At 35.2% G+C, this 230,686-nt stretch carries 193 protein-coding genes, 17 pseudogenes and 2 riboswitches (2 of these 212 running past the window's edge); of the genes and pseudogenes, 57 read left to right on the forward strand and 153 right to left on the reverse strand.

The features are described 5' to 3' along the window. The 7 genes and pseudogenes from glyS to LZ578_RS06770 form a co-directional block, all read left to right on the forward strand. Positions 1-1,589 (forward strand): annotated as a pseudogene (gene glyS / locus LZ578_RS06740) (glycine--tRNA ligase subunit beta); it begins 474 nt to the left of the window's first position. Positions 1,590-1,851: 262 nt separating this feature from the next. After that, positions 1,852-3,153 (forward strand): GTPase ObgE, encoded by a 1,302-nt coding sequence (gene obgE / locus LZ578_RS06745; RefSeq protein WP_235146416.1) that lies wholly within the window; start codon positions 1,852-1,854, stop codon positions 3,151-3,153. Positions 3,154-3,195: 42 nt separating this feature from the next. Then, complete coding sequence (rnz, locus tag LZ578_RS06750) at positions 3,196-4,125, forward strand: ribonuclease Z (protein ID WP_235144422.1); 930 nt, start codon at positions 3,196-3,198, stop codon at positions 4,123-4,125. A gap of 64 nt (positions 4,126-4,189) precedes the next feature. Beyond that, positions 4,190-4,633: a lipopolysaccharide assembly protein LapA domain-containing protein gene (locus tag LZ578_RS06755; protein WP_235144424.1), complete on the forward strand. Its 444-nt coding sequence runs from the start codon at positions 4,190-4,192 to the stop codon at positions 4,631-4,633. Positions 4,634-4,746: 113 nt separating this feature from the next. Beyond that, a complete protein-coding gene (gene recJ / locus LZ578_RS06760) occupies positions 4,747-7,065 on the forward strand; it encodes a single-stranded-DNA-specific exonuclease RecJ (RefSeq protein ID WP_235144425.1) in 2,319 nt (772 codons plus the stop codon). 29 nt (positions 7,066-7,094) lie between these two features. Next, positions 7,095-7,606: pseudogene (locus LZ578_RS06765) on the forward strand (adenine phosphoribosyltransferase). Between the two features lie 75 nt (positions 7,607-7,681). Next, positions 7,682-9,108 (forward strand): IS3 family transposase gene (locus LZ578_RS06770; RefSeq protein ID WP_235144427.1). Its coding sequence is split into 2 segments (ribosomal slippage): positions 7,682-8,159 and positions 8,159-9,108, totalling 1,428 coding nucleotides; the frame shifts between segments, so codons are not numbered across the junction. A gap of 88 nt (positions 9,109-9,196) precedes the next feature. On the opposite strand, the gene lexA is transcribed toward LZ578_RS06770, so the two are convergent. Then, on the reverse strand, positions 9,197-9,820 hold the full coding sequence (gene lexA / locus LZ578_RS06775) for a transcriptional repressor LexA (protein ID WP_235144428.1): 624 nt from the start codon (positions 9,818-9,820) through the stop codon (positions 9,197-9,199). Positions 9,821-10,036: 216 nt separating this feature from the next. Here lexA and LZ578_RS06780 point away from each other — a divergent pair, with 216 nt between their 5' ends. Genes LZ578_RS06780 through LZ578_RS06790 form a run of 3 tightly spaced genes read left to right on the forward strand, consistent with a single transcriptional unit; the run spans position 10,037 to position 13,875 of the window. After that, a complete protein-coding gene (locus LZ578_RS06780; RefSeq protein ID WP_235144430.1) occupies positions 10,037-10,327 on the forward strand; it encodes a YneF family protein in 291 nt (96 codons plus the stop codon). Between the two features lie 21 nt (positions 10,328-10,348). Continuing rightward, positions 10,349-12,100: an ABC transporter ATP-binding protein gene (locus tag LZ578_RS06785; RefSeq protein WP_235144432.1), complete on the forward strand. Its 1,752-nt coding sequence runs from the start codon at positions 10,349-10,351 to the stop codon at positions 12,098-12,100. Continuing rightward, positions 12,100-13,875 (forward strand): ABC transporter ATP-binding protein, encoded by a 1,776-nt coding sequence (locus tag LZ578_RS06790; protein ID WP_235144437.1) that lies wholly within the window; start codon positions 12,100-12,102, stop codon positions 13,873-13,875. Before LZ578_RS06785 ends, LZ578_RS06790 begins: the two co-directional genes overlap by 1 nt. 241 nt (positions 13,876-14,116) lie before the next feature. Here LZ578_RS06790 and LZ578_RS06795 read toward each other — a convergent pair. Then, positions 14,117-14,530, reverse strand: a pseudogene (locus LZ578_RS06795) (lysophospholipid acyltransferase family protein); the annotation flags it as partial. A gap of 258 nt (positions 14,531-14,788) precedes the next feature. Between LZ578_RS06795 and rpsB the strand changes: the two are divergent. From rpsB to LZ578_RS06895, 21 genes and pseudogenes are all read left to right on the forward strand, one after another. Beyond that, a pseudogene (gene rpsB, locus LZ578_RS06800) lies at positions 14,789-15,570 on the forward strand (30S ribosomal protein S2). Between the two features lie 149 nt (positions 15,571-15,719). Further along, the gene (gene tsf, locus LZ578_RS06805; protein WP_235144438.1) at positions 15,720-16,598 is read left to right on the forward strand and encodes a translation elongation factor Ts; all 879 of its coding nucleotides are present in this window, start codon (positions 15,720-15,722) and stop codon (positions 16,596-16,598) included. 98 nt (positions 16,599-16,696) lie between these two features. After that, on the forward strand, positions 16,697-17,425 hold the full coding sequence (pyrH, locus tag LZ578_RS06810) for a UMP kinase (protein ID WP_235144443.1): 729 nt from the start codon (positions 16,697-16,699) through the stop codon (positions 17,423-17,425). Beyond that, the gene (gene frr / locus LZ578_RS06815) at positions 17,422-17,976 is read left to right on the forward strand and encodes a ribosome recycling factor (RefSeq protein WP_235144445.1); all 555 of its coding nucleotides are present in this window, start codon (positions 17,422-17,424) and stop codon (positions 17,974-17,976) included. Before pyrH ends, frr begins: the two co-directional genes overlap by 4 nt. Positions 17,977-18,131: 155 nt before the next feature. Beyond that, positions 18,132-18,892: pseudogene (locus LZ578_RS06820) on the forward strand (isoprenyl transferase). 9 nt (positions 18,893-18,901) lie between these two features. Beyond that, positions 18,902-19,057: a hypothetical protein gene (locus LZ578_RS12630; protein ID WP_311198565.1), complete on the forward strand. Its 156-nt coding sequence runs from the start codon at positions 18,902-18,904 to the stop codon at positions 19,055-19,057. Further along, positions 19,057-19,701, forward strand: coding sequence for a phosphatidate cytidylyltransferase (locus tag LZ578_RS06825; RefSeq protein WP_311198566.1), 645 nt, complete (start codon positions 19,057-19,059; stop codon positions 19,699-19,701). Before LZ578_RS12630 ends, LZ578_RS06825 begins: the two co-directional genes overlap by 1 nt. 38 nt (positions 19,702-19,739) lie before the next feature. Further along, positions 19,740-21,008 carry an RIP metalloprotease RseP gene (gene rseP, locus LZ578_RS06830; protein WP_235146417.1) on the forward strand — a complete coding sequence of 423 codons (1,269 nt, stop codon included), beginning with the start codon at positions 19,740-19,742 and terminating at the stop codon, positions 21,006-21,008. Between the two features lie 96 nt (positions 21,009-21,104). Next, complete coding sequence (locus LZ578_RS06835; RefSeq protein ID WP_235144446.1) at positions 21,105-25,424, forward strand: PolC-type DNA polymerase III; 4,320 nt, start codon at positions 21,105-21,107, stop codon at positions 25,422-25,424. A gap of 164 nt (positions 25,425-25,588) precedes the next feature. Next, complete coding sequence (gene rimP / locus LZ578_RS06840) at positions 25,589-26,062, forward strand: ribosome maturation factor RimP (protein WP_235144447.1); 474 nt, start codon at positions 25,589-25,591, stop codon at positions 26,060-26,062. A gap of 24 nt (positions 26,063-26,086) precedes the next feature. Further along, on the forward strand, positions 26,087-27,421 hold the full coding sequence (nusA, locus tag LZ578_RS06845; RefSeq protein ID WP_235144448.1) for a transcription termination factor NusA: 1,335 nt from the start codon (positions 26,087-26,089) through the stop codon (positions 27,419-27,421). 17 nt (positions 27,422-27,438) lie between these two features. Continuing rightward, positions 27,439-27,723 (forward strand): RNase P modulator RnpM, encoded by a 285-nt coding sequence (gene rnpM / locus LZ578_RS06850; RefSeq protein WP_235144449.1) that lies wholly within the window; start codon positions 27,439-27,441, stop codon positions 27,721-27,723. Continuing rightward, a complete protein-coding gene (locus tag LZ578_RS06855) occupies positions 27,720-28,034 on the forward strand; it encodes a ribosomal L7Ae/L30e/S12e/Gadd45 family protein (protein ID WP_235144450.1) in 315 nt (104 codons plus the stop codon). The genes rnpM and LZ578_RS06855 overlap by 4 nt, the downstream gene beginning before the upstream one ends. A gap of 19 nt (positions 28,035-28,053) precedes the next feature. Then, entirely contained in the window at positions 28,054-30,318 is a 2,265-nt protein-coding gene (gene infB / locus LZ578_RS06860) for a translation initiation factor IF-2 (protein WP_235144451.1), read from the forward strand. 29 nt (positions 30,319-30,347) lie between these two features. Continuing rightward, the gene (gene rbfA / locus LZ578_RS06865) at positions 30,348-30,704 is read left to right on the forward strand and encodes a 30S ribosome-binding factor RbfA (protein ID WP_235144452.1); all 357 of its coding nucleotides are present in this window, start codon (positions 30,348-30,350) and stop codon (positions 30,702-30,704) included. Positions 30,705-30,837: 133 nt separating this feature from the next. Beyond that, a complete protein-coding gene (locus tag LZ578_RS06870; RefSeq protein ID WP_235144453.1) occupies positions 30,838-34,452 on the forward strand; it encodes a PD-(D/E)XK nuclease family protein in 3,615 nt (1,204 codons plus the stop codon). Beyond that, positions 34,433-38,251, forward strand: a complete 3,819-nt coding sequence (gene addA / locus LZ578_RS06875) for a helicase-exonuclease AddAB subunit AddA (protein WP_235144454.1) — start codon at positions 34,433-34,435, stop codon at positions 38,249-38,251. Before LZ578_RS06870 ends, addA begins: the two co-directional genes overlap by 20 nt. 109 nt (positions 38,252-38,360) lie before the next feature. Next, positions 38,361-39,167, forward strand: coding sequence for a transporter substrate-binding domain-containing protein (locus LZ578_RS06880; RefSeq protein ID WP_235144455.1), 807 nt, complete (start codon positions 38,361-38,363; stop codon positions 39,165-39,167). A 27-nt stretch (positions 39,168-39,194) separates the two neighbouring features. Then, the gene (locus tag LZ578_RS06885) at positions 39,195-39,983 is read left to right on the forward strand and encodes an amino acid ABC transporter permease (RefSeq protein ID WP_235144456.1); all 789 of its coding nucleotides are present in this window, start codon (positions 39,195-39,197) and stop codon (positions 39,981-39,983) included. Further along, complete coding sequence (locus LZ578_RS06890; RefSeq protein ID WP_235144457.1) at positions 39,964-40,683, forward strand: amino acid ABC transporter ATP-binding protein; 720 nt, start codon at positions 39,964-39,966, stop codon at positions 40,681-40,683. The genes LZ578_RS06885 and LZ578_RS06890 overlap by 20 nt, the downstream gene beginning before the upstream one ends. Before the next feature lie 190 nt (positions 40,684-40,873). Beyond that, positions 40,874-41,065, forward strand: coding sequence for a hypothetical protein (locus LZ578_RS06895; RefSeq protein ID WP_235144458.1), 192 nt, complete (start codon positions 40,874-40,876; stop codon positions 41,063-41,065). Between the two features lie 105 nt (positions 41,066-41,170). On the opposite strand, the gene LZ578_RS06900 is transcribed toward LZ578_RS06895, so the two are convergent. The 3 genes from LZ578_RS06900 to LZ578_RS06910 are packed head-to-tail and all read right to left on the reverse strand — an operon-like array spanning position 41,171 to position 43,875. Then, positions 41,171-42,391: a putative glycoside hydrolase gene (locus tag LZ578_RS06900; protein WP_235144459.1), complete on the reverse strand. Its 1,221-nt coding sequence runs from the start codon at positions 42,389-42,391 to the stop codon at positions 41,171-41,173. Positions 42,392-42,394: 3 nt separating this feature from the next. After that, positions 42,395-43,231 (reverse strand): polysaccharide deacetylase family protein, encoded by an 837-nt coding sequence (locus LZ578_RS06905; protein WP_235144460.1) that lies wholly within the window; start codon positions 43,229-43,231, stop codon positions 42,395-42,397. Between the two features lie 14 nt (positions 43,232-43,245). Further along, positions 43,246-43,875 (reverse strand): YkyA family protein, encoded by a 630-nt coding sequence (locus tag LZ578_RS06910; protein ID WP_235144461.1) that lies wholly within the window; start codon positions 43,873-43,875, stop codon positions 43,246-43,248. 217 nt (positions 43,876-44,092) lie between these two features. Here LZ578_RS06910 and lspA point away from each other — a divergent pair, with 217 nt between their 5' ends. From lspA to pyrE, 5 genes and pseudogenes are all read left to right on the forward strand, one after another. Then, positions 44,093-44,560, forward strand: coding sequence for a signal peptidase II (gene lspA / locus LZ578_RS06915; RefSeq protein ID WP_235144462.1), 468 nt, complete (start codon positions 44,093-44,095; stop codon positions 44,558-44,560). A gap of 13 nt (positions 44,561-44,573) precedes the next feature. Further along, a complete protein-coding gene (locus LZ578_RS06920) occupies positions 44,574-45,479 on the forward strand; it encodes an RluA family pseudouridine synthase (protein ID WP_235144463.1) in 906 nt (301 codons plus the stop codon). A 172-nt stretch (positions 45,480-45,651) separates the two neighbouring features. Continuing rightward, positions 45,652-46,199: pseudogene (gene pyrR / locus LZ578_RS06925) on the forward strand (bifunctional pyr operon transcriptional regulator/uracil phosphoribosyltransferase PyrR). A gap of 18 nt (positions 46,200-46,217) precedes the next feature. After that, the gene (gene pyrF / locus LZ578_RS06930; RefSeq protein WP_235144464.1) at positions 46,218-46,931 is read left to right on the forward strand and encodes an orotidine-5'-phosphate decarboxylase; all 714 of its coding nucleotides are present in this window, start codon (positions 46,218-46,220) and stop codon (positions 46,929-46,931) included. Between the two features lie 4 nt (positions 46,932-46,935). After that, on the forward strand, positions 46,936-47,571 hold the full coding sequence (gene pyrE, locus LZ578_RS06935; protein WP_235144465.1) for an orotate phosphoribosyltransferase: 636 nt from the start codon (positions 46,936-46,938) through the stop codon (positions 47,569-47,571). A gap of 43 nt (positions 47,572-47,614) precedes the next feature. Here pyrE and LZ578_RS06940 read toward each other — a convergent pair whose 3' ends face one another. Next, on the reverse strand, positions 47,615-49,318 hold the full coding sequence (locus tag LZ578_RS06940; RefSeq protein WP_235144466.1) for an NFACT RNA binding domain-containing protein: 1,704 nt from the start codon (positions 49,316-49,318) through the stop codon (positions 47,615-47,617). Positions 49,319-50,024: 706 nt separating this feature from the next. On the opposite strand from LZ578_RS06940, the gene trpX reads away from it, so the two are divergent. The 6 genes from trpX (at position 50,025) to coaBC (ending at position 55,421) form a co-directional block, all read left to right on the forward strand. Beyond that, positions 50,025-51,035, forward strand: a complete 1,011-nt coding sequence (trpX, locus tag LZ578_RS06945) for a tryptophan ABC transporter substrate-binding protein (protein ID WP_235144467.1) — start codon at positions 50,025-50,027, stop codon at positions 51,033-51,035. A gap of 32 nt (positions 51,036-51,067) precedes the next feature. After that, on the forward strand, positions 51,068-52,003 hold the full coding sequence (locus tag LZ578_RS06950; RefSeq protein ID WP_235144468.1) for an ABC transporter permease: 936 nt from the start codon (positions 51,068-51,070) through the stop codon (positions 52,001-52,003). 1 nt (position 52,004) lies between these two features. Further along, positions 52,005-52,799, forward strand: a complete 795-nt coding sequence (locus LZ578_RS06955; protein ID WP_235144469.1) for an ABC transporter ATP-binding protein — start codon at positions 52,005-52,007, stop codon at positions 52,797-52,799. Between the two features lie 135 nt (positions 52,800-52,934). Continuing rightward, positions 52,935-53,525: a xanthine phosphoribosyltransferase gene (locus LZ578_RS06960; RefSeq protein ID WP_235144470.1), complete on the forward strand. Its 591-nt coding sequence runs from the start codon at positions 52,935-52,937 to the stop codon at positions 53,523-53,525. Continuing rightward, on the forward strand, positions 53,518-53,790 hold the full coding sequence (locus LZ578_RS06965) for an OsmC family protein (protein ID WP_235144471.1): 273 nt from the start codon (positions 53,518-53,520) through the stop codon (positions 53,788-53,790). Before LZ578_RS06960 ends, LZ578_RS06965 begins: the two co-directional genes overlap by 8 nt. A gap of 425 nt (positions 53,791-54,215) precedes the next feature. Further along, positions 54,216-55,421, forward strand: coding sequence for a bifunctional phosphopantothenoylcysteine decarboxylase/phosphopantothenate--cysteine ligase CoaBC (gene coaBC / locus LZ578_RS06970; protein ID WP_235144472.1), 1,206 nt, complete (start codon positions 54,216-54,218; stop codon positions 55,419-55,421). A 608-nt stretch (positions 55,422-56,029) separates the two neighbouring features. On the opposite strand, the gene LZ578_RS06975 is transcribed toward coaBC, so the two are convergent. The 6 genes and pseudogenes from LZ578_RS06975 to LZ578_RS12705 form a co-directional block, all read right to left on the reverse strand. Beyond that, complete coding sequence (locus LZ578_RS06975) at positions 56,030-57,058, reverse strand: M42 family metallopeptidase (RefSeq protein WP_235144473.1); 1,029 nt, start codon at positions 57,056-57,058, stop codon at positions 56,030-56,032. 122 nt (positions 57,059-57,180) lie between these two features. After that, positions 57,181-57,930 carry a DUF3307 domain-containing protein gene (locus tag LZ578_RS06980; protein WP_235144474.1) on the reverse strand — a complete coding sequence of 250 codons (750 nt, stop codon included), beginning with the start codon at positions 57,928-57,930 and terminating at the stop codon, positions 57,181-57,183. After that, positions 57,931-58,617: a SatD family protein gene (locus LZ578_RS06985; RefSeq protein WP_235144475.1), complete on the reverse strand. Its 687-nt coding sequence runs from the start codon at positions 58,615-58,617 to the stop codon at positions 57,931-57,933. A gap of 297 nt (positions 58,618-58,914) precedes the next feature. After that, positions 58,915-59,679 (reverse strand): Sir2 family NAD-dependent protein deacetylase, encoded by a 765-nt coding sequence (locus tag LZ578_RS06990; protein WP_235144476.1) that lies wholly within the window; start codon positions 59,677-59,679, stop codon positions 58,915-58,917. A 134-nt stretch (positions 59,680-59,813) separates the two neighbouring features. Further along, the gene (locus tag LZ578_RS06995) at positions 59,814-60,557 is read right to left on the reverse strand and encodes an amino acid ABC transporter ATP-binding protein (RefSeq protein ID WP_311198567.1); all 744 of its coding nucleotides are present in this window, start codon (positions 60,555-60,557) and stop codon (positions 59,814-59,816) included. Continuing rightward, positions 60,554-62,155, reverse strand: a pseudogene (locus LZ578_RS12705) (ABC transporter permease subunit). The gene LZ578_RS06995 and the pseudogene LZ578_RS12705 overlap by 4 nt, the downstream one beginning before the upstream one ends. Positions 62,156-62,249: 94 nt before the next feature. Further along, positions 62,250-62,398: riboswitch (Lysine riboswitch) on the reverse strand. Positions 62,399-62,589: 191 nt separating this feature from the next. On the opposite strand from LZ578_RS12705, the gene LZ578_RS07015 reads away from it, so the two are divergent. After that, positions 62,590-63,216 (forward strand): glycosyltransferase family 32 protein, encoded by a 627-nt coding sequence (locus tag LZ578_RS07015; RefSeq protein ID WP_235144480.1) that lies wholly within the window; start codon positions 62,590-62,592, stop codon positions 63,214-63,216. 40 nt (positions 63,217-63,256) lie between these two features. On the opposite strand, the gene LZ578_RS07020 is transcribed toward LZ578_RS07015, so the two are convergent. From LZ578_RS07020 to parE, 7 genes and pseudogenes are all read right to left on the reverse strand, one after another. Further along, positions 63,257-64,219 (reverse strand): magnesium transporter CorA family protein, encoded by a 963-nt coding sequence (locus LZ578_RS07020; RefSeq protein WP_235144481.1) that lies wholly within the window; start codon positions 64,217-64,219, stop codon positions 63,257-63,259. Between the two features lie 17 nt (positions 64,220-64,236). Further along, entirely contained in the window at positions 64,237-65,061 is an 825-nt protein-coding gene (locus tag LZ578_RS07025; RefSeq protein ID WP_235144482.1) for a metallophosphoesterase, read from the reverse strand. A gap of 139 nt (positions 65,062-65,200) precedes the next feature. Continuing rightward, complete coding sequence (locus LZ578_RS07030; RefSeq protein WP_235144483.1) at positions 65,201-66,130, reverse strand: manganese-dependent inorganic pyrophosphatase; 930 nt, start codon at positions 66,128-66,130, stop codon at positions 65,201-65,203. 92 nt (positions 66,131-66,222) lie between these two features. Next, positions 66,223-66,983, reverse strand: a pseudogene (gene pflA, locus LZ578_RS07035) (pyruvate formate-lyase-activating protein). Positions 66,984-67,058: 75 nt separating this feature from the next. Then, on the reverse strand, positions 67,059-69,287 hold the full coding sequence (pflB, locus tag LZ578_RS07040; RefSeq protein WP_235144484.1) for a formate C-acetyltransferase: 2,229 nt from the start codon (positions 69,285-69,287) through the stop codon (positions 67,059-67,061). Positions 69,288-69,577: 290 nt separating this feature from the next. Then, positions 69,578-72,015, reverse strand: a pseudogene (gene parC / locus LZ578_RS07045) (DNA topoisomerase IV subunit A). A 35-nt stretch (positions 72,016-72,050) separates the two neighbouring features. Then, a complete protein-coding gene (parE, locus tag LZ578_RS07050) occupies positions 72,051-74,135 on the reverse strand; it encodes a DNA topoisomerase IV subunit B (RefSeq protein WP_235144485.1) in 2,085 nt (694 codons plus the stop codon). A gap of 202 nt (positions 74,136-74,337) precedes the next feature. On the opposite strand from parE, the gene plsY reads away from it, so the two are divergent. Next, entirely contained in the window at positions 74,338-74,943 is a 606-nt protein-coding gene (plsY, locus tag LZ578_RS07055; RefSeq protein WP_235144486.1) for a glycerol-3-phosphate 1-O-acyltransferase PlsY, read from the forward strand. 77 nt (positions 74,944-75,020) lie between these two features. On the opposite strand, the gene codY is transcribed toward plsY, so the two are convergent. The 15 genes and pseudogenes from codY to LZ578_RS07130 form a co-directional block, all read right to left on the reverse strand. Beyond that, positions 75,021-75,839 carry a GTP-sensing pleiotropic transcriptional regulator CodY gene (gene codY / locus LZ578_RS07060; RefSeq protein ID WP_235144487.1) on the reverse strand — a complete coding sequence of 273 codons (819 nt, stop codon included), beginning with the start codon at positions 75,837-75,839 and terminating at the stop codon, positions 75,021-75,023. A gap of 7 nt (positions 75,840-75,846) precedes the next feature. Continuing rightward, on the reverse strand, positions 75,847-77,256 hold the full coding sequence (hslU, locus tag LZ578_RS07065; protein ID WP_235144488.1) for an ATP-dependent protease ATPase subunit HslU: 1,410 nt from the start codon (positions 77,254-77,256) through the stop codon (positions 75,847-75,849). A gap of 13 nt (positions 77,257-77,269) precedes the next feature. After that, positions 77,270-77,797, reverse strand: coding sequence for an HslVU peptidase proteolytic subunit (hslV, locus tag LZ578_RS07070; protein WP_235144489.1), 528 nt, complete (start codon positions 77,795-77,797; stop codon positions 77,270-77,272). Positions 77,798-77,830: 33 nt separating this feature from the next. Beyond that, complete coding sequence (xerC, locus tag LZ578_RS07075; protein ID WP_235144490.1) at positions 77,831-78,742, reverse strand: tyrosine recombinase XerC; 912 nt, start codon at positions 78,740-78,742, stop codon at positions 77,831-77,833. A gap of 127 nt (positions 78,743-78,869) precedes the next feature. Then, on the reverse strand, positions 78,870-79,031 hold the full coding sequence (locus LZ578_RS07080) for a hypothetical protein (protein WP_235144491.1): 162 nt from the start codon (positions 79,029-79,031) through the stop codon (positions 78,870-78,872). Between the two features lie 116 nt (positions 79,032-79,147). Then, a pseudogene (gene topA, locus LZ578_RS07085) lies at positions 79,148-81,219 on the reverse strand (type I DNA topoisomerase). Between the two features lie 157 nt (positions 81,220-81,376). Beyond that, positions 81,377-82,276: a DNA-processing protein DprA gene (dprA, locus tag LZ578_RS07090; RefSeq protein ID WP_235144492.1), complete on the reverse strand. Its 900-nt coding sequence runs from the start codon at positions 82,274-82,276 to the stop codon at positions 81,377-81,379. A 54-nt stretch (positions 82,277-82,330) separates the two neighbouring features. Then, the gene (locus LZ578_RS07095; protein WP_235144493.1) at positions 82,331-83,110 is read right to left on the reverse strand and encodes a ribonuclease HII; all 780 of its coding nucleotides are present in this window, start codon (positions 83,108-83,110) and stop codon (positions 82,331-82,333) included. Position 83,111: 1 nt separating this feature from the next. Next, positions 83,112-83,981, reverse strand: coding sequence for a ribosome biogenesis GTPase YlqF (gene ylqF / locus LZ578_RS07100; protein WP_235144494.1), 870 nt, complete (start codon positions 83,979-83,981; stop codon positions 83,112-83,114). Between the two features lie 67 nt (positions 83,982-84,048). After that, positions 84,049-84,711 (reverse strand): signal peptidase I, encoded by a 663-nt coding sequence (gene lepB / locus LZ578_RS07105; RefSeq protein ID WP_235144495.1) that lies wholly within the window; start codon positions 84,709-84,711, stop codon positions 84,049-84,051. A 38-nt stretch (positions 84,712-84,749) separates the two neighbouring features. Then, a complete protein-coding gene (gene lepB, locus LZ578_RS07110) occupies positions 84,750-85,277 on the reverse strand; it encodes a signal peptidase I (RefSeq protein WP_235144496.1) in 528 nt (175 codons plus the stop codon). Between the two features lie 23 nt (positions 85,278-85,300). After that, entirely contained in the window at positions 85,301-86,710 is a 1,410-nt protein-coding gene (locus LZ578_RS07115; protein WP_235144497.1) for a S41 family peptidase, read from the reverse strand. 143 nt (positions 86,711-86,853) lie between these two features. After that, positions 86,854-87,558, reverse strand: coding sequence for a purine-nucleoside phosphorylase (gene deoD / locus LZ578_RS07120; RefSeq protein WP_235144498.1), 705 nt, complete (start codon positions 87,556-87,558; stop codon positions 86,854-86,856). Next, positions 87,558-87,815: a YozE family protein gene (locus tag LZ578_RS07125; RefSeq protein WP_235144499.1), complete on the reverse strand. Its 258-nt coding sequence runs from the start codon at positions 87,813-87,815 to the stop codon at positions 87,558-87,560. The genes deoD and LZ578_RS07125 overlap by 1 nt, the downstream gene beginning before the upstream one ends. 59 nt (positions 87,816-87,874) lie before the next feature. Continuing rightward, the gene (locus LZ578_RS07130; protein ID WP_235144500.1) at positions 87,875-88,480 is read right to left on the reverse strand and encodes a DUF2140 family protein; all 606 of its coding nucleotides are present in this window, start codon (positions 88,478-88,480) and stop codon (positions 87,875-87,877) included. 156 nt (positions 88,481-88,636) lie between these two features. On the opposite strand from LZ578_RS07130, the gene LZ578_RS07135 reads away from it, so the two are divergent. Continuing rightward, positions 88,637-89,284: a hemolysin III family protein gene (locus tag LZ578_RS07135; protein WP_235144501.1), complete on the forward strand. Its 648-nt coding sequence runs from the start codon at positions 88,637-88,639 to the stop codon at positions 89,282-89,284. Between the two features lie 67 nt (positions 89,285-89,351). Here the strand turns inward: LZ578_RS07135 and LZ578_RS07140 are convergent, their stop codons facing one another. The 23 genes from LZ578_RS07140 to tig all read right to left on the reverse strand — a co-directional run bounded on the left by LZ578_RS07140 (position 89,352) and on the right by tig (position 116,899). Next, positions 89,352-89,858, reverse strand: a complete 507-nt coding sequence (locus tag LZ578_RS07140; protein ID WP_235144502.1) for a dihydrofolate reductase — start codon at positions 89,856-89,858, stop codon at positions 89,352-89,354. A 35-nt stretch (positions 89,859-89,893) separates the two neighbouring features. Beyond that, positions 89,894-90,841: a thymidylate synthase gene (locus LZ578_RS07145; RefSeq protein ID WP_235144503.1), complete on the reverse strand. Its 948-nt coding sequence runs from the start codon at positions 90,839-90,841 to the stop codon at positions 89,894-89,896. A gap of 41 nt (positions 90,842-90,882) precedes the next feature. Beyond that, positions 90,883-92,787, reverse strand: a complete 1,905-nt coding sequence (locus LZ578_RS07150; protein ID WP_235144504.1) for an ABC-F family ATP-binding cassette domain-containing protein — start codon at positions 92,785-92,787, stop codon at positions 90,883-90,885. Positions 92,788-92,874: 87 nt separating this feature from the next. Beyond that, on the reverse strand, positions 92,875-94,551 hold the full coding sequence (locus tag LZ578_RS07155; RefSeq protein WP_235144505.1) for a formate--tetrahydrofolate ligase: 1,677 nt from the start codon (positions 94,549-94,551) through the stop codon (positions 92,875-92,877). Positions 94,552-94,686: 135 nt separating this feature from the next. Further along, the gene (lepA, locus tag LZ578_RS07160) at positions 94,687-96,519 is read right to left on the reverse strand and encodes a translation elongation factor 4 (protein WP_235146419.1); all 1,833 of its coding nucleotides are present in this window, start codon (positions 96,517-96,519) and stop codon (positions 94,687-94,689) included. A 204-nt stretch (positions 96,520-96,723) separates the two neighbouring features. Continuing rightward, on the reverse strand, positions 96,724-98,370 hold the full coding sequence (locus tag LZ578_RS07165; protein WP_235144506.1) for a phosphoenolpyruvate carboxykinase (ATP): 1,647 nt from the start codon (positions 98,368-98,370) through the stop codon (positions 96,724-96,726). Positions 98,371-98,551: 181 nt separating this feature from the next. Beyond that, a complete protein-coding gene (gene dnaJ / locus LZ578_RS07170; protein WP_235144507.1) occupies positions 98,552-99,712 on the reverse strand; it encodes a molecular chaperone DnaJ in 1,161 nt (386 codons plus the stop codon). 230 nt (positions 99,713-99,942) lie between these two features. Beyond that, positions 99,943-101,766, reverse strand: coding sequence for a molecular chaperone DnaK (dnaK, locus tag LZ578_RS07175; RefSeq protein ID WP_235144508.1), 1,824 nt, complete (start codon positions 101,764-101,766; stop codon positions 99,943-99,945). Positions 101,767-101,817: 51 nt separating this feature from the next. After that, a complete protein-coding gene (gene grpE / locus LZ578_RS07180; RefSeq protein ID WP_396326665.1) occupies positions 101,818-102,378 on the reverse strand; it encodes a nucleotide exchange factor GrpE in 561 nt (186 codons plus the stop codon). Positions 102,379-102,389: 11 nt separating this feature from the next. Beyond that, positions 102,390-103,262 carry a heat-inducible transcriptional repressor HrcA gene (hrcA, locus tag LZ578_RS07185; protein WP_235144510.1) on the reverse strand — a complete coding sequence of 291 codons (873 nt, stop codon included), beginning with the start codon at positions 103,260-103,262 and terminating at the stop codon, positions 102,390-102,392. A gap of 293 nt (positions 103,263-103,555) precedes the next feature. After that, the gene (hemW, locus tag LZ578_RS07190; RefSeq protein WP_235144511.1) at positions 103,556-104,689 is read right to left on the reverse strand and encodes a radical SAM family heme chaperone HemW; all 1,134 of its coding nucleotides are present in this window, start codon (positions 104,687-104,689) and stop codon (positions 103,556-103,558) included. Continuing rightward, positions 104,686-105,663 carry a riboflavin biosynthesis protein RibF gene (gene ribF / locus LZ578_RS07195; RefSeq protein ID WP_235144512.1) on the reverse strand — a complete coding sequence of 326 codons (978 nt, stop codon included), beginning with the start codon at positions 105,661-105,663 and terminating at the stop codon, positions 104,686-104,688. Before ribF ends, hemW begins: the two co-directional genes overlap by 4 nt. A 32-nt stretch (positions 105,664-105,695) precedes the next feature. After that, positions 105,696-106,610: a tRNA pseudouridine(55) synthase TruB gene (gene truB, locus LZ578_RS07200; RefSeq protein WP_235144513.1), complete on the reverse strand. Its 915-nt coding sequence runs from the start codon at positions 106,608-106,610 to the stop codon at positions 105,696-105,698. Positions 106,611-106,747: 137 nt separating this feature from the next. After that, the gene (locus LZ578_RS07205) at positions 106,748-107,029 is read right to left on the reverse strand and encodes a DUF1294 domain-containing protein (RefSeq protein ID WP_255763818.1); all 282 of its coding nucleotides are present in this window, start codon (positions 107,027-107,029) and stop codon (positions 106,748-106,750) included. Continuing rightward, complete coding sequence (pepT, locus tag LZ578_RS07210; protein WP_235144514.1) at positions 107,026-108,270, reverse strand: peptidase T; 1,245 nt, start codon at positions 108,268-108,270, stop codon at positions 107,026-107,028. Before pepT ends, LZ578_RS07205 begins: the two co-directional genes overlap by 4 nt. Before the next feature lie 62 nt (positions 108,271-108,332). Continuing rightward, complete coding sequence (locus tag LZ578_RS07215) at positions 108,333-109,469, reverse strand: Nif3-like dinuclear metal center hexameric protein (protein ID WP_235144515.1); 1,137 nt, start codon at positions 109,467-109,469, stop codon at positions 108,333-108,335. Then, complete coding sequence (locus tag LZ578_RS07220; RefSeq protein ID WP_235144516.1) at positions 109,466-110,167, reverse strand: tRNA (adenine(22)-N(1))-methyltransferase TrmK; 702 nt, start codon at positions 110,165-110,167, stop codon at positions 109,466-109,468. The genes LZ578_RS07215 and LZ578_RS07220 overlap by 4 nt, the downstream gene beginning before the upstream one ends. A 123-nt stretch (positions 110,168-110,290) precedes the next feature. After that, the gene (gene rpoD, locus LZ578_RS07225; RefSeq protein ID WP_235144517.1) at positions 110,291-111,424 is read right to left on the reverse strand and encodes an RNA polymerase sigma factor RpoD; all 1,134 of its coding nucleotides are present in this window, start codon (positions 111,422-111,424) and stop codon (positions 110,291-110,293) included. A gap of 26 nt (positions 111,425-111,450) precedes the next feature. Further along, a complete protein-coding gene (locus LZ578_RS07230; protein ID WP_235144518.1) occupies positions 111,451-111,852 on the reverse strand; it encodes a hypothetical protein in 402 nt (133 codons plus the stop codon). 61 nt (positions 111,853-111,913) lie between these two features. Beyond that, positions 111,914-113,314, reverse strand: coding sequence for a DNA primase (gene dnaG / locus LZ578_RS07235; RefSeq protein WP_235144519.1), 1,401 nt, complete (start codon positions 113,312-113,314; stop codon positions 111,914-111,916). Positions 113,315-113,434: 120 nt separating this feature from the next. Next, the gene (gene yihA / locus LZ578_RS07240; protein ID WP_235144520.1) at positions 113,435-114,016 is read right to left on the reverse strand and encodes a ribosome biogenesis GTP-binding protein YihA/YsxC; all 582 of its coding nucleotides are present in this window, start codon (positions 114,014-114,016) and stop codon (positions 113,435-113,437) included. A gap of 122 nt (positions 114,017-114,138) precedes the next feature. Further along, on the reverse strand, positions 114,139-115,374 hold the full coding sequence (gene clpX, locus LZ578_RS07245; RefSeq protein ID WP_235144521.1) for an ATP-dependent Clp protease ATP-binding subunit ClpX: 1,236 nt from the start codon (positions 115,372-115,374) through the stop codon (positions 114,139-114,141). A 244-nt stretch (positions 115,375-115,618) separates the two neighbouring features. Next, on the reverse strand, positions 115,619-116,899 hold the full coding sequence (gene tig, locus LZ578_RS07250) for a trigger factor (RefSeq protein ID WP_235144522.1): 1,281 nt from the start codon (positions 116,897-116,899) through the stop codon (positions 115,619-115,621). Positions 116,900-117,072: 173 nt separating this feature from the next. Between tig and recU the strand changes: the two genes are divergently transcribed. Together recU and LZ578_RS07260 are read left to right on the forward strand one after the other, a co-directional pair. Then, positions 117,073-117,717 (forward strand): Holliday junction resolvase RecU, encoded by a 645-nt coding sequence (recU, locus tag LZ578_RS07255; RefSeq protein ID WP_235144523.1) that lies wholly within the window; start codon positions 117,073-117,075, stop codon positions 117,715-117,717. Between the two features lie 12 nt (positions 117,718-117,729). Beyond that, entirely contained in the window at positions 117,730-120,369 is a 2,640-nt protein-coding gene (locus LZ578_RS07260; protein ID WP_235144524.1) for a transglycosylase domain-containing protein, read from the forward strand. 52 nt (positions 120,370-120,421) lie between these two features. Here the strand turns inward: LZ578_RS07260 and LZ578_RS07265 are convergent, their stop codons facing one another. The 29 genes and pseudogenes from LZ578_RS07265 to LZ578_RS07400 form a co-directional block, all read right to left on the reverse strand. Then, positions 120,422-121,111 (reverse strand): DnaD domain protein, encoded by a 690-nt coding sequence (locus tag LZ578_RS07265; protein WP_235144525.1) that lies wholly within the window; start codon positions 121,109-121,111, stop codon positions 120,422-120,424. 98 nt (positions 121,112-121,209) lie between these two features. After that, positions 121,210-122,493 carry an asparagine--tRNA ligase gene (gene asnS, locus LZ578_RS07270; protein ID WP_396326737.1) on the reverse strand — a complete coding sequence of 428 codons (1,284 nt, stop codon included), beginning with the start codon at positions 122,491-122,493 and terminating at the stop codon, positions 121,210-121,212. Between the two features lie 33 nt (positions 122,494-122,526). Further along, the gene (locus LZ578_RS07275; protein ID WP_235144527.1) at positions 122,527-123,723 is read right to left on the reverse strand and encodes a pyridoxal phosphate-dependent aminotransferase; all 1,197 of its coding nucleotides are present in this window, start codon (positions 123,721-123,723) and stop codon (positions 122,527-122,529) included. A 15-nt stretch (positions 123,724-123,738) separates the two neighbouring features. After that, complete coding sequence (locus tag LZ578_RS07280) at positions 123,739-124,218, reverse strand: DUF5590 domain-containing protein (protein WP_235144528.1); 480 nt, start codon at positions 124,216-124,218, stop codon at positions 123,739-123,741. An 87-nt stretch (positions 124,219-124,305) separates the two neighbouring features. Next, positions 124,306-127,089 (reverse strand): helicase C-terminal domain-containing protein, encoded by a 2,784-nt coding sequence (locus LZ578_RS07285; protein ID WP_235144529.1) that lies wholly within the window; start codon positions 127,087-127,089, stop codon positions 124,306-124,308. Positions 127,090-127,231: 142 nt separating this feature from the next. Beyond that, the gene (locus tag LZ578_RS07290) at positions 127,232-127,714 is read right to left on the reverse strand and encodes a hypothetical protein (protein WP_235144530.1); all 483 of its coding nucleotides are present in this window, start codon (positions 127,712-127,714) and stop codon (positions 127,232-127,234) included. Positions 127,715-127,811: 97 nt separating this feature from the next. Further along, a complete protein-coding gene (locus tag LZ578_RS07295; RefSeq protein ID WP_235144531.1) occupies positions 127,812-129,386 on the reverse strand; it encodes a CCA tRNA nucleotidyltransferase in 1,575 nt (524 codons plus the stop codon). Positions 129,387-129,423: 37 nt separating this feature from the next. After that, entirely contained in the window at positions 129,424-129,894 is a 471-nt protein-coding gene (locus LZ578_RS07300) for a YpiB family protein (RefSeq protein WP_235144532.1), read from the reverse strand. Between the two features lie 102 nt (positions 129,895-129,996). After that, the gene (locus LZ578_RS07305) at positions 129,997-131,274 is read right to left on the reverse strand and encodes a tetratricopeptide repeat protein (protein ID WP_235144533.1); all 1,278 of its coding nucleotides are present in this window, start codon (positions 131,272-131,274) and stop codon (positions 129,997-129,999) included. A 166-nt stretch (positions 131,275-131,440) separates the two neighbouring features. Continuing rightward, positions 131,441-131,719, reverse strand: coding sequence for an HU family DNA-binding protein (locus tag LZ578_RS07310; RefSeq protein WP_235144534.1), 279 nt, complete (start codon positions 131,717-131,719; stop codon positions 131,441-131,443). Positions 131,720-131,915: 196 nt separating this feature from the next. Beyond that, positions 131,916-133,229 (reverse strand): ribosome biogenesis GTPase Der, encoded by a 1,314-nt coding sequence (der, locus tag LZ578_RS07315; RefSeq protein ID WP_235144535.1) that lies wholly within the window; start codon positions 133,227-133,229, stop codon positions 131,916-131,918. 100 nt (positions 133,230-133,329) lie between these two features. Continuing rightward, positions 133,330-134,529 (reverse strand): 30S ribosomal protein S1, encoded by a 1,200-nt coding sequence (gene rpsA / locus LZ578_RS07320; protein ID WP_235146421.1) that lies wholly within the window; start codon positions 134,527-134,529, stop codon positions 133,330-133,332. Positions 134,530-134,950: 421 nt separating this feature from the next. After that, positions 134,951-135,628 carry a (d)CMP kinase gene (cmk, locus tag LZ578_RS07325; RefSeq protein ID WP_235144536.1) on the reverse strand — a complete coding sequence of 226 codons (678 nt, stop codon included), beginning with the start codon at positions 135,626-135,628 and terminating at the stop codon, positions 134,951-134,953. Between the two features lie 59 nt (positions 135,629-135,687). Continuing rightward, positions 135,688-136,353, reverse strand: a complete 666-nt coding sequence (locus tag LZ578_RS07330) for a LysM peptidoglycan-binding domain-containing protein (protein WP_235144537.1) — start codon at positions 136,351-136,353, stop codon at positions 135,688-135,690. A gap of 187 nt (positions 136,354-136,540) precedes the next feature. Next, positions 136,541-137,101 (reverse strand): hypothetical protein, encoded by a 561-nt coding sequence (locus LZ578_RS07335; RefSeq protein ID WP_235144538.1) that lies wholly within the window; start codon positions 137,099-137,101, stop codon positions 136,541-136,543. Continuing rightward, positions 137,098-137,637, reverse strand: a complete 540-nt coding sequence (locus LZ578_RS07340) for a hypothetical protein (protein ID WP_235144539.1) — start codon at positions 137,635-137,637, stop codon at positions 137,098-137,100. Before LZ578_RS07340 ends, LZ578_RS07335 begins: the two co-directional genes overlap by 4 nt. Position 137,638: 1 nt before the next feature. Further along, positions 137,639-138,643, reverse strand: a complete 1,005-nt coding sequence (gene pilM, locus LZ578_RS07345) for a type IV pilus biogenesis protein PilM (RefSeq protein ID WP_235144540.1) — start codon at positions 138,641-138,643, stop codon at positions 137,639-137,641. A 38-nt stretch (positions 138,644-138,681) separates the two neighbouring features. Beyond that, positions 138,682-139,152 carry an A24 family peptidase gene (locus LZ578_RS07350; RefSeq protein ID WP_235144541.1) on the reverse strand — a complete coding sequence of 157 codons (471 nt, stop codon included), beginning with the start codon at positions 139,150-139,152 and terminating at the stop codon, positions 138,682-138,684. Positions 139,153-139,169: 17 nt separating this feature from the next. Next, positions 139,170-139,436 (reverse strand): annotated as a pseudogene (locus LZ578_RS12710) (prepilin peptidase); the annotation flags it as partial. A gap of 48 nt (positions 139,437-139,484) precedes the next feature. After that, entirely contained in the window at positions 139,485-139,823 is a 339-nt protein-coding gene (locus LZ578_RS07355; RefSeq protein ID WP_235144542.1) for a type II secretion system protein, read from the reverse strand. Between the two features lie 147 nt (positions 139,824-139,970). Continuing rightward, positions 139,971-141,173 (reverse strand): type II secretion system F family protein, encoded by a 1,203-nt coding sequence (locus LZ578_RS07360; RefSeq protein WP_235144543.1) that lies wholly within the window; start codon positions 141,171-141,173, stop codon positions 139,971-139,973. A 34-nt stretch (positions 141,174-141,207) separates the two neighbouring features. Further along, positions 141,208-142,224, reverse strand: coding sequence for a type IV pilus twitching motility protein PilT (locus tag LZ578_RS07365; protein ID WP_235144544.1), 1,017 nt, complete (start codon positions 142,222-142,224; stop codon positions 141,208-141,210). An 18-nt stretch (positions 142,225-142,242) separates the two neighbouring features. Beyond that, a complete protein-coding gene (locus LZ578_RS07370; RefSeq protein WP_235144545.1) occupies positions 142,243-143,868 on the reverse strand; it encodes a GspE/PulE family protein in 1,626 nt (541 codons plus the stop codon). A gap of 21 nt (positions 143,869-143,889) precedes the next feature. Continuing rightward, a complete protein-coding gene (locus tag LZ578_RS07375) occupies positions 143,890-145,443 on the reverse strand; it encodes a pilus assembly PilX N-terminal domain-containing protein (RefSeq protein WP_235144546.1) in 1,554 nt (517 codons plus the stop codon). A 5-nt stretch (positions 145,444-145,448) separates the two neighbouring features. Beyond that, a complete protein-coding gene (locus LZ578_RS07380) occupies positions 145,449-145,925 on the reverse strand; it encodes a PilW family protein (RefSeq protein ID WP_235144547.1) in 477 nt (158 codons plus the stop codon). Further along, positions 145,873-146,259, reverse strand: a complete 387-nt coding sequence (locus LZ578_RS07385) for a prepilin-type N-terminal cleavage/methylation domain-containing protein (RefSeq protein WP_235144548.1) — start codon at positions 146,257-146,259, stop codon at positions 145,873-145,875. The genes LZ578_RS07380 and LZ578_RS07385 overlap by 53 nt, the downstream gene beginning before the upstream one ends. Positions 146,260-146,649: 390 nt before the next feature. Then, entirely contained in the window at positions 146,650-147,870 is a 1,221-nt protein-coding gene (locus tag LZ578_RS07390) for a RecQ family ATP-dependent DNA helicase (protein ID WP_235144549.1), read from the reverse strand. 14 nt (positions 147,871-147,884) lie between these two features. Further along, on the reverse strand, positions 147,885-148,094 hold the full coding sequence (locus LZ578_RS07395; RefSeq protein WP_235144550.1) for a DEAD/DEAH box helicase: 210 nt from the start codon (positions 148,092-148,094) through the stop codon (positions 147,885-147,887). Beyond that, positions 148,069-149,154: a helix-turn-helix domain-containing protein gene (locus LZ578_RS07400; protein ID WP_235144551.1), complete on the reverse strand. Its 1,086-nt coding sequence runs from the start codon at positions 149,152-149,154 to the stop codon at positions 148,069-148,071. The genes LZ578_RS07395 and LZ578_RS07400 overlap by 26 nt, the downstream gene beginning before the upstream one ends. A 34-nt stretch (positions 149,155-149,188) precedes the next feature. On the opposite strand from LZ578_RS07400, the gene LZ578_RS07405 reads away from it, so the two are divergent. Continuing rightward, a complete protein-coding gene (locus LZ578_RS07405) occupies positions 149,189-149,434 on the forward strand; it encodes a ferredoxin (RefSeq protein WP_235144552.1) in 246 nt (81 codons plus the stop codon). A 52-nt stretch (positions 149,435-149,486) separates the two neighbouring features. Here the strand turns inward: LZ578_RS07405 and LZ578_RS07410 are convergent, their stop codons facing one another. The 17 genes and pseudogenes from LZ578_RS07410 to LZ578_RS07500 form a co-directional block, all read right to left on the reverse strand. After that, positions 149,487-150,056: an ECF transporter S component gene (locus LZ578_RS07410; protein ID WP_235144553.1), complete on the reverse strand. Its 570-nt coding sequence runs from the start codon at positions 150,054-150,056 to the stop codon at positions 149,487-149,489. A gap of 118 nt (positions 150,057-150,174) precedes the next feature. Continuing rightward, a riboswitch (FMN riboswitch) is annotated at positions 150,175-150,298 on the reverse strand. 56 nt (positions 150,299-150,354) lie between these two features. Then, positions 150,355-151,416 carry a cell wall metabolism sensor histidine kinase WalK gene (locus tag LZ578_RS07415; protein ID WP_235144554.1) on the reverse strand — a complete coding sequence of 354 codons (1,062 nt, stop codon included), beginning with the start codon at positions 151,414-151,416 and terminating at the stop codon, positions 150,355-150,357. Continuing rightward, on the reverse strand, positions 151,407-152,180 hold the full coding sequence (locus LZ578_RS07420; protein ID WP_235144555.1) for a hypothetical protein: 774 nt from the start codon (positions 152,178-152,180) through the stop codon (positions 151,407-151,409). Before LZ578_RS07420 ends, LZ578_RS07415 begins: the two co-directional genes overlap by 10 nt. Then, positions 152,177-152,923, reverse strand: coding sequence for a response regulator transcription factor (locus LZ578_RS07425; protein WP_235144556.1), 747 nt, complete (start codon positions 152,921-152,923; stop codon positions 152,177-152,179). Before LZ578_RS07425 ends, LZ578_RS07420 begins: the two co-directional genes overlap by 4 nt. A 57-nt stretch (positions 152,924-152,980) precedes the next feature. Further along, a pseudogene (locus LZ578_RS07430) lies at positions 152,981-153,711 on the reverse strand (pseudouridine synthase). Between the two features lie 72 nt (positions 153,712-153,783). Continuing rightward, positions 153,784-154,372 (reverse strand): annotated as a pseudogene (gene scpB, locus LZ578_RS12715) (SMC-Scp complex subunit ScpB). 5 nt (positions 154,373-154,377) lie between these two features. Next, positions 154,378-155,139 carry a ScpA family protein gene (locus LZ578_RS07445; protein WP_235144558.1) on the reverse strand — a complete coding sequence of 254 codons (762 nt, stop codon included), beginning with the start codon at positions 155,137-155,139 and terminating at the stop codon, positions 154,378-154,380. Continuing rightward, the gene (locus LZ578_RS07450; protein ID WP_235144559.1) at positions 155,139-155,522 is read right to left on the reverse strand and encodes an N-acetyltransferase; all 384 of its coding nucleotides are present in this window, start codon (positions 155,520-155,522) and stop codon (positions 155,139-155,141) included. The genes LZ578_RS07445 and LZ578_RS07450 overlap by 1 nt, the downstream gene beginning before the upstream one ends. A 245-nt stretch (positions 155,523-155,767) precedes the next feature. Further along, on the reverse strand, positions 155,768-156,580 hold the full coding sequence (locus LZ578_RS07455) for a purine-nucleoside phosphorylase (RefSeq protein ID WP_235144560.1): 813 nt from the start codon (positions 156,578-156,580) through the stop codon (positions 155,768-155,770). 29 nt (positions 156,581-156,609) lie between these two features. Beyond that, entirely contained in the window at positions 156,610-157,782 is a 1,173-nt protein-coding gene (gene deoB, locus LZ578_RS07460) for a phosphopentomutase (RefSeq protein WP_235144561.1), read from the reverse strand. 22 nt (positions 157,783-157,804) lie between these two features. Then, positions 157,805-158,695, reverse strand: a complete 891-nt coding sequence (xerD, locus tag LZ578_RS07465; protein WP_235144562.1) for a site-specific tyrosine recombinase XerD — start codon at positions 158,693-158,695, stop codon at positions 157,805-157,807. Further along, entirely contained in the window at positions 158,688-159,179 is a 492-nt protein-coding gene (locus LZ578_RS07470; RefSeq protein WP_311198568.1) for a Fur family transcriptional regulator, read from the reverse strand. The genes xerD and LZ578_RS07470 overlap by 8 nt, the downstream gene beginning before the upstream one ends. 31 nt (positions 159,180-159,210) lie before the next feature. Continuing rightward, positions 159,211-160,083, reverse strand: a complete 873-nt coding sequence (locus tag LZ578_RS07475) for a S1 RNA-binding domain-containing protein (protein WP_235144563.1) — start codon at positions 160,081-160,083, stop codon at positions 159,211-159,213. A 170-nt stretch (positions 160,084-160,253) separates the two neighbouring features. Then, positions 160,254-162,011 (reverse strand): pyruvate kinase, encoded by a 1,758-nt coding sequence (pyk, locus tag LZ578_RS07480; RefSeq protein WP_235144564.1) that lies wholly within the window; start codon positions 162,009-162,011, stop codon positions 160,254-160,256. Between the two features lie 44 nt (positions 162,012-162,055). Next, positions 162,056-163,018, reverse strand: a complete 963-nt coding sequence (gene pfkA, locus LZ578_RS07485; protein ID WP_235144565.1) for a 6-phosphofructokinase — start codon at positions 163,016-163,018, stop codon at positions 162,056-162,058. A 169-nt stretch (positions 163,019-163,187) separates the two neighbouring features. Then, positions 163,188-165,636 (reverse strand): annotated as a pseudogene (locus LZ578_RS07490) (DNA polymerase III subunit alpha). A 188-nt stretch (positions 165,637-165,824) separates the two neighbouring features. After that, on the reverse strand, positions 165,825-166,523 hold the full coding sequence (locus LZ578_RS07500; RefSeq protein WP_235144568.1) for a PHP domain-containing protein: 699 nt from the start codon (positions 166,521-166,523) through the stop codon (positions 165,825-165,827). A gap of 158 nt (positions 166,524-166,681) precedes the next feature. Here LZ578_RS07500 and LZ578_RS07505 point away from each other — a divergent pair, with 158 nt between their 5' ends. Then, complete coding sequence (locus tag LZ578_RS07505; protein WP_235144569.1) at positions 166,682-166,861, forward strand: YjzD family protein; 180 nt, start codon at positions 166,682-166,684, stop codon at positions 166,859-166,861. 73 nt (positions 166,862-166,934) lie between these two features. Here LZ578_RS07505 and queA read toward each other — a convergent pair whose 3' ends face one another. The 23 genes and pseudogenes from queA to LZ578_RS07615 form a co-directional block, all read right to left on the reverse strand. Further along, complete coding sequence (queA, locus tag LZ578_RS07510; RefSeq protein ID WP_311198615.1) at positions 166,935-167,969, reverse strand: tRNA preQ1(34) S-adenosylmethionine ribosyltransferase-isomerase QueA; 1,035 nt, start codon at positions 167,967-167,969, stop codon at positions 166,935-166,937. A 29-nt stretch (positions 167,970-167,998) separates the two neighbouring features. Next, entirely contained in the window at positions 167,999-169,015 is a 1,017-nt protein-coding gene (gene ruvB, locus LZ578_RS07515) for a Holliday junction branch migration DNA helicase RuvB (RefSeq protein WP_235144571.1), read from the reverse strand. Between the two features lie 16 nt (positions 169,016-169,031). Further along, positions 169,032-169,646 carry a Holliday junction branch migration protein RuvA gene (gene ruvA, locus LZ578_RS07520; RefSeq protein WP_235144572.1) on the reverse strand — a complete coding sequence of 205 codons (615 nt, stop codon included), beginning with the start codon at positions 169,644-169,646 and terminating at the stop codon, positions 169,032-169,034. A gap of 146 nt (positions 169,647-169,792) precedes the next feature. After that, on the reverse strand, positions 169,793-170,224 hold the full coding sequence (gene msrB, locus LZ578_RS07525) for a peptide-methionine (R)-S-oxide reductase MsrB (protein WP_235144573.1): 432 nt from the start codon (positions 170,222-170,224) through the stop codon (positions 169,793-169,795). A gap of 78 nt (positions 170,225-170,302) precedes the next feature. Then, positions 170,303-172,218 (reverse strand): annotated as a pseudogene (mutL, locus tag LZ578_RS07530) (DNA mismatch repair endonuclease MutL). Positions 172,219-172,229: 11 nt separating this feature from the next. Next, positions 172,230-174,799 (reverse strand): annotated as a pseudogene (mutS, locus tag LZ578_RS07535) (DNA mismatch repair protein MutS). A gap of 13 nt (positions 174,800-174,812) precedes the next feature. Then, complete coding sequence (locus tag LZ578_RS07540) at positions 174,813-175,055, reverse strand: YlbF family regulator (RefSeq protein ID WP_235144574.1); 243 nt, start codon at positions 175,053-175,055, stop codon at positions 174,813-174,815. A gap of 11 nt (positions 175,056-175,066) precedes the next feature. Beyond that, positions 175,067-175,189 (reverse strand): hypothetical protein, encoded by a 123-nt coding sequence (locus LZ578_RS12495; protein WP_255763825.1) that lies wholly within the window; start codon positions 175,187-175,189, stop codon positions 175,067-175,069. 7 nt (positions 175,190-175,196) lie between these two features. Continuing rightward, positions 175,197-175,997, reverse strand: coding sequence for a TIGR00282 family metallophosphoesterase (locus LZ578_RS07545; RefSeq protein ID WP_235144575.1), 801 nt, complete (start codon positions 175,995-175,997; stop codon positions 175,197-175,199). Positions 175,998-176,145: 148 nt separating this feature from the next. Then, on the reverse strand, positions 176,146-177,705 hold the full coding sequence (rny, locus tag LZ578_RS07550) for a ribonuclease Y (RefSeq protein ID WP_235144576.1): 1,560 nt from the start codon (positions 177,703-177,705) through the stop codon (positions 176,146-176,148). A gap of 300 nt (positions 177,706-178,005) precedes the next feature. Next, positions 178,006-179,061, reverse strand: coding sequence for a recombinase RecA (recA, locus tag LZ578_RS07555; RefSeq protein WP_235144577.1), 1,056 nt, complete (start codon positions 179,059-179,061; stop codon positions 178,006-178,008). A gap of 108 nt (positions 179,062-179,169) precedes the next feature. Continuing rightward, positions 179,170-180,411 carry a competence/damage-inducible protein A gene (locus LZ578_RS07560; RefSeq protein WP_235144578.1) on the reverse strand — a complete coding sequence of 414 codons (1,242 nt, stop codon included), beginning with the start codon at positions 180,409-180,411 and terminating at the stop codon, positions 179,170-179,172. Positions 180,412-180,563: 152 nt separating this feature from the next. After that, positions 180,564-181,142, reverse strand: coding sequence for a CDP-diacylglycerol--glycerol-3-phosphate 3-phosphatidyltransferase (pgsA, locus tag LZ578_RS07565; protein WP_235144579.1), 579 nt, complete (start codon positions 181,140-181,142; stop codon positions 180,564-180,566). 35 nt (positions 181,143-181,177) lie between these two features. Continuing rightward, positions 181,178-182,023, reverse strand: coding sequence for a RodZ family helix-turn-helix domain-containing protein (locus LZ578_RS07570; protein ID WP_235146424.1), 846 nt, complete (start codon positions 182,021-182,023; stop codon positions 181,178-181,180). Positions 182,024-182,168: 145 nt separating this feature from the next. Beyond that, entirely contained in the window at positions 182,169-182,894 is a 726-nt protein-coding gene (ymfI, locus tag LZ578_RS07575) for an elongation factor P 5-aminopentanone reductase (protein WP_235144580.1), read from the reverse strand. Next, positions 182,891-184,192: an EF-P 5-aminopentanol modification-associated protein YfmH gene (gene yfmH, locus LZ578_RS07580; RefSeq protein WP_235144581.1), complete on the reverse strand. Its 1,302-nt coding sequence runs from the start codon at positions 184,190-184,192 to the stop codon at positions 182,891-182,893. The genes ymfI and yfmH overlap by 4 nt, the downstream gene beginning before the upstream one ends. Continuing rightward, entirely contained in the window at positions 184,185-185,453 is a 1,269-nt protein-coding gene (gene yfmF, locus LZ578_RS07585; RefSeq protein WP_235144582.1) for an EF-P 5-aminopentanol modification-associated protein YfmF, read from the reverse strand. The genes yfmH and yfmF overlap by 8 nt, the downstream gene beginning before the upstream one ends. 142 nt (positions 185,454-185,595) lie before the next feature. Continuing rightward, on the reverse strand, positions 185,596-186,555 hold the full coding sequence (locus LZ578_RS07590; protein WP_235144583.1) for an ABC transporter permease: 960 nt from the start codon (positions 186,553-186,555) through the stop codon (positions 185,596-185,598). Then, positions 186,556-187,629 carry an ABC transporter permease gene (locus tag LZ578_RS07595; protein ID WP_311198569.1) on the reverse strand — a complete coding sequence of 358 codons (1,074 nt, stop codon included), beginning with the start codon at positions 187,627-187,629 and terminating at the stop codon, positions 186,556-186,558. Then, positions 187,622-189,195: pseudogene (locus tag LZ578_RS07600) on the reverse strand (ABC transporter ATP-binding protein). The gene LZ578_RS07595 and the pseudogene LZ578_RS07600 overlap by 8 nt, the downstream one beginning before the upstream one ends. Positions 189,196-189,384: 189 nt before the next feature. Further along, positions 189,385-190,491 carry a BMP family protein gene (locus LZ578_RS07605; RefSeq protein ID WP_235144584.1) on the reverse strand — a complete coding sequence of 369 codons (1,107 nt, stop codon included), beginning with the start codon at positions 190,489-190,491 and terminating at the stop codon, positions 189,385-189,387. 160 nt (positions 190,492-190,651) lie between these two features. Continuing rightward, entirely contained in the window at positions 190,652-193,111 is a 2,460-nt protein-coding gene (locus LZ578_RS07610) for a DNA translocase FtsK (RefSeq protein WP_235144585.1), read from the reverse strand. Between the two features lie 147 nt (positions 193,112-193,258). Further along, positions 193,259-193,549 carry a DUF1033 family protein gene (locus tag LZ578_RS07615; RefSeq protein ID WP_235144586.1) on the reverse strand — a complete coding sequence of 97 codons (291 nt, stop codon included), beginning with the start codon at positions 193,547-193,549 and terminating at the stop codon, positions 193,259-193,261. Positions 193,550-193,686: 137 nt separating this feature from the next. On the opposite strand from LZ578_RS07615, the gene LZ578_RS07620 reads away from it, so the two are divergent. Both LZ578_RS07620 and yidC read left to right on the forward strand, forming a co-directional pair. Continuing rightward, a complete protein-coding gene (locus LZ578_RS07620) occupies positions 193,687-193,965 on the forward strand; it encodes an acylphosphatase (protein ID WP_235144587.1) in 279 nt (92 codons plus the stop codon). A gap of 59 nt (positions 193,966-194,024) precedes the next feature. Beyond that, positions 194,025-194,957, forward strand: coding sequence for a membrane protein insertase YidC (gene yidC / locus LZ578_RS07625; RefSeq protein WP_235144588.1), 933 nt, complete (start codon positions 194,025-194,027; stop codon positions 194,955-194,957). Between the two features lie 51 nt (positions 194,958-195,008). On the opposite strand, the gene LZ578_RS07630 is transcribed toward yidC, so the two are convergent. The 3 genes from LZ578_RS07630 to gndA all read right to left on the reverse strand — a co-directional run bounded on the left by LZ578_RS07630 (position 195,009) and on the right by gndA (position 198,920). Continuing rightward, the gene (locus tag LZ578_RS07630) at positions 195,009-196,493 is read right to left on the reverse strand and encodes a HAMP domain-containing histidine kinase (RefSeq protein ID WP_235144589.1); all 1,485 of its coding nucleotides are present in this window, start codon (positions 196,491-196,493) and stop codon (positions 195,009-195,011) included. A 10-nt stretch (positions 196,494-196,503) separates the two neighbouring features. Continuing rightward, positions 196,504-197,217 carry a response regulator transcription factor gene (locus LZ578_RS07635; protein ID WP_235144590.1) on the reverse strand — a complete coding sequence of 238 codons (714 nt, stop codon included), beginning with the start codon at positions 197,215-197,217 and terminating at the stop codon, positions 196,504-196,506. 269 nt (positions 197,218-197,486) lie between these two features. Further along, positions 197,487-198,920, reverse strand: coding sequence for an NADP-dependent phosphogluconate dehydrogenase (gene gndA, locus LZ578_RS07640; RefSeq protein ID WP_235144591.1), 1,434 nt, complete (start codon positions 198,918-198,920; stop codon positions 197,487-197,489). 207 nt (positions 198,921-199,127) lie between these two features. Between gndA and LZ578_RS07645 the strand changes: the two genes are divergently transcribed. Then, positions 199,128-199,259 carry a DUF4044 domain-containing protein gene (locus LZ578_RS07645; RefSeq protein WP_235144592.1) on the forward strand — a complete coding sequence of 44 codons (132 nt, stop codon included), beginning with the start codon at positions 199,128-199,130 and terminating at the stop codon, positions 199,257-199,259. Between the two features lie 69 nt (positions 199,260-199,328). On the opposite strand, the gene LZ578_RS07650 is transcribed toward LZ578_RS07645, so the two are convergent. From LZ578_RS07650 to rpmG, 5 genes are all read right to left on the reverse strand, one after another. Next, positions 199,329-199,724 (reverse strand): rhodanese-like domain-containing protein, encoded by a 396-nt coding sequence (locus LZ578_RS07650; RefSeq protein ID WP_235144593.1) that lies wholly within the window; start codon positions 199,722-199,724, stop codon positions 199,329-199,331. Between the two features lie 143 nt (positions 199,725-199,867). Beyond that, on the reverse strand, positions 199,868-200,842 hold the full coding sequence (locus LZ578_RS07655) for an ROK family glucokinase (protein ID WP_235144594.1): 975 nt from the start codon (positions 200,840-200,842) through the stop codon (positions 199,868-199,870). A 33-nt stretch (positions 200,843-200,875) separates the two neighbouring features. Then, the gene (locus LZ578_RS07660; protein ID WP_235144595.1) at positions 200,876-201,571 is read right to left on the reverse strand and encodes a rhomboid family intramembrane serine protease; all 696 of its coding nucleotides are present in this window, start codon (positions 201,569-201,571) and stop codon (positions 200,876-200,878) included. Positions 201,572-201,608: 37 nt separating this feature from the next. Continuing rightward, the gene (locus LZ578_RS07665) at positions 201,609-202,157 is read right to left on the reverse strand and encodes a 5-formyltetrahydrofolate cyclo-ligase (RefSeq protein ID WP_235144596.1); all 549 of its coding nucleotides are present in this window, start codon (positions 202,155-202,157) and stop codon (positions 201,609-201,611) included. Positions 202,158-202,221: 64 nt separating this feature from the next. After that, complete coding sequence (gene rpmG / locus LZ578_RS07670; protein ID WP_235144597.1) at positions 202,222-202,371, reverse strand: 50S ribosomal protein L33; 150 nt, start codon at positions 202,369-202,371, stop codon at positions 202,222-202,224. Between the two features lie 219 nt (positions 202,372-202,590). On the opposite strand from rpmG, the gene LZ578_RS07675 reads away from it, so the two are divergent. Further along, entirely contained in the window at positions 202,591-202,950 is a 360-nt protein-coding gene (locus LZ578_RS07675; RefSeq protein WP_235144598.1) for a helix-turn-helix domain-containing protein, read from the forward strand. Positions 202,951-202,984: 34 nt separating this feature from the next. Continuing rightward, the gene (locus tag LZ578_RS07680; protein ID WP_235144599.1) at positions 202,985-203,446 is read left to right on the forward strand and encodes a hypothetical protein; all 462 of its coding nucleotides are present in this window, start codon (positions 202,985-202,987) and stop codon (positions 203,444-203,446) included. A 63-nt stretch (positions 203,447-203,509) separates the two neighbouring features. Here LZ578_RS07680 and LZ578_RS07685 read toward each other — a convergent pair whose 3' ends face one another. After that, positions 203,510-205,546: a penicillin-binding protein 2 gene (locus LZ578_RS07685; RefSeq protein WP_235144600.1), complete on the reverse strand. Its 2,037-nt coding sequence runs from the start codon at positions 205,544-205,546 to the stop codon at positions 203,510-203,512. A 187-nt stretch (positions 205,547-205,733) separates the two neighbouring features. On the opposite strand from LZ578_RS07685, the gene LZ578_RS07690 reads away from it, so the two are divergent. Then, positions 205,734-208,406, forward strand: a complete 2,673-nt coding sequence (locus tag LZ578_RS07690) for a YfhO family protein (protein WP_235144601.1) — start codon at positions 205,734-205,736, stop codon at positions 208,404-208,406. A 36-nt stretch (positions 208,407-208,442) separates the two neighbouring features. Here the strand turns inward: LZ578_RS07690 and LZ578_RS07695 are convergent, their stop codons facing one another. Then, positions 208,443-209,051 (reverse strand): superoxide dismutase, encoded by a 609-nt coding sequence (locus tag LZ578_RS07695; protein WP_235144602.1) that lies wholly within the window; start codon positions 209,049-209,051, stop codon positions 208,443-208,445. A gap of 153 nt (positions 209,052-209,204) precedes the next feature. Here LZ578_RS07695 and LZ578_RS07700 point away from each other — a divergent pair, with 153 nt between their 5' ends. Continuing rightward, positions 209,205-209,993 carry a DUF1189 family protein gene (locus LZ578_RS07700; protein ID WP_235144603.1) on the forward strand — a complete coding sequence of 263 codons (789 nt, stop codon included), beginning with the start codon at positions 209,205-209,207 and terminating at the stop codon, positions 209,991-209,993. Between the two features lie 45 nt (positions 209,994-210,038). On the opposite strand, the gene LZ578_RS07705 is transcribed toward LZ578_RS07700, so the two are convergent. The 6 genes from LZ578_RS07705 to LZ578_RS07725 all read right to left on the reverse strand — a co-directional run bounded on the left by LZ578_RS07705 (position 210,039) and on the right by LZ578_RS07725 (position 217,924). Further along, positions 210,039-211,166: a glycerate kinase gene (locus LZ578_RS07705; protein WP_235144604.1), complete on the reverse strand. Its 1,128-nt coding sequence runs from the start codon at positions 211,164-211,166 to the stop codon at positions 210,039-210,041. 28 nt (positions 211,167-211,194) lie between these two features. Continuing rightward, entirely contained in the window at positions 211,195-213,801 is a 2,607-nt protein-coding gene (gene mngB, locus LZ578_RS07710; RefSeq protein WP_235144605.1) for a mannosylglycerate hydrolase, read from the reverse strand. A 28-nt stretch (positions 213,802-213,829) separates the two neighbouring features. After that, on the reverse strand, positions 213,830-215,737 hold the full coding sequence (mngA, locus tag LZ578_RS07715) for a PTS 2-O-a-mannosyl-D-glycerate transporter subunit IIABC (protein ID WP_235144606.1): 1,908 nt from the start codon (positions 215,735-215,737) through the stop codon (positions 213,830-213,832). Positions 215,738-215,851: 114 nt separating this feature from the next. Further along, positions 215,852-216,052: a hypothetical protein gene (locus LZ578_RS12720; protein WP_396326740.1), complete on the reverse strand. Its 201-nt coding sequence runs from the start codon at positions 216,050-216,052 to the stop codon at positions 215,852-215,854. 35 nt (positions 216,053-216,087) lie between these two features. After that, complete coding sequence (locus LZ578_RS07720) at positions 216,088-216,573, reverse strand: MurR/RpiR family transcriptional regulator (RefSeq protein ID WP_235144607.1); 486 nt, start codon at positions 216,571-216,573, stop codon at positions 216,088-216,090. Positions 216,574-216,613: 40 nt separating this feature from the next. Then, the gene (locus LZ578_RS07725; protein ID WP_235144608.1) at positions 216,614-217,924 is read right to left on the reverse strand and encodes a DEAD/DEAH box helicase; all 1,311 of its coding nucleotides are present in this window, start codon (positions 217,922-217,924) and stop codon (positions 216,614-216,616) included. Between the two features lie 201 nt (positions 217,925-218,125). Between LZ578_RS07725 and zwf the strand changes: the two genes are divergently transcribed. Beyond that, on the forward strand, positions 218,126-219,643 hold the full coding sequence (zwf, locus tag LZ578_RS07730) for a glucose-6-phosphate dehydrogenase (protein ID WP_235144609.1): 1,518 nt from the start codon (positions 218,126-218,128) through the stop codon (positions 219,641-219,643). Positions 219,644-219,692: 49 nt separating this feature from the next. Here the strand turns inward: zwf and LZ578_RS07735 are convergent, their stop codons facing one another. From LZ578_RS07735 to LZ578_RS07785, 11 genes are all read right to left on the reverse strand, one after another. Beyond that, positions 219,693-220,652, reverse strand: a complete 960-nt coding sequence (locus LZ578_RS07735; protein WP_235144610.1) for a bifunctional oligoribonuclease/PAP phosphatase NrnA — start codon at positions 220,650-220,652, stop codon at positions 219,693-219,695. A gap of 20 nt (positions 220,653-220,672) precedes the next feature. Beyond that, positions 220,673-221,998: a DRTGG domain-containing protein gene (locus LZ578_RS07740; RefSeq protein ID WP_235144611.1), complete on the reverse strand. Its 1,326-nt coding sequence runs from the start codon at positions 221,996-221,998 to the stop codon at positions 220,673-220,675. 36 nt (positions 221,999-222,034) lie between these two features. Beyond that, positions 222,035-222,715 (reverse strand): metal-dependent hydrolase, encoded by a 681-nt coding sequence (locus LZ578_RS07745; RefSeq protein ID WP_235144612.1) that lies wholly within the window; start codon positions 222,713-222,715, stop codon positions 222,035-222,037. A gap of 118 nt (positions 222,716-222,833) precedes the next feature. Next, positions 222,834-223,964, reverse strand: a complete 1,131-nt coding sequence (gene dinB / locus LZ578_RS07750; protein ID WP_235144613.1) for a DNA polymerase IV — start codon at positions 223,962-223,964, stop codon at positions 222,834-222,836. Positions 223,965-223,999: 35 nt separating this feature from the next. Continuing rightward, the gene (locus tag LZ578_RS07755; RefSeq protein ID WP_235144614.1) at positions 224,000-224,650 is read right to left on the reverse strand and encodes a metal-dependent transcriptional regulator; all 651 of its coding nucleotides are present in this window, start codon (positions 224,648-224,650) and stop codon (positions 224,000-224,002) included. A gap of 144 nt (positions 224,651-224,794) precedes the next feature. Then, positions 224,795-227,401: a bifunctional acetaldehyde-CoA/alcohol dehydrogenase gene (gene adhE / locus LZ578_RS07760; RefSeq protein WP_235144615.1), complete on the reverse strand. Its 2,607-nt coding sequence runs from the start codon at positions 227,399-227,401 to the stop codon at positions 224,795-224,797. 226 nt (positions 227,402-227,627) lie between these two features. After that, positions 227,628-227,909, reverse strand: coding sequence for a post-transcriptional regulator (locus LZ578_RS07765; RefSeq protein ID WP_235144616.1), 282 nt, complete (start codon positions 227,907-227,909; stop codon positions 227,628-227,630). A 37-nt stretch (positions 227,910-227,946) separates the two neighbouring features. Next, positions 227,947-228,321 (reverse strand): preprotein translocase subunit YajC, encoded by a 375-nt coding sequence (gene yajC, locus LZ578_RS07770; RefSeq protein WP_235144617.1) that lies wholly within the window; start codon positions 228,319-228,321, stop codon positions 227,947-227,949. A gap of 81 nt (positions 228,322-228,402) precedes the next feature. Beyond that, a complete protein-coding gene (tgt, locus tag LZ578_RS07775; RefSeq protein ID WP_235144618.1) occupies positions 228,403-229,548 on the reverse strand; it encodes a tRNA guanosine(34) transglycosylase Tgt in 1,146 nt (381 codons plus the stop codon). A 125-nt stretch (positions 229,549-229,673) separates the two neighbouring features. Next, positions 229,674-230,435, reverse strand: a complete 762-nt coding sequence (locus LZ578_RS07780; RefSeq protein WP_235144619.1) for a sugar phosphate isomerase/epimerase — start codon at positions 230,433-230,435, stop codon at positions 229,674-229,676. Positions 230,436-230,467: 32 nt separating this feature from the next. Next, positions 230,468-230,686, reverse strand: the 3' portion of a protein-coding gene (locus tag LZ578_RS07785) for a hypothetical protein (protein WP_235144620.1). It continues 285 nt past the right edge of the window; 219 of the gene's 504 nt are visible here — the last part of the coding sequence; the start codon falls outside the window, past its right edge; the stop codon is at positions 230,468-230,470.

Genomic DNA, 230,686 nt, shown 5'->3' on the forward strand with positions numbered 1-230,686 from the left:
ATTCATTGGATTGTTGCCTTGCTAGGTGAAGAAGTCATTCCTTTTGAGTTATTAGATGTTCAATCTGGACGCAGTTCACAAGGACATCGTTTTCTAGGTAATGAAGTACGTATAGAATCTGCAGAAGATTATGTAGAATCTTTGGAAGAACAATTTGTTTTAGTTGATATGGACCAAAGAAAAATATGATCTTACAACAAATACAAAAAATTGAAAAAGAAAACAATTGGCATGTTCCGATGGATGATGATTTGTTAGAAGAAGTGAACTCACTAGTAGAATATCCTACTGCTTTTTATGGAGACTTTGACGAAAAATATTTAGCTTTACCAGATGAAGTACTCATTACTTCTATGAAAGAGCACCAACGTTATTTTGAAGTCCAAGATAAAAACGGCTCACTATTACCTCATTTTATATCTGTAAGAAATGGGAATGAAGCTTTTATTGACCAAGTAAAAAAAGGAAATCAAAAAGTTTTAACAGCTCGTTTAGATGATGCCATCTTCTTCTTTGAAGAGGATCAAAAAATGAGTATGGAGGATTCCTTAGCGAAACTTAAAAATGTTTCTTTTCATGCTAAAATTGGTTCTTTAGCACAAAAAATGGAACAAGTTACTCAGTTATCAGAATTATTAGCGACAAAAGTAGGTATGGATACGGAAGCCCTTCACCATTTAGATCGTGCTGCTCATATTTATAAGTTTGATTTGGTGTCTAATATGGTATCTGAGTTCCCAGAACTACAAGGAGTTATTGGAGAAAAGTATGCTTTACTTCAAGGAGAATCAAAAGAAGTAGCAACGGCAATTCGAGAGCATTATCTACCGCTTTCTAGTGAAGGAGTGCTACCACAAACAGTGATCGGAGCCGTTTTAGCTGCAGCAGATAAATTAGATAGTATTATTAGCTTCTTTATCCAAGAAATGATTCCGACCGGATCAAATGATCCGTATGCGTTAAGAAGACAGATGATTGGACTCATCCAAATAATCGAATCTTACAACTGGACCTTTTCTTTTAAAGGCCTTTTAAATGAACTGTTACAATCGGTTTATTCCATAAAAGAACCTGCTCATTTAGAGCAACTAACAAATCAAATTTTCGAGTTTTCTAAAGGTAGAATTCAACAAAAATTAAACAAATATAAGATTGCTTATGATGTTCAAGAAGCGGTCTTACAAGCAAGCGAAGATGATGTAAATGTCATTCTCTCTAACGCGCTCACTTTGCAACAACATCACAGCGATGTTGATTTTAAAGCAGTTATGGAATCATTGGCAAGAGTTGTAAATATTTCTAATAAAGTACAAGTACCTTTTGAAGTAGATTCTACTTTACTAGAAACAACAAGTGAAAAGAATTTACATGTACAGATTAATCACTTAAAAGCTATTTGGGGAAATGCGACATCACATGATAAATATGCTGCATTAAAAGATATGGTACCGTATATTACAGCCTATTTTGATGAGAATATGGTCATGGTAGAAGACCAAGCGATTAAAGAAAACCGACTGAATACATTAGCTTCTTTAAACGAAAAAATTATCAACCTAGCTGATGTAAGAAAAATTTTAACAAAGTAGAATACTAGAAGAGCGGGGGACATCCCGCTCTTCTTATGTATTTTTATATCTATTTTAAGAAAAAGATAGTAAAAAAAAGATGAATATCCTTTTAGATTAAGGGTTGTTATGGTAAATTATAAGATGATAAAGTATCTGGCGTCAGTTTTATAAAATAATTACAACAATAGAGTGAAGTCATGTCTATATTAAAATAAAAAGAAGTTCGGATACATGAACCAACACGTGGAGCATGAATATCCAAGGAGGATTTAGTATGTCAATGTTTTTGGATCGTGCACAAATAAGTGTTAAAGCCGGTAAAGGTGGGGACGGTATGGTTGCTTTCCGTCGAGAAAAATATGTTCCTGATGGTGGACCAGCTGGTGGAGATGGTGGTAAAGGTGGAAGTATCATTTTCGAAGTAAATGAAGGTCTTCGTACTTTGCTAGACTTTCGATACAATCGTCAATTTAGAGGAATCCCTGGTGAAAACGGGATGAGTAAAAGTAAATATGGAAAATCTGCAAAAGATGTAGTTGTTAAAGTTCCCCCAGGTACTATTGTTCGAAATGCAGAAACTCAAGAAATTATTTGTGATCTGACTGAACCTGGACAACAATATGTAATTGCAAAAGGTGGAAGAGGTGGAAGAGGAAATATTAAATTTGCATCTCCTCGAAACCCAGCCCCAGAAATTGCTGAAAATGGAGAACCCGGTCAAGAATTTAAACTTGATTTAGAACTAAAAGTTATTGCTGACGTTGGATTAGTAGGATTTCCTTCCGTAGGTAAATCAACGATTCTTTCTGTTGTCTCTCAAGCAAAACCAAAAATTGGAGCCTATCACTTTACTACTTTGGTTCCCAATCTAGGAATGGTTCAAGCTCCTAATGAGATGCAATTTGTGATGGCTGATTTACCAGGGTTAATCGAAGGAGCTTCACAAGGAGTTGGATTAGGAATTCAATTTCTCCGCCATATTGAACGAACGAGAGTAATTCTACACGTGATCGATATGGGAGCAACAGAAGGAAGAGATCCTTTTGATGATTATGAAGCAATTAACCAAGAGCTAGAACACTATGAATTAAAATTATTAGAACGTCCTACCATTATTGTTGCAAATAAAATGGATGTAGAAGGCGCAGAAGAAAACCTAAAAGAATTTACGGAAAAGCTAAATGCTAAATTTAGTGACCAAGAAGTACCAAAAATCTTCTCCATTTCTGCTTACCAAAATAAAGGTCTATCACCTCTTCTTAATTACACTGGGGAAGTATTGGAAGACACCGATCCATTCCCACTATATGACGAAGAAGAACTTAGTGACTCTGTTCTGTATGAATACCAAGAAGAAAGCAAAGAAATCACCATCACTCGTGACCCTGATATGACTTGGGCCTTACATGGTGAAAGATTAGAACGTCTCTTCTACATGACCAACTTCCAGCATGATGAAAGTATTATGCGTTTTGCTCGTCAGCTGAGAGGAATGGGTATTGATGAAAAACTAAGAGCACGTGGAGCAAAAGATGGAGACGTTGTTCGCATTATGGATTATGTGTTTGAGTTCGTAGATTAAAATATTCCATCTCAATGAAACAGAAGGGAACGATTGTCGTACATGAAAATTCAATTTTTAGGAACCGGGGCTGGAGTCCCTTCATCAGCCCGAAATTTGAGTAGTTTAGCTTTAAAGTTATTAGATGAAAGAAACGAAATCTGGATGTTTGATTGTGGAGAAGCAACCCAACAACGGATTTTAAAAACTACTTTAAAACCAAGAAAAATTAATAAAATATTTATCACTCATTTACATGGGGATCATATTTTTGGGTTGCCAGGGTTTTTGAGTAGTAGAGCTTTTCAAGGTGGAAATACTCCTTTAACCATCTATGGACCTGTTGGAATCAAGGAATATGTGCTCACTAGTTTAAGAATTTCCCAATCACATCTTCGTTATCCCATTTTTTTCCATGAAATTAAAGAAGATGGGGTAATCTTTGAGGATCAACAATTCAAAGTAACTTGTGCCAAACTTCAACATGGGATTCCTTCCTATGGCTATCGAATTGAGGAATCAGATTATCCTGGTGAGTTACTAGTTAATAAGCTAAAGGAAGAAAATATTCCAGCTGGACCTTTATATGGGAAGTTGAAAAATGGTGAAGAAGTAACTTTGGAAGATGGTAGAGTAGTGAATGGAATGGACTATTTAGGAAAAACTGTTAAAGGTAGAATTGTGACCATCCTCGGTGATACGAAGCGAGGGGCAACTAATGTGAAGTTGGCTCAGAATGCAGATGTTCTCGTCCACGAATCGACTTTTGCTAAAGATAGCCAAAAAATTGCTTCTGCTTATTTCCATTCTACTTGTATGGATGCTGCTAAAGTGGCAAAAGAGGCAAAAGTCAAAAAATTATACCTTACCCATGTTAGTTCTAGATACTTAGGAAAAGAACAACAACAATTACAAGTAGACGCCCGAACCATTTTCCCTCACACTGTACTTGTACAAGATTACGATGAGTTTGATATTCCTTTAAACAAATAGGAAATACTGATTTGCATATACTAGTACTTATAAAATTAATTATATAAGAATGGATGGGGTTCAAATGAAAAATCAGTGGAGGTTAGTTGCTGGTATTTTATTAATTCTTTTAATTATTACGTTTGCAGTTATAAATGTTGAAAGTGTTCCAGTCAACTTTGGGTTTGGAAAAGTTACTGCTCCTTTAATCATTATCATTTTTGTTTCCTTGCTCTTTGGAAGTCTATTAACTTTGTTGGTTTCCACAACGTCTTCAGCGCGAAACCATAAGGAGCTTCGTTCCATGAAACAGCTCGTTAGCCAAAAAGATGTACAAAAAGAAGAGGCAATCACTCATACCAAAGCCGAATATGAAGGAAAAATTACAAATTTAGAAAATAACTTAGTTCAAAAAGACAATAAAATCAAAAGTTTAGAAAACGAGCTAGTTAACCAAGTTACTTTTGATAGTCAAATGAATTCAACCGATTCTACTGTAGAACGAAATAGAAATAATACTCTACTGTAATATACAAAATGATTCAAATGACTATAAGAGAGAAGCGCCAACGCAAACAAAGTGGAGGGCGTTTTTCTTTTGATTGAATCAGTATTTGGTAGAGAGAATGAGAGGGAATGTATTTGTTAGCTGCTAAAATGAATTGGGAATTACGAAAATCAGAATTTGATCCAGTCCTTGTAAAGACACTTTCCAAAGAAATGAAGACAAGTGAAGCATTTATAAAGTTATGCCTCGTTCGAGGATTGGATACTTCAGAAAAAATCAACCAGTTTATTTCTGAAGAGCAAACCATTTACCATGATCCTTTTTTGATGCACGACATGAAAAAAGGAGTAGATCGAATACTCCAAGGCATTGAAAATGGTGAAGAAATGGTTGTTTACGGCGATTATGATGCAGATGGAATAACAAGTACAGCTATTTTAGTCGAAACGATTGAAACGTTAGGTGGAAATGTTCATTTTTATTTGCCAAATCGATTTAGCGATGGGTACGGACCAAACACAAAAGCTTTTCGAAATCTGATTGAGCAAGGAAGTCAATTAATTATTACGTGTGACAATGGTGTTAGTGGTCATGAAGCGATCTCATTAGCAAAAGAACTAGGTGTAGACGTTATCGTTACGGATCACCATGAACTATCTGAAAACCTTCCTGATGCTTATGCCATCATTCATCCTCGCCATCCAGAAGGAGAGTACCCTTTTGGAGATTTGTCTGGAGCGGGAGTCGCACTGAAAGTTGCCACCGCTTTGTTAGAAAGGATTCCCTTCGAACTCTTCGATATTGCTGCCATCGGTACGGTTGCCGACTTAGTTTCTTTATCAGATGAAAACCGATGGATTGTAAAAAAAGGAATTCAAATCTTAAGAAAATCTGAGCGAATTGGCTTACAAATACTATATGAAAATGCTGGAATTAAAGCTCTTGAAATTGATGAAGGGACGATTGGATTTGTAATTGGGCCTCGTTTAAATGCATTGGGTAGGATGGGCGATGCCACTCCAGGGGTTGATCTGTTGATTTCATTTGATGAAGAAAAGCTAGAAAAACTAGTGAATTTCATCCAAGAAACCAATACAAAGAGACAATCTTTAGTAGATGAAATTTACAAGTCTGCGGTAAGTAAAATGGATGAACAGGAATTCCTTCCGAATATTATTGTTTTAGGAGATCCTTCTTGGCAAGAAGGGGTTTTAGGAATTGTTGCTAGTCGAATGACCGAACAAACAGGAAGACCTTCTATCATGCTTCATTATAATTCGGAAACTGGAATTGCAAAAGGATCGGGAAGAAGTGTTGATGGACTTGATTTATTCAAAGCTTTATCTTCTACATCTGATTTATTAGTAAAGTTCGGTGGACATCAAATGGCGGCTGGGATGAGTTTGAACATAGACCATGTTGACAAATTTACAGAGAGAATAAATACTTATGCAGAACCTTTAAGCTCAGAAATTAAAAAAGGAAAAAAAGTTTTGATTGATGAAGTGCTCCATTTGAATGAAATCACTATTAAACTTCTTGAAGAAGTGGATTTACTAAAACCTTTTGGAACAGATAATCAAAAACCGATTTTCGGAATTGAAAATGTTTCTCTTCAGAATATGAAACAAATCGGTGCGGATAATCGGCATTTAAAATTGCAACTGAAATCAGATGAAAGCAAACTAGATGTCATCGGTTTTAATAAAGGCGTTTTATCCAATCATCTCAATGAGCAGGACCCAGTATCAATCATTGGCGAATTATCCATAAATACATGGCGTGATATTTCGAAGCCACAAATGCAGTTAAAAGATATTAAAAGTGACTCTAACCAGTATTTTGATAAGCGTAGTACAAATTTTCAGGCTTCTTCTCTGGAAATTGAAAATAGCGTATACTTATTCTTCCAAGCTACTGTTTTTGAAAAATATGCTAATAAACTACCCAACAATGCAGCTGCAGTTTTATTGGAAGGAGTGGATGATATCCCTGCTTTTCCTAATGAATTAACAAATCTAGTTTTCTTTGATTGTCCTATTCATTTAGACTACGTTCGAAAATTCCTATCCGATCATTCTTTTGATAACTACTACTTTTATTGTTATCCAATGAAGCAAGCTTATTTAGAGGGAATGCCAAGTAAGAAAGACTTTGCAAGTTTATTCCGATATATTCGAAATCATCAAAATATGGATGTACGAAATAAGTTAGATTCTTTAGCAACGTATTTAAATATTCATAAGAATATATTGATTTTCATGTTGACCGTGTTTTCTGAAGCAAAATTTGTTACAATAGACAGTGGCATCCTTAACCCGATAAAAAACCCTGTAAAAATAAATTTAGAGGACACAGAGGCCTTCCAGAATCGTTTAGAAAAAATTGAAGCAGAAAAAATGTTTATTTATAATCCTTTTTCACAATTGATCTCTTGGGTATCTGGAAAATAAAACCCGAATAGTAATGGGAGGAAGAAAGAATGAATTTAAAAGATTATATTACTGATGTTGAGGATTATCCTGAAAAAGGAATTACGTTTCGAGATATTTCTCCACTTATGTCGGATGGAGACGCATATCGTTATTCAATCGAGCAGATTGTCGAATATGCAAAACCAATGAATGTGGATAAGGTAGTAGGACCCGAAGCAAGAGGCTTTATGGTAGGCTGTCCAGTTGCAGTGGGACTAGGTTGTGGATTTGCGATGGCTAGAAAAAAGGGAAACTTCCAAGAGAAACAATAGAAGTATCCTATGGTTTGGAATATGGAGAAGCTACGTTGCAACTCCATAAAGATGCTGTAAAACCAGGAGATAAAGTTCTGGTCTGTGATGATTTATTAGCTACTGGTGGAACAACTGCAGCAACAATTGAATTGGTTGAAAAACTTGGTGGAGAAGTAGTTGGACTTGCATTTTTAATCGAACTACTTGATTTAAAGGGAAGAGAACAAGTAAAAGGGTACGATATCTTCACATTAATGGAATATTAAAAAAGAAAAAGCCGGGAATTATGAGCCGACCCCCGAAAGTTAGACCTTAAAAATCTATCTTTTGGGGGTATTTTCATGGCTAAATATAGTTATGAGTTGAAATTAAAAATCGTTGAAGATTATATGAATGGCAAAGGGGGATATTATTACCTCGCCAATAAATATGGTGTTACGTCTGATTCAACTGTTAAAAAATGGGTGAATAGCTATAAAGCAATGGGAAAGGATAGTTTAAAACGTAGTCGTCAAAATAAGAGTTATTCTGTTCAATTCAAGGTAAATGCGGTAGAGTTATATTTAACTACAGAAATGTCCTATCAGAATCTCGCTATAGAACTTGAAATTAATAATCCCAGTCTCTTGGCAAGATGGGTTCAAGTCTTTCATAGCGAAGGTATGGAAGGCCTTTCTAAAGCGAAAGGAAGACCGCCTAAAATGACTCCAGATCAACATTCTAAAGACCAAGAGTCTCGTGAGACCAACGGGTCTCAAGAACCCCATATTGAAGAGTTGAAAAAACAAGTCCATCGTTTAGAAATAGAGAACGCCTTTTTAAAAGAACTCAGGAGGTTGCGGAGCGAGGAATCGCACAAAGCAACGAACAAATCTCAAGAGTCATTCACACCCTCCGAGGACGATTCAAATTAAAAGACATTCTTGAGGTCGTAAAATTTCCTAAATCAACGTATATGTACTGGCAAAAACGTTTTGATCGAGAAGACCCAGATAAAGAAATCAAAGAAGTGATGATGACTATAAGAAAGCAGCACGCTGATTATGGGTACCGACGTATGAAAAAAGAGTTACTTAAGTATGGTGTTGAAATCAATCATAAAAAGCTTCAGCGACTCATGGTTGAACTTGATATCCGCGTTAAATCTTATTCTCGAAAATCACGAAAATACAGTTCTTATAAAGGTAACGTCGGAGTTCTAGCTCCTAATCGTATAAATGGACGGTTTAACTCCTCTATCCCTTATCAAAAAATCACTACGGACACGACGGAGTTTAAATATTATGAGAAAGACGAATCAGGTCGTTTGCAAATTAAAAAGTTATACCTCGATCCATTTATGGATTTATTTAATCGCGAGATCATTAGTTTTAAAGTGACTAAACAACCCAATGGCGAAAGCATTATAGCAGCTTTAAATGACGCTATCCAGGCTTCGAGAACGTGTAAATATAGACGAATGTTCCATTCAGATCAGGGCTGGGCGTATCAAATGAAGGCCTATGGTGTAGAATTAGAAGACAACAACATTTTCCAAAGTATGTCCCGTAAGGGAAACTGCTTCGATAACAGTCCAATGGAGAACTTCTTTAGTATATTGAAACAGGAAATGTATCATGGACGTATTTATAAAAGTTACGGGGAATTAAAGAAAGCAATAGTGATCTTCATTAATTATTACAATAACGATCGAATGAAGGAGAAACTTAATTGGTTAAGTCCAATTGAATACCGATTATCATCACCTTCTTTAAAACAAAGCGCATAAAAAACAGAGTAGAATAATCTACTCTGCAAAAAAGTCTAACTTTTTGGGGTCACTATAATTACCCTGGCTTTTTCTTTTTTTAATAAAATTATGAAATATGACTTCTGTATAACCCTACTACTTTCCCTAGGATTTGAACGTTTTCTAATATAATTGGGGACATACTATTATTTTCAGGTTGTAGTCGATAATAGTCTTTTTCTTTATAAAATCTTTTACAGGTTGCTTCATCTTCATCCGTTATAGCAATAACGATATCACCATTTTCAGCAGACGTTTGCTTTCTAACGATAACAGAATCATCACTTAGTATACCAACGTTAATCATGCTATCACCGCGAATTTTTAACATAAACAAGTCTTCTGAAACATATTGTAAATCAGGAGGTATTGGGAAAAAGTCGGTTGCTTCTTCTATAGCAAGGATTGGTTCTCCTGCTGTTACAGTACCAAGTAAGGGCATTTGATTTGATTTTACACCAAGTTTCGTTAATCCAGTTTCGCTAACTTCTATTGCACGTGGTTTTGTAGGATCTCTATAAATATATCCTGATTTTTCTAGTCTTGATAGGTGCCCGTGCACAGTGGAAGTAGAAGAAAGATTGACTGCATTTCCAATTTCACGAACAGTTGGAGGATATCCCTTTTTCTGTACTTCGTTATATATGAAAAGCAGTACTTCCATTTGCCGGGTGTCTCTACTTTTTGTCATGAGAGCATCATCTCCGTTACTATTATTTATATGTTTATTGTAGCATAGTCAAACATTGTAATCAAACAGATGTTCGTATGAATGATAAAAAACAGCTAGAATAGATGAAAAAAGTCTGCTATTTAAAAATAGAAGAAGAAAGCAGTCATATCTATTTCTTTTTTTGTGGTATTCTTGTAAAATGGTTTAATGATAACTTTTGGGAGGAGGATATGAATGAGTACAGGAGCTTGGATTTTTATTGTAGTTTTAGGAGTAATTTTAGGTGCAGTGGGTGGATTCTTTCTTTCACGTAAGTATATGATGAATTATTTTGAAGAAAACCCTCCTTTTTCTGAAGATATGTTACGATCGATGATGATGCAGATGGGACAAAAGCCATCTGAACGCAAAGTAAAACAAATTATGGCATCGATGAAGGCACAATCTTCAAAAAAGAAAAAAAATAAGTTGAATAGATACAAATTGTGGATGCATGTTTTTGGTCCACTTTTTTTATTTTTGTAAAAGAAAGAAGGTATCAAGTGAATGGGAATATTTAAAAGATTAAAATGGTTCTTTAAACAAGAATGGAAAGCTTATAGTATTGGAATATTCTTTTTGGTGATGGTCGCAATTATTCAAGTGATATCTCCTCGAATTGTCGGAAATATTATTGATCAAATTAGTCTGAAAACACTAACTAGCCGAACTCTTCTTATTCAGGTAGGGATTATTTTAGCCTGTGGAATAGCTCAGTATCTTTTCCGTTATATTTGGAGAATGAAAATTTGGGGAACTTCAGCTAAACTTGAAAAAATTATGCGGTCTCGTTTGTTCCATCACTTTACGAAGATGGATGCCATCTTTTTCCAGAAATACCGGACAGGTGATTTAATGGCCCATGCAACTAACGATTTGAATGCTATTCGTTTAGTTGCAGGAGCTGGAATTCTTACGTTAGCGGATTCTATTTCTTCTGGAGGAATTACACTTATAACTATGCTATTTTTTGTCAATTGGAAATTAACATTGATAGCGATGCTTCCATTACCTGCTTTAACAATTGTAGCTCGTTTGTTGGGAAAAAGAATGCACAAAAATTTCCGAAAAGCACAAGCTGCCTTTTCTGGTTTGAATGACAAAACGCAAGAAAGTATTACGGGTGTTAAAGTTATTAAAACATTTGGAGAAGAAGAGTTAGATATAGAGGACTTTGAAAAAAGAACTAATGATGTAGTAGAAAAAAATAAAGAAGTTTATGTGATTGATTCCTTGTTTGGTCCATCGATTAATTTCATTATTGGAATTTCATATGCACTTTCTCTTATTTTTGGTGGATTATTCATCATGAATGGGGAAATGACAATTGGTGCCTTAGTTACTTTCTTTAGCTATATTGGATTAATGAGATGGCCTATGTTAGCAGCCGGTCGTTTACTTAATGTTTTAGAAAGAGGAAGTGCCAGTTATAACCGAATTGAGGAGTTAATGACAGAGGAGTCCCATATCGTTGAAAAGGATGGAGCAATCAATCAATCTTTAGATGGCGATTTACAAGTGGATATCAAAAGTTTTCAATATGTGAATGCAGAGCATGATGCATTAACTGATATTCATTTTACTTTGAAAAAAGGAGAAACCTTAGGGATTGTTGGAAGAACTGGTTCAGGTAAAAGTACGTTGTTCAATTTACTCCTTCGTGAGTATGATCAATATACTGGTTCCATCCAATATAATGGAATTGATATTCGCCATTATACTCTAGATAGCCTTTTGAATGGAGTTGGATATGTTCCACAAGATAACTTCCTTTTCTCAACAAATATTAGAGATAATATTCGCTTTGCCGATCCATTTCTATCTCAAGAAGAAGTAGAGTCCGCAGCTAAAATTACAGACGTTCATGAAGATATCTTAGACTTTACGAATGGATACGATACTTTAGTAGGTGAACGTGGGGTGTCTCTTTCAGGAGGTCAGAAACAGCGTGTTGCGATTGCTCGTGCAGTTGTTACTAATCCAGAATTGTTGATACTCGATGATTCTTTATCTGCAGTTGATGCGAAGACAGAAGAAAAAATATTAGAGAATCTTAAAGAAAAAAGAAATGGTGAAACAACCATTATTGCTGCACATCGAATTAGTAGTGTGATGCACGCCAATGAGATTATCGTTTTAGAAGACGGAAAAATTTCTGAACGTGGAAATCATGAAGAGTTAATGGCTTTAAATGGTTGGTACCGACAAATGTATGAAAAACAACAGCTAGAAAGTAAATTGGAAGGGGAGGATGAATAATGGAAAAATCTGTATGGTCAAAATCTTTTTCTTTTAAAGAACAAATGAGTGTCCTAAAGAAAATCTTTGTATTTGCCGCCCCCTATAAAAAGCAATTTTTTACATCATTGCTTTTCGGTATCGGACTAGCTGCTGCCAATGTCATATCACCGCGAATCATCCAAATATTTTTGGATGATTATGTAACTAAAAATAATGCTACTTTTGAAATTGGATTACAATTTGCTGGATTATATATGCTGACTATTATTTTTAAAATGGTCACGATGTACTTTCAAAATTATATATTCAAGATGGCATCGGAAAAATCAGTTCAAAATGTACGAAATCATCTCTTTCGTAAAATAAATGGACTAGGGATGCGTTATTTTGATCAAACACCAGCGGGGTCTATTGTATCTCGAATTACCAATGACACTGAAACAATAAAAGAATTTTGGGCTGTTTTTCTTGCTCTTGCAGAAGGTCTGTTAAGTATCGTTTCTGTATTTATTGCTATGTGGATTTTGAATAAATCAGTTACGCTACTATTCTTACTGTTTTTACCAATGATGGGGCTTATGGTTTGGATCTATCAAAAATATAGCACTCAAATTTATCGTTCGATGCGTCAACGATTGAGTGAACTTAATACAAAATTAAATGAAAATATATTAGGAATGTCGATCATTCAGCAATTCCGACAAGAAAAAAGATTACAAAAAGATTTTGATGATATCAATGAGTCTTATGCAAATGGCAGAATAGCAATGGTAAAAATGAATGCATTGCTTCTTTATCCTTTTATTAGTTTATTGCAAGCTATTGCCTTAACGATGGTTCTTTATCTTTTTGGTTTTCAATCTTTCGATGGTTTTGTAGAAGTAGGAATTATCTACTCCTTTACAACCTACATTACTAATTTTTTCCGACCTCTAGGCATGATGATGGATAACTTAAGTGTCTTCCAGGATGGAATTGTGTCAAGTTATCGTGTAATTAGTACATTAGATAATCCTGAACTAGTTCCTGAACAACAAGAAGAAGAAGGACTAGAAATTACTAATGGAAAAATTGAATTTAAAAATGTTACCTTTTCATATGATGGGGAGCAAGACGTTTTAAAAGATATCTCCTTTACTGCCCATCCAGGAGAAACCGTTGCATTAGTCGGCCACACAGGAAGTGGTAAAAGTTCAATTATTAATGTTCTGATGCGTTTTTATGAGTTTACAGAAGGTGATATTTTAATAGATGGGAAATCGATTAAAGATTATCCAATGGAAGAAATCCGTGAAAAAATGGGTCTCGTTTTACAAGATTCTTTTCTTTTCTACGGTGACATCTCACGCAATATAAGATTAATGGATGAAAATATTCCGGATGTAGCTATTGAAAAAGCAGCTGAATTTGTTCATGCAGACGATTTCATTGAAAGTTTACCAAATGAGTATCATGCGAAGGTAATTGAAAGAGGAGCAAGTTATTCTAGTGGAGAACGTCAATTAATTTCGTTTGCTCGCACGATTATTCGCGATCCAAAAGTATTAATTCTTGACGAGGCAACTGCAAGTATTGATACGGAAACTGAAAATCTAATTCAACAAAGTATGGAGAAGATGCGGAAAGGTCGCACAACCATTGCGATTGCACACCGTCTTTCTACCATACGAGATGCTCAGTTAATCTTAGTTTTAGAAAAGGGTAGAATTGTAGAACGTGGGACTCATGAGGAGTTAATCGCTTTAGAAGGAACCTACTATGATATGTATCGTCTTCAATCAATGAACAATTAAAGAGTAAAAAAATAGAGCCAAATGGCTCTATTTTTTCTTTTTTATATTCATAATTGAAATCAGGATTAATTTCCTTGTCTAAAACAGAAAATTGTTTGTGAATTCTCTGATTTATTTCAGCAAGTTCTTCTCGTGAAAGACGAACTCCTTTAGGAAGATAGATTGGATTTCCAAATCGAACATGTCCTTTTTTTCGTTTTAATAAAGCAGAAAAAGAAAAGGGACCTTGAAAGACAACAGGGACGATTGGAACATTTGCCATTCTTGCTATCGTAGAAGTTCCACCTTTGACAGCATCATCATAACGAGATCCTGTAGAAAAAATAAAAACATTCCGATCTCCTTTTTTTAAAATAGATACAGGTTGTTTAATTGCACTTGGACCTGGATTTTCACGATTTACTGGAAAGCCATGCATTTTGTATAGAAGCCAAGACATAAACCTAGTTTTAAATAATTCTTGTTTAGCCATCGTCGAAAACAGATGAGGATAAGCCGCTACTGCAATATAGACAGGATCTAGCCAACTTCTATGAGGTGCAGCTAAAATATATGATGTATCCTTTGGTAAATTTTCTTTGTTTTGAATATCTATCTTCCCATTCAAGATAAAGATTAATACTTTTATGAGACGGACAACTACTTTGTAGAACATGAAGCAACCTCCTGATTTATACTATTTTTATAGTATGCGATATCTATCATCATATATCAAGATGATTTTATGTTTTTATGTTTTTTAAAAAAGATAATATTTTTTTCTTGCAATTTAATCTAGTAACGGTATAATATAATACGGTGCATAACCAAATTTCACACTTCAATTGATATAGAGGCGGGTGCTTAGGGATAAGTTGCTTTTATAGTTGATATTGAGGGAGGAAAATAAAAAAACCAAACGGAGGAACAAATCATGGCAGTAATCTCAATGAAACAACTATTGGAAGCCGGCGTACATTTTGGACACCAAACTCGTCGTTGGAACCCAAAAATGAAGAGTTACATCTTCACAGAAAGAAACGGAATCTACATCATCGATTTACAAAAAACGGTGAAACTAGTAGACCAAGCATATAACTACATGCACAAACTTGCTGAAGAAGGCGGAATTGCGCTTTTCGTAGGTACAAAAAAACAAGCACAAGAATCTATCAAAGACGAAGCAATTCGTTCTGGCTAATATTACGTAAATCACCGTTGGTTAGGTGGAACTCTTACAAACTGGGATACGATTCAAAAACGTATCAAACGTTTGAAAGATATTGAAAAAATGGCAGAAGATGGTACTTTCGAAGTATTACCTAAGAAAGAAGTCGGCTTGCTTGTTAAAGAACAAGATCGTCTTGAAAAATTCTTAGGCGGAATCAAAGATATGCCTAGAATTCAGATGTAATTTTTATTGTTGACCCAAGAAAAGAAAGAATCGCTGTTCAAGAAGCACATAAATTGAACATTCCGATTGTTGCTATGGTTGACACAAACTGTGATCCAGACGAAATCGACGTAGTGATTCCATCAAATGATGACGCAATCCGCGCGGTTAAATTGATTACCGGAAAAATGGCAGATGCTATGATTGAAGGAAATCAAGGAGCAGATCAAGAGGCTGAAGAAGCATTCACTGCTGAGACAGAAGATGCAACTTCTTTAGAAGAAATCGTTGAAGTGGTTGAAGGCAACAACGAAAACGCATAAGCCTTAAACAAACGATTTACTCATTATGAATTTAAAGTGAGCTGTCTCAGAAAAGAACAAAGATATTGCAGTAAGTCAGCTAACATCTTTTGTATTTTTTGAGGCAGTTTTTATGTAAAAATTAGATACTATATTAGGAGGACATAAAAATGGCAGATGTTACTGCAAAAATGGTTAAAGAACTACGTGACAAAACTGGCGCAGGAATGATGGATGCGAAAAGAGCTCTCGTAGCAGTAGATGGAAATATGGAAGAAGCAGTTGATCACTTAAGAGAAAGTGGATTAGCACAAGCTGCAAAAAAATCTGGACGTATTGCTGCTGAAGGATTAGCAAATGTTTATGTTAATGCAAACACGGCAGTTATTGCTGAAGTTAATGCTGAAACAGACTTTGTTGCTAAAAATGATCGTTTCCAAAACCTAGTAAAAGACATTACTGTAACGATCGAAGAAAACAAGCCAGCAACCGTAGAAGAAGCTTTAGAAATCAAATCTGGAGAAGAAACGTTGAGCGATAGTATCACAAATGCTACAAACGTGATCGGTGAAAAACTTTCTCTTCGTCGTTTTGATATCGTAAATAAAACTGATAACGAAGTATTCGGTTCTTACTTACACCAAGGTGGACGTATCGCTGTATTGACTGTTCTTGAAGGAGCAGATGAAGAAACAGCTAAAGACGTAGCTATGCATATTGCAGCTATCAATCCTAAGTACATTTCACGCGAACAAGTTTCTACTGAAGAACTAGAGCATGAAAAGAAAGTTCTTACTGAACAAGCGTTGAACGAAGGAAAACCTGCAAATATCGTAGAGAAGATGATCCAAGGTCGTCTAAACAAATTCTTGAGCGAAATTTCAATGAATGATCAACCATTTGTTAAAGATCCAGATATGACTGTTGGTAAATTTGTTGAGTCCAAAGGTGGAACAGTTAAATCCTTTGTACGTTTTGAAGTAGGAGAAGGAATTGAAAAACGTCAGGAAAACTTTGCTGACGAAGTAATGAGTCAACTTAAGAAATAATAATACTGGCAAGGCCTGAGGCAGTTGTCTCAGGCTTTCTGTGTGTATAGAGTATGAAGCAAGTAAGTATCTAAATGGACGAAATAGGAGGAGAAGTTATGGAAAAACCAAAATATAAACGCGTCATTTTGAAGTTAAGTGGAGAAGCGTTAGCTGGAAAAGCAGGTTTCGGGATTAATCCTCCCATTATTAAAGAATTTGTCAAAGAAATTAAACAAGTCCAAGAATTAGGAGTAGAGATTGCTATTGTTGTGGGTGGTGGAAACATTTGGCGTGGCACAACTGGAGAAGAAATGGGTATGGAGCGGGCACAAGCTGACTACATGGGAATGCTTGCGACTGTCATGAATTCATTAGCACTCCAGGATGTTTTGGAAAATGAAGGAGTACCGACAAGAGTACAAACATCTATCGAGATGCGTCAAGTTGCTGAGCCATATATTAGAAGAAGAGCAATCCGTCACCTTGAAAAAGGTAGAGTAGTTATTTTTGCAGGTGGAACTGGAAATCCGTATTTCTCAACAGATACAACAGCGGCATTAAGAGCTGCTGAAATTGAAGCGGATGTTATTCTTATGGCGAAGAATAATGTGGATGGAGTTTATTCTGCTGATCCACAAAAAGACGCAAATGCTATTAAATTTACAGAATTAACCCATTTAGATGTTATATCAAAAGGGCTACAAGTAATGGATACTACTGCAAGTTCATTAAGCATGGATAATGATATTCCATTAGTTGTTTTCAATTTAAATAAACCCGGAAATATCCGACGTGTTATAATGGGGGAAGAAATAGGTACAACAGTAAAGGGGAGTAAAAAATGAAAGATATATTAATGGACACTTCTGAACGTATGAAGAAAGCGGAGGCTTCGTTTGAAAGAGAATTAGCTTCCATTCGTGCTGGACGTGCAAATGCTAGTCTACTAGATCGCCTTGAGGTAGAATATTATGGTGCAAGCACTCCTGTTAATCAACTTGCAACGATCGCTGTTCCAGAGGCAAGAATGCTAACCATCACTCCATACGATAAAACTGTTTTAGGTGATATCGAAAAAGCTATTTATAAAAGTGATTTAGGCCTTAATCCCGCTAATGATGGAACGTTAATTCGACTTGTGATTCCTCAACTTACTGAAGAACGAAGAAAAGAGTTAGCAAAATTAGTAGGAAAAGACAGTGAAAACGCAAAAATTGCTGTTCGAAACATTCGTAGAGATGCAATGGACGCTTTGAAAAAAGCTGAGAAAAACAGTGAAATTACGGAAGATGAATTACATATGACTGAGAAAAAAGTTCAAGAACTAACAGACGAAAGTGTAAAAAATATAGACACGATCGCTGAAAATAAGGAACAAGAACTACTAGACGTTTAATTTTTTATAAGGAAAGAGCGATTATGCTTCTTTCCTTTTTTTAATGGATAATTTAAAATTTCATAAGAAAGCAGTAATTTGAGATTCTATGTTGGTATTGATAGGAATGTCTGATAAAATGAATGGAGTTGAAACAGAAAAAGGTAGGGGTAAAAATGGCTATATTTGATAATACAAAAGAAAAGAAGGAATTAATTCTAGATAAAGAAGGAATGATTCCAGCACATATAGCAATTATTATGGATGGAAATGGTAGATGGGCAAAAAAAGACTCATGCCAAGAGTATTCGGTCATAAAGAAGGAATGAATACTGTAAAAAAAATTGCAATCCATGCTAGCGCATTAGGAGTAAAAGTTTTATCATTGTACGCTTTTTCCACTGAAAATTGGAAGCGTCCAAATGAAGAAGTAAATTTTCTAATGAATTTACCGATTGATTTTTTTGATGTATTTATGCCGGAAATTATTGCTAATAATATTAAAGTTACAGCAGTTGGAAATGTGGATGAACTTCCTGAAAAAACGAAGTCTATTATTTATAAGGCCATGGAGAAAACAAAAAACAATGAAGGTCTTATTCTAAACTTTGCTTTTAATTATGGTTCACGTTTAGAAATTACCAAGGTAATGCAAGATGCTGCACAAGAAGTCAAAATGGGAACCTTACTTCCAGAAGAAATTACCGAACAATATATATCCGATCATCTATTTACTGGGATGTTAGGAGCTTACAAAGATCCTGAATTATTAATTCGTACAAGTGGTGAATTGCGTATCAGCAACTTTTTACTCTGGCAAATTGCTTATAGTGAGCTATATTTTACAAAAGAATTTTGGCCGGATTTTAGTGTATCCTCTTTAGAAAAAGCAATTGCAACATACCAAAATCGAAACCGTCGTTTCGGAGGGTTATGAGGTGAAAAAATGAAAACAAGAACAATTACAGGGTTAATTGCCGTAGCTGTCTTTCTTCCAATGGTTTGGTACGGTTCCTGGTTACTAGTTTTAGGTACTTGCATCCTGGGATTAATAGGGATATCTGAATTCTTTATGATGAAAGAAAAAAGTTTTTTAGTTTAATGGGGCTTATTGCTTCAATAACTACGATTTTTTTAATGTTGCCTGAAACGTATTTAACTTTTTTACCGAATGGAATTACAACGATCCACCTTTTTTACTTAGGTGCAATGTTGATGCTTGTCATGACGGTACTTTCTAAAAATGAATTTACTTTTGATGATGCAGGAGTCTTTATGCTTGCTTCTTTATATGTAGGAAGAGGCTTCCATTACTTTTTAATGACCGCAGATATGGGGTTTTTTACAGTCATGTTTGTTTTATTCATCGTATGGTCTACAGATATAGGCGCTTATTTATTAGGAATGAAATTTGGGAAAACAAAGTTAGCTCCTGTTATTAGCCCCAACAAGTCCATTGAAGGCGCTGTTGGCGGAGTAGCAACGGCAGTAGTAGTCTCCTTAATTTATGTTACCTTTTACAATCAAATGAATTTATCAATTCTTCTACTAGTCTTTCTAACGATTTTGCTATCGGTAGTAGGCCAGTTGGGTGACCTAACTGAATCTGCTTTTAAAAGATATTTTGGAGTGAAAGACTCTGGGAAAATTCTGCCTGGACACGGAGGTATTTTAGATCGTTTTGATAGTCTCCTTTTTGTAATGCCTTTGTTTCAAATCTTTTTGAGTATCTACCAACTTAATTAAATGAACGTATTCTGTAAGGATAGGAAGTGCTATAGTTGATACAAACCATTATTACCTTCATTATTATTTTTAGTATTCTAGTGATTATCCATGAATTTGGACATTTTTACTTTGCAAAAAAAGCTGGAATCTTAGTACGAGAATTCGCAATTGGAATGGGACCGAAAATATTTTCCACACACAAGAATGGCACAACCTATACTATTCGTATTCTTCCAATTGGTGGATATGTACGAATGGCAGGGTATGGTGATGAGGATGTTGATCTAAAACCAGGAATGCCTGTTAAAATTACGGTAGATGATGATAACCAAGTAACCAAAATCAATTTATCGGATCATCAACAATTGAATGCTGTTCCTTTAGAATTAATCTCATCTGATATCGAAAAAGAGATGTTTCTCGTAGGTACCACACCTGGTAAAAGCGAACCTGTACGTTACTCTGTTAAGCGAGATGCGATTATTGTAGAAACAGACGGAACAGAGATACAAGTTGCTCCAATTGAAGTACAATTTCAATCAGCGAGTCTTGGGAAGCGTATGATGACAAATTTTGCAGGACCAATGAACAATTATATTTTAGGAATTATTGTCTTCTCCCTATTGGCTTTCTTTCAAGGGGGCGTTGTTTTAGATGACAATCTACTGGGTGACATTCAACCCAATAGTCCAGCTGAATTAGCTGGCTTGCAAAAAGGAGATACCATCGTAGCAGTAGACGATACTGATATATCGACGTGGCAAGAACTAGTGAAAACCATTCAAGAGAACCCGAATGAAGAATTAATCTTCAGTGTTCAAAAAGAAGACGATGTAAAGATGGTTGCCGTTACACCGAAAAGTCAAACGGATGAATCAGGTAATACATATGGTTTGATTGGAGTAGCTGCTCCTGTCGATACAAGTTTCCTAGGGAAGCTAACCTATGGATTTAAAGAAACATGGTTTATCGCTACTTCTATCTTCGGTTTAATTTTTTCCATGTTTACGAGTGGGTTTGAGATAGATGCCTTCGGAGGTCCAGTTGCAATCTATGCAGCTACTGAAGAAGTAGTCAGTTATGGTGCATTAAGTGTCCTTAGCTTTTTAGGATTCCTCAGTGTAAATTTAGGAACGGTGAACTTACTGCCTATTCCTGCTTTAGATGGAGGCAAACTTTTACTTAATGTAATTGAAGGAATCAGAGGAAAACCTCTTGAACCAGAAAAAGAAGGAATCATTACGGTTATTGGTGTAGGTTTACTACTCATCCTTATGGTATTAGTAACTTGGAATGATATCCAGCGTTTCTTTTTTGGTGGATAAACTATAAATAAATAATTCGTATATTACAAAAAGATTCAAAGGAAAGCCTTTATGGATTCTTTGAATCTTTTCATTTTGAAAGAGGGATCAATCGTAATGAATAAACATGAACTTTTTCAACAACTGTTAGAACAAATAAATCTTCATCATGAACCAGAATATCTTCCTTATTTTGAAGGAGGCGAAATTGAAAAGGTATTGGTTTACAAAAAGCAAAAAACGTGGACCTTTTTATTTCATTTCAATGATATTCTGCCTTTTGAAGTATTCCAAGCACTAAATCTTCATTTAAAAACGGCTTTTAAAAATATAGCGACCATTGATATTCGTATCAAATGTAAGGAAGCCGTACTAACCGATGAGAAAATACTGGATTACTGGCAGACAGTAGTTGAAAGAAGTAATATATCATCTCCTGTTGTCCAAGATATTTTAAGAAAACATTCTCCTACTGTTACAAACGGAAAAGTATTATTGAGTATGGATAATGAAATAACTCAAAATCATCTTAAAGATAACTATTTATCTGTTATTCAACAAAATTTTTTGGTACTAGGATTTCCAGACTTTCAAATTCAGTTGAATGTGAATCAAGAAGCTTCTGAAGAAAGACGGGTCAAGTACTTAGAAAGAAAACAAGAGCAAGAAGATATAATGGTTCGTCAAGCAGAAGAAAATATAAAACAACTGGAACAACAAAATAAACAAAGTCATTCTGGTGCTAGTAGTGGCATTTTACAATTAGGAAATAAAATTCCTGAATCAGAGGATATTCGTCAAATGATTACCATTAAAGAAGAAGAACGCTCGGTAGTTGTACAAGGAAATGTTTTTGATTTTGAAGTGCGCGAACTAAGATCTGGAAGAAAAATTTTGACCTTTAAAATTACTGATTACAGTTCTTCTTTTAGTGTGAAAATGTTTTCTTCAAATGAAAAAGATGAAGCAAATTTTGAAAAGATTCAAAAAGGGAAATGGGTACGTGTCCGAGGAAGCGTTCAGGAAGACATGTACATGCGTGATTTAGTGATTACCGCACGGGATATTAACGAAGTAAAAGTTCCCGTCCGAAAAGATACTGCTCCAGAAGGTGAAAAACGTGTTGAATTACATTTGCATACAAAGATGAGCCAGATGGATGCTACCAACCATATCTCTGATTATGTTGCTCAAGCAGCTAAGTGGGGGCATAAAGCTATTGCCGTTACCGATCATGCGGTTGCACAAGCTTATCCAGATGCACATGCTGCTGGACAAAAGCATGGTGTAAAAATTTTATATGGAGTGGAAGCAAATATTGTAGACGATGGAGTCCCTGTTGCATATAATGTCACTGATGCCGAACTTGCTGAATCCACTTATGTTGTTTTTGATGTTGAGACAACCGGTCTTTCCGCTGTTTATGATTCGATTATTGAGTTGGCGGCCGTAAAAATGTACAAAGGGAATGTTATCGATACTTTTGAGGCATTTATTAATCCAGGCAAGCCTTTATCTCAATTAATTATTCAATTGACCGGAATTACCGATCAAATGTTAAAGGATGCTCCTTCCGAAGACAAAATTGTCCCTTCTTTTAAAGAATTTTGTGGTGACTCTATTCTAGTAGCCCATAACGCATCTTTTGATATGGGCTTCTTGAATAAAAGTTATGAAAGAAATGGGATAGAAGATGCTCCTAATCCGGTTATCGATACGTTGGAATTATCAAGGTTTTTGCATCCACAACTGCGTTCACACAGGCTGAATACGCTCGCTAAAAAGTATAATGTCAATTTAGAACAACATCACCGAGCTGTATTTGATGCAGAAACAACTGGTCATTTATGCTGGATATTCCTAAAGGAGGCAGCAGAGGATCATCAAATATTTTATCATCATGAATTGAATAAAGAAGTAGGTAAGGGTGATTCCTATAAACTAGCTCGCCCCTTCCATGTAACGATTCTCGCTAAAAATCAAGATGGCCTAAAAGATTTGTTCAAATTAATTAGTGCTTCTAATATCAATTATTTCTATCGAACTCCACGAATTCCACGGAGCTTGCTAAAAGAAAACCGTGAAAATCTATTAATTGGCTCTTCCTGTAGTCAAGGAGAAATTTTTGAGTCCATGATGCAAAGAGGAAGGGAAGACGCGAAAGCGAAAGCTCAATTTTATGATTATTTGGAAGTCATGCCCAAGCCCGTTTATCGTAGTTTAATCAAACGAGAAATGGTAAAAAATGAAAAAGACTTAGAGGAAATCATTAGTCAAATCGTAAAAATCGGTGATGAATTAGATAAACCGGTTGTTGCTACTGGGAATGTTCACTATCTGAATGAAGAGGATTCCATTTATCGAGAAATTTTGTTGGGTTCTATTAAGATGAATCAAGGAAAAGAATTATTCTTACCTAAAGTCCATTTCCGTACTACAAATGAAATGCTCGATGAGTTTGAATTTCTAGGAAAAGATAAAGCAAAAGAAATCGTTGTTCAAAATCCTGAGAAAATTGCGGATTCTATTGAGGAAATACTTCCTATTAAAGATAAACTATATACACCCAATATGGATGGTTCAAATGAAGAAATTACTAATTTATCTTATAATGAAGCCAAACGTCTATATGGAGAGGACCTTCCTGAAATTGTAGAGAAGCGTCTTCAAAAAGAGTTAAAAAGTATTATTGGAAATGGGTTCTCAGTTATTTACTTAATTTCCCAAAAGTTAGTATTAAAAAGTAATCAAGACGGCTATTTAGTTGGATCACGAGGATCAGTTGGATCTAGTTTTGTAGCGACGATGACTGGTATTACGGAAGTGAACCCATTACCACCGCACTACCGTTGCCAGAATTGTCATTATAGTCATTTCTTTACAGATGGTTCGATCGGATCTGGGTATGACTTGGAAGAAAAAGATTGTCCAAACTGTGGAAATAAACTCAGTCGAGATGGACAAGATATTCCCTTTGAAACATTTTTAGGATTCTATGGTGATAAAGTACCTGATATTGACTTGAACTTTTCTGGTGATTACCAAGCAAAAGCTCACGCCTATACGAAAGATCTTTTTGGAGAAGAGTATGTGTATCGTGCAGGAACTATCGGAACCGTTGCGGATAAAACAGCATTTGGTTATGTAAAAGGGTATGAACGAGATCGAGATTACCATTATTCATCCGCCGAAATTGATCGATTAGCAAAGGGATGTACGGGAGTAAAAAGAAATACAGGGCAGCATCCAGGGGGAATTATTGTTATTCCTGATTATATGGATGTCTATGATTTTACACCCATCCAGTTTCCAGCTGATGCTCAAGATTCTGAATGGAAAACGACTCATTTCGACTTCCACTCAATTCATGACAATGTTTTGAAATTAGATATTCTGGGTCATGATGATCCAACGGTTATTCGAATGCTTCAAGATTTATCTGGAATGGATCCTCAAGACATTCCACCAAATGATCCAGATGTGATGAAGTTGTTTAGTGGTACAGATGTATTGGGAGTAACACCTAAGCAAATCTTTAGTAATACCGGTACTTTAGGAATTCCAGAATTTGGAACTAAATTCGTAAGAGGAATGTTAGAACAAACCAAACCGAATACATTTGCAGAATTACTACAAATTTCTGGACTATCTCATGGAACGGATGTGTACTTAGGGAATGCAGAAGTCCTTATCCGTGATAATAATATTCCTTTGGCTGAAGTAATTGGTTGTCGTGATGACATCATGGTTTATTTAATTCATGCAGGGATGGAAGATGGTCTGGCATTTAAAATTATGGAGAGTGTTCGAAAAGGAAAAGGAATTCCAGACGAATGGCAAGCAGAAATGCGTGCAAGCAAAGTACCTGAATGGTATATTCAATCCTGTTTGAAGATCAAATATATGTTCCCTAAAGCTCATGCTGCAGCATACGTATTAATGGCTTTACGGGTTGCCTATTTTAAAGTTCACGATCCTCTTCTATACTACAGTGCATACTTCTCTATACGAGCGAATGATTTTGATTTAGCAGCTATGGCTCAAGGAAAAGAAATGATTAAAGCACGCATGAAAGAAATTATGGACAAAGGTATGGATGCTTCTGTTAAAGAAAAAAATCTACTAACTGTTTTAGAGCTTTCCAATGAAATGGTAGAGCGTGGATTTGAATTTAAAATGGTAGATCTTGATAAATCAGATGCCTCTAAGTTCATTATTGAAGGCAATAGTTTGATTGCACCATTTCGCGCTATTTCTGGTTTAGGGGTCAACGTAGCTAGTCAAATTATTCAGGCTAGAGAAGAAAAACCATTTTTATCCAAAGAAGATTTAGCTATTCGTGGTAAAGTTTCTAAAACAATTATCGAATATATGACAGAACATGACGTATTAAAGGATCTTCCTGATGAAAATCAGCTCTCTTTATTCGATTTTTAATCTCGAAAAGTCTATAACAAAGCCTTTTCTTGCATTTATCATGAAAGTAGTGTATGATTAGGAAAGAATAAAAATCTTGCGGAGGGAGTGAGCGGAAACGCTCGCTCTTTTTAACGCAATAAGCCATAATTAATAATTGTTAAAATATACAAGGGAGGGTTTTTGTGAGCCGAGTAATTGATGTTGTAAAAGAAGCTGTTTTACCTATTTTGGAAGAGCAGAACTTTGAATTGGTTGATACTGAATTTTTAAAAGAAGGAAAGAATTGGTTTTTAAGACTCTATATCGACAAACCGGGTGGGATTGATATTGAAGATTGTGCATGGGTCAGTGAAAAGGTAAGTGACTTGTTAGATGAAATGGATCCAGATCCAATTCCTCAAGCCTACTTTCTAGAAGTATCTTCACCTGGAGCTGAACGGCCATTAAAAACAGATCAAGACCTGGAAAATGCAATTGGAAGTTATGTGAATCTTTCTTACTATCAAGCAATTGAAGGTGAAAAATTTCATGAAGGGACTCTTTTATCTGTTACGGATGAAGTTGTTTCTTTAGAAATTAGAATAAAAACAAGAACAAAAACTATTGAAATTCCACGTGAAAAGATTGCTAAAGCTAGATTGGCTATCAAATTTTAAGGAATAGTCGGGAGTGAAGAAAAATTGAATAAAGATATGCTGAATGCTTTGGATGTCCTCGAAAAAGAAAAAGGGATTTCTAAAGAGATTGTCGTAAATGCACTAGAAGCTGCATTAATTTCTGCTTACAAAAGAAATTATGGACAAGCTCAAAATGTGGAAGTTGAATTTAATGATAAAACAGGAGATATCCACGTTTATTCTGTAAAAGAAGTAGTCGATATGGTATTTGATTCCACTTTAGAAGTAAGCATAGAAGACGCATTAGAAAAAAATAAAGCGTATGAATTAGGTGATAAAATTCGTTTCGAAGTAACACCTAAAGATTTTGGTCGAATTGCAGCTCAAACTGCAAAACAAGTAATTATGCAACGAATCCGTGAAGCGGAACGTAGTATTATTTATGATGAGTTTATTGCTTATGAAAATGATATTTTAACAGGAGTGGTAGAGCGTCAAGACTCTCGCTATATCTATGTAAACTTAGGTAAAATTGAATCCGTTCTTCCTAAACAAGAACAAATTCCTGGTGAAGAATTTCAAGCACATGATCGTATAAAAGTTTATATTACAAAAGTGGATAACACTTCAAAAGGCCCTCAAATTTATGTAAGCCGAAGCCATCCAGATTTGTTGAAACGATTATTTGAGCAAGAAATACCAGAAATTTACGATGGTGTTGTAGAAATTGTCTCCATTGCTCGTGAAGCGGGAGATCGATCGAAAGTTGCTGTTCGTTCTCGTGATGTAAATGTTGATCCAGTTGGAACCTGTGTTGGCCCTCGCGGACAACGTGTTCAAACAATTGTTAATGAATTACGAGGAGAAAATATGGACATTGTTAAATGGGATGAAGAGCCTTCTGTTTATATTGCAAATGCTTTAAACCCAGCACAAGTCGTTCATGTTGATTTCCATCCGGCAGAAGGAAGTTGTACCGTAGTCGTTCCAGACTTTCAATTATCTCTTGCTATTGGTAAAAAAGGACAGAATGCTCGCTTAGCAGCGAAGCTAACTGGATTTAAAATCGATATCAAATCTGAGAGTGATTATAATAATATAATGGCTAAAAAAATTGCATCTGGTGAAGCGAAAGCGGTAGTACCTGAAGAAGAGGAAGTAGAAGCAACTCGTACCAATTCTGAGCCTATTGAACATCTTTTAGCTAATCCGGAAAATATTTCTGTCAATGATTATATTGAAGAGTTAGAAGAAACGGAATCAGAGGAGCAATTGAATACAAAAGAAGAACTTGCAGAAGATGTTCTTACCGCTGATGATGTAGAAGATCGAATTGCAGAAGTTGAACTTGATCCGGAAGAGGATTACAATGAGTTGTTAGAAGATCATCAAGATTAATAACGAGGTGACTATTTTTGAAAAATAAAAAAATACCTATGCGCCGTTGTATTGCTTCGAATGAAATGAAACCAAAAAAAGAAATGATCCGAATTGTAAAAAGTAAAGATGGCACGTTAAACATTGATCCTACTGGAAAAATGAACGGTAGAGGAGCTTATATTTCTCTTGAACCAGCGTTAGTACAAGACGCTTGGAAAAAACATCTTTTGAATCGTCAGTTTGAAATGGATGTCAGCGATGACTTCTACAAAGAGTTATTCGAATATGTAGAGCACCAAAAAGCTAGGAGTCTGTTATGAGTCCAGAAGAGAAACAGTTACAATTGTTAGGTCTTGCTTTAAGAGCTAGCCGGTTAATAACTGGTGAAGAAATGACCATTCGATCTATTCAAAAAAATGAAGCAAAATTAGTATTGGTTGCTTCAGATGCAAGTAAGAATACAAAAGAAAAAATGATTAATAAATGTCAATTTTATAAAATACCGATTTCTACTGAACATACATCAGATGAAATCAGTCAAGCAGTAGGCAAAAGTCGTTCCATTTGTGCCTTTACAGATAAAGGTTTTGCAGAAAGTTATTACAAATTGAAAGGAACGAGAAAAATATGAAATAAGGGAAGGTGAAGACATGGTAAAAAAACGTGTCTACGAATATGCCCAGGAGCATAAAGTACCCAGTAAAGTAATACTGGAACAAGCAAACAAAATCGGACTAAGCTTTCAGAGTCATATGTCCACAATGGAAGATGGGGATGTTACAAAAATGGATGAAATGATGAAAAAACAAAGTGAGAATAAGAATCCCCAAAGTAAGCCGGCACAAAAACCAGCTGCAAGTACTACAAAGAAACAAGACCAGGCAAAACCTGCTGCTACTAAGAGTAAGACTAGCCCAGCTAAAAGCCAAACGAAACCAAATCAAACAGCGACTTCTCCGTCAACTCAAGAAAAGTCGAACGCACAAAAACCAGCTGCAAAGAGTACACCTCAACGCAGTGGGTCTAACACCTCGAACCCAACAAATAAAAATAGAGGGAGAAATAACCCTTATAAGAAAAATACTCGAGGTAAAAAAGGCAGATATAATAGTAAGCCAAAACCACCTGTACCACAAAGAAAATTCCGTGAATTACCAGAAACTTTTGTATATACAGAAGGAATGAATATACAAGATGTTGCTAAGAAGCTACACAGAGAGCCTGCTGAAATAATCAAGAAACTTTTCTTAATGGGGGTTGTTGCAACACAAAACCAACCACTTCCTGTAGATGTACTTGAACTTATTGCAACAGATTATGGAATTGAAGCAGAAGAAAAAGTAAGTGTTGATATCTCTGATTTAAGTCTTTATTTTGAGAGTGAAGAAGATGAAAGTGAAGAAAACCTAACAACTCGTCCACCAGTCGTAACGATTATGGGACACGTTGACCATGGTAAAACCACTTTACTAGATTCCCTGCGTAACACGAAAGTAAGCTTAAGTGAAGCGGGTGGAATTACTCAACATATTGGTGCTTATCAAGTTGAAACAGATGGAAAAACGATTACGTTCTTGGATACTCCAGGACACGCGGCCTTTACAACGATGCGTGCTCGTGGTGCTGATGTTACCGATATTACGATTATTGTAGTAGCAGCAGATGACGGAGTTATGCCTCAAACAGTAGAAGCAATTAACCATGCAAAAGCTGCAGATGTACCGATTATTGTTGCAGTCAATAAAATTGATAAGCCAACTGCTAATCCGGACCGTGTCATGCAAGAACTAACTGAACATGCTTTGATTCCAGAAGCATGGGGTGGAGACACTATTTTTGTTAATATTTCTGCAAAATTTGGTGAAGGTATTGACGAACTGCTTGAAATGATCTTATTAGTATCTGAAATCCAAGAGTTAAAAGCAAATCCAGATCGCTTGGCGATTGGTTCTGTTATCGAAGCTCGTTTGGATAAATCAAAAGGACCAATCTCAACTTTACTTGTTCAAGCAGGAACACTAAAAATCGGTGATCCAATTGTAGTTGGGAATACACATGGTCGTGTGAGAGCTATGACAAATGATCAAGGACGTAGAGTGAAGAAAGCATATCCATCTATGCCCGTTGAAATTACAGGATTAAATAATGCACCTCAAGCCGGTGATCGTTTTGTTGTCTTTGAAGATGAGAAAACAGCACGTCAAGTTGGAGAAGATAGAACAAAACGTGCTCAAATTGAATCACGTTCTTCCGATAACAGAGTTACTTTAGATAATTTGTTCGATAGCTTAAAAGAGGGCGATTTGAAAGAAGTAAGTGTTATTATTAAGGGTGACGTTCAAGGTTCCGTAGAAGCATTAATGGGTAGCTTGAAGAAAATTGAAGTAGAAGACGTTCGTGTACGTATTATTCACTCAGCAGTGGGTGCAATTAATGAAAGTGATATTACATTAGCAGCAGCAAGTAACGCTATTATTATCGGTTTCAACGTACGAGCAACTCCTCAAGCTCAAGTTCAAGCAGAACAAGAGAAAGTTGATATTCGTCTACACCGAGTTATTTATAATGCGATTGATGAAATTGAAACAGCGATGAAGGGAATGCTAGACCCTGAGTTTGAAGAAAAAGTTACTGGTCAAGCATTAATTCGTGAAACGTTTGTTGTTTCTAAAGTAGGAACAATCGGTGGAGCATTAGTTACAAGTGGTGTTGTGAAGAGAAGCAGTGGAGTAAGAATTATCCGCGAAAATATTGTCATTCATGACGGAACTCTTGCAAGCTTGAAACGCTTTAAAGATGACGCAAAAGAAGTCAAAAATGGCTTTGAATGTGGTTTGATGATTGAAAATTATAATGATATTCGTGTGGATGATGTCGTAGAAGCTTATGAAATGGTTGAAATCAAAAGAACCTAATCACTTTTCCAAAGAAGGAGAAATAGACTATGGCTAACTATAGAGCAGACAGAGTCAAGCAAGAAGTACAACGAGAAGTCAATGATATTCTTTCTAAAAGAATCAAAGACCCGCGCATCGAAAATGTTACGATTACCGATGTGGAAGTCACTGGAGATTTACAAAATGCAACGATTTACTACAGTACGTTGGATGATTTAGCCAGTGAACGTAAAAAAGTTCAAGATGGTTTAGAAAAAGCAACTGGGTTAATCCGCAAAGAATTAGGCGCACGTTTAACTCTTTACAGAACTCCAGAGCTTGCCTTTAAACGAGATGAGTCTGTTGACTACGGAAGTAGAATTGATGAACTCATTAAACAAGTTCAACAAGAAGACTTAGAATAATTATTTACAAAAAAGTTCCAGTTTGTACTGGAGCTTTTTTTGTATTCTCATATAGGTAAGAAGGAAAGATATGGTAAAGTATAGTATATGGAAATAAAGAGCCGTTATCCTTTTAGAAGAGAGGTTAGAACAAATGAGCCTTCAATTTATTATTGGTAAACAAACAACAAATAAAAGAAAAGAATACATCCAAGATATTAGTGAGAAAATGATTGAAAACCCAAATGCACAGTTCTTTATTATTGTACCGGAACATGCTAAGTTTGAAGGAGAAATGACGATTCTGGAAGAAATTTGGGCACTCAAAAACAATCCAAATCCTTCTTTTATGGGATCGATTAACTTACAAATATTTAGTTTTAGTCGCTTAGCATGGTTTTTTCTAAAAGATCATCCTATTTTTCAAAAAAAACAATTAAGTGACGCGGGAATTAGCATGGTTATACGAAAAATCCTTTTAGAAAAAGAAGAAGAACTTATTTTATTTCGAAAAGAAGTTGATAAAGAAGGTTTTGTTGCTCAATTAACTGATTTATTTAAAGAATTAAGAGCAGGACGGATTACTCCTCAAGAGTTACGATCCAGTCAATCTTTAGCAAATGATTCTATTCGTCAGACGGATCTTCATATAAAAATGGAGGAATTAGCAGCTCTCTATGAGAGCTTTTGTATGAAAATGGGTAATGACTTCTTGCAATATGAAGATCTTTTAGAGCTCTTAGCAGCAACGATTGCACAAAATCAGATGGAAGATGTCTATCTTTATATCGATGGGTTTTATCGATTTACTGCTCAAGAAATGCAAATTATTAGTTCCTTTTTACAATCTGCGAAAAAAGTAACCATCTCACTTGACTTAGACAAACCCTATGTTGATGCGTTGCCTGATTTGCATAATTTATTTCATGTAAGTGGGGCTACTTATCATCGTTTGTATCATTTTGCAAAAGAGAATCGGATAAATATTTTACAAGACAAGAAACCCTACTCTCAAACAGACGGATATGAGAAAGGGTTTCTAGAACTAGATGATTACTGGATTCATTCTTCATCCGGCCTTAAAAAAACAGGACAGAAAACGGAATGGAGTGGTGCTACTAGGGATGTTATGGAGATTTGGGGCTGTGATACAAAACAAGCAGAAATCTTTCATGTAGCCAATAGTATCAATCGCTTGGTACTTGAAAAAGGATATCGTTATAAAGAATTTTTAATATTAGCGAGAAGGGTTGAAGACTACGAAACGATTCTCAAACCATTATTTTCTCGTGCTCATTTAAAAGTTTTTTATGATAAAGCTGAAGAAATGAGACATCATCCTTTTACTGATTTTATTGATTCTATCTATAAAATACGTAAGAATTATTGGAGATATCCTGATGTTATGCGACTGCTTCGTACGGAATTAATGCTTCCCAATGATCTGCTTCTTCCCAAAGAAGAGAGCGAGAATTTTATAAATAATTCTCTATGGGAATACCGAGATGTCGTTGATAAAACTGAAAATATATTGCTTGCTTACGGATTTGAAGGTAATGCTTGGATGAAAAAAGATGATTGGAAAATCTATTCATTTGATGACTCATCAGAAAATGAACACGCTGATCCGTTTGGAATTGTAGAGGCAAATTTTATGAAACAATTTTTGCAAAATACTTTACTACCTTATTATCAAAAAATAAGTAAAGTAAAAACAGGAAAAGAAGCAGCTATCCTTTTATTTCAATTCTTACAAGAAAATGGAATCGATAAGCAAATGATAAACTGGCGAGATGATGCTATAGAAAAACAGGAATTAGAACGAGCTCGACAACATGAACAAGTATGGAAAACATTCACACTTTTATTGGACGAGTATGTAGAGACAATGGGTGATACACCTTTCGATGAAGCAATCTTTCATGAAGTGTTGATGACTGGTTTTGAAGCAGCAACGTTCAGCATTGTCCCTCCAAGTATTGATGAAGTTATTTTTTCTAGTATGGATGGCGCACGTTTTTCTTCATCAAAAGTTGTTTATATTTTAGGAGCTACTGAGGGGAATTTACCACAAGTTCATGAAAATCACTCGTTATTAACCGAAGAAGATAGAGAGACCCTTCACCAGTCCCTTCAAAATGAAGAAAAATATATACGGCCTTCTATAACGGAATCAACTGCTGCAGAACCCTTTATCGCCTATCAATCTTTTCTTGCTGCAACAGAAAAGATATTCATTACCTATCCCTTTAGTGTGGATGGTAGTAATCGAGTGTCTAAGCTTTCTCCATATGTGCAGAGGATCGCTAACGAGATGGATATTCGGATTGAACATCGAGCAGCAGATATAACAGATGCCATTTATCCGATCAATTTTACCGGCACAAAAAATCAAAATATTAGTCAACTTGTAAAGTTATTACGAGTACAACAAACTTCAAACCAAAAAATACCCGTACTATGGCGGAAAATTTTAACGTATCTATCAAAAAATATAGAAACAAAAGAAATTATGGATCAAGTGTTTCCAAGTCTCTGGCATAAAAATCAGCCCGTTCCTCTAACGGCTGAAATTGCAGAAAAATTATATGGCAAAAATTTGTACTTATCGGTTTCACAATTGGAAAGCTACTATGAAGATTCTTATAGCCATTTTTTAAAGTATGGTTTACGCCTAAAAGAAAGACAAAAGTATGAACTTTCTGCTGCAGGTACTGGTGAATTTTATCATGAAGCTTTGGAACATATCGTTCAGAAAATTCGTACCAAGAATGTGAGAGAACAAAAAGAAGTAGAAAAAATCACACAACAAGTTTTACAGCACTTATTTGGAACTGAAAAATATGCAATCCTTTCTAGTTCAAATCGAATGAATTTCATTCGAGAACAACTCAGTGAAACCATCCAAAGAATGTCCTGGGTCATTCACAACCATCAAGAGCATACCGCCTTTCAAAACTTACGTACAGAAGCGGTATTTGGTCAACCAGGTGTTCCTGACGTCTTAGAAGGCCTACATTTCCCTTTAAAGGACGGGAAGTCTCTTTCTATCAGAGGAAAAATTGATCGGATTGATATTGTACCTTCCAAAGACAAACAATATTTATCCATTCTGGATTATAAATCTAGCCAACATACATTTGATTTTACAGAAGCTTACTATGGATTAGCGATGCAAATGATTACTTATTTAGATGTCGCCTTAACCAATGCTGCTACGTTATTATCAGGATTGGTCATTCCGGCAGGAGCTTTCTATCTTCATGTAAAAAATCCATTCTTAGAAATGCTAGAAAAACCAGCAGACGATGAATGGAAAAAATTATTACTGAAAGAAAATAAATGGAGAGGCTTACTAATTGCAGACAAAGAAATTAGTGATGCACTTGATCCTTCTGCAGAAGAGAGTGGCTCTTCACTTGTACTTCCTTTTAAATATAAAAAGGATGGAAATTTTGCAGTTGTTAATGATTTAGTTACTGCAGATGAATTGGCATTACTCATTGCTAATAATCGTCGTAGAATTGAAGAGGCAGGTGAGCGGATTCTTTCAGGAGATTTACAATTGAATCCAATTAAAGGGAAATTATATACGCCGTCCGTTCAAGGCCCTTATCGCGCTGTTTCTCAATTTGATAGTACTTTACAAGAAAATCGTTACCGAAGATTAGAAAAAATGAAAAAAAATCAAGTTTTTAATAAACTTCGGGAAGAATTAACAGATAAAAGTGAAAGTGAGGAAGATGTGGATGATCCCTCCAAAAACTAAAAATGATCGTTTTACTGATGAACAATGGCAGGCCATTCACCAATCAGGAAGTAATCTACTCGTTGCCGCTTCAGCAGGTTCTGGAAAGACTACCGTACTTGTTCAAAGAATTATTGAAAAAATTAAAAATGGTACGAATGTAGATGAACTATTAGTTGTAACCTTTACAGAGTCTGCTGCAACAGAAATGAAAGAACGAATTCAGATTGCCATTCAAGAAGCAGTTAACAGTGCCATTAATCAAGAACAATATCATCATTTATTGCGTCAAATAACTTTACTCCCACAGGCAAACATTAGCACGATTCATGCGTTTTGTTTAAAAGTCATTCAACGTTTTTTCTATTTAATTGATATTGATCCGGTATTTCGAATTATGGCCGATACGATTGAAATGGAAATGATGAAAGAAGATGTTTGGGAAGATTTAAAAGAGATATTATATGGAGAACCACGAACGTTCTTCAACGAATTAGCAAAAGGATATTCTAGCGACCGAAATGATGATGGATTAAAAGATTTAATTTTTTCATTGTATAATTTTTCCAGAGCGAATCCAGATCCCGATGAATGGTTACAAGGACTGTTAAGAATGTATTCCATCGAAGAGGGCTTAGAAAATAGTGATTTATTTAAAAAGCTGATTAAACCGCAAGTGTTAGATCAATTGACTGGAAGTATCTATGATATGGAACAGGCCATTCATCTAGGAATGGGAGATCCGAACACTGAAACACAAAGAGAGGTCCTTCAATCAGAAAAAGAAATGGCCTCCCTTATCAAACAAGCAATTAAAGAAGATAAATACCAAGAAGCTTACGAAATCATTGAGAATAAGTTGACGTTCAAACGATGGCTATCTGCTAAAAAGAAAGACAATCCGGATGTTGAATTAATTCAACAAATGAAATCATTACGAGATAAATCTAAAACAGACCTTCAAAATTTGAAAAAAGTTTATTTTATGAGATCAAAAGAAGAGCAAGAAGAAGTCATTCGAAATACAAAACCCTATGTAGAAGAAATGATTCGTGTTACGAAACGTTTTACGAATCATTATTGGTCTGAAAAGCTAGCTGGAAATACTCTTGACTTTAATGATTTAGAACATCTTACCTTGGAAATTCTTTCTCCTTTAAAAGATGGACAGAGGACTTCTAGTGAGGCTAGTAATTACTATCGTATGAAATTCGAAGAAGTACTTATTGACGAATACCAAGATGTGAATAAACTTCAAGAGAGTATTTTATACGGAGTAACCCGTCATCAACCAGAAACGGAAAATTTATTTATGGTCGGTGATGTAAAGCAATCTATTTACGCATTCCGATTAGCAGATCCTGGTTTGTTCTTAAAAAAATACCAACAATATGGAGAATCGTTAAACGGCGAACGAATTATTTTAGCAGAAAATTTCCGTTCAAGAGGAGAAGTCATTTCCTTTACAAATTTCATCTTTACTCAATTGATGGATAAAGAAGTAGGTCAAATGGACTATGATGAATTAGCCGAATTAAAACAAGGAAACTTGTCTTTTCCAACTGGGAACCAACAAGAAACTGAAATTATGCTTTACATTAAGGAAGAAAATGACTTGGATGATTTTGACAGTTCATTTGACGAGAATCATACCTTGCAGTCTGATCCTTCTTTAGAAATGGTTATTGATGACAAAGCAACTGGAGAAGTTACAATGGTCGCCCAAAAAATTCGTAGTTTAATAGACGAGGACACCATGATTTATGATAAAAAACTAAAAGCGGAACGACCGGTTACTTATAAAGATGTCGTTTTGCTTACTCCAACCAAAAACAATAACTTGTTAATTTTAGAAACCTTTAAAGAATATGGGATTCCCGTTATTTTAAATGATTCGCAAAGTTTTTTCCAAAGAACAGAAATATCCGTCATTCTTTCTCTTTTAAAGGTAATTGATAATCCGCGTCAAGATATTGCTCTAGCCGCAGTTCTAAGATCTCCTTTAGTTGGATTAAATGAACGACAACTTGCAATGATTCGTATTCAACAAACAAGTGGAGATTTTTTAGATGCCGTCTATACGTTTAAAAAATCGTATGAAGAAAAGCGAATGGATTGGTCTTCTGAAAATCAAGAGAATTATCAAAAAATATCTGCCTTTTTAAATCATCTGAATACGTGGAGAGAACAAGCCCGCAAAAATAATTTGGTACATTTAATTTGGAGTATCTATGTAGACACTCATTTCTTAGATTATGTAGGAGGAATGAGTGCGGGTAAACAAAGAGTGGCTAATCTTCATGCACTGTATGAACGTGCAAAAAAATATGAATCCACAAACTTTAAAGGTTTATTCCAATTTATTCGTTTTATTGAACGAATTCAGTCACGTGATCAAGACTTGGCAGAACCATCTACCTTTAGTGAAGATGAGGATGCCATCCGAATCATGACTATCCATGCGAGTAAAGGGTTAGAATTTCCAGTAGTATTCGTTATGGACTTATCTAAACAATTTAATATGCGTGATATTCAAGGAAAATATATCTTTTCAGAAGAGTATGGCATTGGCTCAGATTACTTTGATATTGAAAATCGGATCCGATTCAACTCCTTAACCAAAAGTGCATTAGCTAAAGAGAAAAAGAAAAACTTACTTGCAGAAGAGATGAGAAAGCTATATGTCGCACTCACTCGAGCAGAACAAAAATTATTCTTAATAGGAACCTATGAATCTGTTGAGAAAGTTTGGCAAGAATGGGGGGCGGTGGATGAATCAACAAAAAGAGTCCTCCCCAATCATTTGCGATTGAATAGTAATACGATGATGAAATGGATAGGCTTAGCCTTATTTAGACATCAAACCATCGATCCTGATAGTATTTCAAAGGAATACCGTGGGGAACTAACTCAATATCCAGTTGATTTTAAAATTACTTTCCAACATGCAGCAGATATTTTGGGAAACATCGTAACGGTTCAGTTAGAAGAGGAACCGGAAGAAGATTGGCAAAAGAAAATCCTTCTACTTTCAAAAGAAAATATTGATGATAAAAAAGAAGAAGGAGTTGCTGATTTCAATTTAGCTCTTCGTTTAATGGAATCAGAGTATCCCCACCAAATTGCTACTCAAACAACTAGCTATCAAAGTGTTTCGGAAATTAAAAGATTATTTGAGGATCCCGACCAAACACAGCTACTCCAGTTAAACTTTGATACCCAACAGGCTGTTTCCCGGTATGTTGAACCAGAGTTCAATCGGCCAGCTTTCATGCAAGAAAATGTCAGACCGACTCATGCGGAAATTGGTACAGCCGTTCATTATGTGATGCAAAATGTATCTTTAGACCATTCTATTGAACTAAAATCAATTACAATCTTGATTAAGAATCTAGTAGAAAAAGGAATTATGAACGAAAATGTTGCTCCTTTTATAAATAAAGACCAAATCATTACTTTCTTTCAAACGGATTTAGGGAAAACTATTCGAAAAGAATCGGAACTAGTAAAAAGAGAAGTACCTTTTACCATGCTCATGAAAGCAGGTAATATTTTTGAAGGGATATCAAGAGAGTCTGATGACCATATCTTAATTCATGGGATTATTGATGGATATATTGAATACTCTGATCATCTTATTCTTTTTGACTTCAAAACAGATTATATCGGCGAAAAAGCAGAAAAGATCATTAAAAAGTATAAAGGGCAAATGAATATTTATAGACAAGCTTTGATGGAAATAAAAGGAAAACCAGTAACAGAAACCTACTTATGCTTACTATCTAGTAATGAAAATATCATTCTTCCTTTAGATAATTAGTAAAAAATAGCCTTTCTGAGCATAACTCTTATGAATTAATTGTTTTTTCGTTATGCTTCTTACAACAGTTATTATTAAAAAAATATAGCAAGTGAGAGGAATAAAATCGATGAATAAAAAAATGATAACAACTTTAGCTATTTCAGCTATGGTATTTCTGGGTGGTTGTGCACAAGCAGAGGATGATACGCTAACCGTAGGAATGGAATTGCAATATCCACCCTTTGAAACAACTGACTCAAAAGGGGATCCAGAAGGAATTAGTGTTGATTTAGCTTATGCATTAGGTGAGTACTTAGATCGAGATGTCGAAATTGAAAATATTTCCTGGAGTGGATTAATTCCAGCTATTCAATCTGAAAAAATCGATGTTATTATCTCCTCTATGTCGATTCGTCCAGATCGTGCAGAGAGTGTTTCTTTTTCAAAACCATATGCACACTCTACTTTAGGAATCTTGGCTAATAAAGACAGTGGTATCAAACGTGCCGAGGATTTAAATCAAGAAGGGGTAAATATTGCAGTTAAGGTAGGGACAACTGGATTCTTATACGTAACCGAGCAACTTCCTAATGCAACCGTCAATACCGTTGATAAAGCAGATACTGCGATTTTAGAAGTATCACAAGGAAAGTCAGATGCTTTTTTATATGACCAAATGACTATTTATAACGCTCAAAAATCCTATCCAGACTCGACAGTTGCTTTATTAGAGCAATTTCAAGAAAATACAGAACCTTGGGCGATGGCTGTGAAGTTAGAAAATGAAGAATTATTAGAAGACATCAATGCATTCATCGATGAATTTGAAGCGAATGGTGGATTTGATGAATTAGGCAATAAATATTTAGGGGAAATGAAACAAACATTTGACGATCTTGGTTTGGAGTTCTTCTTCCAGCCTAAATCTGAATAATCATAATTATTTAGAAGAGGGGACAATATGAAAAAAATTCTATCTATCTTTGTTAGTGATGGAGAAGAAACTTCGATTTATAAGAAAGTATTCAACATGGCATTTCTTTTTTTGATTTTTTATCTGTTTTATAGATTTACATTGGACGGTTATACGATGAAATGGGAAACGTTAATACCATATATTGGAAAAATATTTGATGGATATAAAATGACCCTAATTATTACGTTCTTTGCCATGATTGTTTCTGTAATCTTAGGTTCTCTCCTGACGTTTTTTAATAGTAGCAAGCTTTTAATTTTACAATACTTAAGCAAATCTTATGTCGAAATCATAAGAGGCACGCCTTTTTTAGTTCAAATCATTTTTTTCTTTTATATTATTACACCCGCTTTTGGAATTGAAAATCGCTATTTTATTGGAATTTTAATTCTAGCAATCTTTTCCAGTGCCTATGTCAGTGAAATTATCCGGGCTGGAATTGAAAGTATTGAGGAATCTCAACATGAAACAGCTCGTGCGGTTGGATTTACAACATTTCAAAAATATCGCTATGTAATCTTTCCTCAAGTCTTTAAAAGGATCCTACCATCCTTAACGGGGCAGTTGTCTTCTTTAGTAAAAGATTCATCTTTGCTATCGGTTATTGCAGTGAGTGAATTTACATTAAAGATTCAAGAAATCACAGCTATCAATTTTAGAACCTATGAGAACTACATTATATTAGCGGTGGGGTATTTGTTGATTACATTCCCTATATCAATTATTTCAAGAAAACTGGAAAGGAAGTTTAGCTATGAAACTCAAAATAAATAATTTAACAAAAAGTTTTGAGGGTGAAATAGTCCTAGATCATTTAGACTTGGAAATTGATGACGTTCACGCTTTAGCCATCGTAGGGGCATCTGGCGGGGGGAAAACAACCTTACTGCGAATTTTAGCTGGTTTGGAAAAGCCGGATTCTGGTCAAGTAATTGTGAATGGGAAAGAGATTATTTTTGAAGAAGAATATCTTCAGGAATATCGAAAAACGGTTGGAATGGTTTTTCAGTCGTATAATTTATTTCCACATATGACCGCAACTCAAAATTTAGTAATTCCGTTAGAAAAAGTTCATCATATAGATAAAAAAACAGCAATTGACAAAAGTATAAAATTATTTGAAAAGTTTGATTTAAGCGAACATAAAGATAAGTTACCTTTTCAATTATCAGGAGGACAACGACAACGTGTCGCGATTGCAAGAGCACTATCGTTTGATCCACAATTTTTGTTACTGGATGAACCCACTTCAGCACTTGATCCTAGTCTCACTAAAAGTATTACCCAAACGATTAAGTCACTTAGTGATGATCAAAAAGACTTAATTTTAGTAACACATGAGATGTCGTTTGCTAAAAATTCTTGTGACTATTTTATTTTCATTTTAAACGGAAGAATTGAAGAACATGGAAGAAAAGAAAAGTTCTTTGGAGAAAATACTAAACCTGTTCTTAAACAATTTTTAACTGAGTGATAATAATTAATAGAGTGGAGTATAAAAAGTATCAACAAATAATTTTAAAAGGAGAGGTCACTTTGGCATTAAGTGTACTAGCAATTATTTTTCTTAGTTTAATATTTTTAGCAATCGTATTACAAATTTTATTATATAGAAAAAAAGTAAATCAGATTTTAGTATTTTTATAGCAAATGTAGGATTAGCCTTGACATTAGCTTTTATTGTTTTTTCATCTCTTCCATCTAATTTTATTGAGAGAAAAATGATAGCAATATTTTTTGGCGTTTTATCAATTATAGCTTTTATTACAAAAATAGGATTCAAACAATTTGATTTAGGAAGTAAAATTGTTCTAACAATTGCTATTATAGCGGGTTGTTTACAATTATTTATATAAAATATAGTTTCATTAAAAAATAAAAATAAAAGAAACCCAGAAATTAGACTGAAAATCTAATTTTTGGGTTTCTTTAGTTGAGTATTATACGGTTACCATATTCTATTAATACGTATATTCATTTGCAGCATTCCATAAAAGGAACTCCGTAACACCATGATCATTTAATGCTTGAACTTGGGCTTTTACTTGAGCAGAACCGTAATTCTGATAATATCCAGCCCCAAGATAGGAAGCCGTAAAATCTTGTAACCACGGGCGTGTTACAGGTGTACGCTCTAGAGAATCAAGTAATGGTAGTTCGACCTTCATATATTCATCTACCAATTCATACGGATGTAAATCCGGACGATCAATTCCAAAATAAGAAGCACCCCAGTGACTAGGATAAATCATGGAGGAAATGACATCTACATGATTTGATATCTGGCTAAAGTTTTGACCAATACCAGGTGCTTCCGGAACTGTGGCAGCATAACCAAAGATATCTACAGAAACATCTACGCCATAAGGTAATAGTTTCTCATGTGCGTATTCAACAAAATCTGTAATTGCATCCACTCGTTTGGTTACATCATCGGTATCTTGAGTTGCATAATCTCCCATTTCATAAACTAAATCAGAACCCCATACTTCAAAACCTTCAGGAAAACGAACATAGTCAAATTGAATTTCTTTAAAACCTGCTTTTGCAGCTTCAATACCTACATTTACAGCATAGTCCCATGTTTCTTTCAAGAATGGGTTAATAAAAGCTTCTCCATTTCCTGCTTTCCAAACTCTTCCATCAGGATAGCGGAAGGACATTTCAGGTTGATTTTCAGCAAGCAGACTATCTTTAAAAGCGACAATCCGCGCGATTGGATAAATTTGTTTTTCTTCCAATCGTTTTAAAAGACCATCCATATCATCAATGTAATCAACCGTATTTTTTTGAATATGTTCATTTTCTGATTCAAAATCAGCAGTGACATGTCCAGTATCATCTTTAATGTCTATTACCATGGAGTTTAAGTTATTTCCGTCCATATAGGAAAGTAATTCTTCTACTTTATTAGGATTACCTGCCGAATAGGAAGTTAAGTATATTCCTTTTACTCCATCTTCTGGATAAGCAATCTCAATTCCACTATCATAATAAAATTTCTTTGGTAAATCTCCCATATCAGGAGCTTCTAAAAATTTGTTTTCTCGTAAAGTCAAAGTAGTAGGTGTTTTTACCGCACTTTCATCAGTTCCACTTTCACTAGCAAAAATAGATGTGGATGAAGATAAAACGAGAACAGTCAGTAGGCCAGTTGTTATTTGTTTCCATTTTGTATACATGAATTATTCAACCTCTCTTTCCGGTGAAGCAATTACGGTTGGATCTACAAATTCATAGCCTTTTTCACGTAAGCCATCCATAATATCTCCTATAGCTTCTGCCGTCCATTTCCGATCATGCATCAACAAGTTCGCGCCATCACCAAGAAATTCTGAATCGACCATTATATCTGCCAAAGCAGTGGCATTCATATATTCTTCAACCCAGTCATATCCGTAGGTCCAGTTCATCATCGTCATTCCTTCTTGGTCCAAAATGTTCTTGGTATCTTCATTATATTGACCATAAGGAGCCCGTAAGAAACGAGGCTTTTCTCCAGTAATTTCTTCTACTAACTGATTGGTACTTGTGATTTCTTCTAGTTGCTCTTCATAGGAAAGGTCATGAAAGCTCGGATGAGAGTAGGAATGATTTCCAATTTCAAATCCCATATCGTAGACCGTACGAATAATATCTTTTGCATTCTGTTCTTCTAAGAACTGACCCATTACAAAGAAAATAGCATTTGCATTTTTACTCTGTACGGTCTCAGCAATTTGAATCGTATAACTGTCTGGTGGTTGAGGAGAATCATCAAAGGTTAATAAAGCTACTTTTGAATTAGCATCATGAATAGGTTGTACTGTAAAAATATCAGGATTTATTTGATATTCATACACAACCGGTTCTTTTTTCTCAGATTCTTGAGAACTGCTTGCAATCGTAGAGGAATTTTCTACTTCTTCACTCGTGATAGAAGATTCTTTTTCAGTAGCATTCTCAGAGCCAGTTGCTCCACTTGTACATCCAGAAAGAATGGCTAGAGATAGAATGGTAGTTATTGTTTTTTTAAATTTCATTATGTATTCTCCTTTCACTTTTCAGTTTCTTCGGTTAATGATTCCGATAATTGGTTTACTTGTTCGTCAAATTGATTAAATAAGTCAGCTAATGGGCGAAGAGACTCTAAGTTTTGATCGCTCATCTCATTAAGAGAATCTACTCCGTTATATAAAGTATCAAAATCAGCTTCCTCTTCTCCAAGAGATTGGAAAACAACTTTTTCTTCTGATAATTGATTTTCATAAGTTGAAATATAAGCATCCATGATTTTGTTGATTTCTTCTATGGTTTGAGTAAGAGATGAAATTTGTTCTAACGGGAGAGACTCTTCCTCAAAAGCGTTTAAATCTTCTACGTCTGTTTGTACTTCTTCAAGAACCTTTTTTAGTTTTTGAACTTCTTCTTCTCGACTCTCAACATTTTCAAATACAAGTGCAGACTCATCTTGGAAATTCTTTAGTTCTGCATCAGTCAAAAGAGACTCATCAAAATCCCCTTGAATTTCCATTTCTTTATTTTGAATGGTATTTAACGAAACAACGATTTCTTCTTTTTCTGAAGAAACTAAATCTACTTCTTTTTGAACATTTTGAATTTGATTTGTACAACCAGCCAACAAAATACTGCCTACCACAATTAACCATTTAAAGTTCTTTTTCAAAACCATAACTCCTTCTTAGATATATTTGCCACACTTCACAATTATACTGCAACACTATGCATATAATCAACAGATGTAAAAGACGATATGCTTTTAGTATCTTTCTGACGAGCTAACATTATTAGAAATCACACTGAAAGAACTTGAGCCTTTTTGTTTTGTCTTATTTCGTTTACAATAGAGGAGGTAAAAAAGTGAACATGAAAGAGGGAACAAAATGATTGTATATTATTTGATAGCAATTTTATTGATTGCGATTGATCAGTTGAGTAAATGGTTTATTGTGCAAAATTTTGAATTATATGGAGAGCAAGAATTAATTTCAGGTATCCTTTCATTATTTTACATTCAGAATAGAGGGGCAGCTTGGGGGATCTTTGAAGGAAGAATTTTCTTTTTCTTTCTCGTTACCATTTTCGTTGTGGGTTATATGATTTACTCCTTTCATAAATATAAAACAGATAGTAAACTAGTAGGGTGGAGTTTTTCGCTTATCTTAGCTGGAGCATTAGGTAATTTCATTGACCGAATGTTAAATGGATTTGTAGTAGACATGATCCGAATTGATTTTATGAATTTCCCTATTTTTAATATAGCGGACATTTGCCTAACAGTGGGAGTATTTTTGATGATTATTTATATTTTATTTATAGAAGGAAAAGAAAAAGGACTTTCAGAAAAGTAAGGAGGCTATACGAGTGAAACCAGAAAAGATCATCCTTCATATTCAAAATGAAACAGGGCGTGTTGACAAAGTTATTGCGGAACTTCTTGAAAAATATACGCGATCTCAAATTCAATCTTGGATAAAACAAGGACATATCTTAATTAATAACAAACAAGTAAAAGTAAACTACAAAGTAAACCCTGGTGATTGCATCGTCTTAGAAGAACCAGAAGAAGAACCATTAAAAATGGAATCAGAGAATATTCCGTTAGATATTATCTTTGAAGATGAATCTGTTTTGGTAGTTAATAAACCATCAGGTATGGTCGTACACCCTTCAAAAGGTCACGTAAGTGGAACTCTCGTAAATGCGTTACTCTTTCATGTGAATGAACTTTCAGAGGGAACGGCTTATATTAGACCGGGGATTGTTCATCGCATTGATAAAGATACATCGGGACTATTGGTTATTGCTAAAAATAATACTGCACACCAAAAATTAGCGGACCAATTTCATGATCATACCATCGAGAGACAATACACAGCACTAGTCCATGGGAATGTTCAACATGAAGAGGGGACAATAGATGCACCTATTGGCAGAATGCAAAACAATCGATTGAAACGGACGGTAGCAAAAGAAGGAAAGCCTGCGATCACGCACTTTACACGAATAGAAGAATTCCAGAAATTCACCTTACTGAAACTCCGTTTAGAAACGGGAAGAACCCATCAAATTCGTGTTCATATGGTCTATATTGGCCACCCACTTTTAGGTGATCCGATGTATGGACCCTTTGAAACGGTTCATAAGCAAGGACAGTTTCTTCATGCGGATACTTTGGGGTTCCTTCATCCAGTTACAAATGAATGGATGAAATTTCAAGCACCTCTGCCAGATTATTTCGAAAATAAATTACGCGAATTAGCCGAATAGAATTGACAGTCTCCTTTCATTTGATTATGATTACTCTTAATGAAATCATGAATACCTTTAAAATAGTCCAGAGAGGCTATAAGGTCCCACATTCAAGCCACTCTTATGTGGAAATGGAACCCTTATGCTTCTTGCGTAAGGGTTTTTATCTATTTATTTATAAAAAAGGAGAATGAATATGAGAGAAGAAATTGGAATTATGGATGATGCTGCGATGAAACGTGCTTTAACAAGGATTACTCATGAAATATTAGAAAAGAATGGTGGAACAAAGAATCTTGTACTTGTTGGAATTCGTACGAGAGGAATCTTTTAGCAGAACGGATTGCTCAAAAGATGAAAGACTTCGAAGGTATTGAAGTACCAGTAGGAGAGTTAGACATTACATTATATAGAGATGATAAACATTATGCAGGAGATGGTAACCCCGTATTAAATAAAACAACCATTCCTTTTTCAATTGAAGGAAAACACGTTGTTCTCGTGGATGATGTACTGTTTACAGCAAGAACCATTCGTTCTGGAATGGATGCGATTATGGATTTAGGAAGAGCAAAGCGAATTACGGTTGCTATTTTGATTGATCGTGGTCATAGAGAACTCCCTATTAAAGCAGATTACGTAGGTAAGAATATTCCAACTGCTATTACTGAACAAATATCTGTCCAATTACAAGAAGTAGATGGAAAAGAACAAGTAACACTTGTTAAGGGGATATAAGGAAAAGGAGGGTACGTTATGAATGACAAACCGATTGTAGCGTTAGACTTTTCAACGGTCGAAGAAACAAAAGATTTTTTACAGCTGTTCCAAGATGAATCTTTATATGTAAAATTGGGGATGGAACTATACTATCAAAATGGTCCTGAAGTTGTACGATGGATTAAAGACTTAGGACATCAAATTTTTTTAGATTTAAAACTTCATGATATTCCGCATACAGTCTATCGAGCTATGAAAGGTCTAGCAGCTTTAGATATTGACATGATTAACGTTCATGCTGCAGGTGGATCAGAAATGATGAAGGCAGCTAAAACAGGAATTATGGATGGCACTCCCACTCATGCAGAAGTGCCTAAACTAATAGCCGTTACACAATTAACTTCGACCACAGAAGAAATGATGCATCAAGAGCAACTCATCCAAAGTAGTTTGATGGAAAGTGTCATTCATTATGCACAGGTGAGTAAACGTGCAGGTCTAGATGGAGTTGTATGCTCCGCATGGGAGGCTGAACTTATTCAAAAAAGTACCTCGTCCAATTTTCTTTGTATAACTCCAGGAATTCGTCCATCCGGTAGTGTCTATGGGGATCAAAAACGAGTTGCAACACCTGAACTAGCTAAAGAGTTGGGTTCTTCCTATATTGTAGTCGGACGACCCATTACGCAAGCAATAGATCCTCTTAGCGCTTACTTAGAAATAAAACAACAATGGAATGGAGAAAAATAAAAACATGAATATATCTGAAGAAGTAGCAAAAGCGTTATTGGATATTAAAGCTGTGACCCTAAGTCCTACCAAACCTTATACATGGGCATCAGGAATTAAAAGTCCAATCTATTGTGATAATCGCATTACTATCAGTGTACCGTCTGTTCGAAAAAAAATTGCTCTTTCGTTAGCAAATTTAATTAAAGAAAAATATCCCGATGTAGAAGTGATTGCGGGAACCGCTACAGCTGGTATTCCTCATGCCGCATTTGTAGCTCAAATTTTAGATTTACCAATGATTTATATCCGAAGCAAGGCAAAAGAACATGGAAAAACAAATCAGGTAGAAGGTCGGCTTGAAAACGGCCAAAAGGTGGTACTCATTGAAGATTTAATTTCCACAGGTGGAAGTGTCATTGAAGCTTCAAAAGCTACAGAAGAAGCTGGCGCGAACGTTTTGGGATGTGTTGCCATCTTCACATATGAAATGGCATTAGGGAAAAATAATTTTGCAACATCAGGATTTGAATTACACTGTCTATCCAACTACTCTACATTATTAGAAGTTGCACAAAGAGAAGAGTATATTAGTAAAGCAGAATTTGAATTGCTTATTAATTGGAGTAAAGCCCCTGAAAATTGGCAGCCAATCATTTAATAGAATACAAAAAACGTTCCTTTTTTAGAGGAACGTTTTTTGTTTATTTTACTTTTAATTGTTCAACGAGTTCTTTGGACGGGTCAACAAATAGTGTTTTTTGTCCCGTATAAATAACAAAACCAGGTTTTGCGGCATTTGGCTTATGTACATGCTTAACCGCAACATAATCTACAGGTACATTAGCAGACTGTTGAAATTTTGAATAGTAAGCAGCAATAATCGCAGCTTCTTGTAGAGTCTGTTCAGAAGGTTCTGGATCTTCTACTATTACGTGAGAGCCAGGGATATCCTTCGCATGCAACCAAATATGATTTTTTCTTGCAGTTTTAAGAGTTAACTGGTCATTTTGAATATTATTTTTACCCACTCGAATATCTACTCCCTCTGTAGAGCGAAAATGATAGGGCTTGCTAGCTTTTATCTTTTTCTTTTTCCCTGTCTTTTTTGATTTAAGATAGCCAGAATCTTTTAATTCTTCTCTTATTTCTTGTAAGTCTTGAGGGTCTGATAAAATAATTTGAGTTTCGAGAGTTTCTAGATAATGATCTTCTTTTTTTGTTTTTTGTAATTGATCTTGAATGTATTTAACTGAATTTACTAATTTATGATATTTCGAAAAATATTTCTGAGCATTCTGAGAAGCAGACCGAGAAGGATTCAAATCAATGGTAATTGGATTTTCTTCCTCATAAAAATTAGGTAGTGTAACGGTAGAAGCCCCTTTTTCAACTTGATACAAATAAGCAGTTAGAACTTCTCCTTTCACTTTGTATAAGTCTGCAGATTCACTATCTAAAAGGCTTTGTTCTAATTTTTTTGTTTTTAATTTATTTTTTTGAATTTCGGTTCGAATAATCCCTAATAAGTCAGAAGCTACTTGACGAATTCTATCTGTAGTTGCTTTCTCAACATAATAGGTATCTAACATCTCACTAGGACTATCAAAAGCAAGCCTTGTTCCTTCTGCAGTGTCGTAAGCATAAGGTGTAAACGATTGCTTTCCTTTTTCATCAGTAATAAGGGTAGGCGGTCCTTCTAGAACGGAATCTTTGAAAATAGACAATGCTTTTGGAAGTTGATTTCCATTTGAATCCATTAAATGAAGGAGCTCTTTAGCACTGTCTTTTCCTAATCCTTGAAAAATGGTTTGAATTCGTTTGATGGGACTCCCTAAATCGAGGGATTGTTCCCATCGTTCTATTCCTTCATCTTTATCCATATCAAAAGGATTTAATTTATTTTGGTGTGGTGGCAGGACATATTCTGCACCAGGATGAATCGCCCGATAGGTATTTTGATAAAAGGGAACATGTTTTAAACAATCCATGATGACATTTGTTTCTTCGTTTATCAAAAATATATTACTGTGTCTTCCCATTAATTCCACAATCAGTAATAGGTGTTTAAGATCTCCGATTTCATCAAATTTCCGAATTTTAAAAATAACAATTCGATCATTTCCAAGCTGATTAATTTCTTGGATCGTTGCTCCTTCAATATTTTTTCGCAAAAACATGCAAAAGTTTGGTGCAAACTCTGGATTGGATAACGCTTCTTCTGTTAACTGTATTCTTGCATAAGAAGGATGAGCAGAAAGCAAAAGTTTTTTATTTTTTCGATTTGAACGAATGGTCATTAAAATTTCATTTTGAAAAGGCTGATATATTTTGGAAATCCGGCCATCTTTCAAATTAGCGTTTAATTCGTCTACAATGACATGAGTAAAAATTCCATCATATGACATATTTTCGCCTCCTTTTTCATTTCTATCATTTCTATATTGTAACATATTTTTTGAGAAGGAAGAAAAGGTTGATTTCGGCGTCTATACATCAAACTTGCCAAATATTCACTTTTTACCTCCAAATATGATATCGATTATCCTTACATCGTATTGAATTATAACTTATAATTGAATATATAAAGGGATTGTCTTTTATGAAAGTGAACTTCCTTTTTAATATTTTCGTGTATCTAGATTACCGGGGGGATTTTAAATGCAAGGGATTGGAAGTTCTCTACCTTTATGAATGATGATTAAAAATTAGGTTCTATATAAAAAGATGAGAGAAGCTGTTTGTGTATTGAAAACAGTCTTTCTCATCTTTTTATAATATACTCCTTGACATTTTCAATTTCCTTAGTTAGTATATAGATATCGATTTGAAAAGGAGCGGTTATTATGTCAAAGCAAACACAAGTACTAAACTTTACTAACTTTTATTGGCAAAGCCACATAGTAGGTTGATCTTGTTGACATAATAATTGTCCACAGATACAACCTCAGAGCTATCTGAATGTATCTGTGTGGAATACTGTAAATAATCTATTGCCACATAGACAAAACATCATAGTCTATGTGGCGGTTTCTATTTGAAGCTGCCCCCTGAGTTATTCAGATGGCAGCTTTATTTTTTTACAAAAAAATAGATTTTACAGGAGGAATTGTCATGAAAAAATTACAAACATATTTATTAGGTGCGATTAGTTTATTAGTTTTAAGCGGGTGTGCTACTACTGCAAATTTGGATTCTCAATCTAGTGAAACAATTCAAGAATCTGAGACTACTGAGAACCTAACTTATATTGGGATCCTTCAGCTAACCTCTCATCCTGCATTAGATGCAATTACAGAAGGAATCATTGATCAATTGGAGACAGCTGGATATGTCGATGGAGAAACAGCAACAATTGACTTTCAAAACGCTCAAGGTGATCAAGCCAATATGCAATCAATTGCTGAACGCTTCTTGTCCAATGATGCCGATGTCATGGTTGGAATCGCGACCCCCGCAGCACAAGCACTTGTAAATGTTACGGATGAAATTCCAATCATCATGGGAGCTATTACTGATCCCATTCAGGCTAATTTAGTAGATTCACTTGAAGTTCCTGGTAAAAACATTACTGGAGTAAGTGATAAATTACCGATAGAGCAACAATTTGACTTAATGTTAAAGTTATTACCAGATTTGAAAACAGTTGGCTTCATATACTCATCCAGTGAAGACAACTCTGCTAGTTCCGCTAATGAAGCTAAAAAAGTAGCAGAGTCATTAGGTCTAACTGTAGTTACGAAAACAGTTAGCTCAGCGAATGATGTTCCACAGACTGCAGAATCATTAGCAAAAGAAGTGGAGGCTATCTGGGTACCAACAGATAATACGATTGCAACAAGTATCGCTTCACTTGTTTCTGTAACAGATGGATATTCGATTCCTGTATTCCCATCAGTAGATACTATGGTAGAACAGGGCGGATTAGCTGGTGTAGGTTTAAATCAATATAGTATTGGAATTCAAACTGGAAAAGTTACTGTTGATATTTTAGAAGGTGCTAATCCTTCTGATTATTCCATCCAGTTTCCAGATGAAATTGAAATTATTTTAAATGAAGCAAAAGCAGAACAACTTAACATTGAAATATCCGATGATATCAGAGAGAGTGCGATCATCAAATAAAAAGATAAACCGACACAGAAAGAGGGACCAACATGAACATGATAATTTCTGCTTTAGCCCAAGGACTAATTTGGAGTCTCTTAGCGCTAGGGTTGTATGTAAGCTTCCGAGTACTAAATATAGCTGATATGTCAACGGAAGGTACGTTTACATTGGGAGGTGCAGTAGGAGTCCAATGTATTACGTTAGGATTGAATCCTTTTGTATCCGTATTGGTTGCCATTGTAGCAGGAGCAATAGCTGGTGGTGTTACTGGGTTTTTAATTACAAAATTAAATATTCCTAGTCTATTAGCAGGAATTTTGACTATGACGGGATTATATTCTGTGAATTTACGAGTCATGGGTAAAGCAAACATCAATTTACTAGGAATGGAAACCATTTATAGTGGAATCAAAAAATGGAACTTACCAAGGAATATGGATACCATTCTTGTTGGAGCCATAGTAGTTGGAGTGATTATATTCATCTATACGCTATTCTTTAAAACAGAATTTGGTCAAGCTTTGATTGCAACAGGTGACAATCAGGAAATGGCACGTTCATTAGGAATTTCTACTAATATCATGAAAACAATCGGATTGATGATGTCAAATGGGATTATTGCACTTGCGGGTGCAGTAATTGCTCAAAACAATGGATATGCCGATATTCAAATGGGAATTGGGGCAATTGTTATTGGTTTAGCTTCCATTATCATCGGAGAAGTTTTATTTTCTCATACGTCCTTTGTTATTCGTGTTGGTTCTTTAGCAATTGGTTCAATCTTGTACCGTATTATTATGGTTTTGGTTCTGGAAGCAGGATTAAATCCAAACGACTTCAAACTAATATCAGCAATTTTACTAGCAATTTTCTTAGCTCTACCAAAAATAAAAGAACTTTTCTACGTACGGCAATATCGAAAAAAACTATCTAAACAGACTCGAGTTGCAACTAAAAAAATACCTGATGAAGGAGTGAAATAAAATGTCTAATGCAAATACAATCCTTGAGCTTACAGATGTTTACAAAACTTTTTATCCTGGTTCGATCAATGAAGTAAAAGCATTATCTGATATCAATTTGGATGTTCGAAAAGGAGATTTTATCACTCTAGTCGGAGGAAATGGCGCTGGAAAGTCTACTCTTTTAAATGCGATTTCTGGACAATTTCTTCCGGATTCAGGAATGATTAGAGTCAATCAAAAAGATATTACGTTCCTACATGAAAATCAAAGAGCACCTTACATCAGTAGGGTATTTCAAGATCCTAAAATGGGAACTGCACCTAGTATGAGTGTTCAAGAAAATTTATCATTAGCTTATCGAAGAGGTCAAGCTAGAAAATTACGTTATGGATCATCAAAAGAAGAAAGAAAACTTTTTCAAGAACAGTTGAAAAGCTTAGGTCTAGGTTTAGAAAATAGAATGAATTCAGAGATTGGTTTACTTTCGGGTGGACAGCGACAATCTATTGCTCTCCTAATGGCAACCTTAAAGCGTCCAGATATTCTTCTCTTAGATGAACATACGGCTGCCCTAGATCCGAAAACTGCACGCTTAGTTCTAGAACTAACGGACAAAAAAGTAAGAGAAATGGGACTAACTAGTATTATGATTACTCATAATTTACAAGATGCTATCACTTATGGAAATCGAATGCTGGTTTTGCATCACGGAAGAATCGTAAATGATTATAATGAAGCTGAAAAAGAAAAGTTAACTACTGAATCTCTTTTTTCTGAACTACAGGCCCTTACTGTTCAAGATATCCTTGTTTAAACTAAAAATTAAATATATTTCTACAACCACTTTATGAAACATAGAGTGGTTTTTTATTATCTAAAACTTTACATATTTCAAATATTGTTGTTTAATGTTAAGATATAAACATGAAAAACAAAGGAGAATGAACAGATGAAGGTGCTTGAAGATAGAATTCGCGAAAGTGGTATTGTTTTAGATGGGGATGTACTCAAAGTAGATAGTTTTTTAAATCATCAGATTGATCCAAAACTCATGCAAGAAATTGGAAATGAATTTGCTCGCCTATTTAAGGATTCAGGGGCAACTAAGATTTTGACCATGGAAGTATCTGGAATTGCACCTGCAGTATTTGCTGGATTAGCTTTAGATCTCCCAGTATTATTTGGAAAGAAAAATAAAAGTCTGACCTTACAAGATAATATGTACACAACAACTGTTTATTCATTTACAAAACAAGAATCGAATGAAATATCTGTTTCTAAAGATTTTTTAAATTCTGATGATAAAATTTTATTGATTGATGATTTTCTTGCAAATGGTCAAGCAATTGCTGGTTTACTATCTATTTGTAGTAGTGCAAATGCACCGGTTGTAGGAATTGGAATCGTTATTGAAAAATCATTCCAAAAAGGAAGAATTTGGATAGAAGAAACTGGGATCAGAATCGAATCTTTAGCAAGAGTAGCTAGTCTAAAAAATAACGAAGTTCAGTTTGTCGAAGAAAAAGAACTAGATGAGTAAAGACAGTTTATTTCATGCTGAAATGATTAATGAAGATGGGATATCAGGAACAGCTTTTGTTAGGGATGGTTTATCTGTACAAGTTAGTAGTGTCACCTCGCCACAGAAAGGTACGAATCCAGAAGAATTATTGGGGCTTTCTTGGGCAACCTGTTTGAATGCAACGATTCAATCTTTATTAAAAGGAAGAGGAACACCCGCAAAAAGTAAAGTAGTAGTTCATGTAGATTTAAAAAAGAAAAAAAATTTCAGGAATTTATTTTGATTTAAAAGTATTCGCTTCCATTGAAGGTTTCCCTCTTGAAAAAACAGAACAACTATTAACAAGTGCTCATCGTCGTTGTCCTGTCTCAAAAATTATCGGGAACTATGAATATGTTACCTTACAGGCAGTACCATTTATTTAAATGGTACTTTTTTTATTGAATATTCCAGTTATTTATTTTATGTATGCTAAAATTATACTAGAGTTTCAAATAGAATATTGGAGGATCAATCATGAACAAACAAAATATTTAGTTTGTTTTAAGCGATGATCAAGGTGAGTGGGTAAGATCATGGAATACAAGACTAGATGGCATAAAGGAACATGATGCTGGGACCTACTATCCAGAGATAGCTAATTTACCTTCTTCTCATAGGTATAACAATGCTACTAATTATCCAATGAAAGACTAAGGAGGAAACTATATGCTACATAATAAAAGAATTACCTTATTTATTACGGGCGGAATCGCTTCTTATAAAGCTGCCGAATTAACGAGACAGTTTATTAAAGCAGGAGCAGTTGTTCGAGTTGTAATGACTGACAATGCTCAAAAGTTTATTTCCCCTTTAACATTGCAAGTTTTATCCAAGAATAAAGTATATACAGATACATTTGATGAACAAGATGCTGAAGTTGTTTCTCATATTCATTTAGCTGATTCAACTGACTTAACAGTGATTGCTCCGGCTACTGCGAATATGATTGCTAAAATGGCAAATGGCATTGCAGATGATATGAGCTCTACAACCTTATTAGCAATTACAGCACCTAAATTAATTGTACCTGCAATGAATGTAAATATGTTGGAACATCCAGCAACGCAATCTAATCTAAAAAAACTTCAATCGTATGGCGATACTATTCTAGATCCCGATACCGGTTTTCTAGCAGAAGGATACGAAGGGAAGGGGCGTATGCCAGATCCTTATAAGATTGTAGAAGCAGCTACTTCTTTGTTGATTGAGCGAGATGAGTCACTTCCACTAAAAAATAAAAAAGTGATTATAGCAGCAGGGGGAACAAAAGAAAGAATTGATCCCGTTCGATATATTACAAATGATTCGTCGGGTAAAATGGGGTATAGCTTAGCTACTGTAGCAAGAAACTTAGGCGCCCAAGTTACTTTGGTATCAGCATCTAGTATCGAACAACCGTTCGGAGTTACATTTATTGCAGTAGAGAGTGCCAGAGATATGCAAGAACAGATGCTAAAACATTATGAAACAGCAGATATTGTTATCATGGCTGCAGCTGTTTCAGATTATCGATCAAAAGAGCAATCAACTCAAAAGATCAAAAAGTCATCAGATGATTTAGAATTGGTTCTTGAAAAGAATCCAGATATCTTAGCTGGTATGGGTAAAGATAAGAAGAGACAATTTTTAATAGGGTTTGCAGCAGAAACAAATGATCTAGAAAAATATGCTATGGATAAGTTAGTTCGTAAAAAAGCAGATATGATAGTAGCAAATGATGTATCTAAACAAGATGCAGGATTTAATGCAGATACAAATGAAGTAATTATTTTTCAACCAGACAGAGAACCCATAGCAATTGATTTAAAATCAAAAGATGAAATTGCTTTTGATATTTTAAAGATAGCTATAAAGACAATAAACGAAAAATAATTATATTTATAAATATTAAGATATAAAAATCCCGAAAATAGTAATTTTAGTTGAGTAGTAGAAATTACTGATATTTTTGGGATTTTTTGCTTAAAAACGATCTAAATGAGTAATTCAATAGGTAGCTATTTCGAATACATAACTTAGTATAATATATATTATGTAAACTAGAATATATATAAAAGTGAACATCTCTAAAGTTAACAGTCTCTTCTCTTATTGGGACTCTTTCATACTCTAAAATTTATTTAACATCGTTATCGTGTATTAGTTGTGAAATTCAACCGACAAAGAATGTTTGTACGGCTTGATCAGTCCGAATTATTAGGAATACATGATTAAAATACCACATTGGCCTAAATTGATTCTAGATAGCCCATTTTTTTCTCTTTCATATCGTCTTTATGTTTTGATAGGAACGTTTGTTAGATAATCAATATAAGTGAAGCCACTAATATAACAAATGCTCATAATTTTTTAAATACTTATTATTCATAATTAAATCAAATGGTTGCTTAAGGGAACTTGAGTGCGATTGTTCTTAGTAGATATTTGGAGAACACAAAAAAGACCTCGATTAAGAGGTCTTTAGAATACCTTATATAAAATTAATTTTGAATATATTCTTGAATTAAGTGAAAAGTGTTTTCGATCGCGTCTATATGAGTACGTTCCATGCCATGGCTGCTTGCAACTCCTGGTCCAATAAGTGCTGCTTTAATATTTGCGCCTCCTCTTAGTGCTGCGGAAGCATCACTTCCATACATTGGATAAATATCAACAGCGAAATCTAATTCTTTGTTCTTAGCAAAATTAATTAAGCGTGTTGTCATTTCGTAATCATAAGGACCAGATGAATCTTTAGCACAAATGGATACATCATATTCTGTACAGTCTAAATCAAGTCCAATACATCCCATATCAACAGCTAAGAGTTCGGTGATATCTTCAGGAATCCAAGAAGCTCCATGTCCCACTTCTTCATATGTTGAAAAAATGAACTTCAAATTTGTAGCCGGCACTACGCCCTCTTCTTTCAACATTTTTAAAATGCTTACTAGAATGGCTACGGAAGCTTTATCATCTAAAAATCGAGATTTGATGAAACCAGAATCGGTTACCATCGTTTTAGGATCATAGGCAATGATATCACCATTCTGGATACCAAGATTTTTTACATCCTCTTCATTTTTTACACGTTCATCGATTTTAACAATTAAATTATCTACATCACGTTCCTTTGTAGCTGCATCTTTGAATACGTGGATAGAAGGTGAAGTGGATAAGATTGTTCCTGTATAAATTTTTCCATCTCGTGTAATGATTTCGCAGTACTCACCATCTAGTGTTGGTGTTAATGGACCACCTAATTTAGTTAAAGCTAATGTTCCATCACTCTTGATGGAACGGACCATTAATCCTAACGTATCAACGTGCGCGCTTAAACCACGAGTTTGATGACGATCCTTTCCATCTACATGAACAATCAAGTTTCCTTTAGGTGTACTTATTGTTTCGTAACCAATTGCTTCAATTGTTTCTCTTAAAAAATCGATAGCATTTGTTGTATAACCTGATGGGCTGTTAATGGAAAGTAATTCTTCTAAAAATGAAATGGTTGCTTCTTTTTTAAACATAAATATGTGACACTCCTTTGCGATATGAAAGAAAAAACATCAGATACCGTTTCTTCTTTCTTTTTCTCTTCTATTATACCTTTATTCGTCATATATGTGCCACACTGATTTTCTAGGACAAATCATAAGAGAATTAGAAAGTAACTAATAATAATCAGCAAGGTGCTCATGAGAGTTCCTAAGAGATAATACTCTGCAAATTGTGGATTTTCTGAAATCTTATTGTACCTCGCAATAGACTTAGCTGTTAAAACAAATCCAATAGCAGTGAATTGGTTAACAGACAGCATTAGCAGGATAAATAAACGTTCTAAAACCCCAATCAATGCTCCGGCATTAGGTACGCCCTCTTCCCGTTCTTCCTCATTCCGTGGTCGATAGCGATTCAACACTTTTTTTATGATAATGCTACAAGGTCGTACTAATAGCAGCAAAATTAATATCCATGATAAAAAATGCTCCATATCCACGTTAAACGTATTTATTAAAAATTTTACTCCAGTAATATAGTTTGTTTCTATTGGATATATCTTGATATAGCTAGCTGCTAGAAGTAAGACAAGGATATGTAATCCTTGATTTGCTAGAAAAACTGTAGCATTTTTATCCTTTTTAATAGAGACATGGTTTGTAAGTAAGAATTTTAGACCATCAATCACGGTATGTAGGACTGAAAGAACTATAACGATACTAAGTAAGGACCAATTAAAAATAGGTAGCGTTACTCCTATCATAGCAACTAAATAGAAAAAACAATGGAGTCCTAATTTCTTAGCAGATATTTCTTTTAATGTAGCTAATGATGAAGACTGTAAGTAAAAGTCACCTAAGACATGCCCAATAAACAATAGTAACCATACATCCTTGCCCACTTAATCTCCCTCCTTACAATTTGGAGATAAAAAGTTACTAGCGTTTAGCAATGCCGTTTTATAAGTATAGTACTTCGCTATATTCAGAGCTTTATTCACGCTCGATTGCCCAATCCCCAGAGTTTCTGCAGTCTTATACTGATTTTCTTCCTGTATAAAATATGCATAAATAATTTCTCTTTGTCGTTCAGACCACTTGGATTTCAATGCCGTTGCCAAAGATAAGATGGTATTCAACAGCTGATCTGTTTGTTGATTGCCTTCTCCGGAAAGGATCATCGTATTGGTCTCACTTTGTGTATATTTTTTCTCATTTTCTTCAACGGTTTCAATCATTTTTCTTGCACGGTGGTAGGCAGAACCATCCATTTCCATCGAATTATCTCGTTGAATTTCCGTACTAATCGTACCTAAGCCAATACCAAATCGGAAGGAAACGGGTGCCATCGCCAATTCGATTTCAAAAATAATATTAAAAATTACTTTTTTGTTTTTTAGCAGACCTTGGAAACTATCACCTAAAGTAATCAGGAATTCAGAAGCGATATCCTCTGCATACTTTTCATTTATTTTTTGTAAAACAGAATGAAATTTCTCTTGTACATTTTTTCTATCTAAAATTTTACGAGAATCTTTGATATCACCTATAATGGCTGCATACAAGGGCTCTTGCTCTTTTTTTGTCATATTCTCCCTCCTTTATTAATTTTGATTCGTCTCTAAGTGAATCTTAACATATAATTCACCTTGAAGCGAATCATTTACTTTATATCTATTCAAGATATTTCCAAGCATATGCTTTTGGATTCAATTCTAAAAGCATAACTCAAATACATAGCCATTTTTTCTATAATCTCTTTCTTTCGTAAATAAAAAAAGAGCTAGGACATTGAACTGCCCCCTGTCAAGTAGACAGGGGGCAGTTCACATAAATTCTAGTCTCTTTCCTATTTCTTAGCAAATTTCTTGAAAAGGGTTCATTCCTTATTTATTTGTATGTATATATGGTTGAACTTCTTTTAAAACTTCCCCTACAGATCGTTGAATAAATAAATCAGTACGTAATGGCTGGATATCTAATGGATCACGATTAATAATCACAACATGCTTTCCTTCGAATAATTGAACTAGTCGGGTAGCTAATGGTGTTGAAAGTGATGTTCCAGCAATAATTAATAAATCACTAACTTTGAGGGTGTGTTTGCTTTTTTCAACCGTTTCACGGTTTGCATTTTCTCCAAAATAAACAACACTTGGGCGTACAATTCCTGAATCAACATAACAACGTGGGACGCCGTGTTGATCATATTCAACTTCATCATATTTATAAATGCGTCCACATTCCATACAATACCAATTTCTATGGTTCCCATGGAGCTCTAAAACAAATCGATGACCAGCTAATTGATGCATACCATCTACGTTTTGAGTAATGACTCGAATATCTTTTCCTTGTTTTTCTAAATTTGCCAGAACGAGATGTCCTACATTTGGTTCTGGTCTAAGTCCTGGCTTTTTTCTTCTATTAAAAAAAGCTGCCGGATTTTCTTTTATTCTCTTTGCGTTAGCAAAATAAAGTGGATTTTGTTCGTTCTCCTCCATCATCGTCCAAATACCATGCTTTGAACGATAGTCAGGAATGCCACTTTCTGTACTTGTGCCCGCCCCGCCATAGAAACAAATGATATTTGCTTCATTCATATATCCTGCTAATTGTTTTATTGCTGATTGGTTATCTATATCAGTCATTTTTTTGCTCCTTACGTTTCTCGTAGAATTCATATAACCTATCTGTAGTATAAGAAACTTCCATTATAGTAGCAAGTTTAACATTTCAATTGTAAAAACCCAGCAAATTTCATTGCTGGGTTTACGAAGGTTTATTAAAATGGTGATGCTAAAATACGATGCAAGAATTCTTTCGTACGTTCATTTTTAGGATGATTAAAAATTTGGTCCGGTGTCCCCTCTTCCTCAATCACGCCTTGATCCATGAAAATGATATGGTCCGATACTTCTTGAGCAAACTGCATTTCATGTGTGACTACAATCATTGTTAGTCCAGAATCAGCTAATTGCTTCATTACTCTTAAAACTTCTCCTACTGTCTGTGGATCTAACGCAGAAGTGGGTTCATCAAACAAAAGTAAGTCTGGCTCCATAGATAGCGCTCGGGCAATGGCTACTCTTTGCATTTGTCCACCAGAAAGCTGTGCAGGTCTAGCATGAATAAATGGTTCCATCCCTACCTCTTGAAGAAAATGAAGAGCTTTATTCTCTGCTTCTTTTTTAGATATTTTCATGACATTAGTCTGTCCCACTACACAATTTTCAAGTACATTTAAATTTTTAAATAAGTTAAATTGCTGGAAAACCATTCCAACTTTAGAACGATACTGAAAAATATTCATTTGATTTTCTAAAATATTTTGATTCTTATAATAGATTTCACCCGTTGTTGGTTTTTCTAATAAATTCAAACAACGTAGTAAAGTAGACTTTCCTGAACCAGAAGCACCAATCAAACAAATAACTTTTCCCTTTTCTACTTCAAAACTAATATCTTTTAATACTTCTCTCTCACCAAATTTTTTACTTAATTTTTTTACTTCCATTATTGCACTCATTTTTCCACCTCTTTAAACGTAGCTGCTTTATCAATATCCATTACTTGAGATTGATTTCCACCAATCATTTGGTAGGTTTTAGGACCATCTAATCTTTTTTCAATGGTACGTAAGATGGTTGTAACGGTAAACGTCATAATTAAGTATAGAATACACGCTACTGTAAAAGGACCAAAGTAATCGAAGTTGACACCCGCTACCGTTTTTGTTTGGAAAAATAATTCTGTAACAGAAATAACATTCAATACAGAAGTATCCTTAATATTAATGACAAATTCATTTCCGACAGCTGGTAAGATATTACGGAGAACTTGAGGCATAACCACAATCCTCATGCTTTGCCAGTGTGTCATCCCAATTGCTTCTGCACCTTCAAATTGTCCTTCATCAATGGAAATAATTCCACCTCTGACAATCTCTGTAATATAAGCTCCCGTATTAATGGATACAATAAAAATTGCTGCCGCAATTCTATTTAAATCCCAACCAAAAGCGATGGCTGAACCATAATAAAATACCATCGCTTGAACAATCATGGGAGTTCCACGAAAGATTCAATATAAATAGTAGAAATAAAATTACTTGTTTTTAAGATGAAACGTTTTATTCCTTTATCTGGTTGAGGAATGGTTCGCACGACACCCAATATCAGTCCAATGATGAGACCTAAGATTGTTCCAATAAGTGAAATATAAAGGGTTACCCATGCACCATTTAAAAAAAGAGAAGAGTTATCTGTAAAAATTTTCCATAAGTTATTCAAAATAATTCCTCAACTTTCTTTATTAATTAGCTGCTGGTTGATTAGCAATTGCTTGATTCATCAACTCTTGTCTTTCATCTTCTGTGATGCCATTTAGTGCAGTATTCATATCTTCTAGTAAAGGTTCCTCTTTACGAATACCGATTGCAATAGTGGTTTCTTCAGGGTCCGTTTCAAATCCATCTTCAAACTCTACAAATGTAAATGCATCATTTGCTTCTGATGCACTAATTGCTTCTGGGTATTCTGAAATGTATCCATCGATGGTACCAGATTGTAATGCAACACGCATGGAGGAGAAACTTTCCATCGCTGTATCTTTTTCAATATCTGGAATTTGATCAATCATATTATAGTGAAATGTATTGAGTTGAGCTGTAATTTTTGCTCCGGAAAAATCTTCTAACGACGTTGCACTTGCAAATTCACTTCCACTTGCTACAACTATAACTAATTGTGATTCTAAATAAGGATCACTGAAACTAATAGTCTCTTTACGATCTTCGGTTGGGGACATTCCTGCAATGATTGCATCAATTTTATTAGCTTGAAGTGCTGGAACTAATCCATCCCATTCTGTTTTTAAAATAACTAATTCTTTGTCTAAACTCTCTGCTATTTTTTTAGCAATTTCAACATCATAACCACCAGCAAATTCATTTGTTCCCTCAATTGGAACAGCACCATTACTTTCATCTGTTTGTGTCCAGTTGTAAGGGGCATATGCGGCTTCCATTCCTACTACAAGCTCATCCTCACTCGAACCTGAACCACATGCTGCCAATAGTGTTGTTGCTCCCAAAAATAATGCTGCTTTTTTCCAAATATTTCTCATCTTTATATTCCCCTTTTCCTTTTATCTATTTTAAAAAAGAATATAAAAAAACCGTGAGCAAAAGGCTCACGATTGAGAATCGTCCTTTTGCCCCAACATGAATAGCTCACCATAGGTAAAATGGGCATTTTACCTTGATAGTTCTATGTCTTTTCAACATAGCCCCAATATCAATTGTATTGATACTTCGGCGAATTCCCCTTTCGTTTCCTACTAATGGTTTTCGCAGCCTCTAATTCATGTCGTTGTTTTATTCTTTTTATCACTATACTTTATAAAAAAAGAGATGTCAAACCTTTTCTCATTATAAATTCATTTGTTTATAGCCTTAATTTCATCATTCTAATCATAAACATTTAAAAATTTGGTAGAATAATTGATTTCCTTTACAATATAGGTATAGAGTCGCTGTCTATTATTAAGGAGGAGAACAAATGATTCCTAAAATTATTCATTACTGCTGGTTTGGTGGGAATCCACTAGGAGAAACTGAGAGAGAAGTTATGGCTAGCTGGGAAAAATTTTGTCCAGACTATAAGATAATGGTTTGGAATGAGGAAACCTTTGATGTTGAAAATATGGGTGACTATGTAAAAGAGGCTTATGCAGAAGAAAAATGGGCCTTCGTTTCTGATGTAGCTCGTTTGTATGCCTTGAAAGAACATGGTGGTATTTATATGGATACGGATATGGAAGTCATTCGGCCTTTGGATGATTTATTAACATTAGAGGCATTTATGGGCTTTGAGGTAGAAACGACCATTTCTACTGCAATGATTGCAGCAGTCCCCCATCATCCAACTATAGAAATGCTTTTCTCTGATTATGATGAACGCAATTTTAAAAATGAAGATGGCACTTTAAATGAAAAAACAAATGTAATTAGAATTACAGAAATTTTACAAGAGCATGGATTAGAGTTAAATAATGAAAAACAAGAAATATTAGGAATAACTATTTTCCCTAGAGTTTATTTTTCACCTAAAAGCTACTGGACTCGTGAAATTAATGATACAGATGAAACCTACTCCATTCATCACTATACAGGTTCCTGGTTGTAAAAAAGAGAGAAGACAGTATTTTTTCTGTCTTCTCTCTTTTTTATAAGTAATCTTTTTTCTTTAACCAATAAATCGTACCAATACTTAATAGAATGGAGATAATCACTAAAATGATAAAAGCAAATGGACTTCTATCAATAGGTAACCCAACATTCATTCCCCAAAAAGCCCCAATAATTGTTGGAATCGTTAGTACGATTGTTAAAGAAGTTAAGAATTTCATGATATTATTTAAATTATTTGCGATTACACTCGAGAAGACCTCACTTAATTGGTCGATCATTTGATTGGCCTCATGAACCATCACTTCTGCTTGATTAGATAGTATTTTTATATCGTGCAGGAGACTTTTTCCATTTACATCATCTGAATATATATCGCTCTCTATCAGACTACGAATAATTATATGATTCTTACTAATTCCCGTATTAAAATAAACTAAATTTTTATGAATGGCGATTAATTGATAGAAAGCCTCATTTTTTGTAGTTGATACAATATTTTTTTCCATTTCTTCTCTTGTATGATCAATTTCAGCAATATCTAGTATAAATGAATGAGTTAACTCCCATAAAATATCTAAAACAATATGGTTTCCTCTTAAAATATTAGAATGTAATTTTGATTTATTCTCATAAATATCTTTCAAAAAAAGAGGTGTTTCCGAACTGATTGTAAAAATTTGATTATCAGAGACAATAATAGCTAATGGTAGTGTTTGATATTCTCGATAATTCTCCAATTGCTTTTTTACTTTTGAATATAAAACAATTAAAAGGTGGAATTTTTCTCCTTTTTCATTTTGATACAGTTCTTGTCTAGGAACTTCATAACGATCTAAAACATCAATAATAAAATCAGAAGGAATTTCGTGTTCTTTTTTCAAAAAATAGATCTCTTCAGGTGATGGATTAGAAAAATGCAGCCATTTTGCTCGTTCCCAGTTATCTGTTTTCGTGTAGGTACGATTTTCATTTAACTGAATAGCTATCACGATCTTCACTTCACTCTCTACATTTATTATTCATTAATTAGAAATGTTTCTAGTGTATAGGATAATTCAGTATAGGCATCATTTGTATACCAATGTTTTCCATTTCCTAAACAGGAACAGTAATACTGAATACCATTTTCAATGAGTGTTTTTCGAAAGTGTACATGTCCCATTATACTATGCTTAATAGGATATTTTTCGTAGAGACTATAGTAGCTTTTGGCTCCTAGAAAAGCATTATAATAATCATAAATACGATTGGGTAGTGGTACAACAAACTGAGGGTGTGTAACTACATGAGTCATTAGAATGATTTCCCTATCCCCCACTAGCTGAATATCGTTTTCGATTTGATCTAACATCTGCTGAGCTACAACTTGATCTGGCTCGTTCCAGTGAACAAATAATCGATCATTCCAACCTCCTACCTTCAATTTTTTATTTTCAAACTCCACCGTCGAATACTTGTCACTAGCAAAGCCATAATCATACCACCCAGGGTTGCCTACAATTGCCGTTTGATCATTTATAATAAATGGATTTCTTACTGGGGATTCTTCTCTATCTTGAAAGGCTTTGTATATTTCTTTTGTATTTGTTTCACCATTTCGAATCGACCAAAAATCATGATTTCCTGGTACAAACAAAATCTCAGATACATCATGTTCTGCCATCTGATCTAGAAATTTCAAAGAATCATGGTAGTCCGAACTAATATCTCCTGCTAACAAAAGTAAATCGATTTCATTATTATATAATAGGTCCGCAAGAAGCCGATCATATTTTTGGCCTATTTCTAATTTCTTTTCGTTCATATCAATATGCAAATCAGATAAAACTCCTATTTTCAAACGGCTCTCCTACTTTCTATTTATTCATTTCATATTCTATTTTGAGTATATCACAATTCTGAAAAACTTCTTTTCTTTACCATTTTAAAAATAAAAAAATAGACTGAACAGAAAAGACTCAGTCTATAGTTATAATGATTTATTTAGAATATGCTTTTGTAAGTTGTGGAACTACCTGTTTTTTACGAGATACAACTCCGGGAAGGAATGCTGCATGCCCTTCTAAATCAACATGGAAGGCATTTTTAACAACATCAACTCCATCTCCAACTGCTAAAATAGTAGAGTTACTTTCGATGATATCAGTGATAACGAGAACGAATAAGTCATACCCTTCTGTTGTATTTCTTGTATTCATAAGCGTACATAAGTCCTCTTTTCTTTCGATAACTTCATCAATGTCTACAGTGTTAACTTGTGCGATTCGAACGCTTTTATCACTCATTGGAAATGATTTTGCGTCCAAATCTAATAGTTCCTCATTTGATTTACTAGTTAAGTTTGTACCTGCTTTTAACATTTCTAGACCGTACTCTTCAATATCAACTCCAGCAAGAGTGGCGAGTTCTTTTGCTGCTTCCTGGTCCTCGTTGGTACAAGTAGGCGATTTGAATAGTAAGGTGTCAGAAACAATTGCCGAAAGCATCAAGCCAGCTAATGAAACTGAGATTTCTAGTCCTTTTTCTCTAAACATTTTATAAATAATTGTATTCGTACATCCTAGTGGTTCTGCACGGTAAAATAAAGGATTAGTTGTTTCAAAATTTGAAATACGATGATGATCAACCACATATTTTACTTCAACATCTTTAATATCAGAAACACTTTGCTGCGCTTCGTTATGATCTACTAAAGCAACTGCCTTTGTTTCATTAGAAGCCGTATGAATAACTCGAGGTGCTTCTGTATGAAAGTGGTTTAAAGCATACGCTGTTTCTTCATTAGGAGCTTCTAGTGCAACTGCTTCTGCTTCTACTCCTATTTCATTTAGATAATGTGCAAATGTGATTGCTGATGCAATTGCATCTGTGTCTGGATTTAAGTGTCCAAATACTAATAACTTTTCCATTAATCAATTCTCCTTTTTATATGTTCTTTCAATCATAATAAAAAAAAGGAAAAGGGCAATAAATAATCATGCCCTTCCCTTTTATTATTCTTTTAAAGTTGTTGATACCCCATATATTCGTCACAACGTAATAATTTACGAGCATTTTCTACTCGAGCAGCAGTTGGAGGATCAATTCCTTCTAATTTATAGGGAATTCAAGAGTTTCCCATTTATAAACCCCCATTTTATGATAGGGAAGAATTTCTACTTTAACTACATTTTTCAAGGTAGCAATAAAATCTCCTAGGCGTGAAAGGTACTCATCATAATCTGTCCGTTCTGGAATAAGTACGTGACGAATCCATACAGGTTTTCCGATTTTTGATAAGTATTTTGTCATTTCAATAATACTATCATTTGGCCACATCGTAAGTTCTTTGTGTTTCAAACGATCAATATGTTTAATATCCATTAAAATTAAGTCAGTTACAGCCATCAATTCTTCAAAACGACTAAAGAATGGCTCATCGTAAGTAAAGGGTTGTCCACATGTATCTAGTGCCGTGTGGACTCCTTCTTTTTTAGCTTTTGTAAATAATTCAATCAAAAAATCGATTTGGAGTAATGGCTCACCGCCACTGATCGTGATACCACCCTTGGAACCCCAGAATTCTTGATATTGAAGAGCCATATCTAGCACTTCATCTGTTGTCATTTCAGTTCCGCCACCTATATCCCATGTATCAGGATTGTGACAGAATTGACATCTCATTCTGCAACCTTGCATAAATACTATAAAGCGGATTCCAGGGCCATCAACAGAACCAAAACTTTCCGTCGAATGTACGAAACCAGTTTGAGGTGAGGTCATCATCATTAACTCCTTTTTCATCAATTAATAGAAAAAGGATAGATATTATATCTATCCTTTTTTTATTTTTTAAATTTACATACTTTCGTGCATTGTACGATTGATAACATCCATTTGTTGCTCACGAGTCAATTTAATGAAGTTTACTGCGTAACCAGATACACGTATAGTCAATTGTGGATAGTTTTCTGGATGGTCCATTGCATCTAGAAGAGTCTCTCTGTTAAACACGTTCACGTTTAGATGGTGTCCACCTTTTTTAATGTATCCGTCTAACATATTTGAAAGATTTTCTTTTTGAACTTCTTCTTCACGTCCTAAAGCTTTAGGAATGATAGAGAATGTATTGGAAATTCCATCTAATGAATATTTGTAAGGGATTTTAGCTACAGATGATAGGCTAGCTAAAGCTCCATGAGTATCTCTACCATGCATTGGGTTAGCACCTGGTGCAAATGGTTCACCTGCAAGTCGACCGTCAGGAGTAGAACCAGTTTTCTTACCATATACTACGTTAGAAGTAATGGTTAAAATAGAAGTAGTTGTAACAGAATCTCTGTATGTATGGTGTTTTTGAACTTTTTTCATGAATGATTTCAACAAATCGATTGCGATTTGGTCTACACGATCATCGTTGTTACCATATTTTGGATAGTCGCCTTCAATTTCAAAACCAGTTGTAATACCATCTTCGCCTCTGATGACTTTAACTTTTGCATATTTGATTGCAGAAAGTGAGTCAGCAGCAACTGAGAATCCAGCGATACCAGTTGCCATTGTACGCATAACATGAGTATCGTGTAGTGCCATTTCTAAGGACTCATATGAATACTTATCATGCATGTAGTGAATTACATTTAATGTATTAACATATAACTTAACAATCCATTCCATCATTACATCATATTTTTCCATTACTTCATCATAATCTAAATATTCAGAAGTGATTGGTTGGTATTTAGGTCCAACTTGTTTCTTAGTTTTTTCATCAATTCCACCATTAATTGCATAGAGTAATGTTTTACCTAAGTTTGCACGAGCACCAAAGAATTGCATTTGTTTACCAATCTTCATTGCTGATACACAACATGCGATACCATAGTCATCGCCCCACTCTGGACGCATTAAATCATCATTTTCATATTGAATAGCACTTGTGCTAATTGAAATTTTAGAACAGTAGTTTTTAAAGCCTTGCGGAAGCATAGTAGACCATAGAACGGTTAAATTAGGTTCTGGTGCTGCTCCTAGGTTCTCTAGCGTACGTAAGAAACGGAAGCTACTCTTTGTAACCATAGAACGTCCGTCAAGTGCCATTCCACCAATTACTTCTGTTACCCATTGTGGATCTCCAGAGAATAGTTCTTGGTAATCAGGTGTTCTTGCATACTTAACCAAACGTAATTTCATTACGAAATGATCAATAATTTCTTGAGCTTCTTGTTCAGTGATAACTCCATTTTCCAAATCACGTTGAATATAAACGTCTAGGAAAGTTGAAGTACGTCCTAGAGACATAGCCGCTCCGTTTTGTTGTTTTACAGCTGCTAGATATCCGAAGTACAACCATTGGAATGCTTCTTGCGCATTTTTTGCTGGTTTAGAAATATCAAATCCATAAATATTTCCTAACTCTTTCAATTCTTTCAAAGCTCTATACTGCTCACTGAATTCTTCACGTAAACGAATGATATCGTCTGTCATTGTTCCATCGCCGATATTTTCGTATTCATTTAACTTATCTTGCATAAGGTAGTCTACACCGTATAAAGCTACACGGCGATAGTCTCCAATGATTCGTCCACGACCATACGCATCTGGTAGACCGGTAATAATACCTGCGCTGCGAGCTGCACGCATTTCTGCTGTATAGGCATCAAAAACTCCTTGGTTGTGAGTTTTTCTATAATCACGGAAGATTTTTGAAATTTCTGAATCAATTTCATAGCCAGATTGAGAAGCCGCTTGCTCACTCATTCTTATTCCACCAAATGGCATTAAACTTCTTTTTAGTGGCTTTTCAGTTTGAAATCCAACAATTTTTTCTTTATCTTTATCGAGGTAACCAGCATCATGAGAAACAATAGTTGAAACCACTTTTGTATCCATATCTAGAACTCCACCAGCATCTCGCTCTTGCTTCGTTAATTCCATTACTTCTTCCCAAAGTTCTTTCGTATTTTCTGTTGCTTCAGCTAGGAATGCTTCGTCACCTTTATATTCCGTATAGTTATTGAGAATGAAATCGCGAACGTCAACTTCCTGTTTCCAAGTTCTTCCTTTGAATCCCTGCCATTGTTCCATGAGCTTGATTCCTCCTAAAAATATTTTTGTTTTTTTATTAGTGATATATGTAACACGTTTTATATTTATAGTATAACACGTTAAAAAGATTGTGCAACACTTATCAATTAAAAAATCAATTTTTTCTTTTTTATTTATCTATTTCGCCCATAAGTCTATTCTGACAACCTTTTAAAAAAATATATTTTTAAAAAAATCTGCTACTTATTTCACTTTCTGTGTGAAACAAAAAGAATCGAACTGTATTATATAACAGTTCGATTCTTATCTTTTTGTACTAAAACACATTTTTATTTTAGTGTTTGTGAAGAAAAAAACATTTTTCTTACGGAGAATACTTCTCCCTCACTTTGCTCATTTAAAAATGAAGATCCGTTACTGTATCGAGGAGTATAAGAAATATCTTTATTTACAATTTCTTTTTCTGCTCCCCGAGAAGTTTTAATGGAATAGATGGTGTTCAAATCAGAAGTCTCATCCATATAAATAACTCGATGTGGATTTGTTTTCAATTCTTTAAGAAGTAGAACGCCCCGCTTCGCTCTTCCCGTTCGGGCAACCTCACCTGAACGGAATCGTTTAACATTTCCTCGTTGAGTTATAATTAGGATTGGATACTTATCGTTTCCTTCTTCAAATACTACGCCGCCCACTACATAATCCTCTTCTTTAAGATTAATAGCCTTTACTCCACTTGTTCTAAGCCCAGTAATGGTTGCTTCCTCTACCAGGTATCGCAAGGCATAGCCACTATGGGTAATTAAAAAGACTTCTGGATTTGCTTGTCCTTCAACAAAATGAATACTTTGCACAACATCTGTTTTAGTTTTTAATTTAATTGCAACACTTTTTTCTTACGATATCCTCTAAAGGTTTTGTATTCAGAAAGTTCACTCTGTTTAATAAATCCTTCCTTGGTTATAAAAAGAACTTGCTTGTTTTCTTTATACTTGTCACCATTTGGTAGGATTTTTGCAGCTATCACTTCTTCTTCGGAATTAAAGGGGATCGTTTGGGATAAATGGTGACCCATTTCTTTCCATTTTAGTTCTGGAAGTTCATGAATAGGAAAATGAATATAATCCCCCTTATTTGTAAAAATTGCAATAGCATCCAGAGTAGATGCTTTTTCAATTAACAATGGTTGATCTCCATCACGCATTCCGATACTTTCTAATTCAGAAGCACCAAAAGAACGTTGGTTTGTCCGTTTATAGTATCCCTCTTTAGTTAATACGACATACACTTCTTCTTCGGCAATCAAAAACTCGGTTTCAATTTTAATTTCATCAATTTCTTCTTCTACAATCGATCTTCTCGGTGATGCGAACTTTTTCTTAATTTCAGAAAGTTCATTTTTCATCACTTTATACAAAATCTTCTCATTTTTTAAAATACTATTGTAAGAAGCAATTTGTTCGTTTAATTCTAACTTTTCATTTTGTAAAGCCACAATATCTGTATTCGTTAATCGATACAATTGTAAAGAAACGATTGCTTCTGCTTGAATTTCTGTAAAATTAAAGGATTTCATTAAGTTTTCTTTAGAGTCTTTTTTATCTTTACTATTACGAATCAGATGAATAACTTCATCCAAAATCGACATCACTTTAATAAGAGCATCTACAATGTGGAGACGTGCTTCTGCTTTTCTAAGGTTATAATTTGTTCTACGAGTGATTACTTCTTTTTGATGGCCAACATATGCTTGTAAGATATCAGCTAACCCAACTTGCTTCGGACGTCTCTCATCAATTGCCACCATATTAAAATTATAATTAATTTGTAAATCGGTGTTCTTAAATAGATAATTCAAGATTCCGTCTGTATTGGCCTCTTTCTTCAGCTCTATCACAATTTGAAGACCGGTTCGATCAGACTCATCCCGAACTTCTGCTATTCCTTCTATTTTTCTATTGATTCTTATTTCATCAATCCGTTTAACAAGAACCGCCTTATTTACTTCATAGGGAATTTCATTAATCACAATTTGTTGTTTCCCACCACGTAACTTTTCAATCTCCGTTTTAGAGCGAACAACTACTTTCCCTTTTCCAGTTTTGTAAGCACTTTTTAATCCTTCTAAGCCTTGAATAGTTGCTCCAGTAGGAAAATCAGGTCCTTTCACATATTTCATTAACTGACTTAAGGTTGCATTTGGATGATCAATCAAATGCAAGGTAGCATCAATTACTTCTCCTAAGTTATGAGGAGGGATATCCGTTGCGTACCCTGCAGAAATCCCAGTAGTTCCATTAACTAGCAAGTTAGGATAGCGTGCTGGTAAAACAATAGGCTCTTCATCTGTATCATCAAAGTTTAAAATAAAATCTACAGTTTCTTTATCAATATCACGTAAGAGCTCTGCAGATATTTTAGACAGACGTGCTTCGGTGTACCGCATCGCTGCTGCTGGATCTCCATCCATACTTCCATTATTACCGTGCATCTCAATTAGAGGCTCCCGCATCTTCCAGTCTTGACTCATTCGTACCATCGCCTCATAAACACTAGAATCTCCATGCGGATGATAGTTTCCGATGACGTTTCCGACGGTTTTTGCTGATTTTCTAAATTGTTTTTCGGATGTATTTCCACCTACGTACATAGCATAAAGAATCCTTCGCTGTACAGGTTTCAATCCATCACGTATATCTGGAAGGGCACGGTCTTGAATAATGTACTTTGAATAGCGACCAAAACGATTACTCATGATGTCTTCCATCATCAACTCTTTTATTCCTTGTTCTTGTGCTTCTCCCACTACCTGTCACCACTTTCAATATGAAGCTCTATTTGATCAATTTCATCGCTTCTATCTATTAATTTTTCTTTTTTATCTTTTTTCATTTGTTTTTTTACTTCTTCTGAACCTTCATTCACTTCATTTAAATCAATGGAATCGTCTTCTAAAATGCTTTTTTCTTCTTCCATAGAGAATTCAACATTTTTCTCGATCCATCTTCTTCTCGGCTCTACTTTATTTCCCATTAACGTTGTTACTCTTCGCTCTAATTGAGCTTTATCATCCACTAGGACTCGGACTAACGTTCGAGATTCAGGATCCATGGTTGTTTCCCATAGTTGGTCAGCATTCATCTCACCCAATCCTTTGTATCGCTGAAGGATGTAGCCTTTTCCAATGATTTTAGTTTTTTCTACTAATTCTTTTTCTGTCCACGCATACTCAATTTTTTCCTTTTTACCAATTCCTTTAGATATTTTAAAAAGTGGTGGTTGTGCCAAATAAATTTTCCCTGCTTCTAGTAGTTCTTTCATATATCGATAAAAAAATGTCAGTAATAGAACTTGAATATGAGCCCCATCCGTATCCGCATCCGTCATGATAATGACTTTGTCATAGTTACTATCTTTTAAATCAAAATCAGTTCCTACTCCGGCACCAATCGTATGAATGATCGTATTAATTTCTTCGTTTTTAAAAATATCTTGAATACTGGCTCGTTCTGTATTGATTACTTTTCCTCGTAACGGAAGGATTGCCTGGAATTTTCGGTCTCTTCCTTGTTTAGCTGAACCACCAGCAGAATCCCCTTCGACAAGAAATAATTCATTCCTTTTAGGATTCTTACTTTGAGCTGGCGTTAATTTACCAGAAAGAAGAGAATCTCCTTTGCCTTTTTTCTTTCCATTTCGAGAAAGTTCCCTTGCTTTTCGGGCAGCATCTCTGGCTTCACGAGCCTTCAATGACTTTCTAACTAACATTTGAGCTGTATCCCCATTCTCAATGAGGTATACACTTAACTTTTCATTGATGAGGTTGTCCACAATAGAGCGTGCCTGTGGGGTACCTAGCTTGCCTTTGGTTTGTCCTTCAAATTGTAAAATCTGTTCTGGGATGCGTAAAGAAAGTACTGCTGTAAGACCTTCTCTCACGTCACTTCCTTCTAGATTTTTATCCTTTTCCTTTAACAAGCCGACTTTTCTAGCATATTCATTGAATGCTTTTGTCATACCGGTTTTTGCACCAATTTCATGTGTTCCACCATCTTTAGTACGTACATTATTGACAAAAGATAAAATGGTTTCAGAATAAGCATCATTGTATTGAAATGCAAAATCTACTTCAATACCTTCTGCCTCTCCATTAAAACTTGAAATTTCATTTAGGCTATCTTTTTCTTCATTTAAATAGGCTACGAACTCTTTAATCCCTTCTTCATAAAGAAACGTATCATTTTTTTCGGAACGTTCATCTGTTATAGAGATTTTTAATCCTTTTAAAAGGAATGCAGATTCACGCATTCGTTCTGCTAAAACATCATAGGATAATTGTGCATTTCCAAAGATGATTGGATCAGGTAAAAAGTGAACGACACTACCATTTTTCTTATTGATATTTTTCTTTTTCTTTATTTTTCCGTGTGGTTTCCCACCATCTATAAAAGACATCATATAAAGAGTTTTATCTCGTACAACGGACACATCTAAATATTCGGAGAGAGCGTTCACTACGCTAGCTCCTACACCATGTAGTCCACCAGATGTCTTGTATCCACCTTCTTGTCCAAATTTCCCACCTGCGTGTAGAACGGTAAAAATAACTTGCATGGTTGGAACTCCAGATGAGTGCATCCCAATCGGCATCCCTCTTCCATTATCTGTTACAGTGATACTTTGATCTTTATGAATGATTATTTCTATTTCATCTGCATAACCCGATAAAGCTTCATCGACTGCATTGTCAACAATCTCATATACCATATGATGAAGTCCACGGCTATCTGTGGAACCAATGTACATTCCTGGTCTTTTACGGACCGCTTCCATTCCTTCTAAAACTTGAATGGATTCATCATTGTACAAATTCTTATTTATTTCGACCATACTTAAACTCCTTCATTCGTCCGTAAATCGAACATCTATTCTATTATCATACTGTAAAACCATACTCTTGTAAAAGAGAAAAGTAGATGATAACCTTATTCTATCCGTATAAATTATTATAAACATAGTAGGAAAAACTAAAAAATAATGTTAATATTGTCTTTGTATTATATTTAAATCATTTATTTGAGGAGTGAACAGCTTGACCTCTTTAATTTGTATCATCCTTGCTTATTTACTAGGATCGATTCCTTCAGGTGTGTGGATTGGAAAACTCCTTTATAAAAAAGATATCCGTGAGTTTGGTAGTGGGAATATGGGAACTACAAACACATTCCGTGTTTTAGGTTCAAAAGCCGGTACGGTAGTTCTTATTTTAGATATCCTTAAAGGATCCGTAGCTACTTTATTGCCTATCTGGTTAGGAGCAGACATCCATCCTCTAATAACAGGAGTTATTGCTTCTGTAGGACATACTGTCCCAATTTTTGCCGGATTTCGTGGAGGAAAAGCAGTTGCAACGAGTGCTGGAATTATTTTAGCATATAATCCCTTGTTCTTCCTACTAGCTATCTCAAGTTTCGTCATTTATTTGTTTATTTCTAGTATGGTGAGCTTATCCAGTATTTTAGCTTGTTTAACAGCTGTGATTATCTCATTCTTTTTAGGTGATCTTCCCTTAACAGTAATGACTGTGATGTTGACATCTTTTATTATTTACAAACATCGTCCTAATATTACTCGTATTAAGGAAGGTACGGAAAGTAAAATTCCATTTGGCTTAGGTCATAAGAAGACCAAAAAGTAAGAATCAAATTCAATAAAAAAAGTGAAAAAGTTTGTATGCAATTCAATACAAACTTTTTCACTTTTTTACATATAAAATTATTCTCGCTGTAACTTCTGTTTAATGGCTTCCAGCAATTGGGAGGAAAACACACGGATATGTGTACCTTTCATCCCTAAAGATTTACTTTCTAGAATACCTGCTGATTCCATCTTGCGTAGAGCATTTACAATAACGGATCGCGTAATTTCATTTTTAGCTGCTATTTTGGAGGCATTAATCAAGGTATCCAAATCTGAAATAGTTTTAAATATTTCTTTTGCCGCTTTTAATTCACTATAGGACATGGATTTCAAGGCAATTTCAACAGAAGTATCCACTTTAGCAGCTGCTTCTGTTTTGAGATTCATCAGATGTAGCATTTCTATCCCCATGACTGCACCACTATGTTCTGCCAAGATTAAATCACCACTATCAAAAGAAGGCTCTATTCTTGCGAAAATAAGGCTACCTAACCGTTTTCCAGCAGCAAAGATAGGAGTAATCGTTGTGAGCCCTTTTACAAAAATATCCCGAGTTTCAATAGGAAATACTGTAATATCCGATTCAATCCCAATATTTGCTGTAGTAATGGAGAGGCCAGCTAAGTCATTTGCATAGTTTAAAGGGAATTTCTTTTCTACTAGCATCTGTTTGACCCGCGCATTATTAATATCAATAGCTTCACTGAAACCTAACAGATCGCCTTTTACATCAATCAAATAAACGTTTGCCTCTAAGATACCTGCCAACACTTTGGTCATTTCTTGAAAAGGGAGCTCTTCACTTCCATCTTGGAGGGCAGCGGTATTAATAAATCCACCCTCTTTCTGAAGCATTTGATTAATGAGTCGAAGTTTTTCTAATAATTCATCCATAGTACCCTCACAGAATGTAACGACGTAAATCCTGATCTTCCACAATATGGGAAAGTTTTTCATCAACGTAGTTCGCCGTTATCGTTATTTTTGTTCCTGGCATTTCTGAAGCTTCAAACAAAAGGTCTTCCAATAATTTTTCCAAAATCGTATGGAGTCTTCTTGCTCCAATATTATCGGTTTCTTCATTCATTTTAGCTGAAAGAGAAGCAAGACGTTCAATCGCTTCTTTTGTAAATGTAATGGAAACATCTTCTGTATCTAGTAAAGCAATATATTGTTTGATAAGAGCATTGTCTGGTTCAGTTAATATCCGCACAAAATCTTCTTCTGTTAAATCATCCAGTTCCACACGAATTGGAAACCGTCCTTGTAACTCAGGAATCAAGTCACTTGGTTTGGATACGTGAAAAGCCCCCGATGCAATGAATAGGATATGATCCGTTTGAATGTTTCCGTACTTAGTAGTTACTTGTGATCCTTCAACAATTGGAAGGATATCTCTTTGTACTCCCTCACGAGAAACTTGACCTCCTTGATCAGATTTAGAGGTAATTTTATCAATCTCATCAATAAAGATAATACCACTTTCTTCTGCTAAGTGTAACGCTTCTGTTGAAAGATCATTTTTATCAATCAATTTGTCTGTTTCTTCATCCGTCAGAACTTTTACCGCATCTTTTACTGACATTGTACGTTTTACTTTCTTTTTCGGTGTCATAGACTCTAACGCTGATTGCAACATCATCATTTGTTCATTCCCCATTGATCCTAAAGGATTGGAGCCTTTTTCTTCGACGGTTAACGTTACTTCACGATTATCTAAAATACCTTTACGAACTTGTTCGATAATATCTTTTCTTGCTGCAGCAATCTCTGTAGATACTTCTTCTTCCGCTTCTTCCTCTGGTTCATTCATTGCCGGCATTCCAAATGATTGGAACATGCTTTGTAATGGATTGGCTTCATTTGTTGTCGTTTTCTTCTTTTTCAATCCTGGTTTAAGAGCTTTTGCAATACGTTGCAACGCTTTTTCATAGGCTTGACTGTACACTTCACTTCTTTTTTCATTTTCTACTAGAAAAATTGCATTTTCAACTAAATCTCGAACCATAGACTCTACATCACGACCGACATACCCAACTTCAGTAAATTTAGTTGCTTCTACTTTTACAAATGGAGCATGAACAAGACTGGCTAGTCTTCGCGCAATTTCCGTCTTCCCTACTCCTGTTGGTCCAATCATCATAATATTTTTAGGTGTTACTTCTTTTTGCATGTCATCTTCTAAATGCATCCGTCGGTAACGATTACGAAGTGCAACTGCAACCGATTTTTTTGCATTGTCTTGTCCAATAATGTATTTATCTAATTCTGATACAACTTCACGTGGTGTTTGATTTGTATTTGTTTTCAATGGGTTCCCCTCTTTACTCGAATTCATCAATAATGATTTGATCATTTGTGAATACACAGATTTCTGATGCAATTTGTAGACTTTGTTGTGCCATTTGTTTCGCAGTTAAGTCTGTACTATTTCGTTTTAGCGCTCTTGCTGCTGCTAGTGCAAAGTTGCCACCTGAACCAATCGTTAGAATCCCATCATCGGGTTCAATAACTTCTCCACTTCCGGATACTAGTAACATTTGATCTTTATTCATTACAATCAATAAAGCTTCCAGTTTTTGAAGAGCACGATCACCGCGCCAATCTTTCGCTACTTCAATAGATGCACGCATTAGGTTGCCTTTATATTGATTTAGTTTCTTTTCAAACTTATCTTCTAAGGTAAATGCATCCGCAACTCCGCCAGCAAATCCAACAATCACTTGATCGTTATAAATTCGGCGAACTTTTTTTGCGGAACCTTTCATAATTACTTGTTCTCCCATTGTGACTTGTCCGTCACCTGCCATGGCAGATTTTCCGTTATGTTGAATCGCACATATTGTTGTCATTTGTCTTACTCCTTTTTGTTGAATACCAACCTATTATTTTTTCCTTTTTGCCCTAGGGTGAAAGGAGTTGTAATTCCTTTGAAGAGCTTCTTTTGTAACGTGAGTATAGATTTGTGTGGAAGATAGACTGGAATGACCTAAGAGTTCTTGGACAGTCCTCATATCTGCTCCCTGGTTTAGCATATCAGTAGCGAAGGTATGACGCAACATATGTGGATGCAAATCCCCCGTCATTCCTGTTTTTTTCATAATCGTTTTTAAGATGTATTCCACACCACCACTTGTCAGTGGGTCTCCTAATCGATTTACAAAAAGAATATCGTGATCTTTTTGATATTGATTCATGAGAATGGTCCGACTATTTTCAAGGTAATCCTCTAAGGCTTCCAAAGCAAAATGTCCGAATGGAACATATCTTTCTTTATTTCCTTTTCCAGTTATTAAAATGATTCCCATCATAAAATCAATATCTGTTAACGTGATATTCCGACATTCACTTACACGAATACCTGTCGCATAAAGTAATTCCAATAAAGCAATATTTCGTAAATCTAATACACTTGTTCCGGCTGCGGCTAGGAATATTTTTTCTAACTCCTCATCATATAGATATTTGGGAAGTCGTAAAGACCGTTTTTTAAAAGAAATAGTTGAAAGTGGACTTTCTTGAATTACTTTTTCTCGCATTAAATGGTTGTAAAAACTTCGTAAACTTGAAAGAATTCGTGATATGGTATTTCTACTTAATTTTTCTTCGTCTAAATAACTTAAAAATATTCGGATATCTGCTAAACGTACTTCAACAAAAGAAGAAGCACCTGTACTAGCTAAAAAAGCTTCAAATTTCTTTAAATCTTGGAGATATGCTTTTACAGTTTCATCCGAATAACGTCGTTCAATCGATAAGTAATGAACAAAGTTATTGATCCGTTCGTCGTTATTCATCAAAAAAACTCCCTCCAGCTTGTATGATTAAAATATCATACAACCGGAGAGAATTCAATCTTCGTTACTTAAAAAATTGTTAATTTTATCGAAAGAAGAATTCTTTCGTCTCAATAACCACTTACATTCATCGGTTGGAAATTCCCGGTCGATCATGGGTAAGTTCATGAGAACGATCCTCCATCATGCTTTCTACAGAAAAAACAAGTGCATCCATTCCATTTGCCATTCTAACCGCATTTATGCTCTCTTCAAGGCCACCGGCAGTCTTTTTGACATAACCTTCCATGGCTTGTCAGTTATCCGGCAAATACCAATTCAGGTCATTTTTTCGACTAATCGGAAACACTGCCTCCAATTACGCTTCGTGAGGCTGTTTCTCTGTATAGTATCCTTCAACAACTTTTATTTTTGAACTTCTTCTTCATAGTCACAATGACTACATTTAACTTGACTGCCTCCACGAACTTTCTTTTGTACTAAGTAGTGTTCGCATTTTGGACAATCTCTTCCAATTGGTTTATCCCAAGAGATAAATTCACAATCTGGATAACGATCACATCCATAGAATATTCGATTTTTTTGGACTTTCTTTCAATAACTTCGCCTTGCTTACAAGTGGGGCACGTTACATTAATCTTTTTAACAATGGCCTTGGTATTTCTACATTCTGGAAAATTACTACAGGCATAAAATTTACCATATTTACCAATTTTAATCACCATTGGATTTCCACATAATTCACAGTCAAAACCTGCTGGTTCATCTTTAATTTCAATTTTTTCCATTTCTTTTTCTGCTTTGATTACCTCTTCATTGAACGGCTTGAAGAATTTATCAATAACCGTAACCCATTCTAATTTTCCTGCTTCTACTTCATCTAAGTCTTTTTCCATTTCAGCAGTAAAAGTAATATTTACGATATCTGGGAAAAACTCTACTATTAAAGTATTAACAATTGTTCCTAACTCTGTCGGTTCCAGTCGTTTTGCGTTTAATTTAACGTAGTAACGACGTTGAATGGTTTCAATTGTTGGAGCAAAGGTAGAAGGTCTTCCTACTCCATTTTCTTCCAACGCTTTTATAAGAGTTGCTTCTGAGAATCGAGCTGGTGGTTGTGTAAAGTGTTGGTTCGGGATAACGTCTTTGGAGTATACGGTATCTCCAACCGCTAAGTCAGGTAGTAAGTTATCTTTCGTTTTTGCTCCACTATCAATATACACTTTACGATATCCTGGGAAGTTTTCTTTCGATCCGTTTGCACGGAAAACAACTTCTCCATTGCTTAAATCAACTCGCATCGTATCAAATATAGCTGGTTGCATTTGACTAGCAACAAAACGAGACCAAATCAACTGATATAATTTAAATTGATCTTTTGTTAAATAAGGTTCCAAATCTTCTGGAGTCCGCAAAACACTAGAAGGACGAATAGCTTCGTGAGCATCTTGTGATCCTCCACTAGCTTTGTCTTTTCGTGGCTTGCTGGCAATATACTCTTCTCCATAACGATCAACTACAAAATCATGTGTTTCACTAATGGCACCTGCTGATACACGAGTAGAGTCCGTACGCATATACGTAATTAATCCTACGGAGCCTTCTTTTTTACCTAATGAAATTCCTTCATAAAGTTGTTGGGCAACCATCATGGTTTTTCTAGTTCGGAAATTCATTTTATTAGCAGCTTCTTGTTGAAGACTGGACGTTGTAAAAGGAGCAGATGGATTACGTTTCTGTTGTTTTTTCGTAACATCTGTCACTTTAAATTCATTGCCGTCTATTGTGTCCAAGATTTCATTTGCTTGTTCTTCTGTATTTAATTTCATTTTCTTTTTATTTAAACCATAAAAAGAAGCATCAAAAATTTTCTTATCTTTTTGGAACGTACCATCTATGGACCAAGATTCAACCGGGACAAATTTAAGAATATCTTCTTCTCTATCGATAATTAATTTCAAAGCAATCGATTGAACTCTTCCTGCACTCAGTCCTTTTTTAACTTTTTTCCATAATATGGGCGAGATAGAATACCCCACCAAGCGATCGAGGATTCGTCTTGCTTGTTGAGCAGAAACCAAGTCCATATCAATCGGTCGTGGATCTTTTATAGCTTCTTTTACAGCCGTTTTAGTAACCTCATTATAAATGACACGAATATTATCACTTGGATCCAAACCTAAAAGATGAGCCAAGTGCCATGCAATTGCTTCCCCTTCTCTATCCGGGTCAGATGCAAGAAATATTTTTTCAGCTTTTTTTGCATATTTTTTTAATTCTTTTATAATCGGACCTTTCCCTCTAATGGAAATATAGTCAGGTTCATAATTATTTTCAACATCTACAGCCATTCGACTTTTTGGCAAGTCACGTAGGTGTCCCTTACTCGCTACTACTTTATAATTTCTTCCTAAGTATTTTTCAATTGTTTTCGCTTTTGTTGGTGATTCAACGATTACCAAATATTTATAGGCCAAAGGAAAACCCCTTTCATGCTTCATTTTTATTATATACTTCTCTTCATACTAAAATCGTAAATCATCTTATGTCACTAATCAGTGTTTGTCAAATAAAAAAGAAAGCACTCCTATTACTATTTAATCGTTTCTTTCGTATTTTATACAGATTATCGATCTATAACTCCCATAAGGAAGTCATTTCTTGAAGAATATCATTTGCGTCTAAAACGAGTTTTGCTCCTGCTTGAATCAGTCGATTAGTTCCCTGATAAGATTCGTGTAAAATATCTCCTGGTATCGCAAATACTTCCCGATTTTCTTGTAAAGCTACATTAGCTGTAATCAAGCTCCCACTTTTCTCTTTTGCTTCAATTACAAGAATTCCTTGGCTCAAACCTGCAATAATTCTGTTTCGCATAGGAAAATGATATCTTTGGGGAGGTGTACCTATTGGATATTCAGAAACGAGAAGATGTTCGTGACTAATCTTTTTTTGTAAAGAAAAATTCTCTTTGGGATAAAAATAATCTAATCCTGTTCCAATTACACTAATGGTCCGACCACCTAAAGAAATGGTCTGAAAATGTGCTTCTTTGTCAATTCCTGCGGCTAAACCGCTCACAATTGTAACTTTATTTTCAACTAATTTTGGTATGAGTTGAGTAAGCACTTTTTTTCCATATAACGTACTTTCACGACTACCAACTATTCCTAATTTCCGGTTCTTCGTCAACGACCAGTCCCCTTGATAAAATAAAACAGAAGGTGGATGATAGATTTCTCCTAATTCAATCGGATAGTCCTCATCATATATAGTAGAAACACGAATGTCCAATCGTTTGTATTCTCGGTCTACTAATTGTTCCTCTAAAAACCTTGCCCGTGTTCGTGTTTTTTCAATAAGAGAATAACCATTTCGAACTGATGGGAATAGATTTCTTGATAGAATTATTTCTTTCAAGGATAAAGTAGGATGTTCCATCATTGCTTGAGATAACAAGAATAATTGGTTGGATGTAAAAGTACCGCACTTCGCTAAAAGAATCAATCGATCTCTCATACTTATTTTTTGCATAGTTAAAACTCCTTTCTCTTCTATATATAGATAGACAAAAAGGAGTCCTTTCATTTATTTAATTTTTAATTTTGATTTTATAGGTTCAAAGCTTCTTCGATGAATGGGAGTAATACCGTAATCTTCTAACCCTTCTAAATGAGCTTTTGTGCCATAACCGGCATTATTTTCAAATTGGTAGTTAGGGAATTTTTCTGCATATTTCTCCATAAGTCGATCCCGATAAACTTTCGCTACAATACTAGCTGCTGCAATGGAATACGATTGAGCATCTCCTTTTATTAAAGAGATTTGTTTGACGTCCATCGCAATTTGCATCGCATCAATTAACAACGCATCCGGTGCAGGATCTAACGCTTCTACTGCTTCTTTCATTGCCTTTCTTGTTGCTTGGTAAATATTTATTTCATCAATAATTGTATTGTCTACTACACCTATTCCAACTACTGCTTTTTCCATAATCACTTCATACAATTCATTTCTCATTTTTAAAGAAATTTTTTTGGAGTCATCAATCTGAAGCGCGGGCATGTCTGGTGGTAAAATAACTGCAGCAGCTACAACCGGTCCTGCTAAGGGGCCTCTTCCTACTTCATCTATTCCAGCAATAAAGTGGTAGCCCTCTTCTTTTAATTGATTTTCATGTAGAAGCATTTGATGCCTGTGTTCTATAAGTTGAAGAGCCTTTTCTTTTTTTGCTTCCCACTTTTTGAGTAAGGTTTGAACTCCTTTCCGGGAATCCTTTTTTAACTCTAAGAAAATAGGATCTTTTTCAGAATTAATTTGAGAAAGAACTTCTTTTACTTGTGCAATCGTCATTTTTTTCTCTGGCATCTTATCGATCCACCTCTGTTTGTACAGAAGAAACAGGTGAGTCATCAAGTGTATAGGCACCTAGTTTACCGTCTCGAATATCAAATATTAATTTTTCGCTTCCACGTTCGTAGTCTTCTCCGAAATTTAATTTTTTAGTTATTTCCATTAATAATTCCGGCAAAGAATCTTCCCAATTATTTTCTTTTATTTTGTATGCATCAGTTATTCTATTTGGATAATGCGATAAGAAAAACTTTAAAGCAAAAAGAGAAACATCATCATTATGGAAAATTGTATCTTTAATGGCTCCGGATAAGGCTAATTTTAGACCAATTTCCTCATCTTCAAATTTATGCCATAAAATCCCCGGTGTATCAAGCAACTCAAAATCATTTTCTATTTTCAACCATTGTTGTGCTTTGGTTACTCCTGGCTTATTAGCTGTTTGTGCACGGTTTTTCTTAATCATCTGATTAATGAACGTAGATTTTCCTACGTTAGGAATCCCTAGTACCATTAAACGAATGGCTCGAGGTTTGACCCCTTTTTCAGCTAATGCTGCCATTTTAGGAGCCATCATTGTTTTTAAAACTTTTTTTGTTCGTTTGATATCATTTTGATCCATTGCTGAAATAGCAATGGCTTTTTGATTATCTTGATTATTGTAATGTTTGATCCATTCCCTAGTCATTTCTGGATCTGCTAAATCCCCTTTATTTAAAATTAAAAGACGGGGCTTATTTCCTGCGATTTCATCCATTAATGGATTTCTACTGGATATCGGTAAACGTGCATCGACTAACTCAATTACAATATCAACCATCTTTCTATTTTCTATTGCTTGACGTTTGGCTTTTGCCATATGTCCTGGAAACCATTGAATTACCATATCTTGACAATCCTCCTATTAAAATTGAAAAGAACAAAGTAGAAATGTACTTTGTTCTTTAAACAAATTATTCATTTTCTTCTAAAAAGCCAATTCGATCGAGAGGCCAGATCCTCAAACGCGCATTTCCTTCTATTGCCTCAGCAGGTATCAGTCCAAATTCTCGACTATCTTTAGATACAGGACGATTGTCTCCCATTACTAGATACATTCCTTCTGGTATAACATTAGAATTGCTATTCGGAAGATCAATCAACGTAAAGTTTGGTGTCGTCTGTCTATTGGGATATAGATCTTTGACAGGTTCTAAATAGTTTTCTTCTACTTCTATCTCATTGATGAAAAGACTATCGCCTTGATAAACAATTTCATCCCCTGGTACCCCAATAATTCGTTTGACATACTCTTCCTTTTCTTTCCCATCCTCTTGATCAGGAGCCGGGAAAACAACAACATCAAAACGATCAATAGTAGCAAGCCGATTTAAAATCAGTCGATCACCGCTCAGAAGTGTGGGTGACATGGATTCTCCCACTACTTGAAAAGGAAAGAAGAGGAACGTGCGAATCAGGATGAATAAGATATATGCCACCAGAACTGAAAACAATATATTAATACTTTCTTTTAATAAACTGTTTTCTGGAGGTTTGTTCTTTTTTGTGAAATTCTGATTATCTTTAGAATTTATTGGTCCATCATTTTTTTGCATACTCTTATCTACGTCATCCATGTACATCCCTCTCTCTTTCTATTCAACTATAAAACACCTTAATTCAAAAATGAGAAATCTTTGAACGGATAAAAAATCAAGATTGCTTTTCCTTCGATTGAACTTTTAGGAACAAAACCAAACATTCGACTATCTTTACTACGTGTTCGATTATCCCCAAGGACAAAATAATGTTCTTCTGGAATCACTATTTCTCCTGTAATTGATTCTAGTGAAAAATCTGGTGTGAACACTTGGTTGTCTATATTGTTTTTTTTGAAAATAAAGCTATCATCCACTGGCTCTGAATCAATATACAGTTGGTCCTCCTGATAAGAAAGAGACTCACCAGGTAAACCAATTACCCTTTTGATGTAAGAATTTCCTTTTGTATCATGAAAAAGGATAATATCAAATCGTTTAATTGAGGTAAAAGATTCATAAAGAATATGATCTCCTGATTGAAGGGTAGGATTCATAGAAATGCCTTCAACAGTAACAGGAATAAAAATAAAATACTTAATAAAACTAGCAATTCCTAAAGCGAGAAGGACAGCTTTTAACCATTTAAATGTACGAGATTGCATGTCTGCCCTTCCTTCATTTTACATTAATCATCAGTTGTTAGTATTTCAACAGCTTTTTCATACTGCGTATCATTTTCTGAAATTACTTCTCTTAATTTTTCTACTAATGCAACAGCTGTTTCATCATTTACTTCACCTGTCACCTCTAGGCGTTCATCTACTTGGAATGTTTCAACAGCACGGACTGTGTCTTCATCATAATATCCATCTGCAGCAATTGTAAAGCCAATTGCTTCCATAATTTTTTCTACATTTAAAACAGACTCAGAAACTTCTCCATATGTATATTCGGCAGTGGAATCGATTAAGGTAAGGAATACATAATCGGGTAGATTTACTTCAAAGTCAGGTTCAATTCCTTCGTCGTGAATCCAATTCCCGTTTGGTGTTAACCATTTTGCGACTGTTAATTTCAATTCACTATTTGTGTCTAAAGGATAAATGGTTTGAACTGTACCTTTACCAAACGTTTTAGTCCCAACTAGTGGAATATTAGCAGACTCCTTTAAAGCACCAGCAACAATTTCAGAAGCACTAGCGCTCCCTTCGTCCACCAATAACACGACCGGTTCTGTTATTTTAAAGGTTCCAAATTCTTTATCATTTGCTTTGATAGAGTGAGGAGCTGAACCTTTTTCTTCTGTCTGTACAATCGTTTCCCCATCATTCAAGAATAAATTGGAAATCTTTAATGCTTGATCTAATAAGCCACCTGGATTTCGACGGAAATCAAAAACAAATTGTTTTGCCCCATCAGCACGCAATTCTTCTACTGCGGTAATAATTTCATTGTATGTGGGTTTAGAAAATGAATGAATATGCAAAGCACCAATTTCAGAATTATTTTCATCTAATTCATAGGTAACTGTTTCAATCGGAATTGTATCTCGTACAATGTCCACCGTAAAGGTTTGTTTTCCTCGTTGAATTTCCAGCTGGATAACGGTTCCTTTTTCTCCTCGAATAAGAGAAACTGCTTCTGTAGTCGTCATGCCAGTAAGAGATACATCACCTGCTTGAAGGACAATATCATTTGGCTTGAGGCCTTCTTTTTCTGCAGGTGATCCTTTTATTGGAGAAACAATAACAATTTGATCATTTAAACTGGTGATTTCTGCACCAATTCCTTCAAAAGATGCAGAGATTGTTTCATCTAATACATCACTTTCTTCTAAGTTCAAATATTGGCTGTACGGATCATCAACCGCATTAACCATCCCTTTTAGTGCTCCTTCTACAAGCGTTTCTTCATCAATATCTTCAATATAATTGTTTAGAATCGTCTCATAAATGGCTTGAAGATTCTTTCCACCTACCTCACCAATTGAATCAAAGGACTCTTTTGGAGAATTAGAAGGAATCATTTCTTCTAACGAATGTTCATCAGAGAGAAGAGTCGTTGCTCCAAAAGTAAGGATGGCAACAACAATCATGGAAAGAAGATAAACAGAAGGCTTAACCCCTCTAGATTTTTTTTATGTTGTTTTTCATTTAGTTTATTTTGATTTTGCTTCATTAGAAAGGGGTTCCTCCTATTTTCCTCTATTTTAAAGAGGGAAAGTCATTTTACTTTTGATTATTTTAACGAACTTTCTAAGGCAATAAGCATCATATCTTCGAAGGTTCTCTCACGTTCTTCAGAAGTTGTTTCTTCTCCAGTAATAATATGGTCGCTAATCGTCAAAATAGCCAACGCTTTCCGTTTATGCTTAGCAGCTAGCATATATAGACCTGCTGCTTCCATCTCGACCGCTAACACCCCGTAATCAGCCAATTTCATTTTGTCTAGTTCTTCATTGTAGAATCGATCAGATGATAAGACGTTTCCTACATGGACATTTAAATTACGACTTTTAGCATCATTATAGGCATCATATAAGAGACTGAAGTCAGCGATTGGAGCATAACTAACTTGATTATGAAATGTATTTTGAACGACACTGGAGTCCGTTGTTGCTCCTTGAGCCAATACGATATCGCGGACATGGACATCTTCTTGAATAGCTCCTGCTGATCCTACTCGAATTAAATTTTGTACGTTGTATTCAGTAATTAGTTCGTTTGCATAAATCATCATAGATGGTAATCCCATCCCAGTTCCTTGAACCGAAACTCTCTTGCCTTTATAGGTTCCCGTGTAACCAAACATATTTCGTACAGAATTATACTGCACAACATCCTCTAAAAACGTTTCTGCAATATATTTTGCTCGCAATGGGTCCCCTGGTAATAGAACCGTTTCTGCGATTTCACCTTGTTTTGCTTCAATATGTACACTCATTATATTTCCTCTTTTCTACTTATTATTTTTTCGGATTGTTCTTTTCGTTCTTGATAAACCTCATATAGTTCATCAAAATATTCAATCAAATTTAAATATTCTCCACTTATTTCTAAATAATCTGCTAAATCATGATAGTTAGAATGGTCTCTTGGAAATCCAATATCTTTATCTAACTGATTAGCAAATCGAGTGATTCCATCCGTTTTATGCGGATCTCGATAGTTCATTGCAAAATTAAAAAAAGTCTGATCCATAATCATAGCCTCTTTTCTATATCAGTACGTCATTCACAAAATATTTTAAATCATTTCTCTTATTGTAGCAAACTTTCCTTCGGCAGGGTTATCTCAAATGTATATTCTTGTAATTCTTTATTAATATCTAATAATTTTATTTCTTGAACTGTTTCTGTTTGGATATCAGAAAGAAGAAAATGAATGACTTCTTCGTCTGTATTAATTTCTATTGGAAGTGCAGGATCGATTTGTGATTTTAGAATTTGTAACGATTGTTGAATCGGTAAAGAAAGATTCCCTAGCTTAATTTTTTCTATTTTTATTTGAAGGTTTCCATCTTCTAAAAGAAACGGTTCTCCTTGTAAATTATAAGTAATCGGTAAACCTAAAACCTCTAGTGAGCCTAATAAATGTATTTTTTCTCCAACTTCAATTTCTGGAACAGACCCTTCTGTTAGCTCCAAGAGTGATTGTTGCAGTAGCGTTTGTAAGTCTATTGCATTCAAAGTTACTTCAGCCGTAAAAGTAGAGGTAGATTGTTCTTGAGTAGAGGTAAATTCAGTTAGATTAGGGTTTTTCACATTTGAAAATAAAGAAAAATAGGCTGCTGTAAAGAATACAATGATTGCTAAAAGAAGCACAAAAAATGCAGTTTTCCATTTCTTCCCTGTTTGTTTCTCCATGCTCATTCTTCCTTTCATTCTTTATCTTAATAAATAAAATCAGATGTATTCAATAATTTTATCATGAATTATGTTATAATGTCATTAAATTGAAGCGTCTAATGAAATATTTAAATCATTACCACTTTCTTTTGATTTAAAAGAGGAGAGATAACAATGAACACACAACCTTTATCCAACAAACGGAATCGAATTATCAATGAAGTTCTTAATGCAGTCACTCATGGAATTGGTACCCTGCTTAGCATTGCAGCTTTAGTATTTTTAATTATGAAGGGAGTAAAGTCCGGAGACACCACTCATCTGGCCGCTTATCTCCTTTACGGAATATCAATGATATTATTATTTTTGTCTTCTACACTTTACCATAGTTTTAGTTTTACTCGCTTCCAAAAAGTTTTCCGGTATATAGATCATGCATCTATTTATCTGTTAATAGCTGGAACATACACACCATTTGGTCTAATCGCTTTAGCAGGTAGAGCGGGTAATATTTTAATTGCCGTTGTATGGAGTCTTGCTTTGATTGGTGTTATTTTAAAAATATTCTTTGTTGGAAAATATAATGGTCTTTCTACCATTCTTTACTTAGCAATGGGATGGCTAGCAATCTTTTTAATTAAACCCATGTATTCCTTCATGGGAACGGGTGGTTTGACACTCTTAGTTCTAGGTGGACTGGCTTACAGTTTAGGTACGATTTTCTACAGTAATAAAAAATTTGGAATTATGCATGTGATCTGGCATCTCTTTGTACTAGCAGGAGCAGCTTTTCATTACTTCGCTATTCTTTTATACGTTTAAAAATAAATAAAAAGTAAAAGCAGCTTCCGATTTTATAATCTGGAAAGCTGCTTTTTTTGATGAATAATTATCTAATCGGTTTGGCTTTATTTTTTCGGGTAAATTTACGGAAAACATGCGCATAGATATTTTTATCATCTTCTAGGCCATCATATTCTCGGTCCAATTCCCACTCATTCCAGTTAATTGTTGGAAAAAAGGTATCTCCTTGAAAATCAGCCTCAATTTTTGTTTGCCACAACGTATCTGCATATGGCAAAAACAAAGAGTAAATCTCACTACCACCAATGATATAAATATCTTCCTCTTTATTCGTAATCAAAGCTAATTCTTCAATAGCTTGAATGACGTATGCATCTCCCGCATCATAATGATTTTGCCTAGTTATGATGATGTTTTTTCGATTTGGTAAGAGACGTTTCCCCATGCTTTCAAAAGTTTTCCGCCCCATTACTACTGTTTTTCCTGTCGTAGTTGCTTTAAAAAACTTCATGTCATTTGGCAAGCGCCAAGGGAGTTTACCATTTTTTCCAATGGCTCCACTTTCATCTTCCGCCCAAATAAAACTAATCATATGAATTCTCCCCTCCAATTTTTATAAGATCAATCTTAAACTGCTATTGGTGCTTTAATGGAAGGGTGACTCTTATATCCCTTTAGAACAATATCTTCTTTTTCCATTTCAAAGATTGATTTTGTAGAATCTTTTAGGACTAATTGAGGTAATACAAATGATTCTCGAGAGAGTTGTTCTTGAATTTGTTCTAGATGATTAGAATAAAGATGAGCGTCTCCTAGTGTATGAACGAATTCGCCTACTTCCAAACCTGTTTCATTGGCAATTAAGTGAGTCAAGAGTGCATAACTTGCAATGTTAAAAGGAACTCCCAAGAAAACGTCTGCACTTCTTTGATATAATTGGCAGCTTAATTTTCCATCTGCTACATAAAACTGAAAAAGAGTATGGCAAGGAGGAAGTGCCATTGTTGGGACATCTTCTGGATTCCAGGCTGAAACGATCATTCTTCGCGAGTCTGGATTGGTTTTAATTAGGTGTATGACATCCTTTATCTGATCAATCGTATCTCCTTGTGTTGTCTTCCAACGACGCCACTGGGACCCATAGATATTTCCTAATTCTCCATGCTTTTCAGCAAAATGGCTATCCTGCAGAACAAGATCACGGAATTTTTTCATTTCTATTTTGTATTGATCATGAAAAATAGGATCTACCAAAGAACGTCGACCAAAATCTTTCATATCTGGACCTTTGTAATCTGAAGATTGAATATATCTTTCAAAAGCCCATTCGTCCCAAATATGATTATTATTTTCCAAAAGGTAACGGATATTCGTGTCCCCTTTTAAAAACCAAAGCAATTCACTTTTGATTAATCCAAAAGCAATTTTTTTGGTAGTCAGAATAGGAAATCCTTCTTGAAGGTCAAAGCGCATTTGATGTCCAAATACACTTTTCGTTCCCGTACCCGTTCGGTCTTCTTTCGTAACCCCTTCAGTAAGGATTCTTTTTGCTAAATCAAAATATTGTTGTGTCATTATACTCTCTCCGTTTCAAAACATGGGGCAGCTCAGAAGAATTATTCTTCTATATACTGACTTAGATATTCATATCTTTCCCATTTATGTACTATATCTTCTTCCAGAGAATCCAGTTCTCGTTGTAATTCAGCTAACCTTTCATACTCACTTGCATTTTCTAGCATCTCTTCTTTAAGAGTTTCAGCTTTTTCTTCTGCTAAAGTAATATTCTCTTCCAGTTGATTCCATTCTTGTTGTTCTTTATAAGTAAGCTTTATTTTTTCTTGGCTAACTGGTTTTTTTGCTTCTGGTTTATGTGTTTTAGTAGGAGCATTTTTTTCTTGTTGTTTTGCTTCTTTTGCTTCTACGACTTGCCAGTCTACATATTCACTCATATTGCCATAAAATAATGCAGGTCCTCCTGGATGGTCAATGATAAGAAGTTTATCTGCAACCTTATCTAAGAAATAACGGTCATGAGAAACAACCAGTACGGCTCCTTGAAACGTAGTTAAATAATCTTCCAATACCGTAAGAGTATCAATATCTAGATCATTAGTAGGCTCATCAAATAAAAGTACATTTGGCTGTGTCATGAGAAGTTTTAATAGATACAAACGACGCTTTTCCCCACCTGAAAGGGAACGAATTAAGCTACCATGCATTTCTTTTGGAAAAAGGAACGTTTCTAATAAATCAGCAACACTGGCAGAAGTTCCGTCTTGTCGTTTGGCTTCTTCTGCAACTTCTTGTAGGTAAGTAATCACTCTTTTATCTTCCGGGAATGGTTCCATAATTTGTCGGTAATAACCAATACGTACCGTTTCTCCTACAATTAACTCGCCAGAATCAGGATCTTTTTCTCCAGCCAACATTTTCAAGAAAGTGGTCTTCCCTGATCCATTTTTCCCTACAATACCAATGCGATCTTCGGATTGAAAGATGTGACTGAAGTCATTCATAATGTGTTTTTCTCCAGCACTTAGCGCAATATTTTCTAAATTAAATACTCGTTTCCCTAAACGTGAACCTTCTAAGCTGATCTCTAATTGACTATCAGAACTGGTTTGACTTACGTTATCTTCTAATGATTCAAAGCGATGAATTCGAGCTTGTTGTTTCGTTGTTCGAGCTTTAGCCCCTTTACGCATCCATTCTAATTCACTTTTATATAGCTTTAATTGTTTATCGTTCATTTTCCTTTGAATCGCTTCTCTTTCAGCTTTTTGCTCCAAATAAGAAGCATAATTCCCTGTATATGTTTCGATGCCTCCGTCTTGTAATTCAAACATGTGATTGGTAACTCGTTCTAAGAAATACCGATCATGTGTAACAAGAAGTAAGGACCCTTTATATTGAGAAAGATATTTTTCAAGCCAGAGAATCGCATCCATATCTAAATGGTTGGTAGGCTCATCTAACAGTAATAAATCTGGAGACTGAATTAATGTCATTGCTAATCCGACTCTTTTTTGTTGACTACCAGATAACTCGCCTATTTTTTGCTCTAAATTTGTTAAACCTAGCTTATTAAGAATCGTTTTTATTTGAACATCCGCTTGCCAAGCATTTTCTGCATTCATTTTTTGTTCTGCTTCAGCAAACCCATCTTGAAATTCAGGATTAAGACTATCTTCCATTAATCGATCTAAAGCTACTTCATAATTTTTAACGGTTTGGATAATAGGTGCATCTCCAGTATAGACCGTTTCAAAAATCGTATCTTCTAGTGGAAGCTCAGTAGCTTGAGATAAGTAGCCAATTCGATAATCTTTTGACGTTTCAATGGTTCCCGAATCTGGTTTATCATTATTAGCGATAATTTCTAAGAGTGAACTTTTCCCACTTCCATTTTTACCTACCAGTCCAACATACTCTCCTTCACGAATTGTGAAGGAGATTTTTTGAAATAATTCTTTCATACCATACGACTTGGTTAGTTCTATTGCTTTCAAATCTTTCATATATCTTTATCCATCCCTATCTATACGTTCCTCTTTATAAATATTCCTTTTCCAGTATACAGGAAGTACCTTCAAATTCCTATGGTCTTAAAATAAACCAGTTACCGTTCCATCATCCAGTATATCCATATGAAGAGCTGCAGGATCCTTAGGTAAACCTGGCATGGTCAGGATATCACCCGTTAAAGCAACGATAAAGCCAGCACCAATCTTAGGAACGAATTCACGAATCGTTACTGTGAAGCCTTCTGGTCTTCCTAGTAGCGTAGGATCATCGGATAATGAATACTGGGTTTTTGCCATACAAATGGGTAAGTTTCCCCATCCTTGCTTTTTAAATTGTTTCATTTGATTGAGGGCAGTTTTCGTATATTGTACTCCTGTTCCTCCGTAAATTTTAGTCACAATTTTTTCAATTTTTTCTTGAATGGTTGTTTTCTCCGTATCATATAGTGGACAAAATTCTTCTTGATTACTTTCTGAAGCTTCTACAACAGCCTTTGCTAAATCTGTTCCTCCTTTAGGACCGTTCTCCCATACAGAAGTAGAGACACAAGAAACTCCTAAACGTTCACAGCCTTTTTTCACTGCTTCTATTTCAGCAGGGGTATCTTTGGTAAATTCATTAATAGCTACCACTACAGGAACTCCATATCTTTGCATATTTTCAATGTGCTTTTGTAAGTTAGTAAATCCTTTTTCAACTGCTTCCACATTTTCTTCTGATGCTAAATTTTTTACTTTTATTCCACCATGCATTTTCAAACTACGAATAGTAGCAACCATAACTATTGTATCAGGTGTTTTTCCTAAGATCGGACATTTGATATCTAAGAATTTCTCAGCCCCTAAATCCGCCCCAAATCCAGCTTCTGTTACAACAAAATCGGCAAGTTTTAGTGCTGTCTTTGTTGCCAGAACACTATTACATCCATGTGCAATATTAGCAAAGGGCCCTCCATGAACAAAAGCTGGAGTATGATACAACGTTTGCACTAAGTTTGGCTCCAGTGCATCTTTCATAAGAAGGGTTAATGCTCCTTCAACTTTTAAATCTTGAACTCTTACAGGAGAACGATCTATTTTATATCCAATTACAATATTGGCTAATCGTTTCTTCAAATCAGCCAAACTAGTTGCTAGACAGAGAATTGCCATAATTTCACTCGCTACTGTTATATCAAAGCCATCTTCTCGAGGAACACCATTCGTTGGGCCCCCTAAACCAATTACAATATTACGTAACGCACGATCATTAATATCCATAACTCTTTTCCAGCTAATTCTACGACTATCTATTTGGAGTTCATTTCCTTGTTGGATATGATTATCAATTAAAGCAGATAATGCATTATTAGTAGTCGTAATCGCATGCATATCACCAGTGAAATGAAGATTAATTTCTTCCATCGGTTGTAACTGAGCAAAGCCACCCCCCGCTGCTCCACCTTTCATTCCCATTACAGGGCCTAATGAGGGTTCTCTTAAAGCAATCATGGCTTTCTTTCCTATCTCCGTCAAAGCATCTCCCAATCCAACTGTAACGGTTGATTTTCCTTCTCCAGCTGGTGTAGGGCTAATCGCAGTAACGAGAATCAGTTTTCCATCTTTTTGTTCAGAAAGTCCCTCAATGGTTTTCATATCTATTTTTGCTTTATGAGGTCCATATTGTTTGATGTCCTTTTCGTTAAGACCCAAATTTCTGGCGATGTCCGTTATAGGTTTCATTTGATTTTGCTGGGCAATTTCAATATCTGTTTTCATATAATAAATTCATCCCTTCTAGTTAAAAAGTTCCAATAGAATAATAACAAGCATTTTTTATCCTTTTTATTCAAAAACCCTGAATCCATTAATGTTAAAATGGATTCAGGGTTTTACACTACTTACCTAAAAAAATTATTTGCCTTCTTCTTCATCCATCTTCAATACAGACATAAAGGCTTCTTGTGGAACTTCTACGGATCCTACTTGTTTCATTCGTTTTTTACCTGCTTTTTGTTTTTCAAGTAATTTACGTTTACGAGAAACATCTCCACCGTAACATTTAGCTAAAACGTTCTTACGCAATGCTTTAATTGTAGAACGTGCTAGTATTTTGTGTCCAATTGCGGCTTGAATAGGAATCTCAAATTGTTGACGAGGAATGATTCCACGTAGTTTATCAGTAATCACTCGACCTCTTTGAGCAGCAAAATCACGATGAATAATACTACTCAATGCATCAACGACTTCTCCGTTCAACAAAATATCCATCTTAACTAGTTTGCTCTCCCGATGTCCAATCATCTCATAATCTAAAGAAGCATACCCTTTCGTGCTGGATTTTAATTTATCAAAGAAATCGAAAATAATTTCTCCTAAAGGAATTTCATAAATAACATTAACCCGGTTGTCATCTAGATAGTCCATGGTTAAGAAGTTTCCTCGTTTTCGTTGTGCAATTTCCATAACTGCACCAACATAATCATTAGGAACCATGATATTTGCTTTTACGTAGGGTTCTTCTACACTCTCGACCTCTGTTGCATCGGGCATTTCGGATGGATTATCAATCGAAATAGTGGTTCCATCTGTTTTATTAATATTATAGATAACAGAAGGTGCCGTTGTGATAATATCCAAATCAAACTCACGTTCAATTCGTTCTTGAATGACATCCATATGAAGCATTCCTAAAAATCCTGTTCGGAAACCAAATCCTAGAGCTTGAGAAGATTCTGCTTCAAACTGAAGGGAAGCATCATTTAACTGTAATTTCTCTAGCGCTTCTCGTAAATCATTGAAATCCGAAGCATCTACTGGGTAGATTCCACAATACACCATTGGATTCAGCTTGCGATAGCCTTCTAACGGCTTTTCAGCTGGGTTTTCTAGCAAGGTCACAGTATCTCCGACACGTGCATCTTGAATCGTTTTAATGCTTGCAGTAACATACCCAACGTCCCCAACCATCAAAAAGTCTCTTGCAATTGGCTTAGGAGAGAAGATACCTACTTCTGTTACGTCAAACGTTTTTCCATTTGACATCATTTGGATTGTATCACCGGGACGTAAAATACCACTCTTTATCCGAATGTTTAAAACAACACCTCGATAAGGGTCATAGGCTGAATCAAAAATCATTGCTTGCAAAGGAGCTTCTATATCCCCTTCAGGAGCTGGGATTTTTTCAACGATTTGTTCTAATAATTCATCAATTCCAATTCCAGCTTTAGCACTAGCTAATACCGCCTCACTCGCATCAATTCCCACAACGTCTTCTACTTCTTTGCGAACACGTTCTGGATCAGCAGCTGGCAAATCGATTTTATTAATAACTGGAATAATTTCCAAATCATTATCAATGGCTAGATACACGTTCGCCAACGTTTGAGCTTCCACACCTTGAGCTGCATCTACAACTAGAATAGCACCTTCACAGGCAGCTAGACTACGAGAGACTTCGTATGTAAAGTCGACGTGTCCAGGAGTATCGATTAAGTGAAAAATGTAATCTTCTCCATCGTTAGCATGATAAGTCAGCTCTACAGCATTTAATTTAATCGTAATGCCTCGCTCCCGCTCTAGATCCATTGAATCTAACATTTGCGCTTGCATATTTCGATTAGCTACCGTATCAGTCATTTGAAGAATTCGATCAGCCAACGTAGACTTCCCATGATCGATATGGGCGATAATTGAAAAGTTTCTTATCTTTTTTTGTCTTTCTTTCATTTGATCTATATTCATTTTATTTATATTCATTTAGATGCTCACTTTCTCATACTTCCTCTTATTTTAAAATTATACCAATCCTGCTGACTTGTGACAAGGTTAGACGAAGAAGAAATGATTGAAAAGCACAAAAAAGCCGAAATAGACACTGTTTCCTGTGTGTTTTCCAGCTTTTTAAACATTTAAAGTATTTATTTTAGTTTTGTAAGATTCCCTACTCTATAAACTATCTATAATTTCTTTAACCGATTGAATGGCTTCTATTGGCAAAGGTTCATCTGGATGAGACTTATTGAAGGTTTCTAGAAACTCTAATCTCATATCCATTCTTTCTTTCACTAATTTTTTATAGGTGGAATCCGTAAAATCAGGTTGGAACCCTTCCATAGATAAATAACTCATTCCTTTTACCTCACCAAAAGGAAGAAACTCTCCTGTTTTTTCTACCATTTCTTCAATAGCTTGTAGAGTTATCTCTTTAGGTATTTTTTTATCTAAGAAATAACCTGTATTAATGATATAACATTCCATATTTTTCCGATTCAAAAGTTCCGTAAAATCTTTGAAGTCTTCTGATAATGGGTACACTCGGAATGGATTCGCATACGGTTCAATTACTAATTGATCCGCCGATTCTCCTTTTTTAATATTTTCTGCACTTGTTCTCTTTGTAGCCAGAGTCGCTCCAAAGGTAGCACCTACTACAGGATCAGATATTTTTACTAAAGGTGGCATGGATTCATCTTTCATAATCCAATAAACAGCATTAATTGGGTCTGTAAATTTATCAACTCTATTCGGTGTCGAGTATCTTGATTTGACTGTTCTACCATTTCCATTTCGAATATCTTCTGTGACTAATACTTTATTTCCATCTACATCTAAAGTCACCCCTACATTTTGCACCGTTACAAAATAATTTTGTTCTGGATGATCTGCAGGATAATCTTGTGTTTTATCAAAGTAGGAAGGTTCAAGTGCGATAGAAGAACCATCTTTTAAATTAATAAGAAAGGCATCATCATGTAAAACTTTTATTTCATACTTATTTTCATGTTTGGCATGGGTTAACGTGGATTTCCCGGAACCAGATAACCCAAAAAATGAAGCAACATAAGTTGATCCATCATCTATATGAAAGGATTTTTGACCACCATGACAAGCAACATAATGATTGCGATGCCCTGTAGCCCATGCTAGTGTTAGGGTCCCTTTTTTAAACTCACCAAAGTACTGCATCCCTAAAATACAGGCAACATTACGATCCGGTTCAAAATAAGCTAATCCCATTGGATAATCTGGATGGGTCCAGTCTGGATCTGCATAAATATATATATCCCCATCTGGATAAGAAATAGAGTCTTTATACATAGCATTATATTGGGGATTGGTACTCTGAAAATTGAGGAGCCAAGAATATAAATTATTTTCATATCCTTCCGGAAATGCAATATGAGCCTTCACCATAAAATCAGGGTCTAGTCCAACATATCCAGTTGTTTTATAATATTTTTTATGACTGTTGTGATAAATAACATCACGAATAATTCCTTCTAAAAGATTGTCTTCCTCTTTATTTTCTCCGACAATTCTTCTCGCTTGAGCCGTTCTACCAAATATTTTCCCACCGTTCTCCACTAAAATTTTTGCATCATCAGGGAGTCCCAGTTCTTTTGTATGGAGAACAGGTAAATCTGTAACAATCGTATTGTCAGAATGTAACGATAAGTGATACGCTTTTGCAACATCTAGAAGTTCGACCATGTTATTGCCATAAAATGCAGTTTCAATTGTCGTACGAAATTTGGATAACAAAGGATTTGACTTCTTTAAATCAGACTTTTCAAATCGTTCAATCGTTGCCATAATTCCCACTCCTTTTTTATTATTACTAGTTCTATTATAGCGAACTTTTAACCAAATGTAACCCCTTACATCTTTATTGTGAATATTTTAACTTATTATACAATAAAAAAAGCTTCCTATGGTCTCTACTTATCAAAATCAAGCAGAGTATATTATAGGAAACTTTCTCTTTAAAAATTATTTATTTTTTCTTTTGTTTGGCATCGAAATTGAAGGCGTCTTTCATTCTGTCAAAAAAACCACCATCTTCACCATCAATCGTATCTCCACTTACTTCGGCAAAGGCACGCAAAGCTTCTTTTTGTTTTTCATTCAAGTGTTTTGGTGTAACAATCGTTACTTTGACGTGTTGATCACCATTACCCGAACCTCTTAAACGAGGAGCTCCTTTTCCTTTCAAGCGGAAATTCGTTCCTGTTTGAGTTCCAGCCGGTATTTTAAGCTTTACATTTCCATGTACAGTAGGGACTTCAATTTCAGTTCCCATAGCTGCTTGAACAAAATTAATAGGTAATACGTAGAAGATTTCTGCGCCTTCTCTGTCAAAAACATCACTTTCTTCAACAGCAAAAACAACATACAAATCGCCGTAAGGACCACCGTTAGATCCTACTTCACCTTGTCCAGCCAGTCTTAACTGTTGTCCGTCTTCAACACCTGCTGGAACCGTTACAGTTACAGAGTGTTCTTTTTCTACATGTCCACTTCCCGTACAGGTTGGACATTTTTCAATAATTTCTTTTCCGGTTCCATGACAAACATCACAAACGGCTTGAGTCATCACTCGACCAAATGGTGTATTACGCTCTACCTGAACTGCACCAGCACCATGACATTTAGAACAAGTTACAGGTTCTGTACCCGGTTTTGCTCCACTTCCATCACAAGTCTCACATTGCTCTTCACGAGCATAACGAATCGTTTCTTTTTTACCAAAAACTGCTTCTTCAAACTTCAAATGAATTCGGTATTGTAAGTCGGATCCTTGACGAGGTGCATTATAATTTCGTGAACGAGAGCCTCCGCCCCCTCCAAAGAAGGTATCAAAGATATCATCAAATCCACCAGTAAATCCACCAAATCCACCTTGGCCACCGCCAAATCCTCCACCAAAGTTTGGATCTGTACTTGCATGACCATACTGATCATAGGCAGCACGTTTTTGTGAGTCACTTAATACCTCATAAGCTTCAGCAACCTCTTTAAATTTGTCTTCCGCATTAGCTTCTTTATTAATATCCGGGTGAAATTTTTTGGATAGTTTACGATATGCTTTTTTTATTTCATCGTCTGAAGCATCTTTAGCTACGCCAAGAACTTCATAATAGTCTTTTTTCGCCATTTATTCTCCTCCATTTGATTGCTATTTATCTGGATTATCTCAATTTATTTGTAAAAATAAAACTAATTTGAGGATTGCCAATCCATTTTTCTATAGCAACTCAAAAAGTCTCATCAATCTATTCAACCAAACACGTACAGCACCGAAATAGGGTCTGTACGTGTTTGGAAATATGTTGAATAGCTTGCTTTTCGTTATTGTAACAAGGAATGGTACAAGTTAAAAGCTTTTTACTCGTTATCCATTTCTTCAAAATCAGCGTCTACTACGTTATCTTCTTCAGAGCCTTCAGTAGCACCCTCTTCAGATTGTTGTTCTTGAGCTGCTTGCTCGTAAAGTTTTACAGTTAACTCTTGAACAATTTCGTTCAAAGCGTCACGTTTTGTTTTCATTTCTTCTAAGTCATTTGCTTCTACAGCTGCTTTTAGTTCATCACGAGCTTCTTCAGCTTTTGTAACTTCTTCTGCGTCTACTTTACCTTCTAGGTCTTTCAAAGTTTTATCCGTTTGGAAGATGATTTGGTCTACTTCATTACGTAGTTCTACTTCTTCTTTACGTTTTTTATCTGCTTCAGCATTTGCTTCTGCATCTTTCACCATGTTTTCAATCTCTTCGTCTGTTAAACCAGATGAAGATTTGATCGTGATTTTTTGTTCTTTCTTCGTTCCTAAATCTTTCGCACTTACATTTACAATTCCATTTTTATCAATATCAAAGGTTACTTCGATTTGTGGAATTCCACGAGGTGCTGCAGGGATATCAGTCAATTGGAATCTTCCCAATGTCTTGTTATCAGCTGCCATTGGTCGCTCTCCTTGAAGTACATGTACATCAACAGCAGGTTGATTATCAGCAGCCGTTGAGAATACTTGAGACTTGCTTGTTGGAATCGTTGTATTACGGTCAATTAATTTCGTGAATACTCCGCCCATTGTTTCAATTCCTAGGGATAATGGAGTTACATCTAATAGGACAATGTCTTTTACATCTCCACTGATAACACCAGCTTGGATTGCTGCACCCATTGCTACTACTTCATCAGGGTTTACTGATTTATTTGGTTCTTGTCCAGATTCACGACGTACAGCTTCTACTACTGCAGGAATACGTGTAGATCCACCAACTAAGATAACTTGGTCAATTTCAGATTTAGAAATTCCAGCATCTTTAATTGCTTTACGTACAGGGTCTTTTGTTCTTTCAACTAACTCTGAAGTCAACTCATCAAATTTAGCTCTTGTTAATGTCAACTCTAAGTGCATTGGTCCAGATTCTCCAGCAGTGATAAATGGTAAGCTAATTTGAGTAGAAGTTACACCTGATAAGTCTTTTTTAGCCTTTTCAGCTGCATCTTTCAAACGTTGTTTAGCCATTTTATCTTTAGAGAGGTCGATGCCGTTTTCTTTTTTGAATTCAGCTACCATATGAGCAATAATCTTGTCATCGAAGTCATCTCCACCAAGACTGTTGTCACCGGATGTACTCAAAACATCAAATACTCCGTCTCCCAATTCAAGAATAGAAACGTCAAAAGTTCCGCCACCTAAGTCAAATACCAAGATTTTTTCTTCGGTATCTGTTTTGTCTAAACCGTATGCTAATGCTGCTGCAGTTGGTTCGTTGACAATACGTTCTACTTCTAGTCCAGCAATTTTCCCAGCATCTTTTGTTGCTTGACGCTGAGCATCATTAAAGTAAGCAGGTACAGTGATAACTGCTTTTTCAACTTTTTCACCTAAGTATTCTTCTGCATATCCTTTTAGATATTGCAAAATCATTGCAGAAATTTCTTGAGGAGAGTAATCCTTACCTTCCATTTCAACTTTATAGCCTGCTTCTCCAACGTGACGTTTGATTGAGCTAACAGTGTGTGGGTTCGTAATTGCTTGACGTTTCGCAACTTCACCGACTTGAATTTCTCCATTTTTAAAGGAAACAACAGATGGTGTTGTACGATTTCCTTCTGGATTTGCAATTATTTTTGCTTCTCCACCTTCTAAAACTGCAACTGCAGAGTTTGTAGTTCCTAAGTCAATTCCGATTATTTTACTCATTTATATATACCCCTTTTAAGTTATTTTTTTATTTTTTTAAGTTTCTCATTCTTATTGTGCCACTATTACCATCGCAGGTCTAAGAATTCGATCGTTTAAAACATAACCCTTTTGCATGACCGCAACAACCGTATCTGGTTCTTGCCCTTCTTCTACAGGTTGTACTTGAATAGACATATGGAAGTTAGGGTCAAACGGTTCATTAATTGGGTTAATAACCTCAATTCCTTCATTTCCTAATGCACCATTCATAATATTATAGACAATTTCGACTCCTTTTTTCAAATTCATCGCTTTCTCATCATCTACCTCTATCTCTAGTGCTTTTTCTAAGCTGTCCATAACTGGTAACAACTCGGTTGCCAAACTTTGAGATCGATATTTAGCTGCATCTTGTCTTTCTTTTGTATTTCTTTTTTTGATATTCGCTAATTCTGCTTGCAAACGAAGGTAACGATCACTCGTAGCTTCCAGTTCGGCTTTTAATTCCTCTAATTCTGAAGAACCATTTTCATTAATCGTTGGTTCTTGATTTGTTTCATTTTCAAATCCCTCTACATCTTTATCAATGTTTTCCGGATTATTTTTATTATTATCTTGTTCCACAACCATTCCTCTTTTCCTTAATCTTGATAGAAATCATGCATACTATCGGAGAGTTCATTGCTTGTTAAACGCATAATATTGATGATTTTATGGTATGGCATATTCGTGGGACCTAACAAAGCAATCAGTCCCTTTCCATTTCTTCCAACATCATAAGTAGCAGTAATCATACTAAAGTTATTGAATAGTTCATTATTCATTTCTGTACCAATTCTGACGGTAAGGTCATCTTGGTTAGAAAGTAAAAGAGTGTGCAGATCCTTGGATTGATGGATCATACTATAAATACTTTTAATCTTTTCACTTTCATTTGTTTCTAAATAATTAAGAAGATTCATCCCACCGCCAACATAAATTCGTTCACTATCCATCTTAGAAATTACTTCTTTAAAGATACCAAACAAATCAATTTCAGAGTCGACGTATTTTTTAATAATAATAGGAATTTCATTCTGTAACTTATGATACACTTCAGATAATTTTACCCCTACTAACTCTTCATTAAAAATATTAACAATTTTTTCTAACTGTGAAGAATCAATATGATTTGCAAGTGTGAAGATTTTATTCTCCACGAATCCTTTATCTGTAACAAGGATCGCCATATATTGGCCTTTGGTAACCGGTACAATCCGGAAACCGGTTAATCGGCTATTTTTCGTTTCGGGTCCAATACTTAGTGCAGTATAATTCGTTAAGTATGACAACATTTCTGCAGATGTTTCAATGATTTCTTGAGCTTCCTTGTATGGCATTCGGATAGAAGACTGAATCTTTTGTTGAATATCTCGATAAGAATGATTCATTTTCTCTTCTTTTAATTGATCGACATAATATCGGTATCCTTTATTAGAAGGAATTCTTCCAGAAGAAGAATGTGTCTTTTCCAAAAACCAAGTTCCTCAATTCTCATCATATCGTTTCGAATGGTGGCAGGACTAACTGGGAGTTTTGATTCCCTTAATAAATTTTTTGACCCAATAGGTTCACCATACTCAATATAATGTTTAATGATTAGATTGAGCACAAGAAGCTGTCTTTCTGTTAACATAATTATTCACCTCACTTTAGCACTTAACCGAACTGAGTGCTAACCCATGAATAAATTTATCACGGCACAGAACATTTGTCAACAATATCCTACTATTTTTTAAATCTAATTTTTTCATTCACCATATTCCCACTAATCCAAGAGAAAACTACGGAAAACTTCATTTCCTAAAAAAGTACCTTGATGAGTCAACCGAATGTGATCGTCTTGTATTTCAATTAAATTTTCTTTTAACAACGTTTCTAAGACGTCTCCGTAGAGGTCCTCTATTTCCAGATTATACTTTTGCTTAAAATCCGACCGTTGAACGCCCTTCATCCTTCTCATCCCTAAAATCATTTCTTCTTCTATTTTTTCTCGTGTTGTAAGTGTATTACGATAAATGATCGGTGATTCTTTCTTTTTCAGAGGAGCTAGATAGTGTTGAATGGGTCCATGGTTAATGTAGCGACTTCCGTCAATGTACCCATGCGAGCCGGCACCGAATCCAAAATAAGAATCATTATTCCAATACGTTAGGTTATGTTGAGACTCAAATCCTGGCTTTGAATAATTAGAAATCTCATACTGTTTTCTACCGGCTGCTTCCATTGTTTGGATAGCTAACTCATACATATCTGCTTCTTCATCTTCAGAAGGAAGCGGTAATTTCCCTTGGCGCATTAAATTATAGAAGATCGTTTTATTCTCTAAAATAAGTGAATAAATAGAGTAATGAGGTAAATCTAGTTCCAATGCTTTTTTTAAGCTATCTTCAAAATCTGCGTACGTTTGATTAGGTAATCTAAAAATTAAATCAATACTTATATTTTCAAAACCGGCTTTATGAGCATCGTCTACACACTTGTAAACTTGTTCTGACGTGTGGATTCTTCCTATTTTTTTCAGAATATCATTGTTAAAAGATTGGACCCCCATACTAATCCGATTGACTCCATGCTCTCTCATCACTTTAAATTTTTCAAAAGATGCACTTTCCGGGTTTGCTTCTACTGTAAATTCTACACCTGAATCCATTGGATAGTAGGTTTGAATTCCCGTGAACAGTCGATCCAATTGTTTTTCGTTTAAAGTAGTAGGAGTCCCTCCACCAATGTAGAAGGTGGAGACCTCTTTTTCTGGATACTTTTCTTTCATAAGAGCCATCTCTTGAATCGTTGCATCGACGTATTCGTCTACAGGTTGTCCTTCCAAGAATACTTTGTTAAAGTCACAATAAAAACAAATATGATCGCAAAAAGGAATATGCAAATAGGCTGCCGTCATTCTTTCATCTCCCTATTTCCGTTGAGACTTTCTGGATTTTCTAGAAAATATTTTTCACTTTCTAGTTTATCCATATCCAATTGCTCTATTAAACCTTGAATACCAGAGAACTTAACCTCTCCTCTTAAATAATGATGCCAACGGACTTTAATTTTTTCACCATAAATCATTTTATTAAAATGAAATATATTTACTTCTATCGTTTTTTGACGATCTTTTTCAAAGGTAATGTTGTAACCAATCGAAGCCATCCCTTTATACCAAGTTCCTTGAATACATACGCTAACAACGTACACACCCGTTTTTGGCAATCGAATATGCTTTTCCACTCTAAGATTCGCTGTAGGGTAACCTAACGTCCGTCCGCGTGCATCTCCATGCATCACATATCCATCAAATTGGTAGATGTAGCCCAATTTACTATTGACATACTCCATATCCCCTTCATCCAATGCGGTACGAATATTAGTTGAACTAATTTTTGATCCATCCGAAACCCGTTCGGTTACTTCAATAATATCAAACCGATTTTTTGCATAGATGGGTAAAGTCTTCATATTTGCAATGTCTTTGGGTCCATAACTATAATCAAAACCTGCAACAGCAACTTCTGCATGTAAGTTTACAATATACTGATCGACAAATTCTTGTGGTTTCAGAGTACCGAAGTCATACGTAAATTCAATGACATAAAAATAATCAACACCTAAACTTTCCATCAACTCTATTTTTCGCTCTAATATCGACAAGTATTTCATTGAATCAATATCCAATTTTTTATATACGATACTAGGATGGTGGTTAAAAGTCATGACTGCTACTTTTAAATTTCTCTTTTCTGCTTCTGCTTTCGCTTTTGCAATGACTGCTTGATGCCCTAAATGAACCCCATCAAAATAACCTAAAGCCAATACGACAGAATCATCGGGAATTTGTTCTTTTTTGTAAGGGTGATGTATATTAATAACTTCCATTTTTTAGCTCTCTTTCATTACCATAATAGTCTCTAAGGTAAAAACATTTTTCTTGGTTTCTTAAAGCCAGGTTTAGTTGGATGTTCCTTATATAAAGCAACTAATTGTCCAGAATAATATAGCGCAAGTAGGGGAGTATCTTTATCATCCATAAATGCTTCCGATTCAATTACGGCCCCATTTTTAATTCGATCCCATAAAGGTTCTGTTAGATGGAAAGCAGGGTATTTTTCAAAAATCATATCGATTGGTTGTAAAATTTCATCCATTCGATTATTTTCTTTTATTTCCCGTACTTGATCCAAAGTAAAGCAGTCTTCTGTCGCAAATGGTCCACTGTGGGTCCTTGTTAACTGGGACATATGGGCTGGGAATCCTAATTTTTCACCTAAATCAACAGCAAGTGTACGGATATAAGTCCCCTTTCCGCACCTTACAGTAAACTTCCAAGAAACAGTCTGAGTAGAATCATCATAGTGTGGTTCAGAAATTCGTTGAAAATCGTAAATAGTAGCTTTTCGGACGGGTCTAACAACTTCTTCTCCACTACGAGCATATTCGTATAATTTTCTCCCATTCACTTTTACCGCCGAATACATTGGAGGAATTTGAGTGATTTCACCAAGAAAACTAGCCATCTGTTCATCAATTTCAGCGAGGGTCCATTTTCGATCAACTGGCTTTTGAGCAATTACTTCGCCGTGTGCATCTTCTGTTGTCGTTGAAAAACCTAAAGTGATTTCTCCTGTATAAGCCTTACCTAAATCGGTCATGAACTCTACTGCTTTTGTAGCCGTTCCAATGCAGATAGGTAAAACTCCATCTACTTCTGGATCTAGCGTTCCCGTGTGTCCAATTTTTTTAGTATGTAATATTTTTCTTAATTTAAAAACGCAGTCATGGCTGGTCATGCCTTTTTCTTTCCATAATGGTAATATTCCATCCATTGCATTTTCCTCCTCATTTGTTTCAAAAGTTTATTATACCATAATCATTCGTAGTAAAAGAATGAGAATCATCGTTGAAAGAGTTTAAAATAACCATAAAGAAACCTGCTTCCGATTTCCAACGAAAGCAGGTTATGTTAGCGATATAGAAAATAAAGGGTTATCCCCATTATTAGAGTTCCGATTAGAAAAAAGAAGTGAAAATAGGAATGCCTGGTTTTATGTCGAAAAAAGAACATACCAGCAAAACCGCCTACCCCTCCTCCGAATAATCCGAGGAGAAGCAAGGTCTTTTCTGAAATACGCCACTTTCTTTTTTGTGCTTTTTTCTTATCGATTCCCATCAAAGCAAATAGAAAGATGTTCAGTAAGAAAAAGATGATGATACTAAGACCTCTTAAATCAAGTAATTGGTTCATCGTGTTTCGTACGTATTACTTAAACGAACAATTTCTACGATCGTATCGGTAGCTTTTTCCATACTTTCTACTGCTATAAATTCATAACGTCCGTGGAAGTTTTCTCCACCAGCAAAAAGATTAGGTGTTGGAAGCCCCATGTAGGTAAGTTTCGATCCATCTGTTCCTCCACGAATTGGTTCAATGATTGGTTTGATATCTAAATTTTTCAATGCTTTTTCTGCCAGTTCAATTGGACGCATATCCTCTTGTAGAATTTCTCCCATGTTATAGTACTGGTCACTGATCGCTACACGTACACGATTGATTCCGTATTGTTGATTGATTGCATCTGCAACTGTTTGCATATTCGTTTTCTTGTCTTCAAAGGATTTGCGATCATGATCACGAATAATGTAAGTCATTTTGCTATCTTCAACGGTACCTTCTATTCCAAGAAGATGGTAGAATCCTTGTCTTTTATCTGTTTGTTCAGGTACTTCATTTGCTGGCAAACGTCGATCAAAGTCCATGGCGATTTTGATTGCATTAACCATCGTATCTTTAGCCGTTCCTGGATGAACATTTTTCCCTTGAATCGTTACAATCGCTTGAGCAGCATTAAAACTTTCAAATTGAAGTTCCCCAATAGGACCTCCATCCATTGTATAGGCAAAATCACAATCAAATCCTTCTACATCGAATAAATCAGCACCTTTACCGATTTCCTCATCAGGACCAAAAGCTACTTTTATTTCACCATGTTCAATAGTTGAGTCATTCATAATCGCCTCTACAGCAGACAAAATTTCAGCAATTCCTGCTTTATCATCTGCACCTAACAAGGTTGTGCCATCTGTGGTGATTAACGTTTTTCCAATATAGTTTTTTAAGTTAGGAAAATCTTCTGGTGACAGAACAATTCCTTGTTCTTGATGGAGGATAATTTCAGTCCCATCATAATTTTCATGTACCACTGGAACTACATGCTCTGATTCAAAATCCGCAGTATCCATGTGAGCAATAAAGCCAATGGATGGTAATTTTTTATCTGTATTCGCAGGAAGGGTTGCCGTCAAAAATCCATTTTCAGCATTGTAATGAATCGCAGACATTCCTATTTTTTCTAGTTCAGGTTGCAAAACTTCTTTTGCAAATGCTACTTGGGATTCTGTTGAAGGAACAGTCGTGCTTGCTTCATCAGAACGGGTATCAAATTTTACAAAGGTCATAAAACGATTTAATAGATGTTCATGGGTCATAGAAATACTTCCTTCCAGTCTATAAATTATATGGTTACATATTTTCGCACTTAGATTGTAGCTTACAATTCATGGTCAAACAAGAAAGGATTGGTGTCGACTTCTGATTCAAAGATTTCCATATCCCAATCAAATTGTTGTTTCCATTCCAATACTCGTTTACTTAGTTTGGGAATACAAATTTTTTCAATATGATGTCCAGGATCTAACACGGTCAAACCATCTGCTTGCATGTCATGAGCTGTATGGTAGTAAACATCTCCTGTAATATAAACATCTGCATTTTTTTGAATTGCTTTTTTATAATACTTCCCTGCATCTCCACCACAAATTGCAATTCGTTTTACTTTTTGATCTGGATTAGTAGTAACCACTCGCAAGCCTTTTACGTCAAACGCTTTTTTTGTTTTTTCAACAAAATCTTTCAGTGACATTTCTTCTTTCAAATTACCTACTCTTCCTAATCCGAAAGCTAACTCTTGATTTTTTTCAATCGAATACAGTTCATATACCGGTTCTTCGTAAGGATGACTTTGAAGAAGTGCTTCGATAATAGCTTGTGTATCTTTTTCTTCGAATATGACTTCTAATCTTACTTCAGCCACTTCTTCAGGAACTCCTACTGTTCCAATCGTTGGTTGAGCAGATTGAACAGGTGTAAATCGACCTACTCCATTTACTTGATAGGAACAATCGGAATAGTTCGCGGTAATATTTCCCGCTCCCGCCGCCGTCATTGCTTCTCGTACGAATTCTATATGTGTGTGAGGAACATAAACATTGATACGTTTTAAGGGGATTCTTCGAGTGATATCCATGATTTCAATCTCTTTCAAATCAAGCGCCTCTGCAAGCCAATCATTCATTCCATCTTGTGCATTGTCCAAATTGGTATGGGCTGCATACACGCGAATATCATGTTTGATGATATTCGCATACATTTTGTTTTGTTGGTTTGTTAGATCTAATCGTGCAATGGGACGATAGATAGGTGGATGATGTGCCAATATGAAATCAACATTGTTCTCAATAGCTTCTTCGACGACTTCAGGTCTAATGTCCAGAGTAATCATCATCTTCTTAATTGGGTATGACAAATCTCCGATATGTAATCCGATTGGATCATTTTCTTCTGCCAACCATAAGGGAACGTTTCGTTCAAACTGCTCTACAAATTCAAAACCGGAAATATAGTTCACAAAATCTCCTCCTTGATTTGTTGGATCCTTTTTTCCGTTTCTACTTTCTTATCAGAAACATCTCTTGTAGATTGTGCTAAACTATTCAGAATATACTGATATTTTTTAATTTCTGCTTGCCATTTCTTTTTAAATATTGGAGATTTCTCTTTTCTTAAAAACAGACCAAATAGAAAATCATTTTCCGTATAAGGTTCAAGATCAACGGAACATTCGGCCACTAAAATTTCATATATTTTTTCATTTTCTTCAATAATTTTTTCTTCAATAATTTTGTAACCATTTGTTAATAACCACATTCGTAGTTTGGGTTCTGAATTATTTGGTTGTAGAATAAGACGCTGAATTCCCTTTAAACGCTGCTCTTCTTTTCCAGCATCCAAAATTCTGGCAATTAAGTCTCCACCCATCCCACAAATCGTAATCGTATCGATATGATCTTCTGGTTCAACAACAGAGAGTCCATCTCCTAATCGAGCTTCAACTACTTCACAAACGTTTGATTGCTCAATTTGTTTCTTTGCTGCTGTAAATGGTCCTAGCACTACTTCTCCTGCGATAGCAGACGTAATCCATCCTTTTTGTGCGAGATAACAAGGTAAATATGCGTGATCGGAGCCAATATCTGCCAGACGTGCTCCTTTTTTTACAAAAGATGCCGCGGTTTCTAGGCGTTGAGATAGTTGAAATTCATTCAAGTAGTGCTCCCCCCTTTTCAATTTTACTTTCACTCCTAATCTTATCAGTTTCTTACAGAAAATTAAAGGCTTCTTCCCTAATAAAAAAAGCGACCAATAAAAATGGTCGCTTTCAGAATTATTTTATTCTAGAAAATCTTTGAGTTGTTTTGAACGGCTTGGGTGACGAAGTTTTCGCAATGCCTTTGCTTCAATTTGTCGAATTCGTTCTCTTGTTACACCGAAAACTTTTCCTACTTGTTCCAAAGTACGAACATTCCCATCATCAAGACCAAAACGTAAACGAAGAACATTCTCTTCACGATCCGTCAATGTATCCAATACTTCTTCCAATTGCTCTTTCAAGAGGGTTTGTGCAGTATGTTCTGCTGGACTTGTAACATCTTGATCTTCAATGAAATCACCTAGATGAGAATCATCTTCTTCTCCAATTGGAGTTTCAAGAGAAACAGGCTCTTGAGCAATTTTCAAGATTTCACGAACTTTTTCTGTAGGAAGGTCCATTTCAGCACCGATTTCTTCTGGTGTTGGTTCTCTTCCTAAATCTTGAAGTAATTGACGTTGAATTCGTACTAATTTATTGATCGTTTCAACCATATGTACGGGAATTCGTATGGTTCTAGCTTGGTCAGCTATCGCACGCGTAATCGCTTGACGAATCCACCACGTTGCATAAGTAGAGAATTTAAACCCTTTTTCATGGTCAAACTTTTCAACAGCTTTCATTAACCCCATGTTACCTTCTTGGATTAAATCTAGAAATTGCATCCCACGACCGACATAACGTTTCGCAATCGATACAACCAAACGCAAGTTAGCTTCTGCAAGTTCTTGCTTAGCTTCCATTTCACCTGCTTGAATACGAATTGCTATTTCTTTTTCTTCATTAGCTGTCAGTAATGATACCCGTCCAATTTCTTTCAGGTACATTCTTACGGGGTCATTTATTTTAACTCCTGCTGGAACAGTAACTTCTGCTACTTTTTTTGGTTTTTTCTGTTTTTCTTCAGGAACATCTTTTTCTTCTGTTTTCAGTTGGCGTTCTGTAGGACCGCCATCCGCATCGACAACGCTAATTCCATTGTCTTCCATTTTTTGAATTAACTTATCCATTGCATCCGCATCTAAGGCGAAAGGTGTTGCAACTTTATCAGTCAAATCATCATAGAAAATAGTCCCCAATAGTTTCTGCTCTTTGATCACCTTATTCGTTAACTGAATAAATGTTAACCCTTCTTCATTTCTTTTAATTGCCATAAAATAATTCCTCCATCCCATACGGATTATTTCTTCGTTACTTTGATCTTCTGCGAAAGGGTAACGATGTCCATGAGTAGTCGTTTGGCTTCCTCGTTTTGTTGGTTACGATTTGCTTCTCTCATTTCTTTCATCTTTTGTTGAAGCAAAACTTCTAAGCTAGCCTTTGAAGAAATAATGTGGACAAGATCAATAATTTCTTGCTCTGATACATCTGATTGTAGATTCAGCATTTCAATTTCAATAATATCTTTTATTAATTCAGTATTATGGATACGATCCAGGAAACGATCTATTTGGCCGACTTCTTTTAAATCATCATGAAACGATTCGTATAGTAAAAAGATTGTTTGATACTTCTCATCTTGAAAATGGAAATCTGGCTCAATATCTTGTAAGTAGTTCCAAGCTTCTTCATGATGGAACAATCGATATAATAACTGTTTTTGACTAATTTCTGATTGAGTAAGCTTTTTTTAGCAGGTACTGCTAACGTTGTTTGGCTACTAACCGAAGGCTTTTTTTACGTTCTTCTTGACGACTCTTCATATAATCTTGTTGATTATCTTGAAGTTGTTTTTTTAACGTTTCTGGATCCAAAGAAAATTCATCAGCTAATTCATTGATATACAATTCTCTTTCCACAAGTGATTCTACATTCACCAGTTTCTTTAAAATCTCATCCAAGTATCGAATTCGATTGTTTTCTGAATTTAAATCCAATTTTGTTTTTAAATAGCGTGATTGAAAATGGAAAATAGTTTCTCTGTGGTTTTTTAAAGCTTTCTGAAATGCTTCGGCCCCTTTTTCTTGGATATATTCATCCGGGTCCATCCCAGCTTGTAGAGGGAAAATAGTAATATCAAAGCGATTTCCAACCTGAAGCAAATCAATCGCTTTTTGAGTTGCTTCTAAACCAGCTCGATCACCATCATAAGCAATTACAACAGAATCAACCAACTTATTGAGAATTCGAATCTGTTCATCCGCTAATGCGGTACCCATAGAGGCTACACCATTTTTGATCCCAACATTCCATGCAGCAATGACATCCATATATCCCTCAAATAAAACAACCTCAGAACTTTTCCTCATTTCTGGTCGTGCTTTATCTAAGTTGAATAAAAAATCTCGTTTACTAAATAAAATAGTTTCCGGACTATTTAAATATTTTGCTTCGTGATAGTCTTTCTCACTATTTTCTTCCCCAGGCAGCAACCTCCCAGAAAAAGCAACAACTTTTCCCTTTTCATTTCGTAAAGGAAAGATAATTCTAGAAGAAAAACGATCCAAAAGTTCTGTTCCATTTTTCCAATCCGTAAAAATCCCCGTTTCTGTAAGGAGTTCATCTGGAAAATGATCTTTTTTCAAAATTTGATAGGTGGTTGTTTTATTAGAAGGAGAGAAGCCAATTTGGTATTCCACTAAAAGCTCTTCTGTAAATCCTCTGCCTTTTAGATAGTTGAGTGCTTTTTCACCTGTTACGGTGTTCATCAGTATTAGATGATAAAAAGCAGAAGTCTGTTCATGAATCTGGACCAATTTATCTTTTTTATTTTGCATCGGATTGGGGGCGTTTCTTCCATCTAATTGAAGGTCGATATCCATACCAGAAAGTTCAGCAGCTTTTTGAACCGACTCTAAAAAGCTAAATCCTTCGATTTCCATTAAAAATGTAAATAAATTACCACCTCTACCGCAACTAAAGCAATGAAAAATTTGTTTCTCATCGGTTACCGAAAAAGATGGAGTCTTCTCATCATGAAAAGGACAAAACCCAAAATGGTTTTTCCCTCTTTTTTTTAATTGCACATATTGGCTCACTACATCAACAATATTTGATTCATTGCGTATCTGATTAATCGTTTCTTCAGGAATCTTTGTTGCCAATGGTTTTTCACCTCTTTAAAGTGCCAAAATCCTTTAACATGCGTATAAAATTATAGCTATTAGTATAGCATGTTTTTTAAAAAAACAATCTGCCTATCTGTACTTCACATCTATTTTAATTTATAAATATTTCTTTACAATAGACCAAACTTTATCTTTACCTTCACCAGTTTCGGAAGAATAAATAACGATAGAGTCTGTTGTCTCTAAATTCAATGCCTTTTTTGTCTTCGAAAGATGTTGGTTCCATTTTCCACGTGGGATTTTATCCGCCTTTGTCGCAATAACAGTAAAAGGAAGGTCATAGTATTGAATAAAATTCTTCATCTGAATATCGTCCGGTGTTGGTTCGTGACGAAAGTCCACTACTAGAAATACGTGGCTAAGTGTCTCCCTTTGTACGAAGTAGGTTTCCAACATTTCTCCCCATTTTGCACGCTCTGTTTTAGAAACTTTTGCATATCCATATCCAGGGACGTCAACAAAATAAAATTCATTATTAATTAAATAGAAATTAAGGGTTTGTGTCTTCCCTGGCTTACTGGAAGTCCTTGCTAGAGCCTTTCGTTTAATGAGGTTATTGATAAAAGATGATTTCCCTACATTTGATCGTCCTGCTAAGGCAATTTCTGGAAATCCAGTCGTCGGATATTGAGACGGACTAACCGCACTCATGACAATTTCAGCTTCTTGAACATTCATGATTATAACACTTCCTCTTACTTGTTTTTAAAATGGATCAATCATCGTTATTTTGTAATAAAAAACCAATGTATGTTTGATAATCTCATACATTGGTCTCATTTAATAAAATCTTTAGCTAATCAGTCTTTGATCATCACCGTAGAGTAAAGGTTTCCTTCCCCTTCAATGATATCCTTCGTTAAGATTACTTTGGTAATCTCATCACGACTCGGGATATCATACATAATATCCAACATTACATTTTCAATAATGGAGCGTAGACCACGAGCACCTGTGTTTCTTTCAATAGCTTTTTTGGCAATTCCAATCAGTGCATCCTCTTCAAACTCTAATGTAACTCCATCTAATTCAAGAAGTTTTTGATATTGCTTTACAAGAGCGTTTTTAGGTTCTGTCAGAATACGAACCAAATCTTCTTCTGTTAGCTTCTCTAACGCTGCCATAATAGGTAGACGTCCAATAAACTCTGGAATTAAACCAAATTTCAATAAATCTTCAGGGATGATTTGTTGCATGATACTTTTATCGGTTTCTTCTTTTGCTTTTCCAGAACCAAATCCGATTACTTTATTACCTAAACGTTCTTTGACAATCGCTTCAATTCCATCGAACGCTCCTCCAACGATAAAGAGGATATTGGTTGTATCAAACTGAATGAACTCTTGTTGAGGATGTTTTCGTCCCCCTTGAGGTGGAACATTCGCAACAGTTCCTTCAAGCATTTTCAGTAACGCTTGTTGAACCCCTTCTCCACTTACATCTCTTGTTATCGATACATTTTCACCTTTACGGGCAATTTTATCAATTTCATCAATGTAAATAATCCCTTTTTGTGCACGTTCTACATCGTAATCAGCCGCTTGTAACAATTTTAGGAGAATATTCTCTACATCTTCTCCTACATAACCAGCTTCTGTCAGACTCGTAGCATCTGCAATCGCAAATGGCACATTCAGAATACGAGCTAAGGTTTGTCCTAAAAAGGTCTTTCCTGAACCGGTAGGACCAATCAAACAAATATTACTCTTCTGAAGTTCAATATCTTCATCTTGTGCTGCTTGCATTTGACCGATTCTTTTATAGTGATTATAAACAGCAACAGAAAGTGTCTTTTTAGCATTTTCTTGTCCAATCACATAGTCACTTAGAATCTTGTAGATTTCTTGAGGTTTTGGAATCTCCCCAAATTCTACTTCTTCTGTACCGTAAATTTCCTCATCAATTATTTCCTTACATAAGTCGATACACTCATTACAAATGTACACGTCTGGTCCAGCAATAATTTTTTTTACTTGATCAGAAGATTTCCCACAGAAGGAACAATGAATGCTAGTTGTATCATCATCTCGGAACATCTGCATTCTCCTCTCTATTGTTTAATTTATTATTTCATTCACGTACTTCTTTCTTCAAAACCACTTAAAATAAATTCTATACGTTAAGTGACTTCTCTTCGGAACGCATCTAATCTTATCATATTTTGACGAAATAACAAATATTATGTTTGATAGATTTCAGCTAAGATAAGTGGTTCCTATACAGAAGAAGAGAGGTAGCAATTAATGATGCTCCCTCCCCCTTTTTCATTATTTTTTTAAATTACTCTTCTATCGCAGTATCTGTTACGATATCCATTGCTTTTTTCATTTGGATATCATTTGTAAGCATATCTTCGCTAACTAATGAACGAACGCGGTCTGCATCCATGTTGTATTGACCAGCTAATGATTCAAGCTCTTCTGCAATTTCTTCTGCAGTAACTTCAATATTTTCTTCTTTAATGATTTGTTCTAGAACTAGAGTTGTTTTTGTACGAACGTCAGCATCTTCTTCCATTTGTACATGTAGATCTTGCTCTGTTGTTCCAGTAATTTGGTAGTAAAGTTCTGGATTGATTCCTTGACGTTGCATGTCATTCAAGAAAAGATCCATTTGACGATGAACTTCATCATGAACCATTACTTCAGGTAATTCAACGATTTCGGCATTTTCAACTGCTTGACGAATGGCTGCATCTTGTTTTGCTTCGTCAGCTGCAGCAATTTTGCTTTCTTCAAGTTCTTTACGAATTTTTGCTTTTAGCTCATCTAAAGTCTCAACTTCTTCGTCAATATCTTTAGCAAATTCATCATCTAATTCAGGAAGTTCTCTTGATTTTACTTCATGAACTTTCACTTTGAAGCTTGCGTCTTTACCAGCTAAGTCTTCTGCTTGGTAATCTTCAGGGAATGTCAACTCAACAGTTGTTTCTTCGCCCGCTTTTACGCCTACTAACTTGTCTTCGAATCCTGGGATAAAGGAATTAGATCCAAGTTCCAATGAATGGTTCTCGTCTTTTCCACCTTCAAAAGGCTCGTCTCCCTGGAATCCTTCATAGTCGATTACAACTGTATCGCCTAATTCAGCAGCATCTTCTTTCAATACTAATTCAGCTTGTTTTTCTTGGCGGTCTTTCAACGAACTTTCAACTTCTTCGTCCGTTACTTCACGATCTTGTTTTTCAACTTTCAAGTTCTTGTACTCACCAAGTTTTACTTCAGGTTTCACAGTAACTTCAGCAGTCATTACCCATGGTTGACCTTTTTCCATCGTTTTGATGTCAATTTTTGGTTGAGCAACAGGTTCAATTCCTGCTTCTTCAACTGCTTTGTCGTAAGCTCCTGGTAATGCTTCGTTCAATGCATCTTCAAATAAAGATTCTTCACCATATTGTTTATTAAAAATATGACGCGGAACTTTTCCTTTTCTGAATCCAGGGACATTAAGGTTCTTACGTACCTTGTTAAAAACTTTGTCTGTTTCTGTTTTGATTGTTTCAGCCGGTATTTCAAATGTCAAGACACCTTCATTAGTGCCTGTTTTTTCCCAATTTGCAGTCATTATATTTCCTCCAAAAGTGTATCATTATCAGCAATGTACAAACATTGCATACTCATTTAGTGTACACTATATCGGTAACATTGTAAATAAAAAGAAATGGTGGTAATATTTTACAGAAAAGATTTATTGATAAAACTGTTTTTAACGGCATTAAAAAAGGAAGTGAATATACCATGACTTTCAATTATCCGAACGGAAAAGCCTATAATGGCAATGAAAAGAAGGAAAGTCCGAAGAAAAAAACTTCTGAAAAAAATAAACAAACTATTAATTATGGAAAAAGAGGGATGAATTTAGAAGATCATTTAAATCGCTCCAACCAATTTTATCTTGAAAATAAAGTAGCTGTTATTCATAAAAAACCAACTCCGATCCAAGTGGTGAAGGTAGATTATCCTAAAAGAAGTGCGGCTGTCATTAAAGAAGCTTATTACCGTCACTCCTCTACTACTGACTTTAATGGTGTTTATAAGGGGTTTTACCTTGATTTTGAAGCAAAAGAAACAAAAAATAAAAGTTCTTTTCCTTTAAAGAATTTTCACGAACATCAAATCCAACATATGTTACACGTTCAAAATCAACATGGAATCGTCTTTGTCATTATTCAGTTCACCACATTGAATCGTGTATTTCTATTAGAATATGAACATCTTCGTATTTTTTGGGAAAATCAGGATCATGCTGGAGGAAGAAAATCGATTCCTTTACCATACATAGAAGAACATAGTTTTGAATTACGCTATGAGTTTAATCCTCCCTTGGATTATTTAAAAGCAGTTGACCTTCTTCTATTACATACACAAAATGAAAACTTATAAAGAGGTGGAACCATGTCAAAGAAAAAAAGAACGCGGAATTCCCGTTCACAGTCAAACCGATCCACAAAACGAAATAAAAGAAAAAATGGGTCAAAAAATTCTATCTGGAAAAAAATCCTTTTATCAGCAGTTGGCTTAGTTGCCCTTGCCTTCCTATCAGGAGTATTGTTGTTCTTCTTTTATGCTTCTCAAGCTCCAGAAGTAAAACGAGCTGATTTAGTAGATGCAGTCCCTACACAATTTCTTGATAAAGATGGGAATCTCTTCAAAGAGCTTGGAGCAAATGCACAAAATAGAGATTTAGTAGATGTAGAAGGAATTCCTCAAGTGTTACAAGATGCGATCCTTTCTGTTGAAGACCGAAGATTTTATGAACACAATGGGATTGATCCCGTACGTATAGTAGGAGCCTTTGCAGCCAATATTAGAGGTGGTGGTATTTCTCAAGGTGGAAGCACCATTACTCAACAGCTCATTAAACTTTCCTACTTTTCACATACCGAAGAAGATCAAACGATAGAAAGAAAAGCAAAAGAAGCGTGGATGTCTATTCAATTAGAAAAAGAAGTTCCTAAAGATGAGATTTTAGCTCTATACATCAATAAAGTGTATATGGCGAATAATGTCTACGGAATGGGAACTGCTGCTGAATATTATTTTGGAAAAGATTTAACTGATATTACCTTATCAGAAGCAGCTGCTTTAGCTGGGATGCCACAAGCACCTAATTATTATGATCCATATACAAATCCAGAAGAACTAAAAAATAGAAGAGACCTTGTATTAGCAACCATGGTAGATAACGGAAAAATAACTGAAGCAGAAAGAGAAGAAGCTGCTAGTGTGTCCATTACTGAAAATTTAGTGGATCATACGAACGATAAAGATCAATCACTCATCATCGATGCCTATTTACAAATCGCTATGGATGAAGTAAAAGAAAAAACTGGTTTGGATGTCTCTCAAGGAGGAATGGTCGTTCAAACCAACTTAGATTTAGCTGCCCAACAACATCTATATGACACAGTGAACACCGATGAATACATTCAATTCCCGAATGATGAAGTTCAAACGGCAGCCACTCTTGTAGATGTAGAGACAGGTGCCGTTACCGCTGTTATCGGAAACCGTAAAAAAAATGTTCAATTAGGCATAAATTATGCTGATTTAACTGTAAAAAGTGTCGGCTCAACTATTAAACCGCTAATCGATTATGGTCCTGCTATTGAATACTTGGATTATTCTACAGGTAAACTAGTTGTGGATGAAGAATGGTCTTATCCTAGTACTGGAGACCCTTTAAATAATTACGATAATGCTTTTAAAGGTGATATGACTGTACGCGAAGCACTCGTTGACTCGCGTAACGTACCCGCAGCTAAAACACTTTTAGATGTAGGATTCGATAATGCTACTGCTTTCTTAAATAAGTTAGGGATTCAAATTACAAACAAAGATGAGAATGGTAATGAAACCAATGAATTATTTGACTCTAATGCAATTGGAGGAGAAATTTCTTCCGTTAACTTAGCCGCAGCTTATGCTGCTTTTGCTAATGGTGGTACTTATAATGAACCATACACCGTTCAATCTGTACGTACTAGTGATGGAGAAATTTTTGAATTCAATCCAAAAGGCACAACAGCAATGAAAGACTCTACTGCATATATGATTACTGATATGCTTAAAGATGTAGTAACTGAGAGTGCGCCAGAAGTTATTATTCCCGGTTTACCACAAGCTGGGAAAACAGGGACAACTGATTTTAATGATGTTGATCTCGAATTAGTTGGTGCAGAAGGATTAGATAATATTGGTAAAGATTCATGGTATGTAGGCTATACAACAAACTATGCCCTTTCTGTTTGGATGGGGTACGAAGATACTAAAACAGAAGGACATTATTTAGATTATGAAACTCGTAGTATCACCCGGTATATCTATAGAGAATTAATGAATTTTGTTCATCAAGACCTAGAACCATCTGATTGGACTCGACCTGACTCTGTTAAGGAAGAGCTAATGGAGAAATTTTCTAATCCTATTATGAAACCAGGTCCAAATACACCAGCAAATTATCGTATTTCTGAGTTGTTTGTTTCTGGAACAGAGCCTACTTCAACCTCTAAGAAATACGGAATTTCTCTAGAAGCACCAAAAGGATTAAAGGCTACTTATAATAAAGATAAAGATGAACTAGTCATTCAGTGGAACAAATATAAATCCTCACAGGATAATTCGACCCCACAATATACAATTACAGCTGGTTCAAATCCAATTAACACGACCGATACTCAGGTTACTATTAAGAATCCTGGAAAAGGAACGATAAATATTAGTCTAGTTGCAAAGTTAGGAACATCAACCTCCCCTTCTTCTACCATTTCTATTACGATTGAAGAACCAAAGAAAGAGGAGGAGGAAAAAGAAGAAGAGAAAGAGTCTGAAAAAGAAAGTCAAGAATCAGCTTCTTCTAGTTCTGAAGAGTCTTCCTCAGAAGAAGAGTCCTCTTCATCCATAGAAGAATCTTCTGAATCAAAAGAAGAGGAAGAAGAAAGTATAGATGATGCTGAAGACGAAAATGAAGAGAATGAGGAAGAGGAGGAAGAAGATCAAGAAGAGGAAGAAGTTACTCCTGATTCCGATTCATAATCCTTTAAAAAAAGCCAGTGCTGAAAAATCAGCACTGGCTTTTTGTATAAACTTATTCAGAATCAGGTTCTAGCCAGTTAAATAGAGGAACATGTTCCGTATTTGAACTCGAGGGGATTCCTGCTTGATAATCGGAGAACTTTTTACTCTCTTGTTTAATCTCGTTTGGAGTACGTATATTTTTCTTTTCCCAAGATAATAGAATTCGATCGATATATCTCAAGTTATATTTTTGATTTAATACGGCTTCTCTCAAAGCTTCTAAGATAATTTCTTTTTTATAATGATCTTTATCTAACCAATCACTGATTGTTTGAATTTCAATAGGCGTTAATAATCTTCCAAACTCTTGTTGAAAGATACTTAATAAATCTATCTCATTTTCGGTACTCTTTACATGCTCCTGTTCTTTTGATAGGAGCATACTTAACTTTTTATATAAAGGTTCTAAAGAATATTGATCGGAAACCTTACCAGTTTCATCTTTTTCAGTTTGAATTCGAATAATACTTTTTTGAATAAGACTATGTAAAACTGAAAAAAGCTCTGCATCTTCTTTCCCCATACGTTTTGCGATGGTATTAATATTCGGAAATAAAATGTTTCGATCTAAATAACTTTGCAGCTGAATGACAAAAATCAGTTCGGTTTCATTTAATCCAACTGAAGTATAGTTAGCCAGTAAAACATTATGAACAACCGTTTGACCTTCTTTTAGCCACATTTCCCACACTTTTTCCACGTTAACCTCGCCTCTCTTTCATATAAAACAGAAGATGGAATGGTTGCAAAAATTTGCTACCACTCCATTCTTTTTTAATTCCTTTTTGTTACGATTTTTTATGGATAAATACGATTCAAAAGACGTGGGAATGGGATAGATTCACGAATATGTTCCGTTCCTGAAATCCAAGTTACCATTCTTTCCAATCCTAAACCAAATCCAGAGTGAGGAACAGAGCCATACTTACGTAAGTCTAAGTACCAACTATATTCTTCTGAATCTAAACCAAACTTAACAATTTGATCTTTCAATTTTTCATAGTCAACTTCACGTTCACTACCACCGATAATTTCACCGTATCCTTCTGGAGCAATCATATCTGCACAAAGAACAACATCTTCACGATCAGGATGTTCTTTCATGTAGAAAGGTTTGATACTCTTTGGATAGTTTAAAATGAAAATTGGTTTGTCTGATTGATTGGCAATAAAGGTTTCATGAGGAGATCCAAAGTCATCTCCCCATTTAATATCTTCGAAGCCATTCTTTTGTAGCAACTCAACCGCTTCATCGTAACTAATTCGGTCATAAGGTAACTGTGTATATTTTTTTAATAATTCTTTGTCTCTTTCTAAAGTGTCTAGATACAAATCACAATTCTTTAAAACAGAGGTAATTAAATAACTTACATATTTTTCTTGTATTTCTAGACTTTCATCTTGGTGCATAAATGCCATTTCAGGTTCCATCATCCAAAATTCAATTAAATGACGGCGTGTTTTAGATTTTTCTGCACGGAAAGTAGGACCAAAAGAAAAGACTTTTCCAAAAGCCATTGCAGCTGCTTCCATGTATAGTTGTCCACTTTGTGATAGATAAGCTTCTTGATCAAAATATTCTGTATGGAATAATTCAGTAGTTCCTTCAGGAGCACTTCCCGTTAAAATGGGTGGATCAACTTTAAGGAATCCTTCCTCATTGAAAAACTCATACGTCGCGCGAATAATTTCATTTCTAATTTTCATAATAGCGTGCTGTTTACTAGAACGAAGCCATAAATGACGATGATCCATCAAGAATTCAGTTCCGTGCTCTTTCGGTGTAATCGGATAGTCATGACTTTCACCAACTACGGTTATATTTTGAACCAATAGTTCAAAACCCAATTTAGAACGGGTATCTTCTTGTACAATTCCTTGAACGATAACCGATGTTTCTTGTGTAAGAGATTTTGCTACATCAAATATCTCTTCTCCTACATCATTTTTTACTACGATTCCTTGGAAAAAGTGATCTCCGTCTCGTAGTTGTAGGAAGGCAATCTTTCCAGAGCTACGTTTGTTCGTAATCCATGCTCCAATTTCTACTTCTTTTCCTACATATTCTTTTGCATTTTTCATTGTTATTCGATTCAACTTTATTACCCCTTCACGTCAATTTCTATTTGATTTCAACTGAATAAATTGCTTTATTCGTTTGATTGCTTCTGTTAGGTTTTCTTTATTTAATGTGTAACTAATACGAACATAATCAGGAAAGCCAAAGCCATCTCCACCAACAACCGCTACATGTCCTTCTTCTAAAAGTCCAAGAGCAAAATCAGAGACAGTTGAATAACCGGTCATGGTCGCTGCTTCCTTTGCATTTACAAATATATAAAAGGCTCCCTGGGGCTTTGTAGCCTGAAAACCAGGAATCGATTCAATAAGCGGAAAGAAATAATCTAACCGTTTCTCAAATTCCTCTCTCATTTCATTTACAAAATTTTGATTTCCTGTTAGAGCTGCTAAAGCTGCATATTGACTAACAGATGCAGGATTAGAAGTAGAATGACTCGCTAGTTGAATCATTTTGCCAATCACTTCTTGATTTCCCATTGCATATCCAATTCTCCAACCAGTCATAGCATAACTTTTAGAGACACCATTGATAATAATCGACTGATTTTTAATTTCTTCTGAAAGAGAAGCAATGGAAACCGCTTCTTGTTGATGGTAGCAAAGACGGTAATATATTTCATCTGAAATAATCAAAATATTATGTTCTACTGCCCAATTGCCTATTTCTCTTAATTCCTCTTCCGTATAAACCGCACCCGTTGGATTATTAGGAGAATTCAAAATAATCGCAACCGTTTTATTAGTACGATGTTTTTCCAACATCTCTAACGATATTTTGAAATTATTTTCGGGTACACCGTCAATTAAGATATTTTTCCCACCTGCTAATTTTACTTGTTCAGTGTAACTAACCCAGTAGGGAGATGGAATGATTACTTCATCTTCAGGATTTAATATCACTTGAAATAAAGTATAAAGCGCATTTTTAGCTCCGTCAGAAACCATCACTTGATTTAATTCGTACTGAACTCCATCTGTTTCTTGATGATAATCAATGATTGCTTGCCGCAACGGTAAAATTCCAGCACTCGGTGTATAATGATTCACTTTATTTTCTTGAATTGCTTGGATGGCAGCATCACGAATATTTTTGGGAGTTTCAAAGTCCGGCTCTCCTACTGTCAGACTAATAATATCCGCACCTTTTGCTTTCATTGCTTTTACTTTTGTGGAAGTTGCTAATGTTGGAGATTCTGCCACTAAAGACATTCGTTTGGAAATTCGTACCATTTTATTCACCTCGTTTTAAATGTTTTCATACTCACGAATGGTTTCACCCGTATAAACAGATATTAAAAAATAGCCAATCGAGCCATCTTCATTTTTATAAGCTATTTCCCAAAAAGGATCCTCTGTTTCAATACCAATACGTGCTTCCAGGATTTTAAATGGTTCTTTTTCCGCTTGCAAGATTGATTTCGCTTCTTCTTCGGTAACTATTGCATCAGCATCTAAAAGAAGCGTATCTCCTCCATCTTGCTTGATGACGACATAAAAATGATCTAGATTTTCGGTAAATCCTTCCACTGTAAAATAGGTTTCTTCGGATCCATTATACCAATAGAAATCTTTTACATCCTCAATACCTGCTAGTTCTTGCGCAATTATTTTTGCTTCTTTTTCAGCTTGTACGAGTGGTTGTTGAGAGCGGAAAAAGATAGTATAGGAGCTGACAATTAATAAGAAAAGCAAAAAGATAGAAGCAATTGTAAATTTTCTTTTCATTGAAATACCCTCTCCCTTTTATATTCCACTCTTATTCATTTATTATTCTATCATACTCAAATTAATCGTAAATGGGAATGACTCTTTTTATTTTTCAAAATACTTTTTTGCCTCTTCAGGTATCTCTGGCAAGGGCAATTCTTTTACTTGGACATGAGTAGGAAGCATTTTTTGAACTTGTCGTGCATAGGAACTATGCACGAGTCGACTATCTAAACAAATAACAATCCCTTTTTCTTTTTCGCTTCGAGCGACTCTTCCGATTCCTTGAATAAAACGAGTCATCATCAGAGGAAGATATTCTTGTTGAAAAGCGCTTCTCCCTGTGTTCTCATAATATTTCTTCATTGCAAGGTTGGTTGGAGTTCCTGGAGAAAGAAACGGTAGTCTAGTTACGACAAGCAACTCTACTGGATGATTTGGGAAGTCAATCCCCTCCCAATAGCTTCCTGTGCCAAATAACACTGCCTGCTCGGCTTCTAAAAAGCGTTTATGAACTCTTCTTCTACTTCCAGAGAAACCTTGTGCAAGCATCTCTGTTCCTGTATTTTCGAAATGTCTTTTTTCTTTTAAATACAGATACACTTTTTCCAAAACCTCATGCGAATTGAAAAGAATGAGAGATTTTTTGTTTGTTTCTTCCGTTAAATCACAAATAAAATCTGATACAAGTCGAATCCATTCTTGTTGATTGATTTGTGGAACTGGAGCGAGATTACTTGGGACCATAATAACCAACTCAGCTTGATCTTTCACAATTTGTGATTGGAAGACTAAAGAAGGTAGATGAGAAACCCCAATTTTTCTAGAAAAATAATCGACATCTGACTCCAATAAGAGTGTCGCACTTATATACAGAACCTTTTGGAAGTTTTCTCGAAATTGTTGTTGGAGCTTTTCTCCTGGATTAAAACTTGCTTTGACAAGTTCACAAGCAAACGTACTGTTTTCTATTTGGTACTGTAAATAGTAATAGTCACTCTCCGCTACTTCTTTCAACTGTCTTAAGGTTTCACTTAATTTTTGTAAAGACTGAAGATACAGACGCATGCGATTATGAAAGGAAGGACCTTCAGAACCTTGCTCTAAATCGGTATAGCGAGAACCTGCCATTTCTACTTCCTTCATGGAGCGTGCAATTCTATTGAGGGTTCTTTCAATTTTAAGACTAATAAATTGTTCAGAATCGATGTATACCTTATTTTCTTTTTGTTTACTCTTATTGTTTTGTTCCTGTACATGAATTATTTCCGTATAAAATAATTGCTCTAATTCTGTTAGTTCGTTATGAAATTGTTCCAATGCAAACTCCAGATTAATTAATTCATATTGTGGAAATGATTGCATAGCATTTTTTTCCAAGTATTCTCGATACGATCGCGTATCCTCAGAAATTTTCAATGATTTCCTATTTAAAGAACTCAATGAGAATATTATTTTTTCTTTTTCTTGAAAGACGGTTGGCAATCGATGAGCCTCATCTATAATTAAAATGGGGTTCTCCTTGGAACCAAAGTCATTAAAGTCTTCAATATGATGGGATAGATATGCGTGATTCGTTACTAAAATACTAGCTTGCTTAGCTTTTAACTGACTATACACGTAAAAGTCTTCCTCTTTCCACTTCTTACTTGTACGGACTTCTTCTTGATGATAACGGATTTTTTCGAGTAGTCCTCCAACTTGGTGGCTGGGGCTAAGTTCAGATAGGTCCCCCGTGTCCGTTTCGGTTAACCATACATATATACTCATCACAACTAAAGCCTCTGTATCAGAAAGGAATTCAAAATCTAGTGTAGAAAATTTTTCTAAATTCAATAAATGATTCTTACTTACTAAAGAAGTCATTTGGAAAGGAAAAGGTAATCCACTTTTTATTTTTTCTAAACTTTGCATTAAAAGCTGCTCTTGTAAAAGAAGTGTAGAAGTAGATATAATTACTTTTTTATCCGGATTAGCTAAGAGGATTGCTGGTAATGAATAGGCCAGTGTTTTTCCAATTCCTGTCGGAGCTTCTATCGCTAAGTCGTACTGATCTTCGTTTAAAAGAAAATCCATTACCCCTGCCATCATTTCCATTTGATTCTTTCTTTTTGTATATCCTAACTTTCGAAAGAATGACTCATCTCGTGATAATTCTTCAAATACGTTTTCTTTTGATCGGTAATTCGTCTGTTCAAAAGAAATATTCTTTGTACGAAGAGCCACCCCATTTGTAATCGTAATCGCAGCTGGTTTCGGCTCTCGTTTTTCTCTTGCTCTATCTAGGCACATTTCCAAAAAATCCTGATTATTCTTTTGTGTATGTTTTGATAACAAGCAAAGTTTTTCCAAAGTAACAATAGGTAAATGGACTGCTCGTTTTTTTAAAAACAGAAATAATTCAGCTGTTGCGTGAGCATCCCCAGCTGCATCGTGAACTCCAGGATGACTTAAAGAAAATAATTGCGATAGATCTGAAAGACGATAGCTCTCTAACGAAGGGTAAAGAATTTTTGCAAGTTCAACTGTATCCATCCCTTTTAATTCCAATTCGGGCATCCCTGCATCTTGAAAAGCTTGATTTAAAAAGCGATAATCAAATGCAATATTATGTGCAACAAAAATACAGTTTTGGATAAGATTGTAAACATAAGGTGCGATATCTTCAAAATAAGGAGCTGATTGAACATCTCTATTAGTAATCCCTGTCAAATTTTCGATTAAAGGTGGAATAGAGTGACCGGGATTTACGGTAATATCATATTCTTGCATCACCTGATCATCTTGTAAGAACGTAATTCCTATTTGAATAATCCGATGCCCTTTCCTGTAGCTTGATCCAGTGGTTTCTAAATCAATAACCGCATAAATGTTTTGCTGATCCTTCATATTTCGTAAAACCCCAATTCTCTCCCTAATTCATACTCTTCTATTTTACTAAAAATAAAGGAATATTTATACCTTTTCAACAAAAAGAAAAACCCGTCCAAGTAGACGGGTCACAAAAAATATTAAAAAATCAGTTATATGATTAGTTAAAAGTAATGTCTGTATAGATATCTTCAACTGTTTTATCTGGGTCAATCACAATATAAAGACTATTGTCAGTTGAAATATGGGAAGTCTGATATTTATTATCATTTCCATCTGTATCTAATGCAAGATATGGGAAGTAAATTGTATCACTTTGTACAATTACGTCAGATTTAGGGTGATCTTCATCTGTGTACATGATATCCATCATTTCGATATCTTGATATTTTCCAACACGACTGAACATACCCGCTTCAATTCCACCTAAGTTGATATCATTTGAGTTAACATGATCTGCTTCTGGACGGATTTCGATACGTAGAGATTCGCATGGATGAATTTCTTGGAAATTACTGTCGCCAATTCTTCCATAACTAGTTGTAACTTGTTTAATCCACAAGTCTCCAACATTTTCACGCTTTATAGTCCATGTTTCACCATTTCTAAATGTAAATTTAAGAGCTGCCATTACTTTTTTCATTTAATTCTCCTACCTTTCATTATTGTGAATATTTTACCATAATTCCAATTATAATCAAAGCTAATTAACAAATTTCACTTGTCTTAGAAATCATTACCTACAGTAATTTATCCATAAACTTTTCTCGGTTTACAACAGAACGAGTGTGTTCCCCAATCGCAATTAATTGATCATTTTCTTTTGCAACAAGAGAAAACGAGTATTTATTTCGGTGAAGTTCCTTAGTTTTTATTTCAATTTTAATTTTTGCGCCTACTGCAGAGGGCGCACGATGTTCCAAACTAATAAAAGTTCCTACAGAAGTCTCTTCTGGTAAGACTAATTTCTTCAACATTTCTTTGCAACTATTTTCCATAAATGCAATCAAAGCGGGTGACGCCAATACATCCAACTCACCTGATCCTAAAAAAGCTGCCGTATGTTCTTTTTTTACGACATACTCATCGATTTGAATTTCATCCATATAAATAGATTTCCTTCTCATAATGTATGCTTTTATTTCTGCTTGATTATTTTTTAGTTTACCAGCTAGAATGTTGGTTTTAACATCTTCCAAAATAACACCTAAATGAGGGCCACCTTTACGCGTTTCAAGAATTTCCATGACATCTTTCCCATTTGTCTCTATATCACGAGTTGTATAAATGGGCATGGTTTTATGTAGGGAAAGGAGTTGATTGACATCGGCTACCATTCCAAAACCATTTACCATTTCTTCCACTTCTAGAGCAATTTCAATGCCCGTATCAAATAAGATATGGTGATCCCAACTTTTTTTCAATCGATGATGGAGTGCAAGATAAGCCTTCTTGATATCTCGTATCTCTTTATTTGAAAGTTTCCAATCTTTTAGAAAGGATTCTACCTTTTCTTCACGAATATCTAAAAAATAAAGAAGAATGGTCCAAGCAATCAACTGTGACTGAAATTGGACTGGAAATAGAGCTAAATCAATCAGGCTTTCTTCTCGATTTTGAAGTCCTGGACATACTTGAAACAATCTTGTCTCAACAAAAAACTTAATTCCACCTTTTCTATTTCGTCCAACTAATAATTTTGCCCATTCATCTCGAATTCGTTCCACGGCTATTTTAGACAATAAAGGATGATAATCTTTTACGGCTTGTTTGGTTTCCTCTTCAACATCAAAGCCAAGTTGACTAATAAAGCGAGCGGCGCGCATCATCCGCAACGCATCTTCACGAAATCGCTCCATTGGATTACCTACTGCACGAATCAATTTCTTTTCGATATCTTCTTGTCCATCAAATGGATCTTCTAACATTCCATCTCGATTAAGAGCAATCGCATTGATTGTAAAATCTCGCCTCTTTAAGTCTTCATCCAACCTTCGAACATAGTGAACACTTTCAGGTCGTCGGAATTTTTCGTATTTTGATTCTGTACGAAATGTCGTAATCTCATACGTCATTTTCTCATGTAATACCATCACTGTACCGTGTTTAATCCCTACATCGAACGTTATCGGGAAAATACGCTGTATTTCATCCGGAACGGCACTACTTGCAATATCTACATCTGATATCGGCAAGTGAAGCAAGGTATCCCTCACTCCACCTCCTACAAAATAAGCTTCATAGCCTGCTTGTTCAATTTTATCGATTAACGGGATTGCTTTTTTGAATTCGGGTATGTTCTGAATATTAATCATCTTTATTCCAATCCATTATCAATGGCTCCTTGATAATTCATATCATTTTTTTATCATCTATTTCTTTTAGTTCTTCTGTGTAGGCTTTAAACTTCGCTTCATCTTTATCAACGAGGGCTGAATCAATTAATTGGAGTAAATGCTGTTTTCTCTCTCTTAGAGCCAATCTATTTAATGATTCATCAACGCGTTCTTCAAGCTCAGGGTCAAAAGAGATTTCATCCTTTTCAAAGGGGTTATCCTCTAATACACCAAATGCTGACAAAGATTGATAACTTTTTTGAAAGAATAGTTCTAAATAAAAGTCTTCTTTCCAATTTAGTCTTAAATCATGAAAGGCTTGTTCTGGATCATCAAAAAGTTTTCCGTCCTTGTAGTAAACAAAAGCTTCCTTGGGACTTTCTAAGGATGCCAATCCCATTCCCCTATTCGTACTTTCAATATTTTCTACAAAGTGAATATTTTTCAATAATACTTCATGATTCAACAAGTAGTTTAGAATCCACAAAGATTCTCTTCTTTTTAATTGATAGTTTTGGATAAACCAAGTAATAAACTTCTTTTTTCTTCCAATGATGGTCGCAACATGTTCCCGCCCCTTCCGCTTTGATTAGAAATCTTCACTCAACATTCTTTCATTTCGTTCAAAAAGAAGCTCATTTTCTGGATCAATTGCTAAAGCAAGTTCAAGTACTTGTTGAAGTTTTTTTATATTTCCTTCTTCTTGCAAAAAGTTCATGTAATCTTCTAAAAAGTTCAGGTCATCGAAGAGAACTTGATAAGCCTTTTGATAGTAATCAGCTGACTTTTCAAATTCTTCTAAACCATTATATGCTTTTGCTAGTTGCCAATCTTGTTCAGGAAACGCGAGGATAACAGGACTCGTTAAGAATTCAATTACTTCTTCATACTCTTCTTGTTCCAATAATAGATCACCTTTTAATAAAACTGCTTCTGTCAATTCTGGTTCTAATCCTATCGCTTTATTTATTTGTTCTTTTGCTTTTGGTTCATCTTTTAATTTCAAAAATAATTTTGCAGCTTCTAAATAATATTCTGCTTGATACGGATTAACTTCAATCCCCTTATTGATTGCTACTAATGCTTTGTCTAAAAGGTTCTGCTCTTGATACGCATTAGATAGATACAAGTAGGCACTCATATAATGAGGATCTTTTTCTAATAAATCTTCTATGATTTGACTAGCACGATTGAATTCTTTTAATTGTAGATAGGCGAATCCTAATTGAAAAAGACTATCTGATGTATGTTCTTCATCCGAAACTACTTCTAGACAGTCAACCGCTTCTTCGAAATTCCCAATGGCATTGTAGCCGTCTGCTAATAAAATTTGTAAGTTTTCCGCCCATAAATCTTGCGTGTCTGCTTCGATCAAATTTTTAAATATGATGATTGCTTTTTTATATTCGCCACTCGCTTGATATAATTTCCCTAATGCATATTGTATAACAGGCTCATCTGGAAGAAGCTTACTTGCTTCCAATAATTTATGCTCGCTTACTTCATAGAGCCCCATCGTTTGATAGGCATCTGCTAGCATCAATAGAGCATGTGGATATAGTTCACTTGTTTCATCAAATTCTAAAAGAGTATCCAAAGCATTTTCAAGTTCATTTTGATCAATGTAGATTTCTGCTATAAATAAGTTCCACTCTTCTAATTCTGGAGACATTTTTTGTAGAAGTAGATACGCTGTTTTAGCTTCCTCTAAAAACCCTGCTTGATGTAACGCTTCTGCAAACTCAGATAGCTCTTCTAATTCATGGTTAATCCTTGATATTTCTAGTGATTGTTTAAAAAGAGAAGTTGCTTCCTCTTGATTATTTTCACGTACGGCATGAAACATTTCAATTGCTTCTTGATTCACTCCAGTTCCCACCTATTCTATTTGACCTTCTTTATCCATTTTATCATAAACTTTAACAGGTGTAAGCAATTGTACCTCATATTGCCTGTTTTATAGTTTTTAATGGTAAATTAATCGTTTGAAGCAAAAGAAAAAACCGAGACCATTGTCCCGGTTTTTTACCTATTTATTTTTTAACTGCATCTTTCAATGCTTTACCTGGTTTGAAAGCAGGTACTTTGCTTGCTGCGATTTGGATTTCTTCCCCTGTTTGAGGGTTACGTCCTTTACGAGCAGCGCGGTCTCTTACTTCAAAGTTACCAAATCCGATAACTTGAACTTTCTCGCCTTCTTGCAAAGCTTCTTGAATAACTTCGAATAATGCATCTACAGTAGCTGTAACTTCCTTTTTGGTAAGGTCTGTTTTTCCAGCAACTCTTTCAATCAATTCAGCTTTATTTGCCATATTGTCTATTCACCTCCTGCCAAAAAAGAAGTATCCTTATTTTTTTGATTAGCATCAAAATCAGGACAAACTACTTTTGAGTGGTCCAAAAATAGTGCAATGAAATACCAGTGGTAACCACCGGTCTTCCTTATAAAGGATATCATACAAATCGTATCACTGCAACGATTATAAGCCGTTTTATAAAATCTAAAGATTATTTTTTCTTTCGAGCAATAATTCTAAATGGAGTCCCCTCAAATTCGAAAGCTTTTCGAATTTGATTTTCAATAAAGCGTTGATAAGAGAAATGAAGCATTTCAGGTTCGTTTACAAACAACACAAATGTAGGCGGTTTGACGGCTACTTGAGTCATATAATAAATCTTCAAACGACGTCCTTTATCTGTAGGAGTCGGATTTCTCGAGATCGCATCCATTAAAACATCATTCAAAAGAGAAGAAGAAATTCGTTTATTTTGAGATAGACTAATTTCCTTAATCTTTTCTGGTATATTCGACAATCTTTGTTTCGTTATTGCCGATACATATAAAATAGGTGCATAGGAAAGATATTGGAATTCATCCCGAATCTTTTCTTCAAAATTCTTCATTGTATGGTTATCTTTTTCTAATTTATCCCACTTATTAACCAGAATAAGAATCCCTTTACCAGCGTCATGAGCATAACCGGCAACTTTTTTATCTTGCTCTTGGATTCCTTCTTCAGCATTCAAAACGACACAAACAATATCAGAACGATCAATCGCTCGTAATGCCCGCATCACACTATATTTTTCTGTAGCTTCACTTACTTTTCCTTTTTTACGAATACCAGCTGTATCAATCATCTGGAATTCAGCACCATCTGGATCTTCAAAAAGTGTATCAATAGCATCTCGGGTAGTCCCAGCTATATCAGAAACAATAACTCGTTCTTCACCTAAAATGGAATTGACTAGGGAAGATTTCCCTACATTAGGACGACCAATCAAACAAAACTTAATCGTAGTATCTTCTTCCTCTTCTTGTTCTACCACTGGAAATTCGGAAACAATCGCATCTAATAGATCTCCTAATCCTAATCCGTGGCTTCCCGAGATTGGATATGGATTTCCTAACCCTAAGCTATAAAAATCGAAAACATCGGTTCGCATTTCTGGGTTATCCGTTTTGTTGACTGCCAATAAAACGGGTTTTCCTGATTGATATAAAATACGAGCAACGTTCTCATCGCCTTCTGTGACTCCTTCACGAACACTAGTAATCAAAAGAATAACATCTGCTTCTTCCATTGCTACTTGAGCTTGGAGTTTGATTTGACTCATAAATGGCTCATCTGCGATATCAATACCACCTGTATCAATGATATCGAAGGTTCTTCCCAACCATTCACCTCTTGCATAGATTCTATCTCTCGTCACGCCGGGAATATCATCTACGATGGAAATCCGTTCACCTGCAAGTCGATTGAATATTGTTGATTTACCGACATTAGGTCTTCCTACAATTGCAATTACAGGATTCGGCATTTTCATCACTCCCTAAATTTCTCTTCATTATTTTTTATATTATTCTTTACACCTTAAAAAAGGACATGGCATTTATCCATGTCCCCTCATGAATGACTATTTATTCGTTATCTTCGCCTTCATTTTCAACTTTAAATCCACTTAATTTATCTCCCAAAACGTCACCAAATGTAAAGGATGAATCACTGTCATCTTCTTGACTTTGGTAATTTTGTTGTTCTCTGCGAGATGAAGCTTGTGGAGCTTGATTTTTCTGTTCTTGAAGAGCTTTCACACTCAAGGACAATCTGTGATCTTCTGGACGTACATCCAAAACTTTCACTTCAATTTCTTGACCTTCTTCTAATACTTCTTGCGGAGTTGCAATATGTTGATGTGAGATTTGTGAAATATGAACTAACCCTTCAACTCCAGGGAATACTTCAACAAATGCTCCAAAGCTTGTCAATCTTTTAACGGTTCCTGTTAATACGCTATCTATTGGAGCTTTTTCTTCAATTGACTCCCAAGGTCCTGGCAATGTTTCTTTAATACTTAAGGATACACGTCCTCTTTCTTTATCAACGGAAAGAATTTTTACATTTACTTTATCGTTAATTGTCAAAACATCACCGGGGTTGTTTACGTGTTCGTGTGCAATTTGGGAAATATGAACCAAACCATCCACTCCACCTAAATCAACAAAAGCACCAAAATTAGTTAGTCTAGCAATCGTTCCTTCTACAACATCGCCTTCATGCAATGCATCCATACGTTCTTCACTCATAGCTTCTTTCTCCTTTTCAACTACTGCCTTATGAGAAAGAATTAAACGGTTCTCACTTGGTTCCAGTTCAATTATTTTGAATTTCATGATCTTGCCTTTATATCCAGAAAAATCTTCCACAAAGTGATCTTCAACCATTGACGCTGGTACAAAACCTCGCACACCTACATCAACAACTAAACCACCCTTTACAACATCTTTAACAGGTGCTTCGATATACTCACCTTTTTCGGACTTTTCTTGAATTTCTTTCCATACTTTCTTCGCGTCAACTCGACGTTTAGAAAGCAAGTAGCTGCCATTTTCCTTGTCCTTGATTTGCTTAATTACAACAAGTTCAATATGGTCCCCTACATTCATTACTTCGTTGATATCATCAAACGGTTTTGCAGAAAGCTCGTTGTAAGGAATAACACCCTCTAATCCACTACCAGTGATCCCCACAATTGCTTGGTTGTCTTCAATAGTCAACACTTCACCTTGGACGGTATCTCCTACTTCTAATGGTGGATAAGCATTGAGCATTTCATCCATTGTAGGTTCACTGCTTTCTGAATCAGGTGTGCGTTTTGGCACCAAATCATTCTCGATATCTTCTGGTTCAAATTCTGCTACTTCTTGCAATGCTGAATCAGCTTCTTCCTGATTTGAAACCGTCACAGGTGTGGAAGTCATTTCAGTATCTTGTGAAGTAACGTCTAAATCTTCTTCATTAGACTGTTGATTTTCTTTGTTGTCTGCCATTTACCTTTTCCTCCTATAGTCTTACATACTCATGGTTGCTCCCGTTTTTGATTGTATAGAACCATTTTAGACGAGGAGCATTTGGAAACGTATAACCATATAAGCCTATTTTAACATCTTCTTTAAATACCGTCCAGTATTGTTGATTTATTAGTGATTTTATCACAAAATATAATAAAAAGATATATACATCTTTTCAAGTATTCAAACTCTAAATTTTATCTACTAAAGAAAGCATTTCGTTGATTACTTCCTCTATATTCATATGCGTTGTATTTAATTCAATCGCATCCTCTGCCTTTTTAAGAGGAGAAGCGGTTCGATGAGTATCATAATGATCTCTTGCTTTCATATCCTCTGTTAACTGCTCTAGCGAGACCTCTACTCCATTCGCTGTTAGCTCTTGGTATCTTCTAGAAGCTCTTTCTTCAGCAGAAGCAACCAAAAAGACCTTTAAATCGGCATGTGGCAATACTACCGTACCGATATCTCTTCCATCCATTACAATGCCACCAGCTTCAGCTATTTCCTGTTGTCTACGAACCATTTCTTTGCGAACCGCCACATGAGAAGAAACTTCACTAACATGATTGGTCACATCCATACTTCTGATCTGTTGAGTTACATCCTCATCATTCAGACTAACTTTTTGAACTCCATTTTCCATTTTAAAAGCAATCGTACACGTAGCTAACAGAGACACTAGTGCTTTTTCGTTATCAAAAGGCGTCTGATTATTTAATGCCGCAAAGGTAAGGGAACGGTACATAGCTCCGGTGTCTAAATATATTAAATGTAGTGCTTCTGCAATTTTTTTTGCAATCGTGCTCTTCCCTGCTGATGCAGGTCCGTCGATTGCGATACTGATTTTTTCAATGTATGCCTCCAACTATTCTTTAAAAAATAATTGGCCCGTAAGGAACACGGACCAAATTTTTAAAGCTTTTTTTATTTAACTTTCAAAACCTCGCCAATTACAGCAACATCGTTTGATAAGCCGTTAATCGATTTCAACGTTTCTAAATCCATTCCATGGTTTAAAGCAATCCGATACAGATTATCTCCAGCTTGTACGGTGTAGGTATTCGTATACTCCCCTTCAGGCTCTGTAGGCTCTGTTTCTGGAGGAGTCTCTGGAACATTCGGCTCAACCGGTGGAATCACCTCTGGTTCCGTTGATTCTGGAGGAGTCTCCACTTCTGCAGGTTCTTTCTTACTTTCTTTTTCTACTGACTCATCACTGGATTCACGTTCTTCAGAACTTGAAACGGCTACTTCTTTAGACTCCGTACGACTATCTATCTCTGATTCATCTGAAGAGCTTGTTCCTTTTTTATTGACCATTACTTGTTCTGGAGTTTGCGGAGCAGGTGCTGCTTTCGTTCGATTATTCCAGTAAATCGTTGCAAAAGGGATAATAAGTAGAGCTAGAAATAAGAAAAAGACAACCTTATAGAGAGGTGCTACTTCATCATTTTTTGCTTTTCGAGCTGATCGTGAATATTGCTTGTTTTTTGGATTTTCCTCTTCAACAAATTTACGTGTCCACGGCTCTTTGTTTTTTGATGGTTCTTTACGATTTGTTTGCTTTTGATTATTTTTTTTCTTACTCATCCCAGCATTTCCCCCTATAAATTCATCGTTCTTATTGTAGCATATTTTCGAAATGAATAAAGGGGTTTCTTATAAAGAGACCTACTTTTTTATTTAAAAATGAAATTACATTTCCCATAAAAATAAAAAACGTTGTAAAGTACTAGTAAACAGTACTTTACAACGCTTTTCTGATTGTTTTTATTCGTTATTCTTTTTCAGCTGTTGTATTTTCCACATGGTAAAATAATTCAAAAGTAAATGAACCTTGGTAATTATTTTCTCCATTTTTTTGGAAACTAAATGCATACACATTCCAAATACGTTCAAAATCTAGTAAATTATCTAATAAATTCTGCATATCGGCTATCTTTTCACTCGTTATATCTACTTGATAAACACTTTTCATATACGAATTTCCAATATCTTCTAGCAGTTGTGGTTCACCGGTTCGTGTAATTTGGTTTAAGGTGATATTTTCTTTTTTGGCAGCTTTTTCTAACGCGACCATTTCTTGATTCACCTTTTCTCCTTCCGGTAAATAATCCCACGTTTCTTCATAGTTTTCCTCATACTCTTGAAGAATATTTCCTTCAGGAGGATAGGTCGCCATTAACGTTTTTTGTTGATCCACTAAACTTGTTGATTGCTCAGCTTGTTCTTTTACGGTCGTGAGAATATACTGATCTCCATAAAAAAGCACAGCAACCAGCACAAGAAACATTACTAATAAGAGAGAAAGCGAAAGGCGATTCCATTTTAATTTCATGGTACCAACTCCTCTCTTAAAATTGTTTCATCTAGCTCTAACCGCATTTCAACTAGAGAGCCTGTTTGAGTGGTCTGATTTTCTATTCGAATCAAGTGCGTATTCGTAACATAGTTCAAATCATTAAAAAGGTCGATCGTATTTGATAATTCATCGATCGATAACTCTTCTAATACAAGCGTTACTTGGTTTAATTCATTTACGTTTACGATAGAAATATTTTTATCTTGATTCGGAACGATTGCGACTAACTCTTTCACTAGCAGATCCATGGGATATTGTCTTTCTTCAAATACCGTTTTATCTCCGGTTAAGAGTTTTGTTAAAGTATCATATGTTTCGATTTGTTGAGAAATCGTTAATGGCTCCGCTGCTTCTTGAAGCCAAACACTATTCTCCTCATCTGTTTTGATATAACTCGTATAGGAAACAAAAAAATAACCTCCAACAGCAACAAGAAGAAGCATAAAAACTCCACTAATCAGATACGGAAGAAAATTTGTTTGTTTTTTCTCGAAAAAATTTATTTCAAACATTTTAATTTTCCACCTTTTTCTTTTTTCTTTGTTTTATTTTGGGGGGATTACTATTTTTCTCTGTTTTTATAGATAACCCATATAACGGAAGAAAAGCAGATTTGATAGGTTCATGAACCGACAAAATATTGATAGGAATATAAAAACGTTTCGATAATCGATCCTGAATCTCTTTTAAATTAGTAAAATTTCCAATTAAAAAGATATCCGTTACGCTACCTTCTTTATTCATGACAGAATAACGATAGAACTCCAAGAAACGTTCTAAAGAATCAAGCATTACATTTGTACTATCTTCAAACGCTTCTTCACTTCCCTTCCACTCCCACGTTCCCTCTTCGGTTAGCTCCCACGAATCAGTTAAGTAATCTGGTTTGGATTGACGAACAAATTTCGGGATTCCTTTGTTAAAAACGGTAATCAAATTACTACTACGGTTCATCTGTAATACCAATATATGTCTAGAATCATCTACTACTACTTTTTCTTGTTCCCGAATTGCTCGGTAGATCGATAGAGAAGAAATATCTGCGACAATCGGATTCAACCCTACTGTTTCCAATAATAATTTATATTGATGAATGACTTCTTTTGGATAAAGGATTAATAAAATGGTTTGCTCGGCTTCTTGTTTTTCTAGAACTTCAAAGTGAAAACTTGTTTGTTTAAAAGGAGAACGAATCAACTGATTCATATGCAAATCAATGTACTCTTTTATTTCTGCCTCATTTAGTTGAGAAGGAACTTGTTCTTCTCGAATCAGAATAAAATCATCCGGTAAGAGGATAGAGGTCTTCGCATTCTTCCATTTCTTCTCCGTTACAAGTGCTTTTAATCGATTCTCAACCAGGGAAGGATTAATCAGTTTCCCTTCATGAATAATCTCCGTATCAAACAGGATTTCTTCTGTTTCAAGAATCGATTTTGATTGTGAATCTACCGCAATATAACGGATTTGTCTTTCTAACAACTCAATATATAAAAGGGGTTTTTTTGAAAAAAACATGTTTCACCTCCAAGACCGTATTGTAAATCAGTTGAATATTAGCTAAGGAATGACCAGTACCAGTGAAGGATCGATTCTCCAAAATAAAATACCGTTAGAGCGGCTAATCCGATGTATGGACCAAAAGGGATGGCTGCTTTTCTATTAACTTTCTTTCTCATCATTAAGAACCCACCACCTATTGTTCCGTAAAGAGTGGATATGAAAAAGAGCAGAAGAAATGGATAAACTCCAAAAATAAATCCTAATAAGGTAAAATACTTCAAGTCCCCCGCTCCCATTCCCCCTTTAGATAAAAGAATAATCAAAAAGAGTAAGCCAAATGCTACTACTGCTCCTAACAGAGAATTCCAAAAAGGGAAAGAGGATTTACCATTCGAAACACCACGAAAAATGGCAAAAAGAATAATAGGATACGGTTGGGAATTCGTCGATAAACCAAATCGGATACAGTTAAAGGAATAATCAGACTGATGAGTAATAATCCTAAAATTAATTCTTGGCTCCATCCATATTTATAAAAAGTATACCCAGCCAATAAGCCTGTTGCTACTTCGATAATGGGATAAAGCGGCGAAATAGTTTCTTTACATTGGCGACATTTCCCTCTTTGCCGTAAAAAAGACCAAATCGGAATTAATTCACTCCAAGTCAAAGTCCGTTGACACGTATCACAATAGGATCGTGATTGAGAAAAAAATGACTTTGTAGGTACTCTCAACCCAACCACATTAAAAAACGAACCAAAAACAACTCCGTAAATGAAAAAAATAAAGGTTGTGATTATATGCATAACATTCTCCTATATAGTAAGAAAGACCCCTTTAAGGAGTCTTTCTGGTTAGTTATTAGGTGCTTCTAAGCCTTCCATTACGTCAAATTTATTAATAGTTGTAGTATCTGTTTTTACTTTAGATTCTAAATAACCACCAGCAGTAAGCTCATCTACTGTTACTTGTCCATCTTCATCTTCAGGATTTTGAATAAAATACATTTGTGCTGCATCTATAATCAAGGCTTCTTGAGCTTTATCTGTATCATCTCCAGCTTTCTTAACGATTCCTCCGATTGATGGAATTGCAATAGCAATAATAAGCCCTAAAATTACAATTACTCCTAGCAATTCAATTAAAGTAAAGCCCTCTTCTTTTTTTAACAATTGTTTAATTTTATTTCTCATTTCTTTTTACCTACCTTTTTCTATTATTTTATAGCAGAAGTTAATCTTTTTTTAAAATAAAATTTTCAACAAAAGTTTAACTTAATAATTATCATAAACTAAAATCTTAAATAATACAATACTTTTTATAAATTTATTTTAAGTTAATTAAAAGCTTTCAAACATACTAAACATTGGAATAACAATAGACAAAACAATCAAACCTACCACTACGGAAAGAAAGATAATGAGGAGTGGTTCTATTAGTGCTTGAAACTTTTCTGACGCTTCTTGTACTTCTTGATCATAAAATTCCGATACTTTTTTTAGCATATCATCTAAAGACCCACTCGTTTCACCTACTTGAATCATTTGGATGATCAGTGCGGGGAAAAACCAATGATTTTCCATCGGTTTGGCTAATGATTCTCCTTGTTCCACTTCTTTTTTAGCTTCTAACAAGACTTTTTCGACTACCCGATTGCCTACCACCTGACTGGTTACCTCAATTGCTTGTAAAATAGGAACCGAGCTATTAATCAGAGAACTTAGGGTTTGGGTCATTCGGGCCAATAGTGCCTTTTGGATAAAAGTACCGATAACTGGTATTTTTAATTGTAGATAGTCAAAATAATAGGCAACCTTTTCTTCTTTACTTAGGCGGATCAGAAGAAGTACTACTAGCGCAATGCTAAGAAAGAATAACCACCAGTAGGTTTGAAACCAGGTACTTAAACTCATTACGAATTGAGTAATCGCAGGTAACTCTTGATCCATAGAAGCAAACAAGTCACTAAAGATGGGAACAATAAAAATTAATAGAAACGTCATAATTAATAAGGCCAGTCCCCCTACCACAAGTGGATAGGTCATCGCAGTAGATACCTTCTGCTTGATTCGATATTGTTTTTCATAGTAGGTAGCCATCTGATCTAACACTTCTTCTAATTGGCCACTAATCTCAGCGGAGTGAATCATATGAAATAACAGTTCTGGAAATACCTTTGGATACTTTTTCATCGCATCGGACAATGCGGTTCCTTCTTTTATTTCTGAGGCAACTTCTTCTAAGGTTTCTTTGAGTAACAAGTTACTCGTTTGCTCGGAAAGCAAGTCAAGTGCATCCACAAGTAGAATCCCGGCATTAATCAAGGAGGAAAATTGTCTAAGGAAGATAATCAGATCTTTCATTTTAAGCGAAGATCGTAGGTTAATCTCTTTATTTAACAGCGAATTTAAGGGTTCTACCTGGTAGACAATCAAGTCCATCATCCTCAATTGGCTCAGTGCTTCTTTTTTATTGACACTATCGATTTTCCCTTTCATCGTCTTTCCTTCTTTTGTCTTAGCTTTATAAGCAAAAACAGCCATGCTCGCTCCCCCTCCTTTCCTTTTTCTATTATGATTACATATGAATCATCGAACGACTAATCTTTTTTTCGTTTACGAGTTGATTTAAACTCATTTCCATTGTGTGCATTCCTTGTTGAACCGAAGTCTGCAAGACATTTGGAATTTGATACATTTTTTCAGAACGAATTAAATTTTTAATCGCACTATTATTAATTAACATTTCCGTTGCCGCTATACGTCCCGTTCCTTTTGCCGTTGGAAGCAATCGTTGTGATAAGATTCCCACCAAAACATTTGCCAGCATCATTCGAATTTGATCCCTTTGTTGCGCTGGGAAAACATCAATCATTCGTTCGATACTTCCAGCCGCATCCGATGTATGCAACGTACCTAATACCAAATGTCCAGTCTCAGAAGCAGTAATTGCTGTGGAGATGGTTTCTAAATCCCTCAACTCTCCTACAAAAATAACGTCAGGATCTTGTCTCAAACTCGCTCGTAACCCATTTTGAAAAGATAACGTATCAAATCCAACTTCTCTTTGTTCGACAATCGACTTCTTATGCGAGTGAAGGTATTCAATCGGATCTTCTAGAGTAATGATGTGGCGCGTCATATGTTGGTTCATATAGTCAATCAAGGAGGCAAGTGTGGTGCTTTTCCCACTGCCGGTTGGTCCCGTTACTAAAAACAGTCCATGCGGCTTTTCTACTAGTTGCCTGGTAATAGCCGGAATTCCCAAGCTTTCTAAAGTAGGGATTTCTTTGGAAATAATTCGAAAAGCAATCGAGAGCGAATCTCTTTGATAAAACGCATTTACTCTAAAACGAGCGACCCCATGAATCCCATAAGAAAAATCAAGTTCACGTTTTTGTTGTAGTACGTTCCACATTTCGTTCGTAATAATTTGTTCAACAAACGATTTGGTCTCTCCATAAGACAGAGCCGATTGCTTTTGGGAGACCAGTCTTCCATTTATTCGAAAAGTAGGAGGGGTTCCTACTACTAAATGAACATCAGAAGCTCCCTTTTCATATGCCTCTCGTAATATATCGTCCAAGATTTCCATTTTTTTTGCCTCTATTCCTTATTCCTCTATGGACGAAACTCGTAGTACTTCTTCAAGAGTTGTCTTTCCTGCTTTTACTTTCATTAAACCATCATCAATTAAGAACCGGGTTCCTTTTTTCTTTAAGTCGTTTTTGAGTTCTTGTAAGGGAGTATGATTCATCAATAACTGCTTCATATCTTCTGTCATTACGATCAGCTCATGGATCGCCATTCGTCCCCGGTAGCCCGTTTGACGACACATATCACAGCCTTTTCCAACAGTAACTTCTTCAATAGTCTGGTTTCGTTTTTCAAAAATTTCTTGCTCAACTAAGGTAGCTTTTCGTGTATACGCACAATCTTTACATACCATTTTCACTAAACGCTGCGCAACGACCCCACTTAATGCAGAAACAATTAGATAAGACTCAATATCCATATCCAGTAAACGAGGAATGGCTTCAATCGCACTGTTCGTATGTAAGGTACTGAATACTAAGTGACCGGTTAGAGCAGCACGAACGCTGTTTTCCGCTGTCTCCTTGTCACGGATTTCCCCCACCATAATAATATTAGGGTCTTGCCTTAAAATAGAACGCAGACCTGTCGCGAAAGTCAATCCTATTTGAGGATTCACTTGTACTTGGTTGATTCCTTCTAATTGGTATTCAACGGGATCTTCAATCGTTATAATATTACTTTCCGCTTGATTTAATTCATTAATCGATCCATATAGTGTGGATGTTTTACCAGAACCAGTTGGGCCGGTTAATAAAATCAGTCCAGATGGTTGTTTAATCAACTTTCGATACTCTTCTAAAATATCTTCTTCCAAGCCAATATCATCTACTTTTTTAAATACATTGGACATATCTAAAATACGAATAACAATTTTCTCACCGTAGACGGTTGGCATGGTTGATACTCGTAAGTTGACTCTTTTACCTAGAATATTTGTATTGATTCGGCCATCTTGGGGCAATCGGGTCTCTGTAACATTGAGTCCTGCCATGATTTTAATACGAGCGACTAATGAATTCGTCAGTTGCTTCGGCAATGGTCGCTCGCTTCGTAGTAATCCATCAATCCGGTAACGAACAGAAACATGGTACTCCATTTGATCCAAGTGAATATCAGAAGCATGTAAGGAAACACCTGTTTCTAGTAGTTGGTTGAAAATTCTTACGGCTGGAGCATCTTCACCTTCGACATATTCAAAGGTCACATCCTCTGAATCATACAATCGGTTAATCGTCTGTAATAAGTCATCCCTGGTTGCAATAACAGGACGAATAATGAATCCCGTAGAAAACTCCAGTTCTTCTATCGCATAAAAATCTAAGGGGTCGTTCATCGCAACAACTAATCGAGTATTTTCTTTTTTGATAGGAAGCAATAATTTCGACCGTGCAAAATCTTTCGATACGAGAGAAGTTAAAGAAACATCAATTGGATATTGATAGAGAGAAACACTTTCTAACTTTAGCTGGATTTCCAACACATCTAGCAATTGCTTGTCGGTAATGTATCCTTGTTCAACCAATGCTTCCCCTAATTTTTGTTCTTCTTTTTTATTATCGATTGCTTCATTAATTTGATTTTCAGAAATCAAACCCACTTCTTTAAGCATGTCCCCTAATTTTTTCTTTTCAAAATCTGCCATATTTTCACCATCCTTATTTTTCTAAAATTGGTTCTGCATGGATAATATCATCTTTCGAAGCTGGACTAACACTTCCCCCGATGAAAGTAACGGAAAACCAGTGGTATCTACTTCTTCATAAATTAGTTTTGCTCCACCAGATATTTGGAAACTATTTGCAATGACGGTACCATTGATTGTATAACTACCTGACATGTTCACAGATGCATTGGGTGCTATTAACATGAGATTGGACCCTCCGCCCCCACCACTTAAGTTAATTGAACTACTTCCCGATAGTAGAACACCATTAATTTGTGTACTTGAAGCATTAATGTTAGCAGTTTTTACAAGTAAATGTGCATTAATCAAACCAGCCCCAGAAAGGTCTAATAAATCCTCTCCTAAATATATTAAGGTAAGTTTATTACTTGATCCACTTTTATTTAATTTGCTACTACTTGAGATTATAAGAGATTTATTTATTATAAAAGTAACGCTACCATTACCTTTCACCTCAATATTTCTACTGCTAAAAATCATCTCATCAACTAAAATTATATAATTTAAATTATTCTCTCCTGTATCTATTACGAATGGATTATTCGCTAATATTTCAATTTTAGGAATATAAAAATCTGAATTTAGCTGAAGTTTATACTTAGAACCGTAGTCTCCTGTAATTTTTATATTAACCTTATCGCTATTCCTCTCTTTATATTCAACATTTCCATCATTAATAGTCAATGTTTTTGTGATATCAGGTGCAGTAATATTTTTTAATAGACTCTCATAAGTCTCCCAAGGTACCTCTATCTTTTTAGTAACAAACATTTTCTCCAAAAATATTCTAACGTTTTCTTCAGTAGTTTCAGAACTTCCATTTGTATTAAAACCACCTCTTATATTAGAATAATCAACCATATTTTTGATTGAGATATTCCCTGGATAAACGAATTTGATATCAGTATTATTGGGCCTAGAATATAATTTTACTGGTTGTTTTTCTTCAGAATAAATATAAGCAGTTCCTTTTAATTTCCCACCCATGAACACTATTGTTTTATTAGCAATCAACGCTGTATCTTCAGGAATAGAAGGAAATTCGCCACCTGTACTTTTTTCAATCCAGTTCACAACAAATTCTTTTTCGACAACTCTTTTTTTATTTCCAATTTTGCCGGTTGATGATATTTTATAAGTTTTGGCTGTGCCTTCTTCTTTTGGATCAGCAACAACAATCTTAGCAGTGGTATTTTCTCCAAACTGTTGATTAAAAGTATATTCTTCATTATTATTAACTGATTCTACTATTCCAGAAACATAATTAAAAAAGGTATCTGATGTGATTTGTTCTTTATTATAAGCAGTCCATACTTGACTAGATAGCTCTTCATAAGCCATTTCTGCTCCTGCTTCTGCGATATAGTAAGCAGAAGTATCGTCTCGGTTGGCATCACTTAAGCGGTAACTTCCGATGGTGAGTGCTCCAATTGAAATCCCCAGGATGGACAAAATAAGTAGAACGCCCAGAGTCATTACCAAAGCACTACCTTTTTCATCTATCGCAATTTTGTTTTGTATTTTCTGTTTCATTGTATTCACCTTCTAAAGTATATAGCCGTACTATACTCTTTCGATTTACCATTCTGATTGGGTTTACTTGTAACTGAAATTTTAATACCTTCATTATCTTCAATTTCTTCCACATCGAAACTTTCAATGTTATCTGCTAGAACTTGGCCATTCTTTTTAAGTTGAGAGTTGTCTAACTTAAATTCGATACCGTCAATGATAAGTACAGATTTATCTACAGTAACAGAATCAGGTCCGGCTTTCCTTACTTCTCTTGATAGAACAGAAAGACTGTAGGTTAAGTCATTTGATTGCTTCGCTGAATAGGATTCGTTGATGTATTGCTTTTGTCCAAACATATGAACCGATCCTACCAGAAGAATTACAACAGAAAGAATCGCTATACTAGCTAGTAACTCTATCAGAGTCATTCCTTCTTCGTTCACTAAACTATTTTTCAGTAGAGTCTTCGGGGAGTGGGAAACGTGTTTCCATTTTCGCATATTCTTTTCCTCCTTTAGAGACAGTAACTGTCGCAGTATAAAGGTTATTTACGGGGTCTCCTACTTTTGTCTCTACCTCAAAACCTGAAATGGTTGTTTCCATTTCATCAGGAATTTTATCATGAGTAAGGCGTTCCATTTCTGCTTGAGCAAAAAAGGTCGCTTTATTTGTATCATCTATTTGTACATTCGTTTTCGAGGCTTGTATAAAAAAAGATAAAAATGTTGTAACAATTAATGTAATCAAAACAATAGAAGCCAGCAACTCTATCAAAGTCACTCCGGATTCGTTTGACCAGTCTATTTTTATAGTTTTTTTATCTTTTAATTTCATAATTTTCTTCCTTTTTTAAAGAATTTCTTTTTATTATTACTAGATATCCATTCTTTAATAGTTCCTTTGAAGATATAAACTTACCATTTGTAAGTATATGACTATTATAATAAACTGTCAATGACTTTTGTTTACACTTTCTTCTATAAAATAGTTCTTTTTGCACATATCATACTAAAATTATAAATTAGATGTTTAACGAACACAAAAAGATACTCATACATCCCTATTTATTTATTACTTTTGTTTACACTTACAAATTAATGATCTGTTTTTTTATATTTATTTTCTTCCTCAACGAAAATAAATGCAAAGAACATATCTATATCTATACAAATAACCACCCTTAAACTCATATAAGATAGTTTGAGGGTGGTATTGGTTGTTTTTTTACAAAGAAAATAAATAAATGAGTTTTTCTTTCCATTCGGTAGATTGACTGTTTTCTTTTGTTTGTTCTTCTTTTATACTTTCTAGACTCCCTATGAAGTCTTCTACGTTTGATTGGCAGCTCGAACAACACCACTCTGGTTTTTCTAATAATTGATGTCCAAAATGATTGGAAATAAATTTGCGTTTACAAAATGTAGTTTCTGAAAATTCCTTCATTTTTCTCAACTGTTCGACTTTGTCTTGAATTCGATTTTTTACAAGAATACTTGCTTCTTGTTCATTCAATTTTTTTTGTAGAATCAGCTGCAGCATAGCATGATCGGAATCAGATAGGTGCTGGTGGAGATCTTTATCTTGTTGGAGCCGATGAAAAGGAAGGCTTAATAAATCTGTTTCTTTGGTTTTTCGCATTTTAAATTGAAAATCAGAAGGTGCATACAAGAGCGTCACGACACTCTCTTTTCCATCTCTTCCTGCTCTTCCAGCTTCTTGAAGATATTCTTCTAGAGAATTGGGAAGATGATAATGAATGACCGATCTAATATTTGATTTGTTAATGCCCATTCCGAAAGCAGCGGTCGCACAAATTAAATCAAGTTCTCCTTCTAAAAATTGATGCTGAATCGTATTTCGATCTTCTAATGTACGGTCGGCATGGTACGTATCCACCTTCAAAGACGTATGACCTTTAATCAATTGACGAACAGCTTCTGCTTGTACTTTACTTGAAAAATAGATAATTCCTGGCATTGGATATTCTTCTAACAGCGCTAGCAATATCGGATCCTTGTCAGATCGAGAAACTTCTTTTACTTGATAAAATAAATTTTTACGGTTGGGATCATGAAAAAAAATATCGGTTTGACTGTCCGGTAATCCTAAAAAATGAATAACATCTGTTACTACTTTTTCTGGAGCAGTGGCTGTCAGTGCTAACGTTAACGGGAAATCCAATTGCTGTCTAACCGTACCCAACGTTAAATAATCTGGACGGAAATCCATCCCCCACTGTGAAATACAGTGGGCTTCATCCACAACTAATAACCCAATCCTTAATTGCTTCAATTTTGCTATTAACCAATCGGACTGAAGCATTTCAGGGGAAACAAATAAAAACTGATAATCCGATAGATGGTTTGAAATGTATTTTCTTTCATCGAATGAACTCATACTATTCAAAGCAGCTACTCGCTTTTCTCCTGCTCGTTTCATTTGCATGACTTGGTTATCCATCAACGATAAGAGAGGGAAACAACAAGGGTCATTCCTTCTGTAGAATAACCACAAAATTGATAGATGAGTGACTTTCCAGAACCCGTTGGTAGAATAGCTACCGCATTTCTTTTGTCTAATACCGATTCAATCACTTCTTTTTGGCCCATTCGAAACTGTTCAAAACCAAACCAAGTCTTTAATTTAGATTCCAGGGAGTCCTTTTCCATCTTTTTTCATCACCTCACTCCTCACTTGCATTAATCGACTTTCAAAGAAAGATATCGTAGGGAATTCCTTTTGAATCTCTTTGTAATCCAAAGTATCTCCTTTTTCTAAAAAGTCAGTTACATAGTTCATTTGTTGCTCATTTAAAAATTGCTCAAATGGAAACGAGAAAGATAAAATTGCTAATTCAGTAAGATGATCATTAATCGTACTGTCTTTTAAACGACGCCGACTACTTAAATCGGCCGGTTTCACTCCACTAGATAACAGTAGAAAGGTTTCCTGAACGCTATTTGACCATAAGTACCCTTCACTTTTTAACTGATGATATAGTTTGTATAAGATTGAATATTGATTGGGATGGCTTTCAAGATTAACTAAAATTTGAACCCATCCCTGTTGCCAAATAATAATGACTTCCGACTCTTCTAAACTATATTCTTCCGCAACTTGTCGAGACGTTTTTCGAACATACCGGTTTCCTTCAAACTGCTCCACAAAAATAGTTTTGTCCTTCATTTTTATATTTTCTAACAAAGCAATCCATTCTTTTCCATAAGCAGTCGATATCTCTTCTCGTGGAATCGTCATATTTTTTATAAAGGACTTCAACCAGTTTTGTTCTGCTAGTCCTTCTAACAATGGAAAATAGTCTTTATTTTGATGACTCATTTCTGAAAGAACTTGCACAAGAAACAAGCTTTTCTTTTTAAATTCTGGTATCATTCGTACATACCGAATTTGTTGAAAATAGTTGATTCTTGTATGTGTTTGAAAGAAGTCTTCCTTTTGTTTAACTCCTTTTTCGGTTACGCAATACCCTTCGTCAACTAGATAAATGAAGTCATCTTGTACCATCGAATGGATTATCTTTTCGAATGATTCCCATTTTAATTTAGGAAACAATCCAAAATAACCACCTAACTCATATTTTAAAGACTGAATCATAACTGAAACCGTTCTTTTTCCGGTAAAAATATGATATAAAGATTTTAATTTTCGTGATTCTGTAGTTGAAAAAGCATCTAAAAAAAGATAATCTAAGTAGTGTACCTTCCTCATCAAGTCACCTCACTAAAAGAAAAGATGTGTTTCTATGTATTATACCAAAATAGACAAAGAAAAGTGTATTGCTTGTGGACTTTGTCAACTGTATGCACCAACTCTATATGAGTACGATCAAAATGGAATTGCCTATACCGTGAAAGACGATAATAAAGGACTAGTTCCTGTAGAAGAAAAGGAAATCAATGATTTCCGTAAAGCTTATACGAGTTGTCCTACAGGTGCCATTTTACGGTCCACTACTCCTTTTGAGTCAGAGGAAAACAATTCAAAGTAAGTAAAAAAGAACCAAATTTGCTTAAACAAGCAATTTGGTTCTTTTTGTAATTTTATGCTATTAATTTGCCTTGACGAACAAGCCATGGTTTCAGTTTAGGAAATGCCATTAGGAAAACCGTACTAATAATCGCACCTTTAATGACGTTAAAAGGTACAACCCCTGCTACGATATATGCTCTTAGATCACCAACATTAAAATTCAATATTTTAAGATAAAGAGGCGTAATTACATACCAATTCGCAATCGATAGAACAACAGTTAAAGTAAGTGTTCCCATTAAAAACGCTAGAATCATGCCATTTTTTGTTTTTGCTTTTCGCAATAGATAGTAGGCTGGTAAACAATACGAAATCGATGCCAGAAAACTTGCTAGATCGCCGATTGGATATCCCATATCTCCTCCTGTTGAAAGGTAGTGTAAAAGTGTTTTAATAACAGCAGAAAAAATTCCGCCAGCTGGCCCATACAATAAAAATGAAATTAAAATGGGTAGGTCACTAAAATCAACCTTCAAATACGAAAAAGCAGGTAGAACAGGAAAAGCTAAAAACATTAAGATAAAACCTAACGCGCCAAACAACGATACTCCCACAAGTTGGTGGGTTCTTCCTTTTAACATATGAAATCCTCCTGTTGAAACCATCTCAGAGAATAGATTTTGATATACAAAAAAACCATTCCACCTGTCTTCAAAAAAACGGGAGAATGGGCTCATTGATTTTTACATATCAAAGAAACCTAATCTTCTTCCATCCAGACTATACTGTCGGTACTGGAATTACACCAGTTCAGCCTATGTATAAACATAAGGTAGTGGACTATACCACCGGTCGGGAATTTCACCCTGCCCTGAAGACGTTTCATATTTATTATTTATTTCACTAACTAATATACCCCATAATCGAAAAGAGGTCAACCTATTGATTTGATTTACTTTTTTCAAAGTCTGCATCCTTATAAGGGAGGCGAACTGTAAACCTAGTTCCTTCATCTAATTTACTTACGACTTCAACTTTACCAGTATGTTCCTTTACGATTGATTGAACAAGAGAAAGACCAATTCCCGTGCCATTTTGTTTGGGCTTGGTTCTTGCTTTATCGTCTTTGAAAAAACGCTCAAAAATATAGGGAATACTTTCTTCGCTAATCCCCAGACCATTATCTGTTACCATAAATAAAATCTCATCGAGGACCGTATCTAATTTCACTTCAATAGCTACAAATTTTTCCCTATGGGAGGAACTATCTGCAGAATATCGAATCGCATTATCAATCAAATTATAAATAACATGGCTCATTTTCTCTTCATCCATTTGATAGTACTCTAGATTATCTTCAATGAGAAACGAACACTTTATCTGATTGCGTTTGAATGTGTCTGAAAAACGAGAAATAATATGAAGGAAAAAAGATTTTAAACGAACCGATTCTATTTGTAAATCTGCATGTCCAGCATTTATGCGAGAAAGACTTAGTAGACTATTAATCGTCTTATTTAGTTCATTTGCTTCATCAAAGATAATTTTAGCCATTTCATTTTTATCCTCAACTGTTTCCGCAATATCATCAATGATCGCTTCACTATATCCTTTAATGGTTGCGAGCGGTGTACGGAAGTCATGCGAAACGTTTGTAATGAGGTCTTCTCGAATCGAAGACAACCTCTTCGCTTCTGTGATATCTTCAATGATTAACAAAACCCCTTTTACATCACTTTTTTCTTCATCGAAAAGTGGTGAAAAACGAATTTTATATATAGATTGAATATATTGTATTTCAATATTTTTACTAGTTTGAGTAGTAAAAACGGCTTCTATCATTTCACGATACTTGATACGAATTTCATGATGTTGTTTTTCACCAGTTGTTTTTGCATATAAATTTCGGTGTTTTTCGCCAGTAGAATTAAGTACACGAATACTTAGATCTTTATCTACATAAATAACTCCCACTGCTAAACTATCAAAAACTAAACGCAAAAGACTTTTTCTTTCTTATTCATCAGATTTCCAGCTTCCATTGTTTTCCCCATCTTATTGATGGCAGTCGCTAACTCCCCTATTTCATCTTGAGTTTGAATCAATAAGGATTGTCTGAAGTTGTATTGAGAGTAATCAAAGGCTAATTCCGTCATTTTTTTTATTGGAGTATATATTTTTTTTTGTTGTTGGTGATAAAAATAAAAGATAAGTCCTAAATAAAGTAACAACAACAAGAAAAAGAGAAGCTGACTTCGAAGTAAATACGTTTCCCAAGCGGAAGAATCTTTACTTAATAGCAACGTAACCGATTGATTATTTACTTTTAAACGCTCTAATGATAAAAAGAAAGATTTCTTTTGATTTCTTTCATCCCGATATAAAACCTTTTTTACAACAGAATCATTTTGACTAATTAAATCATGATCGGTTTCCGAATCAAGAACATACTTTTCAATAAAATATAAAAGTACATTGCTACTGGAATCACTATTTAAATTAACAACATCCTCTTCATGAAGAAGCAAGGCAACCATGTCATCTGGAATATCACTTGCTAATTCGGAAAAAGAGCCGTTTAAAAGTCTTTCATCTACTATTTTATCTTGAACCGTTTGGATACTCTCTTGGATGTTTTGATTGTACACATCACCAATCGTATTTTTCAAACTAGCATTTGTGATATAAACAAAAAATATTAATATACTAATCCCAGCAATAGAAAGATATAGATTATTTTTGAGGATTAAGTTTTTTCTTTTCATTTGCTCTCTTCTTCTAAGTCAAAGTATCTACCTGCGTTTGCTTCTACTTCAATCGGAGAAAATTTGTAGCCAGTTCCCCACACCGTTACAATCATTTTGGAAACTTGAGATGATTTTTTTTGAAGTTTTTCTCGCAAACGTTTAATATGTGTATCTACTGTTCGTAAGTCCCCAAAATAATCATAGCGCCATACTTCTTTTAAAAGAATTTCTCTAGTAAAAATCTTTTCTGGATTTTTGACAAGATAAAGAAATAAATCAAATTCTTTTGGCGTTAATGTAATGGGATCACCTTCTGCAAGAATTAAACGCGAATCAGGATGAATTTCTAAGTGCGGATGAGAAATAATAAATGTTTCTGGTTCCTCTACTCTTGTTCTCTTTAAAATTGCTGCTACTCGCAACATCACTTCTCTGGGACTAAATGGTTTGACAATGTAATCATCCGCGCCTACTTGAAGTCCTTCTACACGGTGATTCTCTTCCCCTCGAGCGGTAATCATTAAAATGGGTATCTCACTCGTTTTTCGAACTTCGGTTACCACTTCTAATCCGCTAATACCGGGTAGCATAATATCTAAAAGTACTAAGTCAAATTCTTCTGTTTGAATCTTTTCAATTGCTGAGTAGCCATCTTCGGCTTCTTGAGTAAGATATCCTTCTTTAGTTAAATATAACTTTAAAAGACGTCTAATTCGTTCTTCATCATCTACAATTAATATTTTTGCAACAGAATTTACCAATTATTACACCCTTTCCCCATTCTTCCATTCGTTGAAAAGGAGTATTAAGAAACTACTTTATTTCGTTTCATTACTTCTAGCCATTTTTTTTAACTTTTCAACTTCAAAAGCATTTAATGAACGATACATTCCTGGTTGTAGGTTATCTAACGTTAGAAAACCAAATTGTTCTCTTTTAATTTAACTACCGGACAACCAATCGCTTCGAACATTTTTTTGACTTGATGATTCCATCCCTCATGAATGGTTAGTTCCACTACTGCAGTTTTCTTTTGAGCTTGTGAAGATAATAAAGTAGCTTTTGCTTTGGAAGTTTTTTTGCCATTAATGACAATTCCTTTTTCTAGTTGTACCAGTTGTTGGTTAGTAGGGATTCCTTCTACCTTTGCAACATATCTTTTTTCGACATGATAACGCGGATGCATCAATAAGTTCGCAAACTCACCATCATTCGTTAGTAGCAACAAGCCTGTTGTATCATAATCTAGTCGACCAATCGGATAAATTCTTTCTTTGATATCACGGAAATAATCGGTCACTACCGCTCTATCTTTATCGTCTGTTACCGTTGAGACAGTATTACGTGGTTTGTTGAAAAGAAAGTAAACCGGATGCTCTTTATAAATGGGCAATCCTTCTACTTCTACTCGGTCACTCGTAGATACTTTTGTACCTAATGTCGTAACCGTTTCTCCATTGACTGTTACTTTTCCTTTTAGAATAAGCTCTTCTGCTTTTCTTCTTGAGGCAATTCCAGCATGGGCAATTACTTTTTGTAAACGTTCCATAGTATCTCCTAATTTCATCTTCATTACATTTTTTCATAGATGAATTGATTTTATTTTTTCTAAAATTGAATTCTAGTTTTCATCGGTTTCTTCTTTATCTTCTGTACGATCCTTTTTAAAAAGGTCAGCCGGATCATCTTGTTGCATTTGAAATAAAATATCAGCGCTGGGTAAGTCTTGTATATCTTGTAAGCCAAAATAGTTCATAAAATACTCCGTAGTCCCATAAATAATCGGTCTACCTGGAGTTTCTTCTCTGCCCATTTCTTTTACTAATCCTCTAATCAACAATCGTTGTAACAGACTAGATGATTGAACGCCTCTAATTTCATCAATTTCAATTCTAGTGATCGGTTGTTTATAAGCTACAATAGCTAATGTTTCTAATGCCGCTTGAGATAAATTAGCTGAAAAGGGAGAAATAGCAAATTTTCTGATAATATCTGCATACTTTTTTTGTGGCTAATTGGTACCTTTTTCTTGTTTCAATAAGAGTGATTCCCGTACTTTGATCCTCTTCGTATGCTTTACGCATCGTAGTGATCAAATGATGAACTTCTAGGGGAGTCATCTCCAACAAGGAGGTAATCTCTTGCACATTCAATCCTTCGTCACCTGCAACAAAGAGGAGGCTTTCGAGTGCTGCTTCTTTGTTAAACATTTCAACTATCCTTCCGAGAAAAGCTCTAAAAATATTTCTCCATACAATTCCGTTTGAGTAAAGAAAATTTTTCTTTCCCTGACTAGCTCTAACATCGCCAAAAATGTATTTACAATTTGTGGCCTTTCTGTACTTTCAAAAAAATCAGTAAACGCAATTCTAAATCCTGGTTTCCCTTGTTCGGTTAGCCGATTTAGAATTACGTCCATAGTAGCCTCAATCGTTATTTTTTCATGATGAACACGGGTGCTCATAGGTTGTTTTCTTTGTATTTTTTGTTGCATTTTTTGTAGTGCATGCAACAAATCTTCTGTAGAAACTTCACCTGGCACAAGTGGTACCGACTGTTGGTGACTCTCTAAATTCGTAATTGATTTTGTATAAAATTGTCCCCGTTCGGTTTGCATTTCTTTTAAGACCTTAGCAGCTTCTTGCATTTGCTTGTATTCTAACAGTTGATGAACCAATTCATCTCTGGGGTCTTCTTCTAATTCAAAAGAATCATCATCTACTTCTACCTCTTTTTTAGGAAGAAGCATCCGACTTTTAATTTCTAGCAAGGTAGCCGCCATTAATAAATATTCACCCGCAATGTCTAACTTTAATTCTTTCATCGTATGAAGATAGTTTAGATATTGTTGGGTTAGATCTGCCATAGGAATATCAAAAACATCTACTTTTAAATCTTTAATTAAATGAAGCAGCAAATCAAGGGGACCTTCAAAACTTTCTAAGTAAATAGTAAGTGCTTCACTCTGTTTGTTCATTACGAATCAGTCTCCGTATAACCTTCTATATTTTTCTGAACCCATTTTGAAAGAAAGGGCGCTGTATCCAGAGTTCCATTGATCATTAATTCTGGATATAGAGATTGCAACTTATCTAGCATTTTATAGATGATTCCTTCATTCCTAAAAGACGGACTAACAGAAAGATGACGGACTAATAAAACAGAATCATCGCAGCCAATTCCAATAATAGCTACTATATTCTCAGTGTGTTCATCACGCCATAAATAAAGCTTTTTATCTCCATTTTCAATATAGCTATCCAGTTCTTCTTGCAGATGGCTTATATTTTTTAAATCGGGAATATAGGATAGCAATCCCATGGAAATTTTTTCGTAATTTTGATTATAAGAAATAAGCACAGTTTTCTCCTCACAAATAGTAGAGTACGTTACGAGGCATCCTGATTCTTTCAAAATGGTAAACACTTCTGTAGGGAAGGTTTTAGAACTTGAAAAATTCATGAGCCTTTTACAATTAAAAATATAACGCTCCTCTAATTGATTAACACAGTTTTACTTGCATTATCTACTTTATATATTGAAAATCACAAAAGTCACTTTACCATATGAGCGAAGGAATCTCAATTAATCCACCATGTTAATCGTTAGATTTCTTTTAAAATCTCTTTAAGTAGATTTCGGAAGGTTTGATTTACTCGTTGAGTAACTTCTACCACTTCTTCATGATTCAAGTTACTTTGCATTCCTGCAGCTAAATTCGTGATACAAGAAATTCCAAAAACTCGTAGACCTGCATGTCTTGCTACAATTGCTTCTGGTACAGTAGACATTCCAACTGCATCCGCACCTAGTACACGAGCCATTTTAATTTCTGCAGGTGTTTCATAAGTAGGACCACTAAAGCCCATGTAGAATCCTTCTTTCATGTCTACGTTTAATCTTTTGGCAACTTCTTTTATTTTCGCTTGATATTCACGGTCATAGGTTTGACTCATATCTGGAAAACGCGGTCCTTCTTTTTCATCATTTGGTCCGATAAGTGGGTTTTGTCCAGTAAAGTTAATGTGATCTGTAATCAACATAAGATCTCCAGGAGTAAAATCAAAGCTAACTCCTCCAGCAGCATTAGTTAATCCAACAGAGTGCACACCTAATTCTTTCATTACTCGAATAGGGAAAGTAACTTCTTGAATAGAGTATCCTTCATAAAAATGGAAACGTCCTTGCATGGCAATAACGATTTTTCCGTTTAATTCCCCATACACTAATTGTCCTTTGTGACCTTTCACAGTGGACGATGGAAAATAAGGGATATCAGAGTAAGAAACTTGAATAGGATTAGAAATTTCATCTGCCAAATCTCCCAATCCGGAACCTAATACCAAACCAATTTCTGGTTTCACAAATCCTTTATCTTTTAAAAAAGTTGCAGCCTCTACAAGTTGTTCATATGTCATTTACAATTCTCCCCTATTTTTTATATTTTTTAATTTAAATCTTTCAAAAAGCTAGTACCAATTTCTGCTTGATTCGTTTCAAAATTATCTGCAATGGTTGCTGATATATCAGCGAAATGACCTTGTTGTAATACACCATTTTTTTCCATAGAAGGACTATATGCCAACAAAGGAACATATTCACGCGTATGATCTGTTCCAGGAGCCGTTGGGTCGTTTCCATGGTCAGCTGTAATCAATAGTAAATCTTGATCATCCAATTGGTCAAGTATTTCAGGAATGCGTTTATCAAAATCTTCAATTGCTTTTGCATAGCCTTCTGGATCACGACGATGACCATATAAGGCATCAAAATCTACTAAATTTAAGAAGCTAATTCCAGTGAAATCCTTTTTCATGACATTCAATAGTTGGTCAACACCATCCATATTACTTTTGGTTCGAACGGATTCAGTAATTCCTTGATCATTAAAAATATCACTTATTTTTCCAATCGCAATGACATCCAAATCATCGTTCTTTAGATGGTCTAGCACGGTTTCTCCAAACGGACTAAGAGCATAGTCATGACGATTGCTAGTTCGAGCAAAATTACCTGGTTCACCTAAGTACGGTCGGGCAATAATTCTACCGATCATATACGGGTCGTCCAAAGTGATTTTACGTGCATACTCACAGATTTCGTATAATTCTTCTAAAGGAATTACTTCTTCATGTGCAGCAATTTGAAGCACAGAGTCCGCTGAAGTATAGACGATTAAATCTCCTGTTTTTACTTGCTGTTCCCCTAGTTCGACTAAAATCTCTGTTCCACTAGCAGGTTTATTACCAATCACTTTTCTTTTTGAGAAGTCTTCAATTTTTTGAATGAGTTCACTTGGAAAACCGTCTGGAAAAACTCGGAACGGTTTTTTAATATGAAGTCCCATAATCTCCCAGTGTCCCGTCATTGTGTCTTTTCCTACTGAAATTTCTTCTAATTTTGTATGATATCCTAGAGGTTCTTCTACTGTGTCTACTCCTTTTAGAGAACGGATATTTCCAAGTCCCAGTTTCGTTAACTGAGGAATATCCAAACCAACTGTTTCAGCAATATGACCTAATGTATCTGCTCCTACATCACCAAATTCGTTTGCATCGGGAGCTTCCCCGATTCCTACTGAGTCCATTACCACAACATGAATGCGTTTATACTTTTTCATCTAATTTCTCCTTTTATAAGTTTTAAGCACGTGGATGATATTTTCGATAAGATTCCACCATACGTTCTTTTGAAATATGTGTGTAAATTTGTGTAGTAGAAATATCAGCATGTCCAAGTAGTTCTTGCACAATTCGTAAGTCTGCTCCATTTTCTAAAATATGAGTCGCAAACGAGTGACGAAGCATATGTGGAGAAACGTTCTTATTAATTTGTGCTTTTTGGACAATTTTTTTCAAGTTCTTCCAAATTCCTTGACGAGTAAATCCTTGACCGTGGAAATTCAAAAATAGATGCGTCGTAGGTTTTCGTCCTTTGCTCAATGTAGGTCTACTTGTTTTCAAGTATTCTTCTACCCAATAAGCAGCTTCTTCTCCTAGAGGTACAATCCGTTCTTTATTTCCTTTTCCAATAGTTTGTAGAAAGCCTAGCTCGAGATGAACTTCTCCTAAGGTTAAGTCAACTAATTCACTCACACGTAATCCTGTTGCATACAAGACTTCAAGGATGGCTCGATCTCGTAGCCCTAAGACTGTATTTTGATCGGGTGTAGACAATATACGGTCTACTTCTGAGATGGTTAAAGACTTTGGAAGACTTTGTTTCTTTTTAGGAAGTTGAATATTTTCCATTGGATTTATTTTCAATACCTGTTCCTGCTGTAAGTATTGATAAAATCTGCGAAGACAAGACATCATCCGGCTGATGGAGCTAGAAGCAAGCCCATCTTTATCTAATTTTTCCAAATAAAGTAAGACATCACTTTTAGTTGTTTCCGAAAAAGAATTCTTCTTTTTTGAAAGTAAGAACTGTTTGTATTTTGAAAGGTCCAATTGATAACTTTTAATTGTATTAACTGCTAGACCTTGTTCGATTCGCAAATGATGAAGGTAATCCTGTATCAGTTCATCCATTTGGATTTCCTACATCTAGGGAGATACCTACTTTTTTCTTATCTTCCTCTTGGCATTTTGCACAAATACCATGGAATGTAAGGCGATGATCTTTTATTTTGAAATGATAACGCGTTTCGACATCTTTTTCAATATCCACGAGTAAGTCTTCAAAAATTTCATCAATTTCTCCACACTTTAAGCAAAGAAGATGATGATGAAAATGCGTACTTTTCCCCCGATGTAAATCATACCGAGCCAGCCCATCTTCAAATAGAACTTTATTCGTCACATGTAGCTGGGTTAATATTTCTAAGGTTCGATATACGGTGGCTAGGCCAATATCCGAATTCCTTCGTTTGAGAAACATAAAAATTTCTTCCGCACTTAAATGATCTTTTTCATTTTCTAAAAGGATTTTAACCGTTGCTTCTCTTTGAGGAGTTAACTTAAAACCACCTTTTTGTAAATCTTTTTTAATGCTTTGCAAAGTTATTTCGGTCACAGGTTCTACCTCCCTCTTTCCACCTTAAAAATTAATCTTTTGAAACTAATTTCGTTTCTCCATCTTCTTGAACAATTAATCTTTCTTTCATCAAACGTCCCAATGCACGCTTGAATTGCGCTTTGCTAATACCAAAATAATTTTTGATGTCTTCTGGATTACTCTTATCATAATAAGGAAGAGAGTGAGAAGGACTTTGTTGAAGCAAAGTCAAAATCATTTGAGCATCTTCTTCTAACGCTTCATGTATACGTGGTTTCAATGAGATATTCAGCATTCCATGTGGGCTAACTCCAATTACACGACCAGAAACTAGTTCTCCTAATCTTGGTTCTGCTTCTCGTTCGGTTGGATGGATAAAACCAATGTATTCATCTTCGGTTAGTAAAAAAGTACCAATTTTCTTCAAACGATAGACGGTTCCTTTGATGTCTTTATTCTTAAATTCATCAGATTCAGGTACTTTTGCTATCGAACGGAATATTTCCTCGTCCGCTAGTACACCCCACATTCTATCTTTATCATCGAACCGTAAGGAAATAAGCAAACGATCTCCTATTTTAGGCCAAATACTTTTTATTTCAGATAGATCATCTAATGACACGACTACTTCTTTTTCATCTAAACCGATATCTACAAATACTCCTAAATCTCTACGTACATCGGTTACCGTTCCCCATCCAAACTGATCGATTTGAGTAGCTGGTATTTTTTTCGTCAAACGTAACTCTTTCTTCATGGATTCATAAACGAAGCCACTAACAGTATCACCTACTTCTAGTTCTTCTTCTAGTACTTCTTCTTTAGCAAGTCGATAGGTAACTCCATTTTTCTGTACAAAATAACTTTTTTCATTCGTATCAATAATAATTCCGGTAATCACATTTCCTAAATCTGTATTCATTCGTCTTCCTCCATTATCTTTATCCGTTTTATCTTTTTAAAAGTATAAACATCTACTTCCATTTTATCACACAACACGTGATTTGTTTCAAATAACCCTGGTTTATTCACGCAAAAAAAAACCAGTAGGAGAACATCTCGGATGTTCCACTCCCGGTTTTACTCTAAAACTTAAATAGTTGTTGTTGCTCCGCGGTAAATAATTCCACGACGAGAATCAATAGTGATGACTTCATCATTTTGAATTAAAGTAGTTGCATCTTCAGCGCCTACGATAACTGGAATTCCTTGAGCGATTCCTACAACAGCTGCATGACTTGTTAAGCCTCCAGTTTCAACTACTACTGCACTTGCTTTTTCAATTGCTGGCATGTAATCTTTATCTGAATTTTTTAGTACAAGAATACAATCTTCTGTTGCATTTTTGTTTGCTTCTTCAGCAGTTAACGCAACAATTGCTCTTCCGATAACTGATTTCTTACCAATACCGTGACCACTTGTTAGTTTAGAACCAATTAACTGAATCTTCATCAAGTTTGTTGTTCCACGTTCTCCAACTGGTACTCCTGCAGTAATGATAATCAAATCGCCTTCTTTAGCAAACCCTTCGTTTTTCGCAACGATAGTAGCTAGGTCCATCATTTCATCTGTTGAACCAGGTTTTTCTGTTACGTAAGGATATACTCCCCATGAAAGTGCCAATCCACGACTTTGACGTTCTGTAAATGTAACTGCAACGATATGTGCTTTTGGACGATATTTAGAAATCATACGAGCAGTATGTCCAGATTCTGTTGCTGCAACGATTGTTCCAATATCTAAGTTACGAGCCGTATGTCCAACTGCTTGACCAATTGCTTCAGCCATATCTGTATTCGAATATGCTTTCAATGCAAATGCATCTTGTCCAATAAGTGCTTCTTCTGTACGCAATGCAATAGTAGCCATCATTTGAACAGACTCTACAGGGTAATCTCCTGCTGCTGTTTCTCCAGACAACATAACTGCATCTGATCCGTCAAAAATTGCATTTGCTACGTCTCCTGCTTCTGCGCGGGTAGGACGAGGATTTCTTTGCATAGAATCAAGCATTTGTGTTGCAGTGATAACTGGCTTACCTAATTTGTTACATTTTTCAATCAATAGTTTTTGTGCAATAGGAACTTCTTCCGTTGGGATTTCAACTCCCAAGTCTCCACGAGCAACCATCAACCCTTGAGAAACTGTTAAAATTTCATCAATATTGTCTAGGCCTTCTTGGTTTTCAATTTTTGGAATGATTTGGATATGAACCGCATCATGATTTTCAAGAATTTCTGCAATTTCTAAAACATCACTTGCGCGACGAATAAAACTTGGAGCGATGAAATCTACGTCATTTTTGATTCCAAAGATAATATCATCTGCATCTTTTTGAGTGATTCCTGGCAAGTTTGTTGCAACTCCAGGGACGTTAACACCCTTTTTGTTTTTCAAGATTCCAGAGTTTTTTACAACTGTAACGATATCATCGTTTGCTTTATCAATTTCAGTTACTTCTAAATCAATGATTCCATCATCTAACAAGATGTGATCACCAATAACAACATCATCAATCAATCCTGGGTATGTAATAGAAAAACGTTCTTTTGTACCTTCAACTTCGGTCATTGCAACTCGTACAATATCTCCAGTTGTTAAAGAAACAATTCCGTCTTTCATATTGTTTGTACGGATTTCTGGTCCTTTTGTATCTAAAAGGATTCCAACCATTTTCCCTGTCATTTCGGAAGCTTTGCGAATGTTTTTAATTCGAGCAAGGTGTTCCTCGTGATCTCCGTGTGAGAAATTCAAGCGAGCAACGTTCATTCCTGATTCAATTAATTGAACAAGTGTTTCAATTGACTCACTTGCTGGTCCAATCGTACAAACAATTTTCGTTTTCTTCATGTGTAAAAAACCCCTTTTCATTTATATGTTTTTTTAATGAGATTTTAAAATGAAATCTCTTTATTAATTTGATAAAGTGAAAGATATGGAATATGTTTTTTATTTTTTAATGTATCAACGATATCATTAAAAATGATTTCATTTCCCATCATCCCAACACAAATTCCACCTTTTCCTTCTTCTAACAATTGTACAGCATGGTAGCCAAATACACTACCTAGTACACGGTCTCTTGCTGAAGGGGATCCTCCACGTTGTACGTGTCCTAAAACACTAACTCGTGTGTGGAAATTTTGATATTGTTCTAATTTCTCTGCGAATTCAGTTCCTTTCATGACACCTTCAGCTAATACAATAATCGTATGCTTTTTGCCACGTTTTCTTCCGTCTTCAATTTCTTTCACAATTTCTTCCATTGAGAAATCCATCTCAGGAATGACAATGCTTTCTGCCCCTCCTGCAAGACCTGTCCACAGAGCGATATCTCCAGCATTTCGTCCCATCACTTCAATAATAAAGGTACGAACATGACTGGTAGCAGTATCTCTTATTTTGTCTATAGAATCTAAAACGGTATTAATAGCTGTATCAAAACCTAGAGTAAATTCTGTACCCGGGATATCATTATCAATGGTTCCAGGTATTCCAATTGTTGGGAATCCTAGTTCCGTCAAAGCAGCTCCACCTCTATAAGAACCGTCTCCTCCGATTACAATCAAACCGTCAATTCCAAATTTTCGTAATTGTTCAATCCCTTTTTGTTGCCCTTCCAATTCTGAAAACTCTGGATAACGTGCGGAATATAACAAAGTTCCACCCCGACTGATCATATCTCCAACATCATCAATACTAAGTCTACGAATATCTCCGGCTACCATTCCTGCGTAACCATAGTTAATTCCGTAAACTTCTAGTCCATCATAAACACCTTTTCGAACAATTGCTCGGATAGCGGCATTCATTCCCGGGGCATCTCCCCCACTAGTTAAAACTGCAATTCGTTTCAATTCTTTCACCTCATCAAAGATTAGCTATTTAAAATCAATTGATTTTAATTTAGTAGCGATTAATTATTCAACTATTCTATCTTAACATTAAATCTTCAGAAAGTCTTATGTTTTCTGTAACTGGTATCTATTTCTATATTCTCTTTTTATAGAATTGCTTGTGAAAATGTTATTTAAATATTATGTTTTTATTACCAAATAATTCTATTAATTTTTGGATGACTATTTCGGATGAATCCACCCAATATTTTTTATCGAGTAGTATTTTTTTGGAACGAATTTTATCATACACGATAACAGGATGTTCTCCTGGTGATCCTAACAAGATTTTTTGCATTTTATCGAATTGATCACTTGGATTATTTTCTCCTGTAATACGTATATAGTATGTTTTCTTTTTCTCTTCTTTTATTTTTATATATTGTTCTACACTGGTCATTTTTTGTAAAATAAAAGTTGGTCGATCGTACTGCTTACTATTTTCCATTTTTCCAGAGATTGTTAGTAAGGTTCCTTCTTTCAACAATTTCATAAATTTTAGATATTGTTCCGGAAAAATAGTTACATTTAAAAGTCCAGTAGAATCCGTTAGAAGTAAAAAGGCCATCGGTTCACCTTTTTTAGTCTGTATTTTTTTTATTTCCTTCAAAAGTCCCATTGTTGTTAGGTTTCTTCCGGTGGTAAGTTCACCTATATATTTAATCTCATCTTCTTTATATAAAAAACTGTACGCATCAATCGGGTGTCCCGTTAAAGAATAGCCTAAATATTCTTCCTCAGATTCCATCAAGTCATTGGAAGATAATTCATCTCGAAAAATATATTTCGGTTCCAATACATCAAATAAATCGATATTATTACCACTATATTGGATGCTACTTACGATTCCGGGTAAGGATTGAAGTAAGGTAGCTCGATTATAGCCAAATTTATCAAAAACACCAGAAAGAATAAGTGGGGTAATCATTTCTAATTTTACCCATTTTTCTGGAATACGACGAAGAAATTGAACAAAATCTTTGTAAGGACCACTATTTTTTCTTTCTGATAAAATATCTTGGATAAAATCTCTACGTAACCCTTTGATTGCATTTAATCCAAATTGAATATTTTGATTGATTAATGAAAAATTCCAACTACTTGTATTAATATCAGGGTAATCAAAAGAAAGATTTCGTTTTCGAATATCCATGCTATATTCTTTCATTTTATCAGAGTGAGGATTTACTGAATTTAATAAGGCTGCGAAAAAGGCTGCTGGATAATGAGTTTTCATATATGCCATTTGATAAGCAATATAGGAATACGCTACCGAATGAGAACGGTTGAACCCATAATTTGCGAAGCGTTCAATATAATCATATACTTCTTTCGATTTTTCTAAGGTATATCCTTTTTGAACCGCTCCTTCAATAAAATGGGCTCGTTCTTTATCCATTGCTTCTTTTTGTTTCTTACCAATTGCTCGGCGAAGGATATCTGCTTCACCTAAAGTAAATCCTGCCATTCGTGAAGCAACTTGCATGACTTGTTCTTGATAGACCATTACCCCATAAGTAACACTCAAAATATCTTCAAGATCTGGATGTAAATATTCAATTTTCAGTTTTCCTTTTTTCCGATCAATAAAGGTATTAATTTGTTCCATCGGACCCGGTCGATACAATGCGTTAACGGCAGCGATATCTTCCATGGATTCCGGACCTAATTTTCGCAATACATTTTTAATTCCTGGTGATTCAAATTGAAAAATTCCATTCGTATCTGCTCTTTGGAATAATTGCATCGTTTTTTCATCATTCATTGAAAAAGAAAAAACATCTATTTTTTGTTGGCTTTCTTTTTCAGCAAGCTGAACGGCATTATTTAGAATTGTTAGGTTTTTTAGTCCTAGGAAGTCCATCTTTAGTAATCCAATTTCTTCAATATTCCCCATTGGATATTGGGTGAGAGATAAATCATTTTTTCTTTCCTGAAGAGGAACCAATTCAATTAACGATCGATCGCTAATGACGACTCCTGCTGCATGGGTAGAAGTATGACGTGGAACTCCTTCTATTTTCTTTGCCGTTTCAAATAACAACTTGTTTTCGGGCGACGAATCAGCTAACTTTCGAAAGGCCGATGAGAGCTCGTAAGCTTCAGTTAACCGTATACCGAGTTGGTTTGGAACGGCGCTAGACCATTTTGCTGCTTCAGCTGGTGAATATCCAAAAACTCTAGCTGTATCTCGTAAAGACATTTTAGTCGCTAAAGTACCAAATGTGACAATTTGGGCGACATGATCAGCACCGTATTTTTTTGACATATCGGAGTACTTCATCACGACGATTATCAGGGAAATCTAAATCAATATCAGGCATATTATAGCGTTCCTTATTGAGAAAACGTTCAAAAAGTAAATGATATTCAATTGGATCCACATGCGTGATTTGTAAGACGTAGGCAACTAATGAGCCTGCTGCCGAACCTCGACCTGCTCCTGGTAAAATTCCCGCTTGTTTGGCAAAGTGCATCACATCCCAAACAATTAAAAAGTAATCATCAAAACCCATTTCATGGATAACAGATAACTCATGGTTTAGCCTTTCTTGGTATCTTGAATCAGCTTGATTCACTCGTTGTTGAAGACCTTCTTCACATAAGGTTTGCAAGTAAGTCCGGGAATCTATTCCTGATGGTGTAGGATATTTGGGAAGTAACGATTGGTTTAACGGTAATTCAATCGCAATTTTTTCAGAAATTTTTATGGTTTCCTCTACTTCAGAAGACAAACCAAATTTCTGGAATTGTTCTTCTATCTCTTTCAAAGGAGGAAGGTAGTGCTCTCCTTTTTTTCTTCTTGTTCTGTATCGATTTGCTCACTGTTGCCAATGGCTTGTAAGACTCTACAACTAAATCGATCGTCTGGTTCTAGATATTGTACGTCATGCATTGCCGTTAAGGGAACCTCTACTACTGTTCCTAACCTTCTTAAAGAGTCGATAATCGGTTGCATCTTTTGATGAACTTGAACTCCTAAATAAAACTGTTCTTCTGAAAATATCTCTTTCCAGTGTCGAGTGATCGCTTCTGCCTCTTCCTGTTCTCCTGACAAAAGCAATCGTTCGATTTCGCCCTTCTCACCTGGAGTAATGGCTATAATATCTTCTAATCCGTCTTTTAAACCTGAAAGCAGCGCTTCATCATTTTTATCACTTGTATACAATGTGGAGAGTGCCATCAGTTTTTGGTAACCTCTATAATTTTTAGCAATCATTACGAGTGGAAATTTCTGATTTTTGTAAAAAACTCCGGGGATCTCTAATTGCAATCCGATAATTGGTTTAATTCCTTCTTGTAAACACAGCTTGTAAAAATCTACTTGTCCATGAAGGTAATTGTAGTCGGTCAATGCTATGGCTTGATAGCCTTTTTGTTTTGCATTCTGGACTAATTTTTCTAATTGTGTAGTGCTTTGGAGCAAAGAATAGACACTAATGGTCTGAAGATGTACAAATGACATCAATTTCCCTCCTTTTTATCTTTCTCTATTATATCTCACTTTCCACTGTACTTGTAGGTATAAACAAAGAAATAACAAGAGACAAAGAAATTAAATCGCTATCCCTTGAGTTATTCGTCATTCGTGTTAAAATTAAGGACGAGAAGAGGTGCGAGTAAATGAGATTTGTGGTAACTCTTGTATGGGGATTTATTCTGGGACATGTTGCTTTTTATATTGGTAGTGCTTTAGAAGGAAATGCATACAATTTTGTTCAAGCTTCTATTTTAGGAATCGTCCTAGCATTAGCCGTGTTCGTGTTAACCGGTTTATTTCCAAAAACAGAACAAAACGTTTGATTAAAATGAAATCAAATTTAGAAAAAGAAAGAGAGTGGAGAAAAATCTCCACTCTCTTTCTTTTTCTGTTTTTTTATTTAATAAACATAGCATCTCCAAAACTAAAGAAACGATATCTTTCTTCTACAGCATGAGCATAGGCTTGAAGAACATTTTCTCTTCCAGCAAAGGCACTCACTAGCATTACTAGTGTTGACTTTGGTAAATGGAAATTTGTTATGAAAGCATCCACGACTGTAAACGAATATCCTGGAGAAATAAAAATATTAGTCCAACCACTATCTGCTTTTATTTCTCCCTTAAATTTAGTTCCAATCGTTTCTAATGTTCGAATGGAAGTCGTTCCAACCGCAACTACTTTGCCACCATTGCCACGAATTCTTCTTAGTGTTTCTGCTGATTCTTCTGATAGGTGGTAAAATTCAGAATGCATTTCGTGTTCATCCACGTCGTCTACTGAAATAGGTCTGAATGTTCCTAAACCGACATGAAGGGTAAGGTAAACAATTTCTACACCTTTGTCTTCTGCTTGTTTTAAAAGATCTTGCGTAAAATGTAAGCCTGCAGTAGGTGCTGCCGCAGAACCATTTTCTTTTGCATAGACCGTTTGATATCGATCTGGATCGTGTAATCGTTCTTTGATATAAGGAGGAAGAGGCATCTCGCCTAGTTTTTCAAGAACTTCTAAAAAGATTCCTTCATATTCAAATTCTACAATTCTTCCACCATGGGATAATTCTTTTGTTACAACCGCCGTTAAATCTCCTTCACCAAACATAATCTTCGTGCCTACTTTTGCTCGTTTGGCTGGTTTGATTAAGGTTTCCCACTGGTCTTTCTCTTGATTATTTAATAAAAGAACTTCCAAGTGACCACCCGTTTCCGGTTTTACTCCATGCAAACGCGCGGGTAATACACGGGTATTATTTAAAACTAAAGCATCACCGGAATCTAATTCCTCTAAAACAGCTGGGAAATGTTCATCTTGCACTTTTCCTGTTTCAGAGTTCAAGATTAAAAGTTTGGATGCTGCCCTATTTTCTAAAGGGGTCTGGGCTATTAATTCTTCTGGAAGTTCAAAATCAAAATCACTTGTTTTCACTACGATTCCTCAATTCTAGTTATGGGTTTATTCTATTATTTATTTTTTGGTTGATATTCAATTCCTAGATGTTCATAGGCTATATGAGTAACGACTCTTCCTCGCTGGGTTCTTTGTAAAAAACCGATTTGTAAGAGGTACGGCTCATACATATCCTCAATGGTTTCGGTATCTTCACCAATACTAGCTGCAATTGCTGACAACCCTACTGGTCCCCCACCATAAAAATCAATCATCGTTGATAAAATCCGACGATCAATCTCATCCAATCCCTTTTGATCTACTCGAAGAACAGATAGGGCTTGATTTGCTAACGGACTGGTAATTCCACCATCTCCATATATTTGGGCAAAATCACGAACTCTGCGCAGTAATCTATTCGCAATCCGAGGTGTTCCTCGCGATCTTCTGGCAATTTCTAATGCTCCGTCTTGCTCAATATTTGTTTGAAGGACGCCAGAGGAACGCTCCACAATATTTTTCAAATCAGGAACGTTGTAATATTCCATACGAGAAACAATCCCAAATCGTGCTCGTAACGGAGAAGATAGACTACCTGCTTTTGTTGTGGCTCCAATCAAAGTGAATGGCGGTAAGGTGAAATGTACTGGACGTGCTGTTGCATCTTGTCCAATAATAATATCCACATAGTAGTCTTCCATCGCAGAGTATAAAACTTCTTCGACCACACGGGGCAATCGATGGATCTCATCAATAAATAATACATCTCCTGCACTCAGCTCATTTAGTAAAACCATTAGATCGCCTGGTTTTTCAATAGCAGGTCCACTAGTCGTATGAATATCAACATCCATTTCATTGGCAATAATTCTCGCTAACGTAGTTTTTCCAAGTCCTGGTGGCCCGTATAAAAGTACATGATCAAGCGATTCTTTTCTATAAGTAGCTGCTTGAATATATATATTTAGTTCTTCTACAACTTTATCTTGACCTACATATTGCTTAAGACTTTGAGGTCGAAGGGTTTCTTCTACGCCATCTTCACTTCCATCTTCCAATTCAGCAGATAAAATACGATCCTCTTCATCCATTCTATTTCACCTCTACTTATTTCTTTAACAAAAGCTTGAACGCTGCTCGAAGTACTTCTTCTGTACTTGCATACGTCTCCTTATTTAATTTTGGTACAATTTTATCAATTTCTTTAACAGAATAGCCTAAACCTTTCAAAGCTTCCTCGGCTTCTTTCACAAAAGAAGAGGTGTTTCCAGTACTGGTTTCTTCTGTATCTAATGCGAAATTCTTATCTTCTGGATTCAATAGTTCATTTAATTTGCCTTTTAAATCTAAAATAATTTGAGATGCGGTCTTTTTACCCACACCAGGAAATTTGGTTAGATATTTTACGTCTTCCCCTTCAATGGCACCAACTAACCCTGCATGGTCTCCGTTTGCTAAAATAGATAACCCACTTTTCGGTCCAATTCCAGAAACACTAATCAATTTAAGGTATAGTTGTTTTTCTGCTGCATCTTTGAATCCATAAAGAGTAATATTATCATCTCTCACAGCCTGATGGATATATACTTTTACTTCTTCATCAAGAACAGAAGAAAAACGGAAAGGATTTGCAATATAAATCTGATATCCAATTCCTTGTATATCTAAAACCACGTAGAGAGGACCGACGTATACTAATTTCCCTGTCATATATTCATACACGTTTGCTTTTCCTCCTTGCTTTCCAGATTTTCTTTATTAAAAGTCAGTTTTCCTGTCTTCCATATTACCATAGAGTAACCAATAAGACAGTGTCTTTAACAAATAAAAAGAGGCCGTAGCCTCTTTTTATTCAAACATTTTTAATTTTAGTTTTCAAAAAGGGATTGGTAATCACCGTAGCCTTCTTTTTCCAAATCTTGATAAGGAACAAAGCGCATTGCTGCTGAATTAATACAGTAGCGTAACCCACCCATTTCTGCTGGACCATCATCAAATACATGGCCTAGATGTGAATCTGCATCCGTACTTCTTACTTCTGTTCTGGTACGGAACAACTTGCTATCTTTCTTTTCGGTTAATTTTGAAATAGGTTTAGAGAAGGAAGGCCAGCCACAACCTGCATCGTATTTATCAGTTGAACTAAAGAGTGGTTCTCCACTTACTACATCTACAAAAATTCCTTCTTCATAGAAATCATCATATTCACCTGAGAAAGGACGTTCCGTTGCTTCATTTTGCGTAACATCATATTGTATGGGGGTCAATTTTGTTTTCAATTCTTCTTTTGATTCTTTCATTCTTTTCCACTCCTTGCTTTTTTATCTAGTTCTATTTTAACTTATTTTAGCAAGATGCAATAATAAAACAACTTACTATTAGTGTGAATCTTGAATTCGCTTAAACATTTTCTCCATATCATTGTTAGCAAAATGGATTAAGACAGGTCTTCCATGCGGACAATTATATGGATTTTTTGTGTTTGCTAAGTCTGTTAAAAGCTGTCTTGCTTCTGCATCATTTATATAATGATTAGCTTTGATGGATCGTTTACAACTCATCATAATCGCAGCAGCTTCTCTTAGTTTTTTTAAGGAGATATTTTTTTCTTTCAATAGCATTTGAAGGATATCATTTAAAATTTCCTCTTCTTGCCCGGAAGTGAACCATACAGGATGATTGTCTAAAAGAAAAGTTTGCTTTCCAAACGATTCTAAAAATATCCCAATCTCTTCTAACTTTTCACGATTTTCATTGATTTCCATATACTCATCTAATGGCAATTCTACGGTAATCGGAACAAGAAGACCTTGGCTATCCGTGGAGACATTTGCTATTTCATCTCGATAATATTCATACTTAATCCGTTCCTGAGCTGCATGCTGATCAATGATGTATAAGCCATTCTCATTTTGAGCAAACAGATAGGTTCCATGCATTTGACCGAAATAATATAATTGTGGAAACGTCTTTTCAGTAACTGTTTCCTTTTCTATTTTTTGGACAGTTGTAAGAATAGGCTCATCATGTTCAGCAGGTGTAGAAAAGATTGTTTCAGATTCTTGTGGTACTTCTTCTTTTGAAAAGTCGGTTGATTGATTTTTGATTCCAGCAGGTTCCTCCTGAAGGAAAGTCCCACTTAAATCATTTTCATCCAATGAAATTTTTTCTTGATACTCTTCTCGATCGGGAGTGGTCGCAGAAGGGAATGATTCATTTTCTAGTTCTACTTGCAACTGTTTGCTGGGAGTAACCGGAGTACCCTCTTGTCTGTTAAAACGTACATTATCAAAACCACTTGGGATAAACGTTACGTTGCTCATCGCTTTTTGAATTCCTTCGATAATGAGTGCACTCAATTCTTTTTCTTTACTAATGCGCACCTCTCTTTTCGAAGGATGTACGTTTACATCTAATAACAAGGCATCTGTTTCTACATTGATAATGGCAATTGGATACCTGCCCACCATTAAGCGGGAACCATACCCATCAATAATCGCTCTTTGTAAATTGTAGTTTCGGATATAGCGTCCATTCAAAATCACCGTTAGATAATTTTTACTAGCACGAGTTACTTCTGGCATACTAACGAGCCCTGTTATTTGAAAGTCTAAATCTTCTGCCTCAATGGCTAACATTTTTCTGGCTGTCTTCGTTCCATAAACTCCCGCAACCGCTTGTTGTAAGTCGCCATTGCCACTGGTTCGCAGCAGTTGATTGCCATCATGAACCAGTCGAAATGCAATTCCAGGATGACTCAAAGAAATACGATTGATAATATCAGTAATACTGGATAGTTCTGTTTGTAATGTTTTTACGTATTTTAAACGAGCAGGAGTATTAAAAAAAGATTCTCTACAGTAATGGTAGTTCCTTTTCTCGTTCCAAAAGGTTTCTCGTCCTCTATGGTTCCTCCCATCATTACTACATACTTTCCAGGGAGATCTTTGGTCGCTGTTTCTATAGTAACTTTAGAAACAGATGCGATACTCGGGAGTGCCTCTCCTCTAAAACCTAAGGAGTGAATTCGGAAAAGGTCTTCCCGTGTATAAATCTTACTAGTCGCATGGCGTTCAAAAGCAAGATGTACTTCATCCGGATGAATACCATCTCCATTGTCAGTTACTTTAATCTTTTTTAAGCCGGCTTCTTCCACGAATATTTCAATTTGAGTACTATTCGCATCAATTGAATTCTCTATTAACTCTTTCACAACCGAAGCAGGTCGCTCAATTACTTCCCCGGCTGCAATTTGATTGGTTAAATGTTCAGATAACGCTCGAATCGTCCTCATTTTCTTCACCTTCATTCTTCTGAGGAAAGTAGTTGTTTCCAATTATGAACTGCATTCATTAATTCTAAAGGAGTCGATTGCTCTAAAATGAGTTGTTTCATTTCTTTCAATACTTGTTTTTCATTCATTCCGATTTCTGGTTCATTAAAAAGAGCAAGTTGTTGTGTTTCTTCCAATTGATGAACCGTTTTTTTCTTCTCGCCTTTTTCAAGCTCTTGTAAAATAACTTTGGCTTCCTTAATTAAAGTAGCAGGCATTCCAGCTAATTTAGCGACATGCAATCCATAACTCTTGTCAGCAGGGCCATTCATGATTTTATGTAGGAAAACAAGTTCTCCATTTTTTTCAATTGCACCAACATGGACATTTCGTAGTCTTTCTAATTCTTTATCCAAAATAGTTAGCTCATGATAGTGTGTTGAAAAAAGCACAGTTCCTTTTTTATTTTCATGAAGATGACGAAGAATGGCTTCTGCTAATGCCATCCCATCAAACGTTGCTGTTCCTCTTCCAATTTCATCGAAAAGAATCAAACTGCGTTCTGTTGCAAATCGAAGAGCTTGGTTTGTCTCAACCATTTCCACCATGAAGGTACTTTGTCCAGAATATAGATCATCGGCTGCACCAATTCGTGTAAAAATTTGATCAAAGATAGGCAATTCTGCTTCTTCAGCTGGCACGTAGCATCCCATTTGCGCCAGAATAACAATTAAGGCTATCTGACGCATATAGGTACTCTTTCCTGACATATTGGGTCCTGTAATCAACAACATGGATGTATCCTCATCCATTTGCAACCCATTGGATATATACTTTTCTTTTCCTAGTACATCTTCTACAACGGGATGCCGTCCTTCTACTATTTTAATGGTTTTCGAGTGATTGGTTACAACGGGACGTACATAATGATACGTTTCACTCACTTCGGCAAAGCTCTGCAGCACATCAATTTCAGATATGTGCTTGGCTACTAATTGTAACTGACTACTGTATTTTTTTATTTTTTCTCTAATAGCAATAAACAGTTCGTATTCCAAAGCAGAAGATTTTTCTTCTGCATCCAAGATGATGCTTTCTTTTTCCTTCAACTCTGGCGTAATAAATCGTTCTGCATTTGTTAAGGTTTGCTTGCGATCGTATAAACCTTCTGGTAGATTTCGTACATTCGCTTTAGAAACCTCTATGTAATAACCAAAGACACGATTGTATCCAATTTTGAGAGACTTGATCCCTGTTCTTTCTCGTTCTTGTTGTTGCAAAGCAGCAATCCACTTTTTCCCATTGCTCATTGCGTCTCGATATTGGTCTAACGTAGCATTAAATCCACTCTTAATGATATTCCCATCCTTAATTTGCAAGGGTGGGTCTTCTACAATGGATGTAGCAATCAATGCCGCTAATTCAGGCATTTCTTTAATATTTTCCAACGTATCATTCCAAGCAGGATGATCGATCATTTCAATAGCAGCAGAAAGTACTGGGAGTTGTTCCAGAGAAGTCTTTAGTTGAATTAAATCTCTTCCGTTTATACTTCCAAAAGATATCTTAGCCACCAAGCGTTCCAGGTCGTACACGGATGACAAGGCATCGATGATATCCATTCTTTCAAAATAATGATCTAAAAATGACTGAACTTTATCTTGTCGTTCCACAATTTCAGTTTGATTAATAAGTGGTTTTTCTAACCATTGCTTTAATTTTCTGCCACCCATCGCTGTCTTCGTCTTATCTAATAACCATAAAAGACTTCCTACTTTTTGATGATCGCGCAAAGATGCTGTTAATTCAAGATTCCGGCGGGCATAGGTATCCATTTTGAGAGATTGATTGGATTCGTAGCGAACCGCCTTTTGGATATGCGGGAGACTCTGCATCTGAGTATGAGAAATATAATCCAATAACAAAGAAAGAACATCCCGATTACTTTCTTCATCAATTTCTGATAGGATTTCTGCAAAATCAGTTTGCTCTTTTTTCTTTTTTGGAAAGAAAGAATGGCTCCAGTTCGTTCTGCTAATTGGTTTGCAACAGGAAGAGTTTGGCCTTCTGTCAGTACAATTTCTTTCGATTGAAGAGACTGGACTTCATTCAATACAGACTCCTCGTTATCAAGGATGGTTACCCGTAATTCTCCCGTACCAATATCAGCATAGGCTAAGGGAAAACGACCATTTTTTTGAGTGATTGCTACAAGATAATTATTACTCTTCTTTTCACTTCCCTTTTCATCCAAGTAGGTTCCTGGAGTCAACACTCGAACGACTTCTCTTTTTACCATTCCTTTAGTGAGTTTTGGGTCTTCCATTTGTTCGCAAATTGCTACTTTATATCCACCGTTTACAAGCGTTCGAATATAATCTGCTGCTGCATGATGAGGGACTCCACACATTGGGATTGGATCATCCGCATTTTTATTCCTACTTGTCAAAGTGATTTCAAGCAGTTTTGCAGCAGCTAAAGCATCTTCATTAAATAACTCATAAAAGTCACCTAACCGATAAAATAGGAATGAATCTGGATACTGCTTCTTAATATTTAAATACTGTTCCATCATTGGAGTGTTTTTTGTTTTTTGTGGCATCTTTCCACCTCCTTCAGCTATTCTTTTCTCGCTCTACAACAGCATCCTGAATTTGTTCAAAAAGCATTTGAACAAGTTCATTAGCTTCCCATAGAGATTCTTTGTAAGCTTGTACTGAAATATTTTCATCTAGTAATTCATTGAGAGTAGTTAGTTGTTTTAATGTTTTTTGATAGGCCATTGGTTTTTCAAAATATTCAAAATGAACTAATTCCTTTTGTTTCTCTTTAATTTGTTCAATTACATTATGAATCATTTCATTTTTTTCTATTTGTTCTTCAATTTTTCGATAACGGGCAATTTCTTCTTTTTTTGCAGCAATTCAATCAGAACATCTACCTCTTGATCCACTGTTTCTTCTATTTTTATTTCATTTACTTTGCTATTCATCTATTGGTCACTCCCGTAAAGGACGTTCGTCATTGACAACAATATTTTCAATTCGTTTTGCTTTTCCTGTTTTATCATCAATTTCAATAAAGCAACCCGACAGGATTTTTCTTCCTTCTTCAGGAACTTCATGACGTACCGGTAATTGGGTTAAGAATTTTTGGATGATAATCGATCGTTCTACTCCTAGAATACTATCATAAGCCCCTGTCATACCAGCATCAGTTAAGTATGCCGTTCCTTGAGGGAGAATTCTTGCGTCATTCGTTTGCACATGGGTATGTGTTCCAACCATTGCCGAAACTTTCCCATCCAAATACCAGCCCATTGCTTGTTTTTCACTCGTTGCTTCTGCATGGAAATCAACAAATATATTTGATGTTTCTTTAGATAATGTAGCAAGTAAACGGTCCATGGTTCGAAAAGGATCGTCTAAGGCATTTAGAAAAACTCTTCCTTGGATATTAATAATCGCCAATCTACTTTGGTTGACTTTAACAATTTTATAACCAATCCCTGGTGTGCCTTCAGGAAAGTTTTCTGGTCTGATAATTTTAGCCTGCTCATCATCGATAAATTCATAAATATCACGATTATCCCATGTGTGATTTCCCATGGTAATAAGATCAACACCTAATTGGAGAATCCCTTTGTACATTTTTTCAGTAATTCCTCTACCACCTGCAGCATTCTCACCATTCACAATGGTAACTTGTGGTCGATACTTTCTTTTTAACCCTGGTAACGTTTCTTCTAGCATTTTTATGCCGATAGAACCAACGACATCCCCAACAAACAAAATTTTCATATTTATTTCCTCTTCTCTTCCCAATCATTCATTCCTTTATCTTATCAATAATTCCCTTCTTTGCATAGAAGGGACTACGAATGATTTTCAAATAAAGTAGACGTAAAAACATACAATAAAAAAAAGACGGGGCAAATGCCCCATCTTGTTATTTCGCATATTCTATTGCTCTTATTTCGCGTATAACCGTAACCTTGATGTGTCCCGGATAGTCTAATTCTTCTTCGATTTTCTTTCTGATTTCACGTGACATCAGGACAGCAAGTGAATCATCGACTTGCTCTGGTTTTACCATAACCCTGATTTCTCGGCCAGCTTGGATTGCAAAACTGCTCGCAACACCTTCAAATTCATTTGCAATTCCTTCTAATTTTTCCAGTCTACGAATATAATTTTCTAGAGATTCGCTTCTTGCTCCTGGACGCGCAGCGGATAAAGCATCTGCTGCAGCAACTAAAACAGAAATAACATTTGTTGCTTCTACATCACCATGATGGGATGCGATTGCATTAATGACAACAGCATTCTCTTTATATCGTTGAGCAATTTCTGCACCAATTTCTACGTGCGATCCCTCAATTTCATGATCAAGAGCTTTACCAATGTCATGTAGAAGGCCTGCTCTTTTAGCAAGAGTAATGTCTTCGCCCAATTCTCCAGCCATAACCCCTGCCAGTTTAGCAACTTCAATACTATGGTTTAGTACATTTTGTCCATAACTTGTACGGAAATGCATGCGACCTAATATTTTGATTAAGTCAGGATGAATAGAGTGGATTCCTACCTCAAAGGTAGCTTGTTCCCCAATTTCTCTAATTCGTTCATCCATTTCTTTGCGAGCTTTATCAACCGCTTCTTCAATTCTTGCTGGGTGAATCCGTCCATCTTGAATTAATTTTTCTAGAGCCATTCGAGCAACTTCACGTCGAATAGGATCAAAACCACTAAGTACAACTGCCTCTGGTGTGTCATCGATAATTAAATCAATTCCTGTTAAAGTTTCCAAAGTGCGAATATTACGTCCTTCTCTTCCGATGATTCGGCCTTTCATATCATCGTTTGGTAAGGTAACAACGGAAACAGTAGCTTCTGATACTAAGTCTGCAGCACTTCTTTGAATGGCTTGCAGAATAACATTTTTAGCGCGACGTTCTGATTCATCTTTAGCCGCTCTCTCAGAATCTTTTACCATTACCGCACGTTCATGCGTTAATTGGCTCTCCGTTTCGTCCATAATGATTCCTTTTGCTTCTTCTCTTGTTAAGGTTGCAACACGTTCCAATTCTTTCTGTTGTTCTTCTATAATGGATTGGATTCGTTCCTCTTCTGTGACTAAAGATTGCGTCCTCTTTTGAAGATTTTCCTCTTTTTGCTCAATGGTCTTTTCACGTTTAGATAATGTATTATCTTTACGATCTAAATTTTCCTCTTTTTGGATTATTCGGTTTTCTTGTTTAAGAACCTCGTTTCGTCTCTCACGAACTTCATCTTCGATTTGAGATCGATAATTGTGGCTCTCTTCCCTTGATTCCAACAACATCTCTTTTTTTAGTGTTTCTGCATCTTTCTTTGCATCTTCTAAAATAAGATCAGCTGTATTCCTTGCGCTAACTAGTTCTTTTTCATGATTCGATTTCCGATAATAGTATCCGATAATGACACCAATAATTAAAGCTATGACAGCGAAGGCTAAGTAAATAAAGTCCATTGTTTCACCTCCGTATCTATTTAATTTGGTCGTTAAAAATTTTAAAAAAATATATTTTTGTATGTATGTGTAGATATGGGACTTACACATAGTTCAATTTTAAACTTAACCGCGTACACTGTCAATCAAATATTGTAATATCTAAGATAAAACACTCTTATAGCCCTGATTTTCTCTTAAAAAACTAAAAGTAGGGAAAGGGCTGGAACCCTTGTCCCAGTCCTTTCCCTACTTCTTATCAATTTTTCAAACGTGGAATAAAGGAAATTCTTTTTTGTTCCGCGTTTTTGTACTAATCTTTTAACGGTTTTTTTCTTCTTCAACTTTTTCTGGTTGTTCCGTCTCTACAAATGGTTCACCTACACCATATTCAGCGCGAACTCGTTTCTCGATTTCATCTCGCATTTCTGGATTATCCAACAGATATTTTTTAGCGTTCTCTCTACCTTGACCAATACGTGTTTCTTTATAAGAGTACCATGCACCACTCTTGTTAATAATGTCTCGGTCAGAACCCATATCTACGAGTTCTCCAACTTGTGAAATACCCAATCCGTACATAATATCTACTTCCGCAACCTTAAACGGAGGAGCTACTTTATTTTTTACTACTTTTATTTTTGTGCGATTTCCCATTACGTCCGTGCCTGATTTGATTTGTTCTGCTCTACGTACTTCTAATCGTACCGTTGAATAGAATTTCAATGCACGTCCACCTGGTGTTGTTTCTGGATTTCCAAACATTACACCAATTTTTTCTCTGACTTGGTTAATGAAGACAGCGGTAGTCTTTGTTTTATTAATAGAACCAGATAATTTACGCAAAGCTTGGGACATTAATCGTGCTTGTAGTCCCATATGGGAATCTCCCATTTCTCCTTCAATTTCAGCACGAGGAACGAGCGCTGCTACTGAGTCAATGACTACAATATCAATTGCACCTGAAGAAATTAAAGCATCCGCGATTTCCAAAGCTTGTTCTCCTGTATCTGGTTGAGAAAGTAACATTTCATCAATATCTACACCAATTGCAGCCGCATATTTAGGGTCTAAAGCATGCTCCGCATCAATAAATGCAGCAATTCCACCATTTTTTTGTGCTTCAGCAATTGCATGAAGTGCTACAGTTGTTTTTCCTGATGATTCTGGTCCGTATACTTCAATAATTCTTCCTCTTGGATATCCGCCTACTCCTAGAGCAACATCCAAAGCAAGAGATCCACTTGGTACTGTTTTTATTTGGGTATCAACTTTTTCTCCCATTTTCATGACAGAACCTTTACCGTAATTCCGTTCAATCTTCTTTAAAGCTTCATCTAATGCCTTTTGTCTATTATCTTTATCATTATTTGCCATTTATATAGCCCTCCATAAAGGTTACTTTCAATTCGTCTTTGCTATTATATTTTAGCCTTTATCTAATATAATAGCAAGCGAAAAGCGAACATCCGTTCACTTTTTTTATTATTGAAGAGTTTTTCGTAATAAATCCAGACCTTGCATTACACTTTGTCTTCGATTTCCTTCTCGTGTTCTCATAAATCGATATTTTTTAGCAAATGATTTTTTGTTTTTTTGACTGATTCCAATCCAGACTGTACCGGGTGGATTCCCTTCCAAGGAATCTGGACCTGCTACACCGGTAAAAGAAATAGCAATGTCAGAATGAAATATTTCCAAACAACGTTCTGCCATGGAGATAGCACATTCTTCACTAACCATTCCTTTTTCTTTTAAGATAGACTCTGGCACACCTAAGACTTCTTGTTTTACTTTTTCTGCATAAGCGACCATTCCTCCAAGGAATACCTCACTACTTTTAGGTACACTTACTAACTGAGACTGAAATAATCCAGCTGTTAAACTTTCAGCGGCACTCAATACTATGTTTTTTTCTCTTAACAGATCTGATACTACCTGCTCTAAAGAAGTATCCTCGCCTTCTCCATAAATATATTCTCCCACTTCATCCATCACTTGTTGTGACGTTTTTTCAATTAATTTAGAACAGGTTTCTTGATCTGGACCACTTGCAGTAATTCGCAAAGAAACTTCCAATTCCCCTGCGTAAGGTGCTATCGTAGGATTGGTCTGATGGTCGATGAGCGATTGTAACTTATTGACTAGTGTCGATTCACCTATTCCAAAAAAACGTAGCGTTTTAGAAACAATAAACTGTCTTTCACCAGTGAGTAATGTTTTTAAATAGGGAGTAACTTCTGAATGAAACATTTTTTTCAATTCATGTGGAGGTCCTGGGAGTAAAAGATAAGACGTTCCATTTTTTTTGATAAAAGATCCAATTGCCATCCCATTGATATTTTTAAACATTCTTCCATTCTGGAAATAAAGAGCCTGTTTTTTATTATTACTTGTCATTTCTCTGTTTGATCCACTAAACCAAAGACGAATACGCTCCATTGCACCCGCTTCGATCATTAAAGGTTCATCAAGATGTTCTGAAAGTGTTTGTTTGGTGATATCATCTTGCGTTGGCCCTAATCCGCCAATCAATATTAATAAGTCACTCCTTTCTTCTGCAATTTCAATCGTTTTTTTCATTTTTTCTTGGTTATCTCCAACTACTGATTGGTGGTACGTATTGATTCCAAGATCAGATAATTCTTTCGCTACAAAAGAAGCATCTGTATTAACAATCTGACCTAGTAATAGCTCTGTTCCCACTGAAATAATTTCTGCAATCACTCCAAACACTCCCTTTATATAGTCCGCTAAAAAAGCTTTTTTCAGTTAATCAAAATAAAAAAACAGCATCCTAACAAGATGTAAGAAACTAAATCAATCATCTTGTGTGTGCTGTTCCATTCAAACGAAAACAAATGACTCGATTCTATCCTTTAAATAGATCCTTTAAATATACTTTTATTTTTAACAAAGTAATCCACACCAGAATAAATGGTGAAGACGAGACAGATGTACAAAAGAATATCTGCTACAGGGACACCTGTATTTTGAAAGGGAAAGTTATTTAATAAAAGCAAGGTAATGGCGGACATTTGAGAAGCCGTTTTAATTTTACCAGGCCATGCCGCTGCCAAGACTTCTCCTTCTTTTACTAAGAGAAGTCGTAGACCTGTTATTGCTAATTCACGCGCAATAACGATACTCACGACCCAAGCTGGAGCTAGTCCTTTTTCTACCAATACAATAAATGCAGTAGCCACTAACATTTTATCAGCTAAAGGATCAGCAAATTTTCCGAAATTTGTAACTAACCCCTCTTTTCTAGCGATATATCCATCCAACCAATCTGTAAAACTTGCAACTACAAATACAATTGTTGCGACTAACTGGGAAATCATGATGGATGAGCCCAGCCATTCTACAGTTCCCCAATTAAAAGGAACGACTGCTAATATAAGAAAAAGAGGTATCATTACGATTCTTAATAAAGTAAGTTTGTTAGGTACGTTCACGTGTGTTTCTCCTATCCTGTTGTTTCATCATTTTTTTATTCAAACATAAAATAGAGATTTTGAGTTTGAATGATTTCTTGATTTTCTGGTTTAGGAACCATTAAATCGTCCCCAAATTTAATCGTAGTAGAAGGTAAATAACCAATTCGCACGGAGAGTGTTTCTAAATCAGCAGGAAGTTCTACCGTTTGAATCGTACTTGCTTCTAATGTTGCTTCAAAGACTACTTCATCATTTATCGTAATATTCATCCAAGACCTTCCTGAAGGATCTGTTTCTAATGTTAACGTAGAAGGCAGCTCCAACGATTGAATCCTATAATTTACTTCAAAATCAGTTTTCTCTTCAACAGAAATACTTGGCTTTTCATCTGAAATAGAACTACTTTCACTTGAAGAAGGAATTGAAGTAGTCATTTGTGATTGATTGGTATCAGAAGTAGTGGTAGTGAAATCAGGTTTCTCACTCATATAATAGAAATACCACCAAATCATTCCTACAATTAAAAAAATAAATAATACCATTAAAAATGTAGGAAGGCGATTAGGAGTCCGTATCTGGTAAGCAAATCTTTTTCGCTTTGAAATTTTTTTCATTTCTACCCTACTGAGAGTCCCCACATCTTCTTGATTTCCATTCGTTAGAGATTCAACAGAGTCATTCGATAAAATATGATCTACTTTCATATTTAAAACTTCAGCGTACTGACGAATAAGAGTCTTTGTAAAAAAATCACTGGGAAGATCTTCCAGTCTATTTTCTTCGATAGCAATCAAATAACGCTTTTGGATTTTAGTCAATTGTTGAACATCTTCGAGAGTATATCCCTTTTCAATTCGAGCTTGTTTTAACTTTTTTCCGAGTTGATTGATTTCATCCATTCGCTCCACCTGCCTTCTTCCTTTTCACAACAATTATACCATAACGAAAGGGGCATAGATAAAAACTGAGTGATGTCATTATCAAAAAGAAAAGGGCTCAAAGCAAGAGCTCTTCCCCACTTTTCCATTTGTCGGTACAGATGATTTACTTGAGCCAGCCACCGCTGACCGTTAAGATTTGTCCCGTCATATAGGCACTATCATCCTTTAAAATTTGTTCTACCCAAAAACTGATTTCTGAAGGTTTTCCCATTCTTCCCAACGGAATGTCTTCCATTAGGTCCCTACGTTCAGAGTCTGAAAAGTGTTGATTCATATGAGTGTCAATCGCACCTGGAGCTACAGCATTCACTGTAATCCCCCACGAGGCCACCTCTTTACTATAAGCTTTTACAAACGCTATTTGTGCTCCTTTTACAGTACTATAAAAGACTTCATTACTACTTCCCATTTCTCCATAAACAGAACTGATAAAGACAATTCGAGCTTGTCCACTCGTATGCAGTTTATGTTGCAATGCTTGTGTAATGAGCACCGGACTCTTTACATGGATTTTCCATAAAAGGTCCATTTTTTCTACCGTCATCGTTTCTAACAATCCATAATCCGTCATCCCATGTGCAAAAACAATAGCATTTAACGAATAGATATTATTTATAATCTGTTCTGTCGAATCATCTTGTTGTAAATCTACTTTAAGAGGGAAAAATTCTTGTTTTGGATACTGCTCATTAAACTCTTTCAGGATTTTATCGATGCGTGTCTGATTTGAAAAGTAATGAAGATAGAGAGACCACCCTTTTTTTGCTAAATCTCTAGCAATGTTGATTCCAATATCACCACTTGCTCCAGTAATTAAGGCAATTTTCATGAGTTTTTCTTCTTTTTAGGTCGGATGACAAACGCACTCATCAACTGCTCATTTAGATATTGTTCAGCAAATTGTTTGATATCCTCTAATAGTAAGGATTCAATATGCTTAATTCTATCAAACATTTCAATTCCATTAAACCGTAAATATCCGTATTGGTTAGCTACATACTCTAGAGAATTGAATGCTTGAAGTTGTTCTCCAATTAGGGCACGTTTTAGTAACTCAAAGTTTTCTTGATTCATTCCTGCATCCGTATTCCAATTCAATAAGATTCTCTTCCACTCATCTTGTAATGTTTCAGGATGATCTGTATCGGATTCCAAGGAAAGAAAATGGAAAGTTCGATCTGTGCTGAATGAATAGTTGAAACTGTCATCAACAAGTCCTTCATCATACAAATCAATATAATTTTCAGATCCTCTTCCGAATAACAATTCCATCAAGAGTGAGCCTTTTAGATAATATAAATCAGATTCTTTTCCTTCTGTTACAGGAGTCAATCCTTTCACTCCCATAGCTAGTTTTGGACGCTTTACATCCATTTCTATTTCGCTATATGCAGTGAACTCTGCCATATCCTCATGTGGAAGCAAACGTAAGATATGTTCTGCTTTCGGAAATAGTTTTTCATTTTGATTTTCACGAATAACTTCTATCATTTCATCTGGTTCAAAATTCCCTATTAACAATAGATTCATATTGTTTGGATGATAAAATGTATCATAACAAACTTGTAACAATTCCGGAGTGATTTCTTGAATACTATCTACCGTACCTGCTATATCAATAGAAATCGGGTGTTGCGGATACATATTTTTTAATAATCCATAAAATAACTGCCAATCTGGTTTATCTTCATACATATTAATTTCTTGAGCAATAATTCCTTTTTCTTTCTCGGTTCCTTCTTTTGTAAAATGAGGTTTTTGAACAAAATTTAATAAAGTTTCCACATTTTCTTTAACTTTACTAGTTGCTGAAAATAAATAACTAGTTCGTGTAAATGATGTAAAGGCATTAGCAGAAGCCCCCAACTGAGAAAATTCATCAAAAGCGTCTCTTTCTTCTCCCTCAAACAATTTATGTTCCAAGAAGTGAGCAATTCCATCTGGGATCAGAATGGATTCATCTGATTGGATTGGAACAAAATGATTATCGATAGAACCAAAATTTGTAGTCATAATTCCATATGTTTTAGAAAAATTGTTTTTAGGAATTAGTATTACTTGTAAGCCATTGGAAAGTGTCTCTGAAAAAACTACTTCACCTAGCTGTGGATAATCTAGTTTAAGCATCTACTTGTTCCCCTTTCAAAAAGAATGTCGCTTGTAATTTCATTTGATTTGCAACTTCAATTATTTCAGCTTTTGTAACACTTTGAAGAGATGAAATCCATTCTTCGTCTTTGATATCTCTACCCGTAGTCAAACGATTCATATATACTTTTGAAAGAGATGCAGATTGATGATCATCATTCTGCATAAATTGATTGATCAACATATCTTTTGTTTGAACAATTAATTCATCTATAAAGTCGCCCGCACGCATATCCTCCAACTGTTTCAGTACAATTTCTTCTACTTCTTGCTTTTTCGTTGATTCAATTCCTGTGTAAACAACCATCGTTCCTCTTAGAAAATCTATAAAGCTAGAGGTTGAATAGGCTAAACTTGCTTTTTCACGCACATTTTGAAAAAGTTTTGAATGTGGAAATCCACCAAAAAGCCCGTTGAAAACCATACTAGCAAAATATTCTTTTTCCATATAGTAGGCAGGTGAAGAAAAACCTAGCATCAAGGTAGCTTGGTTTACAACTGAAATTTCTTCTTTTTCATTTACTAGTTCTTTTGTAGTAGAGGAAACAAAGACTCCTTCTGTTTTTTTCTCACGTTCTTTTAATTGCAATTGTTCTAGTGAGTCCTTTACTCGATTAGAGTCCACATCTCCAGAAACAAGAATATCAATTTGGTTTTTCTCAATCATTTCTGTGTAATCAACAAATAATGATGCAGGAGTCATTTCATCTAAGAACTTTTCATCCCCCATACCCAAATAAGCTTGATCAGTTCCTTCAAAAAGCATTTCATTTAGCTTTACACTAGCGTATCTTGTTTTATTATCTTCTAATGATTGAAATTGATTTTTTAAATTTTGTTTTTCACGAGAAAAAGTGGAACTATGGAACTGACCATCTTCTATATTAGGAGAAAAAACAACTTCGTTAAGAAAAGCAAAAGCTTGTTCTAAAAGAGAGTCATCCCCACCAATAAATTTATCATTTACAATTTTTAAACTAACGGTAACAATATGCTGTTTGCCAATTCGTTGAGAATTAGAGCTTAAAGAGGCTCCATATAACCAGGACATTTGTTGATCCATTTCTTTTTGTGTAGAATGTTTTTTGGTGTTGGTTATTAAAACATTTCGTAATAACGTCCTTGCAGTAGCTTTTTTTGGATCATATAATGAACGGAATTTATACTCTATAATTACAGTTTTAAACTTTTCAGTAGGATTAATAAAGGCATTTACGCCTGTTGCTAATTTGACTTCCATTCTGTCACTTCCTTCTTTTGATATTTTTCTAATTGCTTCGTCTTTCAGTACATAAAAACTATACTCTACTCTCTTAATTTTTACAAACCTAAAAAACACACCCAGCCATTTTAATAGGCAAGGTGTGTTGTTGATTACTTTTTTATTTGGTCTTAATATAAGTAGTTCCATTCGCTGCTGGAGCTTTTGATTTCCCAATAAATCCAACAAGCACAATAATGGTGAGTACATATGGCAAAATATTTAAATACACAGTAGGAATATCTTGAATAACTGGAATATAGCTTCCTATTACACCTAGACTTTGAGCAAAACCAAAGAATAAGGCTGCCCCCATTACTGTGATTGGATTCCACTTCCCAAAAATCATTGCCGCCATAGCAATAAACCCTTGACCAGCGATAGTAGAACCAGAGAAGTTTAGAGAAATTGATTGAGATAAGACTGCTCCCCCGATTCCTCCAAGAAACCCAGAAATCATAACTCCAGAATAACGCATTAGATAAACATTAATTCCTAAGGTGTCTGCTGCTTGTGGATGTTCTCCAACCGAACGCAGACGTAACCCAAAAGTAGTCTTAAAAATAATAAAGTAACAAAGGATAGCTAGAAGGATTCCTACATAAGCTGGAATCGTAATATTAGTAAAGAAAATCTTACCTATTACTGGAATATCTTTCAAAAAAGGAATACTTTCCTTTCCAAAGTTTTTTACGATAAAGTCTGATTGCCCTCTACCATCGTATAATACTTTAGTTAAGAAAATAGCCAATGCGGGTGCCAACATATTTAACACTGTACCAGAAACAATATGATTCGCACGTAAGTTTATAGTAGCTACCGCATGAATAATAGAGAACGCTACTCCAATTATTCCACCGACTAATAAGCCAATCCAAGGAGTAGCATCTCCAAACTGAGAACCTAACGACAGATTAAAGACGATGGAAGAAAAAGCCCCCATAACCATAATCCCTTCTAGTCCCACGTTTACAATTCCACTTCGTTCTGAAAAAGTTCCTCCCAGAGCGGTAAAGATCAGAGGAGCTGAATAAATAAGTGTATTGGAAACAACAATCGTTAGAAGTGTAATAATATCCATTTACAGCACCTCTTCCTTCGCGGATTTATTCATTTTAGCAAAAACTAAACGGATAATATAATTTGCTCCTACAAAAAAGATAATGGAAGCAATCACAATATCTACAATTTCATTGGGAGCCCCCGAAATAAGTGGCATACTTGTTCCACCTGTTTTTAAGACACTAAACAAAAAGGCAGAGAATAAAATACCAATCGGGCTACTCGATCCAAGTAAAGCAACACCTAAACCATCAAAACCAATGGTCGGTACAACTCCTTGTACAAAAATATTTTGAAAGTTTCCTAATCCTTCCATTGTCCCACCCAAACCAGCTAATGCTCCACTTACAAGCATAGCCAAAATAATATTCTTTTTAGCGTTCATTCCAGCATAATCTGCTGCACTTGAGTTTAGACCAACCGCACGAAATTCAAATCCATACGTTGTTTTATTCAGCAAAAACCAAACAACGACTACCATAATTATAGAAATGAAAATTCCACCATGAAGGGTTGAATTATTCGTGATGCTCGATAAGAAAGGAATACGTAAACTTGCATTTATAGGAATTCTCGGAGTTGCATCACTTCCGTTTGTTAGTACATCTCGAATAAAATAGTTGGTTATATAAAAAGCAATGTGATTCAACATAATCGTTACAATCACTTCACTTGTATTGAAATAAGCTCGTAGATATCCAGCTATTCCAGCCCAAACTGCTCCGGCAGTCATCCCTGCTAAGATAGATAATGGCAAAAGAATAACTTTAGGTAAACTTGGGAATGCATTTGCTACGATAACAGAAAGAAGCCATCCCATTAATACTTGTCCTGCTACTCCAATGTTAAAGAATCCAGCAACGTTTGCTACCGCAAATCCTAAAGCAATTACAACTAAAGGAGCCATCAATCGAAGTGTTTGTCCTATATAAAAAGGTGTAAAAAGAGATCCTTTTATCATAGCAGTATACCCTTTAACCGGATCATATCCGAATACAAACATGATGATAGCGCCAATCAAAATCCCTAATAACACGGATAATAATGGAACAGCAATATTTTGAAAACGGGTGCGATTATACCATTTAGTCACGTTTTTCTCCCCCATTCGCTCCAACCGCTCTTAACTCTTCACGAGCTTTATCTAAAGGGGTACCGGTCATTAACAAACCAAGTTCTTGTTCAGAAGTTTCTTTTTGTGTTACTTCTGCTACAACATTTCCCTCATACATAACGAGAATACGGTCTGATACATTTAATATTTCTTCTAATTCAAAACTCATTAATAAAACAGCATTCCCTTGGTCTCTGTGCTCAATCAAGCGTTTATGGATAAACTCTATTGCGCCTACGTCCAAACCTCGTGTAGGCTGAGCAGCAATTAATAATGAGGGATTACGGTCTAGTTCACGAGCAATAATTGCTTTTTGTTGGTTTCCTCCCGATAAAGATCCAGCAGTAGATTGTTCGCTTTGTGTACGGACATCAAACTCTTGAATCAACCGAATGGCATATTCATCTATTTCTTTTTCATCTAAAATATGATTACGACTAAAAGGTTTTTTATAATAGCTTTGTAAAGAAATATTCTCAGATAAAGTCATCGGTAAAATCAACCCAAAACGCTGACGGTCTTCAGGGATATGTCCCATACCTGATTCAGTGATTGTTCGAGGAGGTAATCCAGTAATATCTTTCCCAGAAAGAGTAATTGTTCCACTTTCACTTTTTCGTAATCCAGTAATCGCTTGAATTAATTCTGATTGACCATTTCCGTCTATCCCAGCAATTCCAACAATTTCACCTGCATGAACAGTCATGTTTAATCCTCGAACAGCCTCTAGTCCACGACTCTCTTTTACAACGAGATTAGACACTTCAAGAATCGGTTCTGCTGGGGTGGATGGTTTTTTTGTTGTTTTGAAAAGAACAGATCTTCCTACCATCATGTCAGCCATTTGTTGTTTTGACGTATCAGCAACATCTACAGTTCCAATGCTTTTTCCTTTTCGAATAACTGTGCAGCGATCAGCTACTTGCTTAATCTCATCCAATTTATGTGTAATTAAGATAATCGATTTTCCTTCTTTGATGAGCCCTTTCATAATAACCATTAATTCATCAATCTCTTGAGGGGTCAATACTGCCGTTGGCTCATCAAAAATAAGAATATCAGCTCCACGATACAACGTTTTTAATATTTCTACACGTTGTTCCATTCCAACAGTGATATCTTCTACTTTTGCAGAAGGATCTACATATAATTGGTATTGATCCGATAGATCTTTAATTTGTTTTTGAGCTTTTTTTGATTCAGCATCCCATATTTACTTGTTTCATTACCCAAAATGATATTCTCTGTAACAGTAAAATCTTTTACTAGCATAAAATGTTGATGAACCATGCCGATACCTAGAGTATTTGCAACGCTTGCTGAAGAAATGCTTACTTCCTTGCCATTAACTTTTATAATTCCCTCCGTTGGTTGTAAAAGTCCTGATAAAATATTCATTAATGTTGATTTTCCAGCACCATTCTCACCAAGAAGTGCATGAATTTCGCCTTTTTTTACTTGTAAATTAATATCATCATTGGCTTTAAAATTTCCAAACGCTTTGGTGACACCAAGCATTTCAATGACATTACTTCCTTCAGTCATGCTTCTTCCTCCTTTTACATATTTTTTGAGAAGATTATCTTAATTATACTGTAAAGTACGATATACGACTAGCTATTATTAAAAAAAGACTTTCAAAAAAGATTCTATTAAATAAACCATAAAAAAGCAGCTTAATCACTTTACGAAAGTAGATTAAGCTGCCAGTGACTAACTTCCAGTCAAGCGAAATTATTCTTTTTCAGGAGTTTCACTTACAACGATATCTCCATTGATGATTTGTTCTTCTGCTTCACGAACAGCTTTTAAAGCTTCAGCTTCTAATAGTCCATCTGTTAAGCTCACACCACCATCTTTCAAAGAAAGACGTAATACTTCACCCGCTGGAAATTCACCCTTCATTGCTAAGTTAGCAATATCATGTGCAGCAGTTCCTACTCCTTTAAGAGTTGAAGTTAATGTTAATTCACGAATAGATCCATCTTTTAACTCAACTTTTCCTTCTTCCGTTTGGTCACGGTCTACACCGATTACCCAAATTTCTTTTTCAGAATCAGAAGTCACAACATCACGTGCTTCAGAGAATACTCCGTTACCAGAATCTCCTGCTGCTTGATAAATGATGTCGATCCCACTTGAATACATACCGTTAGCGATTGTTTTTGCTTTAGAAGCATCTCCAAAACTACCAACATATTCTACTTTAAGATCAATATCTGGATTAACAGACATTACGCCTTCCACAAAACCTGCTTCAAAACGATCAATAACAGCTCCTTCTGCTCCACCTACAAATCCAATTTTGTTTGTTTTAGTAGTATGAGCTGCTGCTACACCAGCTAAGAATGCTGCTTCATTATCTGCGAACAAAACAGAAACAGTATTTTCTCCTTCGATTACATCATCAATGATAGCAAAGTGAGAATCTGGATTATTTGTTGCTGCGTCTTGCATTGCTGATTGTAGTTTATAACCAATCCCAAATACTACATCGAAATTATTATTGATACCTGTATTGATGTTGGTAACAAACTCAGAATCATCGTTGGATTGAATATAGTTAAATCCTTCGAGTCCTTCTTCTTTGTTATTTTCACTTCCCCATTCTTTAAGTCCTTCCCAAGCACTCTGGTTAAATGACTTATCATCTACCCCACCAATGTCGGTAACCATAACTACTGAGAAATCATCACCGGTTGCTACTTCTTCACTACTAGTAACGTCTGATGGCTGACTTCCGCTATCAGTATCTGCAGTATCTGCTCCGCCACACGCCGCTAATAACAGACTTGCTCCTAAACTCAATGTCAAAAATGGTGCAAATTTTTGCTTTTTCACATTAAACCCTCCATTTGAGTTTTACAACTCATCGTTTGCAAGTACAAGCCTCGCTTAAAAAAAGAATATCACATTTCTTTCGAATAAGGAATGTTTACAGACAAATTTTCATTCGTTTTTCATTTTATGAGTGAAACATCTGAATTGTAACCCTTTCCTTTTAAGGACTATCTTCTAATTCCGTACTTTGTGGGTAAATTTCATCACTGATATTCACTTTTCGCGGTTTACTACCGTCGGGTGGACCTACAATTCCTCTTGCTTCCATATCGTCTATCATTCGTGCTGCACGATTATAACCAATACGGAATCTTCTTTGTAGTTTTGAGATACTCGCTGTATCATCATTTCGGATAAATTCTATGGCATCATGGAATAGTTCATCTTCCGGTTCTTCTTTAATCGGTGCCGTACTATCTAATTGCATCATTTCTTCTGAATAATTAGCTTCCTGTTGATCTTTTACAAAAGAAACAACACGTTCTACTTCAGCATCTGATATAAAGGCTCCTTGAATTCGAATCGGCTTATTTTCTCCCATTGGACGGAATAACATATCACCACGTCCTAATAGTTTTTCAGCCCCACCTCCATCAATAATGGTTCGAGAATCAGTTGAACTAGAAACGGCAAACGCAACACGTGAAGGAACATTTGCTTTAATGATTCCTGTAATAACATCCACACTTGGTCTTTGAGTGGCTAAGATCATATGTATTCCAGCTGCACGCGCCATTTGAGCTAAACGAGTAATGGCATCTTCCACTTCATTGCTAGCAACCATCATCAAATCAGCTAATTCATCTACAATCACTACAATGTAAGGTAGTCGTGGATTATCTTCTCCTTTTTCAAGGTTGTGTTCCGTGATGAGATCATTGTAGCCATCAATATTCCTCATACCCGTTCCCGCAAATAATTCATATCTTCTTTCCATCTCAGCTACTACCTTGTGTAATGCCTGTGCTGCTTTTCTAGGATTGGTCACTACTGGAGTAAGTAGATGGGGAATGCCATTGTATACATTTAATTCTACTTTTTTAGGATCAATCATCATCATTTTTACTTCGTTCGGTTTTGCCTTCATCAAAATACTTGTGATGATTCCATTGATACAAACTGACTTACCACTTCCAGTTGCACCGGCTATAAGTAAGTGAGGCATCTTCGTTAAATCAGCCGTTTGAACAATCCCTGAAATATCTCTTCCTAAAGGAACTTCAAGAAGTTTTTCTGTATATTTTTGACCTTCCATAACATTTCGAAAGGACACAGTACTAACCTCACTATTAGGAACTTCAATTCCAATAAAGGATTTCCCAGGAATTGGTGCTTCCAGACGAATATCTTTCGCAGCGAGTGCTAGAGCAATATCATCTGCAAGACTCACAATTTTACTGACTTTTACACCTACAGCAGGTTGAATCTCATATTTCGTAACCGCTGGACCCAAGTTTGCTTTTCGGACTTTCGCATCCACTCCAAAGCTTTTAAATGTTTCTTCTAATTTTTTAACATTTTTTTCAATAATGCCATATTCTTGAGATTGGTCGGTTGGTTTTACGTCATTTAAAAGATGATTTTCCGGTAAAATATAATCTCGATTTTCCGTTTCTTCTTTTATTTCAAATTCAAGGTCCGTTTCATTTTCTTCCCCTCCCTGTTCGTCTCCTGTTTTTTGTCTAGAAGCGATCGTTGGATCAGAAGGAGGTACTTTTTCAAAAAGCTTTTCCTCATTTTCTTGCTGTCTTTGATAACTATCAATGGTCAATTGAACTGATGCAGGAATGTCAGATCCGTCTGTAGACTGCTGATTTTCTCCTGCTTCGTTTGTCTCTGCACCTTTTGTTATTTTATTTCTTGCTTTTGACAACCAATTATCCTCTTGTACAGAATCTTCTCCAGATTCTTCAATAGAGGAGGGAGTTGTTGTTTTATTTTGGTTGGTTTTATTTATAAAACGTTCTTTTAAACTTGTCCATTGTCGTGAAAGCCTATTTGAAATCCATCCATATCCTATTTTCAAAAGGTTCCCTACTTGGAACAAAACTTTTCGTACCATTTGCATAACATCGTGGGTACTCATTCCTAATATCGTACAGATTCCTAAAAAGATTAGGAGTCCAATAATCACAAAAGTTCCCCATTGTGCCACCAGAAAATGAGTCGTCATGTATAAGATGGCACCAATCATTCCTCCGCCCATGGTTCCAGTAATCGTGCTGGCTCGTGTATCAGATAAAAATCGCACCAGTGTAACTTGAAAAACGGAACCTCCTGCAGAAGCGATGGTCTGAAAAGAAGCAGCATGCAAATAAAGCATAGATGCTAACAATAGCAAGATGCCAGAAAGAATGTACTTCTTCCGCAATCGTGGCTCGTTCCCCATAATCAATAAATATAATCCATATATTCCAAATAATCCCAAAGGAACTATAAATATTTCACCAAAAAAGAAACGGAAAAAATTAGCAGTTAAAATGCCAGCAAAGCCTAATTGACTTATCCCTAAAACTGCTGCAAATAAATATAGAATTCCAGTTAGTTCATGAGAGATACGATTTGTTTTTTTGTTTTTCGAAGTAGATTTCCGACTTTTTTTCGGAGATTGTTTCGCCATGTTCTTCACTCCTTCCCTCTTTACAACGATTAATATTTTTACTGAACATACATATTAAAAATATCCTCTGTTGTCTATTATACAACATATTGTAACAAAAAAGATAATCAACAAAAAATCCCTTACAGAGATTTATGTAAGGGAAGTTTATGAAATACGCTGTCCATCTTTTAAAAGCATGACACCATGATAAATTTGAATGTCATCATCACAAGATTCACAGAAAACTTTTTCTTCATCACACCAAAAAGCGGTCAAAAAAGATTTCTTTGTTTTTTGATAGGGATACGTATTAGAATGTTTAAAAAATTCACTATTATATTCTTCAATAGCTTCTTCAAGATTTTTAAACGTTTTTTCTTCTATAATTAATGTTTTCCAATCATCAAAAAACCACCAAGGTTCATACTCGCCTTCAGTCAAATAAACCTGATACATATTAAAACCTCTTTTCATTTTTAGGGGTGACTCAAAATAGTTGTTTCATTGACTATAGCAACTGTATTCAGTACACTAAAAATATATCAGAATAGATGATTGAATGGAAATATTTGGTACTAAAAAGGAGGTTTATTATGATAAAGAATGCTTTACTTTTAGTAGAAGGACGCGTACAAGGGGTCGGATTTCGCTATACAACTAAACAAATTGCAGATGAAATAGGAATTAAAGGAACAGTTCGTAATAATGAGGACGGAACAGTTTCTATTGAAGCGGTTGGCGAAGCAAAACAGCTAGAAAACTTCATTGAAAAAATCAAAAATAATCCCACTCCTTTTTCGAAAGTCGATCATGTTTCAATCGAAGAAAAAGAATCTATTGAAAATTTCATAAGTTTCCATATTACCAATTGAAATAGATGCTTTACTCCTGTATAGTTATCAACGAATGAATAAAGTAAAGGAATGTTGATATGAAGCTAAAGAAAAAGTTAATGTTCTCAGCTGAAATGCTTGCTCTCCTGACATTTTTATCAGGTTGTATGAAGTATGATGAAAACCGCAATCCGACAGGTTTCATTTATGAAAACCTAGTTGTACCAACCAGTAAGTTTATTATCTGGATGGCAGAGTTATTTGATGGGAATTATGGCTTAGCCATTATCGTAATTACCATCATTGTTCGAATTATTATCATGCCTCTTAATTTTAGTCAGATTAAGAAATCCATGATTCAGCAAGAAAAAATGCGTTATATCAAGCCTGACTTAGATGATATTCAGCGGCGTCAGAAACAGGCGGTTACTCCTGAAGAGAAGCAAACCGTTTCTCAAGAGATGATGTCTCTATATAAAGATAACAATATTAGCATGACGGGTGGAGTTGGTTGTTTACCCATTCTAATCCAAATGCCCATTTTCACTGCAATGTATCAGGCCGTTAACTTAACGCCAGAGATTGCAGCAAGTACATTTTTAGGAATTAATTTAGGAGATTCAAGTGCCCTCCTTGCGATTTTAGCTGGACTAGCTTATGTTGTCCAAGGTTACGTTTCAATGATTGGTGTTCCGGAAGAATCAAAAAAACAAATGAAATCAATGATGATGTTGAATCCAGTAATGATTCTATTCTTCTCATGGTCTTCCCCTGCTGGACTAGCTCTTTATTGGCTAGCTGGTGGAATTTTTGCTGCAGCTCAGACGTTTACACAAAATAAACTGATTAAGCCAAAAGTTCAAGCTCAGGTTGAAGAAGAAATAAAGAAAAATCCGATTAAAAAACCAATGAAACAAGCAAAACCTGTTTCAGAAAAACCAAAAGAAAAACCTGTCAAAACCTTATCAGCTTCACAAAGATATGCTGATAAAGCTTCAGGTAGAAATGCTGGCAAACAAAAACGCAAGTAACTTTCACAATAAAAAAGACCTTTCCCAACAAATAAATTGGGAAAGGTCTTTTTATTTTTCTTCCGTCATTTCCTTTTCAATATAGGGAAGTTGGATTCGGAAAATAGTTCCATGCCCTAACACACTTTCCACAGAAATATCTCCTTTGTATCCTTCTAACAATTCTTTGGCAATCGCCAAACCAAGTCCATGTCCACCACTTTCTCGTGTTCTGGCCTTGTCTATGCGATAGAAACGATTAAATATTTTTTGCTGATCTTTTTGGGACATTCCTTCACCAAAATCTTGTATGGCAATTTGTACCTTAGAAAGAGTTTCAGATAAAGAAATATGAATTTCTTTTCGATCTAAAGAATATTTCACTGCATTATCCAATAAAATCACTAAAACTTGCTCTAAATGATTGCGATATACATTTACATATCTTTCTTCATCGATATCTTGATCTAGATAAATATGAAATTCAGGATAAAGCATTTCAAAGTTGTGGAAAATTTGCGTTACGACACTAATAATAGGTGTTTCTTCATTTTGGTAATGAATCTGAACTTGTTCTGCTCTAGATAAATCTAACATTTCTTGTACTAATGTTTTCATTCTTGTAATTTCATTTAAAGAGGCGGCCAGAGATTCATCCAGTACTTGTGGATCATCTTTTCCCCAACGATTCAATAACTTTAAGTGCCCTTCTACAATCGCTGTGGGTGTTCGAAGTTCATGAGAAACATCTTCCACAAATTGTTTTTGTTGGGTTACATAATGAGCCATTTTATCCATCAAGTTATTAATTTGTATAGATAAATCAGTTAGTTCATCTGTATTCCGTCCTTCTTTAATTTTAATCCTAGTTTGGGAAAGAGTGTCTTCTGTAATTTCATTCATCGTATCCGCCATATGCTTAATTGGCTTAAAGAATAAAAGTGCACTTCCATAGCCAAAGATAACAGAAAGAACGACTCCTACTAATTGTAAGAGAAAGAAATATTTATTATTATAGGCAATGATTTCATGGTATTCGGTCAGACGGAAAGTAACTTGCACATATCCCAACAATAATGACCTAGTTTCACCTAAAATGGTACTGCCACCGATAAACGCATCACGATTATTTATTTGTTGTGTTTGAAAATAGTACCCTGAAGTTTTTTGGAAGGTCGTATTGCTTTTTTGGGATTCATATAGAAGATCCCCTTCCACGTCAAAGACACGGAGCGTGATTCCCTTACTCTTCAAGTCTTCTAGGTAAGGAATATTATCTACTTTCTTTAATCCTTTTGTTGTTGTAGAAACAGAGATTTTATCAATCAAACTTTCCACATTGCTTTTTGTTAATCGAGTATCCACCTGTCTAAAGGTCTCAATAACAGATTGAAGCATTTCTTTTGCGTTTTCTTCTTCTTTTTGATATAAATTTTGATGAATCTCACTCATTAAAATGGCAGAAGAAAAAAGAAAAAAAAGGAAAAAAGTAATCGTTAAACGAAACCCCCACTTCCAACGAATGGATTGGGGATTTCCTTTTCTTTTATTTGCCATAAAATCAATCCTATCCAACATTTTGGGAACGCATCACATAACCAGTTCCACGAACAGTTTGAATATAACTATCTTTTCCAGTTACATCTATCTTATTTCTTAAGTAACGGATATATACATCCACTACGTTTGTTTCAACTTCTGATTTATAGCCCCAAACTTTGTTTAAAAGAACTTCTCTTGATAAAACAACGTTAATATTTTCCATTAAGATTAATAGAAGTTCATATTCACGTTTAGTCAATTCAATTTGTTCGTCTCCTCTACGTACCACTCTGTTTTCTTTTTCAATTACTAGGTCGCGGTAAGTAACGGTTGTTTGTTTTACTTTACGTTGTTCTTCTTCAATTTCAATACGACGCAGTAATGCCCGGATACGTGCCAATAATTCTTCAATTGCAAAAGGTTTTACAATATAATCATCTGCTCCATGATCTAATCCTGAAACTCTATCGATGACAGAATCACGAGCAGTCATAATGATGATAGGAGTATTTTTCATTGGGCGGAGACGACGACACACTTCAATTCCATTTAATTCTGGAAGCATCAAATCTAATAGGATTAAATCCCAATCTGAATTTAAGGCTGCTTCCAAACCAGTGCGACCGTTATAACAAATCTCAGTCTCATATCCTTCATGCTTTAATTCCAATTCAATAAAACGAGAAAGGTTTTTTTCGTCTTCAATAATCAATATACGTTGGTTTTCTATTTTTTCCATAAGTTTCTCCCTTTTTCTGTCCATTATCCAGCTATTTTGAGTTGCCATTATTCTCTCATCTTATTTTAGCATATTTATAATGAAAAGCGCATCTGATTCTGTAAATAAATAGGAAAACAACTTAATAGCGGTATTCTTTTTCTATTATATGAATCTATCATGCTTTTAATATCAAAGAAAAACCCCCTCCCATTAAGGACTTCCTACTCACGTAAACATGCTTAGAAGTTTTTAAAGGTGGGGGAAATTCTATTCAATTCAATCGTTTGTTAGTCTTCTTTTGTTTCTACTCCCTCTTCCCATTCAAAATGGTACGAGCCAGTTTTATCAGTACGCTCATATGTATGTGCTCCAAAGAAGTCACGTTGAGCTTGGATAATGTTTGCTGGTAATGTTTCTGCACGATAAGAATCAAAGTATGCAATAGCAGAAGAGAATGTTGGTACTGGAACTCCTGCTAGTACTGCTGTTGAGACAACTTTACGAACGGATTGATTGTATTCTTTAGTAATGGCAACAAAATAATCATCTAATAAAAGATTTGCTAATTCTGGTTTTTTATCATAAGCATCTGTTATATTTTGTAAGAAGGCTGCTCGGATGATACATCCCGCACGCCAAATTTTTGCAATTTCACCATACTGAAGATCCCATTCATTTTCTTCACTTGCAAAACGTAATTGGGAGAACCCTTGTGCGTAGCTCATAATTTTACTGAAATACAAAGCTTTACGAATATTTTCTAAAAATTCAGCTCGATCTACTTCAGGTAACTCACCTTCTACTTTTGGAAGGATTTTACTTGCTTCTACACGTTCTGTTTTTAAAGCAGAAATAAATCGTGCAAAAACTGATTCTGTGATTAACGGTAGCGGAACACCTAAGTCCAAAGCACTTTGGGACGTCCATTTACCCGTTCCTTTATTTCCAGCACGGTCTAGAATAATATCTACCATTGGTTTTCCAGTTTCTGGATCATATTTAGTAAGAATGTCTGCTGTAATCTCAATGAGGAAACTATCTAATTCGCCTTCATTCCACTCTTTAAATACACCAGCAATTTCTTCCACACTCATGTTTAAGAAGTTTCTCATTAAATCGTAGGACTCTGCAATCAATTGCATATCGCCATACTCAATTCCATTATGTACCATCTTCACATAATGACCTGCACCATCGCTACCCATATAAGTAACACATGGTTCGCCATCTTCAGCTTTTGCTGCAATTTCTTTCAAAATAGGAGCTACTAAATCGTATGCTTCTTTTTGTCCACCCGGCATAATAGAAGGACCCTTCAATGCGCCCTCTTCTCCGCCAGAAACACCTGTACCTATAAAGTTGATTCCTGAATTTTCTAATTCTTTTGTTCGACGAATTGTTTCTTTATAGAACGTATTTCCTCCATCAATCAGTACATCGCCTTTATCAAGGTGTGGAAGTAAAGATTGAATCGTTTTATCAGTTGCGTCCCCTGCTTTAACCATTAACAAAATTCTTCTTGGTTTTTCTAAGGAATTTACAAACTCCTCTATAGTAAATGTAGCAACTAAATTTTTATCAGGATTTTCTTCTACTACTGCTTCAGTTTTTGAACCTGTTCGATTATAGATGGAAACCGTATAACCTCTGCTTTCAATATTAAGTGCAAGGTTTTTACCCATTACGGCCATTCCAACAACTCCGATTTGTTGTTTAGACATATTTAATACTCCCTTCATAATAAACACATTCTCTCATAAGGTTAATCCTAACAAAAAAGCTTCTAAATAGGAAGCATCTCGTACTATTTTTGCCGCATAATCTAGTAAAAACTTTCTGATTTTATACGACTTAAAATATATTCATTTTACTTCTAGTCAAATTTATTGTAAACTTATCCATGAAATCTAATAAAGGTGGTAAAATTTGTGAGCAAAAACAAAAAATCAACTACATCCAAATTTAATAAAATGTCAAAAGTCGTTATTTGGATCATGCTATTCGCCATGGTCGGTAGTGGCGTTCTTACTGCTCTTTACTCTTTATTTATTAATAAGTAAGGATCACCATATAAAAATTCTATTGTAATTCTTAAAAAAAACTGCCCTTTTTTTAGGCAGTTTTTTTTATTATGAACCTTTTTTTATTTTTCCATCCCAATTATCGTAGCCGCCCTTAAGAATGTAAATTTGCGTATATCCATTCTTTTTTAAATGAGCAGCAGCTCGTCCACTAAGAGATGTTCTTTGGTCATAAAGATAAACAGGCTGATCTTTACGAATTTCTGGAAAACGTTCTTTGAACGCTGTAAAAGCAATGTTTCTAGCTCCTAAAATATGACCTGCTTCGAATCTCGGTCTCTCACGTACATCAATAACTTGTACTTTCCGAATATCTTTGCGGAATTCTTCAGAAGTAAGAAATGTTGCGGCATTTCTTCTTTGAAAATAACGAAAAAGTTGATAAATACCAATCCCAGCTATTATTACCCACAATAAAATTGTGATGATTTGAAGAGCGTTCATATTTAAACATTCATCCTTTCTACTTCTACCATCTATATTACACAATTTCCTCAATCTTTTCTACTACTTTTAAGAAATATAAAGTCAGAATGGCAAAAAAGAGGTAAGAACAATCACTAGATCGCTCTCACCCTTTTCTACTTTTATGCGGAATGTGTTTGGTTTTGTTTTACTAAATATCCTGCACCGATCACACCTGCATCATTTCCTAGTTCTGCACGACGAATTTTTGTTGTCTTTCGTACATTTGGAAAAGAATGTTCCTCAAAATAATGGCGTACTTGTTCTATTAAAAATTCACCCGCATTTGATACGCCGCCTCCAATAACAATGTATTGAGGATTCAGCATATTTCCAATATGGCTACAAGCAAGCCCCAAGAAATAAGCAAAGCGATCTACTACCATCTTTGCAAATTCATCTTCTTCTTTGGCTTGATCAAAAACAACTTTTGCACTAATTTGTCTTCCATCATCAATCATATTTTTTAAAGTAGAATCTCCAGCAAATTCATCTGAGTGTTTTCGCGCTAAATTAAGGATTCCTGTAGCACTTGCTACTGTTTCCAAACAGCCTCTTTTACCGCAAGAACATTCAAATCCGCCTGGATCGATTGTGATATGTCCAATCTCTCCACCTGAGTCAGCAACACCATGAACCAAACCTCCATTAGCAATGATTCCACCACCAACTCCTGTACCTAGTGTAATAAACACAACGTCTTTATTATCAGCACCGGCACCTTTCCACTTTTCACCTAATGCTGCTACATTTGCATCATTATCAATAAAAAAAGGAATCTGCAAAGCGTTCTCAATCGTTTTCTTTACTTCTTGTTTCTTTTTCCAGTTCAGATTGAATGCTCCGGTAACGGTACCTTTTATTCGATCAACTGCACCTGGAGAACCCATTCCAATCCCTACAAAATCAGTAGCATCCATTTGATACAAATCCAAATGATGATGAACAGATTCAATAATATCGGGCACAATTTGTTTCCCACCATCTAGAGTGTTTGTCTCAATACTCCATTTTTGTTGAACTTCTCCTTCTTCTGTCAAAATTGCGAGCTTAACAGAAGTCCCACCTAAGTCAATTCCTAAAATTTTCTTTGACAAATAGAACGCCTCCAAAATAAAATGTTGTTTGTATTAGTATAGCAAACGTAAGCGTGTATAGCCTATAAAAATTAAAAGAATAATGATTCCTACATAAGCTGCTCCCGCACCTATCCTTTTTTTATTTAATGGTCCAGCATAACGTGGAACGGATATAAATAGTGCGGAGAGTGCACCACCTATAGCCCCACCTAAATGACCCCAATTATCAATAGAAGACGAGGTAAGTCCCGTAATGAAATTTAATACGATTAAAATCGTAAATCCTTGTGCCATATGACGAATCGCATAATTATCTGGATACATTCTTCCTAATACAATCGCTGCTGCAAAAAGACCAAATAACGAAGTACTTGCTCCTGCAGAAAGAGAATTTGAAAAAGCAAAGCTCATCACATTCCCCATGATCCCGCCTAAAAGATAGATGATTAGAAAACGAAAGCTTCCATAAATCCTTTCAATTTCTGCTCCTAGAAAATACAAAGTAATACTATTCATTAGAATATGTGTGAATCCTATATGTAAGAACATAGGAGTAATAAATCTCCAATATTGACCTGCTACAATGGCAGGATTAAATTTTGCTCCAAAAAAGATCAAGGTGTACGAATTTGTACTTCCACCGGAAAAAGTCATCAAAATAAAAACAATAATTTGAATGGCCAAAAGAAGATACGTCATGTTTGGGTTTTTACTGGAAAATTTACTTCTTACATTTAATTGTTTCATAGAAGCACCTCCAAATTTTAATGATTTTCACAAATGGTTATTCAAAAGCTATCAGTAGTTTTTGTACAGGAATATCAAATGATTCTGTTAAGGAACTCGTTTCTTGTTCTAATTGGAAAGGATACAAGATAGAAATAGTTTTACCCGTGTAAGAAGCTAAATAACGATCATAGTATCCGCCACCAAATCCAACCCGATATCCCTTGTCAGAATAAGCAAGTCCAGGTACGATAATTAAATCGATTCGTTCTTTTTTTATCTCATCTTCACGATTTTCTGGTTCCCATAATCCAAAACGACTCTGTTTTATTTTTGTTTGAGGACTATACACATAGAAAGATAATTTTCGGTTCTTCCCACTATAGGGAATGACTAACTGTTTTCCATCATCCCAAGCTGCTTGAACAAGCAACTCTGTGTCTACTTCAGGAAAGCGAGATAACGTAACTGCAATCGTCTGTGCTTGCTTCCATTCATTGGTTTCTTTTAATTGTTTTAACAAGCTTTTATTAAAGTTTTCCCTAGTTTCTATCGGAAGCTCTTTTAACTGTTTGAGAATAATAGCTCGTAATTCTTTTTTATCCAAGTAAGGATTCCTCCTTCATTATAGGGGTTTTGAGATAAAAAAAAACAACAGGAAGGACCTGTTGTTATTTTACTTCACGGTGTAAAGTGACACGTCTTTCACGTGGACAATATTTTTTCTCTTCCAAACGATCTGGATTATTGCGTTTGTTTTTCTGAGTCAGATAATTACGCTCTTTACATTCTGTGCATTCTAAAGTAATGTTTACTCGCATTATTTATACCTCCAAACATAAAAAAATTGAAGATTAACTTCCATCTTCTGCATTTTGAATTGTATCATTAATAAGGATGATAATCCAGCTTTAATTTACAACTGTTTCTAGTATACACGCTTTTAGAGAGAAAAAAAGAGAAAAGTTGCTGTTGCACAAATTTTGTCAATTCATTAGAATGTAGAGAGACAGAAAAAGAAAGGAATTGAGGTGAATAAAATGGAATTATGGATGATTGTAATCATTCTTTTAGCGATTGCCATTATACTCTTGTTTATATCTTTCTTCTCAAAAAATAAAGATAGTGCAATGACTGCCGAAATAACAGATTTTACGCTCCAAATGACGAAAGACCTACGTTCCTTGAAAAAAAGAGTTGTTGAATTAGAAGAGGCTTCTGGAATTACGGTTCCTCAAGAAGAAGTCACGGGGCCTAAGAAAATAAATGAATTAACAAAGCAACAAACGATTAGACTTTATGAACAGGGAAATACTTTTGATGAAATTGCAGAAAAACTAGAAATACCTGAAACAACCGTACAATTGATTGTCGATAATCATTTAGAAAATTTACAATAAACAATCCCCCCATCTGTTTTAGAAAGGAGAAGCAATGAATAAAGATAAACTGCGTTTCCTAGCCCTTGGATTTTTCGTAGCTGCGCTCATTTTGGCTAGTTTCCAATTCATACAAGGTTCGTTATTTGTTACAGAGTCTGACAAAGTCGACTACAAGCAAAAATATGAATCTCTTTCTACTGAAAATGAACAATTACAACAAGATGTTAAGACCCTTGAATCTAATTCCGTACAATCTACTGAAAGTACTGATTCTGAAGATCCTTCAGAATCAACCAATGGTACATCAGAATCGATTATTTTCATTATAAAAGAAGGAGAACCTTCTTCGGTTGTTCTAGAAAACCTCATACAAGAAGGACTGATTACCGATTATGAACTGGCTCAAACCTACTTAATCGAGAACCAAAAACTCACAAGTATTCAATACGGATCCTATACTCTTTCCAAAGATATGGGTTATCAAAAAGTACTCGATATTATTACGGCTCATTAACTAATTCTATTTATTTTTATAGTAAAAAAACTTCCTAATTTTTTAGGAAGTCTTTTTTTGTACTTATTTATTTTCAAAATAAACATCAATTACTTCTTTTGTAATTCGAGTTGCAGGTGCGTTGTTTTCTTTTAAATAAGGAATAATTACAGCTACCGCAATTTCTGGATCGTCAAATGGTGCATATCCTACAAAAGCAGAGTTAGTTGTAGTTTGATTTTTAAGTTCGGGTACTTCTCCTTGATACACGGATTCTCCTGTTCCTGTTTTACCGGCAATCCCAATACTGTCATTTACACCAAAAACACTAGTAGAAAAAGCAGTTGGGCTATGAGTAACTTGCCACATGCCTTGTTGTACTCTCTTAATAGCCTCTTGTGAGACATTCAATTGATTCATGACCTTTGGATCTATTGTTGATTCAATAGCCCCGAGAGACCCATTTTCATCGGTTCCACGAATCTCTTTCACGAGCCGTGGAGCATACCTTGTTCCATTATTTGCAATGGTTGCTATATATTGGGCAAGTTGTATAGGCGTATAATTATCAAATTGACCATACGCTTCATCTAAAACTACACCTGCTTCAGGAGGAACTCCTAAATATCCTTGCGACTCACTAGGTAAATCAATTCCCGTTTTTACACCTAAACCAAATTGAGAATAATAGGAACGTAACTTAGCCAATGTTTCATCTTTATCAATCATGATAGGCCCTTTATATTCGTATGTATTTTGTCCCCCCATCAACATAGCAATCTTTACCATATAGATATTGGAAGATTTTTCCAAGGCGATAATATCGTTGACAGGAATTTGATTATTTGTAACTTGATTGAATAAAGAAGATTTTTCCTCCGTACCTTGAAAAGTCAAAGGTTCATCAATCAAGGTGTTGTCTGTCAGAGTAATAACTCCATCCATGTAACCCGCAAGGACCGTTGCCCCTTTTATGGTCGACCCCATAATAAAGTTTTCATTTAGTACGCCATGGACACTATCGACTACTTCTCCTGTTTTATAATCAATCTTTTTACCAGTCATCCCTAAAACATCACCATTTTTAGGGTTAAGAGTTACAATATAGATTCGGTCATTCCATTCATCTTCTTCACTAGTTAAAAAATCAGTAGCAATTTGCTCTATTTTTTGCTGATAAGGAATATCAACGGTCAAAATTAAGTTGTCGCCTTTCTTTCCCTCGTATGTTTGGGAAGTAGCCACTGTTTCACCATTCTGATTTGTCGTCATTTCATATTGAGCTTTTGTGCCACGTAGAACTGTTTCGTATTGTTGTTCTAAATAGGCATTTCCTACGCGATCGTTCCGTGCGTATCCTTTAGCTAGATAGGAAGCTATCTCCCCACTTGGTAATCCTGATTTTTCAGATGTCACTCCACCTAAAATCGTACTTAATAGATCACCATATGGATAAATACGTTGCCAATCTTTCGAAACTTCTACACCGTTTAATTTAGAAAGGTTTTCACTAACAATCGCAAGTTCAGATTCACTTACCTCTATATTTTTTATATTGATCGTCGTTAAGGCAGCTGCACCATTCATACTTTTAAAGATAGCAGCTGCTTGTTTTTCAGCATCAGTTAAATCAATATCCTCATCTGTAATTTTCTCGAGTTCAACCGTATATAATTCAGAACCGGGAAGTAATTTCTCTTCATCCGATAGTCGTTCGCGTAATGCTTCTAAATGAGTAGCCGCCCAAAAATCTTTTAAATCTCTTTCTGTTAGACTACTCGTACTCACTTTAATCATACTTGATAAGGTCTCAGCAGTCTTTGCCATTGTTTCAGCAGAGTCATTCGCTCCTCTAGTATATGTAATAGAGTGTTGGGCTTGATTTCCTACCAGTATATTTCCATTCCGGTCATAGATAAGGCCACGTGGAACGGTTTGTGATACAGCCGTTGTCTCCGTTCTTCTAACAATTGCTTCAAATTCTTCTCCGCGAATGATTTGCAAGTAACCTAACCGGGCAACAATAGTTGAAAAGAGTAAAAAAACAATAAAAAATAATAGATTCAGACGGAAAGGGATGTGAGAATTATTTTTTCTACTTTGTTGTTTAAAATTTCCCAATGTCTACACTCCTATGTTATAAAATTCAATACCTCATTATATCAAAATAAGATTGATTTACAATGAGGCTGGAAAGGATTAGACCACTGAGAGCTCCACAAAAAAATGCATTTTAAATTTAAATATGTTACTTTTGTATATATATTCTTTCAAACCAACCATTTATAGATGTAGGAGGATCCTGTTTATGTTTCCATCATTCTCAAAACCATTTTCTCGTAAAATGTTACTATTTGTTTCGTTCTTGTTACCATTTGTCATCATTTCTATCATATATGCATCAATTGGTGTCTATCCATTTGGTAAACAAACATTACTAACTGTCGATTTAGGACAACAATACGTTGATTTTTTTAGCTATTATAGACATACCTTGCTTCATGAACCTAGTGCCCTCCTCTACTCATTTACAAAGGGAATCGGCGGTGAAATGGTTGGTCTCTGGTCTTATTATTTAACAAGTCCTTTTAATTTAATTCTTTTATTTACTCCTCAAAGATATCTTCCGGTTGGTGTAACGTTACTAATGATTTTAAAAATATCTTCTGCAAGCTTATCCTTCGCTTACTTATTAATTAAAAAATTTGAAGGAAAAGGTCTTCTGGTTCCTACTTTTTCTCTGGCTTATGCCATGATGGGATTTGTAATTGCCAATCAGTTAAACGTCATGTGGTTAGACGGTTTAGTATTTTTACCTCTCATTATATTGGGAGTGGAAAAATTAGTAGATGGAGAAAGTGGTTTATTTTATAGTATCATGCTTGCAATCATGCTTTTTTCTCACTACTATATCGGATACATGATTTGTCTTTTTGTAGTCTTATATTTTATTTTTGCACTCATAAAGCAAGAAAAAACAAGCGAATGGACTGTATCGAAAAAAATCTACCATTTCTTTTCTACTAGTCTTCGTTTTGCATTTTTTTCTATATTAAGTGCAACTCTTTCTGCTTTCATCCTGTTACCTAACTTTTTCTCATTAATGGGAGGAAAAGCCAGTTATATTAATGAAACTGTTGATTGGAGTCTAGATTATCCTTTTTTAGAAGTTCTATCTAAATTCTATATTGGTTCTTTTAATTTTGATCAGATGCCATCCGGTCATCCGAATCTTTTCATCGGAACACTTGCACTCGTTACATTTCTTTTTTACTTTTTTAACCAGAATTTTTCTAAAAAAGAACGGATTGTCTCTTTCTTCATCACCGTTTTCTTTTTTGCCTCTATGAATATTAAGTTTCTTAATAAAGTTTGGCATGCCTTTCAATATCCAATCTGGTATCCATATCGTTTCTCTTTCGTTGTGTGTTTCTTTTTAATACTTAATGGGTTTCGAAGTGCTCAAAAAACGAAGAGCTTTCCATTATGGTTTGCTTGTACCTTACTCGTCCTTCAAACGGGAAGTGCCTTATATGTGTTAGAAAAAGATTTTGATTTTGTTATTCCCATACAAGTTCTTGCAACGGGTATACTGTTGATCCTTACTTTAGTTTTATTATTACTAAGAGAAAATTCTTATAAATGGATGCCTTACGTCCTCCTATTAATTACAGCCGTAGAGATGAGTGCCAATGCAACCATTGACTTAACTCGTTTGAGCTATGTAAAAATGAAACCTTTTAATGATTATCAGCTTGTCTTGGATGATATGTTACGAGACATCAGGCCGGATGACAATGAGTTCTACCGGATTGAAAAAGTCTTTCAACGGTCAAAGAATGATAGTTTTCAAGCTAATTATCCTAGTGCTTCTCACTTTAGTTCCACTTTTGAAAGGGAAGTTCCTCAGTTATATGGCTTACTAGGCTTTCCGGATGGCAATGGTTTTGTATCCTACTCAACCGGTACACTTTTTACAGATTCTCTTTTTGGAATTCGTTATTTTGGAGTTAATAATCCTTTATCGGATGAACTCAAAAAAAATTATGATTTATATCATTTATATGCTAATTCTACTCGTCCTGATATGCAGCAGTATCAATTAGAGTCAGAGTCCTTACGAACGAATATTTATGAAAATGAGTATGCTCTTCCACTAGTATTTGGTGTTTCAGAGGATCTTGCATCTGTTGAACTAGAAAAAAATAATCCAATTAAAAATCAAGAAGATATTTTAACAGCTATGACAAATCTACCTGAATCTTCTTTTTATATAGAAGAATCTTTTGATTCTATTGTTACTGAAAATATATCTGATTATTTGGGTAATTCTAAATCTGTTAACAGAACGTATAACAAATCTGACACCAATGAAGACGCCATGATTGAACTTCAAATAACTCCTAAAACAGATGATCCCTATTATCTGGTTCTGGACTCCCGTCTAAAAGATGAAGAAGTAGAATTATCCTTAAATGATGAAACATTTAGATATTATACGACGTTTCGAAATGATCAAGTACTTAATGTGGCTAGTCATCAAAAAAATGAGCTTCTCAATTTCCAATTTTCTTTATTAAAAGATTCTATAACTATACGTGACCTAAAGTTATACAGGTTTGATCTTTCAAAATTCCGAGAAGTAATCACAGAAGCAAAAGAAGAAGGAATAACTCTTTCTTCCTTTAGTCAAACTAAAATAGAAGGAGATGTGAAGATTAAAAATGATCACTCTCTGCTAATGACTTCTATCCCCTATTCTGAGGGTTGGAAACTATCGATTGATGGCGAAAAGGTTGAAACCATTTCTGCTTTAGATGGATTTTTAGCGGCTCCGATAAAAAAAGGGATTCATAAAATCCAACTAAACTATCACGTTCCTTATTTACAAGAAGGAATTCTGATTAGTATCGCTGCTTTATTTGTTACAACTCTAATTATTTTCTATCATAGAAAAAGTTTTAAAAAGCATAAAAAATAAGAGTAGGATTGCCCCACTCTTTATTTTTTTATGTAATTATTTAGTTGCTTCTATACGTTTATTTACTTCATCCCAATTTACAAGGTTCCAAAATGATTGAACATAGTCTGGACGAACATTTTTATAGTCTAGGTAGTAAGCATGTTCCCATACATCTAAACCTAGAACAGGTGTCTTACCATTCATTAAAGGACTATCTTGGTTTGGAGTAGAAGTAACTTCTAGTTTTCCATCAGATAATACTAGCCATGCCCATCCTGATCCAAAACGACCAGTTGCAGCAGCGCTAAATTTTTCTTTAAAGTCATTGAAACTACCAAACGCTTCATCAATTGCATCCTTGACAGCTCCCGTTGGTTCTCCTCCACCATTTAGTGATAGAATCGTCCAGAATAAGGAATGGTTTGCATGTCCTCCGCCATTGTTTCTAAATGCAGTTCGGATATCTTCTGGTACAGAATCAATATCTTTCAGAAGTTCTTCAACAGTTTTTTCTGCTAATTCTGGATATTTCTCCAATGCAGCATTCGCATTTTTTACATAGGCAGCGTGGTGCTTGCCATGATGGGTACGCATTGTATCTTCGCCAATATTAGGCTCCAACGCCGTGTAATCATATGGTAAATCAGGTAAGGTAAAAGCCATTTCAATTTCCTCCTAGTTAATATTTTCAATCTATAATAAGATTACCACGTTCTAGTCTATTTATCAAAAGAACTGTTTGTGTTTATCTTTACATTGCCTTTTTCCTTTTTTTTCGCTAAGCTATTATTATCTTATTTTAAATAGAAGAAAAGAGTGATCATTATTTCGTTGTATACATTACTATTTAATTCTTTTCTAGATCCTTCTCATTTATGGAAGGCAACTGAATTAAAAAGAAAAAAAACTGTTTATTTATTTTTATTAACTTCTCTTATCGTTGGTATTCCATTTTTTATTAGTAACATGAATGCCGTAGCTACTATTGAAAAAGATATCAGTAGAGTAACCACTAAAATTCCAGCTTTTGTGATTGAAGATGGAACAGTAAACGTGAAAGATCCTTTAGAAAAGGCTTTAGTAGTGCGAACAGATTCTTTAAATTTCATTTTTGATATCCATAATCAATATGATGAACTAGAAAAAGAAAAAGATGTGGAAAATACGATACTGAATCTACTCTTTACAGAGGATTCATTCACTCTCTTAACCAATCAAGTTCCAATCAATATTCCTTATGAAAATGCTGATGGATTTACAGACGAATTTTTCACTTCTCTTCTTTCACGTTTTAGTACGAAGAATACTATAACCGTCATCACAATGATTGTATTGAGCTTCCTTTCTGGTATGTTTGAAGCGGCTATTCGTCTTCTTCTCTTCACTATAATTGGAAACCTTGTGTCTGCTCTCTTTCGAATTCGGCTTCCGTTTTCTGTTAATTGGAAAATTATGATGGTAGCAAGTTTTGTCCCTACAATCTTGTTTTCTTTACTAAATTCAGTATTGATTTTCCCATACGGACAAACAGGAATCATCGGAGTAATCTCCGCTTTCCTTTATTATAAAGGTATAAAAATATTTATTGAAAAACAAATCAAGTAAAAAGAAGTGGCTGGGACAAAAGTCCCAGCCACTTCTTTTTTAGTCTCATTTAGTAGGAATGATTCCTACTAATTTTGCTACGCGTGTAGCTGCTCTTTCTAAATTTCCATCAGCATTTTCAAGAGCCTCTTTTAAAGTCGAAACACGATCTACAATAGGAACGATTACCGATAATCCTTCTTCCGTTGCTCTTTCTAAATTTCCCTTTTCACTTCCTACAAAAGCAATTACGGGAATTTCATATTTCTGAGCAATCCTTGAGATACTGACCGGTACTTTTCCTAATAAACTTTGTTCATCTATTTGACCTTCACCGGTAATTACTAAATCTACTTTTTTTATCTGGTCTTCTAGTTTAAAATCTGAAGAAAGTTGTGTAAAGCCGTTCACAATTTTTCCATTTAAACCATGTCTAATTGCAAATCCAACTCCTCCCGCTGCTCCGTCTCCAGAATGGGACACATTGGTTCCAGATACTGCTTTCAGATATTGTTTCATACGTTGTTCATACTCATCCAACTCTTCTGCTAAGATGCCCTTTTGTTTGCCAAACACCTTCACAGCTCCATCGGGACCCGTCAGTTTAGAAACAACATCTGCTGCAGCTATAAATTCTACTTCAGCAACGAAAGGGTGGATATTTTCAAAATCTAGATACCTTACTTGCCCCAAATCTTTCCCAGTTCCACTTAATTCCTGGTCAGCTGAATTATAAAAAGTAACTCCCAATGCTCGTAAAAGTCCCATACCGCCATCAACAGTGCCTGTACCACCTAGGCCAATGATAATCTTTTTAGCTCCATTTTCCATAGCAGCCTTCACTACTAGTCCGGTTCCATAAGACGATAGATCATTTGGATGAAGATTTTTTTCTTCATTAAATTGAATACCAGAGGCCAAGGCAATCTCAACGATCGCCTTTTTCTCTTCCTTAAAATATATATAGCCTGCTTTCATTGGCTTTCCATAAGAAGTGAACGTATCTACTTCAATATATTCACTTTGATACACATCGTTTGCAAGGTATGCGGAAACAAATCCTTCCCCACCATCAGAGATAGCAAATGTTTCGACTGCATGTCCAAAGGTTCCAAAGGTATCTGCTACGATCTGATTTGCTGTTTGACTAGTAAGGGAGCTTTTGAAAGAATCTATTGCTACAAGAACTTTCAATTTTTCACCTTCCTTTTTTTAGTTAACTTTATTTTTTATTCAGACCAATGGTAACGACTTGATTTGGTTTAATTGTTACATTTTTATTTTCATCAGCCTGAAACTCTTCATTTAAATTCAATGAACTGAACGTATAATCTTCTAAGTTCGTCAACTGAATAGTTGATGGTTCTGAAGTAGGATTAAAGTATCTTAATACGAGCATATCTGAATTCTCAGCTTTTTTCAATGTACTCAACACACTATCATCCGCTTCTACTTGTAATAAACTGAATGAAGAAGGTACCACAAAAGAAACTGGATTTAATTTCATCGCATTATGTTCCATTTTGTTGTAACTAACAATTGGTGTTAGCCATTCTTTCGTCATTTTTCCAATCGCTACCGATTGAAGCTCGCTGTTATCAATTCTAAAGGCAAATTCTAGTTCAAGTTCCCCAATCATTTGAGAATCAGGAGTTGGAAGTTTAATTCCAGAAGGTCTGCCTGGGCGACGAACTAAGTTTTCTTTTCCAAGAACTCCAATCCCTCTGAATAGAGTAATTGCAATTGTATCAAATGTATCACCAATAATTTCATACTCACGAGAACTATTAGTCATTACAGTAACTGAATCTATTTCAGATGACAAAGATACATGATTTAAGAATGGGTAAATTGGGTCTGGTCTTTCATTCCAGCCTTCTTCTTCCCAAACAGCCATCCCACGGTCTACTACAGAACGTTTCATCATACCAAATTGGTTGTCTGCATATGAAAAACTAGCTTTGATCCCGGTTGGTATCAACATTCTTAATCGTTGATCATCCGCTTGGTTATTCAATTGAACGGTTAAACCTATTGTTCGTTTATTGTAAGGAACTTCTAGTTTGAACGTAACATCGATATAACTATCATTTTTCATTGATCTTCTAGATTCAAGGCTTTTAGGTACTTCAAATTGATAGCTAATCTCAACTACTGCTTCTTTTTCACCTTTTAAAATTTTTGTGCTTGCATTTTTAATACACTCACTAGAATAAATAGGTGTATCTCCTAGTAATGGTGAAAAATCATACTCATCACCATCATCGGCTACATTCTCAAGCTGAAGAACATGTTCATAGGTTTTATCAGTTTCTTTGTCTTTCATTGTTAATGTACCATTTGCTTGAGGAGTAATAGTAAAGTAATCTGTTTCTAAAGTACTACTTTCTTCTCGTACTTTTTCTTTTGATGCTACTACTTCTTTAATAAATAATGTTTCATACCCCATTGCTGGCAACGGATGGTTCAACTGAATCGTATATTCGAAAAATGGATCGTAGTTACCATAATGAACAATTTGTCGATCAATCAATCCTGCATCAATAATTTCTTTTGACAATAGCTCATAAGGAACTTCAACACCATCTTTATCAACTAGTACAAAGGAATCAAACTTAGTAATAACGGTTGAAGTAGATATTTCAGTGCGTTCATAAGGAACTAAATTAAATAAAGTTAGTCGATCTAAATCATTATCTGCTTCAACTGCATCTACTATTCTTCGTTTGTAAAAATCAATGAGACGATCTGTTCGCTCTTCTGCATTCCAAAAACGTGCCATAATTTCTCTGTGAACTTTGTCAGAACAACAAGCACCAATACTATCGTGCGCATGGTTTTTCATAATTTCTTTCCAAATTTCTTCAATTAATCCATGATGATAGTCAAATCCTAATGAATATGCAATAGATGCAAGTGGCTCTAGGATCGAAGTGATTTTATTTTCAATTCTTGTGTTTGCTGCTTTAATATCCATTCTTGTAGAGAAAATACTACGATGAACTCTACTATATTTACCATCAATAAATTCACCTTTAATTGTATCTAAACCTTTTTCTTTTTCTATTTCTTCAAAGATATTTTCATAACGACTCAAGAAAAATTCTCTATCTGGATAAACTTTTTCAAGTTTTTCTATTACTTCAAAAATATCTTTTTGAATCGGCATTTGGTCATGACCATTCGGTAATAGTAAATGTTTGGTTGTTGCTCTTTTGTCTAGGACACCAAAGTATTTATCCATTCTCGTTTTAAGAGCTTCTTCATCTTGTGGAAGATATTTTCCAATCGCGTAACCTAGAGGCATCAATTGAACTAATACTTTTGACCCATCATCACTTTCCCAGTAAAATTCAGTCTTATCTGTACCATGATGTTCAGAAATTCCTCTCCAAAAAATGGAGTACTTGATATCAAATCCATTTAAAATTTGAGGCATTTGAGAGGTTTGTCCAAAAGAGTCCGGAAGATAACCAATTTTCATTGGACTACCAAATTTTGCCGAATCTTTTAATCCGTATAATAGATTTCGAACAATTGATTCTCCACCAATCACCATTTCGTCTGTTTGACTATACCAAGGTCCAACAATCAGTCTTCCTTCTTGAACAAGTTTAGTAACACGGTCTCTATTTTCAGGGCATACTTCAAAATAATCTTCCAAGATAGCCGTTTGACCATCTAAAACATAATTGGGATAGTCAGGATTTGTTTCTAACATCTCCATAATTTCTTCCATATTGTTTACTAATAGAATCCGAGACTCTTCCGTTGTAAAGTACCACTCGCGATCCCAATGCATGTGGGGAACTATATGAACCTTTTTCATTATTAATTTCCTCCTAATTTATGTTTTCTTACTTAACTTCAGATAGTTTTGATAACTTATTTTTTCTCGTTAGAATTAATAGAACAGTTGAAATAGCAGCTCCTAATAGAGCAGATCCTAGCCAAACACCAATTCCCATTAAAGAAGAAACATTCTCTAATAAGAATAGAGAAAAAATACCGGCTCCAGGAACACTTAGACCTACACCTGCTGTAGTAACGATTGCACCTGTTATTGCAGAACCTACACTAAGTGAAGCAATAACTCTTATCAGATCATTCATCATGAAAGGAATAGCCCCTTCGGTAATCCCCGCTAAACCAAGTAACCATGTTTGTTGTCCAATTTCTTTTTCTTGCTCTGTATATAAATCTTTTCCAAATACGACTGCTCCTGTAATTGCGAATGCAGAAACCATTTTTACAGAGGCAAAAGCAGCGTACGGTACATAGTTGCCACTTGCCATCGCTGCAATACAGAATGCATATGCTGCTTTGTTGACAGGTCCACCTAAATCAAAGGAAACCATAATTCCTAATACAGCTCCAAGTGCAAGTGCACTACCGCCTTGTAGAGTATCTAACCATGAAACAAGCTGTTCATTTAACCAAGTAACTGGAGTACCTAGAACAAATAACATAATCGTTCCAACTAATAATGTACCTAATACTGGATAAACCCAGAAGCTTACAAAACCTGCAAAAACACCTTTTGGTTTAATATAAATTTTCATGTACTTCATAATATAACCAGCAACTAGACCACCAAGCATACCACCAAGAAAACCAGAGCCAATCATATTAGCAGCAAAACCGGCTGCAAGTCCAGGTGTCAAACCAGGTTTATCGGCAATGGAATAAGACATATAACCCGCTAAAATCGGCACCATTAGAGTTCCTAGCAATCCACCACTTAATTGACGATACATATTCAACCAACTACCTGGTGTATTATACAGTTCCTGTAATCCAAACCCTTGAGTTACTAAGGTAGCAAAGGTAAGCAACATTCCACCGGCAATAATTATCGGGATAATGTAAGAAATACCTGTTAAAACTGAGTTTTTAACTTCATTTTTAAAGGATAATTTTGTTTCCTCTACTTCTTCAAAGTCATTATTTACTACTTGACCATCATAACTTTTTCCTTTTTCAATAATTTGTTCCATTAAAGTAGAAGCATTTCTCAATGGATCAGCAACATTTGTTTTAATTGAAGGAAGATGTGCATATCTTTCTGGATCTTTGACAATTACATCAACAGCAAATATGATTCCCTTGGCTTCTCTTAATTGTTTTGCTGTATGCTTGTCTTCAATTCCATTTGCTCCTTGTTTTTCAACAAAGATATTTACTCCTGCTGCTTTTGCTGCTTTTTGCAAAGCTTCTGCTGCCATGTACGTGTGTGCGATTCCAGCAGGACAAGCGGTAACTCCTAAATATACTTCTGCATCTTGAATGACTTCTTTTTCTTCTTTTTCTTGTTCGCCAAGCAATTCATAAACTTCATTAGAGGTACTTGCTGTCAGAAACTGATTAAAGTAATTTTCGTCAGAAAGTCTCGTTGCTAATTCAGCGAGTAACGTTAAGTGTGTGCTTCCTGCTTCTTCTTCAGGTATTGCTAGCATGAATAGTAATTTTACTTTGTTATTAGGATCAAGACTTTCATAATCAGTAAGCTCATTTTTTAAACGAAAAACTGCTACCGAAGCTTCTTTAACTGTTTTGGATTTCCCGTGAGGAATAGCTAAACCATTTTCAAAGCCAGTTGCAGAGAGTGCCTCTCTTTCGTAAATCGCTTTCATAAACTCTTTATCGGAATGAATTTTCCCATTTTCGTATAGGGACTGTACCATTAGTTCTAAAACTTCTTCTTTTGAATTTACGTCTACGTCCAAGTGAATTAATTCTGGTGATGTTATTTTTTTGAGATCCATCTTGTTTTCCCTCCTCTTTCTTATGAACTAAGAATAGCACGAAAAAAAGGAGTTTCTAGGAAACCCCTTTCTATTCCACACTATTCATTTTTTTTCTTATAAACCTGTGTATATTTACACATACTGTTGATATTTTTCAAACAGAGAGTTTAATGTAACTAATAAAGGTGCCTTATCTGTAATATTATATCCTTTTAAAAATTTAGCAGGAGAATAACAAAAAAGTGAATAATCTGCTAATTTTTGTAAAGAATTGTCTGAGAGCGTAGTAATCGATACAAGTGTATGGTTTTTATTTTTAATAGCAGTAGCTATTTTGACTAGTTGTTCTGTTTCTCCGGATAAACTAACTAATACAAAAACTTTTTTTCATCACTTTCATTTTCATATAGAACTTCATGTTGATAGGTATAAAAAACACTTTTCCCATCTAGAATTTGAAAGCTTTTTACATAGATTTTTGTAGGATAAGCAGTTTGTCCTACTGCAAAAAAAATAATTCGTTTTGCTGCAAGAAAATGGCGAATAATTTTTTCTTCTCGTTCATGATCAATTAGCTCAAACGTTTTATTGAGTAGATTCTTTTGATTATTATCTTCATCTACTTTATTTTGAGTTTCATTTTTTAATGCAATCTTCAATTCAGAAACACCATCATAACCTAATTTATGACTTAATCTTGTAATTGAATTTGGAGAAATATAAAGATCCTCTGCTATTTTTTTGATAGAAAGCATATGAATCTGCAAGCGATTCTTCTGTAAGTAACTAATGATAGAATCATCTGTATCATTTAATTTAAACTCATAGTTTAGTATTCTTTCATCAAATAGCATCTTTACATTCCTTCCAATAATTCATTATAAAAACAGTTCATTATTTTTTGTTGTTTTTCATACGTCTTTGTTTGCCTTCTTGTCGTTTAATTTGCTCGTTCAATTTCCGTTTATATCCAGGTTTGATATTTTTCTTTGCTTTCGTTACCATCCCTTTTATTCGGTGATCTGGCTCTTCGATTTTTTTGGTTGGTCGTTTTTCTCTTCTATTACGATCCTCTACTTCTACAAGCTCTCCATTTTTTATACGGACTGCTTTAAAAATAATTCCCATATTTTCTAAAACTTGTACAGACCCTTCGTCATCCGGTCCATATAAAGTTATCGCTGTTCCAGGCATGTTCTTTCTTCCAGTCCGTCCAATACGGTGAACAAAAAACTCAGATTCTCTCGGGATTTCATAGTTAATAACATGAGAAACTCCTTCAATATCTATTCCTCTAGCTGCTAAATCGGTTGCTACAAGAAATTGGAATTCTAAGTTGTGAATACGTCGCATGATTCGTTTTCTTTCTCGCGCAGGAACGTCACCATGAATAACTGCACATTCAAATCCTCGTTCTTGTAGTCCTTTTGCAATTTCATTTACTTTTTGTTTTGTGTTTGCAAAAATAAGAGAAAAATATGGTTGACCTAACGATAATACTTCTGAAAGGACATTTATTTTTTCTTGACCTCTCGTTGCTAATAACAAGTTCTCAATCGTAGGAGCAATAATATCCTTAGGTGCTAGTTTTACAATTTCAGGATTCTCCATATATTTTTTTAAGAATGGCTGTAGCTTATTAGGTATTGTCGCAGAAAATACCAACATCTGCAATTCGGCTGGTAATCGTGTGGCGATTTCATCCACATCATGTAAGAATCCTAAATCTAATGTCATATCTGCTTCGTCAATAACAAAAGAAGTTGCAGTATAAATTTTTAAAGCTTGTTCACTTACTAGGTCCAAAATTCTTCCTGGAGTTCCAATTACAATATGTGGCTGTATATTTTGTAGTTTTGTAATTTGACGTTTTTTATCCGTTCCACCTACAAAATTAGAAACTCTAATTTCTTTTGGAGCACCTTCTACTAGCTGTAGAGATGCTTGATAAAGTTGTTCGGCTAATTCTCTACTAGGGGACGTTATAACCACTTGAACCTCATCTTTATCTGGGTCAATCGTGTTTAATAATGGTAATAGAAAACTATGGCTCTTACCTGATCCTGTTTGTGATTGTCCAATTACACTTTTTTTGTTTTGGATAATAGGAATAATTTTTTCTTGTATTTCGGTTGGTTCTTGAAACCCTAATTGGGAAATAGCTTCCAGCAAAAATGGTTTTAGTTTATATTTTTCAAAATTCATTTATTACACCTCAAATATTCTTTTTTCTTCTGTGTCATTATAGCACAAAAAAATGGTTATTCTTAATGGTTGTCTTGAAATACTTACACATTCATTAATTGATTTATAAGAAAAGGAAGTAAACTTAAAGAGTTGCTAATGAAAAATGCTAATAGTATAATGAAACAATGAATGTTTTTTATTATACGGAGGAGGATTCCCATGATTAACGAAAATAGCGCACTGTTTACCATCTTTGGGGCAACAGGAGATTTGGCTCACCGCAAGTTGTATCCTTCATTGTTTCGACTTTATAAAAAGGGATATATCAATGAACACTTTGCAGTAATAGGCACAGCTCGTCGGGAATGGACCAATGAATATTTTCATGAAGTTATTTCTGATTCCGTCAAAGATTTAGTAGACGATCCAGAGCAACTACATACATTTTTATCCCATTTTTACTATATCTCACATAATGTAAAAGATGCCGAACATTATGTAGAGTTAAAACGATTGTCTGAAGAATTAGATGAAAAGTATTCGTTGAAAGGAAACAGAATTTTTTATCTCGCAATGGCTCCCCAATTCTTCGGCGTTATCGCTGATATGTTAAAAGATAAAAACCTACTGACTGAAGAAGGCTTTAATCGTTTAATTATCGAAAAGCCTTTTGGAAGTGATTTAGAATCAGCTACCAAATTAAACGAACAGCTACGACGATCTTTTAATGAAGATCAAATTTATCGAATTGATCATTATCTTGGAAAAGAAATGGTACAAAATATCTCTGCCGTTCGTTTTTCTAACATGATTTTTGAAGCTCTATGGAATAATAAATACATTGATAATATTCAAGTAACCTTATCTGAAACAGTTGGCGTTGAGGATCGTGGCGATTATTATGATCAAAATGGTGCTTTACGTGACATGGTGCAAAACCATGTGCTTCAAATCTTAGCTTTATTAGTAATGGAACCACCTATGTCCTTAGATGGTAGAGATATACGAAGCGAAAAAATTAAAGCCTTACGTTCTTTACGACTGTATACTACTCCAGAAGAAGTTAGAAGGAATTTTGTTCGTGGACAATATACATCTTCTAATGAAGACGAAAAGGGATATCGTGAAGAACCAAAGGTAGCCGCTGATTCACAAACAGAAACGTTTGTAGCCGGAAAAATCCATGTAGATAACTTCCGTTGGGCTGGTGTCCCCTTTTATATTCGTACCGGTAAAAAAATGGCTCAGAAAGAAACGTATATTCATATACAATTTAAACACGTCGCTATGAATATTTTTCCCGATGAGGGTGTAGAAGAAGTTGCAGAACCAAATATTCTAACTATTCACATTTCACCATTAGAAGGTTTTTCTCTGCGATTGAACTCAAAAAGAATCGGACAAGGAACAGAGATCAAAAATATTCGGATGCATCAAATTTTTGATGAAAAGACACAAGCGAATAGTCCTGAAGCATATGAACGTTTGCTTCTAGATAGTTTACAAGGAGATCCTACTAACTTTACTCATTGGGAGGAAGTGGAACAGTCCTGGAGGTTTATAGATAATATTCGTAATGCTTGGGACGAACTACCCTGTGATCCTTATGAATATGAGAGTGGAACAATGGGTCCAGAGGCAAGTTACGACCTATTAAAAGAAGATCATTTTGACTGGATTGAATTTAATTGGAGTCCTAAAAACGGTGAAAATCATTCCTATACAAATATGGAGTAATTGGAACAATAAAAGAAAGAGAGCTGAGATTTCCTCAGCTCTCTTTCTTTTATTGTTTTGTATTCCAATTTTTAGCTAGTTCTTCAAATTGAGCAAGAATCTCTTCGATTTCTTTTTGATCTGCAGCATTTGCACCACTTGCTAAAGGATGTCCTCCTCCATCATGAAGTTTAGCAATTTCATTAATGACAGGCCCTTTTGAACGTAATCTACAGCGATACGTTCCAGTAGGTTGTTCTACAAAAATTGCCCAACAAAGCACGCCTTCTATCGTTCCAGGTAAAGATACTAGCGGTGCTGTATCTTCATCACTCGCTTTGTATTCTTTCAACATGTTTTGAGTCAAAATAATATGAGCGACACCTTCTTCACTGATCATTATATTTTGTAACACATAACCAGATAGATACGCTACCTTTTTCGTATTGGTATTCATCAATTGACTAATTTCTGATGCAGAGAAATCAAATTCCATTAGTTTGGATGCAACCTCCAGCGTATGAGGTGTCGTTGCTGGATAAAGAAAACGACCTGTATCTGCTACAATACCCGCATACAGTAATCGAGCTGACTCGGCAGTCATAGGGAGTCGTTCATCTAGATAAAAAGAAAAGTCTGCAATAATTTCACTACAACTACTTGCTTTCGTGTTCACTAGACTAATATCTCCATAAACGTCCTCATCCGGATGATGATCTATCTTGATTAATTTATTTCCTTTAGAATAACGTTTATCATCAATTCGAGGTCGATTAGCCGTATCCGTTAAAATTACTAAAGAATTTGGAAAAATCTCATTTGATACTTCATCCATAGTTCCTAAATAGGAAAGACCATCTACTTCTTGTCCAACCGTAAACACTTTTTTATCGGGGAATTTATTTTTGATAAGAAGAGCGAGTCCTCTTTGTGACCCCAGTGCGTCTGGATCGGGTCGAACATGTCGATGGATAATAATGGAATCATTTTTTTCTATCTCAGCATATATTTCTTCGAATTTTTTTTTCATCAGGGTATAGTAGTCCTCTCTCATGTTCTCTCCATCATTTGACAAACAACGATTGCTTTTGCAACAATCGAATTTTCTAGATAGACTTCCACATCTAGTTTGGATGAACGTCTTCCAACTTCAAATACATTGGTTCTAATTTCAATGGTGCTATCAATTTGAATCATTTTGAAATGATGAACATCCATTTGTTCAATTACTGCATTTCTTTTTTGGAAAGCAAACAGTATTTTTTTTGTAACACTTGAGATTACTTCACATAAAACACCAAAAGAAACAGTTCCCATATTGTTTGTCATTTGTGGTGTTACGACAAAGCGATAAATTGGAAAATCGCTCGTAACCAGTGGGTGTCTACAAATCTCAATACTATCATTAATTTGATCTTCAATTGTATTTCCAATTTGCGGCTGTCGTTGAGCAAGCTGCATGGCTTTCATGACGTCTTGTCTTGAAATAATTCCCAGCAACTGTAAATTGTCTTTTACAACAGGTAGAACTTCTAGTCCGTCCCAGATCATTCGGTGTGCCACACTGGCGACACTCATATGGGTCTTAGCAGTAACAGGATCTTTTGTCATCACTCGTTCCATAGAAATACTATCTGCTTTTCCTAGTGTATCTTTTGCAGTAATCATGCCGATTAAACGCATATTATGATTCACAATTGGAAAACGAGAATGTTTGCTCTCTGTATTTAAGTTTCGATAGTCTAAAATCGTTCTATCAATCTCAAGATATCGTGTTTCTTCCAGTCTTGTATAAATATCTTCTACTAACATAATTTCTTTTTTGATAAGTTGGTCTGTCATCGCCCGGTTAATCATTGTTGCTACGGTAAATGTATCGTATGTTGTGCGAATAACGGGCATTTCTACTTCGTCTGCCAATTTTAAAATCGATTCCTCTGTATCAAATCCACCCGTAATGAGCACTGCTGCCCCTTTTTCTAAGGCATATTTTTGGATGTTATTTCGGTTTCCAACAATCATTAAGGAGCCAGGTGATATGTAGCGATCCATTGCATCTTGCTGCATCGCACCGATAATAAATTTACTGAGTGTCTTTTCTAAGCCTTCTTTTCCACTCAGAACGTCGCCTTCAATAATATTGGCAATTTGACCAAATGAAAGGGTCTCAATACTCCCTTTTGATTTGCGTTCAATTCGAATCGTTCCAACTCTTTCAATCGTAGAAACTAACCCTTCGTTTTCTGCATCTTTGATTGCTCGATAGGCAGTTCCTTCTGACATGTTTAAACTTTTAGCTATCGAACGTACCGATAGTTTTTCACCTACTGGTAGTGTTTCAATGTATTGAATAATTTGCTCATGTTTGGTTGCCATTTATTGTTCCTCTCCATACTCCTAGCTAAACGTCTGCTATATTTCTATTGATTCTCCTGGTTGGAGGATGATTCCTACATCCTTTTCAAGTAAGCAGGTAAAGTTTTCTGGATTTTGTTCAATTAGTGGGAATGTATTATAGTGAATCGGCACTGCTTTTTTAGCTTGCAAGAATGAAACTGCTTTTGCAGCATCCACTGGACCCATTGTAAAATTATCTCCAATTGGTAAAAAGGCTATATCTATTGGGAAATCTTCTCCAATTAACTTCATATCTGAGAACAGTGCTGTATCTCCGGCATGATAAATGGTTTTTCCGTTTTGATGGAACAAAAGCCCTGCTGCCAATCCTAATGTAAATAGTTTTCCATCTATGGGGTATGCTGACCCATGAATAGCTGGGGTCATTTTAATATATCCAAAATCAAATTGATGACCGCCACCCGGTTGCATCCCGTGTGTATTTAATCCTTTAGAACTTAAGAAATCTGCAATTTCTACATTCGATACAATAAGAGCACCCGTTCGTTTCGCTATCGATTCGGTATCTCCAATGTGATCACTGTGTCCATGTGTAATCATAATTACATCACATTCTACTGTTTCTGCGTCTAAATCACTTAAATCATTTCCGGTAATAAAAGGGTCTATTAATATTTTTTTACCATTTTCCAACGTTATAGCCACACAAGATTGTCCATGCCATGATAGTTTCATAGGAAGCACCCTTTCTGTTATGGTCTGTTGTTTAAAACTGTATCACTATTTACTATCGTACCATGAAAAAAAGCTTTACTCCACAAAAAAAGAAGATCCAGAGAATCTTCTTTTTTCTTTATAATTTAGTTGTCTTCCATAGTGGCAGTTGGATATTTGTATAAGATCGAGGAGCTAGTTGTGTGAGAGTTATTCCTAACAATCGGATCTCTTTGTCTATTTCTCCATGCTCTTCCCACAAAGCTATAGCTTTTGAAAAGATTTCTTCTTTACTTCCTACATAATCCACAAAACTTTTTTGTCTGGTCACTGTATAAAAATCGGCATAACGAATTTTTAAAACCACTACTTGTCCATGTACTTTATGTTTTTCCAACGATTGAGATACCGTATAGGAAAGTTTACGGATTTCTTCTTCTACCTGTTCTTCTTGTGTTAAAAAAGGGCTATACGTTAATTCTCTGCCTAAAGATTTTCTTTCACGATTTGAAGTAACAGGATTGTTATCGATTCCTCTAACTTTTCGAAAAAGAACATAACCCATTTTGCCAAAATCATCAATCAATTGATTGGCAGAAAGTCCAAATAAGTCTTTCCCATTTTTAATATTTAACTGTACTAATTTTTCAGCAGTTTTTTCTCCGACTCCATAAAACTTTTCAATTGGCAATTCAAAAAGAAAATTTTGAGCATCTTTAGGAGTAATAACCGTAAGTCCCGCCGGTTTTTTAAAATCTGAGGCCATTTTAGCAAGAAATTTATTATAGGATACTCCTGCCGAACAAGTAAGACCTACTTCTTTCCAAACTTCACTTTGAATTTTTCTAGCAATAATACTAGCACTAGGAATATTCACTTTGTTTTGAGTAACATCTAAATACGCTTCATCCAATGATAAAGGTTCAATTGTGTCCGTATATTTTAAAAAGACATTTCGTATATCAGAAGAAACAGATCGATAGTAGTCCATTCGTGGAGGAATAAAAAGAGCATGAGGACAAAGTTCAAATGCTTTTTGAGAACTCATTGCGGAATGGATTCCATAGGTACGAGCCACATAGTTTGCAGTCGTTACCACTCCACGACCTCCTGTTCTTCTTGGATCATTAGCAATAACAAGAGGTTTTCCTTTCAGAGAAGGATTATCTCTTTCTTCTACAGAAGCATAAAAGGCATCCATATCAATATGGATGATTTTACGATTCAAGTCATTATCTAATTCTTTAAATGTCAGTAATCCGTATTCCATTTCCTTGCTCCAATCATTCTAGGCACTCTTTTTATCTAGTATTTATTTACGGTAAGTTTGGATGCCGCTTTAAAGGAAATTTGATATTCATTATTGTTTTCATCATAAAAAGAAATGGGGCCTTCAAAAGATTCAACTTTTTTTATCGTATAAACTTTTTCTAAATGAATTCCTTTAGCAGAAAGGTATTGAAGAAAATCCGTTTCGTCATCCACTTCTAGTATAGTAAAGTTTTGCCCTATCTCCAATTCAAACAACTGATAGGAATCAACATCAGGAATATTTCCTTCTCTGTCTGGAATCATTCCACCATGAGGATCTGTTTTTGGAAAACCTAAGTATTGGTCTAATCGATCAATTAATTCTCCTGAAGAAACATGTTCCAATTTCTCAGCAATTTCATGAACTTTATCCCAAGAAAATCCTAGTTGTTCCGCCAAAAAAACTTCCCATAAACGATGCTTTCTAATCACCTGGTTTGCGATTAGCAAGCCTTTCTCAGTAACTTTAACCCCTTGATAAGGAATATGTGAAATAAACCCTTCTTTAAGAAGTTTAGAAGACATCTCCGTTACGGAGGCAGCTGATACGGAAAGTGCTTTTCCAATTAACTTATTATTGACTAGTTCTTTGTCTCCTCCTAGTTCTACAATGACTTTTAAATAATCTTCCTTTTGTGGAGTCATCACCTAACCTCCTTCTTTTTTAGGCACGCCTAAATATGTACTTCTAGTATACTTTTTTTGATTTTCAAAATCAACCCATAAAAGATTTATAGCTATAAAAGACAAAAAAGAACCTGGTTTAGAACCAGATTCTTTTTAAAATTATTATTTTCCGTAATATGCTGAGTAAAGAACTTCTTTTAATTCACTAATTAATGGTTGTTTTGGATTTGCAGTTGTACATTGGTCTTCAAATGCAAGCTCTGCAATTTTGTCTCCATCTTTAAGTAACCATTCTTCTGGTACTTCTTGTTCTTGGAAGCTCATTTTAATACCAACGTCTTTTCCAAGTTGTGTAATGGCTTGTGCAAGAGCTTCTACTAATTCTTCAGTTGTTTCACCTTTCAAACCAATAAAGCGAGCGATATCTGCATAATCTTCATCTGCACGGAAGTATTCATATTTTGCCCACATGCTAAGTTTCATAGGTTCTGATGCATTGTAACGGATAATGTGAGGTAGAAGTACTGCGTTTGTTCTACCATGTACTAATTCCCATAGTCCACCGATTTTGTGAGCTAGTGAGTGGGAAATTCCCAAGAACGCATTTGCAAAAGCCATTCCAGCCATTGTTGATGCATTATGAATCTTTTCACGAGATTCTTTGTCGCCATACTCATAAGAATTTTTTAAATTCTCAAATACTAATTTAATTGCTTGTAAGCTCAAGCCTTTAGTGTAGTCACTTGCTAGAACAGATACATAAGACTCAATTGCATGTGTCAATACATCCATTCCTGTATCTGCAACAACTGGTTTAGGAACACTATACACAAATTGTGGGTCAATGATAGCCACATCTGGTGTCAAAGCGTAGTCTGCTAAAGGATACTTAATGTGTGTTTCACTATCCGTAATAACAGTAAACGGTGTTACTTCAGAACCAGTACCTGATGTTGTTGGGATACATACAAGACTTGCTTTTTCCATACGGTTAATTTTATATGTACGTTTACGGATATCCAAGTATTTTTGTTTTGCTCCAAAGAAATTACTTTCTGGGTGTTCGTAGAATAACCACATTGCTTTAGCTGCATCCATTGGAGATCCTCCACCGATTGCAATAATGGTATCTGGTTCGAACTCTCTCATTTTATTGGTTCCTTGTTCAACTGTTTTCGTAGTAGGATTTGGCTCTACATCAGAGAAAATGCTATAAACTACTTTATTGGTACGTTTTTTTAGTTGTTCAATAACAACATCAACATATCCTAATTGAACCATCCCTTCATCACAAACGATAAATACACGTTCTACATCTTGCATATCTCGTAGGTAACGAACAGAGTTCTCTTCAAAGTAAATACGGTCTGGTACTTTAATCCATTGCATGTTATTTCTCCTTTTTGCGATAGTTTTAATATTTAGGAGATCAAAGGAAGTTACGTTCCCAGATACTGAGTTCCGTCCATAAGAACCACATCCTAAAGTCAATGAAGGAAGGTTATTGTTGTAAAGTCCACCGATTCCTCCTTGTGCTGAAGGAGAGTTAACTAAGATTCGACATGCTTTCATTTCTTTTCCAAATTCATTTACAAAATCTTCTCTTCTTGTATGAATAGATGCTGAGTGACCTAATCCATTTAAATTCAGCATATCTTTACATAGAGCAAATCCGTGTTTGGTTGAAGTTGCTTCCATCATTGCCAAGACTGGAGATAATTTTTCTCTAGATAGAGGGTACTTTTCACCTGCACCTGGTAATTCAACAATTAAAATCTTCGTTTCTATTGGAACTTCAATTCCAGCCAAAGCAGCAATTTTCACTGCAGGCATCCCTACGATTTGACTCTTTACACCTGTTTTTGTTTCATTCATCATTGCATCTTCTAATTGTGCTTTTTCGCTATCTTTTACGAAATAAGCTTTGCGTTTTAAGAATTCTGATTTTACTTCTGCATAAATTTCTTTGTCAACGATTACTGCTTGCTCAGATGCACAAACCATTCCATTATCGAATGTCTTAGAAATTACTAAGTCATTTACCGCTCTTTTTACATTTGCAGATTTTTCGATATAAGAAGGTACATTTCCTGGTCCAACTCCTAATGCTGGTTTCCCAGTAGAATAAGCAGCCTTAACCATTGCGGATCCACCAGTAGCTAGTACAGCAGCAACGTCAGGGTGATTCATCAGTGTACTTGTTTTCTCCATGCTAACTCCATCAACCCATTGAATACATCCTTCAGGTGCGCCTGCTTCTAAAGCTGCTTGATATAAAATTTCAGCTGCTTTCTTAGAACACTGTTCTGCACTTGGGTGGAAAGAGAAAATAACTGGGTTTCTTGTTTTCATACAAATCAAAGCTTTAAAAATAGTAGTTGAAGTTGGGTTGGTTGTTGGAATGATTCCAGCAATAACTCCTAATGGTGCGGCAACTTTAATAATTTGGTCTATTTCGTTGTCTTCAATAATTCCAACTGTTTTATTTTTCTTGATTGCATGCCAGATATTTTCAGAAGCATATATATTCTTTAGACATTTATCTTCATAAACACCGCGTCCTGTTTCTTCCACAGCCATCTTTGCCAATTGCATATGTTGATCAAGTGCACTTAGTGCCATGTGATGAACAATCTTATCTATTTCTTCCTGGTTCATTGTTTCCAAAATTTCTAATGCTTGTAGACCTTTATCTGTATACCCTGAAATAATTTCTTCAGTGGTGATTTCTTTTTTGTTTTCCTTCTTAGATTTAATATTTGTACTCATTTAATTTCCTCCTAAAGTTTGATATCCTTTTCACAAGTAATTATAAAACAAGTTGAACCAAATGTAAATAGGTAAATGTGATTTCTTTCACTATATTTAATTTAGCTGTTACAAAAGCTTTTCGACATACATTTATCCTTTTTTTTGAAACCGTTTCCATTGTGAAGTAATTAGCAATGTCGCCAAAAAAGAAGAAGACCTTATCTATTTGGACAAGGTCTTCTTCTTATAAAAATTCTTCAAAATTTATTTCGTCTAATGATGAAACTTGATAAATTTGTGCTTCTAAAGTCTTAAAATCAAAAAATTGATTGACCGTAAAATTCATAATATCAAAAACCCTTTGGTAGTAATAAGACGGAACTGAATGTTTCCATACATGATTTTTGAAACAAATATATAATTCTTTTGCTTCTATGTTATCGTACCCCTCTTTGGAAAATTCCGTTACCTTGTAATTAAACCAGGGAAGTAATTCATCATAAAAATCAGTATGCTCTTCATTCATCCGTATTCCACTCCATCATGATTTCAATATCTTCAGATCATAGGTTGGTTTCATCAGAATCTTCAGTATCATCAAACACAACTGTATCTGCTGGTTCTTCTACATCCGATTGTTCTACTATTCCGTCATTTGTAGCAATGGTTGATACATCAACAATTCGCGAAATCGCACGTTTTTCAAACGTTAAGAAGATTCCTTCGCAATCCAAGATAACTGTATTATTTGTTAAGTTTACTTCATCTACTACTCCATGAAGCCCACCAATTGTAACAACTTTATCTCCTGGTTTGATTTGATCCAACATATCTTTTGTTTTTTTCGCCTGTTTTTTTTGAGGGCGAATCAAAATGAAATACATTACACCAAAAATTAAAGCATAAAATAGAACCATCATTATTGTACTTTGTGGCATGTTATTTCCTCCATATTCTTTTTCTAATATTTTTTACTACTATATACTGTACCAAACATGGGTGCATCTTTACAGTCCCATTTAAAACTTTCTGGCATTTTCTTTATTATAGCCATATTCTTCTATAAAAGCTTCTCTGAATTCCAAAAGATTATCATCCATAATCGCTTGTCGCACATTGGTCATCAAGTTAATTAAGAAATGCAGGTTGTGGTAACTTGTTAGCCTCATACCAAATGTCTCATCTGCTTTAAATAAATGACGGATATAAGCACGTGTATAATTACGACAAGTATAACAGGAGCATTTTTCATCAAGTGGTCTAAAGTCTCGTTCATATTTTGCATTTTTAACGACTAGTCTTCCTTGGCTCGTCATACATGTTCCATTTCTAGCAATTCGAGTTGGTAAGACACAGTCAAACATATCAATTCCACGAATCACTCCATCAATCAGAGAATCCGGAGCTCCTACTCCCATCAAATAACGAGGTTTCTCATCAGGAATCTCAGGAGTAATGTAATCTAAAACATGATTCATTTCTTCTTTCGTTTCTCCAACGGATAGGCCACCAATTGAATAGCCAGGAAAATCCATTGAAAGTAATTCCTTTGCACTTTGCAATCGCAAATCTTTAAAGCCAGCTCCTTGAATGATTCCAAATAAACCTTGGGTATCAGCCTTTTGATGTGCCTTTAAGCCACGTTCTGCCCATCTGCTTGTTCTTTCTACAGACTTCTTAATGTAATCATGACTTTCAGAAAAAGGCGGACATTCATCAAAGCTCATGATAATGTCTGCTCCTAGCTGATTTTCAATCTGTATTGCTTTTTCTGGTGAGAGAAACATTTTGGATCCATTCAAATGATTTCTGAAATGAACACCCTCTTCTGTAATGGTCCGATTTTCTGATAAAGAAAATACTTGAAAACCACCAGAATCAGTTAGAATTCCTTTGTCCCAGTTCATAAATTTATGAAGCCCACCCGCTTCTTCTACCAAGTCGGCTCCTGGACGTAACCATAAATGATAGGTATTACTTAATATAATTTGAGATCCCATCTCATCTAGCTCTTCGGGAGACATTGATTTAACAGTTGCTAGAGTTCCAACTGGCATGAACATTGGTGTTTGAAAAGTCCCGTGAGGAGTAATGATTTCTCCCAATCGAGCACCAGTATGTTTTTCTTTTTTTATTAATCGATAACGGATTGCTGGTTCTGTCACTATTGTTCTTCCTTCCATAAACTAGTCAAAAAATAAGTATAACACAGCTGAATGAGTCCGTGAAATAAAAAATAGGAGCGAGCCCTTCACTTTAAAGAAAGGCTCGCCCACATATTCGAAAGAGTTTAAATGGACCGAATAATTTGTAGCTCTTTTTTCAATACATCTATAGCTTCTTCTTTATTTCCACATGAATATTCAATTGCTGCTTCTTTGTCTGAACGAAATGTATCCAATACAGAAGACAAATCTATATCCCCTTCATTAAAGAGTGTAGGAACTATTTCTCTATTTTTTTGAATCTTCACATTTTTTATATGAATGTAGTCAACAAAGTCATTTAAAATTCTAGCAGATTGCTCAGGAACTTCTCCGATAAAAGCAAAGTTACCAGTATCAAAAATGATAGACACAGGAATTTTATATTGGTGAGCCTTTAGAATCCATAAAGAAAGGAGTTCAGCACTGCCACCTTTTTCACTTTGATCATTTTCAATAGATAACTGAACGGAAGGAAAACGCTCCAAATACTGATTTAATTTTTTTACAATAGAATCTGAAAAACTCTCAAACTCTCCTAACGTTAATTTCAGTCTTTTTGCATGTAGATCTTTTGCTTCTTGCAAATAGACTTCTAATTGTTCGTTAAGTTTACCTGCTACAAACAATGTATCTGGAACCGAGTAGTATACTTTTAAGTTTTTTAATTTTGCTTTTTCTCTAGTCATATTTAGTTCACTATCGAAATTTCGAAAAAACTCACGGCGAACTTCAACAAATGGAACTTCCAATGCACGTAGCTCATTAAAAAATTCCCATTGCTTTTTATTTCCTTCTACTAGTTCTTCTTGAAAGGCTATCATATTCACACCTATTGACTGGGACACTTTTGAACTCCTTTCTCTTTTACGATTCTATTTTAGTAGCTCTGCCTATCCAATATTTCTTTCGATAGAATTGCATTTTTCAACCATTTCTTATTATCGGAATAATCTTTATTTTTCTTGCTTTGTTTTTTTGAAACAACTAATTTTTCTTCAACAACTGGAGCAAGAGAATCGAACGTAAGTGAATCAGATATATCATCATACATTTTAGTAAAAGAATCGTACTCTTTTTCAAAATCAGTTTCCAAGAT

The sequence above is a fragment of the Jeotgalibaca sp. MA1X17-3 genome, from assembly GCF_021513155.1.
Lineage (GTDB): Bacteria > Bacillota > Bacilli > Lactobacillales > Aerococcaceae > Jeotgalibaca.

Coding starts and splice junctions, on each gene's coding strand:
- LZ578_RS06855 (WP_235144450.1), top strand. CDS start 27,720: ATGAGTCCAGAAGAGAAACAGTTACAATTGTTAGGTCTTGCTTTAAGA.
- LZ578_RS07095 (WP_235144493.1), bottom strand. CDS start 83,110: ATGCCAGAGAAAAAAATGACGATTGCACAAGTAAAAGAAGTTCTTTCT.
- LZ578_RS07080 (WP_235144491.1), bottom strand. CDS start 79,031: ATGGAAGGTTATGTCAAAAAGACTGCCGGTGGCCTTGAAGAGAGCATA.
- LZ578_RS07410 (WP_235144553.1), bottom strand. CDS start 150,056: ATGTTAAAAGGAAGAACCCACCAACTTGTGGGAGTATCGTTGTTTGGC.
- LZ578_RS07635 (WP_235144590.1), bottom strand. CDS start 197,217: ATGGAAAAAATAGAAAACCAACGTATATTGATTATTGAAGACGAAAAA.
- der (WP_235144535.1), bottom strand. CDS start 133,229: ATGCCGAATCCTGTAATTGCAATTGTAGGAAGACCTAATGTCGGTAAA.
- LZ578_RS06870 (WP_235144453.1), top strand. CDS start 30,838: ATGAGCCTTCAATTTATTATTGGTAAACAAACAACAAATAAAAGAAAA.
- pyrH (WP_235144443.1), top strand. CDS start 16,697: ATGGAAAAACCAAAATATAAACGCGTCATTTTGAAGTTAAGTGGAGAA.
- LZ578_RS07740 (WP_235144611.1), bottom strand. CDS start 221,998: ATGGCAACCAAACATGAGCAAATTATTCAATACATTGAAACACTACCA.
- LZ578_RS07360 (WP_235144543.1), bottom strand. CDS start 141,173: ATGGCTGTTTTTGCTTATAAAGCTAAGACAAAAGAAGGAAAGACGATG.
- LZ578_RS07475 (WP_235144563.1), bottom strand. CDS start 160,083: ATGAATACAGATTTAGGAAATGTGATTACCGGAATTATTATTGATACG.
- addA (WP_235144454.1), top strand. CDS start 34,433: ATGATCCCTCCAAAAACTAAAAATGATCGTTTTACTGATGAACAATGG.
- LZ578_RS06780 (WP_235144430.1), top strand. CDS start 10,037: ATGAGTACAGGAGCTTGGATTTTTATTGTAGTTTTAGGAGTAATTTTA.
- LZ578_RS06880 (WP_235144455.1), top strand. CDS start 38,361: ATGAATAAAAAAATGATAACAACTTTAGCTATTTCAGCTATGGTATTT.
- LZ578_RS07420 (WP_235144555.1), bottom strand. CDS start 152,180: ATGAAAAGAAAAAACTTAATCCTCAAAAATAATCTATATCTTTCTATT.
- pyk (WP_235144564.1), bottom strand. CDS start 162,011: ATGAAGAAAACGAAAATTGTTTGTACGATTGGACCAGCAAGTGAGTCA.
- LZ578_RS07455 (WP_235144560.1), bottom strand. CDS start 156,580: ATGACATATGAACAACTTGTAGAGGCTGCAACTTTTTTAAAAGATAAA.
- LZ578_RS07380 (WP_235144547.1), bottom strand. CDS start 145,925: ATGCGAAAATGGAAACACGTTTCCCACTCCCCGAAGACTCTACTGAAA.
- LZ578_RS07570 (WP_235146424.1), bottom strand. CDS start 182,023: ATGGATGAAATCAATCAACTCGGAAAAAAGTTAAAACAAGCTCGAATT.
- LZ578_RS07545 (WP_235144575.1), bottom strand. CDS start 175,997: ATGAAAATTTTGTTTGTTGGGGATGTCGTTGGTTCTATCGGCATAAAA.
- LZ578_RS07615 (WP_235144586.1), bottom strand. CDS start 193,549: ATGTATCAGGTTTATTTGACTGAAGGCGAGTATGAACCTTGGTGGTTT.
- parE (WP_235144485.1), bottom strand. CDS start 74,135: ATGGTCGAAATAAATAAGAATTTGTACAATGATGAATCCATTCAAGTT.
- LZ578_RS06985 (WP_235144475.1), bottom strand. CDS start 58,617: ATGACAAAAAAAGAGCAAGAGCCCTTGTATGCAGCCATTATAGGTGAT.
- yfmH (WP_235144581.1), bottom strand. CDS start 184,192: ATGCTTAAACTAGATTATCCACAGCTAGGTGAAGTAGTTTTTTCAGAG.
- LZ578_RS07355 (WP_235144542.1), bottom strand. CDS start 139,823: ATGAGAAATAAAATTAAACAATTGTTAAAAAAAGAAGAGGGCTTTACT.
- LZ578_RS07675 (WP_235144598.1), top strand. CDS start 202,591: ATGGAATTATGGATGATTGTAATCATTCTTTTAGCGATTGCCATTATA.
- rpsA (WP_235146421.1), bottom strand. CDS start 134,529: ATGGATGAAATGCTCAATGCTTATCCACCATTAGAAGTAGGAGATACC.
- LZ578_RS07500 (WP_235144568.1), bottom strand. CDS start 166,523: ATGTCATTTGTACATCTTCAGACCATTAGTGTCTATTCTTTGCTCCAA.
- LZ578_RS06755 (WP_235144424.1), top strand. CDS start 4,190: ATGAAAAATCAGTGGAGGTTAGTTGCTGGTATTTTATTAATTCTTTTA.
- LZ578_RS07610 (WP_235144585.1), bottom strand. CDS start 193,111: ATGGCGAAACAATCTCCGAAAAAAAGTCGGAAATCTACTTCGAAAAAC.
- lexA (WP_235144428.1), bottom strand. CDS start 9,820: ATGACAAAAAGTAGAGACACCCGGCAAATGGAAGTACTGCTTTTCATA.
- LZ578_RS06835 (WP_235144446.1), top strand. CDS start 21,105: ATGAATAAACATGAACTTTTTCAACAACTGTTAGAACAAATAAATCTT.
- pflB (WP_235144484.1), bottom strand. CDS start 69,287: ATGGAACAATGGCAGGGATTCAAAGGAAGAACTTGGAAACAGGAAGTT.
- grpE (WP_396326665.1), bottom strand. CDS start 102,378: ATGGTTGTGGAACAAGATAATAATAAAAATAATCCGGAAAACATTGAT.
- lepA (WP_235146419.1), bottom strand. CDS start 96,519: ATGAATATAGATCAAATGAAAGAAAGACAAAAAAAGATAAGAAACTTT.
- LZ578_RS07725 (WP_235144608.1), bottom strand. CDS start 217,924: ATGAATTTTGAAAAATATAAACTAAAACCATTTTTGCTGGAAGCTATT.
- LZ578_RS07335 (WP_235144538.1), bottom strand. CDS start 137,101: ATGAAATTAAAATGGAATCGCCTTTCGCTTTCTCTCTTATTAGTAATG.
- LZ578_RS07130 (WP_235144500.1), bottom strand. CDS start 88,480: ATGGAGAAACAAACAGGGAAGAAATGGAAAACTGCATTTTTTGTGCTT.
- LZ578_RS06890 (WP_235144457.1), top strand. CDS start 39,964: ATGAAACTCAAAATAAATAATTTAACAAAAAGTTTTGAGGGTGAAATA.
- LZ578_RS07330 (WP_235144537.1), bottom strand. CDS start 136,353: ATGAGTAAGAAAAAAAATAATCAAAAGCAAACAAATCGTAAAGAACCA.
- LZ578_RS07720 (WP_235144607.1), bottom strand. CDS start 216,573: ATGCTATTTGATGAAAGAATACTAAACTATGAGTTTAAATTAAATGAT.
- codY (WP_235144487.1), bottom strand. CDS start 75,839: ATGGATGAATTATTAGAAAAACTTCGACTCATTAATCAAATGCTTCAG.
- LZ578_RS07155 (WP_235144505.1), bottom strand. CDS start 94,551: ATGAAAACAGATATTGAAATTGCCCAGCAAAATCAAATGAAACCTATA.
- LZ578_RS07140 (WP_235144502.1), bottom strand. CDS start 89,858: ATGATTAGTTTTATTTGGGCGGAAGATGAAAGTGGAGCCATTGGAAAA.
- LZ578_RS07395 (WP_235144550.1), bottom strand. CDS start 148,094: ATGGAAAAGGACTCCCTGGAATCTAAATTAAAGACTTGGTTTGGTTTT.
- LZ578_RS07290 (WP_235144530.1), bottom strand. CDS start 127,714: ATGAAAAAAGTAATGGCAGCTCTTAAATTTACATTTAGAAATGGTGAA.
- mngB (WP_235144605.1), bottom strand. CDS start 213,801: ATGAAAAAGGTTCATATAGTTCCCCACATGCATTGGGATCGCGAGTGG.
- LZ578_RS06905 (WP_235144460.1), bottom strand. CDS start 43,231: ATGAAATTTAAAAAAACAATAACTACCATTCTATCTCTAGCCATTCTT.
- xerD (WP_235144562.1), bottom strand. CDS start 158,695: ATGGATGAACTGATACAGGATTACCTTCATCATTTGCGAATCGAACAA.
- trpX (WP_235144467.1), top strand. CDS start 50,025: ATGAAAAAATTACAAACATATTTATTAGGTGCGATTAGTTTATTAGTT.
- LZ578_RS06975 (WP_235144473.1), bottom strand. CDS start 57,058: ATGTTTAAAAAAGAAGCAACCATTTCATTTTTAGAAGAATTACTTTCC.
- rpmG (WP_235144597.1), bottom strand. CDS start 202,371: ATGCGAGTAAACATTACTTTAGAATGCACAGAATGTAAAGAGCGTAAT.
- LZ578_RS07135 (WP_235144501.1), top strand. CDS start 88,637: ATGAACACACAACCTTTATCCAACAAACGGAATCGAATTATCAATGAA.
- yajC (WP_235144617.1), bottom strand. CDS start 228,321: ATGCCACAAAGTACAATAATGATGGTTCTATTTTATGCTTTAATTTTT.
- LZ578_RS07650 (WP_235144593.1), bottom strand. CDS start 199,724: ATGAACGCTCTTCAAATCATCACAATTTTATTGTGGGTAATAATAGCT.
- deoB (WP_235144561.1), bottom strand. CDS start 157,782: ATGAAAAAGTATAAACGCATTCATGTTGTGGTAATGGACTCAGTAGGA.
- ribF (WP_235144512.1), bottom strand. CDS start 105,663: ATGGAAGTTATTAATATACATCACCCTTACAAAAAAGAACAAATTCCC.
- hemW (WP_235144511.1), bottom strand. CDS start 104,689: ATGACGGCAGCCTATTTGCATATTCCTTTTTGCGATCATATTTGTTTT.
- LZ578_RS07660 (WP_235144595.1), bottom strand. CDS start 201,571: ATGAAACAATTAAATGTAAGAAGTAAATTTTCCAGTAAAAACCCAAAC.
- LZ578_RS07275 (WP_235144527.1), bottom strand. CDS start 123,723: ATGGTACGAATTTCCAAACGAATGTCTTTAGTGGCAGAATCTCCAACA.
- LZ578_RS06950 (WP_235144468.1), top strand. CDS start 51,068: ATGAACATGATAATTTCTGCTTTAGCCCAAGGACTAATTTGGAGTCTC.
- dnaJ (WP_235144507.1), bottom strand. CDS start 99,712: ATGGCGAAAAAAGACTATTATGAAGTTCTTGGCGTAGCTAAAGATGCT.
- LZ578_RS07620 (WP_235144587.1), top strand. CDS start 193,687: ATGATAAAGAATGCTTTACTTTTAGTAGAAGGACGCGTACAAGGGGTC.
- asnS (WP_396326737.1), bottom strand. CDS start 122,493: ATGAAAAATGCAAAAGAATATGTAGGAAAAGAAGTAGAAATTGGAGCA.
- yfmF (WP_235144582.1), bottom strand. CDS start 185,453: ATGGAAGTCAAATTAGCAACAGGCGTAAATGCCTTTATTAATCCTACT.
- LZ578_RS07630 (WP_235144589.1), bottom strand. CDS start 196,493: ATGGCAAATAAAAGAAAAGGAAATCCCCAATCCATTCGTTGGAAGTGG.
- pilM (WP_235144540.1), bottom strand. CDS start 138,643: ATGTTTTTTTCAAAAAAACCCCTTTTATATATTGAGTTGTTAGAAAGA.
- LZ578_RS07205 (WP_255763818.1), bottom strand. CDS start 107,029: ATGAACCAATTACTTGATTTAAGAGGTCTTAGTATCATCATCTTTTTC.
- LZ578_RS07680 (WP_235144599.1), top strand. CDS start 202,985: ATGAATAAAGATAAACTGCGTTTCCTAGCCCTTGGATTTTTCGTAGCT.
- rnz (WP_235144422.1), top strand. CDS start 3,196: ATGAAAATTCAATTTTTAGGAACCGGGGCTGGAGTCCCTTCATCAGCC.
- truB (WP_235144513.1), bottom strand. CDS start 106,610: ATGGATGGAATATTACCATTATGGAAAGAAAAAGGCATGACCAGCCAT.
- yihA (WP_235144520.1), bottom strand. CDS start 114,016: ATGAATGTTCAAGAAGCTGAAATTGTCATGAGTGCGGTTAGTCCGTCT.
- deoD (WP_235144498.1), bottom strand. CDS start 87,558: ATGAGTGTACATATTGAAGCAAAACAAGGTGAAATCGCAGAAACGGTT.
- ymfI (WP_235144580.1), bottom strand. CDS start 182,894: ATGAAAATTGCCTTAATTACTGGAGCAAGTGGTGATATTGGAATCAAC.
- LZ578_RS07165 (WP_235144506.1), bottom strand. CDS start 98,370: ATGGCAACGATTGAACGATTTGAAAAGTCTGATTTAAAGAAGTCAAAT.
- LZ578_RS07125 (WP_235144499.1), bottom strand. CDS start 87,815: ATGGATCAGACTTTTTTTAATTTTGCAATGAACTATCGAGATCCGCAT.
- lepB (WP_235144496.1), bottom strand. CDS start 85,277: ATGCAATCTCGTACATTTAAATGGTTAAAAGCTGTCCTTCTCGCTTTA.
- LZ578_RS07260 (WP_235144524.1), top strand. CDS start 117,730: ATGTCAAAGAAAAAAAGAACGCGGAATTCCCGTTCACAGTCAAACCGA.
- LZ578_RS06995 (WP_311198567.1), bottom strand. CDS start 60,557: ATGAGTGCAATAATGGAAGTAAAAAAATTAAGTAAAAAATTTGGTGAG.
- LZ578_RS07755 (WP_235144614.1), bottom strand. CDS start 224,650: ATGACTCCACAAAAGGAAGATTATTTAAAAGTCATTGTAGAACTAGGA.
- pepT (WP_235144514.1), bottom strand. CDS start 108,270: ATGACCCATGAACATCTATTAAATCGTTTTATGACCTTTGTAAAATTT.
- hslV (WP_235144489.1), bottom strand. CDS start 77,797: ATGACAACAATATGTGCGATTCAACATAACGGAAAATCTGCCATGGCA.
- LZ578_RS07400 (WP_235144551.1), bottom strand. CDS start 149,154: ATGAGGAAGGTACACTACTTAGATTATCTTTTTTTAGATGCTTTTTCA.
- LZ578_RS06990 (WP_235144476.1), bottom strand. CDS start 59,679: ATGACTGATATAGATAACCAATCAGCAATAAAACAATTAGCAGGATAT.
- LZ578_RS12630 (WP_311198565.1), top strand. CDS start 18,902: ATGAAAACAAGAACAATTACAGGGTTAATTGCCGTAGCTGTCTTTCTT.
- LZ578_RS07765 (WP_235144616.1), bottom strand. CDS start 227,909: ATGAATGAAGAGCATACTGATTTTTATGATGAATTACTTCCCTGGTTT.
- clpX (WP_235144521.1), bottom strand. CDS start 115,374: ATGTTCCGAGATGATGATACAACTAGCATTCATTGTTCCTTCTGTGGG.
- mngA (WP_235144606.1), bottom strand. CDS start 215,737: ATGGATCTCAAAAAAATAACATCACCAGAATTAATTCACTTGGACGTA.
- LZ578_RS06885 (WP_235144456.1), top strand. CDS start 39,195: ATGAAAAAAATTCTATCTATCTTTGTTAGTGATGGAGAAGAAACTTCG.
- infB (WP_235144451.1), top strand. CDS start 28,054: ATGGTAAAAAAACGTGTCTACGAATATGCCCAGGAGCATAAAGTACCC.
- rpoD (WP_235144517.1), bottom strand. CDS start 111,424: ATGGCAATTAAAAGAAATGAAGAAGGGTTAACATTTATTCAGTTAACG.
- LZ578_RS06940 (WP_235144466.1), bottom strand. CDS start 49,318: ATGTCATATGATGGAATTTTTACTCATGTCATTGTAGACGAATTAAAC.
- zwf (WP_235144609.1), top strand. CDS start 218,126: ATGATTAACGAAAATAGCGCACTGTTTACCATCTTTGGGGCAACAGGA.
- LZ578_RS06965 (WP_235144471.1), top strand. CDS start 53,518: ATGAGTAAAGACAGTTTATTTCATGCTGAAATGATTAATGAAGATGGG.
- LZ578_RS07295 (WP_235144531.1), bottom strand. CDS start 129,386: ATGATTAATATTCAGAACATACCCGAATTCAAAAAAGCAATCCCGTTA.
- LZ578_RS07365 (WP_235144544.1), bottom strand. CDS start 142,224: ATGGAAATCTTGGACGATATATTACGAGAGGCATATGAAAAGGGAGCT.
- adhE (WP_235144615.1), bottom strand. CDS start 227,401: ATGAGTACAAATATTAAATCTAAGAAGGAAAACAAAAAAGAAATCACC.
- LZ578_RS07375 (WP_235144546.1), bottom strand. CDS start 145,443: ATGAAACAGAAAATACAAAACAAAATTGCGATAGATGAAAAAGGTAGT.
- LZ578_RS06790 (WP_235144437.1), top strand. CDS start 12,100: ATGGAAAAATCTGTATGGTCAAAATCTTTTTCTTTTAAAGAACAAATG.
- lspA (WP_235144462.1), top strand. CDS start 44,093: ATGATTGTATATTATTTGATAGCAATTTTATTGATTGCGATTGATCAG.
- LZ578_RS06955 (WP_235144469.1), top strand. CDS start 52,005: ATGTCTAATGCAAATACAATCCTTGAGCTTACAGATGTTTACAAAACT.
- LZ578_RS07285 (WP_235144529.1), bottom strand. CDS start 127,089: ATGAAGGATCAGCAAAACATTTATGCGGTTATTGATTTAGAAACCACT.
- LZ578_RS07280 (WP_235144528.1), bottom strand. CDS start 124,218: ATGAAAAGAAAATTTACAATTGCTTCTATCTTTTTGCTTTTCTTATTA.
- LZ578_RS07015 (WP_235144480.1), top strand. CDS start 62,590: ATGATTCCTAAAATTATTCATTACTGCTGGTTTGGTGGGAATCCACTA.
- LZ578_RS07145 (WP_235144503.1), bottom strand. CDS start 90,841: ATGACACAACAATATTTTGATTTAGCAAAAAGAATCCTTACTGAAGGG.
- coaBC (WP_235144472.1), top strand. CDS start 54,216: ATGCTACATAATAAAAGAATTACCTTATTTATTACGGGCGGAATCGCT.
- xerC (WP_235144490.1), bottom strand. CDS start 78,742: ATGAATAACGACGAACGGATCAATAACTTTGTTCATTACTTATCGATT.
- tsf (WP_235144438.1), top strand. CDS start 15,720: ATGGCAGATGTTACTGCAAAAATGGTTAAAGAACTACGTGACAAAACT.
- LZ578_RS07340 (WP_235144539.1), bottom strand. CDS start 137,637: ATGTTTGAAATAAATTTTTTCGAGAAAAAACAAACAAATTTTCTTCCG.
- ruvB (WP_235144571.1), bottom strand. CDS start 169,015: ATGGATGAAGAGGATCGTATTTTATCTGCTGAATTGGAAGATGGAAGT.
- LZ578_RS06825 (WP_311198566.1), top strand. CDS start 19,057: ATGGGGCTTATTGCTTCAATAACTACGATTTTTTTAATGTTGCCTGAA.
- dnaK (WP_235144508.1), bottom strand. CDS start 101,766: ATGAGTAAAATAATCGGAATTGACTTAGGAACTACAAACTCTGCAGTT.
- LZ578_RS06960 (WP_235144470.1), top strand. CDS start 52,935: ATGAAGGTGCTTGAAGATAGAATTCGCGAAAGTGGTATTGTTTTAGAT.
- dprA (WP_235144492.1), bottom strand. CDS start 82,276: ATGCAAAAAATAAGTATGAGAGATCGATTGATTCTTTTAGCGAAGTGC.
- recA (WP_235144577.1), bottom strand. CDS start 179,061: ATGGCAAATAATGATAAAGATAATAGACAAAAGGCATTAGATGAAGCT.
- LZ578_RS06900 (WP_235144459.1), bottom strand. CDS start 42,391: ATGTATACAAAATGGAAACAAATAACAACTGGCCTACTGACTGTTCTC.
- LZ578_RS07150 (WP_235144504.1), bottom strand. CDS start 92,787: ATGAAAGATTTGAAAGCAATAGAACTAACCAAGTCGTATGGTATGAAA.
- rny (WP_235144576.1), bottom strand. CDS start 177,705: ATGGACTTTATTTACTTAGCCTTCGCTGTCATAGCTTTAATTATTGGT.
- LZ578_RS07115 (WP_235144497.1), bottom strand. CDS start 86,710: ATGATTGTTGTTGCCATCCTTACTTTTGGAGCAACGACTCTTCTCTCT.
- LZ578_RS07385 (WP_235144548.1), bottom strand. CDS start 146,259: ATGAAATTAAAAGATAAAAAAACTATAAAAATAGACTGGTCAAACGAA.
- msrB (WP_235144573.1), bottom strand. CDS start 170,224: ATGAAAGAATCAAAAGAAGAATTGAAAACAAAATTGACCCCCATACAA.
- recU (WP_235144523.1), top strand. CDS start 117,073: ATGACTTTCAATTATCCGAACGGAAAAGCCTATAATGGCAATGAAAAG.
- LZ578_RS07735 (WP_235144610.1), bottom strand. CDS start 220,652: ATGAAAAAAAAATTCGAAGAAATATATGCTGAGATAGAAAAAAATGAT.
- yidC (WP_235144588.1), top strand. CDS start 194,025: ATGAAGCTAAAGAAAAAGTTAATGTTCTCAGCTGAAATGCTTGCTCTC.
- LZ578_RS07350 (WP_235144541.1), bottom strand. CDS start 139,152: ATGGAGCCAAGAATTAATTTTAGGATTATTACTCATCAGTCTGATTAT.
- LZ578_RS07405 (WP_235144552.1), top strand. CDS start 149,189: ATGTATTATACCAAAATAGACAAAGAAAAGTGTATTGCTTGTGGACTT.
- LZ578_RS07540 (WP_235144574.1), bottom strand. CDS start 175,055: ATGATTCATAATGTAATTGAACAAATTAAAGAGAAACAAAAGGAATTA.
- tig (WP_235144522.1), bottom strand. CDS start 116,899: ATGACTGCAAATTGGGAAAAAACAGGCACTAATGAAGGTGTCTTGACA.
- LZ578_RS07505 (WP_235144569.1), top strand. CDS start 166,682: ATGAGATTTGTGGTAACTCTTGTATGGGGATTTATTCTGGGACATGTT.
- obgE (WP_235146416.1), top strand. CDS start 1,852: ATGTTTTTGGATCGTGCACAAATAAGTGTTAAAGCCGGTAAAGGTGGG.
- frr (WP_235144445.1), top strand. CDS start 17,422: ATGAAAGATATATTAATGGACACTTCTGAACGTATGAAGAAAGCGGAG.
- gndA (WP_235144591.1), bottom strand. CDS start 198,920: ATGTCTAAACAACAAATCGGAGTTGTTGGAATGGCCGTAATGGGTAAA.
- dinB (WP_235144613.1), bottom strand. CDS start 223,964: ATGGAATACGGATTACTGACATTTAAAGAATTAGATAATGACTTGAAT.
- pyrE (WP_235144465.1), top strand. CDS start 46,936: ATGAATATATCTGAAGAAGTAGCAAAAGCGTTATTGGATATTAAAGCT.
- LZ578_RS07030 (WP_235144483.1), bottom strand. CDS start 66,130: ATGGAAAAGTTATTAGTATTTGGACACTTAAATCCAGACACAGATGCA.
- ylqF (WP_235144494.1), bottom strand. CDS start 83,981: ATGGTAATTCAATGGTTTCCAGGACATATGGCAAAAGCCAAACGTCAA.
- LZ578_RS07390 (WP_235144549.1), bottom strand. CDS start 147,870: ATGCAAATGAAACGAGCAGGAGAAAAGCGAGTAGCTGCTTTGAATAGT.
- LZ578_RS06785 (WP_235144432.1), top strand. CDS start 10,349: ATGGGAATATTTAAAAGATTAAAATGGTTCTTTAAACAAGAATGGAAA.
- LZ578_RS07745 (WP_235144612.1), bottom strand. CDS start 222,715: ATGAAACTATCATGGCATGGACAATCTTGTGTGGCTATAACGTTGGAA.
- lepB (WP_235144495.1), bottom strand. CDS start 84,711: ATGGATGACGTAGATAAGAGTATGCAAAAAAATGATGGACCAATAAAT.
- LZ578_RS07590 (WP_235144583.1), bottom strand. CDS start 186,555: ATGGATATTATTACACTTCTAACGATTGTTGTTTCCAATACACTTATT.
- pyrF (WP_235144464.1), top strand. CDS start 46,218: ATGAATGACAAACCGATTGTAGCGTTAGACTTTTCAACGGTCGAAGAA.
- LZ578_RS07310 (WP_235144534.1), bottom strand. CDS start 131,719: ATGGCAAATAAAGCTGAATTGATTGAAAGAGTTGCTGGAAAAACAGAC.
- LZ578_RS07370 (WP_235144545.1), bottom strand. CDS start 143,868: ATGGCAGATTTTGAAAAGAAAAAATTAGGGGACATGCTTAAAGAAGTG.
- LZ578_RS07445 (WP_235144558.1), bottom strand. CDS start 155,139: ATGAACAAACAGAGTGAAGCACTTACTATTTACTTAGAAAGTTTTGAA.
- LZ578_RS12495 (WP_255763825.1), bottom strand. CDS start 175,189: ATGAATAGCAAAGTAAATGAAATAAAAATAGAAGAAACAGTGGATCAA.
- rbfA (WP_235144452.1), top strand. CDS start 30,348: ATGGCTAACTATAGAGCAGACAGAGTCAAGCAAGAAGTACAACGAGAA.
- LZ578_RS07695 (WP_235144602.1), bottom strand. CDS start 209,051: ATGGCTTTTACCTTACCTGATTTACCATATGATTACACGGCGTTGGAG.
- LZ578_RS07690 (WP_235144601.1), top strand. CDS start 205,734: ATGTTTCCATCATTCTCAAAACCATTTTCTCGTAAAATGTTACTATTT.